The 223,338-nt window shown below is 61.6% G+C and carries 221 protein-coding genes, 1 other RNA gene and 4 pseudogenes (2 of these 226 only partly in view); 115 read left to right on the forward strand and 111 right to left on the reverse strand.

Going from position 1 to position 223,338, the window contains the following annotated elements:
* The 8 genes from M1E16_RS25785 to M1E16_RS25820 form a co-directional block, all read right to left on the reverse strand.
* Positions 1-240, reverse strand: the start of a protein-coding gene (locus tag M1E16_RS25785; RefSeq protein ID WP_458128703.1) for a triphosphoribosyl-dephospho-CoA synthase. Its footprint begins 636 nt before the window's first position; 240 of the gene's 876 nt are visible here — the first part of the coding sequence; it begins with the start codon at positions 238-240; the stop codon falls past the left edge of the window.
* A complete protein-coding gene (gene mdcA / locus M1E16_RS25790; RefSeq protein ID WP_458128704.1) occupies positions 241-1,911 on the reverse strand; it encodes a malonate decarboxylase subunit alpha in 1,671 nt (556 codons plus the stop codon).
* Between the two features lie 218 nt (positions 1,912-2,129).
* The gene (locus tag M1E16_RS25795; protein ID WP_434627390.1) at positions 2,130-2,603 is read right to left on the reverse strand and encodes a chemotaxis protein CheW; all 474 of its coding nucleotides are present in this window, start codon (positions 2,601-2,603) and stop codon (positions 2,130-2,132) included.
* Positions 2,596-8,517 carry an Hpt domain-containing protein gene (locus tag M1E16_RS25800; protein WP_458128705.1) on the reverse strand — a complete coding sequence of 1,974 codons (5,922 nt, stop codon included), beginning with the start codon at positions 8,515-8,517 and terminating at the stop codon, positions 2,596-2,598. The genes M1E16_RS25795 and M1E16_RS25800 overlap by 8 nt, the downstream gene beginning before the upstream one ends.
* Positions 8,518-8,702: 185 nt before the next feature.
* Complete coding sequence (locus M1E16_RS25805; protein WP_305498193.1) at positions 8,703-10,763, reverse strand: methyl-accepting chemotaxis protein; 2,061 nt, start codon at positions 10,761-10,763, stop codon at positions 8,703-8,705.
* 156 nt (positions 10,764-10,919) lie between these two features.
* On the reverse strand, positions 10,920-11,459 hold the full coding sequence (locus M1E16_RS25810; RefSeq protein ID WP_458128706.1) for a chemotaxis protein CheW: 540 nt from the start codon (positions 11,457-11,459) through the stop codon (positions 10,920-10,922).
* 10 nt (positions 11,460-11,469) lie between these two features.
* On the reverse strand, positions 11,470-11,835 hold the full coding sequence (gene pilH, locus M1E16_RS25815) for a twitching motility response regulator PilH (RefSeq protein ID WP_186612056.1): 366 nt from the start codon (positions 11,833-11,835) through the stop codon (positions 11,470-11,472).
* Between the two features lie 48 nt (positions 11,836-11,883).
* The gene (locus M1E16_RS25820) at positions 11,884-12,312 is read right to left on the reverse strand and encodes a response regulator (RefSeq protein WP_434571200.1); all 429 of its coding nucleotides are present in this window, start codon (positions 12,310-12,312) and stop codon (positions 11,884-11,886) included.
* Between the two features lie 224 nt (positions 12,313-12,536).
* Between M1E16_RS25820 and gshB the strand changes: the two genes are divergently transcribed.
* The 7 genes from gshB to M1E16_RS25855 all read left to right on the forward strand — a co-directional run bounded on the left by gshB (position 12,537) and on the right by M1E16_RS25855 (position 18,546).
* Complete coding sequence (gene gshB / locus M1E16_RS25825; RefSeq protein ID WP_434627385.1) at positions 12,537-13,490, forward strand: glutathione synthase; 954 nt, start codon at positions 12,537-12,539, stop codon at positions 13,488-13,490.
* A 76-nt stretch (positions 13,491-13,566) separates the two neighbouring features.
* Positions 13,567-14,463: a TonB family protein gene (locus tag M1E16_RS25830; RefSeq protein ID WP_434571196.1), complete on the forward strand. Its 897-nt coding sequence runs from the start codon at positions 13,567-13,569 to the stop codon at positions 14,461-14,463.
* Between the two features lie 190 nt (positions 14,464-14,653).
* A complete protein-coding gene (locus M1E16_RS25835) occupies positions 14,654-15,223 on the forward strand; it encodes a YqgE/AlgH family protein (protein ID WP_305498183.1) in 570 nt (189 codons plus the stop codon).
* Entirely contained in the window at positions 15,223-15,660 is a 438-nt protein-coding gene (gene ruvX / locus M1E16_RS25840) for a Holliday junction resolvase RuvX (RefSeq protein WP_305498182.1), read from the forward strand. The genes M1E16_RS25835 and ruvX overlap by 1 nt, the downstream gene beginning before the upstream one ends.
* A gap of 82 nt (positions 15,661-15,742) precedes the next feature.
* On the forward strand, positions 15,743-16,249 hold the full coding sequence (gene pyrR, locus M1E16_RS25845) for a bifunctional pyr operon transcriptional regulator/uracil phosphoribosyltransferase PyrR (protein WP_458128707.1): 507 nt from the start codon (positions 15,743-15,745) through the stop codon (positions 16,247-16,249).
* Between the two features lie 24 nt (positions 16,250-16,273).
* Positions 16,274-17,278, forward strand: a complete 1,005-nt coding sequence (locus M1E16_RS25850; protein ID WP_003177495.1) for an aspartate carbamoyltransferase catalytic subunit — start codon at positions 16,274-16,276, stop codon at positions 17,276-17,278.
* Positions 17,275-18,546, forward strand: coding sequence for a dihydroorotase (locus M1E16_RS25855; protein ID WP_434654974.1), 1,272 nt, complete (start codon positions 17,275-17,277; stop codon positions 18,544-18,546). The genes M1E16_RS25850 and M1E16_RS25855 overlap by 4 nt, the downstream gene beginning before the upstream one ends.
* A 132-nt stretch (positions 18,547-18,678) precedes the next feature.
* On the opposite strand, the gene M1E16_RS25860 is transcribed toward M1E16_RS25855, so the two are convergent.
* Positions 18,679-19,107 carry an NINE protein gene (locus M1E16_RS25860; RefSeq protein ID WP_434571190.1) on the reverse strand — a complete coding sequence of 143 codons (429 nt, stop codon included), beginning with the start codon at positions 19,105-19,107 and terminating at the stop codon, positions 18,679-18,681.
* Positions 19,108-19,356: 249 nt separating this feature from the next.
* Here M1E16_RS25860 and M1E16_RS25865 point away from each other — a divergent pair, with 249 nt between their 5' ends.
* Positions 19,357-19,968, forward strand: a complete 612-nt coding sequence (locus M1E16_RS25865) for a C40 family peptidase (RefSeq protein ID WP_458128708.1) — start codon at positions 19,357-19,359, stop codon at positions 19,966-19,968.
* 152 nt (positions 19,969-20,120) lie between these two features.
* Here M1E16_RS25865 and M1E16_RS25870 read toward each other — a convergent pair whose 3' ends face one another.
* Complete coding sequence (locus M1E16_RS25870) at positions 20,121-21,155, reverse strand: type IV pilus twitching motility protein PilT (protein ID WP_434571187.1); 1,035 nt, start codon at positions 21,153-21,155, stop codon at positions 20,121-20,123.
* 55 nt (positions 21,156-21,210) lie between these two features.
* On the opposite strand from M1E16_RS25870, the gene M1E16_RS25875 reads away from it, so the two are divergent.
* The 9 genes from M1E16_RS25875 (at position 21,211) to M1E16_RS25915 (ending at position 27,845) form a co-directional block, all read left to right on the forward strand.
* A complete protein-coding gene (locus tag M1E16_RS25875; RefSeq protein ID WP_458128709.1) occupies positions 21,211-21,903 on the forward strand; it encodes a YggS family pyridoxal phosphate-dependent enzyme in 693 nt (230 codons plus the stop codon).
* 28 nt (positions 21,904-21,931) lie between these two features.
* Positions 21,932-22,750, forward strand: a complete 819-nt coding sequence (gene proC / locus M1E16_RS25880; protein WP_458128710.1) for a pyrroline-5-carboxylate reductase — start codon at positions 21,932-21,934, stop codon at positions 22,748-22,750.
* 10 nt (positions 22,751-22,760) lie between these two features.
* Complete coding sequence (locus M1E16_RS25885; RefSeq protein WP_434696528.1) at positions 22,761-23,351, forward strand: YggT family protein; 591 nt, start codon at positions 22,761-22,763, stop codon at positions 23,349-23,351.
* Positions 23,352-23,486: 135 nt separating this feature from the next.
* Positions 23,487-24,626: a homoserine O-succinyltransferase MetX gene (gene metX, locus M1E16_RS25890; protein WP_434696527.1), complete on the forward strand. Its 1,140-nt coding sequence runs from the start codon at positions 23,487-23,489 to the stop codon at positions 24,624-24,626.
* A 7-nt stretch (positions 24,627-24,633) separates the two neighbouring features.
* Positions 24,634-25,254 carry a methionine biosynthesis protein MetW gene (metW, locus tag M1E16_RS25895; RefSeq protein ID WP_420765036.1) on the forward strand — a complete coding sequence of 207 codons (621 nt, stop codon included), beginning with the start codon at positions 24,634-24,636 and terminating at the stop codon, positions 25,252-25,254.
* Between the two features lie 25 nt (positions 25,255-25,279).
* Positions 25,280-25,714, forward strand: a complete 435-nt coding sequence (locus tag M1E16_RS25900) for a DUF4426 domain-containing protein (RefSeq protein ID WP_458128711.1) — start codon at positions 25,280-25,282, stop codon at positions 25,712-25,714.
* Positions 25,711-26,307: an RdgB/HAM1 family non-canonical purine NTP pyrophosphatase gene (gene rdgB, locus M1E16_RS25905; protein WP_186612071.1), complete on the forward strand. Its 597-nt coding sequence runs from the start codon at positions 25,711-25,713 to the stop codon at positions 26,305-26,307. Before M1E16_RS25900 ends, rdgB begins: the two co-directional genes overlap by 4 nt.
* Entirely contained in the window at positions 26,304-27,503 is a 1,200-nt protein-coding gene (gene hemW / locus M1E16_RS25910; protein ID WP_434696526.1) for a radical SAM family heme chaperone HemW, read from the forward strand. The genes rdgB and hemW overlap by 4 nt, the downstream gene beginning before the upstream one ends.
* A gap of 18 nt (positions 27,504-27,521) precedes the next feature.
* On the forward strand, positions 27,522-27,845 hold the full coding sequence (locus M1E16_RS25915) for a DUF3392 domain-containing protein (protein ID WP_014340681.1): 324 nt from the start codon (positions 27,522-27,524) through the stop codon (positions 27,843-27,845).
* A gap of 145 nt (positions 27,846-27,990) precedes the next feature.
* Here the strand turns inward: M1E16_RS25915 and trmB are convergent, their stop codons facing one another.
* Genes trmB through thiS form a run of 3 tightly spaced genes read right to left on the reverse strand, consistent with a single transcriptional unit; the run spans position 27,991 to position 29,774 of the window.
* Complete coding sequence (trmB, locus tag M1E16_RS25920) at positions 27,991-28,716, reverse strand: tRNA (guanosine(46)-N7)-methyltransferase TrmB (RefSeq protein ID WP_458128712.1); 726 nt, start codon at positions 28,714-28,716, stop codon at positions 27,991-27,993.
* Between the two features lie 9 nt (positions 28,717-28,725).
* Complete coding sequence (locus tag M1E16_RS25925; protein WP_305498159.1) at positions 28,726-29,520, reverse strand: thiazole synthase; 795 nt, start codon at positions 29,518-29,520, stop codon at positions 28,726-28,728.
* 53 nt (positions 29,521-29,573) lie between these two features.
* Positions 29,574-29,774, reverse strand: coding sequence for a sulfur carrier protein ThiS (thiS, locus tag M1E16_RS25930; protein ID WP_434571171.1), 201 nt, complete (start codon positions 29,772-29,774; stop codon positions 29,574-29,576).
* A 259-nt stretch (positions 29,775-30,033) separates the two neighbouring features.
* On the opposite strand from thiS, the gene M1E16_RS25935 reads away from it, so the two are divergent.
* The gene (locus tag M1E16_RS25935; protein ID WP_458128713.1) at positions 30,034-31,998 is read left to right on the forward strand and encodes an acyltransferase family protein; all 1,965 of its coding nucleotides are present in this window, start codon (positions 30,034-30,036) and stop codon (positions 31,996-31,998) included.
* A 3-nt stretch (positions 31,999-32,001) separates the two neighbouring features.
* Here the strand turns inward: M1E16_RS25935 and M1E16_RS25940 are convergent, their stop codons facing one another.
* Positions 32,002-32,373, reverse strand: coding sequence for a DUF423 domain-containing protein (locus M1E16_RS25940; RefSeq protein WP_434654952.1), 372 nt, complete (start codon positions 32,371-32,373; stop codon positions 32,002-32,004).
* Between the two features lie 73 nt (positions 32,374-32,446).
* On the opposite strand from M1E16_RS25940, the gene mtgA reads away from it, so the two are divergent.
* Positions 32,447-33,169, forward strand: a complete 723-nt coding sequence (mtgA, locus tag M1E16_RS25945; RefSeq protein WP_458128714.1) for a monofunctional biosynthetic peptidoglycan transglycosylase — start codon at positions 32,447-32,449, stop codon at positions 33,167-33,169.
* Positions 33,170-33,363: 194 nt separating this feature from the next.
* Here mtgA and rpoH read toward each other — a convergent pair whose 3' ends face one another.
* From rpoH to ftsY, 4 genes are all read right to left on the reverse strand, one after another.
* Positions 33,364-34,218 (reverse strand): RNA polymerase sigma factor RpoH, encoded by an 855-nt coding sequence (gene rpoH / locus M1E16_RS25950; RefSeq protein WP_305498153.1) that lies wholly within the window; start codon positions 34,216-34,218, stop codon positions 33,364-33,366.
* 112 nt (positions 34,219-34,330) lie between these two features.
* Positions 34,331-35,353: a permease-like cell division protein FtsX gene (gene ftsX, locus M1E16_RS25955; protein WP_305498152.1), complete on the reverse strand. Its 1,023-nt coding sequence runs from the start codon at positions 35,351-35,353 to the stop codon at positions 34,331-34,333.
* Positions 35,350-36,021: a cell division ATP-binding protein FtsE gene (ftsE, locus tag M1E16_RS25960; RefSeq protein WP_024778908.1), complete on the reverse strand. Its 672-nt coding sequence runs from the start codon at positions 36,019-36,021 to the stop codon at positions 35,350-35,352. The genes ftsX and ftsE overlap by 4 nt, the downstream gene beginning before the upstream one ends.
* On the reverse strand, positions 36,018-37,451 hold the full coding sequence (gene ftsY, locus M1E16_RS25965) for a signal recognition particle-docking protein FtsY (protein WP_458128715.1): 1,434 nt from the start codon (positions 37,449-37,451) through the stop codon (positions 36,018-36,020). Before ftsY ends, ftsE begins: the two co-directional genes overlap by 4 nt.
* A gap of 343 nt (positions 37,452-37,794) precedes the next feature.
* On the opposite strand from ftsY, the gene M1E16_RS25970 reads away from it, so the two are divergent.
* The 4 genes from M1E16_RS25970 to M1E16_RS25985 are packed head-to-tail and all read left to right on the forward strand — an operon-like array spanning position 37,795 to position 42,270.
* On the forward strand, positions 37,795-39,150 hold the full coding sequence (locus M1E16_RS25970) for a M16 family metallopeptidase (RefSeq protein ID WP_434654946.1): 1,356 nt from the start codon (positions 37,795-37,797) through the stop codon (positions 39,148-39,150).
* Complete coding sequence (locus M1E16_RS25975) at positions 39,143-40,633, forward strand: M16 family metallopeptidase (protein ID WP_434627350.1); 1,491 nt, start codon at positions 39,143-39,145, stop codon at positions 40,631-40,633. Before M1E16_RS25970 ends, M1E16_RS25975 begins: the two co-directional genes overlap by 8 nt.
* Positions 40,633-41,244, forward strand: a complete 612-nt coding sequence (rsmD, locus tag M1E16_RS25980) for a 16S rRNA (guanine(966)-N(2))-methyltransferase RsmD (protein ID WP_305498147.1) — start codon at positions 40,633-40,635, stop codon at positions 41,242-41,244. The genes M1E16_RS25975 and rsmD overlap by 1 nt, the downstream gene beginning before the upstream one ends.
* A 21-nt stretch (positions 41,245-41,265) precedes the next feature.
* Positions 41,266-42,270: a hydrolase gene (locus M1E16_RS25985; RefSeq protein ID WP_458128716.1), complete on the forward strand. Its 1,005-nt coding sequence runs from the start codon at positions 41,266-41,268 to the stop codon at positions 42,268-42,270.
* A 184-nt stretch (positions 42,271-42,454) separates the two neighbouring features.
* Here the strand turns inward: M1E16_RS25985 and M1E16_RS25990 are convergent, their stop codons facing one another.
* Positions 42,455-43,309 (reverse strand): sulfurtransferase, encoded by an 855-nt coding sequence (locus M1E16_RS25990; RefSeq protein WP_458128717.1) that lies wholly within the window; start codon positions 43,307-43,309, stop codon positions 42,455-42,457.
* 34 nt (positions 43,310-43,343) lie between these two features.
* Positions 43,344-44,015 carry a TetR/AcrR family transcriptional regulator gene (locus M1E16_RS25995; protein WP_305498144.1) on the reverse strand — a complete coding sequence of 224 codons (672 nt, stop codon included), beginning with the start codon at positions 44,013-44,015 and terminating at the stop codon, positions 43,344-43,346.
* 149 nt (positions 44,016-44,164) lie between these two features.
* Here M1E16_RS25995 and M1E16_RS26000 point away from each other — a divergent pair, with 149 nt between their 5' ends.
* The 5 genes from M1E16_RS26000 (at position 44,165) to M1E16_RS26020 (ending at position 48,904) form a co-directional block, all read left to right on the forward strand.
* Positions 44,165-45,595 (forward strand): coniferyl aldehyde dehydrogenase, encoded by a 1,431-nt coding sequence (locus M1E16_RS26000; RefSeq protein WP_458128718.1) that lies wholly within the window; start codon positions 44,165-44,167, stop codon positions 45,593-45,595.
* Between the two features lie 26 nt (positions 45,596-45,621).
* Positions 45,622-46,167 (forward strand): twin-arginine translocation pathway signal protein, encoded by a 546-nt coding sequence (locus tag M1E16_RS26005; RefSeq protein ID WP_434602133.1) that lies wholly within the window; start codon positions 45,622-45,624, stop codon positions 46,165-46,167.
* Between the two features lie 162 nt (positions 46,168-46,329).
* Complete coding sequence (locus tag M1E16_RS26010) at positions 46,330-47,925, forward strand: GMC family oxidoreductase N-terminal domain-containing protein (RefSeq protein ID WP_458128719.1); 1,596 nt, start codon at positions 46,330-46,332, stop codon at positions 47,923-47,925.
* Between the two features lie 115 nt (positions 47,926-48,040).
* Positions 48,041-48,520: a pantetheine-phosphate adenylyltransferase gene (gene coaD / locus M1E16_RS26015; protein WP_007897855.1), complete on the forward strand. Its 480-nt coding sequence runs from the start codon at positions 48,041-48,043 to the stop codon at positions 48,518-48,520.
* 132 nt (positions 48,521-48,652) lie between these two features.
* Positions 48,653-48,904 (forward strand): YfhL family 4Fe-4S dicluster ferredoxin, encoded by a 252-nt coding sequence (locus M1E16_RS26020; RefSeq protein ID WP_434571149.1) that lies wholly within the window; start codon positions 48,653-48,655, stop codon positions 48,902-48,904.
* Between the two features lie 156 nt (positions 48,905-49,060).
* Here the strand turns inward: M1E16_RS26020 and M1E16_RS26025 are convergent, their stop codons facing one another.
* The 3 genes from M1E16_RS26025 to M1E16_RS26035 are packed head-to-tail and all read right to left on the reverse strand — an operon-like array spanning position 49,061 to position 51,095.
* Positions 49,061-49,381, reverse strand: coding sequence for a multidrug transporter (locus M1E16_RS26025; RefSeq protein WP_305498139.1), 321 nt, complete (start codon positions 49,379-49,381; stop codon positions 49,061-49,063).
* 55 nt (positions 49,382-49,436) lie between these two features.
* A complete protein-coding gene (gene mutM, locus M1E16_RS26030) occupies positions 49,437-50,249 on the reverse strand; it encodes a bifunctional DNA-formamidopyrimidine glycosylase/DNA-(apurinic or apyrimidinic site) lyase (protein WP_434571146.1) in 813 nt (270 codons plus the stop codon).
* Positions 50,250-50,279: 30 nt separating this feature from the next.
* On the reverse strand, positions 50,280-51,095 hold the full coding sequence (locus tag M1E16_RS26035; protein WP_434574069.1) for an HDOD domain-containing protein: 816 nt from the start codon (positions 51,093-51,095) through the stop codon (positions 50,280-50,282).
* A gap of 231 nt (positions 51,096-51,326) precedes the next feature.
* On the opposite strand from M1E16_RS26035, the gene M1E16_RS26040 reads away from it, so the two are divergent.
* From M1E16_RS26040 to ilvD, 3 genes are all read left to right on the forward strand, one after another.
* Positions 51,327-51,866 carry a type 1 glutamine amidotransferase domain-containing protein gene (locus tag M1E16_RS26040; protein WP_434654925.1) on the forward strand — a complete coding sequence of 180 codons (540 nt, stop codon included), beginning with the start codon at positions 51,327-51,329 and terminating at the stop codon, positions 51,864-51,866.
* A gap of 109 nt (positions 51,867-51,975) precedes the next feature.
* Positions 51,976-53,172: a class I SAM-dependent rRNA methyltransferase gene (locus M1E16_RS26045; RefSeq protein ID WP_458128720.1), complete on the forward strand. Its 1,197-nt coding sequence runs from the start codon at positions 51,976-51,978 to the stop codon at positions 53,170-53,172.
* A gap of 356 nt (positions 53,173-53,528) precedes the next feature.
* On the forward strand, positions 53,529-55,370 hold the full coding sequence (ilvD, locus tag M1E16_RS26050) for a dihydroxy-acid dehydratase (RefSeq protein WP_434627329.1): 1,842 nt from the start codon (positions 53,529-53,531) through the stop codon (positions 55,368-55,370).
* Positions 55,371-55,590: 220 nt separating this feature from the next.
* Here the strand turns inward: ilvD and M1E16_RS26055 are convergent, their stop codons facing one another.
* Positions 55,591-56,646, reverse strand: a complete 1,056-nt coding sequence (locus M1E16_RS26055) for an HAD family hydrolase (protein ID WP_305498132.1) — start codon at positions 56,644-56,646, stop codon at positions 55,591-55,593.
* 241 nt (positions 56,647-56,887) lie between these two features.
* Here M1E16_RS26055 and M1E16_RS26060 point away from each other — a divergent pair, with 241 nt between their 5' ends.
* Entirely contained in the window at positions 56,888-58,279 is a 1,392-nt protein-coding gene (locus tag M1E16_RS26060) for an L-cystine transporter (protein ID WP_458128721.1), read from the forward strand.
* 113 nt (positions 58,280-58,392) lie between these two features.
* Here M1E16_RS26060 and M1E16_RS26065 read toward each other — a convergent pair whose 3' ends face one another.
* Positions 58,393-58,905 (reverse strand): dihydrofolate reductase, encoded by a 513-nt coding sequence (locus M1E16_RS26065; RefSeq protein WP_458128722.1) that lies wholly within the window; start codon positions 58,903-58,905, stop codon positions 58,393-58,395.
* Positions 58,906-58,982: 77 nt separating this feature from the next.
* Here M1E16_RS26065 and M1E16_RS26070 point away from each other — a divergent pair, with 77 nt between their 5' ends.
* Complete coding sequence (locus tag M1E16_RS26070) at positions 58,983-60,350, forward strand: DUF2868 domain-containing protein (protein ID WP_458128723.1); 1,368 nt, start codon at positions 58,983-58,985, stop codon at positions 60,348-60,350.
* On the forward strand, positions 60,343-61,716 hold the full coding sequence (locus M1E16_RS26075; protein ID WP_458128724.1) for a GTPase/DUF3482 domain-containing protein: 1,374 nt from the start codon (positions 60,343-60,345) through the stop codon (positions 61,714-61,716). The genes M1E16_RS26070 and M1E16_RS26075 overlap by 8 nt, the downstream gene beginning before the upstream one ends.
* Positions 61,717-61,887: 171 nt before the next feature.
* Here the strand turns inward: M1E16_RS26075 and M1E16_RS26080 are convergent, their stop codons facing one another.
* Complete coding sequence (locus M1E16_RS26080; protein ID WP_458128725.1) at positions 61,888-62,379, reverse strand: DUF523 domain-containing protein; 492 nt, start codon at positions 62,377-62,379, stop codon at positions 61,888-61,890.
* 2 nt (positions 62,380-62,381) lie between these two features.
* On the reverse strand, positions 62,382-63,014 hold the full coding sequence (locus M1E16_RS26085; protein WP_458128726.1) for a 2OG-Fe(II) oxygenase: 633 nt from the start codon (positions 63,012-63,014) through the stop codon (positions 62,382-62,384).
* Positions 63,015-63,154: 140 nt separating this feature from the next.
* On the opposite strand from M1E16_RS26085, the gene M1E16_RS26090 reads away from it, so the two are divergent.
* Positions 63,155-63,898, forward strand: coding sequence for a DUF2059 domain-containing protein (locus tag M1E16_RS26090; protein ID WP_458128727.1), 744 nt, complete (start codon positions 63,155-63,157; stop codon positions 63,896-63,898).
* 126 nt (positions 63,899-64,024) lie between these two features.
* Here the strand turns inward: M1E16_RS26090 and bipL are convergent, their stop codons facing one another.
* Positions 64,025-64,972, reverse strand: a complete 948-nt coding sequence (gene bipL / locus M1E16_RS26095; protein WP_458128728.1) for a phospholipase BipL — start codon at positions 64,970-64,972, stop codon at positions 64,025-64,027.
* A 108-nt stretch (positions 64,973-65,080) separates the two neighbouring features.
* On the opposite strand from bipL, the gene M1E16_RS26100 reads away from it, so the two are divergent.
* The 14 genes from M1E16_RS26100 (at position 65,081) to M1E16_RS26165 (ending at position 74,819) form a co-directional block, all read left to right on the forward strand.
* On the forward strand, positions 65,081-65,656 hold the full coding sequence (locus M1E16_RS26100; RefSeq protein ID WP_458128729.1) for a DUF6436 domain-containing protein: 576 nt from the start codon (positions 65,081-65,083) through the stop codon (positions 65,654-65,656).
* Between the two features lie 406 nt (positions 65,657-66,062).
* Complete coding sequence (locus M1E16_RS26105; RefSeq protein ID WP_434602147.1) at positions 66,063-66,986, forward strand: sigma 54-interacting transcriptional regulator; 924 nt, start codon at positions 66,063-66,065, stop codon at positions 66,984-66,986.
* 92 nt (positions 66,987-67,078) lie between these two features.
* A complete protein-coding gene (locus M1E16_RS26110) occupies positions 67,079-67,288 on the forward strand; it encodes a hypothetical protein (protein ID WP_003206573.1) in 210 nt (69 codons plus the stop codon).
* 59 nt (positions 67,289-67,347) lie between these two features.
* On the forward strand, positions 67,348-68,277 hold the full coding sequence (locus M1E16_RS26115) for a type III secretion protein (RefSeq protein ID WP_434627307.1): 930 nt from the start codon (positions 67,348-67,350) through the stop codon (positions 68,275-68,277).
* A 28-nt stretch (positions 68,278-68,305) separates the two neighbouring features.
* The gene (sctI, locus tag M1E16_RS26120) at positions 68,306-68,680 is read left to right on the forward strand and encodes a type III secretion system inner rod subunit SctI (RefSeq protein ID WP_458128730.1); all 375 of its coding nucleotides are present in this window, start codon (positions 68,306-68,308) and stop codon (positions 68,678-68,680) included.
* Between the two features lie 13 nt (positions 68,681-68,693).
* On the forward strand, positions 68,694-69,569 hold the full coding sequence (gene sctJ / locus M1E16_RS26125; protein WP_434627303.1) for a type III secretion system inner membrane ring lipoprotein SctJ: 876 nt from the start codon (positions 68,694-68,696) through the stop codon (positions 69,567-69,569).
* Entirely contained in the window at positions 69,566-70,153 is a 588-nt protein-coding gene (locus tag M1E16_RS26130; protein WP_458128731.1) for a hypothetical protein, read from the forward strand. Before sctJ ends, M1E16_RS26130 begins: the two co-directional genes overlap by 4 nt.
* A complete protein-coding gene (sctL, locus tag M1E16_RS26135; RefSeq protein ID WP_458128732.1) occupies positions 70,131-70,712 on the forward strand; it encodes a type III secretion system stator protein SctL in 582 nt (193 codons plus the stop codon). Before M1E16_RS26130 ends, sctL begins: the two co-directional genes overlap by 23 nt.
* A 261-nt stretch (positions 70,713-70,973) precedes the next feature.
* Positions 70,974-71,198: a serine kinase gene (locus M1E16_RS26140; RefSeq protein ID WP_434602154.1), complete on the forward strand. Its 225-nt coding sequence runs from the start codon at positions 70,974-70,976 to the stop codon at positions 71,196-71,198.
* Positions 71,185-71,610, forward strand: a complete 426-nt coding sequence (locus M1E16_RS26145; protein WP_458128733.1) for a type III secretion system chaperone — start codon at positions 71,185-71,187, stop codon at positions 71,608-71,610. The genes M1E16_RS26140 and M1E16_RS26145 overlap by 14 nt, the downstream gene beginning before the upstream one ends.
* Positions 71,603-73,753: a type III secretion system outer membrane ring subunit SctC gene (sctC, locus tag M1E16_RS26150; RefSeq protein ID WP_458128734.1), complete on the forward strand. Its 2,151-nt coding sequence runs from the start codon at positions 71,603-71,605 to the stop codon at positions 73,751-73,753. The genes M1E16_RS26145 and sctC overlap by 8 nt, the downstream gene beginning before the upstream one ends.
* Positions 73,750-73,959: an HrpT family type III secretion system protein gene (gene hrpT, locus M1E16_RS26155; protein ID WP_305498107.1), complete on the forward strand. Its 210-nt coding sequence runs from the start codon at positions 73,750-73,752 to the stop codon at positions 73,957-73,959. The genes sctC and hrpT overlap by 4 nt, the downstream gene beginning before the upstream one ends.
* A 6-nt stretch (positions 73,960-73,965) precedes the next feature.
* A complete protein-coding gene (locus tag M1E16_RS26160; RefSeq protein WP_434571107.1) occupies positions 73,966-74,343 on the forward strand; it encodes a type III secretion protein HrpV in 378 nt (125 codons plus the stop codon).
* A 26-nt stretch (positions 74,344-74,369) separates the two neighbouring features.
* Positions 74,370-74,819 (forward strand): type III secretion system chaperone, encoded by a 450-nt coding sequence (locus tag M1E16_RS26165; RefSeq protein ID WP_434654882.1) that lies wholly within the window; start codon positions 74,370-74,372, stop codon positions 74,817-74,819.
* Between the two features lie 132 nt (positions 74,820-74,951).
* Here M1E16_RS26165 and M1E16_RS26170 read toward each other — a convergent pair whose 3' ends face one another.
* The 12 genes from M1E16_RS26170 to M1E16_RS26225 all read right to left on the reverse strand — a co-directional run bounded on the left by M1E16_RS26170 (position 74,952) and on the right by M1E16_RS26225 (position 85,951).
* Positions 74,952-75,470 (reverse strand): type III effector, encoded by a 519-nt coding sequence (locus M1E16_RS26170; protein WP_434571103.1) that lies wholly within the window; start codon positions 75,468-75,470, stop codon positions 74,952-74,954.
* Positions 75,471-75,586: 116 nt separating this feature from the next.
* Positions 75,587-76,687, reverse strand: coding sequence for a type III secretion system export apparatus subunit SctU (gene sctU, locus M1E16_RS26175; protein WP_458128735.1), 1,101 nt, complete (start codon positions 76,685-76,687; stop codon positions 75,587-75,589).
* A 15-nt stretch (positions 76,688-76,702) separates the two neighbouring features.
* The gene (gene sctT, locus M1E16_RS26180; RefSeq protein WP_434571099.1) at positions 76,703-77,500 is read right to left on the reverse strand and encodes a type III secretion system export apparatus subunit SctT; all 798 of its coding nucleotides are present in this window, start codon (positions 77,498-77,500) and stop codon (positions 76,703-76,705) included.
* Positions 77,500-77,754 (reverse strand): type III secretion system export apparatus subunit SctS, encoded by a 255-nt coding sequence (gene sctS / locus M1E16_RS26185; protein WP_458128736.1) that lies wholly within the window; start codon positions 77,752-77,754, stop codon positions 77,500-77,502. The genes sctT and sctS overlap by 1 nt, the downstream gene beginning before the upstream one ends.
* A gap of 9 nt (positions 77,755-77,763) precedes the next feature.
* The gene (sctR, locus tag M1E16_RS26190; protein ID WP_305498095.1) at positions 77,764-78,417 is read right to left on the reverse strand and encodes a type III secretion system export apparatus subunit SctR; all 654 of its coding nucleotides are present in this window, start codon (positions 78,415-78,417) and stop codon (positions 77,764-77,766) included.
* Positions 78,414-79,514 carry a type III secretion system cytoplasmic ring protein SctQ gene (gene sctQ / locus M1E16_RS26195; protein WP_458128737.1) on the reverse strand — a complete coding sequence of 367 codons (1,101 nt, stop codon included), beginning with the start codon at positions 79,512-79,514 and terminating at the stop codon, positions 78,414-78,416. Before sctQ ends, sctR begins: the two co-directional genes overlap by 4 nt.
* Positions 79,511-80,065, reverse strand: coding sequence for a type III secretion protein (locus M1E16_RS26200; RefSeq protein ID WP_458128738.1), 555 nt, complete (start codon positions 80,063-80,065; stop codon positions 79,511-79,513). The genes sctQ and M1E16_RS26200 overlap by 4 nt, the downstream gene beginning before the upstream one ends.
* On the reverse strand, positions 80,055-80,474 hold the full coding sequence (locus M1E16_RS26205; protein ID WP_458128739.1) for a hypothetical protein: 420 nt from the start codon (positions 80,472-80,474) through the stop codon (positions 80,055-80,057). Before M1E16_RS26205 ends, M1E16_RS26200 begins: the two co-directional genes overlap by 11 nt.
* Positions 80,461-81,819 (reverse strand): FliI/YscN family ATPase, encoded by a 1,359-nt coding sequence (locus tag M1E16_RS26210; protein ID WP_458128740.1) that lies wholly within the window; start codon positions 81,817-81,819, stop codon positions 80,461-80,463. Before M1E16_RS26210 ends, M1E16_RS26205 begins: the two co-directional genes overlap by 14 nt.
* Positions 81,819-82,712, reverse strand: coding sequence for an FHA domain-containing protein (locus M1E16_RS26215; protein WP_458128741.1), 894 nt, complete (start codon positions 82,710-82,712; stop codon positions 81,819-81,821). The genes M1E16_RS26210 and M1E16_RS26215 overlap by 1 nt, the downstream gene beginning before the upstream one ends.
* A 159-nt stretch (positions 82,713-82,871) precedes the next feature.
* Positions 82,872-84,959, reverse strand: coding sequence for a type III secretion system export apparatus subunit SctV (sctV, locus tag M1E16_RS26220; RefSeq protein ID WP_458128742.1), 2,088 nt, complete (start codon positions 84,957-84,959; stop codon positions 82,872-82,874).
* Positions 84,956-85,951 carry a TyeA family type III secretion system gatekeeper subunit gene (locus M1E16_RS26225; protein WP_434602167.1) on the reverse strand — a complete coding sequence of 332 codons (996 nt, stop codon included), beginning with the start codon at positions 85,949-85,951 and terminating at the stop codon, positions 84,956-84,958. Before M1E16_RS26225 ends, sctV begins: the two co-directional genes overlap by 4 nt.
* A 451-nt stretch (positions 85,952-86,402) precedes the next feature.
* Between M1E16_RS26225 and M1E16_RS26230 the strand changes: the two genes are divergently transcribed.
* Positions 86,403-86,954: an RNA polymerase sigma factor gene (locus M1E16_RS26230; RefSeq protein ID WP_305498082.1), complete on the forward strand. Its 552-nt coding sequence runs from the start codon at positions 86,403-86,405 to the stop codon at positions 86,952-86,954.
* Entirely contained in the window at positions 86,951-87,547 is a 597-nt protein-coding gene (locus tag M1E16_RS26235; protein ID WP_434696496.1) for a GNAT family N-acetyltransferase, read from the forward strand. The genes M1E16_RS26230 and M1E16_RS26235 overlap by 4 nt, the downstream gene beginning before the upstream one ends.
* A 109-nt stretch (positions 87,548-87,656) precedes the next feature.
* Here M1E16_RS26235 and M1E16_RS26240 read toward each other — a convergent pair whose 3' ends face one another.
* Complete coding sequence (locus M1E16_RS26240) at positions 87,657-88,871, reverse strand: cytochrome P450 family protein (protein WP_458128743.1); 1,215 nt, start codon at positions 88,869-88,871, stop codon at positions 87,657-87,659.
* 167 nt (positions 88,872-89,038) lie between these two features.
* Here M1E16_RS26240 and M1E16_RS26245 point away from each other — a divergent pair, with 167 nt between their 5' ends.
* Positions 89,039-90,196, forward strand: coding sequence for a serine hydrolase domain-containing protein (locus tag M1E16_RS26245; RefSeq protein WP_458128744.1), 1,158 nt, complete (start codon positions 89,039-89,041; stop codon positions 90,194-90,196).
* Positions 90,197-90,356: 160 nt separating this feature from the next.
* Here M1E16_RS26245 and M1E16_RS26250 read toward each other — a convergent pair whose 3' ends face one another.
* Positions 90,357-91,418 carry a transglycosylase SLT domain-containing protein gene (locus M1E16_RS26250; RefSeq protein ID WP_458128745.1) on the reverse strand — a complete coding sequence of 354 codons (1,062 nt, stop codon included), beginning with the start codon at positions 91,416-91,418 and terminating at the stop codon, positions 90,357-90,359.
* 208 nt (positions 91,419-91,626) lie between these two features.
* Between M1E16_RS26250 and M1E16_RS26255 the strand changes: the two genes are divergently transcribed.
* The 5 genes from M1E16_RS26255 to M1E16_RS26275 all read left to right on the forward strand — a co-directional run bounded on the left by M1E16_RS26255 (position 91,627) and on the right by M1E16_RS26275 (position 97,441).
* Positions 91,627-92,115 carry a CesT family type III secretion system chaperone gene (locus M1E16_RS26255; RefSeq protein ID WP_434627262.1) on the forward strand — a complete coding sequence of 163 codons (489 nt, stop codon included), beginning with the start codon at positions 91,627-91,629 and terminating at the stop codon, positions 92,113-92,115.
* Between the two features lie 15 nt (positions 92,116-92,130).
* Positions 92,131-93,036 carry a hypothetical protein gene (locus tag M1E16_RS26260; RefSeq protein WP_458128746.1) on the forward strand — a complete coding sequence of 302 codons (906 nt, stop codon included), beginning with the start codon at positions 92,131-92,133 and terminating at the stop codon, positions 93,034-93,036.
* Positions 92,972-94,255 (forward strand): hypothetical protein, encoded by a 1,284-nt coding sequence (locus M1E16_RS26265; protein WP_458128747.1) that lies wholly within the window; start codon positions 92,972-92,974, stop codon positions 94,253-94,255. The genes M1E16_RS26260 and M1E16_RS26265 overlap by 65 nt, the downstream gene beginning before the upstream one ends.
* A 346-nt stretch (positions 94,256-94,601) precedes the next feature.
* Positions 94,602-97,010: a penicillin acylase family protein gene (locus tag M1E16_RS26270; RefSeq protein ID WP_458128748.1), complete on the forward strand. Its 2,409-nt coding sequence runs from the start codon at positions 94,602-94,604 to the stop codon at positions 97,008-97,010.
* An 89-nt stretch (positions 97,011-97,099) separates the two neighbouring features.
* On the forward strand, positions 97,100-97,441 hold the full coding sequence (locus M1E16_RS26275) for a carboxymuconolactone decarboxylase family protein (RefSeq protein ID WP_014340738.1): 342 nt from the start codon (positions 97,100-97,102) through the stop codon (positions 97,439-97,441).
* 2 nt (positions 97,442-97,443) lie between these two features.
* Here the strand turns inward: M1E16_RS26275 and M1E16_RS26280 are convergent, their stop codons facing one another.
* Positions 97,444-98,409, reverse strand: a complete 966-nt coding sequence (locus M1E16_RS26280) for a GlxA family transcriptional regulator (protein ID WP_458128749.1) — start codon at positions 98,407-98,409, stop codon at positions 97,444-97,446.
* Positions 98,410-98,594: 185 nt separating this feature from the next.
* Between M1E16_RS26280 and M1E16_RS26285 the strand changes: the two genes are divergently transcribed.
* On the forward strand, positions 98,595-99,233 hold the full coding sequence (locus tag M1E16_RS26285) for an HD domain-containing protein (RefSeq protein ID WP_458130369.1): 639 nt from the start codon (positions 98,595-98,597) through the stop codon (positions 99,231-99,233).
* A gap of 174 nt (positions 99,234-99,407) precedes the next feature.
* Here the strand turns inward: M1E16_RS26285 and M1E16_RS26290 are convergent, their stop codons facing one another.
* From M1E16_RS26290 to M1E16_RS26325, 8 genes are all read right to left on the reverse strand, one after another.
* Positions 99,408-100,295, reverse strand: coding sequence for an ABC transporter permease subunit (locus M1E16_RS26290; RefSeq protein WP_305498066.1), 888 nt, complete (start codon positions 100,293-100,295; stop codon positions 99,408-99,410).
* Positions 100,292-101,212: an ABC transporter permease subunit gene (locus M1E16_RS26295; protein ID WP_434571068.1), complete on the reverse strand. Its 921-nt coding sequence runs from the start codon at positions 101,210-101,212 to the stop codon at positions 100,292-100,294. Before M1E16_RS26295 ends, M1E16_RS26290 begins: the two co-directional genes overlap by 4 nt.
* Positions 101,209-102,351, reverse strand: coding sequence for an ABC transporter ATP-binding protein (locus M1E16_RS26300; RefSeq protein WP_014340741.1), 1,143 nt, complete (start codon positions 102,349-102,351; stop codon positions 101,209-101,211). The genes M1E16_RS26295 and M1E16_RS26300 overlap by 4 nt, the downstream gene beginning before the upstream one ends.
* A gap of 71 nt (positions 102,352-102,422) precedes the next feature.
* Positions 102,423-103,520 carry a polyamine ABC transporter substrate-binding protein gene (locus M1E16_RS26305; protein ID WP_458128750.1) on the reverse strand — a complete coding sequence of 366 codons (1,098 nt, stop codon included), beginning with the start codon at positions 103,518-103,520 and terminating at the stop codon, positions 102,423-102,425.
* Between the two features lie 183 nt (positions 103,521-103,703).
* Entirely contained in the window at positions 103,704-104,801 is a 1,098-nt protein-coding gene (locus tag M1E16_RS26310; protein ID WP_458130370.1) for a polyamine ABC transporter substrate-binding protein, read from the reverse strand.
* Between the two features lie 198 nt (positions 104,802-104,999).
* Complete coding sequence (locus tag M1E16_RS26315) at positions 105,000-106,364, reverse strand: aspartate aminotransferase family protein (protein ID WP_434627249.1); 1,365 nt, start codon at positions 106,362-106,364, stop codon at positions 105,000-105,002.
* Positions 106,365-106,421: 57 nt separating this feature from the next.
* Positions 106,422-107,780, reverse strand: a complete 1,359-nt coding sequence (locus M1E16_RS26320; RefSeq protein WP_434602179.1) for a glutamine synthetase family protein — start codon at positions 107,778-107,780, stop codon at positions 106,422-106,424.
* A gap of 40 nt (positions 107,781-107,820) precedes the next feature.
* Positions 107,821-108,597, reverse strand: coding sequence for a gamma-glutamyl-gamma-aminobutyrate hydrolase family protein (locus M1E16_RS26325; protein WP_434602180.1), 777 nt, complete (start codon positions 108,595-108,597; stop codon positions 107,821-107,823).
* 279 nt (positions 108,598-108,876) lie between these two features.
* Here M1E16_RS26325 and M1E16_RS26330 point away from each other — a divergent pair, with 279 nt between their 5' ends.
* Both M1E16_RS26330 and M1E16_RS26335 read left to right on the forward strand, forming a co-directional pair.
* Positions 108,877-110,253: a glutamine synthetase family protein gene (locus M1E16_RS26330; RefSeq protein WP_305498052.1), complete on the forward strand. Its 1,377-nt coding sequence runs from the start codon at positions 108,877-108,879 to the stop codon at positions 110,251-110,253.
* 278 nt (positions 110,254-110,531) lie between these two features.
* Positions 110,532-111,164, forward strand: coding sequence for a TetR/AcrR family transcriptional regulator (locus tag M1E16_RS26335; RefSeq protein WP_434571059.1), 633 nt, complete (start codon positions 110,532-110,534; stop codon positions 111,162-111,164).
* A 77-nt stretch (positions 111,165-111,241) separates the two neighbouring features.
* Here the strand turns inward: M1E16_RS26335 and M1E16_RS26340 are convergent, their stop codons facing one another.
* The 7 genes from M1E16_RS26340 to M1E16_RS26370 form a co-directional block, all read right to left on the reverse strand.
* On the reverse strand, positions 111,242-111,457 hold the full coding sequence (locus M1E16_RS26340) for a TOBE domain-containing protein (protein ID WP_003177394.1): 216 nt from the start codon (positions 111,455-111,457) through the stop codon (positions 111,242-111,244).
* Between the two features lie 24 nt (positions 111,458-111,481).
* Entirely contained in the window at positions 111,482-112,288 is an 807-nt protein-coding gene (gene ssuB, locus M1E16_RS26345; RefSeq protein WP_458128751.1) for an aliphatic sulfonates ABC transporter ATP-binding protein, read from the reverse strand.
* Positions 112,285-113,067 carry an aliphatic sulfonate ABC transporter permease SsuC gene (ssuC, locus tag M1E16_RS26350; protein WP_458128752.1) on the reverse strand — a complete coding sequence of 261 codons (783 nt, stop codon included), beginning with the start codon at positions 113,065-113,067 and terminating at the stop codon, positions 112,285-112,287. The genes ssuB and ssuC overlap by 4 nt, the downstream gene beginning before the upstream one ends.
* Positions 113,068-113,074: 7 nt before the next feature.
* Positions 113,075-114,223 carry an FMNH2-dependent alkanesulfonate monooxygenase gene (ssuD, locus tag M1E16_RS26355; RefSeq protein ID WP_305498046.1) on the reverse strand — a complete coding sequence of 383 codons (1,149 nt, stop codon included), beginning with the start codon at positions 114,221-114,223 and terminating at the stop codon, positions 113,075-113,077.
* Between the two features lie 24 nt (positions 114,224-114,247).
* Positions 114,248-115,213, reverse strand: a complete 966-nt coding sequence (locus M1E16_RS26360; protein ID WP_458128753.1) for a sulfonate ABC transporter substrate-binding protein — start codon at positions 115,211-115,213, stop codon at positions 114,248-114,250.
* A gap of 91 nt (positions 115,214-115,304) precedes the next feature.
* Positions 115,305-115,898: an NADPH-dependent FMN reductase gene (gene ssuE, locus M1E16_RS26365; protein WP_305498044.1), complete on the reverse strand. Its 594-nt coding sequence runs from the start codon at positions 115,896-115,898 to the stop codon at positions 115,305-115,307.
* A 318-nt stretch (positions 115,899-116,216) separates the two neighbouring features.
* Positions 116,217-116,855 carry a peroxiredoxin gene (locus tag M1E16_RS26370; RefSeq protein WP_003206652.1) on the reverse strand — a complete coding sequence of 213 codons (639 nt, stop codon included), beginning with the start codon at positions 116,853-116,855 and terminating at the stop codon, positions 116,217-116,219.
* A 336-nt stretch (positions 116,856-117,191) separates the two neighbouring features.
* Here M1E16_RS26370 and mntA point away from each other — a divergent pair, with 336 nt between their 5' ends.
* The gene (gene mntA / locus M1E16_RS26375; RefSeq protein WP_458128754.1) at positions 117,192-117,587 is read left to right on the forward strand and encodes a type VII toxin-antitoxin system MntA family adenylyltransferase antitoxin; all 396 of its coding nucleotides are present in this window, start codon (positions 117,192-117,194) and stop codon (positions 117,585-117,587) included.
* Complete coding sequence (hepT, locus tag M1E16_RS26380; protein ID WP_434627234.1) at positions 117,577-118,005, forward strand: type VII toxin-antitoxin system HepT family RNase toxin; 429 nt, start codon at positions 117,577-117,579, stop codon at positions 118,003-118,005. Before mntA ends, hepT begins: the two co-directional genes overlap by 11 nt.
* 84 nt (positions 118,006-118,089) lie before the next feature.
* Here hepT and M1E16_RS26385 read toward each other — a convergent pair whose 3' ends face one another.
* From M1E16_RS26385 to argE, 3 genes are all read right to left on the reverse strand, one after another.
* Positions 118,090-119,418, reverse strand: coding sequence for an OprD family outer membrane porin (locus M1E16_RS26385; protein WP_458128755.1), 1,329 nt, complete (start codon positions 119,416-119,418; stop codon positions 118,090-118,092).
* 418 nt (positions 119,419-119,836) lie between these two features.
* On the reverse strand, positions 119,837-121,135 hold the full coding sequence (gene argA, locus M1E16_RS26390) for an amino-acid N-acetyltransferase (protein WP_458128756.1): 1,299 nt from the start codon (positions 121,133-121,135) through the stop codon (positions 119,837-119,839).
* Between the two features lie 132 nt (positions 121,136-121,267).
* Positions 121,268-122,425: an acetylornithine deacetylase gene (gene argE, locus M1E16_RS26395; RefSeq protein WP_434654833.1), complete on the reverse strand. Its 1,158-nt coding sequence runs from the start codon at positions 122,423-122,425 to the stop codon at positions 121,268-121,270.
* 159 nt (positions 122,426-122,584) lie between these two features.
* On the opposite strand from argE, the gene M1E16_RS26400 reads away from it, so the two are divergent.
* Positions 122,585-123,952: a CYTH domain-containing protein gene (locus tag M1E16_RS26400; protein WP_458128757.1), complete on the forward strand. Its 1,368-nt coding sequence runs from the start codon at positions 122,585-122,587 to the stop codon at positions 123,950-123,952.
* A 105-nt stretch (positions 123,953-124,057) separates the two neighbouring features.
* Here M1E16_RS26400 and M1E16_RS26405 read toward each other — a convergent pair whose 3' ends face one another.
* Positions 124,058-124,528 (reverse strand): Lrp/AsnC family transcriptional regulator, encoded by a 471-nt coding sequence (locus tag M1E16_RS26405; protein WP_434627227.1) that lies wholly within the window; start codon positions 124,526-124,528, stop codon positions 124,058-124,060.
* Between the two features lie 126 nt (positions 124,529-124,654).
* Here M1E16_RS26405 and M1E16_RS26410 point away from each other — a divergent pair, with 126 nt between their 5' ends.
* From M1E16_RS26410 to M1E16_RS26420, 3 genes are all read left to right on the forward strand, one after another.
* Entirely contained in the window at positions 124,655-124,993 is a 339-nt protein-coding gene (locus tag M1E16_RS26410; RefSeq protein WP_434602191.1) for a hypothetical protein, read from the forward strand.
* Between the two features lie 151 nt (positions 124,994-125,144).
* Positions 125,145-126,929, forward strand: coding sequence for a GspE/PulE family protein (locus M1E16_RS26415; RefSeq protein WP_305498037.1), 1,785 nt, complete (start codon positions 125,145-125,147; stop codon positions 126,927-126,929).
* Between the two features lie 86 nt (positions 126,930-127,015).
* Positions 127,016-127,336 (forward strand): DUF2388 domain-containing protein, encoded by a 321-nt coding sequence (locus tag M1E16_RS26420; protein WP_186707601.1) that lies wholly within the window; start codon positions 127,016-127,018, stop codon positions 127,334-127,336.
* Positions 127,337-127,506: 170 nt separating this feature from the next.
* Here the strand turns inward: M1E16_RS26420 and gcvH are convergent, their stop codons facing one another.
* From gcvH to M1E16_RS26460, 8 genes are all read right to left on the reverse strand, one after another.
* Positions 127,507-127,890: a glycine cleavage system protein GcvH gene (gene gcvH / locus M1E16_RS26425; RefSeq protein ID WP_458128758.1), complete on the reverse strand. Its 384-nt coding sequence runs from the start codon at positions 127,888-127,890 to the stop codon at positions 127,507-127,509.
* A 52-nt stretch (positions 127,891-127,942) separates the two neighbouring features.
* Positions 127,943-129,025, reverse strand: a complete 1,083-nt coding sequence (gene gcvT, locus M1E16_RS26430; protein ID WP_458128759.1) for a glycine cleavage system aminomethyltransferase GcvT — start codon at positions 129,023-129,025, stop codon at positions 127,943-127,945.
* Positions 129,026-129,186: 161 nt separating this feature from the next.
* Entirely contained in the window at positions 129,187-130,809 is a 1,623-nt protein-coding gene (locus tag M1E16_RS26435) for an ABC transporter permease (protein ID WP_434696476.1), read from the reverse strand.
* A 187-nt stretch (positions 130,810-130,996) separates the two neighbouring features.
* Positions 130,997-132,001, reverse strand: a complete 1,005-nt coding sequence (locus tag M1E16_RS26440; protein WP_434654821.1) for an extracellular solute-binding protein — start codon at positions 131,999-132,001, stop codon at positions 130,997-130,999.
* 216 nt (positions 132,002-132,217) lie between these two features.
* The gene (locus tag M1E16_RS26445; protein ID WP_458130371.1) at positions 132,218-133,435 is read right to left on the reverse strand and encodes a 2-octaprenyl-3-methyl-6-methoxy-1,4-benzoquinol hydroxylase; all 1,218 of its coding nucleotides are present in this window, start codon (positions 133,433-133,435) and stop codon (positions 132,218-132,220) included.
* A gap of 61 nt (positions 133,436-133,496) precedes the next feature.
* Positions 133,497-134,684, reverse strand: coding sequence for a 2-octaprenyl-6-methoxyphenyl hydroxylase (gene ubiH, locus M1E16_RS26450; protein WP_458128760.1), 1,188 nt, complete (start codon positions 134,682-134,684; stop codon positions 133,497-133,499).
* A complete protein-coding gene (gene pepP, locus M1E16_RS26455) occupies positions 134,681-136,015 on the reverse strand; it encodes a Xaa-Pro aminopeptidase (RefSeq protein WP_458128761.1) in 1,335 nt (444 codons plus the stop codon). Before pepP ends, ubiH begins: the two co-directional genes overlap by 4 nt.
* A 25-nt stretch (positions 136,016-136,040) precedes the next feature.
* Positions 136,041-136,595 carry a YecA/YgfB family protein gene (locus M1E16_RS26460; RefSeq protein WP_305386747.1) on the reverse strand — a complete coding sequence of 185 codons (555 nt, stop codon included), beginning with the start codon at positions 136,593-136,595 and terminating at the stop codon, positions 136,041-136,043.
* 129 nt (positions 136,596-136,724) lie between these two features.
* Here M1E16_RS26460 and M1E16_RS26465 point away from each other — a divergent pair, with 129 nt between their 5' ends.
* The 4 genes from M1E16_RS26465 (at position 136,725) to M1E16_RS26480 (ending at position 138,183) form a co-directional block, all read left to right on the forward strand.
* Positions 136,725-136,934, forward strand: a complete 210-nt coding sequence (locus M1E16_RS26465) for a TIGR02449 family protein (protein ID WP_003177365.1) — start codon at positions 136,725-136,727, stop codon at positions 136,932-136,934.
* The gene (locus tag M1E16_RS26470) at positions 136,931-137,248 is read left to right on the forward strand and encodes a cell division protein ZapA (protein ID WP_458128762.1); all 318 of its coding nucleotides are present in this window, start codon (positions 136,931-136,933) and stop codon (positions 137,246-137,248) included. Before M1E16_RS26465 ends, M1E16_RS26470 begins: the two co-directional genes overlap by 4 nt.
* A gap of 30 nt (positions 137,249-137,278) precedes the next feature.
* Positions 137,279-137,458, forward strand: a non-coding RNA gene (gene ssrS / locus M1E16_RS26475) — 6S RNA.
* Between the two features lie 119 nt (positions 137,459-137,577).
* Positions 137,578-138,183, forward strand: coding sequence for a 5-formyltetrahydrofolate cyclo-ligase (locus M1E16_RS26480; RefSeq protein WP_434571030.1), 606 nt, complete (start codon positions 137,578-137,580; stop codon positions 138,181-138,183).
* A gap of 32 nt (positions 138,184-138,215) precedes the next feature.
* Here the strand turns inward: M1E16_RS26480 and M1E16_RS26485 are convergent, their stop codons facing one another.
* Complete coding sequence (locus tag M1E16_RS26485) at positions 138,216-138,362, reverse strand: hypothetical protein (protein WP_305498028.1); 147 nt, start codon at positions 138,360-138,362, stop codon at positions 138,216-138,218.
* 195 nt (positions 138,363-138,557) lie between these two features.
* Between M1E16_RS26485 and M1E16_RS26490 the strand changes: the two genes are divergently transcribed.
* Entirely contained in the window at positions 138,558-139,010 is a 453-nt protein-coding gene (locus tag M1E16_RS26490; protein ID WP_434699100.1) for an EVE domain-containing protein, read from the forward strand.
* A gap of 119 nt (positions 139,011-139,129) precedes the next feature.
* Here the strand turns inward: M1E16_RS26490 and M1E16_RS26495 are convergent, their stop codons facing one another.
* Complete coding sequence (locus tag M1E16_RS26495) at positions 139,130-139,546, reverse strand: flagellar basal body-associated protein FliL (RefSeq protein ID WP_434571024.1); 417 nt, start codon at positions 139,544-139,546, stop codon at positions 139,130-139,132.
* Positions 139,547-139,696: 150 nt separating this feature from the next.
* Here M1E16_RS26495 and M1E16_RS26500 point away from each other — a divergent pair, with 150 nt between their 5' ends.
* Positions 139,697-140,674, forward strand: a complete 978-nt coding sequence (locus M1E16_RS26500) for an NADPH:quinone oxidoreductase family protein (RefSeq protein ID WP_434571022.1) — start codon at positions 139,697-139,699, stop codon at positions 140,672-140,674.
* A 215-nt stretch (positions 140,675-140,889) separates the two neighbouring features.
* Positions 140,890-142,239 (forward strand): glycerol-3-phosphate transporter, encoded by a 1,350-nt coding sequence (gene glpT, locus M1E16_RS26505; RefSeq protein WP_434627207.1) that lies wholly within the window; start codon positions 140,890-140,892, stop codon positions 142,237-142,239.
* On the opposite strand, the gene M1E16_RS26510 is transcribed toward glpT, so the two are convergent.
* From M1E16_RS26510 to M1E16_RS26535, 6 genes are all read right to left on the reverse strand, one after another.
* Complete coding sequence (locus M1E16_RS26510) at positions 142,215-142,883, reverse strand: gamma-glutamylcyclotransferase (RefSeq protein ID WP_434602199.1); 669 nt, start codon at positions 142,881-142,883, stop codon at positions 142,215-142,217. The two genes, glpT and M1E16_RS26510, sit on opposite strands and share 25 nt — an antisense overlap.
* Before the next feature lie 309 nt (positions 142,884-143,192).
* The gene (locus M1E16_RS26515) at positions 143,193-144,161 is read right to left on the reverse strand and encodes a CDP-6-deoxy-delta-3,4-glucoseen reductase (protein ID WP_434571016.1); all 969 of its coding nucleotides are present in this window, start codon (positions 144,159-144,161) and stop codon (positions 143,193-143,195) included.
* On the reverse strand, positions 144,161-145,627 hold the full coding sequence (gene ubiD / locus M1E16_RS26520) for a 4-hydroxy-3-polyprenylbenzoate decarboxylase (RefSeq protein WP_458128763.1): 1,467 nt from the start codon (positions 145,625-145,627) through the stop codon (positions 144,161-144,163). Before ubiD ends, M1E16_RS26515 begins: the two co-directional genes overlap by 1 nt.
* Before the next feature lie 119 nt (positions 145,628-145,746).
* A complete protein-coding gene (rho, locus tag M1E16_RS26525; protein WP_003206716.1) occupies positions 145,747-147,006 on the reverse strand; it encodes a transcription termination factor Rho in 1,260 nt (419 codons plus the stop codon).
* Between the two features lie 241 nt (positions 147,007-147,247).
* Entirely contained in the window at positions 147,248-147,577 is a 330-nt protein-coding gene (trxA, locus tag M1E16_RS26530) for a thioredoxin TrxA (protein WP_003206727.1), read from the reverse strand.
* 121 nt (positions 147,578-147,698) lie between these two features.
* Entirely contained in the window at positions 147,699-148,406 is a 708-nt protein-coding gene (locus tag M1E16_RS26535) for a FadR/GntR family transcriptional regulator (protein ID WP_458128764.1), read from the reverse strand.
* A 254-nt stretch (positions 148,407-148,660) separates the two neighbouring features.
* On the opposite strand from M1E16_RS26535, the gene M1E16_RS26540 reads away from it, so the two are divergent.
* From M1E16_RS26540 to ppx, 5 genes are all read left to right on the forward strand, one after another.
* A complete protein-coding gene (locus M1E16_RS26540; protein ID WP_305498011.1) occupies positions 148,661-149,446 on the forward strand; it encodes a transporter substrate-binding domain-containing protein in 786 nt (261 codons plus the stop codon).
* 21 nt (positions 149,447-149,467) lie between these two features.
* On the forward strand, positions 149,468-150,136 hold the full coding sequence (locus tag M1E16_RS26545; RefSeq protein ID WP_305498009.1) for an amino acid ABC transporter permease: 669 nt from the start codon (positions 149,468-149,470) through the stop codon (positions 150,134-150,136).
* Positions 150,133-150,783 carry an amino acid ABC transporter permease gene (locus M1E16_RS26550; RefSeq protein WP_434627201.1) on the forward strand — a complete coding sequence of 217 codons (651 nt, stop codon included), beginning with the start codon at positions 150,133-150,135 and terminating at the stop codon, positions 150,781-150,783. The genes M1E16_RS26545 and M1E16_RS26550 overlap by 4 nt, the downstream gene beginning before the upstream one ends.
* The gene (locus M1E16_RS26555) at positions 150,770-151,504 is read left to right on the forward strand and encodes an amino acid ABC transporter ATP-binding protein (protein WP_039590243.1); all 735 of its coding nucleotides are present in this window, start codon (positions 150,770-150,772) and stop codon (positions 151,502-151,504) included. The genes M1E16_RS26550 and M1E16_RS26555 overlap by 14 nt, the downstream gene beginning before the upstream one ends.
* A 258-nt stretch (positions 151,505-151,762) precedes the next feature.
* Positions 151,763-153,265: an exopolyphosphatase gene (gene ppx, locus M1E16_RS26560; RefSeq protein WP_434627199.1), complete on the forward strand. Its 1,503-nt coding sequence runs from the start codon at positions 151,763-151,765 to the stop codon at positions 153,263-153,265.
* 198 nt (positions 153,266-153,463) lie between these two features.
* Here the strand turns inward: ppx and ppk1 are convergent, their stop codons facing one another.
* Both ppk1 and hemB read right to left on the reverse strand, forming a co-directional pair.
* Positions 153,464-155,680 (reverse strand): polyphosphate kinase 1, encoded by a 2,217-nt coding sequence (gene ppk1, locus M1E16_RS26565; protein WP_434602202.1) that lies wholly within the window; start codon positions 155,678-155,680, stop codon positions 153,464-153,466.
* Between the two features lie 17 nt (positions 155,681-155,697).
* A complete protein-coding gene (hemB, locus tag M1E16_RS26570) occupies positions 155,698-156,711 on the reverse strand; it encodes a porphobilinogen synthase (protein WP_458128765.1) in 1,014 nt (337 codons plus the stop codon).
* Positions 156,712-156,915: 204 nt separating this feature from the next.
* Between hemB and M1E16_RS26575 the strand changes: the two genes are divergently transcribed.
* Positions 156,916-157,539, forward strand: coding sequence for a DedA family protein (locus M1E16_RS26575; RefSeq protein WP_305498000.1), 624 nt, complete (start codon positions 156,916-156,918; stop codon positions 157,537-157,539).
* On the opposite strand, the gene M1E16_RS26580 is transcribed toward M1E16_RS26575, so the two are convergent.
* Positions 157,520-158,755 carry a sterol desaturase family protein gene (locus M1E16_RS26580; protein ID WP_458128766.1) on the reverse strand — a complete coding sequence of 412 codons (1,236 nt, stop codon included), beginning with the start codon at positions 158,753-158,755 and terminating at the stop codon, positions 157,520-157,522. The two genes, M1E16_RS26575 and M1E16_RS26580, sit on opposite strands and share 20 nt — an antisense overlap.
* 122 nt (positions 158,756-158,877) lie before the next feature.
* Between M1E16_RS26580 and elbB the strand changes: the two genes are divergently transcribed.
* Complete coding sequence (gene elbB / locus M1E16_RS26585; protein WP_434570998.1) at positions 158,878-159,546, forward strand: isoprenoid biosynthesis glyoxalase ElbB; 669 nt, start codon at positions 158,878-158,880, stop codon at positions 159,544-159,546.
* Between the two features lie 122 nt (positions 159,547-159,668).
* Here elbB and M1E16_RS26590 read toward each other — a convergent pair whose 3' ends face one another.
* Both M1E16_RS26590 and M1E16_RS26595 read right to left on the reverse strand, forming a co-directional pair.
* Positions 159,669-160,124: a YaiI/YqxD family protein gene (locus M1E16_RS26590; RefSeq protein WP_458128767.1), complete on the reverse strand. Its 456-nt coding sequence runs from the start codon at positions 160,122-160,124 to the stop codon at positions 159,669-159,671.
* Positions 160,125-160,218: 94 nt separating this feature from the next.
* Positions 160,219-162,117, reverse strand: coding sequence for an FTR1 family protein (locus M1E16_RS26595; RefSeq protein WP_458128768.1), 1,899 nt, complete (start codon positions 162,115-162,117; stop codon positions 160,219-160,221).
* A gap of 313 nt (positions 162,118-162,430) precedes the next feature.
* Between M1E16_RS26595 and M1E16_RS26600 the strand changes: the two genes are divergently transcribed.
* From M1E16_RS26600 to M1E16_RS26615, 4 genes are all read left to right on the forward strand, one after another.
* Positions 162,431-163,825 carry a COG3014 family protein gene (locus M1E16_RS26600; RefSeq protein WP_434570992.1) on the forward strand — a complete coding sequence of 465 codons (1,395 nt, stop codon included), beginning with the start codon at positions 162,431-162,433 and terminating at the stop codon, positions 163,823-163,825.
* Positions 163,826-163,843: 18 nt separating this feature from the next.
* Positions 163,844-164,215, forward strand: a complete 372-nt coding sequence (locus M1E16_RS26605; protein WP_434627189.1) for a YcfL family protein — start codon at positions 163,844-163,846, stop codon at positions 164,213-164,215.
* 98 nt (positions 164,216-164,313) lie between these two features.
* Positions 164,314-164,901 (forward strand): penicillin-binding protein activator LpoB, encoded by a 588-nt coding sequence (gene lpoB / locus M1E16_RS26610; protein ID WP_305497989.1) that lies wholly within the window; start codon positions 164,314-164,316, stop codon positions 164,899-164,901.
* 3 nt (positions 164,902-164,904) lie between these two features.
* Positions 164,905-165,648, forward strand: a complete 744-nt coding sequence (locus M1E16_RS26615) for a penicillin-binding protein activator LpoB (RefSeq protein ID WP_434696459.1) — start codon at positions 164,905-164,907, stop codon at positions 165,646-165,648.
* A 140-nt stretch (positions 165,649-165,788) separates the two neighbouring features.
* On the opposite strand, the gene rhtB is transcribed toward M1E16_RS26615, so the two are convergent.
* The 3 genes from rhtB to abc-f form a co-directional block, all read right to left on the reverse strand.
* Positions 165,789-166,421 (reverse strand): homoserine/homoserine lactone efflux protein, encoded by a 633-nt coding sequence (rhtB, locus tag M1E16_RS26620; RefSeq protein ID WP_434570989.1) that lies wholly within the window; start codon positions 166,419-166,421, stop codon positions 165,789-165,791.
* Between the two features lie 94 nt (positions 166,422-166,515).
* Positions 166,516-167,097, reverse strand: coding sequence for a mechanosensitive ion channel domain-containing protein (locus M1E16_RS26625; protein WP_434654799.1), 582 nt, complete (start codon positions 167,095-167,097; stop codon positions 166,516-166,518).
* Positions 167,097-169,007, reverse strand: a complete 1,911-nt coding sequence (gene abc-f, locus M1E16_RS26630; protein ID WP_458128769.1) for a ribosomal protection-like ABC-F family protein — start codon at positions 169,005-169,007, stop codon at positions 167,097-167,099. Before abc-f ends, M1E16_RS26625 begins: the two co-directional genes overlap by 1 nt.
* A gap of 50 nt (positions 169,008-169,057) precedes the next feature.
* Between abc-f and M1E16_RS26635 the strand changes: the two genes are divergently transcribed.
* Complete coding sequence (locus tag M1E16_RS26635) at positions 169,058-169,522, forward strand: TIGR02444 family protein (protein WP_458128770.1); 465 nt, start codon at positions 169,058-169,060, stop codon at positions 169,520-169,522.
* On the opposite strand, the gene M1E16_RS26640 is transcribed toward M1E16_RS26635, so the two are convergent.
* A complete protein-coding gene (locus M1E16_RS26640) occupies positions 169,519-170,649 on the reverse strand; it encodes an AlgP family protein (RefSeq protein WP_458128771.1) in 1,131 nt (376 codons plus the stop codon). The genes M1E16_RS26635 and M1E16_RS26640 overlap by 4 nt on opposite strands.
* A 193-nt stretch (positions 170,650-170,842) precedes the next feature.
* Here M1E16_RS26640 and M1E16_RS26645 point away from each other — a divergent pair, with 193 nt between their 5' ends.
* Complete coding sequence (locus M1E16_RS26645; RefSeq protein WP_458128772.1) at positions 170,843-171,508, forward strand: FKBP-type peptidyl-prolyl cis-trans isomerase; 666 nt, start codon at positions 170,843-170,845, stop codon at positions 171,506-171,508.
* Between the two features lie 57 nt (positions 171,509-171,565).
* Here M1E16_RS26645 and rsd read toward each other — a convergent pair whose 3' ends face one another.
* From rsd to M1E16_RS26690, 9 genes and pseudogenes are all read right to left on the reverse strand, one after another.
* A complete protein-coding gene (rsd, locus tag M1E16_RS26650) occupies positions 171,566-172,024 on the reverse strand; it encodes a sigma D regulator (RefSeq protein WP_305497980.1) in 459 nt (152 codons plus the stop codon).
* Between the two features lie 164 nt (positions 172,025-172,188).
* On the reverse strand, positions 172,189-172,743 hold the full coding sequence (locus M1E16_RS26655; protein ID WP_458128773.1) for a disulfide bond formation protein B: 555 nt from the start codon (positions 172,741-172,743) through the stop codon (positions 172,189-172,191).
* Between the two features lie 252 nt (positions 172,744-172,995).
* The gene (locus M1E16_RS26660; protein ID WP_434627172.1) at positions 172,996-174,231 is read right to left on the reverse strand and encodes a heme biosynthesis protein HemY; all 1,236 of its coding nucleotides are present in this window, start codon (positions 174,229-174,231) and stop codon (positions 172,996-172,998) included.
* Complete coding sequence (locus M1E16_RS26665; protein WP_434574331.1) at positions 174,228-175,358, reverse strand: uroporphyrinogen-III C-methyltransferase; 1,131 nt, start codon at positions 175,356-175,358, stop codon at positions 174,228-174,230. Before M1E16_RS26665 ends, M1E16_RS26660 begins: the two co-directional genes overlap by 4 nt.
* A gap of 84 nt (positions 175,359-175,442) precedes the next feature.
* Positions 175,443-176,141, reverse strand: a pseudogene (locus M1E16_RS26670) (uroporphyrinogen-III synthase); the annotation flags it as partial.
* Positions 176,138-177,079: a hydroxymethylbilane synthase gene (gene hemC / locus M1E16_RS26675; protein WP_434570974.1), complete on the reverse strand. Its 942-nt coding sequence runs from the start codon at positions 177,077-177,079 to the stop codon at positions 176,138-176,140. The pseudogene M1E16_RS26670 and the gene hemC, both read right to left, overlap by 4 nt.
* Before the next feature lie 124 nt (positions 177,080-177,203).
* Positions 177,204-177,950, reverse strand: coding sequence for a LytR/AlgR family response regulator transcription factor (locus M1E16_RS26680; RefSeq protein WP_305497976.1), 747 nt, complete (start codon positions 177,948-177,950; stop codon positions 177,204-177,206).
* Positions 177,947-178,096 (reverse strand): annotated as a pseudogene (locus M1E16_RS26685) (sensor histidine kinase); the annotation flags it as partial. The pseudogene M1E16_RS26685 and the gene M1E16_RS26680, both read right to left, overlap by 4 nt.
* 43 nt (positions 178,097-178,139) lie before the next feature.
* Positions 178,140-178,361 carry a hypothetical protein gene (locus tag M1E16_RS26690; RefSeq protein ID WP_434602214.1) on the reverse strand — a complete coding sequence of 74 codons (222 nt, stop codon included), beginning with the start codon at positions 178,359-178,361 and terminating at the stop codon, positions 178,140-178,142.
* Positions 178,362-178,412: 51 nt separating this feature from the next.
* Between M1E16_RS26690 and argH the strand changes: the two genes are divergently transcribed.
* A complete protein-coding gene (argH, locus tag M1E16_RS26695; RefSeq protein ID WP_458128774.1) occupies positions 178,413-179,807 on the forward strand; it encodes an argininosuccinate lyase in 1,395 nt (464 codons plus the stop codon).
* A 131-nt stretch (positions 179,808-179,938) separates the two neighbouring features.
* Here the strand turns inward: argH and M1E16_RS26700 are convergent, their stop codons facing one another.
* Positions 179,939-180,598, reverse strand: coding sequence for a glutathione S-transferase family protein (locus M1E16_RS26700; RefSeq protein WP_434570968.1), 660 nt, complete (start codon positions 180,596-180,598; stop codon positions 179,939-179,941).
* Positions 180,599-180,722: 124 nt separating this feature from the next.
* Here M1E16_RS26700 and M1E16_RS26705 point away from each other — a divergent pair, with 124 nt between their 5' ends.
* The 3 genes from M1E16_RS26705 to M1E16_RS26715 all read left to right on the forward strand — a co-directional run bounded on the left by M1E16_RS26705 (position 180,723) and on the right by M1E16_RS26715 (position 184,512).
* Entirely contained in the window at positions 180,723-181,007 is a 285-nt protein-coding gene (locus M1E16_RS26705; RefSeq protein ID WP_434570967.1) for a hypothetical protein, read from the forward strand.
* A 237-nt stretch (positions 181,008-181,244) separates the two neighbouring features.
* Entirely contained in the window at positions 181,245-181,490 is a 246-nt protein-coding gene (locus M1E16_RS26710; protein ID WP_150724924.1) for a TIGR02647 family protein, read from the forward strand.
* 178 nt (positions 181,491-181,668) lie between these two features.
* A complete protein-coding gene (locus M1E16_RS26715) occupies positions 181,669-184,512 on the forward strand; it encodes a class I adenylate cyclase (protein ID WP_458128775.1) in 2,844 nt (947 codons plus the stop codon).
* Positions 184,513-184,518: 6 nt separating this feature from the next.
* Here M1E16_RS26715 and rnk read toward each other — a convergent pair whose 3' ends face one another.
* The 3 genes from rnk to cyaY form a co-directional block, all read right to left on the reverse strand.
* Positions 184,519-184,929 (reverse strand): nucleoside diphosphate kinase regulator, encoded by a 411-nt coding sequence (rnk, locus tag M1E16_RS26720; RefSeq protein WP_305497965.1) that lies wholly within the window; start codon positions 184,927-184,929, stop codon positions 184,519-184,521.
* 258 nt (positions 184,930-185,187) lie between these two features.
* Positions 185,188-185,406 carry a DUF1289 domain-containing protein gene (locus M1E16_RS26725; RefSeq protein WP_458128776.1) on the reverse strand — a complete coding sequence of 73 codons (219 nt, stop codon included), beginning with the start codon at positions 185,404-185,406 and terminating at the stop codon, positions 185,188-185,190.
* Positions 185,407-185,410: 4 nt separating this feature from the next.
* Entirely contained in the window at positions 185,411-185,743 is a 333-nt protein-coding gene (gene cyaY, locus M1E16_RS26730; protein WP_434570964.1) for an iron donor protein CyaY, read from the reverse strand.
* Between the two features lie 184 nt (positions 185,744-185,927).
* On the opposite strand from cyaY, the gene lptM reads away from it, so the two are divergent.
* Genes lptM through M1E16_RS26760 form a run of 6 tightly spaced genes read left to right on the forward strand, consistent with a single transcriptional unit; the run spans position 185,928 to position 190,540 of the window.
* Positions 185,928-186,107, forward strand: coding sequence for an LPS translocon maturation chaperone LptM (lptM, locus tag M1E16_RS26735; protein ID WP_264428547.1), 180 nt, complete (start codon positions 185,928-185,930; stop codon positions 186,105-186,107).
* Between the two features lie 9 nt (positions 186,108-186,116).
* Positions 186,117-187,364, forward strand: a complete 1,248-nt coding sequence (lysA, locus tag M1E16_RS26740; protein WP_434627154.1) for a diaminopimelate decarboxylase — start codon at positions 186,117-186,119, stop codon at positions 187,362-187,364.
* A gap of 4 nt (positions 187,365-187,368) precedes the next feature.
* Positions 187,369-188,199 carry a diaminopimelate epimerase gene (gene dapF / locus M1E16_RS26745; RefSeq protein ID WP_458128777.1) on the forward strand — a complete coding sequence of 277 codons (831 nt, stop codon included), beginning with the start codon at positions 187,369-187,371 and terminating at the stop codon, positions 188,197-188,199.
* A 12-nt stretch (positions 188,200-188,211) separates the two neighbouring features.
* Complete coding sequence (locus M1E16_RS26750; RefSeq protein ID WP_305497960.1) at positions 188,212-188,937, forward strand: DUF484 family protein; 726 nt, start codon at positions 188,212-188,214, stop codon at positions 188,935-188,937.
* Between the two features lie 2 nt (positions 188,938-188,939).
* The gene (gene xerC, locus M1E16_RS26755; protein WP_434602220.1) at positions 188,940-189,839 is read left to right on the forward strand and encodes a tyrosine recombinase XerC; all 900 of its coding nucleotides are present in this window, start codon (positions 188,940-188,942) and stop codon (positions 189,837-189,839) included.
* The gene (locus M1E16_RS26760; RefSeq protein ID WP_434570957.1) at positions 189,836-190,540 is read left to right on the forward strand and encodes an HAD family hydrolase; all 705 of its coding nucleotides are present in this window, start codon (positions 189,836-189,838) and stop codon (positions 190,538-190,540) included. The genes xerC and M1E16_RS26760 overlap by 4 nt, the downstream gene beginning before the upstream one ends.
* A 189-nt stretch (positions 190,541-190,729) precedes the next feature.
* Here the strand turns inward: M1E16_RS26760 and sutA are convergent, their stop codons facing one another.
* The 4 genes from sutA to glnK all read right to left on the reverse strand — a co-directional run bounded on the left by sutA (position 190,730) and on the right by glnK (position 193,501).
* Complete coding sequence (sutA, locus tag M1E16_RS26765) at positions 190,730-191,053, reverse strand: transcriptional regulator SutA (RefSeq protein WP_007941277.1); 324 nt, start codon at positions 191,051-191,053, stop codon at positions 190,730-190,732.
* Positions 191,054-191,154: 101 nt separating this feature from the next.
* Positions 191,155-191,580 (reverse strand): secondary thiamine-phosphate synthase enzyme YjbQ, encoded by a 426-nt coding sequence (locus tag M1E16_RS26770; RefSeq protein WP_434570954.1) that lies wholly within the window; start codon positions 191,578-191,580, stop codon positions 191,155-191,157.
* A gap of 213 nt (positions 191,581-191,793) precedes the next feature.
* Positions 191,794-193,128, reverse strand: coding sequence for an ammonium transporter (locus M1E16_RS26775; protein WP_305497956.1), 1,335 nt, complete (start codon positions 193,126-193,128; stop codon positions 191,794-191,796).
* A gap of 34 nt (positions 193,129-193,162) precedes the next feature.
* Positions 193,163-193,501 carry a P-II family nitrogen regulator gene (gene glnK, locus M1E16_RS26780; RefSeq protein ID WP_002555808.1) on the reverse strand — a complete coding sequence of 113 codons (339 nt, stop codon included), beginning with the start codon at positions 193,499-193,501 and terminating at the stop codon, positions 193,163-193,165.
* Positions 193,502-193,916: 415 nt separating this feature from the next.
* Here glnK and M1E16_RS26785 point away from each other — a divergent pair, with 415 nt between their 5' ends.
* The 16 genes and pseudogenes from M1E16_RS26785 to M1E16_RS26860 form a co-directional block, all read left to right on the forward strand.
* A complete protein-coding gene (locus M1E16_RS26785) occupies positions 193,917-194,177 on the forward strand; it encodes an accessory factor UbiK family protein (protein WP_458128778.1) in 261 nt (86 codons plus the stop codon).
* Between the two features lie 400 nt (positions 194,178-194,577).
* Positions 194,578-195,009 (forward strand): hypothetical protein, encoded by a 432-nt coding sequence (locus M1E16_RS26790; RefSeq protein WP_458128779.1) that lies wholly within the window; start codon positions 194,578-194,580, stop codon positions 195,007-195,009.
* 99 nt (positions 195,010-195,108) lie between these two features.
* Positions 195,109-195,909 (forward strand): hypothetical protein, encoded by an 801-nt coding sequence (locus M1E16_RS26795; protein WP_458128780.1) that lies wholly within the window; start codon positions 195,109-195,111, stop codon positions 195,907-195,909.
* Positions 195,910-196,308: 399 nt separating this feature from the next.
* Complete coding sequence (locus tag M1E16_RS26800; protein ID WP_434627146.1) at positions 196,309-196,740, forward strand: hypothetical protein; 432 nt, start codon at positions 196,309-196,311, stop codon at positions 196,738-196,740.
* A gap of 103 nt (positions 196,741-196,843) precedes the next feature.
* Complete coding sequence (locus M1E16_RS26805; RefSeq protein WP_458128781.1) at positions 196,844-197,623, forward strand: hypothetical protein; 780 nt, start codon at positions 196,844-196,846, stop codon at positions 197,621-197,623.
* Between the two features lie 100 nt (positions 197,624-197,723).
* Complete coding sequence (locus tag M1E16_RS26810) at positions 197,724-198,383, forward strand: ABC transporter ATP-binding protein (RefSeq protein WP_458130372.1); 660 nt, start codon at positions 197,724-197,726, stop codon at positions 198,381-198,383.
* A complete protein-coding gene (locus tag M1E16_RS26815; RefSeq protein ID WP_458128782.1) occupies positions 198,376-199,578 on the forward strand; it encodes an ABC transporter permease in 1,203 nt (400 codons plus the stop codon). The genes M1E16_RS26810 and M1E16_RS26815 overlap by 8 nt, the downstream gene beginning before the upstream one ends.
* The gene (locus tag M1E16_RS26820) at positions 199,571-201,049 is read left to right on the forward strand and encodes a TolC family protein (RefSeq protein ID WP_458128783.1); all 1,479 of its coding nucleotides are present in this window, start codon (positions 199,571-199,573) and stop codon (positions 201,047-201,049) included. Before M1E16_RS26815 ends, M1E16_RS26820 begins: the two co-directional genes overlap by 8 nt.
* Positions 201,042-202,301 carry an HlyD family secretion protein gene (locus M1E16_RS26825; RefSeq protein WP_458128784.1) on the forward strand — a complete coding sequence of 420 codons (1,260 nt, stop codon included), beginning with the start codon at positions 201,042-201,044 and terminating at the stop codon, positions 202,299-202,301. The genes M1E16_RS26820 and M1E16_RS26825 overlap by 8 nt, the downstream gene beginning before the upstream one ends.
* Positions 202,302-202,456: 155 nt before the next feature.
* A pseudogene (locus tag M1E16_RS26830) lies at positions 202,457-202,600 on the forward strand (magnesium chelatase domain-containing protein); the annotation flags it as partial.
* 30 nt (positions 202,601-202,630) lie between these two features.
* Positions 202,631-204,313, forward strand: a complete 1,683-nt coding sequence (locus M1E16_RS26835; protein ID WP_458128785.1) for a recombinase family protein — start codon at positions 202,631-202,633, stop codon at positions 204,311-204,313.
* A gap of 623 nt (positions 204,314-204,936) precedes the next feature.
* Positions 204,937-205,548 (forward strand): replication/maintenance protein RepL, encoded by a 612-nt coding sequence (locus M1E16_RS26840; protein WP_458128786.1) that lies wholly within the window; start codon positions 204,937-204,939, stop codon positions 205,546-205,548.
* The gene (locus M1E16_RS26845) at positions 205,541-205,930 is read left to right on the forward strand and encodes a hypothetical protein (protein WP_458128787.1); all 390 of its coding nucleotides are present in this window, start codon (positions 205,541-205,543) and stop codon (positions 205,928-205,930) included. Before M1E16_RS26840 ends, M1E16_RS26845 begins: the two co-directional genes overlap by 8 nt.
* 96 nt (positions 205,931-206,026) lie before the next feature.
* The gene (locus M1E16_RS26850; RefSeq protein WP_458128788.1) at positions 206,027-206,389 is read left to right on the forward strand and encodes a hypothetical protein; all 363 of its coding nucleotides are present in this window, start codon (positions 206,027-206,029) and stop codon (positions 206,387-206,389) included.
* 326 nt (positions 206,390-206,715) lie between these two features.
* On the forward strand, positions 206,716-207,753 hold the full coding sequence (locus M1E16_RS26855) for a hypothetical protein (protein WP_458128789.1): 1,038 nt from the start codon (positions 206,716-206,718) through the stop codon (positions 207,751-207,753).
* A gap of 76 nt (positions 207,754-207,829) precedes the next feature.
* Positions 207,830-209,206, forward strand: a pseudogene (locus tag M1E16_RS26860) (YifB family Mg chelatase-like AAA ATPase); the annotation flags it as partial.
* Between the two features lie 5 nt (positions 209,207-209,211).
* Here the strand turns inward: M1E16_RS26860 and M1E16_RS26865 are convergent.
* The 3 genes from M1E16_RS26865 to M1E16_RS26875 form a co-directional block, all read right to left on the reverse strand.
* Entirely contained in the window at positions 209,212-210,426 is a 1,215-nt protein-coding gene (locus M1E16_RS26865) for an aldose 1-epimerase family protein (RefSeq protein WP_458128790.1), read from the reverse strand.
* A 517-nt stretch (positions 210,427-210,943) separates the two neighbouring features.
* Positions 210,944-212,920, reverse strand: coding sequence for a methyl-accepting chemotaxis protein (locus M1E16_RS26870; protein WP_434627130.1), 1,977 nt, complete (start codon positions 212,918-212,920; stop codon positions 210,944-210,946).
* A gap of 180 nt (positions 212,921-213,100) precedes the next feature.
* Complete coding sequence (locus M1E16_RS26875) at positions 213,101-214,021, reverse strand: LysR substrate-binding domain-containing protein (protein ID WP_434654744.1); 921 nt, start codon at positions 214,019-214,021, stop codon at positions 213,101-213,103.
* Between the two features lie 158 nt (positions 214,022-214,179).
* Between M1E16_RS26875 and M1E16_RS26880 the strand changes: the two genes are divergently transcribed.
* Positions 214,180-215,574 (forward strand): NorM family multidrug efflux MATE transporter, encoded by a 1,395-nt coding sequence (locus M1E16_RS26880; RefSeq protein ID WP_458130373.1) that lies wholly within the window; start codon positions 214,180-214,182, stop codon positions 215,572-215,574.
* A 110-nt stretch (positions 215,575-215,684) separates the two neighbouring features.
* Here the strand turns inward: M1E16_RS26880 and M1E16_RS26885 are convergent, their stop codons facing one another.
* Positions 215,685-217,355: a putative bifunctional diguanylate cyclase/phosphodiesterase gene (locus M1E16_RS26885; protein ID WP_434654738.1), complete on the reverse strand. Its 1,671-nt coding sequence runs from the start codon at positions 217,353-217,355 to the stop codon at positions 215,685-215,687.
* Positions 217,356-217,629: 274 nt separating this feature from the next.
* Here M1E16_RS26885 and rep point away from each other — a divergent pair, with 274 nt between their 5' ends.
* Together rep and M1E16_RS26895 are read left to right on the forward strand one after the other, a co-directional pair.
* The gene (gene rep, locus M1E16_RS26890; RefSeq protein ID WP_305497937.1) at positions 217,630-219,639 is read left to right on the forward strand and encodes a DNA helicase Rep; all 2,010 of its coding nucleotides are present in this window, start codon (positions 217,630-217,632) and stop codon (positions 219,637-219,639) included.
* A 54-nt stretch (positions 219,640-219,693) separates the two neighbouring features.
* On the forward strand, positions 219,694-220,266 hold the full coding sequence (locus tag M1E16_RS26895) for a xanthine phosphoribosyltransferase (RefSeq protein WP_003206836.1): 573 nt from the start codon (positions 219,694-219,696) through the stop codon (positions 220,264-220,266).
* Between the two features lie 13 nt (positions 220,267-220,279).
* On the opposite strand, the gene M1E16_RS26900 is transcribed toward M1E16_RS26895, so the two are convergent.
* The 3 genes from M1E16_RS26900 to M1E16_RS26910 all read right to left on the reverse strand — a co-directional run.
* On the reverse strand, positions 220,280-222,214 hold the full coding sequence (locus M1E16_RS26900; protein WP_458128791.1) for an acetyl-CoA hydrolase/transferase C-terminal domain-containing protein: 1,935 nt from the start codon (positions 222,212-222,214) through the stop codon (positions 220,280-220,282).
* Between the two features lie 137 nt (positions 222,215-222,351).
* Complete coding sequence (locus M1E16_RS26905; RefSeq protein ID WP_434574329.1) at positions 222,352-222,765, reverse strand: c-type cytochrome; 414 nt, start codon at positions 222,763-222,765, stop codon at positions 222,352-222,354.
* A 183-nt stretch (positions 222,766-222,948) separates the two neighbouring features.
* Positions 222,949-223,338, reverse strand: the 3' portion of a protein-coding gene (locus tag M1E16_RS26910; RefSeq protein ID WP_030138196.1) for a cupin domain-containing protein. The gene runs 159 nt beyond the window's last position; 390 of the gene's 549 nt are visible here — the last part of the coding sequence; its start codon lies beyond the right edge, outside the window; its stop codon occupies positions 222,949-222,951.

Genomic DNA, 223,338 nt, shown 5'->3' on the forward strand with positions numbered 1-223,338 from the left:
CAAGCCGATCTCGCCGCAGTCGAGCGCGGTCTCGGCCATTTCCTTGAACGCCGGCCACAGCGACAACGCCGAAGCGTGCATCAGGCCCAGGTGCAGATCGGTGTGGGCGCCGCTGCCGCGACGGTCCACCAAGGCCGGTTTGGGCGAGAGGTCGGCTTCGTCGATCAACGCGTCCACCGCGAGGTCGGCCAAACGTTCAGCCAGGGATAAGGTCTTCGGTTGCAGATTCAGGGCGCGCATTTACCAACTCCTGAACTTGGCGGGCGGGTTGTAGAGTCCTCCGGACCATTCCACCAGATCGGCCACGCTCTTGGCCGCGAGCAACTCGCGGGTGGCGTCGGTGCGGCGGATTCCGAGGTCTTCGGGCAAGGCGATCAGCCCTTCGCGACGCATGCGCGCTGTGTCTTTCGGGTCATGGCGCAGGCCGATGGCAGTGACCCCGGCCACGGCGGCGATCATCGCCTGGCGTTCTTCCAGGGAGCGGGCCTTGTACAGGTAGGCGATGCCTTCTTCGGTCAGCAGATGGGTAACGTCGTCGCCGTAGATCATGATCGGCGCCAGGGGCATGCCGGCTTTTTTCGCCACGTCCACCGCGTCGAGGGTGTCGACGAAGGTCGGTTTGCCGCCCTCCTGGAACGTTTCGACCATCTGCACCACCAGTTTCTTGCCGCGTTCGAGCAGCGGCGCCTCGCCGTCGCCGTGGCGCATGTCGAGCCAGGCCGGCGTCCCGTGACGGCGACCGCGCGGGTCGTGGCCCATGTTCGGCGCGCCGCCAAAACCGGCCAGTCGGCCACGGGTCACGGTGGAGGAATGGCCGTCGCCGTCCACCTGCAATGTGGCGCCAATGAACAGGTCCACCGCGTACTGCCCGGCCAGTTGGCAAACCATTCGATTGGAACGCAGCGAACCGTCGTGCCCGGTAAAAAACACATCAGGCCGGGCGGCGATGTAGTTTTCCATGCCCAGTTCGGTGCCGAAGCAATGCACGCTCTCGACCCAGCCGCTTTCGATGGCGGGGATCAGCGTCGGGTGCGGATTGAGCGTCCAGTTGCGGCAGATTTTGCCCTTCAGTCCGAGTGCTTCGCCGTAGGTCGGCAGGATCAATTCGATGGCGGCGGTGTTGAAACCGATGCCGTGGTTGAGCGACTGGACGTTGTGTTTTTCGTAGATCCCGCGAATCGCCATCATTGCCATCAAGACATGCACGGGCTTGATGTGGCGCGGGTCGCGGGTAAACAGCGGCTCGATGTAGAACGGCTTGTCGGCCACCACCACGAAGTCGACCCAGGATGCTGGAATGTCTACGCGGGGCAGGTCGCTGACGTCGTCCACCAACTGATTGACCTGAACAATGACGATACCGTCGCTGAACGCCGCCGGTTCGATCAGCGCCGGGGTGTCTTCGGTGCTGGGGCCGGTATAGATATTACCCGCGCGGTCGGCCATGAAACCGGCCGAAAGCACCACGTTGGGAATCAAGTCGACCACCAGCCGGGCGTAGAGCTCGATGTAGGTGTGGATCGCGCCGATTTCCAGCAGGCCGTCTTCCAGCAACTGGCTGATGCGCAGGCTCTGGGTGCCGGCAAAGGAGAAATCGAGCTTGCGGGCGATGCCGCGTTCGAACAGGTCCAAGTGCTCGGAACGACCGACGCTCGGCATGATCATGTGCAGGTCATGCAGCTTCGAAGGGTCGACTTTCGCCAGAGAGCGGGACAGGAAATCCGCCTGCTTCTGGTTATTGCCCTCCAGCACCACGCGGTCGCCAGGCAGGATCAACGCCTCCAGCGCCGCGACGATCTTGTCGGTGGGCAGCACCACACCGTCGGCAAGCCCCTTCACCAACGCCAGGCGCCGCTGCTTTTCGCTGCGCCGCCGCGTCCATCGCGAGTCGGGGGATATTGTTGTTGTCATGACCACTCCACGGGTTCGCTGTCGTGGAGCTCACCTTAGGAGTGTTTTGGCGTGGGCATCAATCAAGCTCGGCGGCGGATCGTTACGGTGGGAGTAATGGTCAGCCCGGATTGATGCGAGCCTTTGTGGGAGCGGGCTTGCTCGCGATGGCTGCGCAACAGCCAAAATCGATGTCGCCTGACCCACCGCTATCGCGAGCAGGCTCGCTCCTACATTAGTCAGTTGGCTGACTCAACTCTTACCAACCCCGCCGCAACCACCAGCTCTTCCAACGCCAGCAGATCCGGCACTTTCGCCACATGCTCGCCCACTTGCACGGCCGCCTGTTCCAATCCGCATAGCGGCACGTCGACGTAGCTCAACTGGGTGTCGAGCTTGCAGGAGCGCGGGATGCCCTGGACCAGCAGCGCGATGAAACGCAGTTCCGGGCGGCCGCCCAGGGCGTTGAGCACGACGATGCGGGCGCGCTCGCCGATCACGGTCTTCTGGCCGCAGGCTGACTCGAAGCTCAGCAGCGGGATCTGCCGTTCGCGCCAGCTTACCCAGCCCAGGAACCAGGGCGGGGTGTCCAGATCGAACACGCTGCTCTGGTAGTCGATCAACTCGGCCACGGCCACGTTCGGCAGGATCAGGTGCCGGTCGGCCAGCGGCAGCAACAAACCTGTGAGATGGCTGGTGCGGTGCTCATGCATGGGTCTTGCTCCAGTGGGCGATGCTGTCGAGCAGCACCGACTCCTGGTACGGCTTGCCCAGGTAGTCGTTGACGCCGACGGCCATGGCGCGGTCGCGGTGTTTCTGGCCGGTGCGGGAGGTGATCATGATGATCGGCAGATGCGCCAGGCGCGGGTCATTGCGCACTTGCGTCGCCACTTCGAAACCATCCATGCGGGGCATCTCGATGTCCAGCAGCATCAGGTCCGGCGAATGTTCGGCCAGCAATGCCATGGCGTCCACGCCGTCCTTGGCGGTGAGCACATGCATGCCGTGGCGTTCCAGCAGGCGACTGGTGACCTTGCGCACTGTTACCGAATCGTCCACCACCAGCACCAGCAAAGGCCGCTGCTGCTCGCCCTCGCCTTGCACCACGGCCGGACGGCGCGCCGCCTGGTTGGGCAAGGCGCGGATCGGCGCGAGCAGGTCGAGAATCAGCACCACCCGGCCGTCCCCCAGGATCGTTGCCCCGGACAAGCCCCGGACCGCCGAGAATTGCGGGCCGAGGCTCTTGACCACGATTTCCCGGGTGCCGGCGGTGGCGTCTACCTGCACGGCGACGTGTCGTTCGTTGCATTGCACCAGCAGCACCGGTAATGGCTGGCTCTGGCCGAGCAATTTCGGGCGGGCGCCGGTTTTCAGCAACTCGCCCAGGTAGCACAACTCATAACGTTGCCCGGCGTAGGTGTAGGTCGGCGGATCGAGCTGGTAGTAGCCATCCAGTTCGGCGGGCAATACCCGGACGATGCTCTCGATGGTGTTGAGCGGGATGGCGTATTGATCTTCGTGACACTGCACCATCAGCGCCCGGTTGACCGCCACGGTGAATGGCAGCCGGATACGAAAATGCACGCCCTTGCCCGGCGTCGAATCGATGACCATGCTGCCGCCCAGCTGTCGCACTTCTTCGTGGACCACGTCCATGCCGACGCCGCGCCCGGAGATCTGGGTGATTTTTTCCGCCGTGGAAAAACCTGGCTGCAGGATGAACTGCAGCACGTCGCGGTCGCTGATATCGCTGTCGGGCGCCAGCAGCCCACGCTTTATCGCCTTGCGCCGCACCGCGTCCAATGGCACCCCGGCGCCGTCGTCACGGATGTCGAAAATAATGTCGCCGCCTTCGCGGGACAGATCCAGGCTGATGCGTCCCCGCGCCGGTTTGCCGGCTGCGATGCGTACATCGGCGGGCTCCAGGCCATGATCAACGGCATTGCGCAACATATGTTCCAGAGGCGCCGCCATGCGTTCGAGCACGTTGCGGTCCATCTCGCCTTCGGCATTGTCGACCACGAACTCGACGTCCTTGCCCAGCTCCTGCGCCACCTGCCGGACGATGCGCTTGAGGCGCGGCAGCATGCGCTCGAACGGCACCATGCGCGTACGCATCAGGCCCTCCTGGAGCTCGGTGTTGATGCGCCCCTGCTGTTGCAGCAGGTTTTCGGCGTCGTGGTTGCTGCGGTCTAGCGTTTCCTTGAGGTCAAGCAGGTCCGAGGCAGACTCGAACAGCGCCCGTGACAGTTGCTGCAGCTGGGAATGGCGATCCATTTCCAGTGGGTCGAATTCTTCGTAGCCCAGTCGTTCTGCGTCCACCTGCTGGCGGCTGAGAATCCGCCCCTGGGTTTCGGTATCCAGGCGTCGCAGTTGATCGCGCATGCGCTCGATGGTGGTTTCCATCTCGTTCAGGGCGATGCGCGCGTCGTTGACCTGTTGCTCGATGCGCCCACGGAAAATCGAAGTTTCCCCGGCCAGGTTGACCAGATCGTCGAGCAGTTCGGCGGAGACCTTGACCATGTCCGCGCCATCGCCCGGCGCGGCGGGCTCGGCTCGCATCGGCGGCGCGGCCTGGGCCGGTGCCGGCTCGACCGGCGTAACGATCTGGGGCGCCTCGTTGTGCTGCGGATGATTGACCGCCTGGATCTGCGCGATCAGCCGGTCGGCCGGCGGGCACGGCTGCCCGGCACGGACGGCGTCGAGCATGTGGGCCAGCCGGTCATGGCTGCCTTGCAGCAAGGCAAAAAGCGCCGGGCTCGGTTGTAACAGGCCCGCCGACAGCCCTTCGTAAAGGTTCTCCAGTTCATGGGCAAGGTCGCCGATGGGCCCGATCTCCACCATCCGCGCGCCACCCTTGAGGGTGTGCAGATCGCGCAGCAGGGTTTCCACCGCCTGACGGTTCGACGGCTCTTCCTGCCAGCGTTGCAACGCCGCCCCGGAACTGTCGAGGATATCGAAACCTTCCTCGAGAAAGATTTCCAGCAACTCCGGATCATGGCCCGCCGTGTCATTTTGCCGATGCCCCGCCACCTCGATGGCGTTCGGCTTGTCCTGGCGGAAACGATGAATGGCGTCAATCAACGCCACGGGATCGCCTAGCGGTTGGCCTTGCTGCAGTTGCCCGAGCAACAGATCGAGGCGTTCGTGACTGCTGTTGAGCAGTTGCGCCAGTTCCTCGCTGTAACTGTAGCGGCGATCCACCAGCCCTTCGTATAGGGTTTCAAGCTCCCCGGCCAGGTCGCTCACCGGCCGCACATCCGCCATGCGCGCGCCGCCCTTGAGAGTGTGCAAGTCACGCTGCAGCGAGGACAGCGGCGCGCCGTTCTCCGGGTCGGCGAGCCAGCGCCGCAAGGCCTGTGCGGCGCTTTCAAGAATATCCTGGGCCTCTTCGAGAAAGATCGCGGCGATATCGTCGTCCACCGAAACAGCCGCCGGCGAACTGCGCTCCATCTCAGCCGTCGCATGACCCAGCTCGCGGATGCTCAACGTGCGGCTGCCGTCACTGCGGATCAGTCCCGTGGCCGTCGGGTCGAGGCCTTCCTGGAGCAGGCTGCGCAGGGCCTGCACCCGGGCAGGTTGCGCACGCACGTGCTGGCCGGCAGCCAATTCGTCGAGCATGTCGATCAACGCTTCGTGAGCAAGCTGCGCCTCATGGAAAAACCTGTCGCTGACCGCCAGGCTGCTTTCCTCGACGGCGCCATACAGGTCCAGCAAGGCTTCGCAGAGCTCGTCCACCGGGTGCAGGTCGGCCAGATGCGCGCCTTCGCCAAGGGTGGTCAACTCATCGAGCAGCGCGCTCAGCTCCTGGCCCTCGCCGGGGTGTTGCTGCCAGCGCCGCAGCAGGTTCTCCGCGTCCAGCAGGATATCCATGCCCTGGGCGAGAAAATTGTTGATCAATTGCGGGTCGCGCTTGGTTCGCACGCCCTGGTCCGGCGTGTTGAGAGCCGTTTGCAGGCGTTCGACGGACAGTGCCTGGGTTCGCTGGATCAGGTCCGCGGCGCCGGGAATCGCTGCCAGCGGCTCGTTATGCAGCTGGCGCAGACCGCGGCGCAGCAACCCTTCCGCCTCCAGCAGCAACTCGATCTCATCCAGGTCGAAAGCGATCAGGTGCGCCTTGTATTCCCGGGCCATCTCGTCCATCGCCCCGGCCAGTTCGGCGATCGGCAGCACACCGGCCATCGATGCACTGCCCTTGAGCGTGTGCAAGGCCCTTTGCAGCTCGTCGCTGGCCTGCAATGGCAGATGTTCGGCGGCCTGGTCGAGGAATCGATCAAGCGCGGCCAGATGCCCCTGGGCTTCGTTGTCGAAGATTTTCAGCAGCAAGGGGTCGAGAGCGGCCACGTCCTGCTGGTCGTCATCTTCCTCATCGCCCCCCTTGGCCAGGGCATGGGCGCGAGCGGCCAGACGGTCGACGTCGTCGCGCTGGCATTGGCGCTGGGCAGCGAATTCAGCGACCAGTTCCGGCAGCAATCGCACCGCGTCCTCAAGCAATTGCCGAACCGAAGCGCCCGGCTCGACGCTGCGCTCCAGCACGCGGTTGAGCAGGTTTTCCACCGCCCAGGCCAACTCACCCAGCACCAGCGCCCGAACCATCCGGCCGCTACCCTTGAGGGTATGGAAGGCCCGGCGCAGCTCAGTGAGCGCGCCTTGGTCGTCGGGCTGCGCAGCCCAGCGCGGCAGGTATTCGCGCAGGACATCGAGCACCTCGTCGGTTTCCTCGAGGAAGACCTCCCGCAGCTCGTCGTCCACCGGATGCTCATCCACGGGCGGCGGTAGCAGGCTACCGGGCATGCCTTTGGCCGGCGGGTTGACCGCCGAGACCGGGCTGGCCAGAACATCAGCGAGCGATTGCACAGTCTGTGGGTCGTCCAGTTCCTGCAAATCCTGCATGACCTGGGCCTCGTTCGGGCTCAGCCGGTCATCGAGCAAGGGCACGCGGGCTTCGTCGGGAAAGTAGCCGAGGGCGCCAAGGCTCCGCTCGACGCCGTCGAGCAGATTCTCGGCGGGCATCAACGGGTCTTCGCTCAAACGCTCCAGGTAATATTCCAGGCCGGTAATCACATCAGCTAGGTGATCGAGTGCTTCCCACCCCGGCTGGGCTGGGTCGAGCAGCAGGTGCTCACGGATGAAATCGTTGCAAGCCTCCACCAGGCGGGCCGCGCGGCTCAGGGGAATCATCGCCAGCGCCCCGCGAACCTGGGTCAGCAGCGCCGGCAATGGCTCAAGCTGCGCGCTGTTCCAGTGTGCGTCGATGTAGTCGACGATCATGTCCTTGGCCTGTTGCAGGCAGGTATGGGCTTCCTTGATGACGATCTGATGGATCTGGGTCAGGTCGGTCGTCGGCAGGCGATTGTCTTCGCGGCTTTCAGGCTCGACGGTGCCGACCATTCCGGCCAGGGTTGCCTCGACGTACAGCAAGGCTCCGGCAACGTCCATGAGCGTCGCGTCATCAGGCTCGCGCTGGCCCTGGGCGAGGCTCAGTACGACGGCCAGTTGATCGATGATGACCTTGCGCGGCTGGCCGAAACCCAGCACCGCCAGGGTGTCGGCAATCTGCCGCAGGGGCGCCAGCAGGCTGTCCAGCTCCGAGGCATGCTGACGGTCGCTGCGCACGAACAGGTCCAGGCGCTCCTTGACCCGTACCAGCTCCTCGCAGAGCGCTGCCAGCACCGAGCGCATGGCATCGCGGTCGGGCCCGGCCAAGCGCGCGCGTTCTTCATCGACCATAGCGCTGTCGGGCAGCGCGTCGTCCAGTGAGTAGCGTTCTTTCATGATCTGCATCTGCCCGCTGGGATGTTCGGCCTTGGCAATATAGAACAACAGACTCTTGAGCAGGTGTGGTGGGGCCGCTTGGTTGATGCCGGGCATGCCTTGCTCCAGCAAGCGTTTGAGTTCCTTGTCAGCATCCTTGAACAGGCTGCGCAGCGCCGGGCTGTTGGCGATACGCCCCTCGCGCATGCCTTCGACCAACGCCGAAGCGACCTGCCACAACGCGTTGAGCGGCGCTGCGGCGCAAAGCGCTTCAAGGCGTTGAAAGACTTTGGCCAGGTAACCGAGGTGAGTCGCGTCGTCCTGCTCGCGCAACAGGCCCACCAGGGCCACCTGCAGGGTCTGGCGCAATTTGCGCAAGGTGCCCGGCAGGTCCGCCGGCGCGAGCCGCTTCAAGGCGTCCTCGCCCAGCGGCGCAATATCGGGCAGTTCCGGGCTGAACAGGCTGGTCTCCGACAACAGGCTCTCGCCCCGCGCACTGCGCAGATCGTTGAGCAAGGGCAGCACCGCCAGCGGCAGGTCGCGACGAGCACCCTGCACCCGTTCTAGGTAGACCGGCAACTGGCCCAGGGCCTGGCGCAACAGGCTGATCGCTTCCTCGCGGTGGGCGATGCGGTTGTCCTGCAGCGCGCTGCACAGTTGCTCCATTTCCTCAGCCAGCAACGCCGCGCCGTAGAATTCGATCATCTGCAGGCCACCATGGACCTGGTGAATGCAGGCCAGGCATTGGGCAAGCGCATCCGACGCCTGGGGGTCGTCCACCAGGCGATTGAGGGCCAGGTGGGCCTGCTTCAGCGTTTCGGCAATCTCGCCCTTGACCCATTCCAGGGCCACGTAGTCGTGCCGATCACCCATAACCACTCCAAATCAACAGGCGTATGCCTGTGGTACGGCCGAGGACTCCGTGGCGAGGGAGCTTGCTCCCGCTTGAGTGCGCAGCGCTCACAAAATCTTTGGGGCGGCTACGCCACCCAGCGGGAGCAAGCTCCCTCGCCACAAAAGCGCCCTTGCCACAGGGACATATCCTCCCAGCAGCCCAGTCACACCTTATCCTCATCCGCCACAGGTGCCGCGGGCAAGGTGAACCCGGACACCGAGCGGCGCAGCTGGCTGGCCATTTTCGCCAGGTTGCCGATGCTCTCGGCCGTGGCGGTTGAGCCGGACGAGGTCTGGCTGGTGATCTGCTGGATCACGTTCATGGTCAGCGAAATCTGTCCCGCCGAGGTGGTCTGTTGCTGCGCCGCGTTGGAGATGCTCTGGATCAGCGCCGCCAGGGTCTTGGAAACGCCCTCGATTTCTTCCAGGGCGACGCCGGCATCCTGGGCCAGTCGGGCACCGCGCACCACCTCGGTAGTGGTCTGCTCCATGGAGATCACCGCTTCGTTGGTGTCGGCCTGGATCGCCCGCACCAGCGTCTCGATCTGCCGGGTGGCCGCCGAGGAGCGCTCGGCCAAGCGCTGCACTTCGTCGGCCACCACCGCAAAACCCCGACCGGCATCGCCCGCCATGGACGCCTGGATCGCCGCGTTGAGCGCAAGGATGTTGGTCTGGTCGGCGATGTCATCGATCAGGCTGACAATGTCGCCGATTTCCTGTGACGACTCACCGAGGCGCTTGATGCGCTTGGCAGTGTCCTGGATCTGCTCGCGAATGTTGTCCATGCCATGAATGGTGTTGTGCACCACCTCGTTGCCCTTGTTGGCGATTTCCACGGAGCGCTCGGCCACCGCCGACGACTCGGCCGCGTTGGCCGATACCTGGTCGATGGACTGGGCCATTTCATTGATTGAAGTCGAAGCTTCGGAAATTTGCTGGGCCTGGTGTTCCGACGCCTGGGCCAGGTGCATCGCCGTGGCCTGGGTTTCCTGCACGGCGGCGGCCACCTGGCCGGCCGTGAGGTTGATGGTTGCCACCAGATCGCGCAATTGGTCCACCGAATAGTTGATGGAATCGGCGATGGTCCCGGTGAAATCCTCGGTGACCGAGGCGGTAACGGTCAGGTCGCCATCGGCCAGGTCTTCGATTTCATCCAGCAGGCGCATGATCGCGTTCTGGTTGCGCTCGTTCTTTTCCGCGGTTTCGCGCAATTGGCGGTTGGTTTCACGCACCATCACCAGGCCGATGAGGATGATCGACATCAGTGCCAGCAGGCCAAGCACATACCCGCCGATGCTGTTGACGGAACGGCCGCCGGCCAGGTTCTCGAAAGCGGTGGCCAGGTGAGAGGCTTCGTCGAGCAGGGTCTGCGACAGGTTGAAGATGTTGCCCGCCGACTCGCGGACCTTGAACAGCTCCGGTGAGGTCTCGAGGATTTCGTCCACCGAGCCCGAGACGAATTCGAACAACTCGCTGATTTCCGTCAGGCGCGCCCGGGCGTCACGATCCTGGACCTGGGGAATCTTCAAGGTCGGGTCGCCTTGCAGCATGCCATTGAGCACCTGGCCAAAACGCGCGGCGTCACGACCGAAGGTGTCGGCAGCCTGGCTGGCGTTCTCGTCGCCGGCCAATACGGTATTCACCGCGCCGAGAATACGCTCGGCAAGCAGTGACTGGCGCTGGGCCATGGCCACCTGTGAGGCCGGGGCGCCCCGCTGCAAGAGGATTTCGACAACTTTTTCGTATTCGACCTGCAGTTGCGGCACGGTTTCGGCGAGGGTCGCGGCAACCTGGTGCAGTGACAGGACGGTCTGCTCGCTGGAGAGAATGGCATCGGTATTCTTCAGCAGGCGCTCCCAGTCCAGCTGTACCGCGCGCATCTGCGGGCGCAGGGTGGCGGGCGCCGGAGGCAGGCCGGTCACCGGGTCGCCTTGCTTCAGGTATCCCCAGCGCTGGGCAAAATCGTTGCGCGCATCACTCAGCAACTTGAACGCGGCGGCCTTGCCGGCCGCGGCTTCAGTGGCGTTCTTGGCAATACGCTGGGACAGCACCCGCAGCTCACCGGCGTGGCCGATGTACTGTTTGTCATAGGTGGACTGGGTGTTGAGGTACGCGAAGTTGGCGAACAACAGCATGATGAAGACAATCAGCGCGACGAACAGCACGATGATCTGCGACCGACTGCGCGACGCTTCCAGAGGCTTGCCTGTTTTTGCTTTGATCATCGGTACTCGCCTGTCCTGCTCAATCCGGCCTCTCACCACAGCCCTCCTGTGGGAGCGAGCCTGCTCGCGAATAGCGATGGTACAGCCAGCATCGATGCAGCTGATCCATCGCCTTCGCGAGCAGGCTCGCTCCCACAGGGACAGCGCTGCATTCTGTCAAACCGCCACATTCATGAACCCTGGCGAACGCGTCACGGCAAACGGGCTGAACACCTGCCACTGCCGATCGCCAGGAAAACGGCCCTGGACGAAGGCCGATTCCGGGCCATCGAGGTAGCCAGGCAAACCCGGTTCCAGGCTGCCCTGGGCGAAATGCTGCAGCCCGAGAACTTCGTCCACCAGCAAGCCGGCGAAGACTTCTTCGTTATCGACCACCAGCACCCGCCGCTGCTTGCGCACACTGGACAGCTCGTGACCGAAAAAACCGCACAGGTCCATCAGCGGCAATAAACGCCCGCGCAGGTTAGCCACTCCGCGAACCCATGGCTTGACCCCGGGCAACGACGTGTAGCGCGGCTCGTGCAGCACTTCGCTGACCTCGCCCATGGGCGCTACATACCAATGCTCGCCGAGGCGAAAACCGATCCCGCTCCAGCTGTCGCGATGGGTCGGCTGGGACGGCAGGTCCGCGCCCAGCAGCCGACAGCGCCGATCGATCTGAAGCAACAGTTCGAATGCGGTCAGGGAGTGGCTCATGGCCGCGCGTTCAACCCGCCAGTACTTTGTTCAAGGTCGCGATCAGGGTTTCTTCGTCCACCGGTTTGGTCAGGTAGTCCTTCGCCCCTTGCCGGGTCCCCCAGACCTTGTCGGTTTCCTGGTCCTTGGTGGTGATGATGATGACCGGGATATGCCCCGTGTCCGGGTCCTTGGTCAGCTGGCGCGTGGCCTGGAACCCGTTGAGGCCGGGCATGACGATGTCCATCAGCACCGCGTCGGGCTTTTCCTGGCGGGCCAGGGCCACGCCGTCGGCGCCATTCTCGGCTTTCAAGACCTGATGGCCGTGCTTTTCCAGCATGCCGGTCAATTTGTACATTTCAGTCGGCGAATCATCGACGATCAGAACTCGTGCCATGGTGTTCCCCATTTCTTCTGTAGACCCCAGGCCGAAGGCCGAGCGTCATTAATGTGCCTGGTGCGGCTGGACAGCGGCAAACCCCGGGACATGGGCCTGTATCGCGCCCAGCAATTCTTCCTTGCTGAAAGGCTTGGTCAGAAACTGATCGGAGCCGACGATGCGCCCCTTGGCCTTGTCGAACAGACCGTCGCGGGACGACAGCATGATCACCGGCGTCGCCTTGAAGGCGCTGTTGTTCTTGATCAGGGCACAGGTCTGGTAACCGTCCAGGCGCGGCATCATGATGTCGACAAAGATGATGCCCGGATGGTGGTCGACGATCTTGGCCATGGCGTCGAAGCCGTCGACCGCCGTGATGACCTCGCAGCCAACGTTGCGCAGCAAGGTCTCGGCGGTGCGGCGGATGGTCTTCGAGTCGTCGATGACCATGACCTTCAAGGCGCTGGGTTGCTGCTGCGTGAGATGCTCTGCCATTGCCACTGCAAACCGGTTTTTAACGCGTAAGTGTGATCGACAGCGCAAACCCTTGATGTTCAAGGCCCGCACGTCACATGGCAGCCTTTTTAGCACAGTCTCCATCGCCGATCTATCAGCCGCTCGGCACGGCGGTTTTTCCTTGACCGCCAAACTTCGGGGCGCCACTCTGACGCCACTTTTTCAAGCCATTCGTGCCCACCCCATTTTCGAGGAACCAAGCCATGAGCGTACGCGTCGGCATTGTCATGGACCCAATCGCCAGCATTTCCTATAAGAAGGATAGCTCGCTGGCCATGCTGCTGGCCGCTCAGAAGCGCGGCTGGGAGCTGTTCTACATGGAACAGCGCGACCTTTACCAGGCCGAGGGCCAGGCGCGCGCGCGAATGAAGCCGCTGAAGGTCTTCGCCAACCCTGAGAAGTGGTTCGAACTGGGCGCGGAAAGCGACGCGCTGCTGAGCGACCTGGACGTGATCCTGATGCGCAAGGATCCGCCGTTCGACATGGAGTTCGTCTACTCCACCTACCTGCTGGAGCAGGCCGAAAGCGCCGGTGTGCTGGTGGTCAACAAGCCCCAGAGCCTGCGCGACTGCAACGAGAAGCTGTTCGCCACGCTGTTCCCGCAATGCACGCCGCCGACCATCGTCAGCCGTCGCCCGGACGTGCTGCGCGAATTCGCCGATCACCACGGCGATGTGATCCTCAAGCCGCTGGACGGCATGGGCGGTTCGTCGATCTTCCGTCACACCGCCGGCCATCCGAACCTGTCGGTAATCCTCGAAACCCTGACTTTGCATGGCAAGCAGCAGATCATGATCCAGGGTTACCTGCCGGCCATCGTCGACGGCGACAAGCGCATCCTGATGATCGACGGCGAGCCGGTGGACTATTGCCTGGCCCGCATCCCGGCGGCCGGTGAAACCCGTGGCAACCTGGCGGCTGGCGGCCGTGGCGAAGCCCGCCCGCTGACCGACAAGGACCGCTGGATCGCCGCCCAGGTCGGCCCGACGCTACGCGAGAAAGGCCTGCTGTTCGTCGGCCTGGACGTGATCGGCGAGCACCTGACGGAAATCAACGTCACCAGCCCGACCTGCATCCGCGAGATCGACAACGCCTTTGGCACCGACATCGGCGGGATGCTGATGGATGCCATCGATCAGAAGCTCAAGGCGCGTTGATCCAGATCCTGATGAAGGAAACCCACATTGCGTTATCATGCCCGGCCTGAAAAAACGTGATGCTGGTTTCCTTGTCATGACACTCCCGTCCGATCTGCCCCAAGAGCTCGCCCATCGTGGCGTGCGCCCGGCTGATCGCCTCGGTTTTACGCTGTTCCTGGCGGCACTGATCCACCTGGCGGTGCTGCTGGGCGTCGGGTTTGCCACGGTCGAACCCAAGCAGATCAGCCAGACCCTGGAGATCACCCTGGCGACCTTCAAGAGCGAAACCAAGCCTCAGAAGGCCGATTTCCTTGCTCAGGAAAACCAGCAGGGCAGCGGCACCCTGGAAAAGAAAGCGATTCCCAAGACGACCGAAATCGCGCCGTTCCAGGACAACAAGGTCCAGAAGATCACCCCACCGCCGGCCGCCAAGCCGGAAGTTCAGGAAACCGCGCCCAAGGCCGCCGTGACCACTACCGCGCCGAAGCCGAAAAAGGCCCCGGTCAAGGAAGAGGTCAAGCCCGATCCCAAGCCCAAGGCACCGGAACCGACCTTCGACAGCTCCCAGCTGTCCAGCGACATCGCCAGCCTGGAGGCCGAACTGGCCCAGGAACAGCAGTTGTACGCCAAGCGCCCGCGCATCCACCGCCTGAGCGCCGCGTCGACCATGCGCGACAAGGGCGCCTGGTACAAGGACGAATGGCGCAAGAAGGTCGAGCGTATCGGCAACCTGAACTACCCCGAGGAAGCCCGGCGCAAACAGATCTACGGCAATTTGCGGCTGATGGTTTCGATCAATCGTGACGGCTCGCTGTATGAAGTGCTGGTGCTTGAGTCCTCCGGCCAGCCGCTGCTGGACCAGGCCGCCCAGCGGATCGTGCGCCTGGCCGCGCCGTTCGCGCCGTTCACCGGGGACCTGTCGGACATCGACCGCCTGGAAATCATCCGCACCTGGAAATTTGCCCGGGGTGATCGGCTGTCCAGTAACTGATCTTCAGACAGTAACAATATCCTGTGGGAGCGAGCCTGCTCGCGAAAGCCATTGGTCACTCGGCATGGATGACGACCGGTACACCGCATCGCGAGCAGGCTCGCTCCCACAAGGGAATTTGCGTGCGCCGGACCATTTGCAGCACATCCCCGGCTTGTCAGTTCGGCCATGCGCCGCCACACTAGCGCCTATGAAAAACGTCAGCCCCACCTACCTCAAGCATCACTTCCTGATTGCCATGCCGCACATGGCCGATCCGAACTTTGCCCATACCTTGACCTACATCGTCGAGCACACGGCCAATGGGGCCATGGGATTGGTGGTAAACCGCCCGCAGGAGCTGAACCTGGCGGATATCCTTGAGCAGCTGCGTCCCGAGGTCGAGCCGCCACTCCTGTGCCAGCACGTACCGATTTTCATCGGCGGCCCGGTGCAGACCGATCGCGGTTTCGTGCTCCATCCGTCGGGTCCCAAATTCCAGGCCACCGTTGATCTGAACGGCGTGTCGCTGTCCACTTCCCAGGACGTACTGTTTGCCATCGCCGACGGCGTCGGTCCGGAAAAAAGCCTGATCGCCCTGGGCTATGCCGGTTGGGAACCCGGACAGCTGGAAGCCGAGCTGGCCGACAACGCCTGGCTGACGTGCCCGTTCGATGCCGACATCCTGTTCAACACCAGCAGCGAGTTGCGCCTGGAAGCGGCGGCCAGCCGATTGGGCGTGAACCTGGGCCTGCTTACCAGCCAGGCGGGCCACGCCTGATGGCCCTGCGCCTGCTGCTGGGCTTTGATTACGGCACCAAACAGATCGGCGTCGCGGTCGGCCAGGTCATTACCGGCCAGGCCCGCGAGCTGTGCACATTAAAAGCGCAGAACGGCGTTCCGGACTGGAACCAGGTCGAAGCGCTGATCAAGGAATGGAAACCCGACGCCGTGGTGGTCGGCCTGCCATTGAACATGGACGGCACGCCCAGCGACATGTGCCTGCGTGCGGAAAAATTCGCTCGCCGGCTCAATGGCCGCTTCAATCTGCCCTTCTATACCCATGACGAGCGCCTGACCACCTTCGAGGCCAAGGGCGAGCGGCTGATGCGCGGCGGGCAGAAAGGCAGTTACCGCGACAATCCGGTGGACGCCATCGCCGCCGCCCTGCTGCTGCAAGGCTGGCTTGATGCCAACGCCGCCCTGTTCGAAACCTGATTTTTGAAAGCGCCGCCAAGGCGCTTTCTTCTAGCGACAAGCCGAGTCATGAGCACCGACCCGCAAACCTGAAGGAGCCAGCATGAGCCTGCCCAATCCTGCCGAACTGATCAGCCAGATGGCGATCCGTCTCACGGCGCACCTGGAACAACGTGGCATCAGCGAACCGCGCTACATCGGCATTCGCACCGGCGGCGTCTGGGTTGCCCAGGCCTTGCTCGATGAACTGGGCAGCGACTCGCCGCTGGGCACCCTGGACGTGTCCTTCTACCGCGACGACTTCAGCCAGAACGGCCTGCACCCGCAAGTACGCCCTTCGGCGCTGCCGTTCGAGATCGAAGGCCAGCACCTGGTGCTGATCGACGACGTGCTGATGAGCGGGCGGACCATCCGCGCCGCCATGAATGAGTTGTTCGACTACGGTCGCCCGGCCAGCGTTATGCTGGTCTGCCTGCTCGACCTGGACGCCGCCGAACTGCCGATCCGCCCTAACGTGGTCGGCGCGACGCTGGCGCTGGCGGCCCATGAACGGGTCAAGCTTTCCGGCCCGGCGCCGCTGCAACTCGAACTGCAAGACCTCGCCCTTTAACTGCCCTTGCCAGAGTCCATCGCGATGACGCCTCTCGAAACCAAGCGCCCGCTGCAGCTCAACGATCAGGGCCAGCTGCGGCACTTCCTGTCCCTCGACGGCCTGCGCCGCGAGCTGCTGACAGAAATCCTCGACACCGCCGACTCTTTCCTCGAAGTCGGCGCCCGGGCGGTGAAAAAAGTCCCGTTGCTGCGCGGCAAGACCGTGTGCAACGTGTTCTTCGAAAACTCCACCCGCACCCGCACCACCTTCGAACTGGCGGCCCAGCGGCTGTCGGCGGACGTGATCACCCTGAACGTGTCGACATCCTCGGCGAGCAAGGGCGAAACCCTGCTAGACACGCTGCGCAACCTCGAAGCCATGGCCGCCGACATGTTCGTCGTGCGCCACGGCGACTCCGGCGCGGCGCATTTCATTGCCGAGCACGTGTGCCCGCAAGTGGCGATCATCAACGGTGGCGACGGCCGTCACGCTCATCCGACCCAGGGCATGCTGGACATGCTGACCATCCGTCGGCACAAGGGCAGCTTCGAGAACCTGTCGGTGGCCATCGTCGGCGACATCCTGCACTCGCGGGTAGCCCGCTCGAACATGCTCGCGCTCAAGACCCTCGGCTGTCCGGACATCCGCGTGATCGCGCCGAAAACCTTGCTGCCCATCGGCGTCGAGCAATACGGCGTGAAGGTCTACACCGACATGACCGAAGGCCTGAAGGATGTGGACGTGGTGATCATGCTGCGCCTGCAACGCGAACGCATGACCGGCGGCCTTTTGCCCAGCGAAGGCGAGTTCTACCGCCTGTTCGGCCTGACCACCGCGCGCCTGGCCGGGGCCAAGCCGGACGCCATCGTCATGCACCCGGGGCCGATCAATCGCGGCGTGGAGATCGAGTCGGCGGTGGCCGATGGGCCGCACTCGGTGATCCTCAACCAGGTGACCTACGGCATCGCCATCCGCATGGCCGTGCTGTCCATGGCCATGAGCGGGCAAACGGCCCAGCGCCAATTCGACCAGGAGAACGCCCAGTGAAGCTCAGCATTCTCGGCGCACGCGTGATCGATCCGGCCAGCGGCCTGGATCAAGTGACTGACATTCATATCGATGCGTGCAAGATCGTCGCCCTCGGCGCCGCACCGACAGGCTTCGTGGCGGCCGAGGTCCTCGACGCCCAAGGCCTGGTGGCCGCGCCCGGCCTGGTGGACCTGAACGTTGCCCTGCGCGAGCCGGGCTACAGCCGCAAAGGCAGCATCGTCAGCGAAACCCGCGCCGCCGCCGCTGGTGGCGTGACCAGCCTGTGCTGCCCGCCGCAGACCAAGCCGGTGCTGGACACCTCGGCCGTGGCCGAGCTGATCCTCGACCGGGCCCGCGAGGCCGGCAATACCAAGGTCTTCCCGATTGGCGCACTGAGCAAAGGCCTGGAAGGCGAACAACTGGCCGAACTCATCGCCCTGCGTGACGCCGGTTGCGTGGCGTTCGGCAACGGCCTCAACAGTTTCCGCAATACCCGGACCCTGTGCCGCGCTCTCGAATACGCGGCGACTTTCGGCCTGACGGTGATCTTCAACTCCCAGGACCACGACCTGGCCGAAGGTGGCCTGGCCCATGAAGGCCCGACCGCCAGCTTCCTCGGCTTGCCGGGCATCCCGGAGACCGCGGAGACCGTGGCCCTGGCCCGGGACCTGCTGTTGGTTGAGCAGAGCGGCGTCCGCGCGCACTTCAGCCAGCTGACCAGTGCCCGTGGCGCCGCGCTGATCGCCCAGGCCCAGGCCCGAGGCTTGCCGGTGACCGCCGATGTGGCGCTGTATCAGCTGATCCTGACCGACGAAGCGCTGATCGATTTCAACAGCGTCTATCACGTCCAGCCGCCGCTGCGCACCCGCGCCGACCGCGACGGCTTGCGCGAGGCGGTGCAGTCCGGGGTGATTTCGGCCATTTCCAGCCATCACCAACCCCACGAGCGCGATGCCAAGCTGGCACCGTTCGGCGCCACCGAGCCGGGCATCAGCAGCGTTGAACTGCTGCTGCCGCTGGCCTTGACGCTGGTGGAAGACGGTTTGCTGGACCTGCCGACTCTGCTCGCACGCCTGAGCGCCGGCCCGGCCCAGGCGCTGCAGCTGCCAGCCGGGAAACTGGCGGTGGGCGCGCCGGCGGACCTGGTGCTATTCGACCCGGCCGCCTCCACCGTGGCCGGCGAAGCCTGGCGTTCCAAGGGTGACAACTGCCCATTCCTCGGCCACAGCCTGCCGGGCGTGGTGCGCTACACCTTAATGGATGGGCGGATTACCCACCAGGCCTGACAAACCGCGTCGCCCTTTTCGCGAGCAGGCTCGCTCCCACAGGGATCTTCAGTGAACACATGACCTGTGGACACCTCGATCCAATGTGGGAGCGAGCCTGCTCGCGAATGCAGGCACCTCGACCTGACTGTCTTACTGGAAAGCCCCACGCTTCTGCGCATTACGAATCGAGACCTGATCGTTCAGCGTCCAGAAGTCATACAGCACCCCAAGGAAAAACACCCCGCCAGTCAGCAGGTAGATAATCCCGCTGAGCCACTTCCCTTGGTACATGCGATGCACGCCAAGCACCCCGAGAAACGTCAGCAGAATCCACGCGACGCTGTACTCGATGGGTCCCGGGGTAAAGCGCAGGTCGGCTTCGCGGTCCATGGCCGGGATCAGGAACAGGTCGATCAACCAACCGATGCCCAGCAGCCCGAAGGTGAAGAACCAGATCGTGCCGGTGACCGGCTTGCCGTAATAGAAACGGTGAGCGCCGGTAAAACCGAGGATCCACAACAGATACCCGATGACTTTGCTGTGGGTATCGCGGATTGCGCCCTGTTGATAGCTGTTCATGAATGGTCTCTTTTGCCTCGATAGAAAAATTTGTTCGGATCTTTTATGACTTTTACATGTCCCGCCGACAAGCGGTCATGAGCGACTCGCGTCGGGGAAACGCCCGGATTACGGGGACCCTGTCGGACAATCGGGTCAAATTGTCGCAATTATGCGGCGTTCACGCTGGGTTCCGGATCGACAAACGGCCTCGGAAAGGCGAAAAAAGCTGTTATAAAGTTGCGCGCTAACCTTTATGAGCCCTGCCTAATGCGTCCATTTTTCAAGACATGGCTGACCATTTGCCTATTATTGCCATTGGCCGCCCACGCCACCAATCGTGAGCAACGTCTTCCGAACATCAACGGCTATACGCCCAAATCCCACGTTTCTGCTCCATCGAGCAAAAACAGGCAAAACGTCCAGCGTGTGAGTAACGCTCACAGCCGGCTGGTGCCACCCATGGCGACCAAGACCACCAGCAATGTGCTGAGCCGCGCCGTGAATGTACTGGGCACACCTTACCGTTGGGGCGGCAGCAGCCCAAGTAAAGGTTTCGATTGCAGTGGTCTGGTGAAATACGCGTTCAATGACGCCACGTTCGACCTGCCGCGTACCTCCAATGCGATGGCTGCCGGCCATGGCGAGAAAGTCGAGCGCAAGGACCTCAAGCCCGGCGACCTGATTTTCTTCAAGCTCAAGAGCCGCCGGGTCAACCACGTGGCCATCTACCTGGGCAACGACCGCTTCATCCACGCCCCGCGCCGAGGCAAGTCGGTGACCATCGACACCCTGAACAAGCCGTACTGGAACACCCATTACGTGGTTGCCAAGCGCGTGCTGCCGAAAGAGCCGGGGGCGATGCGGGTCGTTCAGCGTTGATCACCGACCTTTGTGGCGAGGGAGCTTGCTCCCGCTGGGTGGCGCAGCCGCCCCAAACAGACCGATGATTTGTGTGGGGTCCAATCATTTTGGGTCCGCTTCGCGGCCCAGCGGGAGCAAGCTCCCTCGCCACAGAAGCGGCACATCCCTGTTTAGAAATTATCCGGCGTACGCGCCCGCTCTCGCGCGTGCTCGCGGCTGATCAGGCCCTTGCTCACCAGATCCTTCAGGCACATATCCAGCGTCTGCATCCCCAGCGAGCCGCCGGTCTGGATCGATGAATACATCTGCGCGATCTTGTCTTCGCGGATCAGGTTGCGGATCGCCGAAGTGCCCAGCATGATTTCGTGCGCCGCGATGCGGCCGCCGCCAATCTTCTTGACCAGCGTCTGGGAAATCACCGCCTGAAGCGACTCCGAGAGCATCGAGCGGACCATCGACTTCTCGTCGCCAGGAAACACGTCCACTACCCGGTCAATGGTCTTGGCCGCCGACGTGGTGTGCAGGGTGCCAAACACCAAGTGCCCGGTTTCGGCGGCGGTCAGCGCCAGCCGGATGGTCTCCAGGTCGCGCATCTCCCCCACCAGGATCACGTCCGGGTCCTCCCGCAGGGCCGAACGCAGCGCCGTGGAGAAACCCTGGGTATCGCGATGCACCTCACGCTGGTTGATCAGACACTTGCGCGGTTCATGCACGAATTCGATGGGGTCTTCGATGGTGAGGATGTGATGGTGCTTGTGGCTGTTCAGATAGTCGATCATGGCCGCCAGGGTGGTGGACTTGCCCGAGCCGGTCGGCCCGGTTACCAACACCAGCCCGCGAGGAACCTCGGTGATCTTGCGAAACACCTCGCCCATCCCCAGATCTTCCATGGTCAGGACTTTTGAGGGAATAGTCCGGAACACTGCTCCCGCGCCCCGATTCTGGTTGAAGGCATTGACCCGAAATCGCGCCACGCCGGGTACATCGAAGGAAAAATCGGTTTCCAGAAACTTCTCGTAATCCACTCGTTGGCGGTCGTTCATGATGTCGTAGATCAGTTCATGAACCTGCTTGTGGTCCAGCGCCGGCAGGTTGATCCGCCGTACATCGCCGTCCACGCGGATCATCGGCGGCAGCCCGGCGGACAGGTGCAGGTCCGACGCCCCCTGTTTGGCGCTGAACGCCAGCAATTCAGTGATATCCATAGCGCTCCTCAATTCCAGTAGAATGCCGCGAACCTCAGACCGCTGGCCTCTCTTTATGACCACCATAGCAGACAACATTGCTCAGGTTAGATCGCGCATCCATGCCGCGGAGCAGGCCGCCCAGCGCCCAGGACACAGCGTCCAGCTGCTGGCGGTGAGCAAGACCAAGCCGGCCCAGGCCCTGCGCGATGCCCATGCCGCAGGCCTGCGGGATTTCGGCGAGAACTACCTGCAGGAAGCGCTGGGCAAGCAGGCCGAACTGACCGACCTGCCCTTGATCTGGCACTTCATCGGCCCCATTCAATCGAACAAGACGCGCGCTATCGCCGAACATTTCGACTGGGTGCACTCCGTGGATCGCCTGAAAATTGCCCAACGCCTGTCCGAGCAGCGCCCGGCCGACCTCCCGCCGCTGAACATCTGCATCCAGGTCAACGTCAGCGGTGAAGCCAGCAAGTCCGGCTGCACGCCAGCGGACCTGCCCGCCCTCGCCAATGCCATCAGCACGCTGCCTCATCTCAAGTTGCGTGGGTTGATGGCGATTCCCGAACCAACCGACGATCGCGCCGAACAGGATGCAGCTTTCGCCAAGATTCAACAGCTGCAAGCCAGCCTGGACCTGCCGCTGGACACGTTGTCCATGGGCATGAGCCATGACCTTGAATCCGCCATTGCCCAAGGCGCCACCTGGGTGCGCATCGGCACAGCGCTGTTTGGGGCGCGTGACTACGGCCAAGCGCCCAGCTGACTCACTTATCTCTTTATAAGGACCTGTCATGAGCAACACGCGTATTGCCTTCATCGGCGCCGGCAACATGGCCGCCAGCCTGATCGGCGGCCTGCTGGCCAAGGGCCTGGACGCATCCATGATCCGCGCCAGCGATCCGGGTGAAGAGACCCGCAAGCGGGTGAGCGCCGAGCACGGCGTCGAAACCTTCGCCGACAACGCCCAGGCCATCGAGGGTGTGGACGTCATCGTGCTGGCCGTCAAGCCGCAAGCAATGAAGTCCGTGTGCGAGGCACTTCGGCCGCACCTCAAGCCTCATCAATTGGTGGTGTCGATCGCCGCCGGCATTACCTGCGCCAGCATGAATAACTGGCTCGGCGCCCAGCCGATCGTGCGCTGCATGCCCAACACCCCGGCACTGCTGCGCCAGGGCGTCAGCGGCCTGTTCGCCACCGCACAGGTGAGCGCCGAACAACGGCAGCAGGCTGAACAGCTGCTGTCAGCCGTGGGCCTGGCGCTGTGGCTGGACACCGAGCTGCAACTGGACGCGGTCACCGCTGTCTCCGGCTCGGGCCCGGCGTATTTTTTCCTGCTGATCGAAGCCATGACCGCCGCCGGAGAAAAACTCGGTCTGAGCCGCGAGATCGCTGCCCAACTGACCTTGCAGACTGCTCTCGGCGCCGCTCACATGGCGGTGTCCAGCGATGTCGATGCAGCGGAATTGCGTCGCCGCGTGACCTCGCCGGCCGGCACCACCGAAGCGGCCATCAAATCATTCCAGGCCGGGGGCTTCGAAGCCCTGGTGGAAAAAGCACTCGGCGCCGCCGCGCACCGCTCGGCCGAAATGGCCGAACAACTGGGCCAATAAGGAGCCATTCATGATTGGATTGAACACTGCAGCGGTCTACGTCCTGCAAACCCTCGGCAGCCTGTACCTGCTGATCGTACTGATGCGCTTCGTGCTGCAACTGGTGCGCGCCAACTTCTACAACCCGCTGTGCCAGTTCATCGTCAAGGCGACCCAACCGCTGCTCAAGCCCCTGCGCCGGATCATCCCGAGCCTGTTCGGCCTGGACATGTCATCGCTGGTGCTGGCGATCCTCGTGCAACTGGCGCTGATGGCCCTGACTCTGCTGCTGACCTACGGCACCACCGGCAACCCGCTGCAACTGCTGATCTGGTCGCTCATTGGCGTCGCCGCGCTGTTTTTGAACATCTTCTTCTTTGCCATGATCATCAGTGTGATCCTGTCCTGGGTCGCGCCGGGCAGCCACAACCCGGGCGCCGAGCTGGTGAACCAGATCTGCGAGCCGGCCCTGGCGCCGTTCCGCCGCATCGTGCCGAACCTCGGCGGCCTGGATATCTCGCCGATTTTGGCGTTCATGGTGATCAAGCTGATCGACATGCTGGTGATCAACAACCTGGCGGCGATGACCATGATGCCGGAGATCTTGCGGGTGCTGATCTGACTGGCACCGCAACCGTGGCGAGGGAGCTTGCTCCCTCGCCACGGGATTAATCGGCGGTAATCTACCCCGCCCTTTGCTTGCCGCTGACCCCAGCGGTCTTTAGACTTACGCCTCATTTCAACGAGAGCAGGGTCGATGCCAGCTGCCTTTCCCCCCGATTCCGTTGGTCTGGTGACGCCGCAAATGGCGCATTTCAGCGAGCCCCTGGCCCTGGCCTGCGGTCGTTCGTTGCCAGCCTATGACCTGATCTACGAAACCTACGGCACCCTCAATGCCACGGCGAGCAATGCCGTGCTGATCTGCCACGCCCTGTCGGGGCATCACCACGCCGCCGGCTACCACAGCGTCGACGACCGCAAGCCCGGCTGGTGGGACAGCTGCATCGGACCGGGCAAGCCCATCGACACCAACCGGTTCTTCGTGGTCAGCCTCAATAACCTTGGCGGCTGCAACGGCTCCACCGGTCCCAGCAGTATCAACCCGGACACCGGCAAGCCGTTCGGCGCCGATTTCCCGGTGCTGACCGTGGAAGACTGGGTCCACAGCCAGGCGCGCCTGGCCGACCGCCTCGGTATCGCGCAATGGGCGGCGGTGATCGGCGGCAGCCTCGGCGGCATGCAGGCGCTGCAATGGACCATCACTTACCCGGACCGCGTGCGCCACTGCCTGGCGATCGCCTCGGCGCCCAAGCTGTCGGCGCAGAACATCGCATTCAACGAAGTGGCGCGCCAGGCGATCCTCACCGACCCCGAATTCCATGGCGGTTCGTTCCAGGAGCACGGCGTGATTCCCAAGCGCGGGCTGATGCTGGCGCGGATGGTCGGACACATCACCTACCTGTCCGATGATTCCATGGGCGAGAAATTCGGCCGCGGGCTCAAGAGCGAGAAGCTCAACTACGACTTCCACAGCGTCGAGTTCCAGGTGGAAAGCTACCTGCGTTACCAGGGCGAGGAATTCTCCGGGCGCTTCGACGCCAACACTTATCTGCTGATGACCAAGGCGCTGGACTACTTCGATCCGGCGGCGAACTTCGACGATAACCTGGCGAAAACCTTTGCCAACGCCACCGCCAGGTTCTGCGTGATGTCGTTCACCACCGACTGGCGTTTCTCCCCGGCCCGCTCCCGGGAACTGGTGGACGCGCTGATGGCCGCGCGCAAGGACGTCTGCTACCTGGAAATCGACGCGCCCCAGGGCCACGACGCCTTTCTGATTCCGATCCCGCGCTATCTGCAGGCGTTCGGCAACTACATGAACCGTATTACGCTGTGAGGACGCCATGAGAGCCGATCTGGACATCATCCAGGAATGGATCCCCGCCGGCAGCCGCGTGCTCGACCTGGGCTGCGGCAACGGCGAACTGCTGACCTGGCTGCGCGACAACAAGCAAGTCACCGGCTACGGCCTGGAAAACGACCCGGACAACATCGCCGAGTGCGTGGCCAAGGGCATCAACGTCATCGAGCAGGACCTGGACAAGGGCCTGGGCAACTTCGCCAGCAACAGCTTCGACATCGTGGTCATGACCCAGGCCCTGCAAGCCGTGCATTACCCGGACAAGATCCTCGACGAAATGCTCCGTGTCGGCCGCCAGTGCATCATCACCTTCCCCAATTTCGGCCACTGGCGCTGCCGCTGGTACCTGGCGAGCAAGGGGCGGATGCCGGTCTCGGAATTCCTGCCCTACACCTGGTACAACACTCCGAACATCCATTTCTGCACCTTCGAGGACTTCGAAGAACTGTGTCGCGAACGCAAGGCCAAGGTCATCGATCGCCTGGCGGTGGACCAGCAGCACCGCCACGGGTGGGCCAGCAAGCTATGGCCTAATCTGTTAGGTGAGATAGGCATCTATCGGGTCAGCAGCCCAGGGCTCGCCGACCATCAGGTCGCGGTGTGAGCCCCGGCCTTTTCAGGAGCACGACATGAAACGTCTAGCGTTGTTCTTAATCACCACCTGCCTGAGCGTGGGCGTCATGGCCGCCGACGTCATCAAGGCCGAGCGCAAGGAAGTGTTCGGTGACGTGACCGTGCACTACAACACGTTCAATTCCACCTTCCTGACACCCGACATCGCCAAGGCCGCCGAACTGATCCGCAGCAAGAACCAGGGCGTGATCAATGTATCGGTACTCAAGGGCGGCAAGCCGTTGATCGCCCAGGTCAGCGGCACGGTGAAGGACCTGACCAGCAAGACAGTCACCCTCACCTTTCGCCAGGTCACTGAACCAGGCGCGATCTATTACATCGCCCAGTACCCGGTGGACCAGCAGGAAACCCGGACCTTCGAGATCAAGGTGCAGACCGGCGACAAGATCAACACCATCAACTTCAACCAGGAACTGTTCCCGGGCCAATGATGAACCTCACCCAACTCGTGCTGGCCAGCCACAACGCCGGCAAACTCAAGGAACTCCAGGCCATGCTCGGCGGATCGGTGCAGCTGCGCTCGATCGGGGAATTCAGCCAGGTCGAGCCGGAAGAAACCGGCCTGTCGTTCGTCGAAAACGCCATCCTCAAGGCGCGCAATGCCGCGCGTATTTCCGGCCTGCCGGCGCTGGCCGATGACTCCGGTCTGGCGGTTGATTTCCTCGGCGGCGCGCCGGGCATCTACTCGGCCCGTTACGCCGATGGCAAAGGTGATGCGGCAAACAACGCCAAGCTGCTTGAAGCCCTCAAGGATGTGCCCGAGGCCGAACGCGGCGCACAGTTCGTCTGTGTGCTGGCCCTGGTGCGCCACGCCGACGACCCGTTGCCGATCCTCTGCGAAGGCTTGTGGCACGGGCGCATCCTTACCGAGGCCAGCGGCGAGCACGGCTTTGGCTATGACCCATTGTTCTGGGTACCCGAACGCAACTGTTCCAGCGCCGAGCTGGGGCCGGTGGAGAAAAATCAACTGAGCCACCGCGCCCGCGCCATGGCCCTGCTGCGTCAACGCCTGGGCCTGCAATGATCGACGACGCTCCCGCACCGCTGATTCATGGCGGTGTACAAACGCCCCGGGCCCCGCTACCGGAGCTGCCGCCCCTGGCGCTGTATATCCACATCCCGTGGTGCGTGCGCAAATGCCCGTATTGCGATTTCAACTCCCACACCGCAAGCCCGCAGTTGCCGGAAGAGGAGTATGTCGACGCTCTGCTGGCCGACCTCGACCAGGATCTGCACGCGGTTCATGGCCGGCCGTTGAGCTCGATCTTTTTTGGTGGCGGTACCCCGAGCTTGTTCAGCGCCCGGGCCCTGGGCCGATTGCTCAAGGGTGTCGAGGCGCGGATAGCGTTCGCCCACGACATTGAAATCACCCTGGAAGCCAACCCCGGCACGTTCGAGCAGGAAAAATTCGTCGCCTACCGGGCGTTGGGCATCAATCGCCTGTCCATCGGTATCCAGAGCTTCCAACAGGCCAAGCTTGAGGCCCTGGGGCGGATCCATAACGGTGACGAGGCGGTGCGCGCCGCCGGTATGGCTCGCCAGGCCGGCTTCGACAACTTCAACCTGGACCTGATGCATGGCCTACCCGACCAGTCTCTCGACGACGCTTTGAGCGACCTGCGCCAGGCCATCGCCTTGAAGCCAACCCACCTGTCCTGGTACCAACTGACGCTGGAGCCGAACACGGTGTTCTGGAACCAGCCGCCGACCTTGCCGGAAGACGATACGCTGTGGGACATCCAGGAAGCCGGGCAAGCGCTGCTCGCCGAGCATGGCTACGCCCAGTACGAAGTCTCGGCCTATGCCCAGCCCGGACGGGCGGCGCGACATAATCTCAACTATTGGAGCTTCGGCGACTTCATCGGTATCGGTGCCGGTGCCCACGGCAAGCTCAGCCATCCGGACGGGCGCATCGTACGCACCTGGAAGACCCGTTTGCCGAAGGATTATCTCAACCCGGCCAAGCGCTTCCTGGCCGGGGAAAAGAGCCTCGCCAACGAAGAGCTGCCTTTCGAGTTCCTGATGAACGCGCTGCGCCTCACTGAAGGCGTGCCGTCGCGGCTGTATCCGCAGCGCACCGGGCTGACCCTGGAAAGCCTGGCCGAAGGCCGGCGCGAAGCCGAACAAAGCGGGTTGTTACAGGTCGAACCGTCACGTCTGGCGGCGACCGAGCGCGGACAGCTGTTTCTCAACGACCTGCTGCAAAAATTTCTGAGCTGATCAAAACAAGGAAATCGAATGGATCTGGTACTCGACCTGCTCGCCACCGTGTCCCGCTGGAGCCGCAGCAACCTGTCGGAAATCTCCCTGGCACTGGTAGGCTGCCTGCTGGTGTTGTTTGGCGCTGACATCAAGGGCTGGGTCGAACAACGCCTGGGCAGCATCGCCGGCGCCTTGCGCGTCCCGCTGATCGCCCTGCTGTGCATGATCGGCAGCGGCGCCGCGCTGATCTACGCCACGCCGTGGATCGTCCGGGGCTTGAGCCAGTTCAACAACTACAGCCTCGCGCCGGTGTTGCTGGTGGTTTTGGTGCTGATCGGCGTCGTGGCGGATCGGCGCTGAGCCGACAGACACCACGAAACACATGTGGGAGCGGGCTTGCTCGCGAATGCGGCAGAACATTCAACATCCATGTCGACTGCTACACCGCTTTCGCGAGCAAGCCCGCTCCCACAGGGGATCCCATTTCAGCAGGGATTTCTGATGTTTAGGCCAACTTCTCGAACTTCAAATCCCAGACCCCATGCCCGAGCCGTTCGCCACGGCGTTCGAACTTGGTAATCGGCCGTTCCGCCTGACGCGGGACGTAGCGGCCATCTTCGGCCAGGTTGCGGTAGCCCGGCGCGACGTTCATCACTTCCAGCATGTATTCGGCGTACGGCTCCCAGTCGGTGGCCATGTGCAGCACACCGCCGACCTTCAACTTGCTGCGCACCAGTTCAGCGAACGATGCCTGGACGATCCGGCGCTTGTGGTGGCGACTCTTGTGCCACGGGTCCGGGAAAAACAGCATCAGCCGGTCGAGACTGTTGTCGGCCACGCAGCGGTTGAGCACTTCGATGGCGTCGCAATCGTAGACCCGCAGGTTGGTCAGGCCTTGAGTCAGTACGCCGTTGAGCAACGCACCGACACCCGGACGGTGCACTTCCACGCCGATGAAATCCTGGTCCGGCGCGGCCGCGGCCATTTCCAGCAGCGAATGGCCCATGCCGAAGCCGATTTCCAGCGAGCGTGGCGCCGAGCGGCCGAACACCTGGTCGAAGTCCACCGGCGCGTCGGCCAGCGGCAGGACATACAACGGCGCACCCTGCTCCAGGCCGCGTTGCTGGCCTTCAGTCATGCGCCCGGCGCGCATCACGAAACTCTTGATGCGGCGGTGCTGGCGCTCTTCGCCTTCTTCCGGGAGGACCGGCGTGTCGTTCGATTCAGTCATCAATGGCTCTTACTTGATCAGACCATCCAGCGGCGAGGATGCGCTGGCATAGAGTTTTTTCGGCATGCGCCCGGCCAGGTAGGCCAGGCGACCGGCAACGATGGCGTGTTTCATGGCTTCGGCCATCAGCACCGGCTGCTGGGCGTGGGCGATGGCGGAGTTCATCAGCACCGCTTCACAACCCAGTTCCATGGCGATGGTGGCATCGGAGGCGGTGCCGACACCGGCATCCACCAGCACCGGGATCTTCGCTTCTTCAAGGATGATCTGCAGGTTGTACGGGTTGCAGATCCCCAGGCCCGTGCCGATCAGCCCGGCCAGCGGCATGACCGCGATGCAGCCGATTTCCGCCAGCTGACGAGCGATGATCGGGTCATCGCTGGTGTAGACCATCACGTCGAAACCTTCCTTGACCAGGGTTTCTGCGGCCTTGAGGGTTTCGATCACGTTGGGGAACAGGGTTTTCTGGTCCGCTAGCACTTCCAGCTTCACCAGGTTGTGACCGTCGAGCAGCTCACGGGCCAGGCGGCAGGTGCGCACAGCCTCGATGGCGTCGAAGCAACCGGCGGTGTTCGGCAGGATGGTGTAGCGATCCGGCGGCAGGATATCCAGCAGGTTCGGTTCGCCCGGATTCTGGCCAATGTTGGTCCGACGCACGGCGACGGTTACAATCTCGGCACCCGAAGCTTCAATGGCCTGGCGGGTCTCTTCCATGTCGCGGTACTTGCCGGTGCCTACCAGCAGACGCGACTGGTAAGTACGACCGGCCAGGACGAAGGGCTTGTCGCTACGAACGATGCTCATGGGAAATCCTCTGTTGGGGTGAGGTTCTTGCGAATGCTGCGAAATCGCGGCGACTAACCGCCGCCGATGGCGTGGACCACTTCGACGTTGTCGCCATCATTCAACGTGGTGTCGGCGTGCTGGCTGCGCGGGACGATATCCAGGTTGAGCTCCACCGCGACGCGGCGTCCGGTGAGTTCCAGACGGGTCAGCAGGGCCGCGACGGTTTCGCCGTCGGGCAGTTCAAGGGGTTCGCCGTTCAACTGAATGCGCATGCCGGATGCCGCCATCATTTTTAGGGGCTGGCATTCTAGCCCGATCAGTCTGGACGACCCAAGCCATTCGTCATGAAATGGACCAGCCGGTCAGCCCGGCCGCCAGGCGGGGTCCGTGCGAAGAGCCGTGGGCGTTTGAAGCCTCGGACTGATTCCGCAACAAATGCGCCGCCCAGGCAGCGCTGTCCGGTCTATATTTTCGGTCCCGCATGGACGCATCTATCAAGCACAAGGAGGACCTGTGCCCAGCGTCCATACAATGCCAAACATCCCCGCTATCGATGGCCTGCGCGCCGTCGCTGTCCTGAGCGTGATCATTTTCCATGCCGATTTCCTGAAACTGCCCGGAGGTTTCACCGGGGTCGACATGTTCTTCGTCATCTCGGGCTACGTCATCAGCCAATCGTTATACACCCGCTCCGACATCAGCTTTTCGGCTTACCTGGCGGACTTCTACCGGCGACGCTTCCTGCGCATCGTCCCGGCCCTGCTGGTGGTTCTGGTGGCGTGCGCCCTGGTCTCGGCGATGTTCGTACCCCAGGCCTGGCTCAGTGCGCAGAATGATCAAACCGGACTGGCGGCCTACTTCGGCCTGAGCAACTTCACGCTGGCGTGGAACACCGACACCTACTTCTCGCCGGCCGCCCAGCTCAATCCCTATACCCACACCTGGACGCTGGCCGTCGAAGAGCAGTTCTACCTGGTTTTTCCCCTGGTCTACTTCGTCTGGCTGCGTTTTCGCCAACGACACAGTCTCGCCTGGGCCTTGCTGCCCTTGCTCGCGCTGGCCTCGCTGGCATTCAGCGTGGTGCAGACAGAGCAAAGCCCTCTCGAAGCGTTTTACCTGTTACCCAGCCGATTCTGGGAACTGGCATCCGGGGCGGTCCTCTTTCAACTGGTGGCCACAGGACGCTTGCAACTGACCTCTGCGGCGACGCCTGCCGTGCTGTTCGCTGGGCTCGCCCTGGTGTCAGGCGGGTTGATTTTCGCCGACGCGAAACACTTTCCGTTTCCTTGGGCCGTGCTGACCGTCGCTGGCACCCTGCTGGCCCTGGCGGCCGTAGTACAGAAAACCAATACCCCCTCGCTGCTGCGTCTTTTGCAATCGAAACCCGCGACCTATGTCGGTCGGTTGTCCTACTCGCTTTACCTTTGGCATTGGCCGGTGCTGGTGTTCCTGCGCTGGACCATTGGCCTGGAGCAACTCGCCATACAGCTGGCCTATCCAGTGATCGTCGCGGCACTCGCCGGCGCCTCCTATCACTGGGTCGAGACACCGCTGCGCACCGGCCGGTCGCTTTTTCAACGCCGCGCCTGGATCACAATTGCCTCATGCCTGGCGGCGCTCGGCCTGTCCTGGTCAGGTGCTCGCTGGATGAGTGAAAATCCTGAGGTACTGTCGCTGAGCCAGACCAGCGACACCTATACCTGGTTCTCCAGGAAATTACCGCAAGGACCGGCCAGCGAGCCGATCAGCGACCCATCGCTGCAAGGCCGCCAACTGTTCGTGTTTGGCGATTCGCACGCGGCGGCATACCGCACCCTGCTGAGCCTCGTCTCGCGACAGCTGGGTATCAGCGTTGTGGAATACGAGCGCGGCGGCTGCGCGGTGGTCAGCCTCATGGCACCCGACCCACAAGGCGCCTGCACCCGAGCCAGGAATGAAGCCCTGCGTGACATCGAAGCGCGGGCAAAACCCGGTGATATCGTTTTCCTCGCCTCCCTGCGGATGCCGGAACTGGCAGGGCGCGACTGGGTACGTGGCGATGAAAGCGTGCTAAGCGAGGCCCTCGCCGAACTGTCCCCAGAGCAGGTCGACGGAGCCCGCCGCAGCGCAGAAGCAACGCTGAAGCGGCTGATGAATGCCGAGGTGCGGGTACTGATCGATGCCCCCATGCCGCTGTTCAAGGCGCCAGCCTACCGCTGCTCGGACTGGTTCAATCGGATGAATCCGATCTGCGCGCCTGGTTTCACCGTCGAGCGGGATCAGATCGAGCAGCTGCGAGCGCCACAAATGGCCTTGCTGAAGCATTTAACCCTTGAGTATCCGCTGCTTCGCGTCTGGGATCCGCTGCCGCTGCTGTGCCCGGGCTCCACTTGCTCGGCTTACGACGACGGTCAACCACTTTTCCGCGACGGCGATCACCTTAGCGGATACGGTAACCGCCTCCTCGCGCCATCGTTCATCCAGGTCCTGCTCAATGGCTGGAGGCGCGCGACGTGACCGTCAGGCCAGACGCCAGGCGGCAAGACCGAGGAAAAGCCAACCCAGCAGAAACGCCACACCACCGAACGGCGTGATGATGCCCAGCTTGCTGATGCCAGTGAGCGTCAACAGATACAGGCTGCCAGAGAACAACAGGATACCGATGACAAAGGAAATACCGGCCCAGGTGACGATACGCCCGGGGATGTGCGTGGCCAGCAATGCGACGCCGAACAGCGCCAGGGTGTGCACCAGTTGGTAGGTGACGCCAGTGTGGAAAATCGCCAGGTAATCGGCGCTCAGACGGCTTTTCAGACCATGGGCGGCGAATGCTCCCAGCGCTACGCCGGTGAAACCGAAAAAAGCCGCCAGCATCAGAAAGCTACGCAACATGGGAACTCCAGTCAGACTCGGGGGACAGGGTCTGTATAATGGCCCGCTCGACGGGTTCGGCCAAGCCATCTCTATGCTGCGTACATTGTTTCGACGATTCGTTAAAGCCCTGCTCTGGTTCGCCGTCGGCAGCGTTGCGCTGGTGCTGCTGTTTCGCGTGGTACCGCCACCGTTCACCGCGCTGATGATCGAGCGCAAGGTCGAATCCTGGTTCGGCGGCGAGCCGATCGACCTGCAGCGCGACTGGCAGCCCTGGGACCAGATCTCCAATAACCTCAAGATCGCGGTGATTGCCGGCGAGGATCAGAAGTTTCCCGAGCACTGGGGCTTTGACATCGGCGCGATCCAGGCGGCGTTTGCCCATAACGGGCGCGGCGGCTCGATTCGAGGCGCCAGTACCCTCAGCCAGCAAGTCTCCAAGAACCTGTTCCTGTGGTCGGGCCGCAGCTGGCTGCGCAAAGGGCTGGAGGCGTGGTTCACCGCGCTGATCGAAGTGTTCTGGCCCAAGCAACGGATTCTCGAGGTGTACCTCAACAGTGTCGAGTGGGACGACGGCGTGTTCGGGGCTGAAGCGGCCGCGCGGCATCATTTTCGTGTAGGCGCCGGGGCCTTGTCCCGGCAACAGGCCAGCCTGCTGGCGGCGGTACTGCCCAACCCGCGAGTGTGGAGTGCCAACCGGCCGAGCCCTTACATACTGCGACGCGCCAGCTGGATCCGGCAGCAGATGAGCCAGTTGGGCGGTGATGGTTATCTGCTGGAGCTTGACCGCGCGCGCCGCGCGCCGTGGGCTAAGTAGTCAAGAACGCTGAAGATCCATTGTGGGAGCGAGCCTGCTCGCGAATGCTGGGTATCAGAACATAAATGTGGGCTGACACACCGCATTCGCGAGCAGGCTCGCTCCCACAATAGGGCGCATCGAGTCCAGCATCACACAAACAAAAACGCCCCGATCATCACTGGTCGGGGCGTTTTTCATGCCGGTAACGCGAGTCAAGCCGCGATCGACACCTTGAGCTTGTTCATCGCACTTTTCTCAAGCTGGCGAATTCGCTCGGCCGACACGTTGTACTTCTGCGCCAGGTCGTGCAGCGTGGCTTTCTCTTCAGCCAGCCAGCGCTGATAAAGAATGTCACGGCTGCGCGCGTCCAGCACTTCCAGCGCTTCGTGCAGGTTGGTGTTGGAGTTGTCGCTCCAGTCGGCGTCTTCCAGTTGACGCGCCGGGTCGTACCGGTGGTCTTCCAGGTAGTTGGCCGGCGATTGGAAAGCGCTGTCGTCGTCGGCCTCGGCGGCCGGGTCGAAGGCCATGTCATGGCCGGTCAGGCGGCTTTCCATCTCGCGCACTTCCCGGGGCTCTACGCCCAGGCTTTCAGCCACGCGATTGACTTCTTCGTTGTTCAGCCAGGCCAGACGTTTCTTCTGGCTGCGCAGGTTGAAGAACAGCTTGCGCTGGGCCTTGGTGGTCGCGACTTTCACAATGCGCCAGTTGCGCAGGATGAACTCGTGGATTTCCGCCTTGATCCAGTGCACGGCGAACGACACCAGCCGCACGCCCATTTCAGGGTTGAACCGCTTGACCGCCTTCATCAGGCCGACGTTGCCTTCCTGGATCAGGTCGGCCTGGGCCAGCCCGTAGCCGGAATAGCTGCGGGCGATATGTACGACAAAACGCAGGTGGGCGAGCACCATCTGCCGAGCCGCCTCAAGATCCTGCTCATAATAGAGACTCTCGGCCAGTTCACGCTCCTGCTCGGGCGTCAGCAATGGAATGCTGTTCACCGTGTGCACATAGGCCTCAAGGTTCGCACCCGGGACTAGAGCATAAGCAGGTTGCAAAGAAGTGGTCATACGAAAAAACCTCCGACTCACATAACTCGTGCAGTTCAGCACTGCGAAAATTGACCGGGAACCGTAGGACAAGTTCCCACAAAAACTGAAAGGTCAATACGCGCAAAAAATACTATTTTGGAGCAAGCTCACGCAGGTGGCGTGCTACCGCAATCCATGCACCGATATAACCCAACAGCACCGCGCCAAGCAAGAGCGACACGCCGTCGGCGACTGGCACACCGGCCAGTGAAAAATCACTGCCGTACAAACCGGCCAATCCCACTACCGCATCGTTCAGCCAATCCAGGCCGAACGCCAATACCCCCCAGGACAGGATCCCGGCACCGAAGCCATACAGTGCCCCCATGTAGAGGAAGGGCCTGCGAACATAACTGTCCGTACCGCCGACGAGTTTAATCACTTCTATCTCTGTGCGGCGGTTTTCAATATGAAGACGAATGGTATTGCCTATCACCAAAAGTAATGCAGAAACCAGAAGCACCGTCAGACCAAAGACAAACCGGTCGCCGAGCTTGAGTATCGCCGCAAGACGCTCGACCCAGACTAGATCAAGTTGGGCCTGTTGTACCTTGGGCAGTTCCGAAAGTCTTTGTCTTAATGCTTCAAGGGTGGGCTTGTCGACCTCGTTCGGGGTCACCAGCACCACGCCCGGCAGCGGGTTTTCCGGGAGTTCCTTGAGGGCCTCGCCCAGGCCGGATTGCTGCTGAAACTCTTCGAGCGCCTGCTCGCGCCCGACGTATTCGGCGTCGGCTACGCCCGGCATGGCCTTGATCTGCTCACGCAACGCCTGCCCTTCGCCTGGTGTCGCGTCCAGTTGCAGATAGAGGGAGATCTGCGCCGCGCGCTGCCAGGAGCCGCCCAGGCGCTCGACATTATTAAGCAGTAATGACAGGCCCATGGGCAGGCTCAGGGCCACGGCCATCACCATGCAGGTAAAGAAGCTGCCGATGGGCTGCTTGCCCAGGCGCCGCAGGCTGTCGACCAGGCTGGCGCGATGGCTTTCGATCCAGGCGTGCAGCAGCGTGGCGAAATCCGGGCCGTCGTCATCGTCGCGTTTCTTTTTCTGCGGCTGCGGGTCGGAGGCCTTGGGAGCCACGCGCTCGGCCACTTTCGGGCTACGGGTTGCGCTCATACACCCGCCTCCCCGTCGCCGATCAGTCGACCGCGCTGCAAGGTGAGCATGCGATGACGCATCCGTGCGATCAGCGCCAGGTCGTGACTGGCGATCAGCACGCTGGTGCCCAAACGGTTGATATCTTCGAATACGCCCATGATTTCCGCCGCCAGTCGCGGGTCGAGGTTACCGGTGGGTTCATCCGCCAGCAGCAAGGCCGGGCGGTGGACGATCGCGCGGGCGATACCGACGCGCTGTTGCTGGCCGGTGGACAGGTCGCCAGGATACAGGTCGGTCTTGTCCGACAGCGCTACACGCTCCAGTGCCGAGTCCACGCGCTTGTTGATCTCGGCCTTGGACAGCCCGAGGATCTGCAACGGCAGCGCCACGTTGTTGAACACTGTGCGATCGAACAGCAATTGGTGGTTCTGGAACACCACACCGATCTGCCGTCGCAGATAGGGAATCTGGGCATTGCTGATGGTGCTCAGGTCCTGGCCGGCCAGCAGCAGCTTGCCGGTGGTGGGCCGTTCCATCGCCAGCAGCAGGCGCAGCAAGGTACTTTTACCGGCGCCGGAATGGCCGGTGACAAACAGAAACTCGCCCCGACGGACCCGAAAGCTCAGCTCATGCAGGCCGACGTGACCGTTCGGATAGCGTTTACCGACCTGTTCGAAACGAATCATGAATGCTCCCGCTCGGCAAACAGTGCCTGGACAAAAGGCTCGGCTTCAAAGGTGCGCAAGTCGTCGATGCCTTCGCCCACGCCGATGTAACGAATCGGCAAGCCGAATTGCTTGGCCAGGGCGAAGATCACCCCGCCCTTGGCGGTGCCGTCCAGCTTGGTCAGGGCCAGCCCGGTCAGTTCGACGGTCTGGTTGAACTGTTTGGCCTGGTTGATGGCGTTCTGGCCGGTGCCAGCATCCAGCACCAGCAGCACCTCGTGAGGCGCCTCGGCGTCGAGCTTGCCGATGACCCGGCGGACCTTCTTCAATTCTTCCATCAGGTTGTCTTTGGTGTGCAGGCGACCGGCCGTGTCGGCGATCAACACGTCGATGCCACGGGCCTTGGCGGCCTGCACGGCGTCGAAAATCACCGAGGCGGAGTCCGCACCCGTGTGCTGGGCAATGACCGGGATCTTGTTGCGCTCACCCCACACCTGCAACTGTTCTACCGCGGCGGCGCGGAAGGTGTCGCCAGCGGCGAGCATGACTTTTTTGCCTTCGAGCTGAAGCTTCTTCGCCAGTTTGCCGATGGTGGTGGTCTTGCCGGCGCCGTTGACGCCGACGACCAGGATCACGAACGGCTTGTTCTGCGAAGCAATCACCAGCGGCTTTTCCACCGGTTTGAGCAGGCTGGTCAGTTCGCCTTGCAGGGATTTGTACAACGCGTCGGCATCGGTGAGCTGCTTGCGGGCGACCTTCTGGGTCAGGCTCTGGATGATGACGGAAGTGGCCTCGACGCCGACATCGGCGGTCAGCAGGCGGGTCTCGATGTCTTCCAGCAACTCGTCATCGATGACCTTCTTGCCGAGGAACAGGCTGGCCATGCCTTCGCCAATGCTGGCGCTGGTCTTGGACAGGCCCTGCTTGAGGCGGGCGAAGAAGCCGACTTTGTTTTCTTCGGCGCTGCGCGGCGGCTCGACCAGAGCCGGAACCTCAGCCGTTACAGCCTCTGGCTCAGGGGCGGGCTCAGGAGTGGCAGGCGCAACGACAACCGGAGTCTCGGCAATGGGCGCCTCGACCGGTTGCGTCGAGGCCGGAATCGGTGGGGTGACATGCGCAGCCTGCTCATCGTCGACCAGCCCGACCGGTTCTTCGGCCACGGGCAAGGTCAGCCAGGGCGTTTGCCCGGCGGGCGGGGTCAGTGGCTGCTCGGCAACCGGCTCGGCGGTAACCTCAGGCTCGACCGGCTGCAGCACCGGTTCGGCAATCGGCAGGACGATCGGCGCAGTCTCTTCCACTGCGGTCTCGGCCACAGTCTCGGCGGCCGGCTCTGGCGGCAGTTGCGGCTGCTCGACGACGGTTTCCTGCGGCTTCTTGCGCAGCCATCCGAACAGGCCTTTTTTCTCGCCAGCCGCAGCTGGGGTCTTCTTGTCGTCGTTGGAACCAAACATGGAGGACGGCTATCTCACGGTAGCGACGCGCCAGGCAGGCGCCTCGGTGATAAATATTCGATGCTGAACAGACTGCGTTTCATCCAGCTTGTTCACGCGCAACATTTTGTAGAGTTGTCTCGCGGACAACTCAAGTCGCTTTTTTCGAAGGACTGGTGGGACATTTTCGGCGAAAACATCGGGAACAGCAGGTAAACCCGAGGCTTCTTCCGCAAATCCAAACAGCCACGAGCCGATAAAAGGCCCGATAGGCGTGGCCGCCAGTAAAACGGATCAGTATCCTAGCACCTCCTCGCCCGCCGAGGCTAAGGCCAAGCGGGCAGTCCAACAGGTTTAAACACGAATGAATGCTCTTGCCCGCCGCGCCGCTGGCCTGCTGCTCAGCACAGTTTGTCTGCCCTTTTCCGCCCTTGCTGCCGACCCGCAACCTACCCATGAATTTACCCTCGACAACGGTTTGAAGGTCGTAGTGCGCGAGGATCACCGGGCTCCGGTGGTCGTGTCCCAGGTCTGGTACAAGGTGGGCTCCAGCTATGAAACGCCGGGCCAGACCGGCCTGTCCCACGCCCTGGAACACATGATGTTCAAGGGCAGCGAAAAAGTCGGTCCCGGCGAAGCGTCGTTGATCCTGCGCGACCTTGGCGCCGAGGAGAACGCGTTCACCAGCGATGACTTCACCGCCTATTACCAGGTACTGGCCCGGGATCGCCTGGGCGTGGCCTTCGAGCTTGAGGCCGATCGCATGGCCAGCCTGCGCTTGCCGCCGGAGGAGTTCAGCCGCGAGATCGAGGTCATCAAGGAAGAGCGCCGCATGCGCACCGATGACAAGCCCATGTCCAAGGCCTACGAGCGATTCAAGGCCATGGCGTACCCGGCCAGCGGCTACCACACGCCGACCATCGGCTGGATGGCCGACCTGGACCGGATGAAGGTCGAGGAGCTGCGCCACTGGTACGAATCCTGGTATGCACCGAACAATGCGACCCTGGTAGTGGTTGGCGACGTGACACCAGACGAGGTCAAGACCCTGGCCCAGCGCTATTTCGGCCCGATTGCCCGGCGCGCCGTGCCGGCGGCGAAAATCCCGCTGGAGCTGGCCGAACCCGGTGAGCGCAAGATTACCCTGCATGTACAGACCCAACTGCCGAGCGTCATGCTGGCATTCAACGTGCCGAGCATCGCCACGGCCACCGATAAAGTCCCGGTCAACGCCTTGCGGCTGATTTCCGCGCTGCTGGACGGCGGTTACAGCGGCCGGATCCCGGCCCAGCTGGAGCGCGGCGAAGAATTGGTGTCCGGCGGCTCGTCGAACTACGACGCCTACACCCGTGGCGATACCCTGTTCACCCTGTCGGCGACACCCAACACGCAGAAAAACAAGACCCTCGCCGAGGCCGAAGCCGGCCTGTGGCGCTTGCTCGAACAACTGAAGACAACCGCCCCCACCGCCGAGGAACTGGAGCGCGTCCGCGCCCAGGTGATCGCCGGCCTGGTGTATGAGCGCGACTCCATTACCAGCCAGGCCACCGCCATCGGCCAGCTGGAAACGGTCGGCCTGTCCTGGAAGCTGATGGACACCGAGCTGGCCGAACTGCAAAGCGTGACCCCGCAGGATATCCAGAAGGCAGCCCAGTTGTATTTCACCCGCTCGCGCCTGAGCGTCGCGCACATCCTGCCCGAGGAGAAAGCTCATGAGTGAGCGCAAATCACCGCGCCTGGTGCTGATCGGCCTGGTATTGATCGCCGTGGTCGGCGCGCTGGCCTTTTACCTGTCGCCATCGACCAGCTCCAACGCCAGCCAGGCACTGGACAAGGCCAAGTCCGGCAACAAGCTGCAATCGCTGGCTGAACTGGACGGCAAGGCGCCCAGCCATCGCCAGCTCGACGTGCAGACCTGGAAAACCGCCGACGGCGCCAAGGTGCTGTTCGTCGAAGCTCGCGAATTGCCGATGTTCGACCTGCGCCTGACCTTCGCCGCCGGCAGCAGCCAGGACGGCGACGCACCGGGTCTGGCGCAGTTGACCAACGCGATGCTCAATGAAGGCGTGGCCGGCAAGGACGTCAGTGCCATTGCCGAAGGCTTTGAAAGCCTCGGCGCCGATTTTGGCAACGGCGCCTTCCGGGACATGGCCGTGGCTTCGCTGCGCAGTCTCAGCGCTGCCGACAAGCGCGAGCCGGCGCTGAAGCTGTTTGCCGAAGTTGTCGGCCAGCCGACCTTCCCCGCCGACTCCTTCGCGCGCATCAAGAACCAGATGCTCGCCGGTTTCGAGTACCAGAAGCAGAACCCCGGCAAACTGGCGGGCCTGGAACTGATGAAGCGCCTGTACGGCGACCATCCGTATGCGCACTCCAGCGACGGCACGGCACAGAGCATCCCGCCGATTACCCTGGCCCAGGCCCGGGCCTTTCATGCCAAGGCCTATGCCGCCGGCAACGCGGTGATCGCCCTGGTGGGGGACCTGTCCCGTGCCGAGGCCGAAGCCATTGCCAACCAGATATCCGCCGCACTGCCCAAGGGCCAGGCCCTGGCGAAAACGCCGCCACCGGTGGAGCCGAAAGCGAGCGTCCACCATATCGAGTTCCCGTCCAAGCAGACCAACCTGATGCTCGCGCAACTGGGCGTCGACCGCGACGATCCGGACTATGCCGCCGTGTCCATGGGCAACCAGATCCTCGGCGGCGGTGGCTTCGGCACGCGGCTGATGACCGAGGTCCGGGAAAAACGCGGCCTGACCTATGGCGTCTATTCCGGCTTCACGGCGATGCAGGCTCGCGGCCCGTTCATGATCAGTCTGCAGACCCGTGCCGAGATGAGCGAAGGCACGTTGAAGCTGGTACAGGATGTGTTCGCCGATTATCTCAAGAACGGCCCGACCCAGAAGGAGCTCGACGACGCCAAGCGCGAGCTGGCCGGCAGCTTCCCGCTGTCGACCGCGAGTAACGCCGACATCGTCGGTCAGCTCGGCGCCATGGGCTTTTATGACTTGCCGCTGAGCTACCTGGAGGATTTCATGCGCCAGTCCCAGGCGCTGACGGTCGAGCAGGTCAGGACCGCGCTGAACAAACACCTGAGCACGGACAAGATGGTCATCGTCACCGCTGGCCCGACCGTGCCGCAAAAGCCGTTGCCGGCCCCCACTGACAAACCTGCCGAGCAGCCGCTCGGGGTTCCGGAGCATTAATGGCCCGTCCATCCAATTCCAGCAAGAAACCCGCGCACAACGGGGTTAACCAGTTGCGCATCATCGGCGGTGAGTGGCGCAGCCGGCGCTTGAGCTTCCCCGATGCCCCGGGCCTGCGGCCGACGCCGGACCGGGTGCGCGAAACCCTGTTCAACTGGCTCGCGCCGTATGTGGCGGGTGCCCGGGTGCTCGACCCGTTCGCCGGCAGTGGCGCGCTGTTTCTCGAGGCCTTGTCCCGTGGCGCCGCCATGGGCCAGGCGCTGGACGCCAGCAGCCTGGCGGTCTCGAGCCTGAAAGAACACCTGGGCACGCTGCGTTGCACCGTCGGCCAGGTGCAGACGGCGGATGCGCTGCGCTATCTCGACAGCCAGCCCGCGACACCTTTCGACCTGGTCTTCCTCGACCCGCCGTTCAACCAGAACCTGTTGCCGGCCGTCTGCGCGTTGCTCGAGGAACGGCAATGGCTGGCCGACGATGCCTGGGTCTACACTGAAAGCGAGACCGCCCCTTCGACCCTGGGCTTGCCGGCCAATTGGCGCCTGCATCGCGAGCAGAAATCCGGGCGGGTGTATTACGCATTGTGGCAACGTACGGCAGAGGCCGTTGGCTGAACCGCTGACCGTGCACCGAGAATGATCGTGTCCTGCGCACCTGAACGCTTCATACCCGCCCCAGGCCTTGGCAATCCGCACCTGCAGACATTGTGGGGCCCATTGTGGCGTAAAACCGTTCACATCGATCGCGAACGTGAGCGCCTCTGGCTGGACGATGGTGATTTCCTCGACCTCGACTGGCATGGCCCGCATAGCGCCGAAGCACCGCTGGTGCTGGTGCTTCATGGGCTGACCGGTTCCTCCAACTCACCCTACGTTGCCGGCCTGCAACGCGCGCTCAATGCTCAAGGCTGGGCCAGCGTCGCCCTGAACTGGCGTGGTTGCTCGGGCGAGCCGAACCTGCTGGCTCGCAGTTATCATTCCGGCGCCAGCGAAGATCTCGCCGCGGCTATCGCCCATCTGCGGGCCCGACGCCCCTTGGCGCCGCTGTTTGCGGTGGGCTATTCGCTGGGCGGAAATGTGCTGCTCAAGCATTTGGGGGAAGCCGGCAATGACAGCCAGTTGCAGGGCGCAGTGGCGGTCTCGGTACCGTTTCGCCTGGACCAGTGCGCCGACCGCATCGGACAGGGCTTTTCCAGGTTCTACCAGGCGCACTTCATGCGGGAAATGGTCGCCTACGTGCGCAACAAGCAACGCCAGTTCCAGCATGACGGACGCGACGAAGGGCTCGCGACCCTGGCAGCTCTGGGCTCGCTGGACAACATGCGCACCTTCTGGGATTTTGACGGCCGGGTGACAGCGCCGCTGCACGGCTTTTCCGACGCAGCGGATTACTACCGGCGCGCGTCCAGCCGCTATTTCATGGCGGGAATCAGTACACCGACGCTGGTCATCCAGGCCGCCGACGACCCTTTTGTATTCCCCCACAGCCTGCCCGAACCCGGCGAGTTGTCGGCCTCGACCCACCTGGAACTGCACCTGCGGGGCGGGCATGTGGGATTTGTCGACGGAACCCTGCGGCGCCCGGGGTATTACCTGGAACGGCGGATTCCCGGTTGGCTGGCTAGCCTGGCACAAGGCTGAGCGTAGCAATGGTGGAAAGAGAGTCTGCAGGACTACACGAATCCCCTTGTGGGAGCGGGCTTGCTCGCGAAGGCGGTGGTTCAGCCAGTACTCATGTTGGATGTGCCGACGCCTTCGCGAGCAAGCCCGCTCCCACAAAGCTCGCTCCCACATTGATTTCGGGTGTCTCGTTATTCGCTATTCGCTATTCGCCCTTCGCCACGCCCCGCTGGGGATCGTTGATCCACTCGCTCCACGAGCCGGCATACAACCGTCCCAGCGGATAGCCCGCCAGGCACAAGGCAAACAGGTTATGGCACGCCGTCACGCCGGAGCCGCAGTAAGCCACCAGCTCGGTGGGCGGGCGCTCGCCCAGTTTTTCAGCGAAACGCAGCTTGAGTTGATCGGCCGGCAAGAAGCGTCCATCGGTCCCCAGGTTGTCGGTGAATGCTGCGCATGACGCGCCCGGGATATGCCCCGCCACCGGGTCGATCGGCTCGACTTCGCCCTTGAAACGCGGCAGCGCCCTGGCATCCAACAGGGTCATGTCCGCATCACCGAGGCGTTGCTGCAACGCCTGCGCACTGAGCAGCAAGTTCGCGTCCGGCGCGCCGCTGAAAGTCCCGCGAGCAGTCTGCGGCGGATCCAGGCTCAGGGGCAGGCCGGCCGCATGCCAGGCCTTGAGCCCGCCGTCGAGAATATGCACGCCATCGCGTTTGCCCAACCAGGCCAGCAGCCACCAGGCCCGGGCGGCATAGGCGCCGGGGCCGTCGTCATACAGCACGACCTCGTTGTCATTGTTGATCCCCCAGGCCCGGAGACGCTCAACCAGCGCCTCGGGCTCCGGCAGCGGATGACGTCCGGTGACGCCCTTGATGACCGGCCCGCTCAGATCCCGCTCAAGGTCGACGAACGACGCGCCGGCGATATGGCCCTCGGCGTAACTGCGCTGGCCATAGTCCGGGTCCTCCAGGGCAAAACGACAATCGAGGATCACCAGCCCGGGCTGTGATCTCCGCTGTTCCAGGGCCTGAGGGCTGATGAGTTGCGCGATGGGCATGGTGAGCTCCTGTGGCTGAATCGAGGGGTCCGATCTACTGCCCTTCCTCCAGGGTCTGGGCCAGCGGGACATAAAATTCTTTGAACAGCGCATCTACCGCTTCGCGGGCCTGCTCGGTCACAAACCCCGCCTCGAGCACCAGCACCTGATACACGCCGCGCTTGATCGCCTGTTCGCTCAGGTGGTTGGAGTTTTCGCGCGTGGTGCAGAGGAACCGGACCCAGGACGTGAGGACAATCCAGGCATTGAGGGTCAGGGACTCGATCTGGACGCGGTCCATCGCCAGGATACCGGCGTCGACGAAGCCTTCGTAGATAGCCGTGCCATGGATCAGGCAGCGTTGGGAAAAGCGTCGGTAGCGAGCCGCCAGTTCCGGGTCGCTGTCGAGCAGGTGCTCCAGGTCCCGGTGCAGGAACCGGTAGCGCCACATCGCCGAAAGCAGTTCCTGCAGGTAGAAACGCTTGTCGTCCACCGTGGCCGCCCGCCCCTGGGGTGGCCGCAGGAAGCTGTCCACCAGGTTTTCGTATTCGCTGAACAGCACGGCGATGATCGCCTGCTTGTTGGGGAAGTGGTAATAAAGATTGCCCGGGGACATGTCCATATGGGCGGCAATGTGATTGGTGCTGACACTGCGCTCACCCTGCCGGTTGAACAACTCCAGGCTGTTCTGCACGATGCGCTCGCTGGTTTTTATTCGTGGGGCCATGGCTTGGGCTTAATTCGAAAAATCATGTGATGGGCATCTTACGACCTATCGGTCACGGGAGAAAACCCACGCCATCGCGGAGGCGGCATTTGACTTTTTAGAGCACAAGCTCTAGAAATCCACCATTCCAACAATAATCCGGTGCCGACATGCCAGCCGACGTTGCTTACCTGCACCAGTCTCAACAGCAGCTGGATGAAATTCGGACGATCTTCGAGGCCCAGCGCCGTGCTTTCGCCGCTCATCCCATGCCAACGGCCGAGCAGCGCCGGCAGTGGCTCAAGGCATTGCGCGAATTGTTGAGCAACGAACGGCAAGCCCTGATCGATGCGATCAGCCAGGACTTCAGTCACCGCAGCGCCGACGAAACCCTGCTGGCCGAGCTGATGCCGAGCCTGCACGGCATCCATTACGCCAGCCGCAACCTCAAGGGCTGGATGAAACCTTCCCGGCGCAAGGTCGGCGTGGCCTTCCAACCGGCATCGGCCAAGGTGATCTACCAGCCATTGGGCGTAGTCGGGGTCATCGTGCCGTGGAATTACCCGCTCTTCCTGGCCGTGGGCCCATTGGTCGGCGCCTTGTCAGCGGGCAACCGGGTCATGCTCAAGCTCAGCGAGGCGACCCCGGCCACCGGGCTGCTGCTCAAGCGACTGTTTGCCCGTATCTTTCCCCAGGACCTGGTGTCGGTGGTGCTGGGCGAGGCTGACGTCGGCATTGCATTCTCCAGGTTGCCGTTCGATCACCTGTTGTTCACCGGCGCCACCAGCATCGGCAAACATGTGATGCGTGCCGCCGCGGAAAACCTCACCCCCATCACCCTCGAGCTGGGTGGCAAATCACCCGCCATCGTGTCCGACGACGTACCGCTCAAGGACGCCGCCGAACGCATAGCCTTCGGCAAGACCCTGAATGCCGGGCAGACCTGCGTCGCGCCGGATTACGTGCTGGTACCGCAGAGCCGCGTCGGAGCGTTCGTCGAGGCGTATCGCGAAGCGGTCCGCGGGTTTTATCCGACGCTGGCGGACAACCCGGACTACACCGCCATCATCAACGTTCGCCAACTGGCGCGGCTCAACGGCTACATCGGCGACGCCACTAGCAAAGGCGCGCTGCTGATCGAGCTGTTCGACCAGGGCCAGGGACGCCGCATGGCCCACAGCCTGTTGCTCAATGTCACGGATGACATGACGGTGATGCAGGATGAGATCTTCGGCCCACTGCTGCCCATCGTGCCGTATGAAGGCCTGGACCAGGCTTTTGCCTACATCAATCGGCGGCCTCGTCCGCTGGCGCTCTACTACTTCGGCTACAACAAGGCCGAACAGCAGCGAGTACTCAATGAAACCCATTCCGGCGGCGTCTGCCTGAACGACACGCTGCTGCATGTGGCCCAGGACGACATGCCGTTCGGCGGCATTGGCGCCTCGGGGATGGGCCACTATCACGGTCACGAGGGATTCCTGACCTTCAGCAAGGCCAAGGGCGTCCTGATCAAGCAGCGCTTCAACGCCGCCAGACTGATTTATCCGCCCTATGGCAAGCCTTTGCAGAAGCTGATCCAGAAGCTGTTCATCCGCTAACAAGCGTCTCTCGGGTAATAACAATAATGAGCCCAAACCTGACCGATACGCCCGCCCTGTCACGGCGTGGTTTGCTGCAACTGAGCCTTGGCGCCAGCGTTTTCCTCGCCACCGTCGGCCTGGGCGCCAGCCTCAGCGGCTGTTCGTCCAGCCAACCGGCGGACGGCCTGAAGGCCCTGCGCGACAGCGACCTGGCATTTCTACGCGCCGTCATTCCGGTGATGCTCGACGGCGCAGTGACGGCAGGAACGATCCAGGCCGCCACCGACGCCACGCTGCAAAGCCTGGATCGCGGCCTGGCGCACTTGTCTGCGGCGATGCTCAAGCTCACGCATCAACTGTTCGACGTGCTCACGTTGGGTGTGACCCGCGGGCCGCTGACCGGAATCTGGGGCGGGTGGGAAAACGCCAGCGCCGATGACATTCAACAATTCCTGACGCGCTGGGAAAACAGCTCGCTGAGCTTGTTGCGCCAAGGCCACAGCTCTCTGCTGCAAATGGTGATGATGGCCTGGTACAGCCGGCCCGAGGCCTGGGCACACTGCGGGTATCCGGGCCCGCCAACCGTCTGAAAGCCAGCCCCAATTCCTGTGGGAGCGGGCTTGTGTGGGAGCGGGCTTGCTCGCGAAGGCGGTGTATCAGCCGACATTAGTGTTGCCTGAATTACCGTTTTCGCGAGCAAGCCCGCTCCCACAAGGGCTCAGTCAGCTCACGACAACAAGGGAGTCTCAAGCATGCCCGTACCCGATCCGTTCCGCGAAGGCCTGGCCCGTGGCTGGACCACCTACAACGGCGCGCAACTGACCCAGGACCTCACGCTGGAAGCCGACGTGGCGATCATCGGCAGCGGCGCCGGCGGTGGCACCACGGCGGAAATTCTCAGTGCCGCCGGCTACAAGGTATTGCTCATCGAAGAAGGCCCGCTCAAGACCAGCCAGGACTTCAAGCTGCTGGAGGATCAGGCTTACACCAGCCTGTATCAGGAAGGTCTCGGGCGAATGAGCAAGGACGGCGCCATCACCATTCTCCAGGGCCGGGCCGTGGGGGGCACCACGTTGATCAACTGGACATCGAGCTTTCGTACGCCTGACCAGACTCTCGGACACTGGGCGACCGAGCATGCCGTCCGGGGCCACGGCCCCGCCGAGATGGCGCCCTGGTTCGAACGAATGGAGCAGCGCCTGGGGGTGGCGCCATGGCTGATTCCGCCCAATGCCAACAACGACGTCATTCGTAAGGGCTGCGAGCAATTGGGCTACAGCTGGCATGTGATCCCGCGCAACGTGCGTGGCTGCTGGAACCTGGGCTATTGCGGGATGGGCTGCCCGACCAATGCCAAGCAATCGATGCTGGTCACCACCATACCCGCCACGCTGGACCAGGGCGGCGCCCTGCTCTATCTGGCGCGGGCCGAACGCCTGATCATTAGCAACGATGCGGTAGTGGAATTGCAATGCCAGGCCATGGACGAACGCTGCGTGGCGCCGACCGGACGGCGCATAAGGGTCAAGGCGCGGCATTACGTGCTGGCCGGTGGCGGCATCAACAGCCCCGCCCTGCTGCTGCGCTCCGACGCGCCGGATCCGCATCGATGCCTGGGCAAGCGCACCTTCCTGCACTTGGTGAACATGTCAGCCGGACTGTTCGATGAAGTCATCAACCCTTTTTATGGAGCTCCACAGTCGATTTATTCAGATCATTTCCAATGGCAGGATGGCGTCACCGGCAAAATGTCCTACAAGCTGGAAGTCCCGCCTTTGCACCCTGCCCTCGCCGCCACGCTGTTGGGCGGCTTTGGTGCGCAGAACGCAGCGCACATGGCAAAGTTGCCCCACACCCACGCCATGCTGGCGTTACTGCGCGACGGCTTTCACCCGGACAGCCCCGGCGGTACCGTGGAATTGCGCAGCGACGGCACGCCCGTGCTCGACTATCAGGTCTCCCCCTACACTTGGGACGGTTTGCGCCGGGCATTCCACAGCATGGCCGAGATCCAGTTCGCCGCAGGGGCCAGGTCGGTCATGCCGATGCACAGCGATGCCCGGCACGTGAAAACCCTGGCCGAGGCCCGGGCGCTGATCGACGGGCTGGACCTGGCCCTTTTCCGTACCCGCCTGGGCAGCGCTCATGTCATGGGGGGTTGCGCCATGGGCGAAGAGCCGAAACACGCGGTGGCCGACAGCCTCGGCCGCCACCACCAACTGCGTAATCTTTCCATCCACGACGGCTCGCTGTTCCCCACCAGCATCGGCGCCAACCCGCAATTGTCGGTGTACGGCCTGACCGCCAAACTGGCGACCCTGCTGGCCGAACGTCTGAAAAACACATGAAAAAACCGACTATTCGCAGCGCCTATAGTGCGTTCTTATCCCATCGCCGACTTGGCCGACCGAGTCGGCTGCGATACCATCCGACTCCCCAACGGACTCCCGCCAGGACGACGCGATGAACCGAGTGTTGTACCCAGGTACCTTCGACCCCATTACCAAGGGCCATGGCGATCTGGTCGAACGCGCCTCGCGCCTGTTCGACCATGTGATCATTGCCGTCGCCGCCAGCCCGAAGAAAAACCCGCTGTTCCCGCTGGAGCAACGTGTGGAGCTGGCCCGTGAGGTCACCAAGCACCTGCCGAACGTGGAAGTGGTGGGCTTCTCGACGCTGCTGGCGCATTTCGCCAAGGAAAAGAACGCCAACGTGTTCCTGCGCGGCCTGCGTGCGGTCTCGGATTTCGAATACGAGTTCCAGCTGGCCAACATGAACCGCCAGTTGGCCCCGGACGTCGAGAGTCTCTTCCTGACGCCATCGGAGCGTTACTCTTTCATCTCGTCGACCCTGGTGCGGGAAATTGCGGCCTTGGGCGGCGATATCACCAAGTTCGTCCACCCGGCCGTGGCCGACGCGCTGACCCTGCGCTTCAAGAAGTAACCCGCCGACGCTGCGACTCGCTCGCAGCACAGCGCAGTCCATCGCCCCCGCGTGCACTGCGCTCGCCAATGCGGCACAATTGCGCCCATACGTTTTCAAATGCCCGGGCTCAACGCCCCGGCCGGAGCTTGCATGTCCCTGATCATCACCGACGACTGCATCAATTGCGACGTCTGCGAACCCGAGTGCCCGAACGCCGCCATTTCCCAGGGCGAAGAGATCTATGTCATTGACCCGAACCTGTGCACCCAGTGCGTCGGGCACTATGACGAGCCTCAATGCCAGCAGGTCTGCCCGGTGGATTGCATCCCGCTGGACGAGGCTCATCCGGAGACTGAGGAACAGTTGATGGCGAAATATCGCAAAATTACCGGCAAGGAGTGAGTCCGACAATTTTTGCAGGGTCTTTGCCGGCCTCTTCGCGAGCAGGCTCGCTCCCACAGGACTGTTGTGTTCAGGTAATTTGGGGGTCTAAGCGAATCCCATGTGGGAGCGAGCCTGCTCGCGAAGAGGCCAACAGCCACATCACAAATCCGACAGTCACTCCTGCCGCTCAAACCCCTCCCCAACACACCCCAGGCACCGCACAAACGTCGCTTTCGCCGGGTCGACCACCAACGCCTTCCCCGCATCGCCAACCCCGCCACCCAGCGCCGTAAAGGGCAACGACACGACAAACGCCCCGGCACCGATCACGGTGGCGGCGAGCAGCAACGGACGAGCAATCAGCAAGTCGCCGAGCATGGCGTACGCGGGTGGATTCTGGATGGTGTAGCGCGGGTCACCGCTTTCGGTGTTCGCCAAGGCAGGCAAGCCGACACTCAGCGAGAGTGCCAGGAGGAAAGTTCGAAGCAGAGTCATGGGGCGATCCTTCGGCTGAAACAGTATGACTACTGACTATAGACCGTAAGACGAATCACCTCTGGCAGCGCGGACACCAGACGCTGGCGCGCTGCCCCAGGCGGATTTCCCGCAGCCCCGTGCCACAGACCTTGCACAACTCCCCACCCCGACCGTACACGAACAGCTCCTGCTGGAAATAACCGGGCTGGCCATCGCCGCCGATGAAGTCTCGCAGGGTGGTTCCACCGCGTTCGATGGCATGGGCAAGGATGCGCTTGATCTCGATCGCCAGTTTCAGATAACGCGCCCGAGAAATGCTTCCGGCGGCGCGCCGTGGGTCGATTCCGGCGGCGAACAGCGCTTCGGTCGCATAGATATTGCCCACGCCCACCACGACCGCGTTGTCCATGATGAACGGCTTGACCGCCATCGAGCGCCCACGGGAAAGCTGGAATAGCCGTTCGCCATCGAACAAGTCAGTCAGCGGTTCAGGCCCGAGGCGAATCAGCAACTCGTGATTGAGCGGGTCGAGGCTCCAGAGCATCGCCCCGAAGCGACGCGGATCGGTGTAGCGCAAGGCCAGGCCGGACTCCAGTTCGATGTCGACATGTTCATGCTTGAGGGCGGGCATGCCGATCTCGACCAGCCGCAGGTTGCCGGACATGCCCAGGTGGCTGATCAGCGTGCCAACCTCGGCATTGATCAACAGGTACTTGGCCCGCCGTTCCACCTGCACGATGCGCTGCCCCGAAAGACGCACATCGAGGTCTTCGGGAATCGGCCAGCGCAAGCGGCGGTCACGTACGACGACGCGGCTGACCCGTTGCCCTTCGAGGTGTGGCGCAATCCCGCGGCGGGTGGTTTCGACTTCCGGCAGTTCTGGCATAGGGCTCTCGAATCAAGCGAAAGCTGGCACTCAACGAGAGGCCAGGTCGCGGATTTCCTGTTTCTGGGTCTCGAAGTCGTACTCCGGCAGACCGATGTAATCGAGCACCAGTGGCCCGACGCAATTCCACTCGTGGTCCTCAGCCTGGTTGCCCAGCACGCGATGGGAAGCACAGATGTTCTCGGACATCTTCAGGATCGCCAACAGGTTTTTCAACTGACTGTTATTGCGCGAAGATTCGTCGCTGAAAATCGCCAGGGCGTTGTGGTGATTGGCGATGGCCTGGCTGACGTGGTCCGGCAGGCGCCAGGACTTGGAGGTGTAGTAACCGACCACCGCATGGTTGGTGTTGAACACGCGGTTTTCGGTGTCCACCACCCGGATCTCGGCGCTGGCATTGGCATAGGCCTCCTCCAGCACGCCCATGTAGGTGGGGAACTGCTTGAGCATCAGCGGCACGCCGCAGTCATGGAACAAACCCAGGGCATAGGCTTCGTCGCCGTTCTGCAGGCCGACGCGCTTGGCCAGGGTCAGGCAGGTCATGGCCACGTCCTGGGCGGTGTCCCAGAAGCGGTTCAAGGTGACGATGGCATCGTCGTGCAATTCTCCCTTGATCGACTGCGCGTTGATCAGGTTGATAATCGACCGGCTGCCCAGCAGGTTCACTGCGCGCTGGATCGAAGTGATCTTGTTGCTCAAGCCGTAGTACGGCGAATTGACGATCTTGAGCAAGGCACCCGAAAGGCCCGGATCCTGGGAAATCAGCTTGGCAATGGTTTCCAGGTCCGGGTCGGGCATGTACTGCTCCATCTGCAAATCCACCATGATTTGCGGCTGGGGCGGCACACTTATGCCTTGCAGGGACTGTTGGATCTGTTCGGCGGAAAGTTCTTTGGACATGGGTACACACTCTGGGTAAGGCCGGGAGTCTAACCCCTAAATCTGGATCCGACACACCACCGGTAAATTGGCGGAACTTTCGTACAAGCCTGAGCTTCGGAATCTGTAGGACCAATGCCCAAGTCTTGTAATAAGGCTTAGGTCGGCAGCCAACCCATTCAGCTTTAGGAGATTTTCATGCCCGCTAATCTGAACAACAAGCGTGTCGCCATTCTGGTCACCGACGGTTTTGAACAGGCCGAACTGACCGGTCCCAAAGAGGCGCTGGAACAGGCCGGGGCCAAGGTCGACATCATTTCCGCCAGCGACGGCCAAGTCAAAGGCTGGAACCATGACAAGCCGGCCGACGACTTCAAGGTGGACCTGACTTTCAAGGCGGCGAATGTCGATCAGTACGAAGCGGTGGTGCTGCCCGGCGGCGTGCAGAATTCCGACACCATCCGCATCGACCCCGACGCGCAGAACCTGGTCAAGGGCTTCGAGGCGGCTGGCAAACCTATCGCGGTAATTTGCCATGGCGGCTGGTTGCTGGTGTCCAGTGGCCTGGTCAAGGGCAAGACCATGACCAGCTACAAGACGCTCAAGGATGACCTGGTCAATGCCGGCGCGAACTGGGTCGACCAGGAAGTCGTCCGGGACGGCACCTGGATCAGCAGCCGCCAGCCGGATGATATTCCCGCGTTCAACCGTGAACTGATCAACTCGCTGTCGGCCTGAAGCCCTTGTGACGAGGCGAGCAGCGCAGGCTCCCTCGCCGCATGTCCACCGCCGGCCCCGCAAGGGTTGCAACACGGTATACTCCCGCTCTTTTTTCCGGAGCGACGTCATGTCCCTGCCCAGCCTGCGCCTCAAAGCCAACGCCGACCGTCGCCTGCGCGCCGGCCACCTGTGGGTCTACAGTAACGAAATCGATGTGGCCGCCACCCCGCTGCACGGCTTCAAGGCCGGCGACCAGGCGGTCCTCGAAGCCGCCGGCGGCAAGCCGCTGGGCATCGTTGCGATGAGCCCGAACAACCTGATCTGCGCACGCCTGCTGTCCCGCGACGCGAAGCTGGCGCTGGACAAATCCCTGTTGGTGCATCGCCTCAACGTGGCGTTGTCCCTGCGCGAGCGGCTGTTCGACAAGCCGTTCTATCGCCTGGTCTACGGTGATTCCGACCTGCTGCCGGGCCTGGTGGTCGACCGTTTCGGCGACATCCTGGTGGTGCAGATCGCCTCCGCCACCATGGAAGCCCACAAGGACGACGTGATCGCCGCCCTCACCCAGGTGCTCAAGCCTAGCGGCATCCTGTTCAAGAATGATTCCGCGGCCCGCGACGCCGAAGGCCTGGAGCGCTACGTCGAGACCGTCTTCGGTCTCGTCCCGGAGTGGGTCGCCTTGGAAGAGAACGGCGTGAAATTCGAAGCGCCGGTCATGCAAGGCCAGAAAACCGGCTGGTTCTACGACCACCGCATCAACCGTGCGCGCCTGGCACCCTACGCCAAGGGCAAGCGCGTTCTGGACCTGTTCAGCTACATCGGCGGCTGGGGCGTGCAAGCCGCGGCGTTCGGTGCCAGTGAAGTATTCTGCGTCGACGCCTCGGCCTTCGCCCTCGACGGCGTCGAGCGCAACGCCGCGCTGAACGGCGTCGCCGAGAAGCTGACCTGCATTGAAGGTGACGTATTCGAAGCCTTGAAGGAACTCAAGGCCAGCGAAGAGCGTTTCGACGTGATCGTTGCCGACCCGCCGGCCTTCATCAAGCGCAAGAAAGACCTGAAGAACGGCGAAGGCGCCTACCGCCGCCTCAACGAACAGGCCATGCGCCTGCTCAGCAAGGACGGCATCCTGGTCAGTGCGTCATGCTCGATGCACCTGCCCGAAGACGATCTGCAGAACATCCTGCTGACCAGCGCCCGTCACCTGGACCGCAACATCCAACTGCTCGAACGCGGCGGCCAGGGCCCCGATCACCCGGTACACCCGGCGATCGCCGAGACGCGCTACATCAAGAGCATCACCTGCCGATTGCTGCCTAATAGCTGAGGCCGGACGGGGCGGGGCTACGGCCCTGTCCCGCTGATCGATAACGAGCATTTCCCCAGCCGATGCCGTTCGGCTTACCTTGCGGCTGAACGCTGCCAGTCGTCATTCCAGGCGCGAGAATGGTCTCGATCGGCGCTTTGCGTCATTTCATCCTGACGCCAGCGGTGTAGAATCGCGACATTCATCGCCATTCATCCCCGGCGGGTTTATGAGCTCATGCTGAGGCGCGCAGCGATCCTGCAAAGTCATCAGCCACGTCCGGACTCACGGCCAAACCCGAGTGTTCCAGACGTCGACAGAAGCTCACTTCCCCATTGATACCTGATAAGTACCTGATTAGCCGCCCGGAGTGCTCCATGCCTGATTACCGTTCGAAAACATCCACCCATGGCCGCAACATGGCCGGCGCCCGTGCCCTGTGGCGCGCCACGGGGATGAAGGATGACGACTTCAAGAAGCCGATCATCGCCATTGCCAACTCCTTCACGCAATTCGTTCCAGGCCATGTTCACCTCAAGGACCTGGGCCAACTGGTTGCACGGGAAATCGAACGCGCCGGCGGGGTTGCCAAGGAATTCAACACCATCGCCGTGGACGACGGCATCGCCATGGGTCACGACGGCATGCTGTATTCGCTGCCCAGCCGCGAGATCATCGCCGACTCGGTCGAATACATGGTCAATGCCCACTGCGCCGACGCCATCGTGTGCATTTCCAACTGCGACAAGATCACCCCCGGCATGCTCATGGCTGCCCTGCGCCTGAATATCCCGGTGATCTTCGTGTCCGGTGGCCCGATGGAGGCCGGCAAGACCAAGCTCGCCAGCCATGGCCTGGACCTGGTGGACGCCATGGTGATCGCCGCCGACTCCAGCGCATCCGACGAGAAAGTCGCCGAGTACGAGCGCAGCGCCTGCCCGACCTGCGGTTCTTGCTCCGGCATGTTCACCGCCAATTCGATGAACTGCCTGACCGAGGCCCTGGGCCTGGCGTTGCCTGGCAACGGTTCGACCCTGGCCACCCACAGCGACCGCGAACAGCTGTTCCTGCAGGCCGGCCGGACCATCGTCGAGCTGTGCAAGCGCTACTACGGCGAAAACGACGAGTCGGTGTTGCCGCGCAACGTCGCCAACTTCAAGGCGTTCGAGAACGCCATGACCCTCGACATCGCCATGGGCGGCTCGACCAACACCATCCTGCACCTGCTGGCCGCGGCCCAGGAAGCCGAGATCGATTTCGACCTGCGCGACATCGACCGCCTCTCCCGCCACGTGCCGCAACTGTGCAAGGTCGCGCCGAACATCCAGAAGTACCACATGGAAGACGTGCACCGCGCCGGGGGGATCTTCAGCATCCTCGGTTCGCTGGCCCGCGGCGGCTTGCTGCACACCGACCTGCCAACCGTACACAGCAAGACCATGGCCGAGGCCATCGCCAAGTGGGACATTACCCAGACCAGCGACGAAGCCGTGCATCACTTCTTCAAGGCCGGCCCGGCGGGCATCCCGACACAAACCGCGTTCAGCCAGTCGACCCGTTGGGAAACCCTGGACGACGACCGTGAGAACGGCTGCATCCGCAGCGTCGAGCACGCCTACTCCAAGGAAGGCGGCCTGGCCGTGCTGTACGGCAACATCGCCCTGGACGGCTGCGTGGTGAAGACCGCCGGCGTCGACGAGTCGATCCATGTGTTCGAAGGCAACGCGAAGATTTTCGAAAGCCAGGACAGCGCCGTGCGCGGGATTCTCGCCGACGAGGTGAAAGCCGGCGACATCGTGATCATTCGTTACGAAGGTCCGAAGGGCGGCCCGGGTATGCAGGAAATGCTCTACCCGACTTCCTACCTGAAATCCAAGGGCCTGGGCAAAGCCTGTGCGCTGCTGACTGACGGCCGTTTCTCCGGCGGCACGTCGGGCCTGTCCATCGGCCACGCTTCGCCGGAAGCAGCGGCTGGCGGTGCCATCGGCCTGGTGCGCGATGGCGACAAGGTGCTGATCGACATTCCGAACCGTTCGATCAATCTGTTGATCAGCGATGAGGAACTGGCTGCACGCCGCGTCGAACAGGACAGCAAAGGCTGGAAGCCGGTGGAAGTGCGTCCGCGCAAAGTCACCACCGCCCTCAAGGCCTACGCCCTGCTTGCCACCAGTGCCGACAAGGGTGCGGTGCGCGACAAGGCGATGCTGGACGGGTTGTAAGCGCCCCGAGCCACATAAAAATGCCCCGCCAAGTGCGGGGCATTTTTATTGGACCAGAGATATCCCCTGTGGCGAGGGAGCTTGCTCCCGCTGGGCCGCGAAGCGGCCCCAAAATCCGCCAAATGCGGAGCATCAGAAACACCGCACCCGCCGCTTCACGACTGCTTCGCAGCCGAGCGGGAGCAAGCTCCCTCGTCACGGAAGCCGTAACTGATCCGGTTTACTGGATATCTTCCGGCTTGACGATCACCCAGTTCTTGTCCGCTGTCACGGGCAGTCCTTCCTTGGCCTGGGCGGCTGCGTGCTTGGCCATCATGCCGTTTATCTGCGTCATGTATTTATCCTTGCGATTGACCCACAAGTGGATGCCGCCCTTGGCCACGTCTACGTCATGGAACAGCATGTAGCCGTCGCTGCTCGGCGTGTCACCAGCCACCAGCACCGGTTTTTTCCATTCGTCGATGTAGGTCAGGATCGCCGCGTGCTTGCCGGCCATCCAGGTCGCCGGCGTCCACAGGTACGGTGTGTACTCCAGGCCAAGATTGGCCTTTTCGTCATATTTACCGTTGGTGATTTGCTTGCGGGCGGTGGTCAGTTCGCCGGTCTTGCGGTCCTTGAGCAGCGTGGTTACGCCAATGACGTTCTGCGGCTTGAGGTTGTAGCCATACTTCGGGTCCGAGGCAACCATGCGCACCAGCTCTTCGGAAGCGGCGGTCATGACATAGACCTCGATGCCGTTCTCCATCAGCTTGTTGTACAGCTCGGCCTGCCCGGTGAATATCTTCGGTGGGTTGACGTTGTACTGGACCACTTTGTCGCCATCGTAATACGTGGTCGGTACCGGTTTGCCGGAAGCCATCAGCTCATCGACGTAGCCCTTCAGCTCCTTGAGGGTGTAGCCGGAAAACACCTGGGCCACCCACGGGTAGCAGACCATGTCGTCTACTTCGCAGAGTCGATAGTAATAACTGAACAGGCTTTCCTTGTGGTCGGCGGTGTCCTTGAATGGCATCAGCTTCAAGGACGGGTCCAGGCTTTCCCGGGTGATAAGCCCCTTGTTCTCCATGAACGGCAGCAGCGACTCTTCGAGGTCGTAGCGGTAGCTGGTGTTGTCCATGTCGAACACCGCGTAGTTACCTTTGTTGGCGTTGGCCGCGATCATCGCTTCCAGCGCCTTGGCCTGTTCCGCGGGCCAATGCTTGAGGTCAGTGGCGAGCGCCTGGCCGGCGAGGCCCAGGCCTATAGCGACAGCGAGCAAGCGAGGTACGAGCTTCATCGACATTTACTCCCAGGTTGTAGGAGCTCGACGCTAACAAATGCCTGTGACAGATCCCGCCTGTGCGCGACCGCTTGCGTCTCGATAACGCCAGCGGCATACCCCTGGGCGCCAACGCCTTATTCCAAAAGCGACAGTAAACATTCTTTTTAAGTATTAATTCTTTAGATATCAGACTGTTAGGCTTTCCGGCTCACAGTCGCGTCGCTTGGCGGCTGGCAAAGTCTTTCCGGAGTTTTTCATGAATCTTCCTCTGATCCTCAATCTGTTGGTGTTCGTCGCCTTGCTGTACGGCTTGGCGCAAACCCGTCACAGCACTTGGAGCCTGGCCAAAAAGGTGCTGCTGGCGCTGGTCCTGGGCGTGGTGTTCGGTATCGCCCTGCACACGATCTACGGCGCAGGCGACCCGGTGCTCAAAGCCTCGATCGGCTGGTTCGACCTGGTGGGCAACGGCTACGTGCAGTTGCTGCAGATGATCGTGATCCCGCTGGTCTTTGCTTCGATCCTCAGCGCCGTGGCCCGCCTGCACAACGCCTCGTCCCTGGGCAAGATCAGCTTCCTGACCATCGGCACGCTGCTGTTCACTACCGCCATCGCCGCCCTGATCGGTATCGGCCTGACCAACCTGTTCGGCCTCACTGCCGAAGGCCTGGTAGCCGGAACCCAGGAGCAGGCACGGCTGCAAGTGATCCAGAGCGATTACGCCGGCAAGGTCGCCAACCTGAATATCCCGCAACTGCTGCTTTCGTTCATCCCGCAGAACCCCTTCGCCGACCTGGCCAGGGCCAAGCCGACGTCGATCATCAGCGTGGTGATCTTCGCGGCGTTCCTCGGTGTCGCGGCGTTGCAATTGCTCAAGGATGACGCAGAGAAAGGCCAGAAAGTGATTAACGCCATCGACACCCTGCAAAGCTGGGTGACGCGCCTGGTGCGCCTGGTGATGAAGCTGACCCCGTATGGCGTACTGGCGCTGATGACAAAAGTGGTGGCTGGCTCCAACCTGCAGGACATCATCAAGCTCGGCAGCTTCGTGGTGGTGTCGTACCTGGGGCTGGGGCTGATGTTCGTGGTCCACGGCCTGCTGGTGTCCGCTGCCGGGATCAATCCGTTGCGCTTCTTCCGCAAGATCTGGCCGGTGCTGACCTTCGCTTTCACCAGCCGCTCCAGCGCGGCGACCATTCCCCTGAGTATCGAAGCCCAGACCAGCCGCCTCGGCATTCCCCGGGCGATTGCCAGCTTCAGCGCATCGTTTGGCGCCACCATCGGCCAGAACGGTTGCGCCGGGCTCTATCCGGCGATGCTGGCGGTCATGGTCGCGCCTACGGTGGGGATCAATCCGCTGGACCCGGTGTGGATCGCGACGCTGGTAGCCATTGTGACGTTGAGTTCAGCGGGCGTGGCCGGTGTCGGCGGTGGCGCAACGTTCGCCGCGTTGATCGTGCTGCCGGCCATGGGCTTGCCGGTCTCGCTGGTGGCGCTGCTGATTTCGGTCGAGCCGTTGATCGACATGGGCCGTACCGCGTTGAACGTCAGTGGCTCGATCACCGCCGGGGCGATTACCAGCCAGGTGATGCAGCAGACGGACAAGGCCTTGCTCGATGCCGAGGAGCATGGGGAGTTGGTGCACGCTTGATTGATGGCGCCAAGTAGGTCGCCTTCGCGAGCAGGCTCGCTCTCACAGTTGACCGATTTCCTGACCCAACTCGGTTACCTGTGGGAGCGAGCCTGCTCGCGAAGCCTTGGCTTCTAAAGCTTCTCCCACACCTCAAAACTGTACGCCGGCTTGTCCCCTTCAGCCGGGTTCAGCTGGTTCGACACCAGTTTCCACTGGCTCGAAGCAAACTCCGGAAACCACGCATCCCCTTCCGGGCTCAGCGCCACGCGGGTCAGGTACAACCGATCCGCCTGCTCCAGTGCCTGCGCGTAGAGCTGGGCGCCACCGATCAGCATCAGCTCGTCAACGCCCTGTTCCAACGCCCAGGATTCGGCCCGTTCCACTGCGGCCTCCAGCGAAGAAAAGACTTCCGCGCCTTCCAGCACCAGGCCCGGCTGGCGGCTGACGACAATGTTCAAGCGTCCCGGCAGCGGCCGACCGAGGGAGTCCCAGGTCTTGCGCCCCATGATGATCGGCTTGCCCAGGGTGGTGGCCTTGAAGTATTTGAAGTCCCCCGGCAAGTGCCAGGGCATGCTGTTGTCGATGCCGATCACACGGTTTTCACCGAGGGCTGCGATCAGGCTTAAGGGAAGAGTTTTTTTCATGACGGCGAGGATACCAGAGGCCCGGACCGGTGCCACAGCGGTTATGCTGATTGCTCATTCGAGCAACGGAAGCCCTCGTGACTGAACTGCAAAACCTCTGGTTGACCGAGACGATACGCCTGCGTGAAGAACATGCCGGCCCGCTCGAAGACCAGGAAGCCAATCGCCTGGCCCGCGCGGCCGGCGGCGACCTGTCCACGCGCATCCGTCATCGCGCCCACTGGCTGGCCGAGCGCGATGGCCTCGTCCAGGCCCTGCGCCACTGGCTGCAAGGCGCACGGCTGGCACTGGTCGCATTGGCCGTGCTCGCCGTGGCCAGCGGCGCCGGCCTGGGCTTTGCCGCCCTCGGCGATGGACGCGCGCCGGTCAACGTATTCTGGGCCCTCGGCAGCCTGTTGGGGCTGAACCTGATCCTGCTGGTCGGCTGGGCCCTGGGCCTGCTGTTCGCCGGTGAGCAAGGCGCCACGCTCGGCCGCCTGTGGCTGTGGCTCAGCGAAAAACTCGCCCGCGACGCCAAGGCCGCGCAACTCGCGCCGGCGCTGCTGCTGTTGCTGCAACGGCACAAGCTCAACCGCTGGGCCCTCGGCGTGCTGGTCAATGGCTTGTGGTTGCTGGCGATGCTCAGCGCGCTGGTCATCGTTTTGTTGCTGATGGCGACCCGGCGCTATGGCTTCGTATGGGAAACCACCATTCTCGGTGGCGAGACCTTCGTCGCCATGACTCAGGCCCTCGGTGCGTTGCCCGCCCTGCTGGGCTTCAGCGTGCCGAGCGTCGAGATGATCCGCGCCAGCGGCGACGCCGCGCTGGACATCGAAAGTGCCCGCCAGGCCTGGGCCGCCTGGTTGGTGGGCGTGCTGCTGATCTACGGCGTGCTGCCGCGCCTGGGCCTGGCGCTGTTGTGCCTGTGGCGTTGGCGCCGTGGCCGCGCCAGCCTGCGCCTGGACTTGAACCTGCCCGGCTACGCTCAGTTGCGTGAGCGATTGATGCCAAGCAGCGAACGCCTGGGCGTCAATGACGCCGCGCCCGCACAATTGCATCAAGTCGAAAGCGCCGTGGGCGCCATGGAAAGCGACGGCGCGCTGCTGGTGGCGATCGAGCTGGATGAACGTCCCTGGCCGCCGAAGCTGCCGGGCACCGTGAAAAGTGCGGGCGTCCTCGACAGCCGCGAATCGCGCCACAAATTGCTTGAACAACTTTCGCGCTTCCCGCCCGCGCGCCTGGCGATTGCCTGCGATCCCCGGCGCTCGCCAGACCGTGGCAGCCTGGCATTGATCGCCGAACTGGCTCGCAGCGCCAGCGCCACCCGCGTCTGGCTGTTGCAGGCACCGCCCGGCGAAGCACTGGATGCCGAGCGCCTGGGTGACTGGCACAGCGCGTTGCAGCAGCTGCAATTGCCGTTCGCCGACTGCGCGCCGTTGAACTGGCTGGAGACGGGCCATGACTGAATCCATCAAGCCATTGAAGCTCGCCGTGGTCGGGCACACCAACGTCGGCAAGACCTCCCTGCTGCGTACCCTGACCCGGGATGTCGGCTTCGGCGAAGTCTCCCACCGCCCGAGCACCACCCGTCACGTCGAAGGCGCGCGCCTGTCGGTGGACGGCGAGGCGCTGCTGGAGTTGTACGACACGCCTGGGCTGGAAGATGCCATCGCCCTGCTCGATTATTTCGAACGCCTCGAGCGTCCCGGTGAACGCCTGGATGGCCCGGCACGCCTGGCCCGTTTCCTCGAAGGCAGCGAGGCGCGACAACGCTTCGAGCAGGAAGCCAAGGTGCTGCGGCAGTTGCTCGCCAGCGACGCCGGGCTTTATGTGATCGATGCCCGCGAACCGGTGTTGGCCAAGTACCGCGATGAACTGGAAGTCCTCGCCAGTTGCGGAAAACCGCTGCTGCCGGTGCTCAATTTCGTCAGCAGCGCCCAGCACCGTGAAGCCGACTGGCGCGAAGCCCTGGCGCGGCTGGGCCTGCATGCACTGGTCCGTTTCGACAGCGTCGCCCCGCCCGAGGACGGCGAGCGACGTCTGTATGAAAGCCTGGCGTTGCTGCTGGAAAGCGCTCGCGGGCAATTGGAGCGGCTGATCGCGGACCAACAGGCCCAGCGTCTGGCACGCCAGCAGAGCGCCAGACGGCTGATTGCCGAATTGCTGATCGATTGCACCGCTTGCCGGCGCAGCGTCGTCAGCGATGCCGAACTGGAACGCCAGGCCATCAGCGAACTGCGCAACGCGGTGCGTCAGCGCGAACAGCGTTGTGTCGAGGCCCTGCTCAAGCTCTACGCTTTCCGCCCTCAGGATGCAGCGGCCAGCGATCTTCCCTTGCTGGATGGCCGTTGGGGTGATGACCTGTTCAACCCCGACACACTCAAGCAATTGGGCGTACGGGTCGGTGGCGGCATTGCGGCCGGGGCGGCGGCCGGAGCCGGAGTCGACCTGCTGGTGGGTGGCCTGACCCTGGGCGCCGCCGCCCTCGCCGGGGCGATTGCCGGCGGCGCGCTGCAAACGGCCCGCAACTATGGCGACCGGTTGATCGGCAAGCTCAAGGGCCAACGTGAACTGAGCGTCGATGACAACGTGCTGCGCCTGTTGGCCCTGCGCCAACGGCAACTGCTGCAAGCCATCGACCAGCGCGGCCATGCGGCGATGGAGAGCATCCATATCGCCACGCCCCAGGACAAGACCTGGCGCGAAGGCAAGCTGCCTGAAGCACTGGGCAAGGCCAGGGCGTACCCGCAGTGGTCGTCGTTGAATCCCCAGCCACGACTGAGCCAGGCCGAACGACAGGAACAGATCGAGCTGTTGGCTGAACAGCTCTAGACACCACAACTCCCGTGGCAAGCATCCCCTCGTGGCGAGGGAGCTTGCTCCCGCTGGGCTGCGCAGCAGCCCCAAAACCAGACACTGCGGTAGGTCAGGCTAAATCAATGGGGCCACTGCGTGGCCCAGCGGGAGCAAGCTCCCTCGCCACAAGAGCGACCGCGCACGCGTCTACAGTTCGCTCAGCGCTTCAAGGGCCAACGCCGCTTCAGCCAGCTCCAGCTCGCTGAACACCCGAACCCCATTGCGCTTGAGCAATGCCGCCGTCACGCCTTCGCCACTTACCTTCACCCCGCTGAACGTGCCGTCATACGTCAGCAGGTTGCCACACGAGGGGCTGTTGGCCTTGAGCACGGCGATGCGGATGCCGTGCTCGCGCGCCAACGCCAGCGCTTGATACGCACCAGATAGAAACTGCGCGCTCACATCCTCGCCCTCGGTGGTGATCACCGCCGCGTTGCCATCGAGCACTCGCGCGCCCTGGCCGCCTGGAATCTCCGCCGCCGGCCGGGGCGTGGGCAGGCCGCCGGCGACTTCCGGGCACAGCGGTACGAGCCGACCTTCGTCGAGCCAATGCTGGAGCAGGTCGAACGGCCCGCTGGCGCCACCGTCGTAGCGCACGCGATGGCCGAGCAGGCAGCGGCTGACAAGGATCTTTTGCATGTTCAGAACAACTCGTTGCCACGGCGCCGGAACCAACCGGTCAAGGACAGCCGATCACGCGTGGCCGGCAGGACCTCATGCGGTATATCCCCCGACAGAAACACCACCAGGCAGCCGCCCGTGGGCACCACGTCATGCTCCACGCCTTCATCCAGGTACATGCGCAACTGGCCGCCGTGCTCCGGCAGCCAGGCGTCATTGAGGTAGAGCACCGCCGAGACCATGCGCCGGTCATCATCGCGGAAACGGTCGACGTGCTTGAGGTAGAACGCACCCGGCGGGTACAAGGCGAAATGACTTTCAAAATCCTCCAGGCCCAGGAACAACCCCAGGTTCAAGGCCTCGCGCAGGCTGTCCATCAGCCCCAGGTAACGATCACAGGCCTCGACCTGGCCGGGCTCGATCCACTGGATGCGATCGCCACGAACCCCTTCGCGAATTTCCGAAAACGGCCCACGCCCCACCGCGGCTGGAGCCAGTTCGCCTTCGGCGGCGCGCTGGCGACATTCGGCCGCCAGCGCGCGGGTGAGCGCATCCGGCAAGAAGATGTTCTGCTGCGACCACCCGCGCTCGGCCAGGTCGTCGACGATACGTAACAGCAACGGATGATCAGAAGGTATTCGCATGGCGCGCATAGTATTCCTGTGCCTGCAAAACCGACAGCGCCGCGCAGCGGGTTGGCTGCGCCTGTCAGCACCGTCGTACGAACTTGATACGAATTCTCGACAAGACCCCGCCCCCCACGGAGAATAGTCGGCTGCTGACAGGAGTCCCTATGCGCCGTTTGCTTTTCTCACTGTTGATGTTCTGCGTATTGCCCGCCTGGGCAGACAGCTATGACCAGTTGTACAAGGTCGCCGGCTGGCCGGAACAGCGGGCGCATTTCAATGACGCCTTGAGCGCCGCGCAGCAGCGCTACCAGAACAGCTTGCCGCCGGCGGTCTTCCAGGCGCTGGTGAACAACAGCAACCAGCGTTTCGCGCCCCAGGCCATGGACCAGCGGGCCGAGGCGCAACTGCGCAGCAATCTTGCCGACCCGAACCCGGCTCTGGTTTTTTTCCAGTCGCCACTGGGCCGCAAAGTCGTCGCCGCCGAACTGCTCGCCACCCGCCGCGACCAACTGGCGAAGAACGCCAAGGGCCTGCCGAAGATGCAAGCCAGCGACAATCGCCTGCTGATCATCGGCCACCTGGCCCAGGCCCTGCCTGCCCGCGAAGCCGGCGCCGAAGTCAGCCTGGCGATTGCCGGCGTGGCAGCCGACAGCTTGAGCTCGATGATTCCCGGCCTGCTCGGCGGCGGCCAGGCCCAGGGCATGCTGAACGGCCAGCGCCAGCGCCTGATGGATCAGATCGGCGCGGACCTGAACAACACGTTGCTGTACGTCTACCGCGACCTGACGGATACCGAACTGGAAGAATTCGCCACGTTTGCCGAGTCGGCCGAGGGCCAGGCTTATTATCAGGCGGCATTGGCGGCGATCCGGGCGGGGTTGGCGGTGGGGCAGAATCTGGGGCAGTAATCTTCAGCGCCTGTTGCATCGTCTTCGCGAGCAGGCTCGCTCCCACAGGGGCTGGTTAGGCCGGCGCTTGTAAACACCCCCCGATCCAATGTGGGAGCGAGCCTGCTCGCGAAGGCCATAGCCCGATTACCGCCGAATCCGACCCATCCGCTTGCTCAAAAACCCAAACATCTCCTGCCGTATCGCCAAGGTCTCGTTCGCCAGGTGATGCCGCCCCTCGGGCAACATCAAGACCTGCGGCCGATCGAACTTGCCGCGCAACACTTGCAGGTTATGCCGCCAGTCCACGGTCATGTCCGCCTGCCCCTGCACGATCAGAGGTTGGCGCGGGCTGCTCGGCGCCGCCTCGATACGCCGGATCCACTGCGCCAGCGCCCCGACCCACGCAGTGGGCAGGCGCAGCGGTTGCAGCGGATCGGCCTGCAGGAACGGCAGGAAATCTGGATCGCTGGAGTTCTCGCTGAAGCGCCGGGCGATGCCGCTCACAAAAGGTTTGAGCAAGTAATAACTGAGGCGCGACCAGCCCCAGGCCCGTGGCCGAACCAAGGGCGACAACAGGATGACCTGGCCCTGGGCCGGGCTGTCCGCGCCGTGGTGCAGCACATGGTCCACCACGATCGCGCCGCCGGTACTCTGGCCGCACAGGTGCCAGGGTTGCGGCAGATCCAGCGTCTCGGCTTCGGCCAGCAAGCCGCGCAAGGTCGCCTGGTATTCGGCGAAATCGCCGATGCTGGCGCGTTCACCACTGGACAGGCCGTGGCCCGGCAAGTCGCAGCTGATCACCACCCATTGCTGATCCAGCGCCCACTCGACCAAATGCCGGTACAGCCCCATATGGTCGTAATAGCCGTGAAAGAGGAACAGCGTCCCCACGGCTTTTTCCGGCCACCAGACCTGGCCGACCAGTTCATACCCGGCAATGTCGAAACGTCCCAGGCCCCTGCGCAAGGTGCGCGCCGGAAAGTCCAGCCCATAGAATTGCTGGTAGGCCTGCGTTTGCGCAGACAGCGGTTGCCACTGCGCCAGGGGTTGCAGGCTGGCGCGCAGGTGATCGGGGTCGAAGGAGGCGGGCATCAATATTCCAGGCAAATGCGCATCGCGCGAAAACAGGCGTTATACGCCTGCGATATTCATCTGTCGCGCCAGCCATGGCAAGCTACGCGGCTTCAGAGGATCGACTCCATGCGCCCGTCCCACCGCACGACCTTGCTTGCCAGCCTCCTCGCCCTGACGTGCGCCGTCATCCTGTGGTTCGCCTACGACTGGTTCCAGGGGCGTTTCCTCCGGGCGTTCAGTCAACACACGGCGGTGTTTTCCGGCGACCCGCTGCGCCTGCCCGCCGACCTCGCCGGTCCGGGCGCAATCCGCCTGGTGCACTTCTGGGATCCGGCCTGCCCATGCAACGTCGGCAATCAGCAGCACCTCTCCGAGCTGATCGACAAATATGCGCCGCAAGGCGTCGAGTTCTACGCCGTACAAAAGACCGGCAGCCAGGGCCACTTGCCCAGCACTTTGAACAATCTCAAACCCCTGACGGCGTTACCAGGCTCGGCACAGATTCCCGCCAGCCCCGCCGTGGCGATCTGGGACCGCAGCGGCAAGCTGGCGTACTTCGGGCCTTACAGCGAAGGCTTGACTTGCAACTCGAGCAACAGCTTTATCGAGCCAATACTTGAAGCACTCAATATTGACCGGGAAGTTAATGCGACTCACACGTTGGCGGTCGGCTGTTATTGTCCGTGGTCGAACTCAAACTAATCCAACCCAACTACGATACGTATTGTTTAAACGTCTGTAGGCGCCTTACAAAATCAGAGCTATTGCTCTTTTCTAGAGTACTTGCTCAAACAGCGAGCTGGCGCTGAACCGTTTGTCGGATCCAATTTTTCGAAAAGCCTCCGAGATCCCCCGATTTTCGCTCCAGACGCCAACCAGGCCGGTCGCGCAGGGGTTTTCGGGGCGTTCTGGCTGCCGAGCTGAATCGTTTAACAACCGTCGGCGCTACGTGAACTTTTCTTTAATCGCTTCTCTAACCCTCGTACAGAAGATGTTGATTTTCCCTGCGATTGCGCGGCGGCGCTATATATCGAGGAAGTTGGATACGCCTTTTCATCGTTTTACTTGTCGACCCTCCTAAACCAAACAAAAAATGGAATCGTCAGTGATGCAAAAGTTGTTATGCGCTGCACTTTCCACTCCCACGAAAGAGGATGCTCTCAATCTTGAGGCGTTTGCCCAGTGCGTCGCCCCGCTAGGGGTCGATGTGCTGTTGCGCGGCGAGACCGGCACTGGCAAGGACACGCTGGCGGAAAAAATCCACCGCATGTCCGGCCGCTCCGGCAAGTTCGTCGCCATCAATTGCGCCGCCATTCCCGAGTCCCTTGCGGAGAGCCAACTCTTCGGAGCCAATACCGGCGCGTTTACCGGTGCCAGCCAGAATCGCGCGGGCTTCGTCGAAGCCGCGCACAACGGCACGCTGTATCTGGATGAGATCGACAGCATGCCGTTAGGGCTGCAAGCCAAGCTGCTGCGTGTCCTGGAGTCCAGGACTGTACAGCGGCTGGGCTCGACCCAGAACATCCAGGTGGACATGCGGGTGATCGCCTCGGCCCAAAGCCCGTTGGCGGAAATGGTCGAGCGTGGCGAGTTTCGTCGGGATCTCTATTTCCGCTTGAACATCATCAGCCTCAAGCTGCCACCGTTGCGCAGCCGCAAGGAACGCATCGTGCCGCTGTTCCAGTCCCTGGTACGCCGGGAAGCCCAGGCACTCGACCAACCCTACGTCGCGCCTTCGCCAGCGCTGTTGCGCCAGTTGCTCGGCTACGCCTGGCCTGGGAACATCCGCGAGTTGCAATCGGCTGCCAAGCGCTACGTGCTCGGCTTGCCGGCACTGCCCCGCGCCGAGCAGCTGGAGCACAACAGCTCGACCCTCAAGCTCAAAGAGCACCTGCAGCAGTTCGAAAAGATCCTCATCGAGGACTGCATGCGTCGCCACCATCACTGCATCGATAAAGTCATCGCCGAGTTGGGCATCGCCCGCCGCACGCTCTATTACCGGATGAAATGCCTGCAAATATCGACGAGCTGAGTGGATCGGTGGAACCGTTTTCGCAGCGGTCGCCACTTATTCGTCGAGACGTTCACGATCGTCTCGCCATTCCACAATCCGGAGATACGACTATGAGTTTTGGTGGAGCTTCTCTCGCCGCCTCCACGGCAGCCATGCAACAGATGGACGCCACGTCGGCGGCGATGACGACCATGAAATCCCAATTCGACCAGAAAAAACTGGTTGCCGACACCATGAACGCAATCGCGGCAGGGTCGATGGACACCGCGACCAAGGCCATCACCGCCATGGGGGAGGCATCCAAGAACATACGCTTCTGACCCTCTCGCTCCAGCCCCGCTCCGGCGGGGAATCCCATGCGCGTCGAGGGAGAAACCCGATGCAGATCCATTCGCCAGACAACCTTCGTAGCACCAGAGATTTGCTCGGTGACGACCCGACACTGCGCCAGGCCTCGCCTGCGAACGGCCTGGCGGATCGGGTCGTCGAGCACCTGGCGCTGCACGGTGCGAGCGATCGGCTGCGCGAGTCGCTCGTCCAATGGAGCAGCGAACACGGCTCGACTGGCGGGCAGCCCCGGTCAGGTTTATCCACCCCGCAGGACAGACTGGCCGCCGAGACCCAGGCCCCTCTGCATCTGGTGCTCGAAGATATTCTCGAGGAGATCAACGGAGGTACCGGATCCACCCTCGATGTCGACAGCGACGATGCCTATTCCAACGAAGATCTGTTCAACGACCTGGCGCAGATGCTCGCCCACCGCCGGCAGCCTATCGGCGATAACGACGTCGACAGCCAGAGCGATTTCGGCAACGCCAACAACCCGTTCTGCGGTGCGCTGTTCGGCGCCTGGGAGCTGGAAGGCGACCGCGCCACGCGGCGCGACCGCTACGACACCAGCCTGTCGTTGTTGCTCAAGATCATCGCGGTGCTGGGCCGAAGGAAACTGCTGACCCTGCTGGACATCGACGAAGAACAAGGCCAGGCGCGTTATGAACAGGACGACCTGGACCTGCTGTTCGAGGTCGCGGCATTCATGGACCAGCACCCGTCGCGATACCCGCCACCGGCGAGCTTCGACGGGCAAAACTGGACATGGACCGAACGGATTGCCTGTGGCGCATGGCTGGAGGCTCAAGAAACACGGCTGTTCCAGCTCGCCCTGGAGGAACTGGACCTCGCTCTCGCCCGCCTGGCCGGCCAGCAGCCGTCCATGCAACGGCGCGGTCGACGCAGCCGGGAAGAAATCGAGTTTCATCTGAGCGTGACGGGTAGCGCTCGCAACGTCTTGAGGCTGATGTACGCCTGAAGGCCCACCTTGTAATCGGAGATATGCCATGACCGTACAAGCCATCGACACCACCAGCGTGGTTTCCACCGCAACCAAACCTGGCGCCAGTGCGCGGGCGGGTGCCGAGACCAGCGATGTCAGCTGGTTCAACGCGCAAATGCGCGAAAAAGCCCCCGCCCCCGACAGTGAAAACAACGTCGCGGCGAGGATCATCGGTTCGTTGTCCAGCCGCTCCGGCGAATTGCAACGGCTGGACGATCGCGCCAACCGGGACATGCTCAAGGCCATCCGCACCGCCGATCCCCAGGACATGTTGCAGTCCAACCGGTCGCTGTCTTCCTTTCACCTGGAAAGCCTGATGACCGCAAAGATTGTCAGCAAGGGCTCCCAGGCGATAGAGAAGCTCACCAATCTCCAGTAAGGGAAAGCCGGTCATGTTCATGCGCGCATTCTCACCCCTAGTGCTGTGCCTGCTGCTCGCCGGATGCGACGAGAGGACGGCGCTGCACAGCCATCTTTCCGAGCAGGATGCCAATGAAGTGATCGCGGAACTGGCGGACAAGAACGTCGAGGCCAGCAAGCAGGTCGATAAGGACGGGCTGACCGTGCTGGTCGAGCCAGCAGACATGAACAGCGCGGTACAGGTTCTCGAAGCCGCTGGGCTGCCGCGTCGATCGCGCTCCAGCCTGGGGGAAATCTTCCGCAAGGAAGGCGTGATTTCCACACCGATGGAAGAGCGTGCCCGCTACCTCTACGCGCTGTCTCAGGAGCTCGAATCGACACTGTCGCAAATCGATGGCGTGGTGCTCGCCCGGGTCCATGTGGTGCTGCCGGAACGGGTCGCTCCCGGCGAGCCGGTCCAGCCCGCGTCGGCCTCGGTGTTTATCAAGCACACCAGTGCGCTGGATCCTGACAGCATCACGCCGAGAGTGCGCAACCTGGTCGCCAGCGGGATTCCCGGCATGGCTGACGCGGCCCAGAACCCGGCCAAGCTGTCAGTGGTCTTCGTCCCTGCGGCGGCTTATCAGGAACGGCGCAAGATGGCGTATTTCGGGCCGTTCCTCATGCAGGCCGACGACATCGGCTATTGGCGGGGAGTAACCCTGGCGGCCGGCCTCACCTTGCTCGCCCTCCTGCTGGGCGCCTCGTACGGCCTCTACCGGTTGTGGCGCAACGGCGTACTGGTGCTGCCGCGATTTTTCGAGCGCAAGAGCGCAACGCCGGCGGGCGCGCAAAACGGCACGGCGCCACCACTGTTCGCGGTGAAGAACCCGGGCGCCAAGCCTGACAGCAAGGGGACCGCTGCATGAACGCGGCGCTTGAATGGGCTCGCTGGTGGTGCCTGGCGTGGCGCCAAGCAGACCGTGATTGGTATCCACCCGCGCTCGGCCTGCTGACCGGGCCACAAATTGACGCCTTGGCCCGCGGGCATCACGCCGCATTGGCCCGCGGTTTCGGCATGACGCCGTGCACACCGCCACAGCCCGACCCGACGGTGTTGTCACTCTGTTGCGGCACGCCCCGAACCTTGGCCCTGGCCTGCCAATTAGTGGCGAACACATGCTCGCCGTTGACGACGATGGACATGCTTTCGCCGCAGGACCGGGCGTGGTGCGAGCGCACCGCCAAGGCGTTGCGCCCCGGACATTGGCTCGAACCAGGCCACGACCCGCTTGCACTGCTGCGCGCCTGGCTGGGGGAGCGGACCTGGGAGCGTACGCGCCTGGCCTTCCCGCGCAGCAGGATCATTGCCCTCGAATCACAGCCCACCCCACGCCCGCCTGCCGCCAAGCTCAACACGCTCTGGCAGTCCGCGTGCTGGAAAGCCGAGCAAAGCCTGGCGCCAGCGCCCCCCCAAACGGAGATGCACGATGCTCGCTCGGCGCTCGCTTGACCTACGTCCCGGTGGCCAGGGCCTGTTGCAGCCCTGTATCCCTCGCGAAACCCTCGTGGATTGTGGCCGAGCACAGGCCGTTCTCGAACAGGCCCAGGCCCACGCCACGCAGCTGATCCAGGGTGCCGCCGAAGAGGCGGGCGCCGCAGTGCTCCAGGCACAGGCGCAGTTCTGGAAAACAGCCGAAACCGTGCTCGCCACCTGGGAAGCCGAGCGCCAGGCCATGTGGGAACGGATCGAGACCAGCGCCGCGCAGTTGGTCAACGAGGCCTTGGGAACGCTGTTGAGCGAAGTCCCGGATCAGGCCCGCATCGATGCACTCGTTCGTCAGCTTGCCTCACGCCAGCATGATTCGGTCAGTGCGACTCTTCGCTGTCATCCCGACGACTTGGCGAAGCTGAGCCAAAGTCTGGGCTCATCTGGCGAACGTCCCTGGACGCCGGTGGCGGATCCCGGTATGGAGGCGCATCAGCTGAAGCTGGAAACACCAGGCGGCACGTTCCTGCTCGATTGGGCCACGGCTGTTGAAGCGTTGCGCCTGCCAGAACCGCAGCGGTAGCCCAAACGACCCGAAACCCGTGGCGAGGGAGCTTGCTCCCGCTGGCCTGCGCAGCAGGGCTCAACTTTATTCAGGCAGACCGCATCAGCCGGTTTTGCGACTGCTGCGCAGCCGAGCGGGAGCAAGCTCCCTCGCCACGGGGATTCGGATGTTTGACAAATCCAGCCTCGCCCCTCCTGATCTTTTGCTCACTTTTCGCGGAACCGTCAGCGGCGTAATCACCACTCATCCGGTGAATACGCTTACCTCGGAGTAACCGCCATGTCTTCTACCGATGCCATCCAGCGCCGTCTCGATACTTATTTCCAACGCGCCAGCGACAACGTCAACAACGCTGCAATGAACGCCGCCGAGAGTCAGTCACTCGACGACATGCACTCGTTCGTGACCAGCATGAACGGCATGTCGGTCGCGGTGAACGCGGCCACTCAACAGACCACCGCCCACCACAACCTCGCCAAGGCGATCATCGATGCAATGCCATGAGCTGCGCACACAGCTCGCCCGCTGGAACGCCGACGTCGACGGCGCGGAACATTTCGCCATTGTCATCGATGATGGCGAAGCGATCTTCAAGAAGCTGGATGACGGCCTGCTGGTATCGGTCGAGTTGAATTTCCCGCCGGGCAACGAAGGGTCCCTGGAAGACCTTCTGCGGCTGGCGCAGCCAAGCCTCTCGCGCTTCCCCGGTGCGTTGGCCCTTTCGCCCCAGGACGAGCGTCTATGGCTACTGGCGCAACTGGCGACAGACGCGCACATCGACGACCTGATCGAAGTGCTCGAAGCGCTGCTCAACCAGCGGGACACCTGGCAATCGATTCTCCATAAAGAACAACGTGCCGTGGCGCGACGCCCCTCGCACTTTCACTCGCTCGGAACAGGAATCCGCCATGCCTAACAGGTGGCTTGCACCGTACCGCTCGATGGCCGCCGGCCAGGTACACTTTCGCCGGTCCATCGTCCGTCGCTGGACCAAGGCATCGCTGCTTGCACTGGCATTGGCCGGCGCGCTGGGCGCGGGCATGCCGGTCGAAGCGGCGGTACCGACCGACTGGAAAAACACGCCCTACGCCTACGATGCCCAGAACACGCCCCTGCCCAAGGTACTTGGCGACTTTGCCAATACTTTCGGGGTGCAACTGGTGCTCGATGGCACCGTGAAAGGCAGCGTCGATGGCCGGATGCGCGCCGAAAGCCCCCAGGCATTCCTCGACCGGCTCGGTCTGGAAAATCGTTTCCAGTGGTTCATGTACGGCAACACCCTGTACGTCAGCCCTTTGCAAAACCAGGATTCCACGCGCCTGGAAGTGTCCGCCGATGCCGCGCCGGACATCAAGCAAGCCTTGACCGACATCGGCCTGCTGGACCCGCGTTTCGGTTGGGGTGAGTTACCCGACGAAGGCGTGGTGCTGGTCTCCGGCCCGGAACGCTACGTGCGCCTGGTGGCGCAGTTTGCCGAGGCGCGCAAGACACCCGAAGAGAAGCAGGAGGTGATCAGCTTCCCGCTGCGCTATGCCACCGCCGCCGACCGGAGCATCAAGTACCGCGGCGATACGCTGGTGATTCCCGGGGTTGCCAGCATCCTCAAAGGCCTGCTGGAAAGCCGCAGTGCAGTGTCCGGCGCAATGCAGGCGACCTCGCCCCAGGCCTCGTTCCAGAACATGCAGGCCCAGCAGTCCATGACGATGGGCAATATCGAGCAGCTGGCATTGAGCGGCATGGGCCGCCCGAACACCAACCGCGTGCAAGGCCCGGAAAGCGCTGGCAAGGGCGGCCGCGGTCGGATCCGCGTCGAAGCCGACGTGCGCAACAACGCAGTGCTCATCTACGACTCGCCCAAGCGTCGGGAGATCTACACGCCGCTGATCCGTGACGTGGACGTGCCACGCAAACTGGTAGAAATCGATGCGATCATTCTCGACATCGACCGCACCCAACTGGCCGAGCTGGCGTCGAACTGGAACGTCGAGAGCGGCGATCTGATCGGCGGCGCCTCGATGATTCGCCCAGGCGCCAGCTCGACGGTATTCATCCAGGACTACGGCGACTTTTCCGCGCAACTGCGAGCACTGGAAGGTCGCGGCCTGGCCTCGGTCGTGGCGAATCCATCCGTACTGACCCTGGAAAACCAGCCAGCGGTCATCGACTTCAGCCGGACCGAGTACATCTCCGCCATTGGCGAACGGGTGGCCACCGTCGAGCCCATCACGGCCGGCACCAGCCTGCAGGTCGTGCCCCACACCATCGAGACCGGCGGCCGCAACCAGATCCAGATGTTCCTGGACATCGAAGACGGCAAGATCGAGCCCTCGGAGGTCGGCCAGCAGACGCCCAGCGTTCGGCGAGGAGTGGTCAGTACGCAGGCGGTGATGGGGGAAAGCCGGTCACTGGTGGTGGGTGGTTTTCATACCGAGGAAACCGGCGACAACCTCGAACGTGTGCCGTGGCTCGGACGCATCCCGCTGATCGGACCGCTGCTGTTTTCCTCGACCACCCGCGAGACCAGCCGCCGTGAACGCGTATTCATCCTGACGCCCCGTCTGATTGGCGACCAGGTCGACCCGGCCCGCTACATCTCCGAGCTCGATCGTGAACAGGTGGACAGCGCAATGGCACGCCTGGAAGAGCGGCGCAACGGCACTCGCCCCATCGGTCGCATCGAGATCAGCGACGTGCTCGCCCAATTGGCCGATGGCAACATTCCGCCGACGTTCAAGCAAGCCGCCTCGATTCCTTACTCGGCCGACACGCTGTGCGCGTTGCAACCGGGGCTATCGCTGGACGCCGCGCGCGCCCAGTGGTTTGCCGGGCCGGACTACGGCATCGCCGTGGGCGTGGTGCGCAACGATGGCGACCGACGGTTGCGCTTCGACGAGGCCAGCTGCAGCACCCGCTGGACCATGGCCACCTCCGCCTGGCCGAAGGTGTGGCTCGAGCCCGGTGAGGAAACCGAAGTGTTCGTCGTCATGAGACAACCCAAGCGCACACCAGGTGGCGGGCGCTCTTCCCTCTTGCAAACCAGTGCGAGGATCACGCCATGAGTCGCACCCCGAAGCTGCTCGTCTTGTTGCTGTGCCTGCCGGTTTTCGCCGGCTGCGCAAACCGTTGGGGCTGCCAGGGCGATGCCTGTAGCCGCGCCGAACCCGACAACGGCCGTCTGGTGATCTGGTGGTCGCCGGGTATGCGCGGCGGCCTGGGCTCCCCCGAACATCCGCTCGACCACTCGGTCGTTCCACTGGAGAACTGAAACGGTATGTCTTTTTCGGTACACAGCGTAAGCACCCGCCAGGCCTTTCAGAAAAACATCATCGCCGGCATCGCGACGTATTGGGAAATAGCCCCAGGCATCGAGTTCTGCCTGCGACGCGAGCCCCACAGCTTGGGGCTCGCGTTACAGATACAAAGCCAGGCGCTAGGCGTGAGCCAGGTGCGACGGGCGCTCGAACGACGCTTTGCCCACCCGAGTGACTACGCGCAACTGTTCCTGTTTCTCGATCCGCAGCGCGCGCTGGTGGTCTGGCAGGCGCTGCCCGAATCACCGATCTCGTCGCAGATGCTCGACGAGATCCAGTCCCGGCAATTGTCGTTGCTGGGCCTGGAAGACCTTGACGATTATTCGGTTACTTACTGAAGGCCCGTGGCCGAGGGAGGCTTTGCATGACCACCACACCGCTCGCCCAGCGCTTGATCTCGGCCCTCGCGGAACACCTGCATGCGCAGCTGCAACTGGAGGGCGGCGTCTGCGCGCTGTATGACGCAAGCAACCGGGAAGCGGTGATCATCGAGCTGCCCGATCACGGCGATGTGGCCATCCTCCATTGCGCGATCGATGTGCCAGCCCATGCACCTGGCCTGCACAAGCGCCTGTTGGAGCTCAACTTTCGACTGGATCTGCTCGGCGGCAGTTGGCTGGCCCTGGACGAAAAGGGCAGCGTTCGCCTGTGTGCCCATTGCCCGTTGTCGATGCTCGACGAGGCGCGGTTCTGCCATTGGATCGTCGGTTTCATCGGCCAGGTCGGCGAAGTGCGCGCACGCTTGATGCCGTCCGCTACGTCAGCGGCCTCACGTCCAACCTCGCTCAATGCGAGCCGTACCCGACTGGTCTAGACAGCAAAAAACCGTGGCGAGGGAGCTTGCTCCCGCTTGAGGGCGAAGCCCTCACAAAAGGTCTGCTGCGCAGCCCATCGGGAGCAAGCTCCCTCGCCACGGGTACAGCGTTTTTCCAAGTCATTGCGAGCCTTACCGAAGCTTCATCGCCTCACCTCCCTCCTGCATGACTCTCCTCGCAGTGTCCATGAAGCCCTTGGTGACTTCCGTCACCGTGTCGCTCATTAACTTGGCCATGTCGGCCGAGCTCTTGACGATCATCATTTCGCTCTGACGCTCCTCCATTCGCATCTGCATATCGAACTGCTTTTCCATCAACTGTTTTTGACGGGTTTCCATCTCGCTCATGAACGAGTCGGGCGTGCGAGGCGGCGCGGTGGAACCGGGGCTTTGCGTGTCATCCAGCGGTCGATCGTCAGACGGCGTAGCCGTGCGCTCGGCACCCCGTGTCCGGGTCCGGCCGCGCTGGTGAACCGCAGGGGGCGACGAAGACGAGCGCCCCCGCCCATGCAGGCTTTGAGTGCCGGTACGCTGCTGGGCGTCGCGAGGCTGCTGGCTCAACGAGGGCGAGCGCGACGAGTGCAAGCCGTCGACGCCATGCAGGGCACCCGTGCCCCTTATGGAATTGGCCAGTGAATTGGGTTCAGGCATAGGGGAATCTCCACGAGTCGGTGTGTGCGGTGGGACTGCCGGCAAGTCGGCATCGCCCGGGCGATCCCGGGCTCACTACCTGAGTGGCATCCCGGTGCGCACCGGTTCCATCGACCTCAGCGCAGGTTCAGTTCCGGGATTTCGATCACCTCGCCCTTGGCCTCGTCATCCAACTCGCGCAAGACCCGATAAATGTGCGCAACCGCCTGAAGCGTTTCCCGCGGGATATATCCGCCTACGTCTTCCTTGTAGATCGTTCGCGCCAGCCAGATGCATTGAATGACCGGGATATGCGCCGCCTTGGCTCGCTCGATCAGGGCACGCGCATCCGCATCGACGCCCTTGGTAATGAGCTGCGGCAACGGCGTTTCCTCCGGTCGATAGAGCAGCGCGACGGCGAAGTGCGTCGGGTTGACCACCAACACATCAGCCTCTTCCACCGGCTTGGTTTCCTTGCTGGCAGGTTGGTCGACCAACTGCCGGGCCAGGCTGCGTCGATGCATCTTGACGTGGGGATCGCCCTCCATTTCCTTGAATTCCTTACGCACCTCTTCTTCGCTCATACGCAGGCGCTTGGCGAAGAAATATTTTTGCAGGCCAAAATCGAGAATCGCCAGCACCAGCAACACGCCCAGACAGATGTGCATGATGTGCCGGAACAGGCTGGCGAGCCCGCGCCAATAGCCATGCAGGTCACCGTTGACCAGGCTGATCAACGACCCGAGGGCAGGCATCGTCACCAGGTAAAGCACGCTGGCGATGAACACTGCCTTGACCAGCCCCATGAACAGCTGGATCAGCGCCTGGGCGGAAAACATCTGCTGGGCCTGGTTCAACGGGTTCAAACGGTTCGGATCGGGGTGAAGGGCTTCGGGCGCGAACAGGAAGCCGAACTGTACCCAACCGGCGATCAGGCGCGTGGCGATTGCCAACCCGACGGTCATCAAGGTGAAACTGAGCAACACGCCACCGGCATGGGCCAGGGTTTCCTCGAAGGCGCGCACGAAGTCGCCGTCCAGCCGGTGCAACGGGAACAAAACCATTTCACCCAACGCCTGCATGCTGTTGTCAGCCTGGGTCAATGCCACTTCGGTGACTGCCGTGAGTACCAACAGGCTGCTCAGGTCCTGGCTCTGGCCGACCTGGCCTTTTTTGCGGGCGTCACGGATTTTTTTCGGTGTCGCGCGCTTGGTCTTTTCCCCGCTGTCTTCACTCATGAACGAGCCCTTCCTTCAAGGCCCCTGCAACAGCAGGTGGAGCAGGTTGCGGATTTCCCCGTAACGGCCGAGACGGCCGGTCATCGCGTCCCATAACGTGGGCAAATAGAACAGCAGGAAGCCCAGCCCGACCAGGCTTTTCGCCGGCATGGCGAGAACAAAGACCTGCAATTGCGGGCTATACAGGCTGAGCAAGGCCAAGGCGAACTCCACCAGCAACAGCAAGCCGATGAAGGGCGCCGCATAAAGCATCATGTGCATGAACATTTCGGCAAGCAGCCCGAGGAACACCCCGAAACCATCCGCGCCAGGTAACGGAAACCAGACCGTGGGCGACCAGACCAGGTAACTGTCCCAGATCACCTGGGTCAGCGTGCCGATGCCCAGGGTGGCGACCAGTAACAGGATCGTCATCTCCTTGAACAGGTGGCCCAACGGCGTCGTATCCGTGCCGAGTGCCGGGTTCAACTGGCCGCCGATGAGCGCACCGCGCTGGTTATCGAGCAAGGCCCCCACCGATTCGTACAGCCAGAATGGCATGGCCAGCAGCACCCCGAGCAGCAGGCCCAGCACCACCTCCTTGAACATCAACCCAGCCAGAGTCAGCCAACTGACCTGGGCATCAATCAGGGCCTGGCGGATGCCCGGCGCCGGCAACATGCCCAGGGCGAACACCACGGCATGGCGCGGCAGGCCTCGCAAATGCTGGAAGCAGAACACCGGGACCAGGTAAGCCACCGGATAGATACGCGCCATGCCAAGGGCGATCGACAGCAGCAGGTCGAAATAGGGAAGGAAGGCCTGGGTCGTCATCAGGTGTTGGCCATCAGTTCAAAAGCCCGACGCAACAGGCCCAGCAGCTCGGCGCCAATCCAGCGACCGGTGACCAGCAAGGTCAGCCCGACGGCCACCAGCTTGATGCCGAAGGGCAAGGTCTGGTCCTGAATCTGCATCAAGGCCTGCACCAGAGAAGTCAGCACGCCGACGATCACCGCGACGATCAGGGGCGGCGCGGACAGCAGGACCACCAGCAACATGCCTTCCTTGAACAACGTCATCGCGTCCATCGCATGCCCTCAGAGATAGGAGTAGAACAGGCTGTCGAGCAATTGCGTCCAGCCTTGCACGAGGACGAACACCAGCAGCTTGAGCGGCAACGAAATGGTCATCGGCGCGACCATCTGCATACCGAGCGCCAGCAGCAGGTTGGACACGATCAGGTCGATGACAATGAACGGGATGTAAATCAGGAAGCCCATCTGGAAGCCCGCCTCGAGCTCCGACAACATGAAGGCCGGGATCAGCAGCATCAGGTCGTCGCGACTGGCTTGCTCGGCGCGCTCCTTGGGCCACATGCGCTGGGTGTTTTCCAGCAGGTGGGTGAGGATGTCCGGGTTGGTATTGCGCGACATGAAGGCTTGCAGCGGTTTTACCGCGTTCAAGGCAGAACCCTGCAACGCCTCGGTATTGCTGAAATCCAGTGGCCGCTCCTTCAGCTCCTCGGCGATGTCGTGGCCGACCGGCGCCATGATGAACAACGTCGCCGCCAGCGCAATGGCATACAGCGCCATGTTCGGCGGCACCTGCTGCACGCCGATCGCGTTGCGGGTAATCGTCAACACGATGGCGATCTTCAGGAAGGCGCTGCAAATGATCAGCAACAAGGGAACCAATGAGATCCCGCCGATGAACAGCGCCAGCAGAAAGGGGTCGACCCCCTGAAAGCTCATCCAGCCACATCCACGCGAGTGATCTGCAGACCGAGCCGGCCATCCACTTCTACCAGTTCGCCGTGGGCCAAGGCCCGTTCGCCATGGAACAACGCCGCCGCGCCCGGCGCCACGCCCTGGACCTGGAGCACCGAGCCGGGTGCGAGGTCGCGCAACTCGCCCAGGGTCAGGCTCAAGTGGCCGCAACGTATCGTCAGCGCCAATGGCAGGTCGTCGAAACGCTCGCGGATGGCGGCAGGATCTGCAACCGGCGCCTGCGTGGCATCGGAGTCGACGGGGTAAGGCGCTGGTTGCTCGTCGACTCCAGGTGCCTGAACGTCGGGTTCGTAGCGAGTGGTGTCGTCCCAGTCGGGCGTCAGGATGTCGGTGTCGGCGGTGGTGCTCATAGCGGTTTCCTCCAGAGCGAGCAAGGTCAGGCGCAACGGCGCGGCGCGGTCGTACACCCGCACCCGCGCACATTGCCGGCCCAGGCGAATGATTCCCTGGCCGGATGGATCGAACAGGGCGGACTCCGGAACCAGCACGTCACCGGGGCGCAGCGCGGCCACGTGCCTGGCGGCCAACGTCAGGTGCCCCAATGGCAGCGGAACATCCAGCGCAAGGTCGTCGCCCCAGGGCACACTCCGACGCTGCCAGGGCGCTGCGCCAAGCACCCCCAGCAGCGTCGTCCCGGCGATTTGCAGATGGCTCGTGGCACGGGCCGCGCCTGTTTTCACCTCGATCCGGCAGGCGATGCCCTCGACGACGTGACCGGCCAGCGGTCTCAGAAACCCGAATGCCTGCCGCAAGGACTCGCTCAGGGTTTGCTGGAACAGCGCCCAGAACCAGGCGTCATCCGCGCAAGGCTCGGCGGGCAGGACCACTGGGCACTCGCCGAACAGGCTGAGTACCGGGCCGGGCTCGTCGAGGGCCAAGGCACCTTGCGCACACTCCAGCACAAACGGCGTCGCTCTCGCCGCGCCGCTGGCCGGGGTCAGTTCCACCACGCCCGCTTCGCCCGCCACCTCGAACGGCAGACTGACGCCAGCCCCCAAGCGCTGCCGGGCGGCGGCGTCATCGCTGCACATCGATCGCAGCGCCAAGGCACGTACGCTCATGTCGCACTCGCCTCCTCTGCGGATGCCACGCGCACCGTCACCGGCTGGCCCAGGCTCTGACCCAACGCCTCTTCCAGGCGCCCGGACCGACTCGATAACCGCGCACGTACTTCTTCGGTTTCGCCACTCAGGCCAATGTCCCAGCCAGAGGTCCCGGCCAGACGCTGCGCAGAGACCCTGATCCGTCCCAGGTGGGGAAGGTGCAGCAGCAGGTCCAACTGCTGGTCGAGCGTGGCCCGCAGACGTGGCGAAAGCTGATCGACAAAGGCGTCCACTTCGCCGCTCTCCAGGCCCACCCACCCTGACAGGGAGCCGGCGCTGGCGGTGTCATCCTCGCCATTGCCCCGAGGTGCGTCGACCCACTGGCGAAACCAGTAGCCGTCACTGCGCCCGGCAATCACTTCGGGGTCGCGTTCGGAAGCGGGCGCAGGCTCGCGGGCCGCCGGACGGGTGGCCCGACTCACCTGGGCAGGCGCGTACTCATGCGCACGCGGCGCGTGCCGGGCGGATGCAGACGGCGGTCCACCGCGTACCGTGCGTTCATTCATCATCGGGGACCTCCATCAGGTATTCCATCATGGCGCCGAGCTTTTCCAGGTCACGCCTGCGCCCTTGCAATCGCTGCTGCGCGGCTTCGGTATGGCGTGCCTGCTGCGCCTGTTCCTCGTCCAGCGCCTGCAAGGCCCGCGCTTGCTCCGCCAACTCGCCGATCAAGCGCCGCTCCTCGGTGCTCCAGGCATTGAGTTCGAAAATGCTCAGCGCACGGCCACGGTGCTCGCCGTAGAGAGCCTCGCGCTGAGCCGCCTGCTGCTCACAGGCTGCCTGCCAGCGCGCCCGCGCGGCGGCGAACGCGGCCTGGCGCTCGCGCAAAAGCTCGCGCTGCTGGCGCCAGGCCCGTTCGGCTTGCGCCTCGCGATGCCGGCGCACCGGCGCCAGGGCGTCCAGATCAGCCCGGGACATAGGCGGTCAATTGCTGGAGGTGGGCCAATGTCGACGTGAACGTCTCCGGCTCACGCAAGTCCTGGCGCAGGAATGCGTCCAGGGCGCTGCGGGACTCCACCGCCAGGTCGGTCAAGGGGTCGGCGCCGGCCTGATATTCCCCCAGGCGCAGCATCAGTTCGATCTGCTCGTAGGCCGACAGCAACCGCCGCAGATTGATGCCCGCACGAAGGTGCTCGGCCTCGGCGACATTCGCCAGGGTGCGCGAAAGGCTGGCCAACACGTCGATCGCCGGGTAATGACCGCGCTCAGCGAGTTTGCGCGACAGCACGATGTGACCATCAAGCAGCGAACGCACTTCATCCGCCACCGGATCGTTCATCGAATCCTGTTCGATGAGCACCGTATAAAGCGCGGTGATCGCCCCCTCATTGCTCAACCCGGCCCGCTCGACCAGACGCGGCAGCAGGCTGTAGACCGAAGGAGGCAAGCCGCCGCGCCCCAGCGGTTCGCCGGCGGCGAGGCCGATTTCCCGTTGGGCCCGGGCGAACCGGGTCAGCGAGTCGATGAGCAGCAGGACGCGCTGGCCGCGGGCGCGAAAACCCTCGGCCAAGGCCGTGGCGGTGAATGCCGCACGGGCCCGTTCCATGCTGGACCGGTCGGAGGTGGCACACACCAGGACTGCACGAGCGCGCAATTCATCGTCCAGTTCGTGGTCGAGAAATTCGCGCAACTCGCGCCCGCGCTCACCGATCAAGCCGAAGACAATGACATCGCAGTCAACGTTGCGGGCGATCTCCGCCAACAATGTGGTCTTGCCGCAGCCGGCGCCCGCGAACAACCCGACACGCTGGCCCTCGCCAAGTGTCAGCGGGCCATCGATGGCGCGTACACCGGTCATCAAGGGCTGTTGAATGCGCGGTCGCGCGGTCGGCGCAGGCGCTTCGCCAATCACTTGCGAGGCCTGCAGCACCTGCGCCCCGGCGAATGCGCCCACGCCACCGTCCAGCAGGGACCGACCGAAGCCGTCCAACACTTGCCCAAGCAATTGCGGGCCGACAGTCACCCGGTGGGGCATGCCCAGTGGTTCCACGACAGCGCCGACCCGCACGCCCTCCAGGCCACCCAAGGCGCTGAGCAAGGCATCGTGGCGGTCGAAGCCGACGATTTCGGCGAGCAACGGCTCGCGCGCGTCACGTTCGACCTGGCAGAGGTCACCGATCTGCGCTCCCGGCAGCCGGCATTGCAACAAGATGCCGCTGACCCGCTGTACCTGTCCGCGCACCATGACCGGCGAGAACCGGCGCAGATGCGCCCGTTGGCCGGCCTCCCAGCTCTCCAGCCGTGCAATGGCCGCCTGCGTCATCACCAGGTGACCTCGTAGCGTTGCTCACCTTCAAAGGTGACCTTGCCGGCATCGATCGCGGTCAGGCGCAGCCCATCGATCTGGTCGCCCAGAAACAGCCGGCGGCCGTCGGACGTGACGACGTGGCCATGTTTGCCGCCGACGATCTGGGCAATCTGAAACGGCAGTTGACTCAGCCGCTCCCTGACGTTGGTCGTGATCGCGACCGACGTATCGTAGCGGGCATGGAAACGCTCGATCAGCCGTTCGACCATCGCCAGGCGTTGACGCGGCAATTCACCCACCAGGGCCAGTCGGCCGTCCTGGACCTCGGTCTGCACATGGGCATCCAGGTCACGCTCCTGAAGCATGCGATCGAGCTCCAGGCGGACCGCCTCGACGGTGTCCAGGGCCACCTTGGCCGGCTTGGGCTGTTGCACCGCGCCGGGCGCCACGGTCGGTGCCGGCTGGCTGGTGAAGGCCAAGGCGCTGGAGGCAACGGTGATCACCGCGGCAGCGATGCCCAGGCGCTTGGGCCAGGAAGGCCGCGCCGCAGCCCTTTGCGGTTCGCGCTCTGCCGCCAGGTGCGCGGCGTCATCCAGGGCTGCTCCTTCAGGCCAGGGCTGATCCGCCGGGGCCAGGCACAACCAGACGCCAGCGATAGAGAACGGCGCATTGCTTTGCAACGCCCCGGCGGGAATCCAGGGCTGGCCTTGTGCATCACAGACCTTCCCCTCCAGTGAGTCCAGCAACCATTGGCCCTGAACCTGCCTGAGGGCCACGTGATGTGCGCAGATACCTGGATCGTATAACGCCAGGTCGGCGTCTTCCGCCGCTCCCACTACCCATTGCTCGCCCACCAGCGGCAACGCCGCACCTCGGTGCAGACCACTCAATACACGCAGCTCGAACATGGCCAACTCCTCAAGGCGCGACGGGTGTGCGCCCACAATCAGGTTGAACGACGGGGCACAGGTAGCCCTCGTCCACTGTCACAGCCAGGCCATCGAACGCGCCTGGATTTACATCGTTACCCGTGGCAGCACTGCCCGCGCGCCGAGGGGAAAAAACCGTCATGCGGCGTCCTCGATCCGCAGTTGTTCCTGCTCGAGATCGAAGCGCCCCAGCACGGTGACCTGGGCATTGCTGTGCAACTCGCTGAAGGCAAGCACGGGCACGTGATTGAACTCGTCACGCAGCAAGTCACGCAGCGGCGCGCGCAAGTCCTGGGCGACCAACAGCACCGCCACGCGTTTGGCCCGCAACGGGAAGCCTTCGCGCAGCTGCAAGACCAAAGCGCGGGTATGTACGCTTTCCAAGGCAAAAAAGGTTTCCGTCTGGGTCTGGCGCAACGCGTCGCGCAGCAGCCCTTCGGTTTCCGGCGTGAGTAGCCAGACGTGCAAGCCGTCTTCATCGCGGTACTGGTGATAGATCTGCGATTTCAGGGCGATGCGGGCATAGTCGGTGAGCGCACCGACATCGCGCTCGTGCTGCCCATGCTCGATCAACGACTCGGCGATCAATCGCACCGCCCGCAGCGGCACGCCTTCGCCTGCCAAGCGTTGCAGCACGGCGGCGAAACGGGCCAAGGGCATGGTCCGCTGCAGCTCTTGCACCAGCTCTGGCTGTCCGGCTTCGAGCCAGCTGAGGATCGACTTGCTTTCCTGCAGCCCGAGGAACTGCGGGCCGGTGGCAAACATGGCCCGGCTCATGCGTTCCACCAGCAGCTCCCCCGCCGGCACCGCTTCCACGCGCTCGTCCGCCAGCAGCGGGTCGTCGGGGGCCAGCCAAAGCCATTGATGCTCGTCACGCACTTCGCTGCCGGCCCGGGCATCCTGCGGCTCGAATGGAAGCGGCCCGCGCGCCACTGCTACGCGGTCACCGAAGGTCGCCCGCAACATCGGCACTTCGTGCACGCAGAACCGGAACTCGTCGTCTTCCAGCTGCGTGCTGTATTCGATCTCGAAGGGCGGCAAGGTCAGGCCAAAACCTGCAACCAGCGCGTTGCGCTTTTTGCGGATCGACTGGATGACCTCCTCGGCGGCCGGGTTGCCTTCCATCGTCTTGGAAAATTGCAAGAGATAGGCCCGGGTCGGATCGAAGCTGCGCAGGTCCTCGGCGCCATTGTGTTCCGGCGTGACGACCGTTTCAGACTGCTCCGCCTGGCGGGCCTGTTTTGCCCGGCCATGCAATTGGATGATCCCCGCCGTGCCGGTGATCAAGGCAATCACGATGAACACCAGCGTCGGCATGCCGGGCAACGCGGCGAAGCCGAGCATCCCCACCGAAGCGATGACCCAGGCCTTGGGCTCGGCGGTCAACTGCTTGGCGATTTCCTTGCCTACGCTGCTTCCGGCTGGCTGTCCTTCCGGCGAGACGCGGGTAATGATCATGCCGGCGGTCAGGGAAATCAGCAGGGCCGGAATTTGCGCGATCAGGCCGTCGCCAATGGTCAACACGGCATACAAGTGCATCGAGTCGGACGCGCTCATGTCATGCTGGACCATGCCGACCGAGAAGCCACCGATGAGGTTGATCACCACGATCACCAGGCCAGCGATGGCGTCGCCCTTGACGAATTTCATCGCCCCGTCCATTGCCCCGAACAGTTGGCTTTCCTTGTTCAGTTCCTCGCGGCGGCGGCGGGCCTCGCTGACATCGATGAGGTTCGCCCGCAAGTCGCTGTCGATGGACATCTGTTTGCCAGGCAGCGCGTCCAGCGTGAACCGCGCCGCCACTTCGGCGACCCGCTCGGAGCCCTTGGTGATCACCAGGAAGTTGACCACCGTCAGGATGAGAAAGATGACCAGCCCGACCGCAAGGTTGCCCCCCACCACGAAATTACCGAACGCCTGGACGATATGACCCGCGTCGCCCTGGAGGAGAATCAAGCGCGTGGTCGCCACCGACAGCGCCAGCCGGAACAAAGTGGTCAGCAACAGCACCGCCGGGAACGAGGAAAACGCCAACGGACGCGGCAAGTACAGCGAGAGCACGATCAGCAGGCAAGAGATGCAGATGTTGATGGCGATCAGCGCATCGACCACCGCAGTCGGCAACGGCAGGATCAGCATGAACACGATGCCGAGCACCACGAACGCGCCGGCCACCTCGATACGTTGCACCGCCGCCTGGGCGACTTTGTTCAGCATGGCGATCATGGGCGCGCTCCAATAACCGGTTCGGCGGTCTGTCCACGGGTCTCGCCACGGGAACGCTCATCGAGCAGCACCAGCAGATTCTTCAGCGCGCTCTGGCGACTTTTCGCATCGCGCCAGAGCGCCAGCGGCAAACGCTTGAGCAAGGGGTACAAGCCGTTCAAGGAGACCAGTTGGTCGCGCTCCTGATCGCCGCCCAATTCCCGGCCGATGCGACGTACTTCCGCCGAAGACAGGCCGCTGCTGACAAACCCCAGCATGCGCTGGAGCAACAGCACAGCCGTGAGCTGGCTGGCCGGGCAACTGTAGGCCAGTTGCTCCAGCAAACGGCGACAGCTTTGCAGCACGCTGCTCAGTTGCGTCGAGGCAGCGAGGCCGATCAGCAACGTACGCAACAGAGCGGTAGGCCGCGAAGGCGCATGGGCGGCGATGTCGTCAGCCAGCGCGCGGCGCATCATGTCGAGCCCCGAGACGAATGCCGCTTCGCCGAACAGACCAAGCAACGCCTGCATCATGGTCGGCAAGGATTGCTTGAGCACCACGGTGTCGTAATAGAGGCGCCGTACCGCCTGGCGCAGTTCCGGATCGCCACCGGAGGCCCGCAGGGCCTCGGCGATGTTCATGCCGGCCTGGATCTGCGCGCCATAACGCTCGCGCAACAGTTGCAGATAGTCGCGGGCACGCTTGGCTTCGACGAGACGACCCTGCGTCTCGGCGTCCAGCAGTGCCTGCTTAAGGATCAGGTCGGTGCGGGCCGGATCTCCGCCAGTCGATTGCACCAGTTCTTCAAGTACCGGCTGGCCACCGAGCAACACGCCGGCCTGGGCAGCCATGGCCCCCAGGCTCTGCTTGCCGGGGTGGCCGAGTTGGTCGTACCACTCCTCCAGTTGTTCACGGGTCTCGACCCGCACCTGGCCCACCTCGCTGCGGGCATTACGGATGCGGCGCTGGTTCAGCGCCTTGGTATTGCGTTCCACATGATGGCTGAAGGTCATGCCGACCTCCTCCATCGAACTGGACTGCGTGGCCTGCGACGACTCGACAGGCCTGCCAACGCCCGCGACAGCCGAAACGGCCTGGGCGAGATTGGCGGCAATGTGCGCATTTGTCGGGGCTTCTACTTTCATGATGACCGGGAGCGTGGTTTCGGACGCTCAGTGGGTGGCGGTGATCCACCATTCGGTTCCATCGCCGTCACGGGCTTTTCTAAAGCGAACGACCGAGTCGTCCGCGGGCCGTTTCCCCGAAGAGCCGGTCGGTGCAATTTCATGCAGTGGACGTCTGGAAAGTCGTGCACGGCCTTGCACAAATAGAGCACTTGCACTAATAACAAAACCTTAAATTTCAGATAGATAAGCGCTAAATCCGGCTTGGCACAGGTCCTGCTGAAGGGGAAAAGTCGACACACCCGTCGACACCAGGGAACCCATTCAGAGGGATTTATTGATGAACAGCCTGAACCTCATGCTTCCCCCGCAAACCTCACCGACACGTCCGAGTGCGCCCGGTGTCAGCTTCGGCGAGGAGCGTAAGCTGCGTCTGTTTGTGCAAAAGCGTGTACTCAATCAAGACGACGCCGACGACATCATCCAACTCACGTATCTGGAAGCCTGGCGCAACCAGGAAAAATTCAAGGGGTTGGCCAAGCCGGACACCTGGCTATGCGGCATCGCCTTGAACCTGATACGCAATCACTTCCGCCGTTTCTATGCGCAACCACCACTGAGCACGTTCGACGAAAGCGATTTTCACGAATCCAGCGACGACATCGACCTGAGTGAGCTGTGCGACAACCGGCGGCTGCTGGACCGCACGCTGCTGGCGATGGACGCCCTGCCCAAGGACATGCGCGACACCTTGTGGACCGCCGTGGACACCGAGAGCAGCTACCGCGATGCCGCCGAACGGCTGGGCGTGCCCATCGGCACCGTGCGCTCACGATTGTTTCGGGCCCGTGAACAACTCAAGAAAAGCGTCTATGGAGAAACCCGGCCATGACCAGTAATCGTTTGAACAGCCGAGCCGACCTGCCACGTGGCGTACGTCGCTACACGCCCGATGACCTGCCAGTGATGACGGATATCTTCAACGAAAGCGCTCTGGGGGGAACCAGTTCCCCCGTACTCAGAGCGTTTTCCCTGAAGGAAATGACGTTCTTCGTCGATTGTTTCGTCAAGGAAGGTGACCCGATCTACGTGCTCGAGCGCGGCGGCGAGGTGGTCGCCTGGTTGATCGTCAACCGCTTCTGTTGGGGTGCCCAGGCCTGCCGGTTGACCGGCGAAGTATCGATCTACGTGCGCAACGACCACATTGGCAGCGGCGTCGGCATTCGCCTCGGCCAAGCCGCCGTGGTGTTGGCCAGACGTTATGGTTTCGAGACGCTGGTGGCCTGGATCATCGAGCACAACGAGGCGAGCAAGCGGGGCGTGCAAGGATTGGGAGCAACGCTATGGGGACGTTTCCCGGGTATCGCCCGATTCGCTGACAAACGTGCGGATGTGGTGCTCTATGGATTGGACCTGATACCTATCGACACCACACCCGTCAGCGCTTCAGTGCCTGCGCAGACAAGGGAGGCCAGCCTGGCTTGAAACAACGGCTCGTCCGGCAAGAGGCCGGGCGAGCCGTTGCCATTTTTTGCACTGGCAACCGCTGATTTCTTGGCGATGATTCACCCGCAAACCCATTTGGCCACCCGGATCAATCCACCGACCAACGCACCGGCAACGCATCCGGCCCCCTGAAATTGGGTACATAGCGCCAGCGTACGGCGCTGGGCTCCACCGCCAGTTGCAGCCCGGGACAACGCCGCAGCAAGGTCGCCAAGGCTATCTCCAGTTCCTGCCTCGCCAGCGAAGCCCCTAGGCAGTAATGAGTACCTTTGCCAAAAGACATGTGCGGGCAGGCCGGGCGAGTGATATCCAGTGTGTCCGGATCGGCGCACATCGCCTCGTCACGATTGGCCGCCCCCACCACCGCCACCAGCAGTTGCCCCCGCTGCAAACGCTGTCCGGCCAGTTCCGTGTCCTGGGTGACGAAACGAACCATGGCCCGTTCCACCGCCGAGTCATAACGCAAGAACTCTTCCACCGCGTCGGGCATCAATGTCGGCTCATCCCGCAATTGGATCAATGCCTCGGGATGCTGCACGAGCGTGTGCACGGCGTTGCCAATCATCGATGCCGAAGTTTCGTGCCCGGCGATGATCAGCAACGCGATCATGCTGCACAGCTCACTCCGGCTGAGCATACTGCCCTCTTCCTCGACCTGGGCCAGGGCCGACACCAGATCATCGGCCGGTTGGGCCCGGCGCTGCTCGATCAAGGCGAGCATGTAGCTGGCAAACTCTTCGTAGCAGCGCTGCAGTTCGCTCAGGTCATGGCCCACCTGCCGGACAATCATGTGGGACCAGCGCCGGAAATCGTCGCGATCCTGAGCCGGGACGCCCAACAGTTCGGCGATGACGGTAATCGACAGAGGAAAGGCATATTGGCTCACGACGTCCATCTGTCCGCTCGACTGCACTGCGTCCAGCAACGTCTCGGCGATTTGTTCAATGCGCGGTCGCATGGCGTTCACTGCCTTCAAGGTGAAGGCCTTGTTGACCAGGCGACGCAGGCGGCGATGGCTCTCCCCGTCGCGGTTGAGCATGTGCTCATTGAGAAATGCGATGGACTGCTCGCCGCCGAGCATCGCCGCGAACCGCGGATCGATGCGCGACGGATCACGGGCGAAGCGATCATTGTCCAGCAGGACCTCTTCGACTTCCCGGGCACCGGTGACGTACCACATCGGCAACTGCCCGTCGGGCTGGCTGAGGAACACCGGAGACGACTGGCGCAGCGCCGCATAGTGCCGATAAGCCTCGCCGCGAAACGCGTCGCTATTCAAATCAAGGGTCCGCTCGTACGCCATGAACACTCTCCAGAGGAAGGAATCGTTGCCCATGAGTGGCTGGACTGGCGTAAAAAGATCCCTGCCAGAGCAAGCTCGCCCACCAGCCCCCTATCGCCTGTCACCGGATGAACCGTTTGCCCGGCCAGCGTCACTCAAGGGGAAACCCAACCCCGCGTGGAGCTGACATGACGCATGCACTTGCCATCCATGGCCACTGTGACCCTCGCTTCGAGCCGGTCAGAGAGGCTTTTATCCAACTGATGAAAAGCCCTTTCGAACGCGGCGCCGCCCTGTCCATCCAGATCGACGGCGAAACGGTGATCGATCTGTGGGCCGGAATTGCCGGGCCGGAACCGGACGTCCAATGGCAGCGCGACACCCTGCTCAACCTGTTCTCTTGCACCAAGCCGTTCACCGCAGTGGCGATAATGCAACTGGTGGGCGAAGGACGCCTGGACCTCGACACGCCGGTCTGCCGCTACTGGCCCGAATTCGCCAACGCCGGCAAAGCGTCCATCACCGTGCGCCAGGTACTGTGCCATCGCGCCGGGCTACCGGCGTTGCGCACTCCCCTGGCGCCGGAAACGCTTTACGACTGGGACACCATGATCGACCTGATCGCCGAGGAACGGCCCTGGGCCGACGCCGGCAAACAGCAGACCTATTCGCCGCTGCTGTTCGGCTGGATTCTCGGTGAATTGCTGCGCCGGGTGGATGGCATGGCCCCGGCGCAAAGCATCCACCAGCGGGTGGCGCTGCCACTCGGGCTGGATTTCCACATGGGCCTGGACGACGCGGACATCGCTCGATGCGCCTACATGGCGCGCACCAAGGACGACGTCGATGACGAGGCCTTTGGTCGAGTGCTGCAGTTCGTGCTCAACGAGCCGACGGCCATGAGTTCATTGGCCTTCGCCAATCCGCCGATGGTGCTGGGGCGCAGTAACGAAACCGGCTGGAAGCGCATGACCCAGCCGGCGGCCAACGGCCACGGCAACGCCCGCAGCCTGGCGGCGTTCTACGCCGGCCTGCTGGACGGACGCCTGCTGGAATCACCGCTGCTCAACGAAATGCTGTGCGAGCACAGCGCCGAATACGACCCGACGATCCAGACAGCCACCCGTTTCGGCCTGGGCATCATGCTCGACCAGCCGGACGTGGCGAACGGCAGCTACGGCATGGGAACGAGCGCGTTCGGCCACATGGGCGCCGGTGGCACCATCGGCTTTGCCGACCCGGAGCACGGCGTGGCGTTCGGCTTCGCCTGCAACACCATCGGCTCCTACGTCCTGATGGACCCTCGCGCACGCGGCCTGGCGAATGTCGTGATGGATTGTTTGTAAAATCCGGAATCGGCGATGGTCAATCCGTGGCGAGGGAGCTTGCTCCCGCTGGATTGCGCAGCGATCCCGTTTGTTTGATGGGCGCTACGCACCCAAGCGGGAGCAAGCTCCCTCGCCACGGGTTAGATATCAACAAGCGAATCGTATTGCTCCAGCGCTCTCACACCCCAGGTGGCACTGCCGCCTCGGCCACCTGCGGCTCGACCGTATCTGGCGAAGCGACCACTTGCTCTTCGCCATCGCCGACCCGGGGCAACGCAGCCTTGGCGATCATGTCCGGTTGCGCCAGCAACTTGCGCGATGCTTCCACCGGCATCAGCAAACGCCCCCTTACGCGGCCACGGCCGGCCGGGTTGAGCATGCGCAACTCCCGCTCATGCACCCCCGATAACTGCGCCAGCTGCGCCAGGTCCACCGGCTGCTCCAAGGCGACCATCTGGAAGTACGGCTGGTCGGCAATGGGGGCCAGGCTCACGCCGTAGTCCGCGGGAGTGTTGATCAGTTGCGATAAAGCCAGCAGCCGCGGCACGTAATTCTGGGTCTCGCCGGGCAACGACAGGTTCCAGTAACTGGTCGCCAGGCCACGGGCGCGGTTACGCGTGATGGCGTCGCGAACCCGCCCTTCCCCGGCGTTGTAGGCAGCCAGCGCCAGCAGCCAGTCGCCGTCGAAGTAATCGTGCAAGTAAGACAGGTAATCCAGGGCAGCCCGGGTGGAGGATGGAATATCCCGGCGCTCATCGTAGTCACCGTGCTGCTGCAATTGGTAACGGCGTCCGGTGGCTGGAATGAACTGCCAGAGCCCCAACGCCTGCGCAGGCGAACGTGCATTGGGATTGAACCCGCTTTCGATTGCCGGCAGCAAAGCCAGCTCCAGGGGCATGTTGCGCTTGTTCAGCTCGCCCACGATGAAGTGCAGGTAACGGCTACCGGCACGGCCGGTCTGGGTAAGAAAAGCCGGGCGCTCCATCAACCAGCGACGCTGCTCGTCGATGCGGGCCACGCCCTGGGTCCGGGTCTGCAAGGAAAATCCCTGGCGCATGCGCGCCCACAGGCTGCCGCCGCTTTGCGGGGATGACTCGCCAATCTCGATGATCGTGTCCGTGGGCGCCGGCTCAAGCCAGCGTAGCTGCGCGCGGTAAGGCTCGTTGGCGAAACGGTCGCCAATGGTCAACTGCGGTTCGAGATGCTGGCATCCGTACAGCAAGGTCCCCATGGCCAGCATGGACAAACCTTTGGGGATGGATCGCAGAGCTGGCGAAGATGCAAGTGATCGGGACATGGGCGGTCAACCTTGAATGAGGTGGCGCCATTGGGTGGCAGATCACCGGCCAGCGGTTCCACACCAGTCAGTGGAACCGAAATGCCCCGGCTGTCACTCATCAGGGGCAGCAGGCGCTCGTCGGTGCCTGGATGACAATGCGAGGTCCATCATGGCGTCACCCACCTATTGCAAGCTGATCGATCAGTTGTGCGAACTCACGATGATTCCCAGCCCGTCAGCGTTCTACGAAGAGGCAAACCTGTCGGTCAAGGATGTGGACTTTTCCTTGAAGCACACGCCTGGCGTGGGCGAGGGAGACGTTTTTATCTACTGCGGCTTCGGCCCCCTGCCCGTGGCGAATCGTGAAGCGGTCCTGCAACGGCTACTGGAAACCAACCTGTATCTGCTCAGCGGCGCGTTCTGCCCATCGCTGTCGTACAACCGCGACAGCAAACAGGTGGTCCTGATCGGCCACGTCCCGCTGGAGGGCCTTACAGCCGAGCGCCTGCTCGGGCTGATGGGCGGTGCCGCCGACATGGCGCTGATCTGGCGCGATGGCTATTTCTTCGACGGTGCCAGCCCAGACGACGCCGCCAAGACCGCCCAGCCCAAACCCACCCCGCGTAGCGCAGGGCTCAACAACGCCCTGTCGATCTAGGAAGGAGAACACGACATGCCAGCAGTATCAGTAGGCGGAACCTCAAGTTCGGCGCCATTGCACCCGCAGCAGGACGATCGGATCCTGCCGGTGAGAACCAGCCTTTCCGAGCAGGTTCGCCCGTCCACGACCCCCCTTGTGCCGTATCACTTCGAAGGAAAGGCGTCCGACAAGACTCAGGAAACGCTCAGGGTCAAACAGGAGCGCTTGCAAGGAATGATCGGCAGGCTCGGTAAAAAAGATCCTGAGGGGGACCCCATCGGCTTTGCCCGTGAGCATATGAAACTGGAAGCAAAGGTATTGAGCTATGCGCCAGGGACAAGCTATCAAGACGTGCAAAAGCACCTCGCCGAACTCGGCGGCACACCCCACCCGATGCTGTCAGGCCAGGACGAAACCGAAGCATTCGCCAAGGATTTCAACGAGTACCTGGCCAAGAACGAGGACGACAGGGAGGAGAGCGGAGGTTTCAAAGCGGTCTGGGACAAGCACTGCGAACGCGTTGGTAATACCCTCGGCGCCTATCATTCGCTGTGTCAGGAAGTGATCGATCAAACCCCGGGAGAAGGCGATCTCAAGCTGCTGCGCAGCAGTCATGAAGCTTTTCGCGGTTATGCCAAAGGCGTCACGCAAGCCATGACGCAGGACATGCCCCAGCGGCTGAACACGTTCATGGAAAGCCGGATCGAGCACGCGCAACTAGCGGCGGACAACGAGAGCCTTCCCCAGGCTGACCGAGACAAGGCGAGGGATGAGTTAGGCCAGTTGCGTGAGGTCAACAAAGAGCTTGGCGGGTTGTTGAAGAAGGAGGACGACAAACCTAGCAAGCTGGCAGCGGCGACGAAAAAAAAACGAGGTGCTGGACACCGCGCTGAAGAACGTCGCACGCCAGGACTACGTGGCCGAACTCAAGACCCATAGCGGCTTCGTGACAGGCCTGGCTGTATTTGCCGACGCAGGAATCCCCCAAGGCCTCGCGTCTGCCGGACATTTCGGCGCTGCCACCGCGGCGATCGACGAGGCGATGGCGGACCAGTCCTTCGGGAAACATGTGGCGGCGACGTCAACCGTCCTGGGTACCGCCCACAAGGTAATCAGCGATGGCCTGCGCCCGTTTGTCCAGGTCGTCGTCGACAAGACGATCGGCCGGGGGCTGGAAAAGGTCGACCCGCTGGCGGTATACCCCAAGGCCCTGCAAGACATCACCGTGAACGGACGCCGGGTTGCCAACGCCCAACGTGAGACCATCGACGCGACACAGAGCGAAAAGCGCGCCGATTTCAAACTCAAACAGAACGCCAACAATTTTGGCACCATGAGCGGCGACTTCACCGGTTACCTCGCCTTCGGCGCGGCTCATGCGGTGAGGGACACGATAGATCAGTTCACGTCCGTCAACGCCTCCGGTATCGCAGCTCGCAGTGTCGCCTCTGCGGTAGGCGGCACCTTCATGGCGGGCGGGCAGGCGGTTGCCAAATATGCCCAGACCCATGGCGATGAGCAAATCCCCACCTACCGCGTCACGAAGGAAAACCGCGAGTGGAAAGAACTCCTGCCCAAGGCGTTTGCCGAGGCGACTGGCAAGCTCAACCCGATCAGCATGGCCAATGTCAGTGACTTGGCCAACCGGATCGTGGGGGTGGGCCCAGGGATCGCCATGCGCACCGGAGTTGGGGATGCCGCCGCGGTGGGTGAAGACCCTGAAGTCAAAGAAAAAATGGAGCAGATCGTCACTACCTTCTTCTCGTCCGGCCTGACGCTGCTCCCATTCTTTGCCAACAGCGTGGCGGCACCGCTCGAGAACAAGGCACTGAGCGACGGCACTGACGACCTTGCCAAGCGGGCGCAGGTACCGTGGCAGAACGTAACCAACCCTAACCGGGACAGCCTGCCACACACCCAGACCGAAGGCTTGACCCGCAATCTGGAGAACGTCTATCACGTCACCCGCGGGCTGACCCAGATTGTTCCGCAGGGCAGCCTCTCCGCGCTCAACATCACCTCCGACTTTGCCAAGGGGTTGGTAACGAATCGGAAAAAAGCGCCCGCTGGCGACAACATGGAGCTGGCAGAACGCGGCGAAGCCCCGCCACAGAGCGGACCGTCCAACGAACCAACACCCACCCCTCGACCTAACTGAGAAAGCCGCCGGACCATCGCTCGGTGGCCCGGCATCCCTCCTTCCACGCTGGCCGCAGGAACTTCCCTGCGCCAGCCCTCGCGACACACTCCGACCGCCCCCCCGTGGCGAGGGAGCTTGCTCCCGCTCGGCTGCGAAGCAGTCGTAAACCGGCCAATGCGGTATGACTGAATTACCATGATGCCTGGCTTCTGGGGCTGCTGCGCAGCCCAGCGGGAGCAAGCTCCCTCGCCACGGGGATTCGCTCGGGTTGGGAAAAATCCTTCCGAGGAACGATGCGTCGGGAAGCGCTCGCGTGTTAAACAGGGGATCAACGGGACCGCTGCCACTCGCATAAGGAATGACCATGAAACGCCTGCTCGTCGCTTTCCTGTCACTGGTTGTCACCGCCATCATCGTCGCGGGCGGCTACCTCTACAGCAAGCAGCCCACGCGCCAGGGCACCGTGCAGCTGCAGGGGCTGCAAGGCTCGGTGACGGTGCGCTACGACGAACGTGGCGTGCCGCATATCCGCGCCGAGAACGAAACCGACCTGTACCGCGCCCTGGGTTATGTCCACGCCCAGGATCGACTGTTCCAGATGGAATTGATGCGCCGCCTCGCCCGTGGCGAGCTGGCCGAGATCCTCGGGCCGAAGCTGCTCGACACCGACAAGCTGATGCGCAGCCTGCGTATCCGCGAGCGCGCCGCCAGCCATGTCGCCGAGCAGGATCGCCAATCGCCGGCGTGGATCGCGACGCAGGCTTACCTGGACGGTATCAATACCTACCAGCAAACCCATACGCGGCCGCTGGAGTTCGATGTGCTGGGCATTCCCAAGCGGCCATTCACCGCGGAAGACACCGCCAGCATCATCGGCTACATGGCGTACAGCTTCGCCGCCGCCTTTCGCACCGAACCGCTGTTGACTTACGTGCGTGACAAACTCGGTGCCGAGTACCTGAATATCTTCGACCTCGATTGGCAGCCTCAGGGCGTCCTTCAAAAAGATCCCGCAAGCGGTCCGTCCCTGACCAGCAATGACTGGAAAGACCTCAACGCCCTGGCGCGCCTGAGCGAACAGGCCCTGGCCGAAAATGGCCTGCCGCAGTTCGAAGGCAGCAACGCCTGGGCGGTTTCCGGCAGCCGCACGCACAGCGGCAAGCCCTTGCTGGCGGGTGACCCGCATATCCGTTTTTCCGCGCCGTCGGTGTGGTACGAGGCGCATTTGTCGGCGCCGGGTTTCGAGCTCTACGGCCAATACCAGGCGCTGGTGCCCTTTGCGACGCTGGGCATGAACAAGGATTTCGGCTGGAGCATCACCATGTTCCAGAACGACGACCTGGACCTGATCGCCGAAAAGACCAACCCGGACAACCCCGAACAGGTCTGGTACCGCGACCAATGGGTGGACATGACCCGCAGCGAACAGCAGATCGCCGTCAAAGGCCAGGCACCCGTGACCCTGGTGCTGCGCCAGTCGCCCCATGGCCCGATCGTCAACGATGCCCTCGGTGCCAATGCCGGCAAGACGCCGATCGCCATGTGGTGGGGGTTCCTGGAAACCCGCAACCCGATCCTCGAAGCCTTCTACCAGCTCAACCGCGCCGACACCCTCGCCAAGGCTCGCAGCGCGTCGGCCAGGATTCACGCGCCGGGCCTGAATGTGGTCTGGGCCAACGCCAAGGGCGATATCGGCTGGTGGGCCGCGGCGCAACTGCCCAAGCGTGCAGAGGGTGTGAAGCCCGGTTTCATTCTCGATGGCGGTAGCGCTGAAGCGGAAAAACCGGGCTTCCAGCCTTTCACCAGCAATCCCCAGGAAGAGAACCCGGCCAGGGGTTACGTTCTCTCGGCAAATTTCCAGCCGGTGCCGGCCAGCGGAATCGAGATTCCCGGTTACTACAACCTTGCCGACCGGGGCCAGGAGCTGGATCGGCAGTTGAGCGAGAAACAGGCCAAATGGGATATCCAGACCACCCAGAAGCTGCAACTGGGCACCACCACCGCCTATGGCCCGCGCCTGCTTGCGCCGCTGTTGCCGATACTGCGCGAAGCGGTCAGCGACCCGCAGGAGCGCAAGTGGCTTGAACAACTGGCTGAATGGAAGGGCGACTACCCGCTGGACTCCATCAGCGCCACGCTGTTCAACCAGTTCCTGTTCGAGCTGGCCGACGCCGCCCTGGGCGATGAACTGGGCGACGGCTTTTTCGAAACGGCATTGTCGACCCGGGTGATCGATGCCGCGCTGCCACGCCTGGCCGCCGCAAAAGACTCGCCATGGTGGGACGACCGCTCGACATTAGGCACCGAAACCCGTACCGATACGGTGATCAAGGCCTGGAACAAAAGCCTGGTGCACCTGAAAGCCACCTTGGGCGAGGACGCCAGCCAATGGCAATGGGGCAAGGCCCACACCCTGACCCACGGGCATCCCTTGGGCCAGCAGAAACCGCTGGACCGGGTCTTCAACGTCGGCCCGTTCGCCGCCCCCGGTACCCATGAAGTACCCAACAACCTCTCGGCCAGGATCGGCCCGGCGCCCTGGCCAGTCACCTACGGCCCCTCCACTCGACGCATCATCGACTTCGCCGACCCGACCCACAGCGTCACCATCAATCCGGTCGGCCAGAGCGGCGTGCCGTTCGACAAGCATTATGAAGACCAGGCCGAAGCCTACATCGAAGGGCTGTATCACCAGGCGCACCTGGCGGAGGAGGAAGTCACGGCCAACACCCGCGGCACCTTGAAACTGTTGCCCGCCAGGGCGCAGCCCTGAATCCTTTCTTGACCGTCGGCAGGCTCGATCGCCATTGATGGTCAAGACTACAGGGGCCCAAACCCCGTTTACCTCAATGGAGTCATGCAATGTTCAATAACTGGTCCGAGCTGCTGCCCACCATCAAGAGCGCCTTTGGCGCCCTGGGAAAAAGCAATCCGAAAATGGTCAAGGCCTACATGGCCTTGGATGAAGCGGCGGCCGAGAACAACGTGCTCGATGCCAAGACCCGCGAACTGATTTCCATCGCCGTGGCGATCACCACTCGCTGTGACGGTTGCATCGGCGTGCACACCGATGCCGCCATCAAGGCCGGCGCCACTCGCGAGGAAATCGCCGCGACCCTGGCGACGGCGGTCTCGCTGAACGCCGGCGCGGCTTACATTTATTCGCTGCGGGCGCTGGAGGCCCATGACGCGCTGAAGAAGTGAACTCAAACCAGCGCGGCAAAATTCAGCCTGAACTGCTGCGGCGTTACGCCCAGCCTGCGATTGAATACGCTGCGCATGTGCTGGGCATCGCGAAAGCCGCATTGATACGCCACGGTCTTGAGCGGTGCCCGGGTGCTTTCCAACATCACTCGCGCCGCGTCCACCCGGGCCTGCTCGACGAATTCCGCTGGCGTGACCTTCGCTTCCCGGGTGAACACCCGGGAGAAGTTGCGTTGGCTCATGTTCGCGGCGTTGGCGAGGTCGGCGATGCCCAGGTCACCGTTGAGGTTGGCCATCACGTATGACTGAACCTGAGCCACCGCGGAGGCAGGCTCGGCGTGCGGTACGAGGAACGGACTGAACTGCGACTGCCCGCCCGAACGCTGGGTGAACACCACCAGCCGCTTGGCGACATTCAGCGCCACGTCCGGCCCATGGTCCTGCGCTAGCAGGAACAGCGACAGATCAATCCCCGCCGTGACACCCGCCGAGGTGTAGAGCGCGCCGTCCTGCACGTACAGCCGATCGGCTTCGACCCGGGTCGAGGGACACATCCGCGTCAATGCCGATGCATCGCCCCAATGGGTCGTGACAGTCCGCCCTTCGAGCAAGCCGGCCCGAGCCAGCATGAACGCGCCGTTGCAAATCGAACCGAAGCGTCGCGCACGGGCGCAGGCGTCGCGCAACCAGGCATTGAACGCCGGGCCAAAGTCCATGAATGGCAACTGCGGGCCGCCCGCGACCAGCAACAGGTCACACGCACCTGACGCTTCGCTGAAATGTCGGTGCGGGTTGAGGGACATTCCGTTGGAGCAGGACATTGCGCCGGGCTCGATACCGATCACTTCCAAGCGATAGTGATCATGCGGGGCGAGAAAGCGATTGGCTTCGCAGAAGACATCCATGGGGCCGCTGATGTCCAGAGACTGGGCGCCTGTGAATACCACGATGGCGACGGTTTTTTCCATGGTCTGCGCTTACCTGTCCGGGTTGTCCAGCGAACCCTAGCCAATCCGGCGTGCAGAAGCCAGATGGCATGAAACCCAAGTTCATTGGCCGTAATCGCAGCCATGGCGCGATTGCCGCGTCTTACCCCGGCGAACAGACTGAAACTCTCAGCGCCGCCACGGCGCATCGTCAAGAGGAGAGCAGCATGAACAGCATCGCCGGCATCCGGATTCCCGACAGCGCCCTCGCCCGGGCCACCACCGAATATATCCGCGACATCGAATCAGACCTGCTTTATCACCATTCCCGCCGGGTGTTCCTGTTCGGCGCCTTGAGTGGCGAGCGCCGCCAATTGGCCTACGATCCGCAGTTGCTGTACGTCGGCGCGATGTTCCACGACCTCGGCCTGGTGGAAGGCTATCGCAGTGATGACGAGCGTTTCGAGGTGGACGGGGCAAACGCTGCCGCAGCATTTCTCAAACCCTACGGGCTGAGCGATGACGACATCGAACAGGTGTGGCTGTCGATTGCCCTGCACACCACCCCAGGCGTGCCGAAACACCTGCGCCCGACCGTCGCCCTGGTGACCGCCGGGGTGGAAATGGACGTGCTCGGCATGGACTATGCCGCGTTCCCCGCCGCGCAGCGCGAGGCCGTGGTGCATGCGCACCCGCGTGGAGAAGGTTTCAAGGAGTGCATCATCTGCGCCTTCGCCGACGGCTTGCGGCATCGTCCGCAGACCACTTTTGGCAACGTGAAGACCGATGTGCTGGTGGATCAGGAACCGGGGTTCAAGCCGATGAGTTTCGTCGAGGTGATTCGTACTTCGCCCTGGAATTCGTAGCCGGCAGGTGCTATCGCCTTCGCGAGCAGGCTCGCTCCCACAGGTTTTTGTGGTGCTATCAACTCGCGACCCGGCTCGGATCCCCTGTGGGAGCGAGCCTGCTCGCGAACGCGGCCTGACAGTCACCCTTAAATCGACTGTCAAAGCGCTTTCGCGAGCAAGCCCGCTCCTGCATCAGGCCGAAGTGGTCTCGGGCCGGCGCACCTGCGGTTGTTTCCAGGAATCGGCGGCGCTTTCCTCGATGGCTTGCTGGATCGCTCGCTTGCGGTTTTCTTCGGCGCGGCGGCTGAAGTACCAGACCAGGAAGGTCACCAGCGACACCGCCAGCAGGATCAGGCTCGCCACCGCGTTGATTTCCGGCTTGACCCCCAGGCGTACCGCCGAGAAGACTTCCATCGGCAACGTCGTCGAGCCAGGACCGGAGACGAAGCTTGCCAGCACCAGGTCGTCGAGGGACAACGCGAACGACATCATCGCGCCCGCCGCCAGCGATGGCGCGATCATCGGGATGGTGATCAAAAAGAACACCTTCCACGGCCGCGCACCGAGGTCCATGGCTGCCTCTTCGATGGACAGGTCCAGCTCACGCAAGCGCGCCGAGACCACCACCGCCACATAGGCCGCGCAGAACGTCGTATGGGCGATCCAGATCGTGACGATGCCACGCTCCTGTGGCCAGCCGATCATCTGCGCCATCGCCACGAACAGCAGCAACAGCGACAGGCCGGTGATCACTTCCGGCATCACCAACGGCGCGGTGACCAGGCCGCCGAACAACGTGCGGCCCTTGAAGTGGGTGATGCGGGTCAACACGAAGGCCGCCAGCGTACCCAGCGCCACCGCGGCGATCGCGGTGTAGCAGGCGATCTCCAGCGAACGCACCACCGAGCCCATCAGTTGGGAGTTGTCCAGCAGGCCGACGTACCACTTGACCGACCAACCGCCCCACACCGTTACCAGTTTCGAGGCGTTGAACGAAAAGATCACCAGGATCAGCATCGGCGCATAGATGAACAACAGACCCAGCACCAGCATCAGGCTTGAAAAACTGAAGCGCTTCATTCCTTGCCCTCCATTTCCTTGGCCTGACTGCGGTTGAACAGGATGATGGGCACGATCAGGATCGCCAGCATCACTACCGCCAGGGCGGATGCCACCGGCCAGTCACGGTTATTGAAGAACTCCTGCCACAGCACCTTGCCGATCATCAAGGTTTCCGGACCGCCCAGCAGTTCCGGGATCACGAACTCACCCACTACCGGGATGAACACCAGCATGCAGCCTGCGACGATGCCGTTCTTGGACAGCGGCACGGTGATTTTCCAGAAGCTGTTGAACGTGCTCGAACCCAGGTCGGACGCGGCTTCCAACAGGCTCGGGTCGTGTTTGACCAGGTTGGCGTACAGCGGCAGGATCATGAACGGCAGGTAGGAATAAACCACGCCGATATAGACCGCCAGGTTGGTGTTGAGGATCTGCAAGGGCTCGCTGATCCAGCCCATGCTCATCAGGAAGCCATTGAGCAGGCCGTTGTTGCTGAGGATGCCCATCCACGCGTAGACGCGGATCAGGATCGCGGTCCAGGTCGGCATCATGATCAGCAATACCAGCACCGTCTGCATCTCTTTGCGGGCGTTGGCGATGCCGTAGGCCATCGGGTAGCCGATCAGCAGGCACAGCACCGTGCTGATCAGGGCCATCTTCAGCGAGCCGAGATAGGCGGCGATGTACAGTTCGTCCTCGCTGAGCATCGCGTAGTTGGCGAGGTTGAGCAGCACTTGCAGCTTCTGGTCAACGTAGCTGTAGATCTCGGTGTACGGCGGGATGGCCACGTCGGCTTCGGCGAAGCTGATCTTCAGGACGATGAAGAACGGCAGCATGAAGAACAGGAACAGCCAGATGAAGGGCACCCCGATGACCAGCTGACGGCCACCGGGCGTTATTCGAGCGAGTCGGCGTTTGAGCTTGCGCATGTTCATGAGCGAAGCACCACGCCGCTGTCGTCTTCCCACCAGACGAACACTTGGTCGCCCCAGGTCGGGCGCTGGCCGCGGCGCTCGGCGTTGGCGACGAACGACTGCACCAGCTTGCCGCTTGGCAATTCGACGTAGAACACCGAGTGGCCGCCCAGGTAGGCAATGTCATGGACCTTGCCGCTGGACCAGTTGTGCTCGCAGGTTGGCTGCTCGGAGGTAACCAGCAACTTCTCCGGGCGAATGGCGTAGGTCACGGACTTGTCCTGCACCGAGGTGCTGATGCCGTGGCCGACGTAGATATTGCGATCAAGGTCCTTGCAGGTCAGCACCGCGTGGCCCTCGGCGTCGTCCACCACTTCGGTCTCGAAGATGTTGACGTTGCCGATGAATTCGCAGACCAGGCGGCTGGTCGGGGTTTCGTAGATATCGATCGGGCTGCCGATCTGGGCAATCCAGCCCAGGTGCATGATCGCGATGCGCTCGGCCATGGTCATGGCCTCTTCCTGGTCATGGGTCACCATTACACAGGTCACGCCGACCCGTTCGATGATCTCCACCAGCTCAAGCTGCATCTGCGAGCGCAGCTTCTTGTCCAGGGCGCCCATCGGCTCGTCGAGCAGCAGCAGCTTCGGCCGCTTGGCCAGGGAACGGGCCAGGGCGACGCGCTGGCGCTGGCCGCCGGAGAGCTGGTGCGGCTTGCGCTTGGCGTACTGGCTCATCTGCACGAGCTTGAGCATCTCGGCCACGCGGGCATCGACCTCGGCTTTCGGGATCTTGTCCTGTTGCAGGCCGAAGGCGATGTTCTGCGCCACCGTCATGTGGGGGAACAAGGCGTAGGACTGGAACATCATGTTGATCGGCCGCTCGTAGGGCGGCATGTCGGTGATGTCCACGCCATCGAGGAAGATCCGCCCCTCCGTGGGCCGCTCGAAACCTGCCAGCATGCGCAGCAAGGTGGATTTGCCTGATCCCGAACCGCCGAGCAAGGCGAAGATCTCGCCTTTCTTGATTTCCAGGGACACATCGTCCACGGCAATCGTCTCGTCGAACTTCTTCGTGACCCGGTCGATCTTGACCAGCACCTGCTTGGGTGTCTGGTCGCCCTCGAGGGCTTTCTTATAGGCGCCGGAGGCAACTGCCATTTACGAAACTCCCACAAAATTTGCAGCTCGCCCCAGGTGGGCGAACCTTGGAAAAGTTAGAGCGCTTGACGCTATTTACCCGACTTGACCTTGGTCCAGCTGCGGGTCATGAGTCGTTGGATCTTGGGCGGCAACTCGGAGTTGACATAGAGCTTGTCGACGACCGCTTGCGGTGGGTAGACCGCTTCGTCGGTGCGTACGTCCTGGCTCATCAGTTCGCCAGCCTTCGGGTTCGGGTTGGCATAACCGACGACGTCGCTCACCTGGGCGATGACCTCAGGCTTGAGCAGGTAGTTGATGAACGCATGGGCCTGCTTGGCGTTGCTGGCGTCGCGCGGGATCGCCAGCATGTCGAACCAGAGATTGCCGCCTTCCTTGGGAATCACGTAGGCGATGTCGACGCCCTTGCCGGCCTCGCTGGCACGTTCGCGGGCCTGGAAAATGTCCCCGGAGAAACCGGCGGCCACGCAGATCTCGCCGTTGGCCAGATCGGAGATGTACTTGGAGGAATTGAAGTAGGTGACGTAAGGCCGGATCTTGAGGAGCTGGGCCTCGGCCTTCTTGTAGTCTTCAGGGTTCTGGCTGTTGGGGTCCAGGCCCAGGTAGTTGAGCATGGCCGGAATCATTTCGTCGCCCGAGTCGAGGAACGAAACGCCGCAGCTGGAGAGCTTCTTGATATTTTCCGGTTCGAACAGCATGGCCCACGAGTCGATTTTCTCGACGCCCAATACCGCCTTGACCTTCTCGACGTTGTAGCCGATGCCGTTGGTGCCCCACAGGTAAGGCACGGCATATTGGTTGCCCGGGTCGTTTTTCTCCAGGCGCTTGAGCAGCACGGGGTCGAGGTTGGAGTAGTTGGGCAATTGCGCCTTGTCGAGTTTCTGGAACGCACCAGCCTTGATCTGCTTGCCCAGGAAGTGGTTGGACGGCACAACCACGTCGTAACCGGTACGACCGGCCAGCAACTTGCCTTCCAGGGTTTCGTTGGAATCGAACACGTCGTAGACCGGCTTGATCCCGGTGGCTTTCTCGAAGTCCGCCAGGGTGGTCTCGCCGATGTAGTCCGACCAGTTATAAATATGCACGGTGGAGGCGGCCTGGACACCGACGGCGAGCGTCAGGCCGGCACCGACCAGCAAAGCGTTGCGTAACAAAGAAAAGACAGGCACGTGGAGGTCCTCTTAAATAGTTGGGCCCAAGTTGCCCCCGTTACCGGGCAACGAAATGCCCTGCAACAAAACCGGCGCGCAACTTACCCTCGATAAACCGATCCAGCAAAACTTTTAGTTATTTAATTGCTCCTGTTGTCGCCGCCGGACGACGTCGACAACAGGAAATTGCTTCAAGCCGGCTTATTTACCGGATTTGATCTTGGTCCAGCTGCGGGTCAGGATCCGCTGGGTCGCGGCCGGCTGGTCGGCAATCGCGTAGAGCTTGGCCTTAACTTCGTCCGATGGATAAATGCTCGGGTCACCGGAAATTTCCTTGTCCACCAGTGGGGTGGCGGCCTTGTTGCCGTTAGGGAAGCGCACGTTGTCGGTGATCTCCGCCATGATTTCCGGCTGCATGATGAAGTTCATCCACTTGTAGGCGCCTTCGACGTTTTTGGCATCCTTGGGAATGGCGACCATGTCGTAGAACGAACCGGCACCTTCCTTCGGAATGGTGTAGGCCACTTTCACCTTGCCGCCAGCCTCGGCAGCACGGCTCTTGGATTGCTCGATATCACCCGAGTAACCCACGGCCACGCAGATGTTGCCGTTGGCCAGGTCCGAGATGTACTTGGAGGAGTGGAAGTAGCCGATCGATGGACGCAGCTTGAGGAACAACGCTTCGGCCTCGGCCAGTTGCTTCTTGTCCTGGCTGTCGGTCGGGTAGCCGAGGTAATGCAGGGCCACCGGAATCATTTCGGTCGGCGAATCGAGGAAGCTCACGCCGCAGCTCTTGAGCTTGGCGATGTTCTCCGGCTTGAGCATGGTATCCCAGGAATCGATCTTGTCGACGCCCAATGCGGCCTTGACCTTCTCCGGGTTGTAACCGATGCCGATGGTGCCCCACATGTACGGGAAGGCGTGTTTGTTGCCCTGGTCGCTGGCATCACCAACGGCCTTGAGCAGGTCGGTATCGAGGTTTTTCCAGTTCGGCAGCTTGGACTTGTCCAGCTCCTGATAGACATCGGCCTTGATCTGCTTGGCGAGGAAATTGTTCGACGGCACCACGATGTCATAGCCGGATTTGCCCGCCAGCAGCTTGGCCTCCAGGGTCTCGTTGCTGTCGAAGACGTCGTAGACGACCTTGATCCCTGTCTCCTTCTCGAACTTGGCGACCGTGTCCGGCGCAATGTAGTCCGACCAGTTGTAGACGTGCAGCACTTTGTCGTCCGCCTGGACGGCGCCCGCCATCACACCCGCCAGGGACATGGCGAGGAGGGTCTTGCCAGCTATCTTCATACCTAATGTCTTCATGCCTATTGCCTTCATGAAAAAGTGCTCCAGTTATTCTTCTTGGCCACGGTTCAGTAGCCGGCTCTCTGGCAACTTGAACAGCAGGGGTAGTCTGGCAAGTTACAGGGCAGGCTTTCAACACAAGCCCAGCCTTTATTCACACCGGGCGAGGCCCATGTCGGCACCTCGCACAGAGCCTAGCACTCAGCCTTGCAGCGCACCGAGCGTCAGGTCCAGGCATTGCCGCGCCTTGGCCACCAATTCGTCGATCTCAGCCTTGCTGATCACCAGCGGCGGCGCAATGATCATGGTGTCGCCCACTGCGCGCATGATCAGCCCGTTATCGAAGCAGAACTGCCGGCAGATCATGCCCACGCCCTTGCCTTCGTAGCGTTTGCGCGTGGCCTTGTCCTGGACCAGTTCGATCGCCCCCAGCAAACCGACGCCGCGCACTTCACCCACCAGCGGATGGTCGTTCAGTTCCCGCAGGCGCTGCTGCAAATACGGTGCCGTTTCGCTGTGGACGCGCTCGATGATCTTTTCTTCGCGCAGGATACGGATATTTTCCAGGGCCACCGCAGCGGCCACCGGGTGACCGGAGTAGGTGAAGCCGTGGTTGAAATCACCGCCTTCGTTGAGCACCGCGACCACATCGTCGCGCACGATCAGGCCGCCCATGGGGATGTAACCCGAGGTAAGGCCCTTGGCGATAGTCATCATGTGCGGTTTCAACCCGTAATGATCGGTACCGAACCACTCACCCGTGCGGCCAAAACCGCAGATGACCTCGTCGGCCACGAACAGGATGTCGTATTTGGCGAGGATTTCCTTCATGCGCGGCCAGTAGCTGTCCGGCGGCACGATCACGCCGCCGGCGCCCTGGATCGGCTCGGCAATGAACGCACCGACGTTGTCGACGCCGATCTCGAGGATCTTTTCTTCCAGCTGATTGGCGGCCCAGATGCCGAACTCTTCGGGGCTCATGTCGCCGCCTTCGCCAAACCAGTAGGGTTGGGCGATGTGGACAATACCCGGGATCGGCAGGTCGCCCTGCTCATGCATGTAGGTCATGCCACCCAGGCTCGCGCCGGCCACGGTCGAACCGTGATAACCGTTCTTGCGACTGATGATGACTTTCTTGTTCGGCTGCCCTTTGATCGCCCAGTAGTGGCGGACCATACGCAGCATGGTGTCGTTGCCTTCGGAACCGGAGCCGGTGAAGAACACGTGGTTCATGCCTTCCGGGGCGATGTCGGCGATGGCTTTTGACAGTTCCAGCACCGGCGGGTGGGCGGTCTGGAAGAACAGGTTGTAGTACGGCAGCTCGCGCATCTGTTGGCTGGCGGCGTCCGCCAGCTCATCGCGGCCGTAGCCGACCGCCACGCACCAGAGGCCGGCCATGCCGTCGAGGATCTTGTTGCCTTCACTGTCCCAGAGGTACACGCCCTTGGCGTGGGTGATGATGCGCGGGCCTTTCTCTTTGAGTTGTTTGAAGTCGCTGAACGGTGCCAGATGATGATCGCTGCTCAGGGCCTGCCATTCACGGGTTTGCGGGTTGTTGCGGGTCATGCGGATTCTCCTTTTATTCCATTGGGGGCGGGGCTTTCGGCGGCCCCGCCCGGCGCATCAGACGGCAAAGAGCAGGAATTCCCGCTCCCACGAACTGATGACGCGCTTGAAGTTTTCATGCTCGGCCCGCTTGACCGCGACGTAGCCCGTGATGAATTTCTTGCCCAGGTACTTCTCGATGGTGGAGCTGTTTTCCATGCGCTCCAGGGCATCTTCGATAGTCAGCGGCAAACGCAGGTTCCGGCGCTCATAACCACGACCGACTACCGGCGCGCTCGGATCGATGCCCTCGACCATGCCGATGTAGCCGCACAGCAGGCTGGCGGCAATCGCCAGGTACGGGTTGGCATCGGCGCCCGGCAAGCGATTTTCCACACGACGGTTCTGCGGCCCCGCGTCCGGAACCCGCAAGCCCACGGTGCGGTTTTCTTCGCCCCATTCGACGTTCACCGGCGCCGAGGTGTCGGGCAGGAAGCGGCGGAACGAATTGACGTTGGGGGCGAACAGCGGCAGCAGCTCGGGGATGAATCTCTGCAGGCCACCGATGTGGTGCAGGAACAGCTCACTCATGGTCCCGTCTTCGTTGGAGAAGACGTTCTTGCCGGTTTCCTTGTCGATGATGCTCTGGTGCAAGTGCATCGCACTGCCCGGCTCACCGGTCATCGGTTTGGCCATGAAGGTGGCGGCCACATCGTGCTTGAGCGCCGCCTCGCGCATGGTGCGCTTGAACACCAGGATCTGGTCGGCCAGCGACAGCGCATCGCCATGACGGAAGTTGATTTCCATCTGCGCGGTGCCGTCTTCGTGAATCAGGGTATCGAGGTCCAGTTCCTGCAATTCGCACCAGTCATAGACGTCCTCGAACAACGGGTCGAATTCGTTCGCCGCTTCGATCGAGAAAGACTGGCGACCGGTTTCCGGGCGACCGGAACGGCCGATAGGCGGTTGCAGTGGAAAGTCCGGGTCGTCGCTGCGCTTGGTCAGGTAGAACTCCATCTCCGGCGCGACAATCGGCTGCCAGCCCTTGTCGGCGTACAGCTTGAGCACCTTCTTGAGTACGTTGCGCGGTGACAGCTCGATGGGGTTGCCTTGCTTGTCGTAGGAATCGTGGATCACCTGGGCGGTGGGCTCGATGGCCCAGGGCACCAGGAAGACTGCGTTTTCGTCCGGGCGGCAGATCATGTCGATGTCGGCGGGGTCGAGCAGTTCGTAATAGATGTCGTCTTCGACATAGTCGCCCGTTACGGTCTGGAGCAGAACGCTCTCGGGCAGGCGCATGCCTTTTTCGGCGATGAACTTGTTGGTCGGCGAGATCTTGCCCCGGGTAATGCCGGTCAGGTCGCCAATCATGCATTCGACTTCTGTGATCTTGTGGTCTTTCAACCAATCGGTGAGCTGGTCGAGGTTGTTACTCATAAATGCCTCTAGGCGTGAGTTTCCTGACTGCTATTAGTCGTCAGGCGTTGTTTGACGCATCGGCGTCGCGTTGTGTTGCCCTTGCTCGGCAGGCATCGCCAAATGCCTGGAAAATCGCAAGGTAGTGCGGGTTGGAGCCTACCGCCCATTCAGGGTGCCATTGCACTCCTAAAGCAAAAGCCTTGCCTTGTACCACCGAGACGGCTTCGATCAAGCCATCCGGCGCCAGCGCTTCGGCCCGCAGCCCCGAGGCCAGGCGCTCGATGCCCTGGCTGTGGATCGAGTTGACCTCGACCTGCGGCGGCAGCCCCAAAGACGCGAGGATACCGCCAGGCTGGACATGCACGGCATGGGCAGGACCATATTGGACCTCTACCGGCTGGGTGTCGTCTTCACGATGATCGATGAAGGTTCCGACTTCATGAACTTTCTGATGCAGGCTACCGCCAAAGGCAACGTTCATTTCCTGGAAACCGCGACAGATGCCCAACACCGGAACGCCCGCGTCGACCGCTGCGCGGATCAGCGGCAGGGTAATGGCGTCCCGTGCAGGATCATGAGCGGTGCCTGGCGCGCTGGCCGGGCCCTGGTAGTGAAAAGGTTCTACATTGGAAGGGGAGCCGGTAAAAAGAATACCGTCCAGGGCGTCCAGAATATCGGACGGGGAGAACAGATCCGCCAGGGACGGGATCAGCACCGGCAAGCCCTTGGCGGCCGTTGCGACAGCGCGCGCATATTTGTCGCCAGTGGTGTGATATGCATGCAGACCGATCTGCCTGGAGCAGGTGGTGATGCCGATTAACGGCAGGCGAGACATGAAGCACCCCGGTATTATTGCTGTTATGGGTTTGAATCGAGCTTAGCCTTGTTCATTTTTTTACACAACACCCCCGTAAAAAATACAACACGGCCCGCTCAAGCCTGCGGGAGACAAGCCCTTCAAAGGGAAAAAAAACGCCCCAAATTGCCTCAAAAAAGCCCTGCAGGTGCTTTTTTAGGGCAAAAAAGGCCCTGCTTGACTTCGGCATGCCGTTCGGGTTGACTGGCTTTCGAAGAGATCAATGATTGATATTTTTAACAACAAAGGTGTTGCATCATGTCGGTACCCCCGCGTGCCGTTCAGCTTAACGAAGCGAACGCGTTCCTTAAGGAACATCCTGAGGTTCTGTACGTTGACCTTCTGATTGCGGATATGAATGGTGTGGTGCGCGGCAAGCGCATCGAACGCACCAGCCTCCACAAGGTTTACGAGAAAGGCATCAACCTGCCGGCCTCTCTATTTGCCCTGGATATCAATGGCTCGACGGTGGAAAGCACCGGCCTGGGCCTGGACATCGGCGATGCCGACCGCATCTGCTATCCAATCCCCGGCACTCTGAGCAACGAACCCTGGCAGAAGCGCCCCACCGCGCAACTGCTGATGACCATGCACGAGCTTGAAGGCGATCCGTTCTTCGCCGACCCTCGCGAAGTCCTGCGCCAGGTCGTGACCAAGTTCGATGAACTGGGCCTGACCATCTGCGCGGCATTCGAGCTGGAGTTCTACCTGATCGACCAGGAGAACGTGAATGGCCGTCCACAACCGCCCCGCTCGCCAATCTCCGGCAAACGCCCGCACTCGACACAGGTCTACCTGATCGATGACCTCGACGAATACGTCGACTGTCTCCAGGACATCCTGGAAGGGGCCAAGGAGCAAGGCATTCCCGCCGACGCCATCGTCAAGGAAAGTGCCCCGGCGCAGTTCGAAGTGAACCTGCACCACGTGGCCGACCCGATCAAGGCTTGCGACTACGCGGTACTGCTCAAGCGGCTGATCAAGAACATCGCCTACGACCATGAAATGGACACCACCTTCATGGCCAAGCCGTATCCAGGCCAGGCGGGCAACGGTCTGCACGTCCATATCTCGATCCTGGACAAAGAAGGCAAGAATATCTTTGCCAGCGAGGATCCCGAGCAGAACGCCGCGCTGCGTCACGCGATCGGCGGTGTGCTCGAGACCCTGCCCGCGCAGATGGCGTTCCTCTGCCCGAACGTCAACTCCTACCGTCGTTTCGGCGCACAGTTCTACGTGCCGAACTCGCCGACCTGGGGCCTGGACAACCGCACCGTGGCCTTGCGCGTACCGACCGGCTCCGCCGATGCCGTACGCCTGGAACACCGTGTCGCCGGCGCCGATGCCAACCCGTACCTGTTGATGGCGGCGGTCCTGGCGGGCGTGCACCATGGCCTGACCAACAAGATCGAGCCCGGCGCGCCGGTCGAAGGCAACAGCTACGAGCAGAACGAGCAAAGCCTGCCGAACAACTTGCGCGATGCCCTGCGCGAACTGGACGACAGCGAAGTCATGGCCAAGTACATCGATCCCAAGTACATCGATATCTTCGTGGCCTGCAAGGAAAGCGAGCTGGAAGAGTTTGAACACTCCATCTCCGACCTTGAGTACAACTGGTACCTGCATACCGTTTAAGCGGTTGTAGTAGAAAGGAACGCCGCAGGCCTTCAGGGCTGCGGCGTTTTTGTTTTCGTCGTTCCCGTGGCGAGGGAGCTTGCTCCCGCTGGGCTGCGTAGCGGCCCCAAGATACTTAAGCGGTAAACCTACATCATTGCAGTGGCTGATTTGAGGGCTGCTCCGCACCCCAGCGGGAGCAAGCTCCCTCGCCACAAAAGCTCGTCACCTCACGAGTGCAGGTATGGACCAGCCTCCCGGTCTGCGTACAATGCCCGGCAGCCCCGCAGGAGAGCTTCATGACACGCACCGCCACCCCTCGCAAACCCCGCGCCCGCAGCCAGGCCCGGATCGACTCGATCCTCGATGCCGCCCGCACGCTGCTCGCCGCCGAAGGCGTGGCCAGCCTGTCGATCTACAGCGTCGCCGAGCGCGCCGGGATCCCGCCCTCCTCCGTCTATCACTTCTTCGCCAGCGTCCCGGCCCTGCTCGAAGCCCTGACCGCCGACGTCCATGCAGCCTTTCGTGCCTGCCTTCAAACACCGATCGATCATGCAGCGCTGAACCATTGGCACGATCTGTCGCGGCTGGTGGAGCAACGGATGCTGGTGATCTACAGCGAGGACGCCGCCGCTCGCCAACTGATCCTGGCCCAGCATGGCCTGACTGAAGTCACCCAGGCCGACCGTCAGCATGACCTGGAACTGAGCGAGCTGATGCACACCGTCTTCGCCCGGCATTTCCAACTGCCGCCCCTGCCTGCCGATGTCGACGTGTTCGCCCTGGCCATGGAACTCGGCGACCGCGTCTACGCCCGCTCGGTACACCAGCACGGCCAGATTACCCCGCGCATGGCCGAGGAAGGCATGCGCGTGTTCGATGCGTACCTGGGGCTCTATCTCCCTCCGTTTCTGCCCAAGCGCTCTGATTGAATCGTTGCCACGCAGAGCGTGGGAACGAAAACGCCCCGAAGGGCTCAAGCCATCCGGGGCTGCAGGTCAAGCATCGTTCACAACTTGGCGATAGACACCTCGGTGGATTTGACGAAGGCAATCACTTCACTGCCAATCGCCAGTTCCAGCTCCTTGACCGAGCGGGTGGTGATGACCGAGGTGACGATGCCCGAGGCGGTCTGCACGTCGATTTCCGACAGCACGTCGCCTTCGACGATTTCCTTGATGGTGCCTTTGAACTGGTTGCGTACGTTGATGGCTTTGATAGTCATGATGTCGTTCCTGTCTGGATGAAGTTATTGCGCCCAACGCAGTTGCGTGGGCAAGGGTGAAACGGGTTCGGGTTCCGGCGGTTGGCCGGGCAAGGACAGCACGCGGTTGAGGACTTCGGTTTCCAGGCTCGCCAGGCGATGCGAGCCGCGGGCACGCGGGCGCGGCAAGTCGATGGCCAGGTCGAGGCCGATCTGGCCGTCTTCGATCAGGATCACCCGGTCGGCGATCGCCACCGCTTCGCTGACGTCGTGGGTCACCAACAGCACGGTGAAGCCGTGTTGCTGCCAGAGACGCTCGATCAGTTGCTGCATTTCGATCCGGGTCAGCGCATCGAGCGCGCCCAAAGGTTCGTCCAGCAACAGCAGGCGCGGTTGATGAATCAGCGCCCGGGCCAGGGCCACCCGCTGCTTCTGTCCGCCGGACAACGCTGCCGGCCACTCTTGTGCACGATCGGCCAAGCCCACGGCATCCAGCGCCTGCAACGCTTGTGGTCGCCAGTCGCCCTTGAGTCCGAGGCCGACGTTGTCGATGACCTTTTTCCAGGGCAGCAAACGCGCCTCCTGAAACATCAGGCGCGTGTCTTCCCGCGCAGCGCTCAACGATGCCGAACCGGCCAGCAACTCACCGCCCGAAGGCTGATCGAGGCCGGCCAGCAAGCGCAGCAAGGTACTTTTGCCGCAGCCGCTGCGACCGACCACCGCGACGAACTGCCCGGCCGGGATATGCAAGTCGATGTCACGCAACACCTGGCGCGAACCAAAGGTCTTCTGCAGATTGCGCACCGCCAGCGGGATACCTCGCAGCAGGCGCGGCGGTTGTTGGGCGGTCATGCGACACCTCCCTTGTTCACCTGATAGGCCGGATGCCAGCGCAGCCAGACGCGTTCAAGCCCGCGAGCAGCAAGGTCGGCCAGTTTGCCGAGCACGGCGTACAGCAGAATCGCCAGCACCACCACGTCGGTCTGCAGGAATTCCCGGGCATTCATCGCCAGATAACCGATACCGGAGCTGGCCGAGATGGTTTCCGCGACGATCAGCGTCAACCACATGAAACCCAGGGCAAAACGCACGCCCACCAGGATCGAAGGCAAGGCGCCCGGCAGGATCACCTGGCGAAACAGGCTGAAGCCGGATAAACCGTAGCTGCGGGACATCTCCACCAGCGCCGGGTCGACATTGCGAATTCCGTGGTAGGTGTTGAGGTAGATCGGAAACAGCGTGCCCAGCGCCACCAGGAAAATCTTCGCCGACTCGTCGATACCGAACCAGAGGATCACCAGTGGAATCAGCGCCAGGTGAGGCACGTTACGCACCATCTGCACGGAGCTGTCCAACAGCCGTTCGCCCCACTTCGACAGGCCGGTGATAAAGCCCAGGGCCAGGCCGATGCCGCCGCCAATCAGGAAGCCGACCGCCGCGCGCCAACCGCTGATAGCCAGGTGCGTCCAGATCTCACCGCTGAGCACCAGGTTCACCCCGGCCTCGATCACCGCCACCGGCGCCGGCAGGATCCGCGTGGATAACCAGCCGGCCGATACCGACAATTGCCACACCGCCAGCAACAGCAGCGGCACCGCCCACGGCGCGAGGTTGTGGATAAGTTTTTTCATGGCCGCCTCAGCTCTGCGAAGCAGCTTTGGGCAGGATATCGTTGGCGACCATTTCACCGAACGGGCTCACATAACCCTGGCTTTTCGGCAGTTCCGGGCGCTCCACATCGAGGTGCGGGAACAACAGTTCCGCCACCCGATAGGATTCTTCCAGGTGTGGATAACCCGAGAAAATGAACGTGTCGATACCCAGGTCGGCGTATTCCTTGACCCGCTCAGCCACGGTCGGGCCATCGCCCACCAGCGCCGTTCCGGCACCGCCGCGCACCAGGCCGACACCGGCCCAGAGGTTGGGGCTGACTTCCAGCTTGTCGCGCCGACCGCCGTGCAACGCGGCCATGCGTTGTTGGCCCACCGAGTCGAAACGCGCAAGGGACGCTTGGGCGCGAGCGATGGTTTCGTCGTCCAGGTGGGAGATCAAGCGGTCGGCCGCTTGCCAGGCTTCGGCGTTGGTTTCCCGCACGATCACATGCAGGCGAATGCCGAAACGCACGGTGCGCCCAAGCTTCTCGGCCTTGGCTCGCACCTGGGCGATTTTTTCCGCGACGGCGGCGGGCGGTTCGCCCCAGGTCAGGACCATTTCCACCTGCTCGGCGGCGAGATCCTGGGCGGCTTCCGACGAGCCGCCGAAATACAGCGGCGGACGCGGTTGCTGGATCGGCGGATAGAGCAGCTTGGCGCCCTTCACACTGATGTGTTCACCGTCGTAATCGACCGTCTCGCCCTCCAGCACCCGACGCCAGATCCGGGTGAATTCCACCGATGCCTGGTAGCGTTGCTCGTGGTCCAGGAACAGCCCGTCACCGGCCAGCTCGTCCGGATCGCCACCCGTCACCAGGTTGAACAGCGCCCGCCCGCCGGACAGCCGATCCAGCGTCGCGGCCTGACGCGCCGCCACCGTCGGGGAAATGATCCCGGGGCGCAGGGCAACCAGGAACTTCAGGCGCTGGGTCACCGGAATCAACGAAGCGGCTACCAGCCAGGAGTCTTCGCAGGAACGCCCGGTAGGAATCAACACCCCGCCGAAACCCAGCCGATCGGCAGCCTGGGCAATCTGTTGCAGGTAACCATGATCGACGGCGCGGGCGCCTTCAGCGGTGCCAAGGTAATGGCCATCGCCGTGGGTGGGCAGGAACCAGAAAATATTGAGGCTCATGGAGTGGTCTCCTAAGGGATCGAATTACTGCGCGTTCGCAACGGCCGCCGGCGGCGTCCAGATCACGTCCTTGATGCTCAAGGGCTTGGGAATCAATTTGAGCTGATAGAAGCTGTCGGCGATTTTCTGCTGCGCCGCGACCACCTCCGGCGTCAGGAACAGAGCCCCATAGCCTTGGCGTTTCACCGACGTCAGGGTGATGTCCGCCGGCAGGCCGAGCAGCGGCGAGACCTGCCGGGTCACGTCTTCAGGGTTGGCCTTGGACCACTCCCCTACCGCACGCACCTCTTCCACCAGCGTCGTGATGACCTGGGGATTTTTTTGCGCGTAAGGTTTGGTCGCCAGATAGAACTGGTGGTTGTCGACGATGCCCTTGCCGTCACGCAGGGTGCGTGCCTGCAACTGTTGTTCGGCGGCTGCCTGGTACGGGTCCCAGATTACCCAGGCGTCCACGCTGCCGCGTTCGAACGCGGCACGGGCATCCGCCGGCGGCAGGAAAACCGTCAGGATGTCGGAATATTCGAGGCCGGCATCTTCCAGCGCGCGTACCAGCAGGTAGTGGACGTTCGAGCCTTTGTTCAGCGCGACTTTCTTGCCCTTGAGCTCCTGCACCGACTGGATCGGCGAGCCCTTGGGCACCAGGATTGCCTCGCTGTTCGGCGCCGGTGGCTCGTAGGCGACATAAAGCAAATCCGCGCCTGCCGCCTGGGCAAACACCGGCGGGGTTTCGCCAGTCACGCCAAAATCGATCGAGCCGACGTTCAGGCCTTCCAGCAGCTGCGGGCCGCCGGGAAATTCGGTCCATTGCACGTCGACGCCTTGGGCGGCGAGGCGTTTTTCCAAGGTGCCCTTGGCCTTGAGCAGCACCAGCGTGCCGTACTTCTGATAGCCGATCCGCAAGGTTTCGGCCTGAGCCTGGGTGATGGCGCCGAAGGACACAGCCGCAGCAAACAGAGCGACCAGCCCGCGACGCAAAATGACAGTGCGCATGGCGCCTCTCCTTTTTGCTGTGGGGTTTTGGCTGCACCTGCTTGGCCGGTGGCGGCTGAGTAAGGTGGAGTTGAATCAGGGATGTAGCGAGTCAGATGCTCCAGCGAGCACTCAACAGACGTTCGTTCAATACGCTGGGATCCAGCGGCTTGGGCCGCCGGGCCATGGCGCTGTAGAACTGTTCAAGCGCCTCGTCCAGACGCTGCTGCAGGGCCGGCGCCAATTGCGCCTGGGCGCTGCCTTCGCCGTAAGCGATCTGGTTGTCCTCGGCGAAAATCCCATGCAGCATTTCCTGGGCCTTGAGTGCCGACAACACCGGCTTCAGGGCGTAGTCCACCGCCAGCATGTGGGCGATGCTGCCGCCTGTCGCCATGGGCAACACTACCTTATGGGCCAGCGCGCGTTCGGGCAGCAGGTCCAGTACCGTTTTCAACGCGCCGGAGAAAGACGCCTTGTAGACAGGCGTAGCGATCACCAGGCCGTCGGCGTTTTCGATCTGGGCCAGCAGGTCCAGTACCTTGGGGCTATCGAAGCGGGCATGGAGCAGATCCTCGGCGGGAAAATCACGCACCTGATAGCTCACCACTTCCACACCTTGCTGCTGCAACCAACGTTGCGAGCGCTCCAGCAGCACTCCTGATCGGGAGCGCTGGCTGGGACTGCCGCCGAGCGAGACAACCAACATGCCAACCATTCCTTGAATTCACGTGCGATTCGCGGTGGGCGATCTCGCTGTATGGAGCAAACCATAACAGGGCATTCATATATCTTTAAATCATATTTATTCATTTGGTTATGCATTTAAGAGATATATGGTCAGCTTTCCTTGAGGCAATAAAAAAGGCCGTCGAAACGGCCAAAACCCTTGGTGCACAGAAGATCAGCTGCGGGAGCGAGCCTGCTCGCGATAGCGGTGTGTCAGTCGAACCTCAATACTGGCTGATCGGTCGCCTTCGCGAGCAGGCTCGCTCCCACAGGTTCTGGTTCTGGTTCTGGTTTTGCCTCAGCGATTAGGCTGCGGCGTCAGGCGCAGGTATGGTTTGACGGCGCGATAGCCTTTGGGAAAGCGCTGCTTGAGTTCCTCCTCATCCTTGAGCGACGGCACGATCACCACTTCATCGCCATCCTGCCAGTTCGCCGGCGTGGCGACCTTGTAGTTGTCGGTCAGCTGCAAGGAATCGATTACCCGCAGGATCTCATTGAAGTTGCGCCCGGTGCTCGCCGGGTAGGTGATGGTCAGGCGGATCTTCTTGTTCGGGTCAATCACGAACAAGGAACGCACGGTCAACGTGTCGCTGGCGTTGGGGTGGATCAGGTCGTAGAGGTCGGACACCTTGCGGTCGGCGTCGGCCAGGATCGGAAAATTGACCACGGCATTCTGGGTTTCGTTGATGTCCTCGATCCACTTGTGATGTGAGTCCACCGGGTCTACCGAAAGGGCAATGGCCTTGACGCCGCGCTTGGCGAATTCATCCTTGAGCTTGGCGGTAAGGCCCAGTTCGGTGGTGCACACCGGGGTGAAATCCGCTGGATGGGAGAACAACACACCCCAGCTATCACCGAGCCATTCATGGAAGCGAATCTTGCCGGCGCTGGAATCCTGTTCGAAATCGGGGGCGATGTCGCCAAGTCTGAGGCTCATGGTGCAGCTCCTGGTTGAGTAGTTGTGGCCCAACTGTGCACCGCTTTTCATTGCTTGAAAAAGAATGAATACCCATTTGTTTAGATCTTGATTGAATATAAAAAACTGTTCACTGGCGCTCTCGTGCATAGCGGACCAAGATCATCGCCGAGGTTTCGAGAAGGCCTCGAGTTGCTGAAAAGAGGAGAAGGTTCGGGGAAGGCTACAGGGGTGGGCCGGACCCGAAACGCAAAAGCCCCGCCCGGCGTGCTGCCGGGCGGGGCTTTTTTTTTGTTCTGCATTTGCACTCCGCAAATTATTGCGTCGATTTCAGAATGAGCGGCTAGGATAGGCAGCATGAACACTCAAGCCTTGTTGTCTTATCTGCATCACCATCTCCCTGGGCTGCTGGCGGTTTACCTGTTCGGTAGCCATGCACAGGGCACCGCGGGACCTGATAGCGACGTCGATCTGGCGGTGCTCTTGTCCGGCGAGGTCGACCCTGTTTCGCTGTGGCAGCTCTCAGGAGATTTGGCCGATATCGCTGGCAGTCCCGTCGATCTGATCGATCTACGCGCGGCAACGACCGTCATGCAATACCAGATCGTGACCCGAGGCCAGCGGCTCTGGGCCAGAGACGTACAGGCGGGTTTGTATGAATGTTTCATTCTCAGCGAAAAAACCGCTCTGGATGAGGCTCGGGCAGGCTTGCTCAAGGATATTCAGGAAGAAGGCAGCGTGTATGGCCGATGATGTTTTGATCAACAAGGCAGCAAGTATCGAGCGTTGCGTCGCCAGGGTGCGGGAAGAATACGAGAAAGATCCCGCTACGTTTGCCACCGATTTCACTCGCCAGGACTCGGCAGTCCTGAACATCCAACGGGCGTGTGAAGCAGCACTGGACATGGGACAGCACTTGATTCGACGTGAGCGGCTGGGTGTTCCGCAAAGTGCTCGCGATACATTCGAGCTGCTTTTGCAAGGTGGCTGGCTGGAGGAAGGCCTGGTGAAAAACCTGAAGAACATGGTGGGCTTCAGGAACATCGCCGTGCATGACTATCAAGCCCTGCAACTGCCGATCATGATCGCGATCATTACCGGGCACTTGGACGATTTCCTCGGGTTCAGCGCGTACATCTTGCGCAAGGACGCGGCGCAGTCCAAGGGATAAAGACTCTATCCGGCTCGCTGAGCCAAAAACGCAAAAGCCCCGCCCGGCGTGCTGCCGGGCGGGGCTTTTTTACTTCGCTACGACTTACATGAAGTTGTAAGTGTAGTTGAAGATCAGACGGGTCTGATCCTGGTCGGCGATACCGGTGCTGCTGCCACGGTAGGAGCCATGACGCAGGGTAGTGCCGAAGCCCTTGAGCGGGCCTTGCTGGACAACGTAGTCCAGGCGCATGTCGCGTTCCCACTCGGAAGTTTCGCTTCCGCCGGTAGCAGACTTGATGTCGTCACCGTGCAGGTAGGCAATCGCTGCCTTCAGGCCAGGAACGCCCAGGCCGGTGAAGTCGTACGAGTATTGACCGAAGGTGGTGTTCTCACCCGCACGAACGAACTGATGGATCATGCTATCGGTGAACAGGTAGAAGCTCGAGCCACCGGCGCCTTCGTTGCGGCCGCTGTCATTGAGCAGGCTGCCCTGGTTCAGGTAGACGAAGCCACCGTCATCGCCGACTTGCTGGTGACCCAACAGGAACGCGCTGCCACCCAGGGTGTAGGTGAACATGGCGCTCCAGGTCTTGTTATCGACCTCGCCCGGAGTCTTGGCGTAACCACCGTTGTTGTTGAAGCGATAGCCTGGGTCGCCGTTACGGCCATCCGAGCTGCTGTCGAAGTAACGCAGGTCAGTCTTGAACGACTGGCCTTCGGTGATCGGGAAAACATGCACAGCGCCCAGGAAGTGCTGCTTGTAGTAATCCTGCAGGTTGGCGTAGTAGTACTGCAGGGTCAGGTCCTTGGTGACCTTCCAGTCAGCACCGGCGTAACGGAACTGGTTGCTGTCCTCGGTACCGCCGTTCACTGCCAGGCCGGTGCTGTTGGTACCGGCACGGCCTACGGCGCGCTCCAGTTGGCCGGCGTTGAACGTCACGTTGTCCAGGTCCTTGGAGGTGATAGTGCCACCTTCGAAGGTTTGCGGCAGCAGACGGCCATCGTTGGCGACCAGGATCGGCAGGTTAGGCTGCAGTGCACCACCCAGGTGGGCCTCGGTCTTGGAGAAAAGCGCCTTCACGTTGGCCGACCCACGGCTCCAGCTGTGCTCCGCGGACCCGTCGGAGTCACTTGGCGAGAAGGAGTTATTGGCGTCTGGACGCTGACCTTTACCACCATCAAGGTGAAGACCAACCATCGCCTGGGCGTCGATACCAAAACCAACGACACCTTGAGTGAAGCCGGACTTGTAGTCGAACTTCAGGCCGGTCGCCGCCTCGCGCTGGTCCTCATCGCCTTCACGGTTGTCGTTGTCAAAGTACATGGTGCGAGAACTGACCGACGCCTTGCTGTCCTCGATAAAACCGGCGGCGCCTGCCTGCTGCGCCATTACCCCAACGGCCACAGCCAGGGCCAAGGTGGACTTCTTCATGTATCGCTCCTCTCGTTTTCTAATTCTTGTGTGTCTTTGGTTCCGGTTCGAACGCCCGGAATCCGCGGATGCGCGATTAGCGCCAGACCGTGACTGGCAAGTCAACCGTAACCCTTTCGGACTACGACCATGGTCTAACCCCGCGACACCGGCCGGAAGAATAATGGATTCTTTATAAATCCAAAAAGAATTGTTTCATCAGTTTTCAGCTCGTTTCGACATATGCTTGCCATCAAAGCGTCATCAAGCCCTGAATCGGCTTATCGGCGCCGCCGAGGATTCCTGAATGGTGTTTCGTCGGTGCTCTCGCGCGACATGCCAATGCGTGCGCATGCCGCGATCTTGAGGCTTTCCAGACTAGTCGCTGATGGTCTGAAATCAAGAAAGTCGCGGCAGCGTGATTGGACAGGCGGGTTGTTTACAGTGACTTTTCGAAGATCTTCGAATTACGCTGATAGTTGTACAACGAAGCCCGCGCCGCCGGCAGGCGGTCGACACTGCTGGGCTCGAAGCCGCGCTCGCGGAACCAGTGGGCGGTCCGGGTCGTCAGCACGAACAGGGTCTTGAGGCCCTGGGCGCGGGCCCGGGTTTCGATCCGCTCCAGCAGCTCATCGCCCCGGCCACCGTGGCGGTATTCCGGATTCACGGCCAGGCAGGCGAGTTCCCCGGCATCCGAATCGGCGATCTGGTACAGCGCCGCGCACGCGATGATCATGCCTTCGCGCTCGACCACGCTGAATTGCTCGATCTCGCGCTCCAGCACCTCGCGGGAACGCCGTACCAGAATGCCCTGTTCCTCCAAAGGACTGATCAGGTCCAGCAAGCCGCCGACATCCTCGATGGCGGCTTCGCGCACCACCTCGAATTGTTCCTGGGCCACGAGCGTGCCGCTGCCATCGCGGGTGAACAGTTCGGCCAGCAGCGCACCGTCCTCGGCATAGCTGACGATGTGGCTACGCGCGACGCCGCCCCGGCAGGCCTGCGCCGCCGCATCCAGCAGCTCGGCCTGATAATCGCTGCCCAGACGTTGCATGTGGGCCGGGACCTGTTGCGGTCGCAGTTCGCGAACCAGCCGCCCATCCTCGCCGATCAGGCCCTGCTCGGCGCCGAACAGCAGGAGTTTGTCGGCGGCCAGATCGATGGCCGCCCGGGTCGCGACGTCTTCACACGCCAGGTTGAAAATCTCCCCGGTCGGTGAATAGCCCAACGGCGACAGCAGAACGATCGAGCGCTCATCCAACAGTCGGTTGATGCCCTTGCGGTCAACCCGACGCACTTCCCCTGTGTGGTGATAGTCCACGCCTTCGAGCACGCCGATCGGCCGCGCGGTAACCAGGTTGCCGCTGGCCACGCGCAACCGCGAGCCTTGCATCGGCGAAGAAGCCATGTCCATCGACAGGCGCGCCTCGATGGCAATGCGCAACTGGCCGACCGCGTCGATCACGCACTCCAGGGTCGCGGCATCGGTGATGCGCATGCCATGGTGGTAATGCGGCGTCAGGCCGCGGGCAGCGAGGCGGTTCTCGATTTGCGGACGCGAACCGTGCACCAGCACCAGCCTCACGCCGAGGCTGTGCAGCAACACCAGGTCATGGACGATGTTGCCGAAGTTGGGGTGCTCCACCCCGTCGCCAGGCAGCATGACGATGAAGGTGCAATCGCGGTGGGCGTTGATATAGGGCGAAGCGTGACGAAGCCAATTGACGTATTCGGGCATGAACCTGGGCCTGTAATAAATAACAGCCTAAAAAAGACGAAGCGGAACGCACAGCGGGCTGGTGGTTATCGTCGGAACAGGCTTGGCGACACGCGCGCTCTCCTCATGAATACGGGTCCGCAAGCGGACAATTTAACCGGCGCTGGCCGGTGTCAGGCAGTAATGGCCGATCAACTGTCGCAACAGCTGCACGGTAGGCTGCAAACGTGACATTTCAAGGTACTCGCCAGGCTGGTGGGCGCAGGCGATATCGCCAGGCCCCAATACCAGGGTTTCGCAACCGAGGCGCTGAAGATAAGGCGCTTCGGTGCCGAACGCCACTGCTTCGGCACGATGCCCGGTGAGCCGTTCGGCCACCCGCACCAGCTCGGCGTCCTCGGCCTGCTCGAACGGGGGCGCTTCGGGGAATAGCGGTGCGTAGTCGATCTTCACCTGATGGCGTTCGGCGATGGGGTCGAGCTTCTGCCGGATCGCCGCCCGCAGCACCTCTGGATCCATGCCCGGCAGTGGGCGCAGGTCGAACTCCATGGAGCATTGGCCGCAGATCCGGTTGGGATTGTCGCCGCCATGAATGCAGCCGAAATTCAGGGTCGGCTGCGGCACGGTGAACTGTGGATTGCGGAACTCACGCTGCCATTGCAGGCGCAGGCCACGCAGCTCGCCCATGGCGTCGTGCATCGCTTCGAGCGCGCTGCGGCCCAGGCTCGGGTCGGATGAATGGCCGCTGCGCCCAAGGATGTCGATACGCTCCATCATCACGCCCTTGTGCATGCGGATCGGCTTCAGCCCCGTCGGTTCGCCTATCACCGCCGCGCGTCCGAGCGGCCGCCCTGCCTCGGCCAGGGCACGGGCGCCCGCCATGGAGCTTTCTTCATCGCAGGTGGCGAGGATCAGCAACGGCTGCCTGAACGGCTGGTCCAGCAACGGCCGCACCGCTTCGATGGCCAGGGCGAAAAAACCTTTCATGTCACAACTGCCCAGGCCCACCCAGCGCCCGTCGACTTCGGTGAGTTTGAGCGGGTCGGTCTGCCACAACGCGCCATCGAACGGCACCGTGTCGCTGTGCCCGGCCAGCACCAGCCCGCCGGGCCCCGTGCCGAAGCTGGCGAGAAGGTTGAACTTGCCGGGGCTGACCTGCTGGATATCACAGGAGAATCCCAGTTCCGACAGCCAGCCTGCCAGCAGCTCGATCACGGCGCTGTTGGACTGGTCCAGCTTGGGCTGGGTACAACTGACCGAAGGCGCGGCGATCAGGGCAGCGAACTGATCTTTCATGGACGGCAAAGGCATCGCTGGCTCCCGGGCTTACAAATTGGGGGTCCATCATAGAACCATCGAGAGCAAGGATGGAACCGTTCGGCGCGGAGGACCGACGAGTCCTGTACACTGCACGACCCTGGCAGCCACATCTCCCCCCGGCTGCGCACCCGATTCCTGGATTTTCCGGCCATGCAGAAAGAAACCGAAATCAAACTCCGCGTCAGCCGCGAGACCCTGGCAGCCTTGCGCGAGCATCCGCTGTTGAAAAAACGCAACAAGAGTGGCTGGGAACGCCACGAATTGATGAACCAGTACTTCGACACGCCGGAACGTGACCTCGCCCGGGCCAAGGTTGCCCTGCGCCTGCGCCGCGATGGCGAAGAAGTCATCCAGACCATCAAGACCCGTGGCCAGAGCGTTGCAGGCCTGTCCGAGCGCAACGAATACGACTGGCACCTGCCCAAGGCCAAGCTCGACCTGAAGAAGCTCGACGGCGAATGCTGGCCCGAGGCACTGGCGGAACTGGACAAAAAAACCCTCAAGGCAATCTTCACCACCGATTTCGTCCGCGAGCGCGCCGAAATTGCCTGGGGCCGTGGCAAAAGCAAGGTGGTCATCGAGGCCGCCCTGGACTTGGGCCACGTGGTGGTCGGCAAGCAGAAGGAAGAAATCTGCGAGCTGGAACTGGAACTGCGCGAAGGCGAACCCGCCGCCCTTCTGGAACTGGCCGCCGAACTGGCCGCGACCCTGCCCTTGATGCCTTGCGACATCAGCAAGGCTGAACGTGGCTATCGCCTGCATGATGCGAGCAGTTACGCCCTGAGCCTGCCGGCTCCGCAACTGACGGCCGAAACGCCGCTGGACGATGCTTTTGGCGCTTTGAGCTGGCATCTGCTGGGCAGCAGCCAGCGCCTGGCCGAGCAATATCGTTTCAACGGCCACTGGCGCCTGTTGCAGGACTGGGTGGAAAACCTCGCCGAACTGCGCGCATTGCTCAGCAGCCTCGGCCAGGCCGCGCCGCGCCAATCGACCCATGATCTGCGCGTCGCCCTGGATGCGCTGCTGGAAGACTGGCGTCCGCTGGTCCAGGCCGGCCTCGACGACGAAGACGTGCGCAAGGCGGCGCCGGAGCAATTCCTCGAAGAGCTGCAGGACCCGCGCTGGGGCCTCTTCTCCCTTGAAGCTTCGCGTTGGTTGCTCGCCCGCAGCTGGACCGCCGACCGCAACACCCGCGGCAATCGCCAGGGCGCGGCGCAACTGGGCAGCTGGCTGCCGCGCCTGCTCAGCGAAGAAGCTTCGTCGCTGCAACTGCAACGCTACCAGCAACAGCCGGAAGACCTGGCCGAGCAACTGCCGCGCATCGAACGTATCCAGGCCTGGCTGCATCATGCCCGCCAGGTGCTGGAAATTCCTGAGATGGACCGGCTCTACGGCGAATTGAACAAGCTGGCGCAATTGGCCAACGAATCGATCACCGACGAACTCCTGGATGCGCGCAAGCAGCAGGCGATTGCGGTTTACCAGAATCGGGCCTGGAAGACTTTGCTGCGCCTGTGATACCGCCTTCGCGAGCAGGCTCGCTCCCACACTGGATCATGTCGAGATCCCGATGTGGGAGCGAGCCTGCTCGCGAAGGGGCCGGCACATACACCTCGGATCCAACTAGCGCACCACCGGCAAACTCGTCGTCGACTTGATCTCCGACAGCGCCACGATCGAGTTCACCTCCTGAATCCCCGGCACCATCGACAGCTTTTCGAAAAAGAATCGCTCATACGCCTCGATGTCCGCCGTGACGATGCGCAGCAGAAAATCCACCGACCCCATCAGCACGTAGCACTCCAGCACCTCGGGAAACCCGCGGATCGCCTCGGTGAACTCGGTGAAATTCGAGCGACCGTGGGCGTTGAGCTTGATTTCGGCGAAGATCTGCGTGTTCAGGCCGATTTTCTTGCGGTCCAGCAGCGTCACCTGTCCCCGAATGATCCCCTCTTCCTTCATCCGCTGAATCCGGCGCCAACAGGGCGACTGGGACAAGCCAACCTGCTCGGCGATCTGCGCGCTGGACAGCGAAGCATCCTCTTGCAGCAACGCCAGTATTCTGCGGTCGTAGCTATCCAGCTCACTTTGCATAAATAAACCCTTAATATTCCGATAAGCGAATCAGCTTATTCACCATAGGCCCTAAATAGCTCATCTTAGGTAAGAAATACCCTTCTATGCATGTAAATATTTCTTCCGACCTCCAGGAGACCGAACATGCATTCACTCGCAACCGTATCCACCGCCCCGACCCGCGCCGACGCCTGGCACGCCGCCAACGCCCATTGCCGCGTGCATTATCAGATGCAGGCCGAAGCCGAACCGGACGTGCTGTGTCGAGCGTTGAATCTGTTCGCCTTGCAGGGCCTGACGCCACAGCAGGTCCACGTCGAGCGTCAAGACGATCTGCTGACGCTGGACATTGTCCTGGATGGGCTGAGCTGGCACCGTGCCCAGGTCATTGCTGAAAAATTACGTAACCTGATCAGCATGTGCTCGGTGGACCTGCAGGACGCCGATATCACGCGGGCCGGACGGGTCCTGGCGGCCGGTTGAGGGGTGCGCAGGCAAGAATTGGAAACGCATTGGTCGGGTAGTGGCCCAACGGTCCATAAGGTCGGGACTATTCTTTTGCACAACAAGCCGGGACGCCGAAGCGTCTGCATCGCGGCTTTGCTGCAACTGTCCAATAGGAACCCGAACGCCCATGTCCACCAAACACGCCACTCAGGACCGCTGGCTGGACCTTAACGATCTGCTCCGCCAACTGGTCGCCCAGGGCCTCATCAGCCAGGATTCAGCCGAAACCGCGCTCAACGCCCGGCGCCGGCATAACGCCAACAGCCAGTTGCACCCGCTGGAGTTCATCGCCAACCAACACCTGGACGACCTCAGCCGACCCGGCAAGCGCCTGGACCTTGAGAACCTGACGCTGTGGCTGGCCCAGCAGGCCGACCAGCCCTACATGCGCATCGACCCGTTGAAGATCAACGTGGCGGCCGTTACGCCGCTGATGTCCTATGCCTTTGCGCAACGTCACAAGATTCTCGCAGTGGCGGTTGACCGTGACGCCGTCACCGTCGCCAGTGCCCAGCCTTACGTCAGCAGTTGGGAAGCCGACCTGACCCACGTGCTCAAGCTGCCGGTCAGGCGGGTGGTCGCCAACCCGGTGGATATCCAGCGCCTGAGCGTGGAATTCTATCGCCTGGCCAAATCCGTCAGCGGCGCTACCACCGTCGATCAGCAACCGAGCAACCTGACCAACTTCGAACAACTGCTCAACCTCGGCGCCAGCGACCAGGAGCCGGACGCCAACGACGCCCATATCGTCAACATCGTCGATTGGCTGTTCCAGTACGCCTTCCAGCAGCGGGCCAGCGATATCCACATCGAACCGCGCCGGGAGCAGGGCACCGTACGCTTTCGCATCGACGGGGTGCTGCACACCGTCTATCAGTTCCCGCCGCAGGTGACGATGGCGATCATCAGTCGCCTGAAAAGCCTGGGGCGCATGAACGTCGCGGAAAAGCGCAAGCCCCAGGATGGTCGCGTCAAAACCAAGACTCCCGACGGCAACGAAGTGGAGTTGCGCTTGTCGACCTTGCCGACCGCGTTCGGCGAAAAAATGGTGATGCGGATCTTCGATCCGGAAGTATTGCTCAAGGATTTCGACCAGCTGGGCTTCTCCGCCGACGACCTGCGTCGCTGGCAGGACATGACCCGCCAGCCCAACGGCATCATTCTGGTCACGGGCCCCACCGGGTCCGGCAAGACCACGACGCTCTACACGACGTTGAAAAAACTGGCGACGCCGGAAGTGAACCTCTGCACCATCGAGGATCCGATCGAGATGGTCGAGGCCTCGTTCAACCAGATGCAGGTCCAGCACAACATCGAGCTGTCTTTCGCGGCGGGCGTACGTGCGTTGATGCGGCAGGACCCGGACATCATCATGATCGGCGAGATCCGTGACCTGGAAACCGCCGAAATGGCAATCCAGGCAGCACTCACCGGACACCTCGTCCTCTCGACCCTGCACACCAACGACGCGCCGAGCGCCATCAGCCGCCTGCTGGAGCTCGGCGTGCCGCATTACCTGATCAAGGCTACAGTGCTCGGAGTCATGGCCCAGCGCCTGGTGCGTACGTTGTGTCCACATTGCAAGGCGCCCATCACCCTGGATGAAGACGACTGGCAAACCCTGACGAGGCCCTGGCAGGCCCCGCTGCCGACCAACGCCCAGCAGGCTGTCGGCTGCTCGGAATGCCGCGATACCGGCTATCGGGGGCGGGCCGGGGTGTACGAGATCATGCAGTTGAGCGACAGCGTCAAAGGCCTGATCCACCCAGACACCGACCTGCTCGCCGTGCGCCGCCAGGCCTTCAAGGAAGGCATGCGCAGCCTGCGGCTCTCGGGCGCACAAAAGGTAGCGGCGGGCCTGACCACGGTCGAAGAAGTGCTGCGGGTGACGCCACAGAGTGAACAGAAGTAGCGTGTGGCGAGGGCTGACTGACGGGTCATGGAACTGAATCAAGGCTGCGGCAATCCAAAGTCATAGTTAACCCTGTGGAGTCACCTATCATGCGTCTCAAACTTGCTGTCGCGACCCTGGCCTTGCTTTCTCTTCCTGTTGGCTCGGCAATGGCCGACACGTTTTGGCGTAACGTCATCTCATCCGGTGCGACCACCGGTTCTACCTACCTGACCTTCAAGGACAACAAGCTGATCGTCGCCGCCCAGGACGACGCCGGCAGCTTCGTCGCCAGTGACGGCGGCATCCGTGGCCCCTACCTGGAAGCCGCGATGCAGAAAGTCCGTGCCGACAACCCAGGCCTGCAAGCCACCGACATGGAACTGGCCAACGCGATCCTGGCGAAAAACGCCGTCGCCCAGGAATGATGTCCGGCCGATAAAAAATGCCGCTCGATTGAGCGGCATTTTTTTGCCCGACGGATATCTCACAAACCAACGTGGGAGCGAGCCTGCTCGCGAAAGCGGTGTGTCAGCCAACCTCGATGTTGCTGATTGATCGCCTTCACGAGCAGGCTCGCTCCCACAGGTATCAAGTGTTACTCGCCGATAGCAGCCTTGTAGCCGGCAGCATCGAGCAACCTGTCCAACTCGGCCTTGTCGCTTGGCTTGAGCTTGAAGATCCAGGCGCCGTACGGATCGGAGTTCAGCAACTCCGGCGAGCCGTCCAACTCTTCATTGATCGCAATCACTTCGCCGGCAATGGGGGCGTAGATGTCGGAAGCGGCCTTGACCGACTCCACCACTCCAGCCTGATCACCAGCAGCAAAAACCTTACCGACCTCGGTCAGCTCGACAAACACCACATCGCCCAAAGCTTCCTGCGCATGGTCGCTGATGCCCACGGTGACGGTACCGTCGGCTTCCAGGCGCACCCACTCGTGGCTTTCGGCAAAACGCAGTTCGGCGGGGATATCACTCATATTCTGTGTCCTCAAGAGAAAGTGTCAGCGGCCGGCGGCCCGCCGCAAAAGGTTAGATCAGGGTTTTGCCATGGCGGACGAAGGTCGGCTTGACCACCCGTACCGGGTACCACTTGCCACGAATTTCCACCTCGGCACGGTCGGCGGTGGCCATCGGAACACGTGCCAGGGCGATTGACTTGCTAAGCGTAGGAGAAAAACTACCACTGGTGATCTCTCCTTCGCCAACATTGGCGATGCGGACCACCTGATGAGCGCGCAGAACACCGCGCTCCTCAAGTACCAGCCCGACCAGTTTGTGCTGCACGCCAGCCGCCAGTTCGGCTTCCAGCGCCGAGCGGCCGATGAACTGGCGACTCGCAGGTTCCCAGGCGATGCTCCAGGCCATGTTGGAGGCCAGCGGCGAAACATCCTGGTGAATGTCCTGGCCATAGAGGTTCATGCCCGCTTCCAGGCGCAAGGTATCGCGAGCCCCAAGGCCGATGGGAGGAATGCCAGCGCCCACCAGATCGTTGAAAAAGCTCGGGGCTTCATGGGCCGGCAGGACGATTTCCAAGCCATCTTCACCGGTGTAGCCGGTACGGGCAATGAACCAGTTACCGTCGGCACGACCTTCGAAGGGCTTGAGCTGCTGGATCAATTGGCCGCGTGATTGCGTGACCAGTTCGGCAATCTTGTGCCGGGCCTGCGGCCCCTGGATGGCCAGCATCGCCAGTTCGGGACGCTCGTGCAGTTGCACCGCGTATTCACCGAGTTGAGCCTGCATCCAGGCCAGGTCCTGATCGCGGGTCGAGGCATTGAACACAAGCCGGTAGCCGTCCTCGACCCGGTAGATGATCATGTCATCGACAATGCCGCCGCGCTCATTGAGCATCGTGCTGTACAGCGCCCGGCCGGTGTCCTGCAAGCGATCGACGTCATTGGCCAGCAAGCGCTGCAGCCAGGCCTTGGCCTGGGGGCCGGCAACGTCGATCACGGTCATGTGGGACACATCGAACACACCACAATCGCGGCGCACCTGATGGTGTTCCTCGACCTGCGAGCCGTAGTGCAAAGGCATATCCCAACCGCCAAAATCGACCATCTTCGCGCCAAGGGCGAGATGCAGGTCATACAGAGGCGTACGCTGTCCCATGGGTTTCTCCTTCCGGGCGTGGCGAAGGTGCGGACGGGTACTGCACAGCACGAACGCCTGAAAAAAAGCGCCCTCAGCTACCCGGTCCGACGGACGGACCGCACCGAATGCCGCGCATTGTATCCGCATGCCATGGCACTGGCACCTGGAGCCGCTCTCAATTAATTCAGAACGCGTCGATGAGCCGAGCGCCGTATCAATCCGATGACCGGCAACAGCCCGACCAGCACCAGGGTCAGCGCCGGCAATGCAGCCCGTGCCCACTCCCCCTCGCTGGTCATCTCAAAGACCCGCACTGCCAGCGTGTCCCAGCCGAACGGGCGCATCAGCAGGGTGGCGGGCATTTCCTTGAGCACATCCACAAACACCAGCAACGCCGCGCTCAACGTGCCAGGGAGTAGCAACGGCAGATACACTTTGAAAAACAGTCGTGGCCCACTGACGCCAAGGCTTCGTGCGGCCTCGGGCAATGACGGACGAATCCGCGCCAGGCTGCTTTCCAGCGGACCGTAGGCCACGGCCAGGAAACGTATCAGGTAGGCCAGCAGCAACGCCGACAAACTGCCCAACAGTAACGGCTTGCCCGCCCCGCCGAGCAGGGTCGATAGCGGAATGACCAACTCACGGTCCAGATAGCTGAACGCAAGCATGATCGACACCGCCAGCACTGAACCCGGCAAGGCATAACCCAGGTTCGCCAGGCCGACACCGGCGCGGATCGGGCGGGTCGGCGCCAAGCGACGGGCGAACGCCAGCAGCAAGGCCACGCAGACGGTGACCAGGGCCGCCAGGCCGCCCAGATAGAGGGTATGGATGATCAACCCGGCATAACGCTCGTCCAGGTCGAACCGACCGCGCTGCCAGAACCACACCACCAGTTGCAGCACCGGAATGACGAACGCGCACGCGAAAACCAACAGGCACCAGCTGCTGGCCGCCGCCGCCTTGAAACCGCGCAAATGGTAAAGCGCCTTGACCCGGGGCCGTTCGTTGCTGGCCCGCTGTGCTCCCCGGGCACGGCGTTCACCGTAGAGCACCACCATCACCGCCAGCAGCAACAGACTGGCCAGTTGGGCGGCGCTGGAAAGACTGAAGAAGCCGTACCAGGTTTTATAGATGGCGGTGGTAAAGGTGTCGAAGTTGAACACCGACACCGCGCCGAAATCCGCCAGGGTTTCCATCAGCGCCAGCGCCACGCCCGCGCCAATGGCCGGTCGGGCCATCGGCAGTGCCACCCGCCAGAACGCCTGCCAGGGCGATTGGCCGAGGACCCGGGCCGCTTCCATCAGACCCTTGCCTTGAGCCAGGAAGGCGCTACGCGCGAGCAGATAGACATACGGATAGAACACCAGCACCAACACCAGGATAACCCCACCGGTCGACCGCACCCGGGGCAGGCGCAAGCCGCTGCCGAACCATTCGCGCATCAGGGTCTGCACCGGGCCGGCAAAATCCAGCAGGCCGACGAAAACAAACGCCAGCACATAGGCGGGAATCGCGAACGGCAACATCAACGCCCAATCGAGCCAGCGCCGACCGGGGAATTCGCAAAGGCTGGTAAGCCACGCCAGACTGACCCCCAACAACGTCACGCCGACACCCACACCCAGGATCAGCGTCAGGGTATTACCCAGCAGGCGCGGCATCTGGGTCTCCCACAAGTGGGACCAGATCTGCGCGTCGATGCTCTGCCAGGACAGCAACAGCACGCTCAACGGCAACAGGACCAGCGCAGCGACGGCGAAGACCAGGGGATACCAGCGGCGTTGGGCGGGGTGGGTCAAGGAAAACTCTCGTAAGACAAACGGTCATGTGGCGAGGGAGCTTGCTCCCGCTGGAGGGCGAAGCCCTCCCGGGATATCTGCCAGGACCTATATGCCGGGGCATGATCTGGGGCTTTGGGGCTACTGCGTAGCCCAGCGGGAGCAAGCTCCCTCGCCACGGGTCGTCAATGAGCTGAAAGGGATCGTCTCAGTTCCAGCCGGCACGATCCATCAGGCGAATGGCTTCGGCCTGGCGTTTGCCCGCGACTTCCACCGGCAGAGTATCGGCCTTGAACTGGCCCCAGGCGGCGACTTCCTTGGACGGCTGGACTTTCGGGTTGGCCGGGAATTCCTGGTTCACGTCGGCGAAGATGCTTTGCGCTTCAGGCGTGGTCATCCATTCCACCAGTTTTTTCGCGGCGTCCGGGTGCGGCGCGTGCTTGGTCAGGCCGATACCCGAGAGGTTGATGTGCACGCCACGGTCCGCCTGGTTCGGCCAGAACAGCTTGACCTTCAAGTCTGGCTTCTGCTGGTGCAGGCGACCGTAGTAATAGGTGTTGACGATGCCAACGTCGCACTGGCCGGCATTGATCGCCTCAAGCAGCGCGGTGTCGTCGGAGAATACGTCGGTGGACAGGTTCCTGACCCAGCCTTTGAGGATCTCCTCGGTTTTTTCAGCACCATGGGTTTCGATCAGGGTCGCGGTCAGCGACTGGTTGTAGACCTTTTTCGAGGTCCGCAGGCACAAGCGGCCTTCCCATTCCTTGCCGGCCAGCGCTTCGTAAGTAGTCAGCTCACCCGGCTTGACCCGGTCAGTCGAGTAGGCAATGGTCCGCGCACGCAGGCTCAGGCCGGTCCAGGCGTGGGACGACGCCCGATACTGAGGGGGAATGTTGGCATCGATTACCGGCGAGGTGAACGGCTGCAGAATGCCCATCTGCTCGGCTTGCCAGAGGTTGCCGGCGTCGACGGTCAGCAGCAGGTCGGCGGTGGCATTTTTGTCTTCGGCCTTGATCCGCTGCATCAGGGGCGCTTCCTTGTCGGTGATGAACTTCACCGCGACGCCGGTCTTCTTGGTGTAGGCATCGAAAACCGGTTTGATCAGCTCATCGATGCGCGACGAATAGACCACCACCTCATCGGCAGCCTGGGCGACGGAAGTGCCGATCAGGGTCAGTGCGAGGGCGGACAGCAGGCGTTTGGTGGCCGACATGGTAGCGGTCTCTCGATTGTGAACAGAGCGCAAATGATAAGGACTCACATTTAGCACCACAATCGAACAGTGGGTAGACACGTTTCCAAATGTTGCACAGGTGGAAGAGGTGGCTGTTCCGGCCCCATCGCGAGCAAGCTCGCTCCCACAGGACAGCACTGGACAAATGTGGGAGCGAGCTTGCTCGCGATGAGGCCATAAGCTCCAAAACAACTTTCAGATCTTGGCCAGATCCGGCAGATCCCCGGTCAGCCCCAACGCCTCGCGTACGAACAGCGCCTTGGCTTCCGGCATGCGGTCTACCAGCTTCAGACCGGTATTACGCAACCAGCGCACCGGCAATGGATCGGCCTGGAACAGCCGCTCGAAGCCTTCCATCGCCGCCATCAGCGCCAGGTTATGGGGCATGCGCCGCCGCTCATAGCGGCTCAACACCTTGAGGTCGGCCAACCGCTCGCCACGCCCTGAGGACTGCAACAGCACCTCGGCCAACACCGCGGCATCCAGGAAACCCAGGTTGACGCCCTGCCCGGCCAGGGGATGGATGGTGTGCGCCGCATCGCCGATCAGCGCCAGCCCTTCGGCCACGTAACGCTTGGCGTGGCGTTGGCGCAGCGGTACGCAGACGCGAGGATCGGCGCCGAGCACCGCGCCTAGCCGGCCCTCGAAAGCCCGCTCCAGTTCTGCGCAGAAAGCGCCGTCATCCAGTGTCATCAAGCGCTGCGCTTCGCCAGGCGTGGTCGACCAGACGATCGAGCACCAGTCCTGCTGGCCGTCGCGCGCCAGAGGCAGGAAGGCCAGCGGACCATTGTCGGTGAAGCGTTGCCATGCGGTCTGGCGATGAGGTCCGGCGCAGCGCACGCTGGTGACGATCGCGTGATGCAGGTAGTCCCACTCGCGAGTGGCGACCCCCGTCAGGCGGCGCACGGCGGAGTTCGCCCCGTCGGCGGCAATCACCAGTGGCGCGCGCAAGGTGCGCCCGTCAGCCAGGGTCAGCAGCCAGTCGTCGCCGGAGCGGCGCATCTGCTCCAGGCGCGCATTGGCCAGCAGGCCCAGGTCGCAGTCATGCAACCGGTCCAGAAGGGCATCCTGAACGACGCGGTTCTCGACGATGTGGCCAAGCACTTCGGCATGCAGGCTGGCGGCGGAAAAATGAATCTGCCCCGTGCCGCTACCGTCCCAGACGTGCATGTCGGTGTAGGGACTGGTGCGTCGGGCGACGATACCGTCCCAGACGCCCAGACGATCGAGAATCCGCTGGCTGGCCGCCGACAGGGCGCTGACCCGGGGTTCGAACGCTGCCAGGGAATCAAAGGGCTTGACGCTCAGCGGGCTGCCGTCGAGCAACAACACCTGCAAGCCGCTGCCCTGCAACGCAAGCGCCAGGGCGCTGCCGACCATACCGGCACCGACAATCAGCAGATCTGCGCGCAATTCCATGCTTTAAGCCTGTGCTGCTGGCGACATGAGCCGCCCGTGAAAGGAATGAGCCGTATCAAGCATCGGGGCGAGTCCCCAAGCCCATGGCCTGGCGAGCGAACCAGCGCTTGGCCGGGGGCAGCAGGTCAAGGCCCAGCAGGCCGAGATTGCGGCCCACGGATACCAGCGGCAGATCGCTGCTGAACAGCCGCGTGACCTGGTCGGAGAAGCCGACGGTCAGGGCCTGGTCCATCCGCTGGCGCTCGCGATAGGCTTGCAATACAGAGAAGTCGCCGGGCGTGCTGTCGCTCCCGAGCAATGCATCGGCCAGTGCCTGCGCGTCACGCAAGGACAGGTTGAAGCCCTGGCCCGCTATCGGATGCAGGCTATGGGCAGCATTGCCGAGGATCGCCAGGTGCGGACGTACCTGCTCTTCGGCTTCCACCAGCGCCAGCGGATAAAGGTGTCGCGCACCCACCTGTTTCAACGTGCCCAGGCGATAGCCGAACACACTCTGCAGCTCACTGAGAAAACTACGCTCGTCGAGGGCTGCCAGCCGTTGCGCATCCATGCCCTGGCGAGTCCAGACCAACGCACAACGATTTTCCGGCAGCGGCAACAAGGCCATCGGGCCGTCGTCGGTAAAGCGTTCGAAAGCCACGCCGTTGTGGGCTTCGCTGGGTGTGAGGTTGGCAATCAACGCGCTCTGGTCGTAAGGGCGATTGCGCACACCGACGCCCAACTGCTCACGCAGTCCGGAGCGTCCACCGTCGGCCAGTACGGCGAGGTCGCATTCCAGCGTGGTTTCGTCATCCAGCGTCAAACGATAACCACCGACTAGCGGCTCCATCCGGGTGACTTGCGCCGGGCAGCGCCAGCTGACCACATCCTTGTCCAGCCCTTGCCACAGGCATTGGCCGAGCCAGGCATTTTCCACCACGTAGCCGAGGGCCGGCACGCCCTCCTCCATGGCGGACAACCGTGCGGTGGAAAACCGTCCGCGGTCGGAAACATGAATCTGTTTGATCGGTTCTGCGCGGCGGGAAATTTCCTGCCAGAGGCCCAGGCGCTGATAAATCTGTCGAGCACCGAAGGAGAGCGCCGATGAGCGCGCGTCATAGCTCGGCTGCCAGGTGTCGCCGGGGGCGAACGGCTCGATCAGCATGATCTTCCACCCCCTGGCCTTGGCGCCTGCCTGCAAGGCGAGCGCCAGGCTCGCGCCGACCAGGCCACCACCAATGATCGCCACGTTGACCCGGCTCATGCCGCTTGAGTCCGTGCGGCGGCCATCAGGGCCTCGATCTCGGCGACCGTTTTCGGCACGCCGCGGGTCAGGATTTCACAACCGGTCTTGGTCACCACCACGTCATCCTCGATGCGCACGCCAATGCCGCGCCATCTCTTCGCTACGCTGCGATTGTCCGGAGCAATATAGATGCCCGGCTCCACGGTCAAGGCCATGCCAACCTCCAGCACGCGCCATTCGCCACCGACCCGATACTCACCGACGTCGTGCACGTCCATGCCCAGCCAGTGACCGGCACGGTGCATGTAGAACGCCCGGTAGGCTTCGCTGGCGATCAACTGGTCCACCGCGCCGTCCAGCAGCCCGAGACGCACCAGCCCCTCGGTAATGACCCGGACCGTAGCTTCATGGGCCTGGTTCCAATGCTTGTCCGGGCCAATTTCAGCGAACGCCGCTTCCTGGGCCGCCAGCACGACCTCATAGATCGCCTTCTGCTCGGGCGAAAACTTGCCGCTGACCGGCCAGGTACGGGTGATATCGCTGGCGTAGCAGTCGATTTCGCAACCGGCGTCGATAAGCACCAGGTCGCCATCCTTGAGCGGCGCGTCGTTCTGCTGGTAATGCAGGATGCAACTGTTACGCCCCGCCGCGACGATGGAGCCGTAGGCCGGCATCTTTGCGCCGCCCTTGCGAAATTCGTAGTCGAGCTCGGCTTCCAGGCTGTATTCGTAAAGCCCGGGACGTGCCGCTTGCATGGCGCGGATGTGCGCCTGGGCGGAAATCCGCGCCGCTTCGCGCATCACTTTCACTTCCGCCGCCGATTTATACAGGCGCATATCGTGCAGCAGATGATCCAGGGCAACAAATTCGTTCGGCGGCTGGGCACCAAGGTGGGCCTTGGAGCGAATCACGTTGATCCACTCCATCAGGTGCCGGTCGAATTCGGGGTTGCTGCCCATGGCCGAATAGACCCGGTCGCGACCTTCGATCAGGCCCGGCAGGATGTCGTCGATGTCGGTGATGGGAAACGCGTCGTCGGCGCCGTAGTCCCGGATCGCCCCTTCCTGGCCGGCGCGCAAGCCATCCCACAGTTCACGTTCGGCATTGCGCTCGCGGCAAAAGAGGACGTATTCGCCGTGGGCGCGACCGGGCATCAGCACGATCACCGCTTGCGGCTCGGGGAAGCCGCTGAGGTACTGGAAGTCGCTGTCCTGGCGATAGACGTGCTCGACGTCGCGATTGCGGATCGCAACGGCGGCGGCGGGCAGGATTGCGATGCTGTTGGGTTCCATCTGCGCCATCAAGGCCTTGCGGCGACGGCTGTATTCCGACTTCGGGATATGAATCATGGGCAGACGGTGTTCCCTCTAAAAATTAATGCAAGGACGGTTTTGCGGCCGCTGCATCGGTTTTTTTGGTCTCGGTGAACAGCAGCAATGGCGCGACCCGCAGATACTCCATCACTTCCATGTAGTCGCTCTCGCCGTCGTCGGATTCCTCCAGGGCGTCCTGCACCTGGGAGATGGCCGCCAAGTCTTGCAACACTTCCTTGGCTTCATCGCTCAAGGCGTATTCGCGGCGGGTCAGGCCGAAGCCTGCGAGGAAACCCTGGCACCACTGACCCAGCGCAGCGGCGCGCTCAGCCAGCGGCGCGTCATCGGTGGGCAGCAGCAGGACGACGGTCATGTCGTCGCTGGTCAACTCGCCCTTGACCATTTCCTGCAGGCCGATGAGCGCGTTGCGCACGTTGTCCGCCGGCTCGCCTTCAAGCAGTTCGGCGGCGTCGGCCAACCAGCCGTCGGCATCGAAACCGGCGCCGGCACAGCTGCGGCCGAGCAGCAGGCCATGCAGTTCGGCGGGCGAGACAGGGTGGCCGCTGGTGCTCAGCAGGGTGGCAAAGGCTTGGTACGGAGAATTCTGAATGGGCATGGGCAGCTAGGCGCCAGACGGCGCTATGTCTAGAATGGAGGCCTTGTATCCTACATCGACAGACTCGCCAAGACCATTAAAGGCTGTGCGACCCAATCCCTCCATCAGACACATTCTTCAGTGGACACAATGGAAGACACCGACCTGCAAGCGCTGATGGCCAGACTCGAGCTGCTAATTGACCGGGTCGAGCAACTTAAGAGCCAAAACGGACTCCTATTAGCTCAGGAAAAAACCTGGCGCGAGGAACGCGCGCACCTCATTGAAAAAAACGAAATCGCCCGGCGTAAGGTCGAATCGATGATTTCGCGCCTCAAGGCCCTGGAGCAAGACTCATGAGTTCAAGCAATAGCGTTACCGTGCAGATCCTCGATAAAGAGTATTCGATCATCTGTCCCCAGGAAGAGCGCAGCAACCTGGTGAGCGCCGCCCGTTACCTGGACGGCAAGATGCGCGAGATCCGCAGCAGCGGCAAAGTCATCGGCGCCGATCGCATCGCCGTGATGGCCGCCTTGAACATCACCCACGACCTGCTGCACCGCCAGGATATGCCGGACGTACAGGCCAGCGGCTCGACCCGCGAACAGGTCCGCGACCTGCTCGATCGGGTGGACCTGGTACTCGCCACAGATCCGGACGTCAGCAAGGGCTGATTCGCGAGGCTGCCTGGGGTATACTTGCGTCACTCCCTGGGGTGCTTGCCAGTTGGTGATGTCCCTGAGCCGATACGCACAACCACGGGAGTTGCACGTTGGGGCCGGTGTGCATGTCCGCTTGACGGAAAGCCTTAACGCCTCCTGCAACTTCCACCTTGAACTTTCGGGTTCAAGGGCTAAGCCGACAGCGGTTCATCCGGGGAGCCTGATTCTTGAAACAATGCCAGTCATCATGACTGGCATTGTCGTTTCTGGCGTTTGGCGTTTTCCGGTCCCGCCGTTTGCGGTTACGCTGTGCCGATGTCACCGTCTCGCGAAGCATCGATATGACCGAACCTGCGTTGCCGACCCGCCCACAACTTCGCCGCCTGCTACGCCAGGCCCGTCGTGCCCTGACCCCGGCCCAGCAACGGCAAGCCGCCCACGGGCTTTATCGGCAACTGGCACAGCATCCGCTGTTTCGCCGCGCAAGACACATCGCCCTATACCTGCCCAACGACGGTGAGATCGACCCACGCCTGCTGCTGCGCGCCGCTCAACGTCGGGGCAAGGCGACTTATCTGCCAGTACTCAGTCCCTGGCCGCAGACCAGGATGGTGTTCCAGCGGATCCATCCCGGCGAAAAAATGCGCCCTAATCGTTTCCGCATCCCGGAACCACGCAAGAATATCGCCCGGCAGCGCAAAGTCTGGACATTGGACCTGGTATTGCTGCCGTTGGTGGGGTTTGACGATGCCGGCGGACGCCTGGGCATGGGCGGCGGCTTCTATGACCGCAGCCTGGCGTATCTGTCGCGACGCAAACAATGGCGCAAGCCGACGTTGCTGGGCCTGGCCCATGAGTGTCAGAAGGTCGAACGATTGGCGCAGGCAAGCTGGGATGTACCGTTACAGGGAACGGTCAGTGACAGGCGTTGGTATCTGGCGAGCTAGACGCCGCGAAACAGCGGCGTCCAGAAGACGGCTCAGCGCTTGAGTGCGGGCGCGGGCTGGGTGATTTCCATCGGTGCATCATTTTTGTTGGCCCATAAGCTCTGGGCATAACCCGTGGTAACGACACCCAGGCCGAACAGAATGACCAGGACCCACAACAAATCCGGTTTGCGTTTCATCGATTGCCCCCCTCAAGGCATATCACACACGATGACAGCAGCGGTTTTCTTATCTGGCCGTGCAGCAGCGTCAAGCTTGGAAGGCCGGCATTTTGCGGCAACGTGAACCGACACGCAAATGCTGGCGTCAACCGACTGTCGGTTTGTCATAAAATCGCTGAACCTTTTTATCGCCACCACCCAGGAGTAGAAATCATGGCCTACTGGCTGATGAAATCCGAGCCCGACGAATTGTCCATCCAGGGCCTGGAAAAGCTCGGCCAAGCGCGCTGGGACGGGGTTCGCAACTACCAGGCGCGCAATTTCCTGCGAGCCATGGCGGTAGGCGACTCATTTTTCTTCTATCACTCCAGTTGCCCGGAGCCAGGCATTGCCGGAATTGGCAAAATCATCAAGGCCGCCTATCCCGACCCAACGGCCCTGGAACCTGACAGTCATTACTTCGACGCCAAGGCCAGCCCGGAGAAAAACCCCTGGACCGCCCTCGACGTCGCCCATGTCGAGACATTCCCACGGGTGCTGAAGCTCGACTACCTCAAACAGCAGGCCGCCCTGGCCGAAATGCCGCTGGTGCAAAAAGGCTCGCGACTGTCGGTGATGCCGGTGACAGCTGAGCAGTGGGCGGCGGTCATTGCGTTGAAATCCTGACCAATGCAGTGCCCTGTCGGCCGCTTTCGCGAGCAGGCTCGCTCCCACAGGGGACTGGTGTTACCCACAAAACTCCTGTGGGAGCGAGCCTGCTCGCGAAGGGGCCCGCCCGGACAAACCTACTGAATGATCAGGTTGTTGAACAACAGATCATCCACCATCGGCTTGCCCGTCTCGTCGTTCATCACCTGCTGGGTCTGCTTCAACGCTTCCTGCCGCAGCTTTTCCTTGGCTTCAAGGTTGTTCATGGTTTCGGTCGTCTGCTGGGCGAACAGCGCCACCAACTGATTGCGAATCAACGGCTCGTTAGCCTTCACCGCCGCAGCGGCGGCGTCACCGGTCACGCGCAGGGCAACGTCGGCCTTGTAGACCTTCAGCTTGGTCGTTCCGTCCAGGCCATAGTTGCCCACGAATGGCGGGCTGAGCGTGATGTAACTGACCTTCGGCGCCTCGCCTTCTTTGGCTTCCTTGGCTTCTTCGGCCATCGCCGCCACAGGCAACGACAGGGCCAGCATCAACATGATCCACGCTTTCACATTCGACTCCTCATCCGATTTGCGGCCCAGCATACCGCCCCCTCGTCCCAGCACAAGCTTATGGCCGGCTATCAGGGCGGGGCATGCTCGTTGACCCCTTCACTCTCACACCTACACTTATCGGCCATCACTCCCAAAGGAATAGCCCTGATGAAAGCCGTGCTGTGCAAAGAATTCGGCCCCGCCGAATCGCTGGTGCTGGAAGACGTCGCCAGCCCCGTCGTGAAGAAGAACGAAGTGCTGCTGGACGTGCACGCCGCCGGGGTGAATTTTCCTGATACGTTGATCATCGAAGGCAAATATCAATTCAAACCGCCCTTCCCGTTTTCCCCCGGCGGCGAAGCAGCGGGCGTCGTCCGTGAGGTGGGAGAAAAGGTCAGTCACCTGAAAGTCGGTGACCGGGTCATGGCGCTGACCGGCTGGGGCAGTTTCGCCGAACAGGTGGCAGTCCCGGGCTACAACGTGCTGCCCATTCCCGCCGCCATGGAATTCAACACCGCCGCCGCTTTCAGCATGACCTACGGCACCTCGATGCATGCCCTCAAGCAACGTGCCAACCTGCAACCGGGTGAAACCCTGCTGGTGCTCGGCGCCTCCGGCGGCGTCGGCCTGGCGGCGGTGGAAATCGGCAAGGCCATGGGCGCCCGGGTGATCGCCGCCGCCAGCAGCGCGGAAAAACTCGCGGTAGCCAAGGCCGCCGGCGCCGACGAACTGATCAACTACACCGAGACCAGCCTCAAGGATGAAATCAAGCGCCTCACCGACGGCCAGGGCGCCGACGTGATCTACGACCCGGTGGGCGGCGACCTGTTCGACCAGGCGGTCCGGGCCATCGCCTGGAACGGCCGGCTGCTGGTGGTCGGCTTCGCCAGCGGGCGCATCCCCGAGCTGCCGGTGAACCTGGCCTTGCTCAAGGGCGCTGCCGTGGTAGGCGTGTTCTGGGGCTCCTTCGCCCAACGCCAGCCGCAGGACAACGCCGCCAACTTCCAACAACTGTTTGGCTGGTTCGCCGAAGGCAAGTTAAAACCGTTGGTATCGCAGGTCTATCCGTTGAGCAACGCCGCCCAGGCGATCAATGACCTGGGACAGCGCAAGGCGGTGGGCAAGGTGGTTGTGCAGGTTCGCTGATTGCCCAAGCTGTTTACCTGAACCGGGTCGCAGCGCTACGGCCCGGTTCCGCCATCCCCATACCGCCCTCCATTTATACCTGAGCGACATGTTCGTAAAAGAACATGAGATCTCCCACATTTCCGCTGTTTGGCCGATGCGAACCGGTGCTATTTTCGGTAATGAAACTGTAACATTCGCATCCGCAGTCAAAACAAGAAATCTGGAGCCCTTGAATGTTTGCTTTCTTTCGTCCCGCCGCACATCAGGCTCCATTGCCTGAAGAAAAAATAGACAGCACCTATCGGCGCCTTCGCTGGCAGATCTTCGCCGGCATTTTTATTGGTTATGCCGGTTACTACCTGCTGCGCAAAAATTTTACCCTGGCGTTTCCGGATCTGATCGCCCAAGGCTATACAAAGGGCCAGCTGGGGGTGGCGATATCGGCAATCGCGATCGCCTACGGTCTTTCCAAGTTCCTGATGGGCATCGTGTCCGACCGCTCCAACCCGCGTTATTTCCTGCCTTTTGGCCTGATAGTGTCAGCCGGAGTGATGTTCATTTTCGGTTTCGCACCGTGGGCAACCTCAAGCGTGACCATGATGTTCATCCTGTTGTTCATCAACGGCTGGGCGCAAGGCATGGGCTGGCCACCAAGCGGACGCACCATGGTGCACTGGTGGTCGCAGAAAGAACGCGGCGGTGTGGTTTCGGTATGGAACACCGCCCATAACGTCGGCGGCGGCTTGATCGGCCCGCTGGCAATACTTGGCATGGGCTGGTTCAACGACTGGCACAGCAAGTTCTACGTACCGGCAGCGGTGGCTTTGCTGGTCGCTGTATTTGCCTTCATCGTCATGCGCGATACGCCGCAATCGACAGGCTTGCCGCCCATCGAGAAATACAAAAACGATTACCCGGAAGGCTACGATGCCAGCCACGAAGAAGAATTCAGCGCCAGGGACATCTTCGTCAAATACGTGCTGCGCAACAAGATGCTCTGGTTCATCGCGCTGGCCAACGTTTTCGTCTACCTGTTGCGCTATGGCATTCTGGACTGGGCACCGACCTATCTCAAAGAGGTCAAGCACTTCGATTTCGACAAGACGTCCTGGGCTTACTTCCTGTACGAGTGGGCCGGCATTCCCGGCACGCTGCTATGCGGGTGGATGTCGGACAAGGTCTTCCGGGGCAACCGCGGCCTGACGGGCATGGTATTCATGGCATTGGTGACCGTCGCAACAATCATCTACTGGCTGAATCCGCCGGGTAACCCGATGGTCGACATGATCTCGCTGTTCGCGATTGGCTTCCTGATCTATGGCCCGGTCATGCTGGTAGGTCTGCAGGCCTTGGAACTGGTGCCCAAGAAAGCAGCAGGTACGGCTGCCGGCTTCACCGGTCTGTTTGGTTATCTGGGTGGCTCAGTCGCGGCCAGCGCCATGATGGGCTACACGGTGGACTATTTCGGCTGGGATGGCGGCTTCATCCTGCTGGTCGGTGCCTGCCTGCTGGCCATGGCATTCCTCGCGCCAACCCTGCGGCACAAGCAGATCGCCAGTCAGAGCCGCGACGCGATCGCCTGATCCAGCGCTGATTTGCAGCGCTTGAGCCGCGCCTCCAGATTACGGTCTGGCATGGCGTGGCTGCGCAGGGCGTGGATGGTCTGCTCGACATAATCGCGAGTCGTGCCATAACGCCCGCAGGCGCTTTCGAACACCTGGCTCAGCACATGATCCGGCAGATTGCCGGCATAGCTGGGCAGGTGTCGCTCCAAGACAAAACCCAAGGCCTGAACCCGATTGCCATCTTCCAGCCGACAGCTGAGCCAGTGCGGCCGATAGGACGGCACGGGCATCTCGCGCTGCCACAGGGCCAACAGCGAATCCTGCAGGTTTTCTTCCGGCAACCGGTAGGCGAAACCGCTGCACGAGCCGCCGCGATCCAGCCCGAACACCAGCCCTGGCAATTCCGGGGTGCCACGGTGTTCATGGGACCACAGATACAACCCGCGATGATAACCGTGCACTCGCCCGCGCATACGCTCCACCGCCGTGCATTCGGGCCGCCAGATCAACGAGCCGTAGGCGAACAGCCAGACTGGGCCGCCCTGGTGCAGGCTCATCGTCGAGTGCATCGATGCAAGCAGTTGTTCCCGGGTCAGCTGTGGCCCCAACTCGAGTCTTGGCGGATACAGCGCGCAGGTGATGGCGGATTCGATAGCGGTCATGGCCGGTAGCGGATGGCTCCTCGCTGATTGTGAATGGCTTGGCAACGCCAAGGTACTGGCGTTTGAAGGAACGAAGGCAAGTTGGATGCCATCGGGCTTCCATATACGTTATCGGTATCTAGCTCTCAGAACTAAATACCGAAACGAAATATGGGCCGTTATATCGATCGGCGTTCGTTCTTGTGGCGAGGCAGCTTGCTCCCGCTGGACTGCGCAGCAGTCCCAGATGAGGCGGTCGCTGCGCAACCGAGCGGGAGCAAGCTCCCTCGCCACGAAGAACTCACCGAGCCTAGGTTGGACGAACGCGGTTCAAGCCCGCGGCGCGTACGCAAACACATCGGCACGCATCTGATGAGCATCCATCCCGGCCTCCACCAGCGCATCAAGCGTGGCGTAGATCATCGCTGGTGAGCCGCTGGCGTAGACGTGGACGCTGGAAAGATCGCTGATGTCCTCGCACACGGCTTCATGGAGCATCCCGCAGCGCCCTTCCCAGCCGCACAAGTCGCTGACGACTTTGTGCAGGAACAGGTTCGGCAGTTTTTTCCACTCCTCCCAATGCTCGATTTCATAGAAATCCTCCGGCCGCCGCACGCCCCAATACAAATGCACCGGGTATTTGAAACCGGCGGCCCGGCAGTGCTCGATCAGGCTGTGCATCTGCGCCATGCCGGTTCCAGCGGCGATCAGCACCAGCGGGCCATCCGGCAACTCGGACAAGTGGGTATCACCGAACGGCATTTCGATGCGCACGGTAGGATTGCGCCGCAGTTGCTCCAGCAGCGCCAGCGCACTGCTTTCGCGCGCCAGTACATGTAGCTGCAGGTCCCGCCCCGAATGCGGCGCCGAGGCCAGGGAGAACGCCGATTTTTCGCCGTTCTCGCGCTCGATCATCAAGTATTGCCCAGCGTGATAGCGCGGCGGCTTGCCCGCCGGCGCCCGCAGGCGCACCCGCCAGACATCGCCGCCGACGTCACTGCATTCGGTGACCTGGCACGCCAGGTTGCGCACCGGCAGTTCACCCGGCGCCAGCACGCCATCCCAGAGCACCACGCAATCCTCCAGCGGCTCGGCAATGCAGGTGAAGATCTCGCCGTGATCACGCACCTCACCGGCCTGCGTCACGCGACCTTCCACCAGCAGCGCGCCACAGACATGGCAATTGCCATTGCGGCAGCTCTGCGGACATTCGTAGCCCAGGCGCCGGGCGCCATCGAGAATCCGCTCCGCCGGCTGTATCTCCAGCACCGCGCCGGAAGGCTGCAAGGTTACACGCATCAATCTATTCCTAACTGATTCCAGATGGCATCGATCCGTTGGGTAACGGCTTCATCCTTGACGATAACCCGGCCCCATTCACGGGTGGTTTCACCGGGCCATTTATGCGTGGCATCGAGCCCCATCTTCGACCCCAGGCCAGACACCGGCGAGGCGAAGTCGAGGTAGTCGATCGGCGTATTCTCGATCATCACCGTGTCGCGCTTGGGGTCCATGCGCGTAGTGATGGCCCAGATCACGTCGTTCCAGTCCCGTGCGTTGATATCGTCATCAGTGACAATAACGAACTTGGTGTACATGAATTGTCGTAAAAACGACCAGACGCCCAACATCACCCGCTTGGCATGCCCCGGATACGACTTCTTCATGGTCACCACGGCCATGCGGTACGAGCAGCCTTCAGGTGGCAGGTAGAAGTCAGTGATCTCGGGGAACTGCTTCTGCAGGATCGGCACGAACACTTCGTTCAGCGCCACGCCGAGGATAGCCGGCTCATCGGGCGGACGTCCGGTGTAGGTGCTGTGGTAGATCGGCTTGATCCGATGGGTGATGCGCTCGACGGTGAACACCGGGAAGCTGTCCACCTCGTTGTAATAACCGGTGTGGTCGCCGTAAGGACCTTCATCGGCCATTTCGCCGGGGTGGATCACGCCTTCGAGAATGATCTCGGCGGTGGCCGGCACTTGCAGGTCGTTGCCACGGCATTTCACCAGCTCGGTGCGGTTGCCCCGCAGCAGGCCGGCGAAGGCATATTCGGAAAGGCTGTCCGGCACGGGCGTGACGGCGCCAAGGATAGTCGCCGGATCCGCGCCCAGGGCCACCGAAACCGGGAACGGCTGGCCAGGGTGTTTTTCGCACCACTCACGATAATCCAGCGCGCCACCCCGATGGCTCAGCCAGCGCATGATGACCTTGTTGCGGCCAATCACCTGCTGGCGGTAGATACCGAGGTTCTGGCGATCCTTGTTCGGCCCTTTGGTGACGGTCAGGCCCCAGGTGATCAGCGGCCCCACGTCGCCCGGCCAGCAGGTCTGCACCGGCAGCATGGCGAGGTCGACAGCGTCGCCCTCGATCACCACTTCCTGGCAGATCGCGTCCTTGACGACTTTCGGCGCCATGGAAATGATCTTGCGGAAAATCGGCAGCTTCGACCAGGCGTCCTTCAGGCCCTTCGGCGGCTCCGGCTCCTTGAGGAACGCCAGCAGCTTGCCGATCTCGCGCAGTTCGCTGACAGCTTCGGCCCCCATGCCCAGGGCTACACGCTCCGGTGTGCCGAACAGATTGCCCAGCACCGGGATGTCATAGCCGGTCGGATTTTCGAACAGCAGTGCCGGGCCCTTTGCCCGCAGGGTGCGGTCGCAGACCTCGGTTATCTCCAGCACTGGGGACACCGGCACCTGGATGCGCTTGAGTTCGCCGCGCTGTTCCAGACCGCTGATAAAGTCGCGCAAGTCGCGATACTGCATGCAAAGCCTCATGGTGACCGTGGCGTTCGGGGGCCCGAGTTTAACGCCGCCCGTTCGCAATAGTGAATGCACAGACAGCAAAAAGCCGGGTTTCCCCGGCTCTTGCTGGCCTGCTCGACTTACTTGCGCTTCATCGACAGGAAGAACTCATCGTTGGTCTTGGTCGTTTTCAGCTTGTCGACCAGGAACTCGATGGCCGCCACTTCATCCATCGGATGCAGCAGCTTGCGCAGGATCCACATGCGCTGCAACTCGTCATCGGCCGTCAGCAATTCTTCGCGACGGGTACCGGAACGGTTGATGTTGATGGCCGGGAACACGCGTTTTTCAGCAATGCGACGGTCCAGGGGCAGTTCCATGTTGCCGGTACCCTTGAACTCCTCGTAGATCACTTCGTCCATCTTCGAGCCGGTTTCAACCAGCGCGGTGGCGATGATGGTCAGCGAGCCGCCTTCTTCGATGTTCCGTGCGGCACCGAAGAAACGCTTCGGTTTCTCCAGGGCGTGGGCATCGACACCACCGGTCAATACCTTGCCGGAGCTCGGGATCACGGTGTTGTAGGCACGGGCCAGACGGGTGATGGAATCGAGCAGGATCACCACGTCCTTCTTGTGTTCGACCAGGCGCTTGGCCTTCTCGATCACCATTTCGGCAACCTGCACGTGACGGGTCGGCGGCTCGTCGAACGTCGAGGCGACCACCTCGCCGCGCACGGTGCGCTGCATCTCGGTCACTTCTTCCGGACGCTCGTCGATCAGCAGCACGATCAGATGAACTTCAGGATTGTTACGGGCGATGTTGGCCGCGATGTTCTGCAGCATGATCGTCTTGCCCGCTTTCGGCGGCGCCACGATCAGACCGCGCTGGCCTTTGCCGATAGGTGCGCACAGGTCGATGACACGACCGGTGAGGTCTTCGGTGGAACCGTTGCCGGCTTCCATCTTCATGCGCACGGTCGGGAACAGCGGGGTCAGGTTCTCGAAGAGAATCTTGTTCTTCGCGTTTTCCGGACGGTCAAAGTTGATCGTATCGACCTTGAGCAGCGCGAAGTAACGCTCGCCTTCCTTTGGAGGGCGGATCTTGCCAACGATGGTGTCACCGGTGCGCAAGTTGAAGCGACGGATCTGGCTCGGCGAGACGTAGATATCGTCCGGGCCGGCGAGGTAGGAAGCGTCCGCGGAGCGGAGGAAGCCGAAGCCGTCCTGGAGAATCTCCAGCACGCCATCACCGGAGATTTCCTCGCCGCTTTTTGCGTGCTTCTTGAGCAGGGAGAAAATCACGTCCTGCTTGCGCGAACGGGCCATATTTTCTATGCCCATCTGTTCGGCCAATTCGAGCAGTTCGGTAATCGGCTTTTGCTTGAGTTCAGTCAGATTCATATAGGAATGACGTAATCATTTATGGAGGGGGGAAATTAAGCTTTTGGCTTAATGAGGCCGCGCCGCGGAGAAGGCGACAGGATCGCGTACTTGTTCGAAAGGAGAGCGTCGGCGACGGCTTGCAGGGGGCAATGGAGAAACCATTGCGGGGCCGAATGTAACACCTCGATTTACGAGCGTCTAGCCCTGGATAACGAAAAAGCCCCGCGATTTGCGGGGCTTTTGGCAGAACATCCGACGCTTAGATATTGGCGTCGAGGAAAGCCGCCAGTTGCGACTTCGACAGCGCGCCGACCTTGGTGGCCTCGACGTTGCCGTTCTTGAACAGCATCAGGGTCGGGATACCACGCACGCCGTGCTTGGCCGGGGTTTCCTGGTTTTCGTCGATGTTCAGCTTGGCGACGGTCAGTTTGCCCTTGTAGGTCTCGGCAATTTCGTCCAGGACCGGAGCGATCATTTTGCAAGGACCGCACCACTCAGCCCAATAGTCGACCAGCACTGCGCCTTCGGCCTTGAGTACGTCAGCTTCGAAGCTAGCGTCGCTAACGTGTTTGATCAGATCGCTGCTCATGGAAATCTCCGGGGTAATCAGCAAAAAAACGTGGCCCATCATAGCTGCCCTTCCCGGGTTCAGGAAGCCGCAGTTGATTGAGTCTCGCTATGGAGATTGATGGCTTTGGGTATGGCCCGCTTCACGAAGCGGCCGGTGCGATGAATGATATACCCGTACGCAACGCAGCATTACGTACATGTTCCTGCATGTTTTTTTGCGCCGAAACCGATGCCCGGCGGGCCAGGGCGCGAAGGATCTTGCGATGTTCCTGCCATGTCTCCATTGCCCGCTCCGCCCTGATGAACGGTAGCTTCTGGCTTTCCAGGAAGATATCGGCGCTGGCGGTGAGAATGCCCAGCATCGCCTGGTTGCCGCTGGCCAGCAGGATCCTCCGGTGGAACTCGAAATCCAGCCGCGCCGCCGCGTCGAAATCCCCAGCCTTCAACTCCCGGCGCATGGCCTCGACGTTGTCATCCAGCGCATCGAGCTCATCGGCGCTCAACGTGACGGCCGCCAACCCGGCCGCGAAACCCTCAAGGGCATAACGCAACTGAAAGATATCCACTGGCGAGGCCTGTGCGGCGAAGGGCCAACCCGGCGCCGATTCGCTGCGCGGGGCCTCCACCGGCGACTGCACGAACACACCTCTGCCCGGCTGCACGCTGATCATGCCCAAGGCGCTGAGCGATGAAAGTGCCTCGCGCAGCGATGCCCGGCTCACACCCAGCTGCAAGGCCAGGTCCCGTTGCGACGGCAGCGCATCCCCCGGGCCGAAGCCCTCGTCGGCGATCAGCTTGCGGATGCCTTGCAGCGCTACTTCCGGAACGGCGCGAGAAATGGAATTCATGGTTTTTCAGTTAAACCGAGTCAATGAGCGGCTAGTTGTAAAGCTATTCGAAGCCCTCGGCAAGTCGTGCCCCAGCAGGGTTCGGCGGCTTGCATCAACGCTCGATAAAGGTGCGAAACGCGACGCAACTGTTCAGACCAGTCAGACCGATGCCCACCAGCAAAATCGCGGCTTTGGTGGATCAGCAAGGCCTTTGGCATGGCCTGTGCTCTGTCCGATCAGAGAAATCACATCATCGACTGCGGAGATTCACCATGATCCAGCGTTGCAGCGTCCTGCTCACTGCCCTGTTTGCCAGCCTGATGCTTTGCCAATTGCCCGCCCACGCTGATGGCCTGGAAGACGTGGTCAAGCGCGGTACGCTCAAGGTTGCGGTGCCTCAGGATTTTCCACCGTTCGGCTCCGTGGGTCCGGACATGAAGCCACGCGGCCTGGACATCGATACGGCGAAACTGCTGGCCGACCAGCTCAAGGTCAAGCTTGAACTGACGCCCGTCAACAGCACCAACCGCATTCCATTCCTGACCACTGGCAAGGTCGACCTGGTGATTTCCAGCCTGGGCAAGAACCCCGAGCGTGAAAAAGTCATCGACTTCTCCAGCGCCTACGCGCCGTTCTACCTGGCCGTATTCGGCCCGCCTGACGCCGCCATCAACGGCCTGGACGACCTCAAGGGCAAGACCATCAGCGTCACCCGTGGCGCCATCGAAGACATCGAGCTGAGCAAGGTCGCCCCCGAAGGCACCACCATCAAGCGCTTCGAAGACAACAACTCGACCATCGCCGCCTACCTGGCCGGCCAGGTGGACCTGATCGCCAGCGGCAACGTGGTGATGGTCGCCATCAGCGAGCGCAACCCCAAGCGCGTTCCGGCGTTGAAAGTGAAACTCAAGGACTCGCCGGTATACGTGGGCGTGAACAAGAACGAGCCGGCGCTGCTGGACAAGGTCAACCAGATCCTCGCTACGGCCAAGACCGACGGCAGCCTGGAGAAAAACGCCCAGACCTGGCTCAAGCAGCCACTGCCGGCCGACCTCTGACCGTCGCTTGAGAGGCTGAGCATGGCTTATCAGTTCGATTTCCTGCCGGTGGTGCAAAACACCGAGCTGCTGTTGCGCGGCGCGCTGTTCACCCTTGAACTGACGGCCATCGGCGCGTTGCTCGGGGTCGGCCTGGGCATCGTCGGGGCGGTGGTTCGGGCGTGGAATATCCGTCCGTTCGCGGCGATATTCGGCGTGTACGTGGAACTGATCCGCAACACGCCGTTCCTGGTCCAGCTGTTTTTCATCTTCTTCGGCTTGCCGTCCCTGGGCCTGCAGATTTCCGAGTGGCAGGCGGCGGTGCTGGCGATGGTGATCAACCTCGGCGCGTATTCCACCGAGATCATCCGGGCCGGCATCCAGGCTATCCCGCGGGGGCAACTGGAAGCCGCCGCGGCACTCGCGATGAGCCGCTTCGAAGCGTTCCGCCACGTGGTCTTGCTGCCGGCACTGGGCAAGGTCTGGCCGGCGCTGAGCAGCCAGATCATCATCGTGATGCTCGGCTCCGCCGTCTGTTCGCAGATCGCCACCGAAGAGCTGAGCTTCGCCGCCAATTTCATCCAGTCGCGCAACTTCCGCGCGTTCGAAACCTACGCGCTGACGACGCTGATCTACCTGTGCATGGCGCTGTTGATCCGCCAGTTTCTCAACTGGATCGGGCGTCGCTACATTGCCAGGAGCAGCCAATGAGCGATTTCACTTTCTGGGACGTGGTGCGCAACCTGCTCACCGGCCTGCAATGGACCCTGGCGCTGTCGCTGGTGGCGTTTATCGGCGGCGGTGTGATCGGCTTGCTGGTGATGGTGCTGCGCATCTCCAAACGCGCCCTGCCGCGTAATGTCGCCCGGACCTATATCGAGCTGTTCCAGGGCACGCCACTGTTGATGCAATTGTTCCTGGTGTTCTTTGGCGTGGCCCTGGCCGGGGTGGAGATTTCCCCCTGGATGGCGGCGGCGATCGCCCTGACGCTGTTTACCAGCGCCTACCTGGCGGAGATCTGGCGCGGTTGCGTCGAGTCGATTTCCAACGGCCAATGGGAAGCGTCCGCGAGCCTGGCGCTCAACCCGCTGGAACAGTTGCGCTACGTGATCCTGCCCCAGGCGCTGCGGATTGCCGTGGCGCCGACCGTGGGCTTCTCCGTGCAGGTGGTCAAGGGCACGGCCGTGACGTCGATCATCGGCTTTACCGAACTGACCAAGACCGGCGGCATGCTCGCCAATGCCACGTTCGAGCCGTTCATGGTCTACGGGCTGGTGGCCCTCGGTTATTTCCTCCTTTGTTACCCCTTGTCCCTCAGCGCGCGCTATCTGGAAAGGAGACTGCATGCCTCTGCTTAGAATTTCCGCCCTGCATAAGTACTACGGCGATCACCACGTGCTCAAAGGCATCGACCTGAGCGTCGAGGAAGGCCAGGTGGTGGCGATCATCGGCCGCAGCGGTTCGGGGAAATCCACCTTGCTGCGCACCCTGAACGGTCTCGAATCGATTAACGACGGCGTGATCGAAGTCGACGGCGAGTACCTCGACGCGGCACGCGCCGACTTGCGCAGCCTGCGCCAGAAAGTCGGGATGGTTTTCCAGCAATTCAACCTGTTCCCGCACCTGACGGTCGGCGAGAACGTGATGCTCGCGCCGCAAGTCGTGCAAAAAGTGCCCAAGGCCAAGGCGGCCGAGCTGGCGCGGCAGATGCTGGAGCGGGTCGGGCTCGGCGAGAAATTCGATGCCTTCCCGGACCGTTTGTCCGGCGGCCAACAGCAACGGGTAGCGATTGCCCGAGCCCTGGCGATGTCGCCGAAGGTGCTGCTGTGCGATGAAATCACCTCGGCCCTGGACCCGGAGCTGGTCAATGAAGTGCTCAGTGTGGTGCGGCAATTGGCGAAAGAAGGCATGACGCTGATCATGGTCACCCATGAAATGCGCTTTGCCCGGGAGGTAGGGGACAAGCTAGTGTTCATGCACCAGGGCAAAGTGCATGAAGTGGGGGACCCGAAGGTGCTGTTCGCCGATCCGCAGACGGCCGAGCTGGCGAACTTCATCGGGACGGTGGAGCCTGCCTGAACTTTGCTGGCAAGACCTTCTGTGGCGAGGGAGCTTGCTCCCGCTCGACTGCGCAGCAGTCGCAGGCCCTGCCAGCCGGTTTATTCCTGATGTATCGGGTTGATTCATTTGGGGCAGCTGCGCAGCCCAGCGGGAGCAAGCTCCCTCGCCACAGAAGCCAAGCCAAGCTGCTCCGGGTCAAGGGTTTGGATCAGGCGCGTTGGCGTAAGCGGTCGATCGTGGCAGGATGGCAAGGTTATCGACCGAGACTTTTTGACCATGCCGCTATCCCAAGCCAAGAATCTGTCCCTGATCGCTGCCATAGACCTGGGCTCCAACAGCTTTCACATGGTCGTCGCCAAGGCCCAGAACGGGGAAATCCGCATTCTTGAGCGACTCGGCGAGAAGGTCCAGCTGGCCGCCGGTATCGACGAAGAACGTCAACTGAGCGAAGAATCCATCCAGCGCGGCCTCGACTGCCTCAAACGGTTTGCCCAACTGATCAACGGCATGCCCCTGGGCGCGGTGCGCATCGTCGGCACCAATGCCCTGCGCGAGGCGCGCAACCGCGGCGAATTCATCCGGCGCGCCGAAGAGATCCTCGGCCATCCGGTGGAAGTCATCTCCGGCCGTGAAGAGGCCCGCCTGATCTACCTGGGTGTTTCCCACACCCTGGCGGACACCCCGGGCAAGCGCCTGGTGGCGGACATCGGCGGCGGTAGTACCGAATTCATCATCGGCCAGCGCTTCGAACCACTGTTGCGCGAAAGCCTGCAGATGGGTTGCGTCAGCTTCACTCAGCGCTACTTCCGCGACGGCAAGATCACCCCGGCCCGCTACGCCCAGGCCTACACGGCGGCGCGCCTGGAAATCATGAGCATCGAGCACGCGCTGCACCGCCTGACCTGGGATGAAGCCATCGGTTCCTCGGGCACCATTCGCGCCATCGGCCTGGCGCTCAAGGCTGGCGGCCATGGCAGCGGCGAGGTCAACGCCGAAGGCCTGGCCTGGCTCAAGCGCAAAGTGTTCAAGCTGGGCGAATCGGACAAGATCGACTTCGAAGGTATCAAGCCTGATCGCCGGGCGATTTTCCCGGCGGGCCTGGCGATTCTCGAGGCGATTTTTGACGCCCTCGAACTGCAACGCATGGACCACTGCGAAGGTGCCCTGCGTGAGGGCGTGCTCTACGACCTGCTGGGGCGCCATCATCACGAAGACGTCCGCGAGCGCACCCTCGGCTCGCTCATGGAGCGTTACCACGTCGATCAGGAACAGGCGGCGCGGGTCGAGCGCAAGGCCCTCCACGCGTTCGACCAGGTGGCCGACGACTGGGACCTGAACGACGGTGTATGGCGCGAACTGCTGGGCTGGGCCGCCAAAGTGCACGAAGTCGGCCTGGACATCGCCCACTACCATTACCACAAGCACGGCGCCTACCTGATCGAGCATTCGGACCTGGCGGGTTTCTCTCGCGAGGACCAGCAGATGCTTGCGCTACTGGTGCGTGGTCACCGGCGCAATATTCCCAAGGATAAATTCGCCGAGTTCGGCGATGACGGCATCAAGCTGATCCGCTTGTGCGTGCTGTTGCGCTTCGCGATCCTCTTCCACCACATCCGCGGCACCCAGGAAATGCCCCAGGTAACCCTGCATGCCAATGGTGATCAACTGGATGTGATATTCCCGGACGGCTGGCTGGAAGAAAACCAACTGACCCAGGCCGACTTCGCCCAGGAAGCGGAATGGCTGACCCGGGTCGGGATTGTGCTGAATATCCACTGATCGGCACCACGGCACGCTCCCCCGTGGCGAGGGAGCTTGCTCCCGCTCGACTGCGCAACAGTCGCAGGATCTGCCTGAAATGGAAGTTTTCCTGATACACCGAGCTGAATGGCTTCAGGGCTGCTGCGCCCGAAGCGTCGGACCGACCCAGCGGGAGCAAGCTCCCTCGCCACGAAAAGCCGATCCCGCCTCCAGGCTTTAACGAACCGCCAACACCGGGCTGCTAAGCCGATCCAGCAAGGTCGCCTGGGCACTGCGCGGGTTCTGGTTGCCGGTCGGCGTGTTGCGGATGTAACGGCCGTCCGACTGCAGGCTCCAACTGTGGGTGTTGTCGGTGAGGTAGCTTTCCAGCTCTTTCTTGACCCGCAGGATCAGCTTCTTGCCCTCCACCGGGAAGCAGGTCTCGACACGCTTGTCGAGGTTGCGCTCCATCCAGTCGGCACTGGAGAGGAACATTTGCTCCTCGCCGCCATTGAGGAAATAGAACACCCGCGTGTGCTCCAGGAAGCGCCCGATGATCGAGCGCACATGGATGTTGTGGGACACCCCCGGAATGCCAGGCCGCAGGCAGCACATGCCGCGTACCACCAGGTCGATGCGCACGCCCGACTGGCTGGCCTTGTAGAGCGCGCGAATGATCTTCGGATCAGTCAGCGAGTTGAATTTGGCGATGATGTGCGCGGGCTTGCCGTCCAGGGCGAACTGGGTTTCCCGGGCGATCATGTCGAGCATGCCCTTTTTCAGGGTGAACGGCGCATGCAGCAATTTTTTCATGCGCAGCGTTTTGCCCATGCCGATCAGTTGGCTGAACAGCTTGCCGACGTCCTCGCACAGCGCATCATCCGAGGTCAGCAGGCTGTAGTCGGTATACAGCCGAGCGTTGGCGGCGTGATAGTTGCCGGTGCCCAAGTGCGCGTAGCGCACAATCTCGCCGGCCTCGCGCCGCAGGATGAGCATCATCTTGGCGTGGGTCTTGTAGCCAACCACGCCGTAGATCACCACCGCGCCGGCCGCTTGCAGGCGGCTGGCCAGTTGCAGGTTGGATTCTTCATCGAAACGCGCGCGCAATTCGATCACCGCGGTGACTTCCTTGCCGTTTCGCGCCGCGTCCACCAGGGCGTCGACGATCTCCGAGTTGGCGCCGCTGCGGTACAACGTCTGGCGCACCGCCAATACGTGGGGGTCCTTGGCGGCCTGGCGCAGCAAATCGACCACCGGCGTGAACGACTCGAAGGGGTGCAGCAGGAGGATGTCCTGTTTGCTGACCACACTGAAAATGTTCTCGCTGTTTTGCAGCAGTTTCGGAATCTGCGGCGTAAACGGCGAGTATTGCAGCTCCGGATGGCTGTCCAGGCCGGTGATACTGAACAGCCGCGTCAGGTTCACCGGACCATTGACCTGATACAGCTCGGTCTCGTGCAGGTTGAACTGCTTGAGCAGGTAGTCGGACAGATGTTTCGGGCAGGTGTCGGCCACTTCCAGGCGCACCGCATCGCCGTAACGGCGGGAGAACAGCTCGCCGCGCAGGGCGCGGGCCAGGTCTTCGACATCCTCGGTGTCCACCGACAGGTCGGCGTTACGGGTCAGGCGGAACTGGTAGCAGCCCTTGACCTTCATGCCCTGGAACAGGTCATCGGCATGGGCGTGGATCATTGACGACAGGAACACATAGTTGTCGCCAGGCCCACCGACATCTTCCGGCACGCGAATGATGCGCGGCAGCAGGCGCGGCGCCGGAATGATCGCCAGGCCGGAATCGCGGCCAAAGGCGTCGATGCCTTCCAGCTCGACGATGAAGTTCAGGCTCTTGTTTACCAGCAATGGAAACGGGTGCGTCGGGTCGAGGCCGATCGGGGTAATGATCGGGGCGATCTCGTCGCGGAAGTAACGGCGCACCCAGGTCTTGAGCTTGGTCGTCCAGTAGCGGCGACGGATGAAGCGGACCTGATGTTTTTCCAGCTCCGGCAGCAGGATGTCGTTGAGGATCGCGTACTGGCGGTCAACGTGACCGTGTACCAGCTCGCTGATGCGCGCCAGGGCCTGGTGCGGTTGCAAACCATCGGCACCGGCCTGCTCGCGGGCGAAGGTGATCTGTTTTTTCAGGCCGGCGACGCGAATCTCGAAGAACTCGTCCAGGTTGCTGGAAAAGATCAGCAAAAACTTCAGCCGCTCCAGCAGTGGATAGGACTCATCCAGTGCCTGCTCCAGCACGCGGATGTTGAATTGCAGTTGCGACAGCTCGCGATGGATGTACAGGCTGCTGTCATCCAGGTTGGTGATCGCGATCGCCGGAGCAGGGGCCGGCTCGGGCACGGCCGCTGGAGCCGACTCCAGCTCCGGCGGCGTTTCGGCGGCTTGCTCGACCACGGGCTGAGCGTCTTTTACGGCAACTTCTGTGAGTCCTTCGGTATTCATCGCAAGTTCCTGGGAGGCTATTTCTGCTCTCGTAACAATTGGGCGGCGCGCACGGCAAAGTAGGTCAGGATGCCATCAGCACCCGCACGTTTGAAAGCGGTCAGGGACTCGAGAATCACCCCTTCGCTCAACCAGCCGTTCTGGATCGCGGCCATGTGCATCGCATACTCGCCGCTGACCTGATAAACAAAGGTCGGTACTTTGAATTCTTCCTTTACCCGGCAAAGAATGTCGAGATAAGGCATCCCCGGCTTGACCATGACCATGTCTGCGCCTTCTGACAAGTCGGCAGCCACTTCGTGCAAGGCTTCGTGGGTGTTGGCCGGGTCCATCTGATAGGAGGCCTTGTTGGCCTTGCCCAGGTTCAGGGCCGAGCCGACCGCGTCGCGGAACGGACCGTAGTAGGCGCTGGCGTACTTGGCCGAGTAGGCCATGATGCGCACGTTGACATGGCCGGCCACTTCCAGGGCTTCGCGGATCGCCTGGATGCGACCGTCCATCATGTCGGATGGCGCCACGACCTGGGCCCCCGCTTCGGCGTGGGACAACGCTTGCCTGACCAGCGCATCGACGGTGACGTCGTTCTGCACGTAGCCTTCTTCGTCGAGAATGCCGTCCTGACCGTGCGTGGTAAACGGGTCCAGCGCTACGTCGGTGATCACGCCGAGCTCCGGGAAGCGCGCGCGCAGGGCACGGGTCGCGCGCTGGGCAATACCCTCGGGGTTCCAGGCTTCGGCGGCGTCCAGCGATTTGAGCGCTGGCGGGGTGACCGGGAACAGCGCCAGCGCCGGGATACCCAGTTCCACCCACTCGGCCGCCGCTTCGAGCAGCAAGTCGATGGTCAGGCGCTCCACGCCAGGCATCGACGCCACCGCTTCACGACGGTTCTCCCCGTCCAGTACGAACACCGGCAGGATCAGGTCATTGGTGGTCAGCACATTTTCACGCACCAGCCGACGGGAGAACTCATCACGGCGGTTGCGGCGCAGACGGGTGGCGGGGAACAGACGATTGGCGGGGGTAAAGCTCACGGCAGACTCCTGAGCCCGCAGACGGGCGAGCGTGACAGTTATAAGCGGTCATTATGACGAACACATGACAGTTGTGCTGAAGCGCGACCACTAGTCGCAGTGATTGTCTTCTGTAGGAAATGTTCACGTCGAGACACATTTCGATACTTTCCTGAATGTGCCTGAAGGGTTAGGCTGCGCGTTCATTTCGCCAGCACCCAGACAATGCTCCAACAATTTCTGCATGACTTCGGCTACTTGGCCCTGTTTATCGGCACGTTCTTCGAAGGCGAAACCATCCTCGTGCTCGCAGGCTTCCTGGCGTTCCGTGGCTACATGGACATCAACCTGGTGGTGGTCGTGGCATTTTGCGGCAGCTACGCGGGCGATCAGCTGTGGTACTTCCTGGGCCGCAAACATGGCCGCAAGCTCCTGGCGCGCAAACCGCGCTGGCAGTTGATGGGGGATCGCGCGCTGGAACACATCCGCCGCCATCCGGATATCTGGGTACTGAGCTTTCGCTTCGTCTACGGTTTGCGCACGGTGATGCCGGTGGCGATCGGCCTCTCTGGCTATCCACCGGGTCGCTACCTGCTGCTCAACGGTATCGGCGCGGCGATCTGGGCAACGGCCCTGGCGGCTGCCGCGTACCACTTTGGCGCGGTGCTCGAAGGCATGCTGGGCAGCATCAAGAAATACGAACTGTGGGTACTTGGCGCCCTGCTGGTGCTGGGCTTGGGCCTATGGCTGCGTCGACGCATCAAGAACGCTCGGCTGGCCAGGCAAGTCCTTGCGGCAGAACGTCTCGAACAAGCCAAGTCCGCCGAGACTACGACGCCAGGCGAGTAAGACGGTTGCGGCAATAGTACAAGCCGATGCCACTGATCAGGCTGTAGCTGAGCAAGCCAACCCAGGCCACCGGGCTGGCCGGCCATAACCCGGCCAGCGGCGCCAGCCACACCAGCGGCAGGTTCGCAGCCAGGCGCAAAAGCTCAAGCCTCAGCGCCCACGGGCGATTCTCCAGAGCCGCGCCCAACACGAACAGACCCAACGCTACCGCTCCCCACCCCAACACCAGGGCAGTGGCCGGCAGGCTGTTTTCCAGGTTCATCAAATAACTGCCCAGGGCGATGTAGAGACAAAACTGCAGCGCCACGTACCACTGTTGTCGCGCGTCCAGGGATACTTCGAATTTGCGGAACCGGCTCAGGTCCGGCTTGTTCAGCGGGTACCTGGCGGCCACATCGGCTGGCCGCCAACCGGTGGGCATGAACCAGATCCGCAGCTTGTCCCACCAGCGCTCGGCGCGCCGGGCATCGGCCCACAGTTGCGCATAGAACTGCAGATTGGCCCACAACGGATTCCAGCTCGCCAGTGGCGTGGTCACGCCGAAAATGACCGGCTCGTTGTCGTCCTCTTCCTGGAAGGTGCCAAACAGACGGTCCCAAATAATGAACACGCCGCCGTAGTTGCGATCCATGTAGAGAGGGTTCTGTGCATGGTGGGCACGATGATTGGATGGCGTGACGAAGCACCACTCCAGCCAGCCGAGCTTGGGGATGTGCTGGGTATGCACCCAGAACTGATACAGCAGGTTCAACGCCGCGACACTGACGAACACCAGCAGCGGCACGCCCAGCACCGCCAGCGGCAGGTAGAAAATCCAGCTCAGCAGGAAACCGCTGCTGGTCTGGCGCAACGCCGTGGAGAGGTTGTAGTCCTCGCTCTGGTGGTGCACCGAATGGGCGGCCCAGAGGATGTTGCGCTCGTGGCCCAAGCGGTGCAGCCAGTAGTAGCAGAAGTCATAGAACACGAATGCGAATACCCAGGTCCAGGCCTGGTCGGTCGGCCATTGAAAGACCGCCAGATGCTCCAGGGCAAAGGCATAGGTCACCAGGCCCACGCCCTTGGTCAACAACCCCGTCGTGGTCGACAGCACACCGGTGCTCAGGCTGTTGATCGCGTCCGCCAGGCGATAGTGGCTCACGCCACGCCAGCGATCGGCCAGCAACTCGACGGCAATCAACACGAAGAAAAACGGCACGGCATACAGGATGAAATTCATGACGCGACCCGGGCATGCAAGGCAGGAAGGAGCTGGCAGATTAGGTTTAGCTGCCGGATCCCCCTATGGCAACGAGTGACAAATTAGTAGACATTTAACGCCATGAATCTGGAGAAAAGCCCATGAGCAAAAAAGTTGCAGTGATCCTTTCCGGCTGTGGCGTGTACGACGGCGCAGAGATCCACGAAAGCGTGATCACTTTGCTGCGTCTCGACCAGCGCGGCGCGCAGGTCCAGTGTTTCGCCCCCAACATCGCCCAATTGCATGTCATCAATCACCTGACCGGTGAGGAAATGCCCGAGAGCCGCAACGTGTTGGTGGAGTCGGCGCGCATCGCCCGGGGAAATGTGAAAGACCTGCGCGAAGCCAGGGCCGAGGACTTTGATGCGCTGATCGTGCCCGGCGGCTTCGGCTCGGCGAAAAACCTCTCCAACTTTGCCGTCGAAGGCGCCGGTTGCAGCGTCCAGCCGCAAGTCCTGGCGTTGACCGAAGCCTTCGCCGAGGCCGGCAAGCCGGTTGGGCTGATCTGCATCTCACCGGCCCTGGCGGCGAAAATCTACGGCCCTGGGGTGACCTGCACCATCGGCACGGACGCCGACACCGCTGCTGCCGTGACCAAGATGGGCGGGACTCATGAAGAGTGCCTGGTCACCGATATCGTCGAAGACACCGCGCGCAAGCTGGTCAGCACCCCCGCCTACATGCTGGCGCAGAACATCAGCGAAGCGGCTTCGGGGATCAACAAGCTGGTGGACCGGGTGCTGGAACTGACGCACGAGAATGATGAGTGACCTCCTGTCTCTTTTCTGTGGGAGCGAGCCTGCTCGCGAAAACGCCGGTACAAGCAACCTGTCCATAGGCTGATAGGCCGCCTTCGCGAGCAGGCTCGCTCCCACAGGGATCCAGGCAAGGTTCAAGACAAGCGAGACAACCGCGTCAATATCCGATCCAGCGCATTGGCAAACCCCTGCTTGTCCCGCTCGCTGTACGCCGCCGGGCCACCGCCCATGTGGCCCTGTTCCCGCAAGTCGGTGAACAGGTTGCGCACCGCCAGTCGATTGCCCATGTTCTGCGCGTCGAACTCCTTGCCCCTCGGGTCAAGGGCTGCGACGCCTTTCTTTACCAGGCGGTCGGCCAGCGGCACGTCGCTGCAGATCACCAGTTCACCCGGGACGGCATGCTCCACCAGATAATCGTCCGCCGCATCAGGCCCGCTGGGCACCACGATCAGCTTCACCAGAGCCAGGCCCGGCTTGATCTGCGGCTGCCCGGCCACCAGTACTACTTCAAACTGGCGCTTCAAGGCGAACTTGACCACCAGTTCCTTAGCGGCCTTGGGGCAGGCGTCGGCGTCGATCCATACACGCATCGGGTTATTCCTCATCAAAAAGCTTCGCGAGCGGGCTCGCTCCCACAATGGATAGCCTACCTCCTGTGGGAGCGAGCCGGCTCGCGAAATGACTTCAGGAAACCTGCACCCGACGTTTCTCCGCCACCCAACTGCGCCCGTACAGCACAACGATCGCGATGATCGCTACCGCCTGGGCCGCCAGGGAATAAGCATCGGCATGGATGCCCAGCCAGTCGAACTCGAAGAACGCCACCGGCCGCGTGCCGAAGATCCCGGCTTCCTGCAAGGCCTTCACGCCATGACCGGCAAATACCACCGACAACGCACACAGCAAACCGGCGTTGATGCTGAAGAACAGCGCCAGCGGCAATTTCGCCGAGCCGCGCAAGATCACCCAGGCCAGTCCCACCAGCAGCACCAGCGCCGTCGCGCCGCCGGCCAACACCGCGTCATGCCCGGCCGGGCCGGCCTGCAGCCACAGGGTTTCGTAGAACAGGATCACCTCGAACAGCTCTCGATAGACCGAGAAAAATGCCAGGATCGCGAAACCGAAACGGCCTCCGCCGCCGACCAGGCTGCTCTTGATGTAATCCTGCCAGGCCGCCGCGTGGCGCCGGTCGTGCATCCACACACCCAACCACAGCACCATCACGCTGGCGAACAACGCCGTCGCGCCTTCGAGCAATTCGCGCTGCGCGCCACTGACATCGATTACGTATGCGGCGAGCGCCCAGGTCGCCAGGCCGGCCAGCAGCGCCAGGCCCCAGCCAACGTTGACGCTGCGCACCGCCGACTGCTGGCCAGTGTTGCGCAAGAACGCCAGGATCGCCGCCAGGACCAGGATCGCCTCCAGGCCTTCGCGCAGCAGGATCAGCAAGCCCGAAATGTAGCTCAGCGACCAGCTCAAGCCATCGCCACCGAGCAGGCCGGCGGACTCTTTCAACTTGGCCTTGGCCGCGTCCAGGCGTTGCTCGGCCTGCTCGACCGGCAAACCGTCCTGCAAGGACTGACGGTAGGCCATCAAGGCCTTCTCGGTATCTTTACGGACGTTGGCGTCGACATTGTCCAGTGAGCTCTCCACCAGCTCGAAGCCTTCCAGGTACGCCGCCACCGACAAGTCGTAGGCCTGGTCGTGGTCACCTGTGCGATACGCCGCGATGCTCTTGTCCAGGGTAGCGGCGGTGTAGTCAAGCAACTGCGCCGGGCCGCGCTGCACCTGCGGTGGCTGGGCGCGCTGGGCGCGGAACGTCGCCGCTGCCGCGGGCCCCTGGGCGGCGATGACTTCGGCCGGGGTCTGGCGGGCCAGGTCGGCGAGGTTGAAGGTCTGCTCGCCCTTGGCCGCAGCCGGGTCGGCGCTGAAGCTGGCGATGTAGGTCGCCAGGTCCCAGCGCTGACGGTCGTCGAGCTGATCGGCGAAGGCCGGCATATCGGTGCCTTCGACGCCCATGCCCAGGGTGTTGTAGATCGCGTAGAGGCTCAGGCGATCCAGGCGCTGCCCGTCGCGCAGGTTCGAGGGCGGCGGCTCCAGGCCGACACCCGCCGGACCGTCGCCGGCACCGCTGTCACCATGGCACACCGAGCAGTTCTGGGCATACAACGGCGCCCCGCGCGTCGGGTCCGGGGTGATCACCGGCGCCTGGCTGATCTCATAGGCTACGGCCAGCCTGGCCCCCAGCTGCCGCGCCAGACGGGCCACGTCAGCGCCGTCCCGGCGCTGGCTGATCGCACTGCGCAACGTACCGATGCCTTGCGTCAGCTCAGCTTTCTCCGGCTTGCCTGGCAGCGCGGCGACCAGCCCTTCCAGCACTTGAGTGAATTCCAGTTGCTCGCGATATTCGGCATCGTCGATGACCTTCCCCGCGTCGACGGTCGCCGGGTAATCCGCCCCGATGTAATCCAGCAAGTGCAGCGCCTGTGGCGCGCCTTCAACAGTGTCAGCCAGCAGATCGGCACTGCAAAGCGCAAGCATCGGCAGCGCAATCCAGGCCAGAAAACGAAACGGGGCAGTCATGAATGACTCTCGATTGGAAATAAGAAGTAACACATTGTTCACTTCCAATGCGCTTGGCTCAAGCACCGATGTGTTCCGGCCAAGCATTTTCATCGGATCTTCATGCTTTGAAGATGACATCACAAAAACATCATTTAGAAACTAAAAAGCCACTACACAAGCAAATCCACTGCTTATAATGCGCCGCCTACTTATTAGAAGAAGGCATAAAAGCTCCTCTGGACTTGAGGAACCGACGGCGCAAAAGCGCCTGTCCGTGGATCGCCCCAGCCCGACCCGCACCCCCCGGCTGATACTCAGGGAAGAAGTGTTCATGGCATCCCGTGCTCTTTTCTCGGTCGCCCTCGGCGCGATCACCTTGCTGTCCGGCTGCTCGGCGTTTCGCAACTACGACAGCGAACTGGCCCAGACCAATCAGCAACTGGCCTCGGGCAACGTCGACGCGGCATTGACCCTGCTGGAAAAAAACAACACCAGCAAAGACAAAGACCTGCTCTATTTCTTCGAAAAGGGTGAGCTGCTGCGTGCCAAGGGCGACCTCTCCGGCAGCCAGACCGCCTGGACCAGCGCCGACCAGCAAGTCGGGCAGTGGGAAGACGCCGTAAAGCTCGATACCGCCAAGTACGTCGCGCAGTTCGGCAGTTTCCTGGTCAATGACAAAGTCCGGCGCTATGAGGGTTATGACTATGAAAAGGTCATGCTCACCACTCAGATGGCGTTGAACCTGCTGGCGGTGAATGACTTCGACGGCGCACGGATGCAGATCAAGAAGACCCACGAGCGCGAAGCCGTGATCGCCGACCTGCGCGACAAGGAATACCTCAAGCGCGAGGAAGACGCCGAGAAACAGGGGGTCAAGACCGAATACAAGGACCTCAAGGGTTATCCGGTCGCCAGCCTTGACGCCCCTGAAGTGGTCAGCCTGAAAAACAGTTACCAGAGCGCGTTCAGCCATTACCTGGCAGGTTTCGTCTACGAAGCCCTGGGCGAGAAAGATCTGGCCGCGCCGGGTTATCGCAAGGCCGCCGAACTGCGTCCCAACACCCCGCTGCTGGAACAGGCGCTGCTCAACCTCGACAAGCCTGCCGCGAAGGACGACGACAGTGACGTCCTGATTGTGGTGCAGAGCGGCCTGGCGCCATCCCGTGACTCGATGCGAATCCCGCTGCCCTTGCCGATCAGCGGCAATGTAGTCATCACGCCACTGTCCTTCCCGCTGATCAAGCCGGACACCTCCACCGCGACCTTCGCCCAGATCGGCGTCGACGGCCGCCAGTTGGACCTGACCCAGCTCAACAGCACCACCGCCATGTCGCGCCGGGCCCTGCGCGACGACATGCCGGGGATCATCCTGCGCACGACCGTGCGGGCCATCACCCGTGGCGTCGCACAGAAACAGATCAACGAAACCAACCCGCTGGCCGGCCTGGCCGTGGGCATCACCTCGGCCGTGCTCGAAGGCGCCGACACCCGGACCTGGCGCACCTTGCCGGACTACACCCAAGTGGTGCGCCTGCGCCTGAAGAAGGGCGAACACCAGGTCACCCTGCCAAGCGCGGTAGGCGGCTCGGTGGTCAAGGTCAAGGTTGATCAGCGCTACCAGGTCATCAGCCTGCGGGCGGTGGGCAGCCAGGTCTTCGCCGGCGGCCTCGCGGCCCAGGTGATCCCGAGCGCCAACCCGACCGCCATCGCCCTCAAGCAACCTTAAGAACGGAGTCTTGTTCACATGCGTTTAAAACTGATCGCCGTCGGCGCCCTGGCCTTGCTGGCCGGTTGCGCCACCCCACCACCACCGGAGCAGGGCACTGCCGCCAGCAAGGTCGTGGCGATGGGCAAGACAAAAAACATCGTGGTCGGCGCCATGCGCGTCGCCCGCGAAAACGGCTACATGACCGTCAACGTGCAGTTGAGCAACACCAGTTTTAATAACAAGACGATGTATTACCGCTTCGCCTGGCTGGGACCGGAAGGCTTCCCGATCGCCGAAGAGGAAAGCTGGAAAACCCTGACGCTGTATGGCGAACAGACCCGCTTCCTGCCGGCCATCGCACCGACGCCCAAGGCCGTGGACTTTCGTTTGGAAATCAATACCCCTTGAGCCCTGTTCCGGTCGATCAGGTCAGCACCAGCCCCGTGGCACGGCCTGCCCTGGTTGGCACTGCGACTAATTCATTTATTCCTTTAGAGAGCACCTAAATGTTCCTACGCATCTCCTCCCTCGCCCTCGCCGCCCTGCTGGTCAGCGGCTGCGCCAACAACTCGCCGGTCCTGGGCAACAAGAACATCAGCTATGGCGACACCAAGGCCGTGGAAACCGTCACCAACGAGTTCGGCTCCACCGACCTGCAGATGATCGCCGAGTCCATGACCCGCTCCCTCGCTCAGTCCGGCATCCTGCAGGGTCGTCCGGTGGTGCAGGTCTACGACGTGAAGAACAAGACCAGCGAGTACATCGATACTCGCGAGATCACTACCAGCATCAAGACCCAACTGATGAAAACCGGCGCGGCACGCTTTGCCAGTGACAACAATGCCATGGACAGCCAGGTCGACCAGCTCAAGCTGCAGAACCAGAGCGGCCTGTACAAAAAAAGCACAGTGGCCAAGACCGGCAACATGATCGCCGCCAAGTACCGCATCGAGGGTTCCATCAGCTCGATCGTCAAGCGCAGCGAAGACTACAAGGACGTCTTCTACAAATTCAGCCTGCAACTGATCGATGTCGAAAGCGGTCTGGCCGAATGGATGGACGAGAAAGAAATCCGCAAGACCACGGAGCGTTAAGCCATGCGTACATGGATCGGAATCATGGCCCTGGCCTGCGCATTCAGTGCGCAGGCGGCCCCAAGAGTCGCAGTGACTGACCTGGCGTACCAGCAACGCGTGGAAGAATACATCCACACCGTTTCGGCCCAGAGCAACTTCCAGGCGAACCCGTACAGCGCCAGCGCGTCGTCGAGCTACGAAGAGATGGAAGCGACCAGCAGCTACATCGAGCAAGGCGAACTGCGCAAGTTCACTGGCGACATCAAGGGCGAGATCCTGCGCAGCGGTATGTTCCAGCTGGTGCAGGGCACGCCGCACACCGCATCGTCCACGGGCGATGTCTATGACGTGATCAAGCGAATCAAGGCCGGGCATTTCAAGGGCGCCGACTATGTGCTGTTCGGCACCGTGTCGGACATCGATTTCACTCGGGACATCAACGAGCTGGGCACTGCCGACAGCTACTCGGCGGTGCTCGCACTGTCGCTGGTGGCGGATTTCAGCCTGATCAACACCAAGACCTATGAAATCACCTCGGCCTTCACCGCCATGGGCGAGGGCCAGGACACCAAGCTGTTGAACCACCGGGACGTGCGTATCAGCCTCAATCGCCCACGGGTCGTGCGCGAAGTGTCCAAGGCGTTGGGTGAAGACGTGGCGCGGCAGTTGAGCGAGCAGCTCGGTGGCCCGAGCCATGAACAGCCTGGCGAGCCGGCGCAGCGCAATAACCTGCCGAGGGATACCGCGCCGGTAATCCTGCGCTGAAGCGCATTGCCAGGTAAGTGCTTTCGTGGCGAGGGAGCTTGCTCCCGCTCGGTTGCGTAGCGACCGCCTCTTTTGGGGCTGCTACGCAGCCCAGCGGGAGCAAGCTCCCTCGCCACAAGAGCTCGCCTTCGCCACGGTAACTACACCGCAGCCCTGCGAATCGTCGCCAGCAGACCTGCCGCGCCGATGAACAGCCCGGCGAAGGTCCGGTTCATCCGCCGTTGCTGTTTCGGGGTACGCAACAGGCGCAAGACCTTGGATGCCAGCCCGGTGTACCCGGCCATGACAATGAGGTCGACGCAGATCATGGTCACGCCCAGGATCAGGTATTGCTTGACCAACGGGGCATGAGGATCGATGAACTGCGGCAGCACCGCGAGCATGAATACCAGCGCCTTGGGGTTGCTGACATTCACCAGGAAACCGCGAAACACCAAGGCCAGGGGTTTGCCGATGGGGCGCACCGCCGCGTCGTCGCTAAGGTCTGCGGGAATGGCCCGCCATTGCTTGACGCCCAGATAGACCAGGTACGCCACGCCGAACCACTTGATTGCGTAGAAGGCGGTAGCTGACGCGGTGAGAATCGCGCCAACACCGGCGGCGACAATCACGATCTGCAACGCCAGGCCCAATTGCAGGCCCAGGGCGTTCCAGTAGCCACGCCAGAAACCGTATTGCAGACCGCTGGACATCGATGCAATGGCACCGGCGCCCGGCGAAAGGCTGATGACCCAGCAGGCGGCGAAGAACGCCAGCCACGTTTCCAGCAACATCGCACACCTCGGCTCAGTTCCGTCGAAACGAATAAACTAATGCGCCGCCGTGCGGATAACCACCGTTTTTTTCAGAACCCGCCCAGGGATCGGACTATTCGACGAAACCGCCGACCGGAAACGCTTCGCTGCCGCGCCAGCGCCGGACCGAACGCTGGAAGAACAGGCTGTTGGGCACCTGCACCATGGAGCTGCCGGTACCGAGTTCCTCGGGTTCGATCAAGGTGGTGTAGAGCAGGTTGATCGCCACCACCCGCCCCTTGATGCCAGGCTTGTCGGTGGCCTCGACCAGCTCGACCACGTCACCCAGGCGGAACGGGCCGACGGTGTAGATCAGAATGGCGCAGAGCAGGTTCGAGAGCACGCTCCAGATGGCGAAGAACGCCACCGCCGCAACGGCAACGAACCCCGACAGCGCGGTCCACAGCACCGTGGCCGAGACGCCGAGGCGTTCGAGCGCCACCAGTACCGCGCTGCCCATGATCAGCCAGCGCAGCACACCGCGCAGGATGATCACCAACTGGGACGGCAGTGGATAGCGCTCGCCGAGCCCGGTGAGGAAGCGCGCGACGACACGCTGGGCAACATAACCGACCAACAGAATCAGCAGGATTTGCACACCGAGCCAGATCGGCTCGATCCACATGACGGGTATAGGCAGGGACAACGCTTCCATCAGGACAACGCCTCCAGCTCCGCTTGCAGGTTTTCCAGCAACTCCAGGGCTTGCATCCACGCCTCCTCAAGTTCCGCTTCTCGAACTTTCAGCCTGGCCTGTTCAGCCAGCAGATCACGCAGCTCGTCCTTGCGCGCTGCCTCGTAGAGACCGCTGTCGCCAAGGCTGGTTTCGATTTTCTGCAGCTTTTCATGCAGTTTGCCCAACTCGGCTTCGAGCTTGTCGGCCTCGCGCTTGTGCGGCGCCAACTGCTGACGCAACGCTGCCGCGGCCTGGCGCTGGGCCTTCTTGTCGGTTTTGTCCGGGTTCACCGGGGTGCCGCTGACCGGTGCGTTGCGCTGGCGATATTCCACCAGCCAGCGCGCATAGTCTTCGAGATCGCCATCGAACTCCTCGACCTTGCCGTCGGCCACCAGGAAGAAGTTGTCCGTGGTGCTCTTGAGCAAATGCCGGTCGTGGGAGACCACCAGCACCGCGCCGCTGAACTCTTGCAAGGCCATGGTCAGGGCCAGGCGCATCTCCAGGTCCAGGTGGTTGGTCGGCTCGTCGAGCAGCAGCAGGTTCGGCCGGTCCCAGGCGATCAACGCCAGCGCCAGGCGCGCCTTCTCGCCACCGGAGAAATTCAGCACCGGCTCGTCGATACGCGCGCCGCGAAAGTCGAAACCACCGAGGAAATCGCGCAGAGTCTGTTCACGTTCGGTCGGCGCCAGGCGTTGCAGATGCAACAGCGGGCTGGCCTTGGCATCGAGCGAATCCAACTGATGCTGGGCGAAGTAGCCGACCACCGTGTTTTCGCCGCGCGTCAGGCGTCCGGCCAAAGGCTGGAGCTCGCCAGAGAGGTTCTTGATCAGGGTCGACTTACCGGCACCGTTGGGCCCCAGCAGACCGATCCGCGCGCCGGGGGTCAGTTGCAGCTTGACCTTCTCCAGCACGGTTTTGTCGCCGTAGCCCAGGCGCGCGTCGGACAGGTCGATCAGCGGACTGGAGATCTTGCTCGATTCGCGGAAGACAAAATCGAATGGTGAGTCGACGTGGGCCGCCGACAGTTCTTCCATCCGCTCCAGCGCCTTGATCCGGCTCTGGGCCTGGCGGGCCTTGGTAGCCTGGGCCTTGAAGCGGGCAATGTAGCTTTCCATGTGCGCACGTTGCGCCTGTTGCTTCTCGTAGGCCTGCTGTTGCTGGGCCAGACGTTCGGCACGGGCACGCTCGAAGGCACTGTAGCCGCCGCGGTACAAGGTGAGCTTGCGCTGGTCGACATGGGCTACGTGATCCACCACGGCGTCGAGGAAGTCGCGGTCGTGGGAAATCAGCAGCAGTGTACCGGGGTAACTCTTGAGCCACTCTTCGAGCCAGATGATCGCGTCCAGATCCAGGTGGTTGGTCGGCTCGTCGAGCAGCAACAGGTCCGACGGACACATCAGGGCCTGCGCCAGGTTCAGGCGCATCCGCCAGCCACCGGAGAAGTCGCCGACCTGGCGATCCATCTGTTCGTTGGTAAAGCCCAGGCCGGCCAACAATTTACGTGCCCGGGCGTCCGCGGTGTAGCCGTCGGCACTGTCGAGCTCCGAGTGCAGGCGCGCCTGGGCGGCACCGTCATGGGCGGCTTCGGCCGCGGCGAGATCGCGTTGCACCTCACGCAGACGCAGATCGCCATCGAGCACATAATCCACGGCCAGGCGTTCGAGCGTATCGACCTCCTGACGCATGTGGGCGATGCGCCAATCCGCCGGCAGGAAGCAATCGCCGGAGTCCGGGTGCAACTCGCCGCGCAGCAAAGCGAACAGGCTCGATTTGCCGGCGCCGTTGGCACCGATGAGGCCAGCTTTGTGGCCGGCGTGCAGGGTCAGCTCGGCGTCTTCTAGCAGACGTTGCGGGCCACGCTGTAAAGTCAGGTTCTGAAGTCGAATCATAATGGCGGCGGAGTCTACCAGCTTCGCTCGCAACTGGCGCGAGTAGCACGATGTCCTCTGATCTGTGGAGCTTTTCGATCAACCTTTATGCCAGGCCTGGCGTGGAAGCGGCGTGCCTGGCGTTGCAGGCAGAAGGCGCGAACGTCTGCCTGGTGCTTTGCGGGCTGTGGCTGGAACAACGCGGGGTAACCTATGATGAGCAGAGGTTGCAGCAGCTTAGGCACGTAGCCGGCCCCTGGGACGCAGCCGTCGTCCAGCCATTGCGGACGTTGCGCACACAATGGAAAGACCTCGCCCGCCAGGACGCCGGGCTGGGTAGCCTGCGCGAACAGATCAAGAAACTGGAGCTGGAAGCCGAACGACAATTGCTGGAGCGGCTGGAAACCACGGCAGGGGACTGGCCCAAGGGCCAGGATGAAGCGACAGCGCAGTGGCTGCAGAGGCTGGTGGCGAATGCCGGCCAAACCAACCGCGACGCGCTGCATCGGCTGCGCGTCGCGGCAGTCACCCCTTAGGAAGCGCGGGGCGGAGTAGTACTCGGCGCGGTGGTTACGCTTGGGTTCACCGCTGGCGCCGGCGTGCTGGTCGTTGGCGCAGGCGTCACTGTGGCCGCTGGTGCTGGCGCGGCAGGCTTGGCAACCGGAGCCGTCACCGGTTTTGCAGCAGCAGGCTTTTTCACGGCAGGCTTCGCAGCGGGTTTGGCTGCAGGTTTTGCAGCGGCCGGCTTGGCCGTTGCCGGCTTGGCGGCTGGTTTGGCTGCTGCGGGTTTTGCCACGGCCTTTACAGGGGCTTTGACGGGAGCCTTGGCAGCAGCAACCGGCTTGGCCGCCGATTTGACAGCAGGCTTGGCGGCAGCGGGTTTGGCAGCGGCAGCCTTGGCGGCCGGCTTCGCGGCAGCAGGTTTGGCCGCCGCTTTCGCAGCAGGCTTGGCAGCGGCGGTCTTCGTCGCAGCGGGTTTGGCAGCAGCGGTTTTAGCGGCAGGCTTGGCGGCAATTTTTGCGGCTGGTTTGGCGGCAACAGGCTTGGCAGCAGGAGCTTTGACGGCAGGCTTGGCAGCTGCTTTCACGGCTGGTTTTTTCGCCGCAGGTTTTGCAGCGCTGGCAGCGACTGGTTTCACGGCAGGTTTGGCAGCAGGCTTGCTGGCAACTTTGGCGACTGGCTTGACGGGCGCCTTGGCCGCAGTTTTTGCCGCGACAGGTTTAGCCGCTGGCTTCTTGGCCGATACAGCGGCAGGCTTGGCCGCGCGAAGGCTCAGCGCCTTGCTGGCGGCTTCTTGAACGCGACCGACACCTTGGGCCAGCTTCAGGCTTTCCTGGGCATCACGCTTGAGTTGCAGGATGTAGGCGCGGGTTTCGGATTGACGATCCTTCAAGGCATCGAGCAGGTCTTCGAGTTCCTTCACGGCATCCTTGGCCTTGGTTTGTGCCTTGGCCTTGCCGGCGGTTGCCGCGTCTTGCAGCTTGGTTCGCGATTTGTGCAGTTTTTCCTGCGCCTTGCCGCGTTGTTTTTCCAGCTTGGCGAGCAGTTTTTCAGCATCAGCCAGAGCTTGGGAGCAGGCATTTTCCAGATGCTCGAGCAAGCTGCCCGACAATTGTTGGAGCAAGTGCAACGGAGTGTTTACAGGCTTCTTGGTGGCCGACATGGTTTACCTCCTGACTGACGTGAGTGCGGCTCATACTAGACCTCTGCTGCAACCGCCGCTAGGGCATGTTGACACTACACAAGGCGTTGCGTTGCACGAGGCAAAAAATAGTCTGCAGCACTGCCAGGACAAATCGCTTGGAGCGTTATCGACACTGGCATAATCCCTCGAATCGAGGGCGGAGAACGTACACATGTCGCGTCACCTTTTTTTATTTCTTTGCATGGTTTGCTCCCTGGCTCAGGCCGCTGAAAAATCCGACGCCAACGACGGTCGCGACCTGGCCTACAGCCTCGGCGCCAGCCTGGGCGAGCGCCTGCGTCAGGACGTGCCGGACCTGCAGATCCAGGCGCTGGTCGAAGGCTTGCAGCAGGCCTATCTGGGTAAACCGTTGGCCCTGGCAGATGAACGCATCGAACGGATCCTGGCCGAACATCAGGCGCAACTCCTGGCGCAGTCGTCCACGCCGCAAACGCAAATGGCGCTGAAGAGCGAGCGGAAATTTCTCGATGAGGAAAAAGGCCGGCCGGGCGTCCAGCAATTGTCGGACGGCATCCTGCTGACCGAACTCAAGCCGGGCAGCGGCGCGAAGGCCGGCCCCCACGGCAAGGTCCAGGTGCGGTATGTCGGTCAATTGCCGGACGGCACCGTTTTCGATTCAAACCATCAGGCGCAGTGGTTCAATCTTGACAGCGTGATTGATGGGTGGCGCAGCGCACTGCCGCAGATGCCGGTGGGCGCGAAGTGGCGATTGGTGATTCCTTCGGCCTTGGCCTATGGCGCCGAAGGTGCCGGGGACGTGATTCCACCCTTCACGCCGCTGGTGTTCGAAATTGAATTGCTGGGCGCAACGACCTAAAGCCGTTAAACGAAAAACGGCGCGCAAAGCGCACCGTTTCCTGTCACCGCCAAGCCCTCAAGCCTGGGCGGTAGCCTCTTCCTTGTGGGCGTTGTGCAGCACCTCGATCAGGCAATCCTCCAGCTCGAAACGCTCATGCAACAAACCGCCCAGTTCCTTGAATTTTTCCGCTACGCATTTACCTTCATCACAGAGGTCATTGAAGGCCAACAGCTTCTCGGTGATGACATCGATGCGCGGATAAATCGTATCGGCCAGTTCCAGGCCGCGTTTGTCATTGAAGGCCTTGGCCTCGCCCGTCAGTTGCTCGTAGATCTCGAAATGACCGGCCGACACATAGTCCACCAGCACACCGCAAAATTCCTGCAAAGGCTTGCGACTTTCACTCAGTGCTTCAGGCTTGTCGCCAAGAGCATCATAGGCTCGAACCAGTTCATGACGCTCCTGCAACCAGCGGTCGATCAGCAGATGCACCCCACCCCAGCGTTCCTGAGCATTCTGACAACTTTCGAGCATGGTGATTTCTTCCCTTCTGAGTCACACCCCTCGCAGTCTGGAGCACACCTGGATGACCAGGAACGAGCCAGACACAACCAGATCGAGTGGCATGATTCCAATGATACGTGCCGGCCAGATTATGCCCGCACGACAACTGCTTCAAGGTACGCAGGCTATAAAGTTCATACAAGTGTTTGATCCAGCCTTCGGACCAACTGCGACGTCTCGTCGCCGAGCGGTGGCACCAGGGCATTCCAGGCCAGGCGCAGCAGCAGATAAGTCATCGAGATGAAGAGCGCGATAAAAAACAGCAGGCTCCATTCAGGGATGCTCAGACGAAACAGCGTCCAGGAGACGCTCGTGCAATCGATCGCTCCGTCAAGCGCGCGATGCATGGCGTGCCACCACAGATCGGCGCCCCTGAGCTTGGCGAGGCAGTCGGGCAACAGCTCGATCGAATCGCTCTGCGCAAGGACGTGATACCACGCCAGCGCCAGCCCTCCCGAGACGAAGGCCACTCCCACCGCCGCATACACAACGCTACCTCTCAGAGCCGGGCCATGCACGCAAGCGGCAAGACAGGTCATCAGGAACAGCGTCAGGCATAACCGCTGCAAAATGCACAGGCTGCACGGGGTCAGACCGACCGCATATTCCAGGTAAAACGTGATCCCCAAAACCAGAGCCGCGGCGATGGAAGCCAGGAGAAACAGAGAGCGAGAGCTGGCCAAAGACATGGCGGTTCCGTAACAGAAAAGACAAGCGGTTACGGTAGAGGAAAGCCCTCGGACCTTTCAAGACGAGGCGTTGCGGAGACTTCGTCAAAGATGTAAGGAATACCCGACAAGCACCACGAGACTTGGCGCAGCAGGCTGTAGGATTTTACTGAAGAGAGCTTCAGCGGCCGCATAACGGACCCAATTCACCCTCGACGGGATGGAAATGCGGCAAGGAAGCAAGCTTCCTCGCCACGATGATTCATTAGCAATTCAAGTGCTCGGAACCGGCAAGGGGGCCGCCAGCAAGCGCTCGTCCAGCAGCCCCAGCCCCTCTTGGAATAACTGGTTGCTGCGCTCCGCATCGCCCAGTTGCGCCAGCAAGCGGGCCAGTTCGGCACAAGCCTCAGGGTTGCGCTGGATGCGCAGGCTGCTTTCGAGATAATCCCGCGCCTTGCCCCACAAGCTGTTTTGCAAGCACAGACGCCCCAGCGTCAGGAGCAGGCTCGGATCATTCGGATGCTCCTTGAGCCAGCCCTCGGCCGCTTGCAACTGGCGGCTCGGGTCAGCGCCGCGAACCAGTCCGTACAAACGCGCCAGGTGGCTGTCGTAGTGACGCTTGAGCGCAACCCGCAATACCTCCTCAGCCTGCGCCTGGGCGCCCAGCTGACGAAGTTGCTCGGCATAGGCGAGCACCATTGCCGGTTCCTGGCGCTGGGCTGAGGTGAGCTGTTGCCAGGCCCGATCGAGCGATTGCAAGCCGACGCTTCCGTCAGCTTCGCGATGGGCAGCCAAGGTGAGGTTTTCACCCCAGGCCCGCCGTTCCAGCTCAGCCAGTTCGGCGGGCGGCAGTACCTTGTCCTTGCGCAGCTCCGGCAACAGCCGGATCACCGCCGACCAGTCACCGCGCTGCTGGTGCAAGCGCTGCAACTGACGCAGGGTCTGGGCATTGTGAGGATGGCGTTCATGCATGGCTTGCAGCGTGCTCAACGCACCGTCGGTGTCACCCCGGTCCGTCTGCAATTGGGCGTGAGTCAGCGCGATGGCCAGCTCGGCCTGGGGCTGCCGCTCCAGGGCGCGCTCAAGCAGACTGTCGCTTTGCTCATACAGGCCTTGTTCATTGGCCGCGCGGGCGGCGCCGAGGTAATACAACAAGGGCTGGCGCTCGGCTTCGGCGGCGCGGTGAAGATGCCGCTGGGCGCTGGCCCAACGGCCTTCGGCCAGGTCTAGCTGGCCATGTTCGATTGCAACTTGTACGCGACGACTGCGGTTGCGTCGCGACCACGGGTTGACCACGCCAGTGGACGTGGTTACCAGCCCGACCAGAGCAAACACTGCGCGCCACAACAACCAGATCACCGCGATCAGTGCGAGGGTGACCCACAGGCCGGCTTCGTAGCGGAAGCTCTTGTACGCCACCAGCACGTAACCCGAATGCTCGGAAATCGCCACGCCCAGCAAGGCTGCGGCCGCGATGACCACGAACAGAATCACGTAGAGACGTTTCATGGCGCGGTCTCCTGCCCGCCCGCCTTGGGCAGCGGCTTGACCGAGTCTTCAGCATTCAGGTTGCGGCGCTCGAGGTAGGCCTGGACGGCGCTCAGAGTGCCGGTCAGGTCCGGCGTGACCACTGTCACCGGCAACTTGCTCAACTCGCCAACCCGCTCGAGCATGATCTTGCTTTGCGGGTTGTCCTGGTTGAAGTTGTTCCTGAGCACGTCACGCGCCTCGGCCAGCGCCTGGGTGTACACCGCCGCCTGCCCATTGAGCGCGGCCCATTGCGCCTGCTCCAGCGCCAGGCTCAAGGCCAGGCGCACCTGGACCAGGCTCTGTCCGGCCAGGAGTGGACGGACGTTTTCATCGGCATTGAAATCGATGCGGATATAACGCGAGATCCGGTCCCACCACTGCGCCCAGCGACTAGCACCATCGCCGTCGCTCGTCAGCCCCAGCAGCGACTCGCCACGATCCTTGTATTCGGGCGCAAGCTCGGTCAGCTGCAGCACCTGGTCACGCAAGGCACCCAGTTGCAGGAACAGCCCGGTGCGATCCGGCTGCTCGGTGCTGCGCAGCGCAGCGAGGGTCTTGGCCAATTGTTCGCGGGCAGCGAATGAGCCCGGGTCGTTCTGCTCGCGCAGGATTTCATCGGCGCCCTGTACCAGCGCCTGGGCACTGCTGATGTCCTGCAGGGCGGAAAGACGCAGGCTGGCCAGGCGCAACAAATGCTCGGCTTCGGCCAGGCGCCAGTCCTTGCGGCTGGCACCCAGCACGGTTTCCAGGCGCTGGTTGAGACGCTGCTGGTCGCCTTGCAACTGGGCAACCTGGCGGCGGCGCTCCTCCAGTTCTTCGGCCGGAGGCAATTGCTCCAGGCGCGCGCTCAGGCGTTGCTCATTGAGCTTGAGGCCCTGGGCCTGGTCATTGAGCGACTGGACCTGCGCGGATTGCTGCTGGGTGTTGGCTTGCAGATGACGCACTTGCCATACACCCCAGCCACCCACGGCGACGCCGGCAGCCCCCAACAACAACGCGACAATCGCCAGCCCGTTGCCGCGACGCGGTGCTATCGGCGGGGCCGTTTCAAGCGGCGCATCGAGCGCTGGCTGGTCCTGATCTTTTGGCAAGGCTGTTTCGCTCACGTATCCATCCTTTGCATTGGAAAACGGCACGGATTGTTCCCGTAATGCCGCCAGCAAAGCCGCGGCGCTGGCGCCACGGCAATCAATAACTGTCCGGGCCCCGGCGGCACGCGCCATGTCGGCGACCCTGGGGCTTGGAACGAACAACGGCAGCCGCGCCAGGGCGGGCCACGCTTCACCGGCGAGCCGGCGCAGATGCTCGAAGCTCTGCCCACTGCTGACCACCAGCGCGTTCAAGCGTTCCGCTTCGACCCTGGCCGGCAGTTCGCCCTCGGCGTATTGCGGCAGGCCGCGCCGGTACAGCTCAAGATAGTCGACACTAGCACCTTGCTCGCGCAAACGCTCTGCCAGCAATCCGCGCCCACCCTCACCACGGACGATCAAGACACGGGGATCGGGCCGGTCGAGTACCTGGCGCAACACCCCCAGCTCAAGCAAGGCTTCGCTGTCGTCGCCGTTATCGGGATAAAACACGCTGAGGCCGGCATCGGCAAGAATCTGTCCGGTAGCGGCGCCCACGCTGAACCATGGCAAATCCGGAGGTTGCGGCCAATACTGACGCAACAGCTCCACGCACAAGCGCGCGGCGGGCTTGCTGACCACGATCACGGCGCAATAGTGATTCAATTCACGGAGGATCGCCTGCCCGGATTCGGTCACCGGGACCGGCTCGATATTCAGCAGCGGCAGGCTGCTGCTGTAGATCCCCGCATCCGCCAGCACAGCCGCCAGGGCCGCCGATTCGTCCGTCGGCCGGGTCAGCAGCAGCCGCCAGCCCGTCACGCGTGGCCAGCCTCGCCGTAGACTTTCTTGAGGATGTCATCGGCGCCCTGGCTCAGCAGGTCTTCGGCCACCCGCACGCCCAGCGCCTCGGCATCGCCGCGCGGTGCTCGGGCCTGGGCGCTGAGCAGTTGGCCGCCGCTGGGATCGCCCACCAGGCCACGCAGCCAGACCTGCTCGCCTTCGAGCACGGCGTAGCAGGCAATCGGCACTTGGCATCCGCCGTTCAGATGCTTGTTCAGGGCGCGCTCGGCGAAGACCCGCGTGGCGGTGTCGTCGTGGTGTAGCGGCGCCAGCAGCGCATGGATTTCGCTGTCGGCGCTACGGCATTCGATGCCCACCGCGCCCTGCCCACCGGCCGGCAGGCTGTCATCGACGCTGATGGCCGAGGTGATGCGATCTTCAAACCCGAGCCGGATCAGGCCGGCGGCGGCGAGGATGATCGCGTCGTATTCGCCAGCATCGAGCTTGGCCAGGCGCGTGTTGACGTTGCCGCGCAGGAAGCGGATCTGCAGGTCCGGACGCCGCGCCAGCAACTGCGCCTGGCGACGCAGGCTGGAAGTGCCGACCACACTTCCCGGGGGCAATGCTTCGAGACTGGAAAAGCTGTTGGAGACAAACGCATCACGCGGGTCTTCCCGCTCGCAGATGCAAAAAAGGCCCAGGCCTTCGGGGAAGTCCATGGGCACATCTTTCATCGAATGCACGGCGATGTCGGCTTCGTTGTCCAGCAGGGCGGTTTCCAGCTCCTTGACGAACAGGCCCTTGCCACCAATCTTCGACAGTGGCGAATCGAGCAGTTTGTCACCGCGACTGACCATCGGCACCAGCGATACGATCAGGCCAGGGTGGGCCGCTTCCAGGCGGGTTTTGACGTACTCGGCCTGCCAGAGAGCCAAGGCGCTTTTACGGGTGGCGATGCGGATCTCGCGAGGGGACATGGATCAATCCGTACTTAAAAGATACGGCAGATAATAACAGCTCAGCCAAATCCGCTTTGACTTGAATCACGACGCAAAGGCCTCCCTGGCCGCCAATCCTGGAGATGGAACGCTGCGGAACACGCTAAAGCTGTTGCATCATCTTGCGCACGCCCGCCACATGCCGCCGGCTGACGATCAACGCGTCGCCATTGAGCCCCTTGAGGTAAAGCTGGAAGTGCCCGAGGGGGGTGCGTTGCAAACGCTCGATACGCTCGCGAGCCACCAAGGCGTTGCGGTGGATGCGTACGAACCGTTCGCCGAACTCGTCCTCCAGCGCCTTGAGCGGCTCGTCCAGCAGCACTTCTCCGCTTTCGTGGCGCAAGGTCACGTATTTGTGGTCGGCAATGAAGTAGACCACCTGGTTCAACGGAATCAGCTCGATACCTTTTCGGGTCCGTGCGCTGATGTGGCTGCGCGGGCCGCTGCCGCTCTCGGCGGCCGGGCGGGTAAGCGCCGCCAGTTGCACGCGGTTCGGTCGCTCAGCCTTGCGCAACGCTTCTTCCAGCGCCTCGACGGAAACCGGCTTGATCAGATAGCCCACGGCACCGGCCTGCAACACCTCCGGAGGAAAATCGTCCCGGGTGGTACAGAACACCACCGCGGGAGGCGACTCGCGCTCGCACAGCTTGGCCGCGACCTGCAGCCCGTCCAGGCCAGGCATGCGGATGTCGAGCAGCACGATATCCGGCTTGTGGCTGTCGATAAGGGCCAACGCCTCTTCGCCATTGGTGGCGCTCGGCTCCAGGACACTGTAACCCTCGAGTTCGCCAAGCATTCGGCTCAGGCGCTCGCGGACCAGTGGTTCGTCGTCAACGATCAGGACATTCATATTGCGCTGGATTCCTGCGTGAGTCTCGCACAAGGATAGCGTAGACAGGGGAAGTGACATCCGTCACCGCGATCCACGCTAAGACTCGTCCGAGGGCCAAAAAGTGCCGCGAGGTGGTTGCCTATCTTTACCAGCGCTTGCCTACCGGAGCTCGAGGCCTGTTGTCGCACAACGTCGCCACAGGGACTGTTAACACTCGATCTGATCAATATGAGCACCCCCCATTTTTTTGGTGCGTCCGATGCGTCCAAGATGAAAAAGCAAAGCCCTACGTCCACTGTAGACGGTTGCCACGACGATATTGCTCAATCGAAAAATATCGTTGTGCAAAAACCCGGCAAATGCGTGGCTTTTCCGGGTAAAAAACCTGCCGACCATTGCCAGCGCCAGCCCCGGCAACCCTGCTATCATCCGCCGCAGCCTTAACCGCTACTTTTTCTTCAGCCGATCACGAGCGAATTCATGAGCACTGACAAGACCAATCAGTCCTGGGGCGGCCGCTTCAGTGAACCCGTCGACGCCTTCGTCGCCCGCTTCACCGCCTCCGTCAACTTTGACCAGCGCCTGTATCGCCACGACATCATGGGCTCGATCGCCCACGCCACCATGCTGGCCAAGGTCGGCGTGCTGACCGATGCCGAGCGCGACAGCATCATCGATGGCCTGAAGACCATCCAGGGCGAGATCGAGGCCGGCCAGTTCGACTGGCGCGTGGACCTTGAAGACGTGCACATGAACATCGAAGCGCGCCTGACCGACCGCATCGGCGTGACCGGCAAGAAGCTGCACACCGGTCGCAGCCGCAACGACCAGGTCGCCACTGACATCCGCTTATGGCTGCGCGATGAAATCGACCTGATCCTGGCAGAAATCACCCGCCTGCAAAAAGGCCTGCTGGAACAGGCCGAGCGCGAGGCGGAGAGCATCATGCCGGGCTTCACGCACTTGCAAACCGCGCAACCTGTAACGTTTGGGCATCACATGCTCGCCTGGTTCGAGATGCTCAGCCGCGACTACGAGCGCCTGGTCGACTGCCGCAAACGCACCAATCGCATGCCCCTGGGCAGCGCCGCGCTGGCCGGCACGACCTATCCGATCGACCGTGAATACACCGCGCAACTGCTGGGCTTCGATGCGGTGGGCGGCAACTCGCTGGATAACGTTTCGGACCGCGACTTCGCCATCGAATTCTGCTCCGCCGCGAGCATCGCGATGATGCACCTGTCGCGCTTCTCCGAAGAGCTGGTGCTGTGGACCAGCGCGCAATTCCAGTTCATCGATCTGCCCGACCGCTTCTGCACCGGCAGCTCGATCATGCCGCAAAAGAAAAACCCCGACGTGCCGGAGCTGGTACGGGGCAAGAGCGGCCGGGTATTCGGCGCGCTGATGGGCCTGCTGACCCTGATGAAAGGCCAGCCACTGGCCTACAACAAGGACAACCAGGAAGACAAGGAGCCGCTGTTCGACGCCGCCGATACCTTGCGCGACTCGCTGCGCGCGTTCGCCGACATGATCCCGGCCATCAAGCCCAAGCATGCGGTCATGCGCGAAGCGGCCCTGCGCGGCTTCTCCACCGCTACCGACCTGGCCGATTACCTGGTCCGCCGTGGCCTGCCGTTCCGTGATTGCCATGAGATTGTCGGCCATGCCGTGAAGTACGGCGTCGACAACGGCAAGGACCTGGCGGAAATGAGCCTGGACGAACTGCGCCAGTTCAGCGACCAGATCGAGCAGGACGTGTTCGCGGTGTTGACACTGGAAGGCTCGGTCAATGCCCGTGATCATGTTGGCGGTACGGCGCCAGCGCAGGTAAAAGCAGCGGTCGTTCGTGGCCAGGCGCTACTCGCAAGCCGATAAGCCAAAAGCCAAAACTTCGCGAGCAGGCTCGCTCCCACACTGGTTCTCCATGTTCACAAGACTTTGTGTTCACTGAAGATCCGCTGTGGGAGCGAGCCTGCTCGCGAAGGCGTCCTCAAAGCGCCAGAACCTTATTTCCTGGCAGCAATCTTCGCCAGGAACGCCGGCATTTCCGCCTCTCGATCCGCCGCAATCCGCTGCACGTGCGGATTCTGCCCGAGCAACTCCATCAAGGCCCTGGCCTTCGGCATCTCTGCCAGCAAGTCGATATCGAAAACCTTCTTGCCCACCGGCAAGGCCAGCGAAAGGCTGTAGTAGAAATACAGGTCGGCAATGCTCAGGCTGTCGCCCGCCACATAAGGCGAGAATTTTCCGTGCCGGCCAAGCGAGGCAAACCCGAGCAATAACTCGCCCTTGGCCTTGTCCTTGATCGCCTCGGGTACCGCCATGCCAAAAAACGCTTCGGGATAGCAGGCACGTCCCGGCAGCTCGATGTACAACTCGATTTCCCGGCACAAGGCCAGCACCTGGGCGCGCTCGAACGGGTCGTTGGGCAGCAGGGCCTTGCCCGGCTGGGTTTGCTCGATATATTCCAGAATGACGCTGGTCTCGTTGATAAAACCCTGCTCGGTCTTCAATACCGGCACCTTGCCGCGCGGGCTGATAGCCAGGGCTTCCGGGGTCTGGGCGCCAAAGAACTGGACCTCTTCGAAGGGCAGCCCCTTCTCCAGCAGCGCCAGCTTGACCATGTTGTAATAATTGCTGACAGAAAAACCATAAAGCTTGAGCATTCCATAGCCTCCAGGCCGTGCGGGGTTGGCAGCCTTCGGTTATAGACCGGCGGGACATTTCGCGCCAGGCGCATCACGCTGCTGAATGCAGGTAAACTGGCGGCCTTTTCTACAGGAGGCTGCCATGAGCGAGCCAAGCGATATCGAACATGACGAAGAAGAGTTCGTCGAATCCACGCTGATCCAGGCCATCGAGAACCAGATCGAAAGCGACAACCCGCCAGCGGCCAAGGCCACCTTCAACAAGTTGACCCTGGTCGGTTATGAGCGTGACGAAATCCTCAATCTGATGGCCCACGTGCTGGCGGTTGAAATCGACGCGATCCTGGAAGAAGACCGCCCGTTCAATACCGAGTGGTACGAAGCCGCCTTACGCGCCTTGCCCGAGCTGCCACCGGAGAAGAAATGACCCGACGGGCAACGCCGCTCTTGTGGTGAGGGAGCTGCTCCCGCTCGGCCGTCCGACGCTTCGGGCGCAGCAGTCGCAAATTTTCGGGGTCGCTTCGCAACCCAGCGGGAGCAAGCTCCCTCGCCACAAAAAAATCGCTTTAAACAAAAAAGCACCACACTGACACTAGACAGCTCGGCCGAGTGCGCTCACCTTAGTGACGCTGTCGACCAAATTCCTAGAAAGTCTGGAGTCCTTATGTCGCTTACCCCTGAGCTGGTTGCCGAACTGGAAATCCTTGCACTCTTCAACCTGGACAGTTCCCAGGAAGGCCTGAAAATTCATCAGACCGCAGCCCCGAAAGCCATCGCCGCTGCCAAGCGCCTGTTTGAAAAAGACCTGATAGACCAACCCGATGGCGGTTATCTGACCAGCCTGGGGCGTGATGCCGCGCAAAATGTGCAAACTGTCCTGACGATACTCCGCGCCGAAGAAACCGCCTGATCCTCCTCCTCGCCCACGGAAATCCCTTTGCCTCGGGGTTTCCGCAGGCGCGCAGGCTTCTTTCGTAAGAATCCTGACGTCAAAATCATTTTCAGCTCAAGAATTCCACGATTCGGGCGCTAACCTGCCATCACTTGTGCTTCCCCACGTGCGACGCCGCGAGCCGGTTTGAGCTGACATGACCCGCAATCACGAAATACGCCCCGATCTGGACCAGGGAATCGACCGCAAGGTCCTGAGCCAGTTGCGCGCGCGTTTCCTCAAGCTCAATTCCGGCCGCATGGAGCGCGCCCTCGAAGGGTTGTCGACCCGCCAGCAGGGCGTATTGACGCTGCTTCCGCTGTTCTTTCACGTCAACCATCCACTGCTGCCCGGCTACGTCTCCGGCAGCACGCCCGCCGGGTTGTCGAATTACGAGCCCGACGCCAATGTCCTCGCCGAGGCCCAGCGGCTGACCCGCTCGTTTTCGTATAAGCCGCGCCATGGCAGCAACCCTCCGCGGCCAATCCTCGGCCTGTTCCTGATGGGCAGCCTCGGCACGCTCGCCCAGGCCGACCAGAGCGACATGGACGTATGGGTGTGCCACGGCCCGGACTTGAGCGAGGATGAACTCGCCGAGCTACGCAAGAAATGCCAGCTGCTGGAAATCTGGGCCGCCACCCAAGGCGCCGAGGCTCACTTTTTCCTCATCGACCCGGCGCGATTCGTCCGGGGCGAACGGGACAACCAGCTCAGCTCCGATGACTGCGGCACCACCCAGCATTATCTGTTGCTGGACGAGTTCTACCGCACCGCCATCTGGCTGGCCGGGCGCACGCCGATCTGGTGGCTGGTGCCGGTCTATGAAGAAGAGAATTATCAGCAATACACCCACACGCTGATTTCCAAGCGCTTCATCCGCGCTGACGAAACCCTCGACCTGGGGCATCTGGCCTACATCCCGCCGGGGGAATTCATCGGCGCCGGGCTCTGGCAGCTGTTCAAGGGCATCGAGTCGCCCTACAAATCCGTGCTCAAACTGTTGCTGACCGAGGTCTACGCCAGCGAACACCCGGACGTGCGCTGCCTGAGCCTGCGCTTCAAGCAGGCGGTGTTCGCCAATCGCCTGGACCTGGACGAGCTGGACCCGTACATGGTGGTTTACCGCCGTCTCGAGGAATACCTCAACGCCCGTGGCGAACCGGAACGCCTGGAGCTGATCCGCCGCGCGCTGTACCTGAAGGTCAATCGCAAGCTCACCGGCCACGCCCGCAGCAGCGGCTGGCAACGCAACCTGCTTGAACGCCTGGCGCGGGACTGGGGCTGGGATCAACGCCAACTCGCGTTGCTCGACAGCCGCAGCCAATGGAAGGTCCGTCAGGTCAGCAATGAGCGGCGCGCATTGGTCAACGAGCTGACCTACAGCTATCGTTTCCTGACCCAGTTCGCCCGCACCGAAAAGACCGTCAGCCTGATCAACAAGCGCGACCTCAACGTCCTTGGCCGACGGCTGTATGCGGCCTTCGAGCGCAAGGCCGACAAGGTCGAGTTCATCAATCCCGGGATCGCCCCGGACCTGGCCGAAGACACCCTGACCCTGGTCCAGTCGCCGAACAAGAAAGAGCCTGGGCAGAACCAGTGGGGTTTGTACAACGGCAGCCTGAATGCCTTGGAATGGGAGAATTTCGCGCCGATCAAGCGCAGCCGCGAATTGCTCGAATTGCTCACCTGGTGCCACCGCAACGGCGTGATCGACAGTAGCACGCGCCTGGCGCTACACCCCGGCGACAGCGACCTGAGCGAGTTCGAGCTGTTCAACTTGCTAGGCAGCCTGCAACAGTCCATCGCCCTGCCCCTGGCCACGGTTGACGAAGAACAGCTGCTGCATGCCAGCGTACCCGGCGAAGTGCTGATCCTGGTGAACGTCGGCGTCGACCCGCTCAAGCATCACCGCGACTTGAACATCCTGATGACCACCGAGCGCACCGACTCTTTGAGCTACGCCGGTGTCCGCGAAAACCTGGTCTTGACCCTTGACCAGGTCACCCTCAACAGCTGGAATGAAGTGCTGGTCAACCGGTTCGACGGCGAGCACGCCTTGCTCGATTGCCTGCGCGACTACCTCAACGACTTGCCCCTCAGGCAGCGCCAGCCACGCTTACAGGTGCGCTGTTTCTGCCACAATCGTGCGCAGTTCATCGCGCGACGGGTTGAGGAAGTCATCGAGACCGCCCAGACCTTGCTCCTGAGCAAACTCAACTACCGCTACCTGCTTCAGGTCCAGCAGCATTATCACGTGCTGGAGCTGGTGCCCGGCCAGGTCAACCATGTGGCGTTGAGCAGCCTGCCGGCGTTGATGGACTACCTGGGCGAAGAGTTGACGGCGTACAGCCCACTGCATCTGGACGCGATGGCCATGGAAGAACACGACGCGGCCCTGATCCTGCCCATGGGCCAGCCCGAGTGCATCCAGGTGTTCTACCGGGTCTACGAGGACGAAGCAGAGCTGTATGTGCTCGATGAATTCAACGCGTTGTGGCAGCAGCGCCTGCCCTATCACGATGACCAAAGCCTGTTGGTGCCGCTGCAGCGCTTCCTGCAGTCGGTGCTGTATCGCCGCGACGCCTTGCTGCCGATGGACGCCACCCAGCCGTTGACCCTGGAAGTCCTTTATTACCAGCTCCTGCCTTCGGGTAACGGGCGGGCCCGGCGGGTCGAATCACGGCAGGCGCCGCAGACGCCGGTCAACAAGCCCTTCTACGACGTACAGGCGATCATCGGCAAAGCGGCGCACGGGCAAGTGCACGTCACCCTCTATTGCGACCAACGGGAGTTTTCGGAGCTGGAGCATGGCGACCAGCTGTTTCACGTGGTCGCCAGGGAAATCGTCGGGCAGCGCCGCGACGCCGAACGCTATCGCTGCTATATCACCGACCTGGACCTCTCCGGCCTGGTCGGTGACGGTGCCTGCCCAAGCATTTTGTTCCTGCGCTACAAGGCCGACCTGGAGCGCGCACTGAACGAAGCATTGAATCAGGTCTGACGGGGTTCAGGACGGGAAATCACCGCCATTGGCCGGCTGGGACTCGACTTCCAGCAACGTCAGCTTCAAGGTCTTGCCACCCGGCGCCGGCCAGTCGATGTGCTGCCCCACCTTCAAGCCCAGCAAGGCACTGCCCACCGGCGCCAGGATCGAAATCCGGCCCTCGTCGGCGTTGGCGTCCTTCGGGTAGACCAGCGTCAGATGGTAATCCTTGCCGCTGCTTTCCTCGCGGCAGTGCACGCGCGAATTCATGGTCACGACATCGGCGGGCACTTCATCGTGGCCGACCAGTGTCTCGGCGCGATCCAGTTCGGTTTGCAACGCGATCACACCGGGAAGCGTGTCATCCAGGCTGTCGATCAAGCGCTCCAGACGTTGTACGTCCAAGCGAGTCAGGGTGATGGAAGGTGCGGTCATGATCCAGGCAGACTCCTTTCTTCTGCACGAAAAAAGCAAAACCCCGCCACATAAGACGGGGTTTTCACGCGCCTCGATGAGTTGAGGCGTTGCTGGACACTACCACAGCTCAATAAATATACAACCCGGATGGTTCTTGCCCATCAGGTGGAAGGCTTTTGTGGCGAGGGAGCTTGCTCCCGCTGGGTTGCGAAGCGACCCCAAGAATCTTGCGACTGCTTCGCAGCCGAGCGGGAGCAAGCTCCCTCGCCACGGGCATCATGACAAAGACTTGCGTTTGGCGGCCTCGGCGCAGATCACCCGCCGGCGCTCATCATCCGCCGAGCGCCATTCGCGGATATCTTCCACGTGCCGGAAACAGCCGAGGCAGACCCTCTGCTCATCCAGCTTGCACACGCTGGTGCATGGCGACGGAACGGCGGGGCTGACGTTGCTGTAGAGCGGCTTGGGTGGCCGCGCCGGGGCTGGCTGGCTCACGCGGTCACAGTCCTTCGAATTCGAGCTCAGCGCCCGCCTGCTGCTTGACGATGCGTTCGAGCATCTCGCCCAACTGCTCTTCGCTCTTGTCGCACATCCAGCGCTCGCTTTCCTCGTCATAGTCGAAGTGAAAACCACCGGACACCGCCGCCAGCCACAACTGCCGCAACGGTTCCTGGCGGCTGAAGATCAGCTGGGTACCGTTTTCGAACTTGACGGTGAGTACACCAGCGGAAATTTCCAGATCGATATCCAGGCCACTGTCATCGAACACATCCTCCAGCGTTTGCTGGGTCGCATCGACCAGGTCGTGGAAACGGGCTTCAGTCAAACTCATTGCGGCAACCTCGAAAATGTCTGCTCATGCTCAAGCGCCGCAAGATACGGACGCTTCCCGGCGATTGCAAAGGATATACCGGTTGAGACCACCAGCGCCGCCGGACGGGCGCCCCGTTGCATAGGCAAGCTGACGGGTGGCCGGTATACTCCGGCGCAATTAACGCATTTTCAAGGATTTCGCCATGAAGCGCCTGATCTCTTCCCTTGCTGCGCTCGTCGCGGTTGCCTGCCTTGTGACAGCCTGTGGTCAAAAAGGTCCGCTGTACCTGCCTGATGACAGCAAGTCTCCCGAAGAACAAGCAGAGCAGGCCAAGTCGTCGCAATCCAAGTCACACGCGCACGACACCCACACCACTTACTAAGGGACCGCCATGGACGCTTTTAACTACCGTGGCGGGGAGCTGTTCGCGGAAGGGGTTGCCCTGTCCGCGATAGCCGAACGTTTCGGCACGCCGACCTACGTCTATTCCCGTGCCCATATCGAAGCCCAGTACCGCACCTTCGCCGATGCCCTCGAAGGCATGCCGCACCTGGTGTGCTTCGCGGTAAAAGCCAACTCGAACCTGGGCGTGCTCAACGTCCTGGCGCGCCTTGGCGCCGGCTTCGACATCGTCTCCGGAGGCGAGCTGGAGCGTGTGCTGGCCGCGGGTGGCAGCGCCGACAAGATCGTTTTCTCTGGTGTCGGCAAGACCCGCGAAGACATGCGCCGCGCGCTGCAAGTCGGAGTGCATTGCTTCAACATCGAATCCACCGACGAGCTGGAGCGGTTGCAGGTCGTCGCCGCCGAGCTGGGCGTGCGCGCACCGGTTTCCTTGCGCGTGAACCCGGACGTCGATGCTGGTACCCACCCGTACATTTCCACTGGCCTCAAGGAAAACAAGTTCGGCATCGCCATTGCCGACGCCGAGGACGTGTATGTACGTGCAGCCCAGCTGCCAAACCTGGAAGTGCTCGGCGTCGATTGCCATATCGGCTCGCAACTGACCACCCTCGAACCGTTCATCGATGCCCTCGACCGCCTGCTGGCGCTGGTCGATCGCCTCGGCGACTGCGGCATCTACCTGCGTCACATCGACCTGGGCGGCGGTGTCGGCGTGCGTTATCGCGACGAAGAACCGCCATTGGTGGCCGACTACATCAAGACCGTGCGCGAGCGCCTCGAAGGCCGCGACCTGGCATTGATGTTCGAGCCCGGTCGCTACATCGTCGCCAATGCCGGCGTGCTGCTGACCCAGGTCGAGTACCTCAAGCACACCGAGCACAAGGATTTCGCCATCGTCGACGCGGCCATGAATGACCTGATCCGTCCGGCGCTGTACCAGGCCTGGATGGATGTCACCGCGGTGCGCCCACGCGATACCGCGGCCCGCGCCTACGACATCGTCGGGCCGATCTGCGAAACCGGCGACTTCCTGGCCAAGGGTCGGGAGCTGGCGCTGGAAGAAGGCGATCTGCTGGCCGTGCATTCGGCGGGTGCCTACGGGTTTGTCATGAGTTCCAACTACAACACCCGCGGCCGTTGCGCCGAGGTGCTGGTGGACGGTGATCAGGCATTCGAAGTGCGCCGCCGCGAGACGGTAGCCGAGCTGTTTGCCGGCGAAAGCCTGTTGCCGGAGTAATACCATGCTGCTGCGTTTTACCAAGATGCACGGCCTGGGCAATGACTTCATGGTCCTCGACCTGGTCAGCCAGCACGCGCACATCCTGCCCAAGCATGCCAAGCAATGGGGCGACCGCCACACCGGCATCGGCTTCGACCAGTTGCTGATCGTCGAGGCGCCGAACAACCCGGACGTGGATTTCCGCTACCGGATCTTCAATGCCGACGGTTCCGAAGTGGAGCAGTGCGGCAACGGTGCGCGCTGCTTCGCCCGCTTCGTGCTGGACAAGCGCCTGACTGCCAAACGGCAGATTCGCGTCGAGACCAAAAGCGGCATCATCGAACTGGATGTCCGCAGCGACGGCCAGATCGGCGTCAACATGGGCGCCCCACGCCTGGTTCCGGCGGACATTCCGTTCCAGGCACCGGCCCAGGCCCTGAGCTATACCGTCGACGTCGACGGTACGCCGGTGGAACTGGCGGCGGTGTCCATGGGCAACCCCCATGCCGTGCTGCGGGTGGATGATATAAACAGTGCGCCCGTGCACGAACTGGGGCCGAAGATCGAGCATCATCCGCGCTTCCCGGCGCGGGTGAACGTCGGCTTCCTGCAGATCATCGATCGGCATCGCGCGCAACTGCGTGTCTGGGAACGCGGCGCCGGGGAAACCCAGGCGTGCGGCACCGGCGCCTGCGCTGCCGCCGTCGCCGCGATCAGCCAGGGGTGGATGGATTCGCCATTGCTGATCGACCTGCCCGGCGGGCGCCTGTCCATCGAATGGGCAGGCCCTGGCCAACCGGTGATGATGACCGGCCCGGCCGTACGCGTATACGAAGGACAAGTTCGTCTTTGAGTGAGCCAAACCATGACCGATAAGCCTCAGGTTCCAGCCCCGCAGCCCGACGAATCCCCGAGCCAGAACCCGGAAGCCGCAGCCGTGGCCGCTTACCTGGAGGCCCATCCGGACTTTTTCGTCGAGCATGAAGACCTGCTTTCGACGATGCGCATTCCCCACCGGCGCGGCGATACCGTGTCGCTGGTGGAGCACCAGATGAAGATCCTGCGCGAACGCAACATCGAAATGCGCCACCGTCTTTCGCACCTCATGGACGTGGCGCGTGACAACGACCGGCTCTTCGACAAGACCCGTCGCCTGATCCTCGCGTTGATGGACGCCAGCACACTGGAAGACCTGGTGATGAGCGTCGAAGACAGCCTGCGCCAGGATTTCCAGGTGCCTTTTGTCAGCCTCATACTGTTTGGCGACAACGCCATGCCGGTTGGGCGCTGGGTGACTCACGCCGAAGCGCAGACCGCCATCGGCGGCCTGCTCACGGAAAACAAAAGCGTCAGCGGCAGCCTGCGCGAACATGAGCTGGATTTCCTGTTCGGCGAAGAACAACGCAAGCAGATCGGCTCTACGGCCGTCGTCGCCATTGCCCACCAGGGCGTGCACGGCGTGCTGGCCATCGCCAGCCGCGATCCGCAGCACTACAAGAGCTCGGTCGGCACATTGTTCCTGAGTTATATCGCCGAAGTCACCGGCCGCGTGCTGCCACGGGTTGCCGGTTCGCTGCGCTCGGTACGCTGACGATGGAACGGCAACTGGACGCCTACTGCGAGCACCTGCGCAGTGAGCGCCAGGTGTCGCCCCACACCTTGTCGGCGTATCGCCGCGACCTCGAAAAGGTGCTGGGCTGGTGCCAGAAACAGAATATCGGCAGCTGGTCGGCGCTGGATATCCAGCGCCTGCGCAGCCTGATTGCCCGCCTGCATCAACAAGGGCAATCCTCCCGCAGCCTGGCGCGACTGTTGTCGGCGGTGCGCGGCTTGTACCAGTACCTCAATCGTGAAGGCCTTTGCGACCACGACCCGGCCACCGGCCTGGCACCGCCCAAGGGCGAGCGTCGGCTGCCCAAGACCCTCGACACCGACCGCGCCTTGCAATTGCTGGAGGGCGCCGTCGAGGATGACTTTCTCGCGCGACGAGACCAGGCAATCCTGGAGCTGTTCTATTCCTCGGGCCTACGGCTTTCGGAACTGACCGGGCTGAACCTGGAACAACTGGACCTGGCCGACGGCATGGTTCAGGTGCACGGCAAGGGCAGCAAGACCCGGCTGCTGCCTATCGGTCGCAAGGCCCGCGAAGCCTTGGACCTGTGGCTGCCGCTCCGGGCAATGGCCAACCCGGCCGATGATGCGGTCTTCGTCAGCCAGCAAGGCCGGCGCCTCGGGCCGCGAGCGATACAATTGCGGGTCAAGGCTGCCGGTGAGCGCGAACTTGGGCAGAACCTGCATCCACACATGCTGCGACATTCGTTCGCCAGTCACCTGCTCGAATCGTCCCAGGACCTGCGCGCCGTCCAGGAGCTGCTCGGCCATTCGGACATCAAGACCACCCAGATCTATACCCATCTGGACTTCCAGCACCTGGCGACGGTCTATGACAGTGCCCACCCCAGGGCCAAACGCATCAAGGGCGACGAATCATGACCATCGAACTCATCACTTTCGACCTGGACGACACCCTGTGGGACACCGCCCCGGTGATCGCCAGCGCCGAAGCCGTATTACGTCAGTGGCTGACCGATAACGCACCGGACCTGGGCGACTTTCCGGTGGAGCGCTTGTGGGCAATCCGCACGCAAGTGCTCAGCGAAGAGCCGGACCTCAAGCACCGCATCAGTGCCTTGCGCCGACGCGTGCTGTTCCGGGCGCTGCAAGACGCCGGCTATGACCAATGGCGGGCTTCGGAGCTGGCAGACCAAGGATTCGAGGCCTTCCTGCACGCCCGCCATCAACTGGAGGTCTTTCCCGAGGTGCAGCCGACCCTGGAATTGCTCGCCAATGATTACGCCCTGGGCGTCGTCACCAATGGCAACGCCGATGTCCGGCGCCTGGGGCTGGCGGATTACTTCAAGTTCGCCCTGTGCGCCGAGGACATCGGCATCGCCAAGCCCGACGCCCGGTTGTTCCACGAAGCCCTGCAACGCGGTGGCGCGACCGCGCAGACTGCCGTGCACATCGGCGATCACCCGGGCGACGACATCGCCGGCGCCCAACAGGCCGGCCTGCGCGCAGTGTGGTTCAACCCGACAGGCAAGGCGTGGGACGCCGACCATGCGCCGGATGCGGAGATCCGCAGCCTGACCGAACTGCCGGAGTTATTGGCAGGATGGCATAACCCGCGCTGAGCCCCCAACGCCGCCTGTGTGGGAGCGAGCCCGCTCGCGAAGACGGCGGTACATTCAGCACTGATGTATCAGGTAAACAGCTATCGCGAGCAGGCTGACTCCCACAAGGGCCCGCCTTGGACACCTGATCCGCACCCATGAAAAAGCCCGCAGCGACGGCGGGCTTTTTCAGCAAGCAAGGGCAGATACTCAGATCGGGCGGCTGCCGTACTTGTTGTCAGGCTTCTTGGGCGGATCGGCGACCACATTGGCCTCCACTTCCTGCACCTTGCCACCCCGGGCCAGGAATTCCTCCATGGCCTTGGCGAGCGCATCACGCTCCTTGTTCTTGGCCTCTACGCTCGGCAACTCGTCGACCGATACCGCCGCCTTGGCCTTGCCTTTGGCGGTCGGGACCGGAACATCGGCACCGTCATCGTCAGCGACGTCTTCAGCCGCCGCTTCCAGGCCTTCTTCGGCCTCGTCTTCATCACCTACTTCGAGGTCGTCGTTTTCCAGATCATCGTCGCTCATGTTCTACCTCATGACTTGCGAAAAGCAGATTAGTTATAGCCCAGCTTCGCCATCTGTCGAAGGCTGCCAGAAAAAATTCAACATCCGCCAACCATCAGCGGTCATGCCCCTTCACCGTACAAGGTGGCGAGGACTTTACGAGTACCGCCATGATCACGGTGCTCGCCCAGATAAACACCTTGCCAGGTGCCCAACGCCAACCGTCCCGCCGTTACCGGAAGACTGAGCTGACATCCCAGCACGCTGGCCTTGAAGTGCGCCGGGAGGTCGTCCAGGCCTTCGTCGTTATGCTCATAGTCGGCGGTTCCTTGTGGGATCAGCCGATTGAAAAATCGTTCGAAGTCTCGACGTACCGCCGGATCGGCGTTCTCGTTGATGGTCAGCGAGGCCGAGGTGTGCTGCAGCCACAGATGCAACAGACCGACACGACATGCCTTGAGTTCAGGCAGGCCGGCGAGCAACTCGTCCGTTACCAGATGAAAGCCCCGGGGCCTTGCCCGCAGGGTTATCAGCGTCTGTTGCCACATACAGTTCTCCGCACGTTCGGCGCGCATTCTAGCGCGCTCTGGGAAAAAACAAAGGGCCTAATATTCCTGCTTTCCTGTAAGTCTTTGGCGGTAGCAAAACCCGTGTCGCATACACAACAAAAGGCGTCGGAAAAACCAGCACGCCCTGTGAGCAATGACAAATTCCAGACAAAAAAATGCCCGGCGAACCGGGCATTTTTTATTGGAGCGCGATTACAGGTTGTAACCACGTTCGTTGTGCTGCGCCAGGTCCAGGCCCACGGCCTCTTCTTCCTCGGAAACCCGCAGACCCATGACGGCGTCGAGGACCTTGAGGATGATGAAGGTGACAACCGCCGTGTAGATCACGGTGAAGCCTACGCCCTTGAACTGAATCCACACTTGCGCACCGATATCGGTCACGGTGCCGAAGCCGCCCAGCGCTGGCGCTGCGAACACACCGGTCAGGATGGCGCCGAGGATACCGCCGATGCCATGCACGCCAAAGGCGTCCAGGGAGTCGTCATAGCCGAGCTTGCGCTTGAGGGTGGTGGCGCAGAAGAAGCACACCACGCCCGCCGCCAGGCCAATAACGAGGGCGCCCATCGGGCCCACGGTGCCGGCCGCCGGGGTGATTGCAACCAGGCCGGCCACGACGCCCGAGGCGATGCCCAGTGCGCTTGGCTTACCGTGGGTGATCCACTCGGCGAACATCCAGCCCAGCGCGGCGGCTGCGGTGGCGATCTGGGTGACCAGCATCGCCATGCCGGCGGTGCCGTTGGCCGCGACGGCGGAACCGGCGTTGAAACCGAACCAGCCCACCCACAACATGGCCGCGCCCATCAGGGTGTAACCCAGGTTGTGCGGCGCCATCGGCGTGGTCGGGAAGCCTTTGCGCTTGCCCAGCACCAGGCACGCCACCAGGCCTGCGATACCGGCGTTGATGTGCACCACGGTGCCACCGGCGAAGTCCAGTACACCCCAGTCCCACATCAGGCCGCCGTTGCCGGACCAGACCATGTGCGCAATCGGCGCATACACCAGGGTGAACCACACGCCCATGAAGATCAGCATGGCGGAGAACTTCATCCGCTCGGCGAACGCGCCGACGATCAGGGCCGGGGTGATGATCGCGAAGGTCATCTGGAAGGTAATGAAGACTGCTTCAGGGAACAACGCCGCCGGGCCGGTGATGCTGGCCGGGGTGACGCCCGCCAGGAACGCTTTGCCCAGGCCACCGACGAAGGAGTTGAAGTTGACGACGCCCTGCTCCATGCCGGTAGTGTCGAACGCGATGCTGTAGCCATAGATGACCCACAACACGCTGATCAGACCAGTAATGGCGAAGCACTGCATCATCACGGAAAGAATGTTTTTCGACCGAACCATGCCGCCGTAGAACAGCGCAAGGCCGGGAATGGTCATGAACAGAACAAGAATCGTGGCCGTCAGCATCCAGGCGGTGTCGCCGGAATTGAGGACTGGGGCTGCCGCTTCTTCTGCCATGGCCAGGCCAGGCATTACGAAGGACAACAGGGCTCCTAGCCCTGCGAATTTACGCAGAGTCATATTGTTTTCTCCTGGGGCGTTGGGGTTTGGCGGCTTAGATAGCGTCGGTATCGGTTTCGCCGGTACGGATGCGGATAGCCTGTTCCAGATTGACCACAAAGATCTTTCCGTCACCAATCTTGCCGGTGTTGGCGGCCTTGGTAATCGCCTCGATGACCCGATCAAGATCCTTGTCGTCGATGGCAACGTCGATCTTCACCTTGGGCAGGAAATCGACCACGTATTCCGCGCCGCGGTACAGCTCGGTGTGGCCTTTCTGCCGACCGAAGCCTTTGACTTCAGTGACGGTAATGCCCTGCACGCCGATTTCGGACAGCGACTCGCGCACGTCGTCCAACTTGAACGGCTTGATGATGGCAGTGACTAGCTTCATGAAACTCTCTCCCGAATTGGTGGACTTGCCCCAGGAAAACAAACCCGACTCAAGTCTAAGCGCAGTGCCTGGCTTTGTAACGCGTCGTCGGCCGAAGTTGCCCGACTGGCGCCAGCTGACTACTCCTGACGAAACTCCCCGCTCCGCCTGCTGCACTGCATTCGTCACAGCGACTGCATCAGTGCATGGGTCATCAGCCACTAAGCAGAAAGCTTGCCATCTGTGCCCAACCCCCCGGATTTCAACCCCCTTGACCACCGCGCCCGCCCGGCACGCGCCACGAACCGGAGCGATACGCACAACAACGGTGCGGTGACGCCCGGCACAGTGCGCGAAAAGCGTGCATCCGCGCCTGGCAAATTGACTATAGACCCTGCGTGATACACTGCCCGCCATCGTTTCCAGGACACCTGCCATGCTTGCCCCCAAAGATCTCCTCGACGCCCTGAGCGGCCACGCCTCCCGCCTGTTGAGCGGCGACACCCCCCTGCCCAAAGGCGAAATCGAAAGCCAGTTCAAGGCTTTATTGCAAAGCGGGTTCAGCAAGCTGGACCTGGTCAGCCGGGAAGAATTCGACAGCCAGATGGTGGTGCTGGCCCGAACTCGGGCGCGGCTGGAAAGCCTGGAGGCGAAGGTGACGGAGTTGGAGGCGCGGCTGAATCCACCTGCGGAATAACGCGCACTTCTGAAGGCATTACCCAAGGCCGCGATTTTTGGTTTTTTACTTGCGGCCATCCCGATAGCGGGAAACTTTCTCTCGCCCTTTCTCTTCCGGATGAGTTCGGCGCATCAGCCGCGACGGCCATCTTCGCGAAAAATCCTACAAAAGCCTCCTAAATTCGTCGAATACGCTAACTTTATCCAAAATCCCGTTAAAGCTTCCCTGGCATTCGCCGCTAAATCTTCGTAATGGAATGCGCCAACGAGCTGGACTTTGCGCAAGTCGGACTTTCAACGAATGGGGTCGACGCGAAGTAACCGGAATGGACGTGCAGCCAGCATCAAGGCTGCAAACCGGGCAAGGCGGACGGCTGTCCGTCGTGCGACATACGTACATGTCAAACAGGTAAAACGGCATGCAATTGAAAAAACGCAGCGTCGCGGCTTTGGCCGTCTGCTCCCTGCTCGTCGCTGGTGCGGCGCAAGCAGGTCCATTGATCCGGGTAACCGTCAAGAACCTCGGCAATGTAGAGGCCAAGTACTCGGTCATCGGCAATAACGAAGCCCTCACCAACGCCAATGCACAACCCAAGCCCGAGGATACGATCAAACCGCAGCAGTCCAGCTCCTTTGAGGTGCGAGATCAACGCAACCCTGCCATTGCCACCGCGGTCATCCGCTATAGCGTCGACGGCAAAACTTGCGTGTTCAGTACCTTTTACAGCAACCCCAAGATACCTAAATGGACGAAAGATGCGCAGAGCAGCAACGGAGCTCGCTGCACGGCGGCAATTACTTCGGTAAGCGCGTCCGACCATTCGTGGACCACCGAATTCACGATCAGGTAAACCCCGCCAGGTGTGTCCAGGGCGGCCATACGAGGCGGCCCTGGCCTTATCAAACGCAGCGCACAAACCGCACTGCAGTTGAGCTACGGAGATAAAACAATGGATGGTATCAACCGCGCACGTACGCCCTACGCAACAACCTTGAAAACCACCTCAAGCCTCATGAAACCTACCGACCACAAAGCCGGCCCCGGTCCGACGACCGAGGTGCAACCCAGCGCCCTGAAAGACAATACCGATACCGCCCAACTCTCGCCGCTGGCGCAGATGCTCAGCGACGCGGCAGCACGTGCAGCAGAACGGGACGCCAGCAATGACCGTACTGGCTTGGCGTACATTGCCAAGCGAGTCACGCAAGACATTTACAGCCCTGTCTTCCAAAGAAACAAGCAAGTTAACGACGCCGAGGTGCCGGCGTCGGACGATCCGCAGCGGCTGGAACAGGCTCAACAGGCGACGAACCACCTCAACAACAAGGGCGCCAACCCTTTTCAGGATCTGTCCCTCGAGCAACTGACGTTGATCGTCTACGACGACAGTGGTGACTTTACCGTCAATGAACGCAGGGCCGCTTGGAGCGCGGCCCATGATTTGGAATCCGCATGGGCCAAGTCAGTGTTTTATAAGAGCATCGGGGAGCAAGAGCGCAATGGGTATGTGTCCCCGCAGCACTTCCAGGACACTCTCAATCATTACAAGAACCTGCCGCCCATCATGGAGGCACAAGTCTTCGGCGACTACGAAGCCGATTACAACCAAATGATCAAGAGCGCCGAACTTGCCAAGGCGCGGAAGATAAGCGGCAGCGACGACGGAATGCCCCCATGGCAATCGTTGCTTGAGCTGATGCTGGCGCAGCAGCAGAAAGACAAACCCGAAACGCCCGCGACAGAAGCTTGAGCAGGCATCAACCGTCCCCCTTCCACGAAAGGGGGCTCGCTCAGGATGGAAAAGGAATGCCTGAACACCTCCCTCCGGAGCGTTTGTGTCAGTGCCATGGATATGGCTCATGCTGGATTTCCTATACAGGCAGGAAAAATCCTACAAAAACCGCCTAAATGTATCGATCAGGCGCAAATTATCCAGAAACCGATTAAAGCTTCCTTGCCGCTCGCCGCTAAATCTTCGTAATGGAATGCGCTAACGAGCTGGACTTTGCGCAAGTCGGGCCCTTTCAACCAAAGGGGTCGATGCGAAGTAACCGGAATGGACATGCAGCCAGCATCAAGGCTGTAAACCGGGCAAGGCGGACGGCTGTCCGTCGTGCGACATACGAACATGTCAAACAGGTAAAACGGCATGCAATTGAAAAAACGCAGCGTCGCGGCTTTGGCCGTCTGCTCCCTGCTCGTCGCTGGTGCGGCGCAAGCAGGTCCAACGATACGGGTTACCGTCAAGAATCTTGGCAGCGCGACGGTCAAGTATTCGTTCCAGGGCAACAACGAAGCCCTCACCCACGCGAATGCGACACCCAAGCCTGCGGATACGATCAATCCGCAGCAAGCCATCACTTTCGAAGTGCGAGACCAGCGCAACCCTGCGATTGCCACTGCGGTCGTCCGCTATGGCGCCGACGGCAAAACTTGCGTGTTCAGCACCTTCTACATCAACCCCAAGCTGCCTAAATGGACCAAGGACGCGCAGGCTACCGGCCGAGTCCGCTGCAATGCGACGATTACCGCAATAAACGCGTCCGATCACTCGTGGAACATTGAGTTCACGATCCAGTAAAAGCCGGCCAGGTTTGCCTTGGAGGGTAAATCCGAGGCAGTCCTGGCCTGATCGAATGCGGTGCACTTACAGCGCACCGCAGCTTAGAGATGGAGGCAAAACAATGGATGGTATCAACGGCGCACGCCTGCACTACGCAACGAACCTGAAAGCCACCGCAAGCCCGCTAGAGCCGACCGACAAGGTCGGCGCCAGCCCGAGGAGCGAGGTGCAACCCGGCGCCTTGAGCGGCAATACCACCACCCGACTCTCGCCGATGGCACAGCTGCTCAGCGACGCAGCAGCACGCGCTGCGGAGCGGGACGCCAGCAATGATCGTGCAGGCTTGGCGGACATTGCCCGGCGAGCCACGCAAGATTTCTTCATCCCCTATGTCGCGAAAAACAAGGAAATCCGCGACGCCGAAGTGCCGCCCTCGGACGATCCGCAGCGCCTGGATCAGGCACAGCAGGCAACGAACTTCCTCAACAAGAAAGGCGGCAACCCGTTCGCGAACCTTTCCATCGAGCAACTGACGCTGATCATCTATGACGACAGCGGTGACTTTACTCACAATGAACGCAGAGTGGCATGGGAAACCTATAGCGACGCGCACGGCGCCTGGACCTTCACAGTCACCAATAAGCTGATGGATGAGGATAAAACCCCGGAAACCATCAGGGATGTTCTCAATTACTACAAAAGCCTGCCCCCCATTCAGGAAGCTCAGATGCTCGGCGATTACGAAGCCGACTTTACTCAACAGATCAAGAGTGCCGAATTGGCCAAAGCGCGGAGGTTAAGCGGCAGCGACGACGGAATGCCCCCATGGCAATCGTTGCTTGAGCTGATGCTGGCGCAGCAGCAGAAAGACAAACCCGAAACGCCCGCGACAGACGCCTGAGCAGGCTTCGACCCTAAACCCCTTTCCATGAAAGGGGCTCGCTCAGGACGGAAAACGAATGCCTGAAAATCTCCCTCCCGAACTGATCCGCGTACAAAGCATGAGCCATATCCATGGCATCGACGCGACCGCACGCGCCACCCTGCGCGATGTGTCGCTGACCATCAATGCAGGACAGAGCTGCGCCATTATCGGCGCCTCGGGATCCGGCAAAAGTACCCTGCTCGGCTTGATCGGCCTGCTTGACCAACCTTCGACCGGGCAGGTCTACCTGGCTGGCCGCGACATGACCCAGGCAAGCGCTGACGCTCGCGCGATGATGCGCAACCGACACATCGGCTTCGTCTTTCAGAGCTTCAACCTGCTGCCACGCCTGGACGCCCTGGACAATGTCGCGCTGGCGCTGCTCTACCGCGGCATATCTCGCCAGGCTGCCCAGGCAGCCGCGCGGCGCCAGCTATTGCAGCTCGGTCTGGGCGAACGCCTGCATCATCGCCCGGCACAGTTGTCCGGAGGCCAACGCCAGCGCGTGGCCATCGCGCGAGCGCTGGTGGGAGAACCGGCCTTGCTGCTGGCCGACGAACCCACCGGCAATCTCGACAGCCAGACCGCCAGCGAGGTCATCGAACTGCTGCTGGCGCTCAATCGGGAGCGGGGCGTCACCCTGATAGTCGTCACCCACGACCCGGACATCGCCAAGCGCATGCAGCGCTGCCTGCGGATCAGCGAGGGCCGCCTGTGGGAAATGCCTCATGACTGAGTCGACTCGCTACGGACCGTTGCCCTGGCAACTGCTGACCGAGGCCCTCGACAGCCTGCGCCGCCTGGGACGACGAGCCTTGCTGGCATTGCTGGGTATCGCGGTTGGCTGCGCGGCGGTAGTTGCGCTGCTGAACATTGGCCACAACGCCCAAGCCCGGAGCATGGAGGTATTCCAGGCGATGGGCAGCGACCTGCTGGTCGCCGACGTGAAGCCGGCCTCGAACAAGGGAGTGTCGGGGCATGCCCCGACCAATCTCGATAACCAGGCCCTTCGCGAGGCGTTACCTGAGGTGCTGGCGGTCAGCGCTCTGAACCTGGCCTCAGTGCACGCAAGCATGCATGGGCGACCGCTCAATACCCTGCTGGCCGGGGTCGACCCGGAAATAGCCTCGGTGCTTGGCCTGCAGCCGGAGCAAGGACGATTCCTCAGCCGCTACGATGCCCAGAGCACCCATGCAGTGCTCGGCGCAACCTTGGCCGCCCAGCACGCCCCCGTCGCGCCGGGTGATACGTTGCAACTGGCCGGCTATCTGTTCCAGGTGATCGGCATACTCCACAGCCATGGTCAAAATCCCCTGCTGCCGTTGCCCATCGATGACAGCATCCTGGTGCCGATCGAGGGCATGCGCCGCCTCGTTTCCGCACCGCAAATCGGCACTGTGCTGGTGCGCAGCAACGAAGGCGCGGACTCACAAACCCTAGCCCAGAAACTGCATGACTACCTGCTGACATCCTTGCCCGGTCGGGAGATCGACGTGCAGGTCCCGCAGCGGTTACTCGACGGTCTCGCCCAACAATCGCAGTTGTTCTCCTGGTTGTTGGCAGGGTTGGGGGGAATTTCGCTCTTGGTCGGTGGCGTCGGCGTGATGAACATCATGTTGATGAACGTCGCCGAACGCCGCGGCGAAATCGGTGTCCGCATGGCACTGGGTGCTCGCCCGCGGGACATCGCCTGGCTGTTTCTGCTGGAGGCCATGGTGCTGACAGTCGCCGGAGCGTCCACCGGTGCTCTGCTCGGAGTGGCAACCGGCTGGTTGTTCGTCTTGCTGTCAGGCTGGATGGATTTCACGCTCTCGCCCCTTTCACTGCCGCTGGGCATGGGCGGTGCGCTGCTCACGGGGTTGCTCTTTGGCCTGAGCCCGGCGCTGTCCGCCGCGCGCCTGCAGCCGGTGCAGGCGCTGCGTGATGATTAAAGCCTGGGCGGTTGCCTTGCTGCTGACGCCGCCCAGTGGGGCGGTGCTGGCAGATACAGCGCTGTCACCGTCACAGGCGACTCGGCCGGGCACTCCCTCCGCGGCTGTCGCCAGCGCCTCGCTCAATGCCTACGGCATCGAGCTGACCCTCAGCGATGCGATCTACCTGGGACTGCGCGACAACCGCGCCATTCGCAGCGCTTACCTGGAACGGATCGGCCAGAAATTCGCTTTGCGCGTGGCCGAGGACCGCTTCAGCCCCAAGCTGTTCGTGCGCGGCAGTTACCTGTCCAGCCATAACCAGCTCGATCGCTATCGGCAAGGTGAAATCGCACCGGTTTCAACGCTGCTCACCCCTTACGGCACGCGCGTCGGCCTGGGCTGGACCTGGCGCCAGACCGATGCCGACAGGGCGGGACTGACACGCAATGACGGCGCCAATATCACGATCATCCAGCCGCTGCTGCGCGGCGCCGGCCGCGATGTCGCCACCGCCCCAGTACAACTGGCGCGCCTGAGCGAGCAGGTCAACCGCCTGGCGCTGAAAGACCGGGTGGCGCAGACGATCACCCAAATCATTACCGCCTACCGCACGCTCCTGCAGGCTCAGGAGCAGCTGAACATCTCCAGCAACGCTTTGGCGCGGGCGCGCCAACTGCTCGGCGTCAACCAGGCAATGATCGACGCCGGGCGCATGGCCGCGTTTGAGATCGTCCAGACCGAGGCCGAAGTCGCCAACCAGGAGCTGAGCCACGAAGACGCCCGCAACCAACTGGAAAACGCTCGCCTGGCATTGTTGCAACTGCTTGCGCTGGACCTCGACACTCCAATCATTGCCAGCGAGGCCATGCAAGCCGCGCCCCTCGACATCGACACTGCACAGGCCGTGCGCCAGGCCGAAGCATTGCAACCGACCTACCTCATCCAACTGATCGCCGGCCAGCAGGCCCGGATAAACAGGGTCGTGGCACGCAACGAGCGCCTATGGGACGTATCGCTGGTCGGCGGCGGCGGTCAGGTCCGTGATCGCAACAATCTCCACGGCAGCACCCGAAGCTGGGAGAACTACGTGGGCGTGCAGGTGGAGATTCCGATCGGCGACCTGAGCGCCCGCCAGGCTGAAGTCCAGGCCCGGGTCGACGTGGAGAACCAGCAGGTCCGCACGCAAGAGGCTCATCAGGAACTGCAGCGTGGCGTGACCAACGCAGTACGCGACATCGGCGCGCGCTGGCGACAGTATCAAATCGCCCGGCGCGCCGAGGAGCTGTCCCAGCGAAAGCTGGACATCGAGCAAGAAAAACTCACCGTGGGGCGTTCGAGCAACTTTCAGGTTCTCAGCTTCGAAAATGACCTGCGCATGGCGCAGAGTGCCCGATTGGCCGCACTCATCAGTTACCTCAACGCCCAGGCGGAACTGGATCAGACCTTGGGCACCACCCTGCAAAGCTGGGACATCGCTTTGAATGACTAACCCCATCACACTCAAGCCTGCATTGCTCTTTTTCGGATTGAGCGCGTTGATCATTATCGCGTTACGCTGGCCGCCGGCGCCCTCCGATACCCGCGCAACGGCAAGCACGGCGCCTGATTGGGTGCATATCGAACCGCGATTGCTGGAAAGCCGGCTGGGGCTGATCGGACGTATCCAGGCCGTCAACCAGGTTACCTTGACCGCCCCGTTTGATGGCTTGCTTGCCGAGGTGCGGGTACACGAAGGACAACGGGTCGAGAAAGGCCAGGTGCTGCTGACGCTGGACCCCGCGCAATTGCAGATCCAGCTGCGCCAGGCCCAGGCGCAACTGCTCAAGGCACAGCGCGAGGCCCGCCGCTTGCAGCATTGGAGCAAAGGCTCCGAGGTCAGCAATGCCCGACGGGCTCTGAACAATGCCAGGCAGAGCCTGGCCGCCAGCGAAAGTAACCGGCGTGACACGCAAGCGTTGTTCGAACGTGGCATCGTCGCGAGGATGGAACTCGAAACGCTGGAGCAGCAGGTGCGCAGCGACCAGCAACAGCTCAGCGCGGCAACCGAGGAACTGGCCACGACATTGGCGTACGGCCAGGGCGAGGAACGCCATATCGCCGAGATGGAGCTGGCTAATGCGCAGGCGCATCACCAGGCCGTCGAAACGCTGCATGCCCGCCGAGAAGTGACGGCGCCGGTGAGCGGTTATGTCGTGCGACCTGTCATGCCGGGTGACGGCCAACCGGTAGCGGTGCAACCTGGCGTGGCCGTGAGCCGGGGCACGCCGTTGCTTGGCGTCATTGGCCTGGACCGTTTCCAAGCCCTTGCTCGCGTGGATGAAACCGACCTGTACCTGTTACGTGAGGGCATGCCAGTGCAAATCACTGGTGATGGATTCGCCGGTGAACTGAGCGGCCGCATACTGGCCATCGGAATCCAGAACGAGGCGGCCGACCAGCAGGACACAGGCGCGCGCTATAAGGTCCAGGTGTCAATTGATACGGCCGTCGCCGATTTCGACCCCCCGCTGCGGACCGGTATGAGCGCGCGTCTGGCAGTGATTCTGTACCGCGACGAACAGGGTATCGCCGTACCACCGCACGCCCTTCGCCGCGATGAGTCCGGTGCCACCTACGTGCTGTACCGGGCGACAGCACAAGCCCGCCCCGAGCGCGTAATGGTCAGCGCACGTACAACAGTCGCGGAAGGCGTGGTCGTGCAGGGGCTTACGCCCGGGTTTGTCGAGGTGCCGGGTTCATAAAACCGCGGTGGAACCGGGCACGAGCGGCGCTGATTCAACTCTGGCGCAACATTTTGCCAACCTTTTGTCATCGATCGCCATAACCAAACGCTCCCTCACAACTAACCTTCAAGAACCGCAGGATGCGGTTCTCTCTACCACTCAAGGAACGATTCATGTCACTCGCCATCGTTCACAGCCGCGCCCAGGTCGGCGTCGAAGCGCCCGCTGTCACCGTCGAAGTCCATCTGGCCAATGGCTTGCCGTCGCTGACCATGGTCGGCCTGCCGGAGGCGGCGCTTTATGAGCGCTATAATAGACACATATGGTTCTGTTTAGAGTAGCGAAAAATGACTGTACATATATACAGCTATAAGCGCATATCTTCACGTACACAGCGTGAAGGCACAGGCATTGATAGACAAGAAGCGCTGATTCAAGAGCACTTGGCACGTCATAAGCTTGAACTGACAAGAGAGTTTGTAGATTTAGGCATATCGGGGTTTCGTGGCAAGAACGCACGTATAGGAGCTTTGAAAGAGTTTTTAGATTTAATTTCGCAAGGCGTGATTAAAGCAAATGACATTCTATTGGTTGAGAATTTCGACCGTCTAACAAGAATGAACGGCATTGACGCAACAAAACTTGTCGTTGATATTCTTTCTTCAAAAATCATAATCATTACTCTGGGAGATAATCAAGTATATGATTATCGACAAGAAGACCATTCGAGTATTTTATTTAAAATAAACTTTGTATTAAGTCGAGCGAATGAAGAGAGTAGAATTAAAAAAAATAGGTCGCTGGGAGCGTGGAAAAAGAAGCACAACGAAGCAAAATCTTCAAATAAAGTAATGACAAAAAAACTTCCATACTGGGTGTCTTATGACGAAGAAAGTGAAAAACTTAATCTAATTAAGAATAGAGCAAATGAAGTTAAGCGAATTTTCGAACTGTTAGAGCTATTCGGGTGTGCAAGAACAGCCATAGAAATTAATAAAACTGAAACTGATAAAAAATGGACATTAATAGCAATTCGCCATTTGTCTCGCGCAAAATCCGTTTATGGGTGTCTAGAAATTTACAAAACAAAGACAGAAAATGGTGAAAGTGCGGATTATGAAGAGCTGGAAAATTACTATCCTGCGGTGATTTCAAAAGAAAAATTTTTTAATATCCAAACGAAACTAAACATCAGAGCAGAGACTCACGAAAAGAAAGGTCGAGAAGCGAAAGGGTTTAGGAATGTTTTTAAAGGTGTGATTTTTTGCGAGCATTGCGACACTGCTCTTCATCAGCACTTTACAAAGCGAAAAAACAAAGAGTATATGTATCTACTTTGCGCGAAAAGTTTGGTAAATGCATGCCCTGCGGCTCGTAAAATATTCATACCATATAACTATATTTATGAACCGTTTATGCTTTATTACAAGAATTTTGGTTTGGAGAAAATCATTAGAAAATCTGGCGACGCTCAAAGCCTTATCGAAAGTCGCAACGCATGTAATGCTGAACTTGAAGACAAGCAAAAAACTATTGAGAAAATATTAGAAAGTATTGAGTTGAGTGGCGGTGATATTCCAAAGGTTCTTTTGAGTAGAATTAGGAAAATTGAGACTGATATTAACGGACTGACGAGCAGGGTAGATAACATTGATTTAGAAATTTCAAGGATGAATTTATACGTTGAAGCTGAACAAGCGATTAGCCGTTCTGATATTGATTCGCTACTAGATAATGAAGAGGGAAGAATCAGATTTAATCTGCTTTTGAAAGAGAGTCAAGTACAAATCAGAGTGTTGAAGCGCTTTGAGGACAGTGAGCCCTTTGATGGTCAGGACTTTAAAGACGAACATAAAATGAGCGAGGTTGTAATTAACAATAAATCAAAAGGTTTCGGCGTGAGTTATTACTTTGATAGAAAACACGCTATGCTCGCAGGTGGTACTTACTACTTCTATACCAAAAAGTTGGTTGGAGGATGGAAGACGGATTTTGTACTTCCATTAGGTTCAAGAGCAGATTTTAATTAAGAAGACTCGCCCGAAACGCCGCATAGGCGCGGGCGCTATCTGGACGTGGGTAATTCACCTTGACCCAAAGGGTCAATGTTATGAATGAATCATTAAGAGAGAATAGCCAAATCGCTTTTAATGCTTTTCTGCTTTATTGCTTTCACAAAAAACAAAGTAAATAACGGCAGTTTATGCCGTGTATTTTTTAATTCTTTCTTACGGGTCTTATTAAACCTTAAAAGCCTTACCTCATTACCATCTTAAGCAACCCTCAAAGCCACGTTATACGTGGCTTACAGCCCTTCGATATTGACTAAAAAATCAATGTCCATGTACTTTTTCATCAATGCTCATATACTTTATCATCAATAGTCATTGATTTTTTAATCAATGCTTATGACTTTTTTATCAATACACTTTTACTTTTTAGTCAAGCTCGTTGACTTTTTCGTCAATGACTATTTCGACAATACAATTAACTTCATAATCAATAAATAAACCTCTTGTACTCATTCCAATAAAATAAAATTGCTCATATAGAAATTTTAATTTCAAAAAAGCTAATTATTTTGTCGTTTAAGTCTTTATTTCTAAAATCTAAATGCTACGCTATGGTTATAACTAGCAAAATGAGGAAATAAATGAATGAGTTTATAGATGTTAATAGTGCAAATACTGAACAAGATGATAATTTTAGACCGGCAAATTCTGACAATGCAAAATCTATTGCTGAGCAAGTTAATAGCGCTGTTGAATTAGCAATGTCTGTATTACATAGCAGATATGTAAATGACAAGAAAAACGCAAATGACGATGATAAACAAATCAATGCAAAAGTAACGACTAAAATAGAATTAGATAAAGAAAATTCGTTAAAGAAGGATGTTAAATATTTTTATGGCTTTTCAGAAAATTTATTAAAGCTAGAATTAACACCAACCGAATTTAAGATAATCGTGCACATTTTAGATACGTTAAAATGGGGCAATGTTGTGTCAATGACACAAGCGTCAATTGCAGCAAAAACAAAAATCAGTGCTTCTGTTATAAACAGAAATTGGAAAACACTCATAACTAAAAAAGTATTAATTATTGACGAAAACAATAGCATTTATCTCAATACGAATTTCTTTTTTATCGGACTTTATCAGAAAATGGATAAAGAGCGTCGAGCAGATTTTGAAAAAGCATCGGTTTTTGATGATGTTCAAATTAAGCATATGCATAATTCGAAAGGCATTAAACATGAATGATTTTTTTAAATTCTCGTTTGTGCTGCTTGCATTGTGTATCGCTGTAAATGCGGGATATTTTGAAACGACAAGCAATGTTCCTGCTGGGACTGTAATTGAAAACAAAGTTCCATCAAAGGACAGAATGACAGATAAAGAACGACAAGAGTCTGTAAGAGCTTATCAAGCGGCTGCTCGTGATTGTAAAAACAAAGACACTATTAATGAGCGAGGAAGTACGGCGCTGGAAATAAGCCACAGTTTTAACTTTAAAACAGGAAGTTGTGAAGAGTCAAAAACACTCTGGACAATGCAGGATGGAGATTTTTGGAGAAATCCCGAATATTTAAGTAAAGCCGTTGTTATTAAGACTTATACTTTGCCGACAAATCCATATTACTAAAGTTTTCTATGCCGCAGGTACTGCGGTATTTACTCCCTCCCCCCTTCCCCCCGCTGGGGGGTTAATAATTGTATAATGATAGAAAATACAATTATTATGAATGAGATGGAAATTAGAAAAAAAGCAGAAAATCTTGTTAGTTTGATAAGAGACTTGAAAGTCATCAGTGCATTTCAGATATTATTGAGTAATGCGAATAACATTCAGCAATTACTTTTGTTGATTGAACTTGTCGAGTTGTATCAATCAAGTTCAAAAAATAAAGAGCGAGAAATAATTAATAAAGTGATTTTTCTGGGGCAAGAACGTAGCAATATGACAGAACGTCTTGCGTTGATTTTTATTGTGAACGACCTTGTGCGTCTATTTTTTAAATCTCGTAAAGTGTGTCCAAAATCGACTGTTGATAAACAGCAGATTTTGAACACACGCAGAAATAAATCTTTTAGACGATTTTGATTCTTTGCCTTTGCCTTTGCTTTTGCTTTTGATGTTGGGTTCGAAGGGGTATCCCCTCGCAAATAGGAAGGCGAAGCCGTCAACTCGCAGAGTTGTCCTATCTTGAACACAACCTTTTCGGATGAACAACTATGAAATTTCGTTGTTACGATATGCTACTATAAAAGCATAACAACTTTAAATGCAATGAATAATTTATATTTACTATGCACGAACTGCAAGAAGAAAACACAACATGGTTTGCTTTGGCATACAAACACAGAGTTTGATTTACCAAGATTTTCAATAGTTTGTAAGACCTGTCGAACAAAGTTCGAGGGTTCGATATGAGCATAAAAAATTGGACTGTAACAACAGAGCGTGTCAAAAATAAAGATGTTGGGTTGTCTGAATATGTAAGTTATTTAGTAAGTGAAAAGCACAAAAATCATAAAAACACGACTATCTATACTCTGTTTAACTCTGATGCAAATACGTTTCTTAATAGTACTATTCAAGAAACGATTTCATTTGACGCAAAAAATAAAAAAGGGGGAAGAAAAGTTGAGTCTTTTGCTCAATCTTTTAACTTCATACTACCCCCGCCACATAAACCAACACCTGACGAGTGGAAAAAAATAGCAAGGGATTTGGTCAATACAGTTCACAAAGAGCTAGAGATAGAATCGGACATTAATCAATTTGGCCGGGCGTGTTTTCTGAACATACACGACCAAGCAAATCCGCATTTAAACCTTCTTGTTCCTAGGATTTTTTCAGGGCAGAGATTGGCTGATTTGGATAGAAAGAACGTTCTATCGAAATTGAAATTACAGTTCAATCAATCAGTGTTAAAGCACTGCAATATCGATCATACACATCACAAGCCGTTAAGAACAAACGTGGGCAGGCGCAAGACTGCACAGCGTTACGAGTATGACAAAGCAAAAGAAGAAGCTCAAAACGCTTCAGAACTCATTTTAGAAGCGCAGAACGTAACGACTGTGGCGGTTCTTGCACAGAAAGAAGCAGAGACAAAGCTGAAAGAATTAGAGGTTAAAGAAATTGAGTTAGACAATAAAAAGTCTGAAATAATGCTTGAAAGAGAGAAACTAAGCTTCATCGTAAAAGCATTTAATGATTTTAAGTCGAGTTTGATTCGCTGGGTGAACAGCATAAGAAACGATTCGACGCTTGATGCTTTGATTAACAGGCAAGACGTTGAAGCGAAAGCGAATGAAATTATTGAGAATGATAAGTTCGATGATGATGATGCAAGTCTTGTTGAAAATATGATTAAAGAACAATCAGACAAGTTAGAAAAAGATGAGTATGAGTTTTCTCGACCAACAATTTCATCGAGAAAACCCGAACTGAAAATGTAAGTCCTTTTGCTTGCTTGATTTTCAATCAAGCGAGAAAAAGGGCTCCATAAAGCTTTGTTTGTTAAACCGCTAGTAAAGCGCAGTGAAGGAAAGCAAGGATCGGGTGCGCAGTGCGATCATCAACTCGGGGCTCAGCTTTCCGGCGCGGCGCATCACCCTGAACCTGGCGCCGGCGGACCTGCCCAAGGACGGCGGGCGGTTCGACCTGGCGATTGCCCTTGGCATCCTGTCGGCCAGCGTGCAGGTGCCGACGCTGATGCTGGACGACGTCGAATGCCTCGGCGAGCTGGCGTTGTCCGGGGCGGTACGACCGGTACGCGGGGTGTTGCCCGCGGCGCTGGCGGCACGCAAGGCTGGACGCATGCTCGTGGTGCCTTGGGCGAATGCCGAGGAGGCCTGCCTGGCGTCGGGACTGAAAGTGATCGCGGTGAATCACCTGCTCGAAGCGGTGGCGCATTTCAATGGCCATACCCCGGTCGAACCCTTTGTTTCCAACGGGCTGCTTTCGGCCAGCAAGCCCTACCCCGATCTCAGTGAGGTCCAGGGCCAGGCCGGGGCCAAGCGTGCTTTGCTGATCGCGGCAGCAGGAGCCCATAACCTGTTGTTCAGCGGCCCGCCCGGTACCGGCAAGACGCTGCTGGCGAGCCGTTTGCCAGGGTTATTGCCACCCTTGGCCGAAAGCGAGGCCCTGGAAGTCGCGGCGATCCAGTCGGTCGCCAGTTGCGTGCCGTTGAGCCATTGGCCGCAGCGTCCGTTCCGTCAGCCGCATCATTCGGCGTCCGGCCCAGCGCTGGTGGGCGGTGGGTCCAAGCCGCAACCGGGAGAAATCACCCTTGCTCATCACGGCGTGCTGTTTCTGGATGAGTTGCCGGAGTTCGACCGCAAGGTGCTGGAAGTGCTGAGAGAACCGTTGGAGTCGGGGCACATCGTGATATCCCGCGCCCGGGACCGGGTGCGCTTTCCGGCGCGCTTCCAACTGGTGGCGGCGATGAATCCCTGCCCGTGTGGCTATCTCGGCGAGCCCAGCGGTCGTTGCTCCTGCACGCCGGACATGGTGCAGCGTTACCGCAACAAACTGTCCGGCCCGCTGCTCGACCGGATCGACCTGCACCTGACCGTGGCCCGGGAAGCCACCGCACTGAACCCCAAGAGCGAACCGGGGGACGACACCGCCACCGCCGCCGAACGGGTGGCTGATGCCCGTGAACGCCAGCAAGTACGCCAAGGCTGTGCCAATGCGTTCCTGGATCTGCCGGGCCTGCGCCGGCACTGCAAACTGTCCACGACCGACGAAGCCTGGCTGGAAACCGCTTGCGAACGGCTGACCCTGTCGCTGCGAGCCGCCCATCGCTTGCTCAAGGTCGCCCGGACATTGGCCGACCTTGAGCAAGCGGAGCGAATCAGCCGCGAACATCTGGCCGAAGCCCTGCAGTATCGCCCCGCCACGGTTTGAACCGCTTACGGCTTGCTCAGGTCCACCAGCGGGGCATCGCGCACCTCGGTTTTCCGATCGCCCTGGATGTCATCAATGCGCTTGAGCGCCTTGTCAACGGCAGCCTTGTCCGCCAACAGGCTGTAATGGATCTGGAACTGCTTGCGCTCTTTCGGCGCAATGGTTGGCACCAGGCCCAGTGGTCGCTGATAGCGACGGTTGTAGGAGAAACTGGTGCCCGGCTCCAGGCCGGTCACGTAGCCCTGGCCTTGGGTATCGGTGTTTTTCCACAGGGAAAATACCGGAAGCGTCCCGGTGTTGAAGCCCACCGATACGCCGAGGCTACCGGCCTTGTTGTGCAATACGGTCAGCGTATCGCCCTTGGCGTCGGCATAAGGCACGACGTTGTAGACGGTTTCGTCGTAGTCCTTGGTTGGAGCACGGTAGGTTTGCCAGTCTTTCAGGTCGCCCTTGGCCTTGTCGTTGAACGGCGACACCTGTTTGACCGGTGCTGCGAAGCGCGCATCCTGCTCCAGGAATGGCGTACTGAAGTTGCTGTGATAGAGCGCCTGGTATTCCTTCGGATAGTCGCCGTTGTTGGTCAGCGTGTCGCTGAGCGCGAAGGTCACGCTGCCGGGTTCGGTGACCAGTTCGGTCTGCACCGAAAAGTCGACTTTCTTGAACGCCTGCTCCTTCAACTCGCCTCGCAGGGTAATCGCGTAGGGCGGTTTTTCATCGATGTGCAGGGTGACTTTGTTCGCCGGGATATTGGCCGCGCGGCCATGCAAGGTCAGCAGCTCGCCATTGTCCATGCCCGGATGACCGACCCATTCGTAGCCGCAGCGGGTGACCAGCTCGTTGAATCCTTCCAGCCAACCCAAGCCGCCCCGGCCATTGAGCTCGATGAATGCCGGATTGACCACTTCCTTGACCGGCGAATCCCACCCCATACGGACATCGCCGACCGAGGCCTGCAGCACATTCATGCCGCGGGTCGGGACGACCGAGAGTTTCATCTTGCCGTTGTCGATATCGACGATGCTGACGCCTTCCTGGCGACCGCCGTGCAGGGTGCGCACCGTCACGGAAAACGGTTTGTCGGTCTTCACACCGAGCTGCTGACTGGTGATTTGCCAAGGCTGTGCGGCCTTGTCGGTATCGAGCAGGACATAATCCCAGGCCATGGCGTGGGAGGCAGCACCGAGGGCGCTGAGGGCAACGAGGAGTTTGAGCGGAGTCATGGAAACGACCTTTTATTGGAGTTGTGCGGTTTTTATAGACTTGAAGAAACGTTTCAGCAAGCCGAAAAACAGCAATCAACCGCAAAAATGAAGGCGACTACAGGATTAGGGAGATTTTTGTGGGAGCGAGCTTGCTCGCGAAAGCGGTGGGTCAGTAGATAGAGATGTGGCAGGAAGGCCGCCTTCGCGAGCAGGCTCGCTCCCACATTGGTTTCGGGTAAGGCGTGAGAAATGGGGCCGCCACAGTTCTCCTGTGGGAGCGAGCCTGCTCGCGAAAGCGGTGGGTCAGTTGATAGAGATGTGGCTGGTCAGCCGTCATCGCGAGCAAGCTCGCTCCCACATTGGTTTTGGATAGGGCGTGAGAAATGGGGCCGCCACAGTTCTCCTGTGGGAGCGAGCCTGCTCGCGAAAGCGGTGGGTCAGTTGATAGAGATGTGGCTGGTCAGCGTCATCGCGAGCAAGCTCGCTCCCACAGTAGTGCTGGGTGAGCTTGCTCGCGATGGTGACGCAGGAAGCCTCAGCGGAACCGATCAACCTCTTTGCGCAGGTCCTGCGCCAGTTTTTCCAGTTCCTTGGCGGTGATTGCCAGGTTCGAGACTACTTCGCGTTGTTCGCTGTTGGCCATCGCGATGCTTTGCAGGTTACTGCTGAGCAAGGTCGCGGTGCTGCTCTGCTCCTGGGTGGCCGTGGTGATCGCTGCAAACTGCTGGCCGGCCGAGCGGCTTTGCTCGTCGATGCGCGCCAGGGCCGAGGCGACATTGGCGTTGCGCGACAAGCCTTCCTGCATGAGCAGGTTGCCCTTCTCCATCGTACTGATGGCATTGCCGGTTTCCTGCTGGATGCTGTTGATCATGCCAGAGATTTCGTCAGTGGCCTGGCGGGTACGCGACGCCAGGCTACGGACCTCGTCGGCCACCACGGCAAAACCACGGCCCTGTTCACCCGCGCGCGCGGCTTCGATGGCAGCGTTCAAGGCCAGCAGGTTGGTTTGCTCGGCAATCGAGGTGATCACACCGACGATGCCGCCAATTTCCTGGGAGCGCTGACCCAAGGTGTTGATGACCGTGGCCGTGCTGTTCAACGCGCCAGCGATCTGTTCCAGCGATGACGAAGCTTCGTCCATCGAGGTACGGCCGATGCGGGTCTGCTGGGCGTTGTCCTGGGCCAGACGCTCGGTATTGCCCATGTTATCGGCGATGTTCAACGAGGTGGCGCTGAACTCTTCCACTGCGCCCGCCATGCTGGTGATTTCGCCGGACTGCTGCTCCATCCCTTCATACGCACCGCTGGACAATCCGGACAACGCCTGGGCACGACTGTTGACCTCCTGCGAGGCCTTGCGGATATGCTCGACCATGGTCGACAAGGCTTGGCTCATCTGGTTGAAGGCACGGGCCAGTTGGCCAATTTCATCGTGGCTGGATACGTTCAGACGCACGCTCAGGTCGCCGGCGCCCAGCGCTTCGGCCTGACGCACGAGGTCGCCCAGGGGCGCCAGTTTGCTACGCAACAGCCACACTGCAGCACCGACCGCCAGCAACATTGCCAGCAGGCTGCCAATGGCCAGTTGCGTACCGACGTTCCAGGTTACTGCGTTGATTTCGGTTTTCGGCATGCTCGCCACCACCGCCCACGGCCCGCCCTCGAACGGCACGGCGACGCTGTAGAACTCTTCTGCGGTGTCTTCCCAGAACGCACCCTTGCCTGGCTTCTTGATCAGACCGGTGATAGCCGCGGTGGCGTTGTCCAGCGCCTGCACACCCGCTGGCGGTACCAACCATTTGTTCTGTTCGTCCAACAGCGCCAGGGAACCGGTCTGGCCGATGCGGAAGCGCTTGAGGTTGTCGAATTGCGCATTCTGCGCATCGGTGTAATCGAATCCTACGTACAACACGGCAATGATCTTGCCGCTGCCGTCGCGAACGGGCGTGTATTGCGACATGTAGAAACGACCGAAGAGCAAGGCCCGGCCGATGTAGCTCTGCCCGCTGATCACCGGGCCGTACGCCGGGCCGGCGCGGTCGAGTACGGTGCCGATGGCCCGCGTACCGTCCTGCTTGCTCACCGAAGTACTGACGCGGATGAAGTCGTCGCCGCTACGCACGAATATAGTCGCTACGCCGGCGGTCATCGCTTTGAACTCGTCCACTTCCTTGAAGTTGTTGTTCAACACTTCGCTGCCCAGGCTCAAGCCTGGCGTCTGCACGCCCGCCACCGTCACCGGCTGGTCCGGATGCACGCTCAGCCCCGCGCTGAAGCGCTTTTCGAACAGTCCCGCCAACCGCTGGGTGCTCTCGCGCAAGGTGCTATGGAAGGTATTGAGCTGGTCGGCCATCAGGCGCGCTTCGCTGGCCAGGTGCTCTTCACGAGTAGAAAGGTTGGCGGCGTCCAGTGAACGCAAGGCGAAGACGGTACTGCCGGAAATCACGACGGCTAGTATCACGGCAAGGGCAAGGCCTAGCTGTGAGGCGATCCGGGCGCGGGGTTGAGACATGACGGCTCCTGGCCGAGAGACTGGATCATCCTGATCACGTCGCACGCTCGGCATTCAATTTTTGAGATGTGGGCCCTTTCTGTACGAAGGTTCTATGTTCACGGATTCGGCACCAAAACCGAATACTTGAGCGCCCTGGAAGGAATAATACCAAGTAGCCACTACCGCACCTTCAAGCTTTCAGGCCAGTCGCTTCACCTCGGGTAGCTGCATGGCGCTGACCTCGCCTTGGAGAAAATCGCTGAGCCTGCGCAAACGTTCACCTCCAGGGCGGGTCTTCGGCCAGACGAGGTAATAGTGCTCGCCGCTGGCAACAGCCGTAGGCCACGGCAGACTCAACCGTCCCTGGGCAACGTCCTCGGCGACCATCAACAAATCGCCCATGGACACACCATAGCCCCGCGCCGCAGCGATCATGCCCAGTTCCAGCGTATCGAATACCTGGCCGCCCTTGAGCGAGACCTTGTCCGCCAGCCCCATGCGCTGCAACCAGTTGCGCCAGTCCCGGCGATCCGGCGTGGGGTGCAGCAGCTCCGCGCTGGCCAGCCGCGCCACGTCCCAGGGTTGGTCGTTGAGCAGAGTCGGTGCGCCGACCGGAATCAGCTCCTCGGGGAACAGCAGACTGGCCTCCCAGTCCGCCGGAAAGTGCCCGTTGCCCAGCAGAACCGCGCAGTCGAACGGCTCGGTGTTGAAGTCCACCGAGTCGACGTCCATCCAGGCGCTGGTCAATTGCACTTCGTTGCCGGGTTGCAGATGCCGAAAGCGGCTCAGGCGCGCCAGCAACCAACGCATGGTCAGGGTCGACGGAGCCTTCATGCGCAAAATTCCGTCCTCGCCGTGCAAGGTATGGCAAGCACGCTCCAGCGCCATGAAACCCTCCCGCACGCCCGGCAGCAGCAGGCGTGCCGCCTCGGTCAGTTGCAGGTTGCGGCCGCTGCGCTGAAACAGCCGACAGGCGAAGTGTTCCTCAAGCGTGCGAATGTGCCGGCTGACCGCGCTCTGGGTAATCGACAGTTCTTCAGCGGCCCGGGTAAACGAGCTGTATCGCGCCGCCGCTTCGAATGCGCGCAACGCATAAAGAGGAGGAAGGCGACGAGACATCGGAAAGACTCCTGTAGCTTTTTTCGAACCCTATCAGAAGATTCGCCCAGCATGAGTTTTAATCATGCCAGCAATCGGATTTATCCTTTTGTGCAAACCACCGCAAGCGCCGAGAATCGACGTCTTACTGCCTTGTTTGAACATGGAGCGTGATGATCATGCGGCATCCGGTGCGTATCGAACTCTGGGCCATCCTGCGGCTGGCGGGGCCGTTGATTGCTTCGCAGTTGGCGCACATGCTGATGGTGCTGACCGACACCCTGATGATGGCGCGCCTGAGCCCTGAAGCCTTGGCCGGTGGCGGTCTGGGGGCGGCGAGTTACTCGTTTGTGTCGATTTTCTGCATCGGCGTGATCGCTGCCGTCGGTACGCTGGTTGCGATCCGCCAGGGCGCTGGCGATATTGAAGGCGCCACCCGGCTGACCCAGGCCGGGTTATGGCTGGCCTGGTTGATGGCGCTGGTGGCCGGGTTGCTGTTGTGGAACCTCAAGCCGGTGCTGCTGTTGTTCGGCCAGACTGAAACCAACGTCCTCGCCGCCGGCCAGTTCCTGCTGGTGCTGCCGTTCGCCCTGCCCGGCTACCTGAGTTTCATGGCCCTGCGTGGATTTACCAGCGCGATCGGCCGGGCCACTCCGGTCATGGTGATCAGCCTCGGCGGCACGGTGGCCAACTTCCTGCTCAACTACGCGCTCATCACCGGTATGTTCGGCTTGCCGAAGCTCGGCCTGATGGGGATCGGCCTGGTGACGGCGATTGTTGCCAACTGCATGGCCCTGGTGCTTGCCTGGCACATCCACCGGCACCCGGCCTACCGCGCCTATCCATTGCTTGAAGGCCTGTCGCGGCCCAATCGCCAATACCTCAAGGAACTATGGCGCCTGGGCCTGCCGATTGGTGGTACCTACGCCGTGGAAGTCGGGCTGTTCGCGTTCGCCGCGCTGTGCATGGGCACCATGGGCAGCACGCCGTTGGCTGCGCACCAGATCGCTCTGCAAATCGTCTCGGTGGCATTCATGGTTCCGGCGGGTATGTCGTACGCGATCACCATGCGCATCGGCCAGCATTACGGCGCCGGGCAATTACTCATGGCGCGCCTGGCCGGACGGGTCGGGATCAGCTTTGGCGCAGCGGCGATGCTGGCCTTCGCCATGGTGTTCTGGCTGCTGCCCAATCAACTGATCGGTTTGTTCCTGGATCACAATGACCCGGCGTTCCGCCCGGTGATCGACCTGGCTGTGAGCCTGCTGGCCGTGGCGGCATGGTTCGAGCTGTTCGACGGTACGCAAACCATTGCCATGGGCTGTATCCGTGGCCTGAAGGACGCCAAGACCACCTTCCTGGTAGGCCTGGGTTGCTACTGGCTGATTGGCGCGCCCGCTGCGTGGTGGATGGCCTTTCATTTGAACTGGGGGCCGACTGGTGTCTGGTGGGGCCTGGCCCTGGGGCTGGCGTGCGCAGCGGTGAGCCTGACGTGGGCATTCGAGTGGAAGATGAAGCGGATGATTCGCAGCGAGCCGGAGCAGCGGAATTTCGAAGCGATCCAGGCGAAGTGAAAATACATCCCCTGTGGGAGCGAGCCTGCTCGCGAAGGCGGTGTGTCAGTTGGTGGATGTCCGGCTGACACCCCGCTTTCGCGAGCAGGCTCGCTCCCACAGGGTTTGTGTCAACTCACGATCTCCTGCGTCGCCTGGCCACCCTCAAACGTCAGGTATTCAACCAACTCCACCAACGGCAGCGGCTTGCTGATCAGGAAGCCCTGCACCTGATCGCAACCGAAACCCCGCAGCAGATCCATCTGTTCACGGGTCTCGACGCCTTCGGCCACGACTTCAAGATTGAGGTTATGGGCCAGGTTGATCATCGCGTGCACCAGCTTGCGGTTCTCTTCACGCTGCTCCATGCCGCCAACGAAACTCTTGTCGATCTTGAGCAGGGCGATGGGCAGGCTGTTGAGGTGCACGAAGGAGGAAAAACCGGTACCGAAATCGTCCAGGGAGAACCGCACGCCCAGGCGGCCCAAGGCATCCATGGTCTGCTTGACCATTTCGCTGCGACGCATGACCGCGGTTTCGGTGAGTTCGAACTCCAGCCACTGGGCCTCGACACCCCGTTCGCTGATCAACCGACTCAAGGTCGGCAGCAGCTGACTGTCCTGGAATTGCCGGAACGACAGGTTGATCGCCATATGCAGCGGCGCGAGCCCGCGCTCGCGCAAGGCCTGCATGTCCCGTAGCGCCCGGGAAATTACCCAGTAGCCCAACGGTACGATCAGGCCGCTCTGCTCGGCCAGTGGCACGAATTCGCTCGGCGGCAACAGCCCGCGCTCGCCGTGACGCCAGCGCACCAGGGCTTCGAGGCCGACGATGGTGCCATCGGCAAGGTTCAGCCGCGGCTGGTAATGCAATTCCAGTTCGTCGCGACGCAGCGCCCGGCGCAGTTCGCTTTCCAGGTCGGCGAGACTGCGGGCGTTGCGATTGATGCGCTCATTGAAGATATGAAAAGTGCAGCCTTGCGTGCTCTTGGCCTGCTGCATGGCGATATGCGCGTGCCACATCAGCGGGTCGGCACCGGCCTGGGCGCGAGCATGGGCGATCCCCAGGCTGCAGCCGATCAGCAGGCTTTCGCCATCGACCCAGTAGGGTTCGGCCATGGCTTCGGTGATGCGCTCAGCCATCCACTCGGCCCGCTGGGGCGCGCGGCGGGTATCGATCAGCAGGGCAAATTCGTCGCTGCCCAGCCGCGCCAGTTGATCACCGACTTCCAACGCGCCCTTGAGGCGCGAGACCACCTGCAGGATCAGACGGTCGCCGGCCTGATGACCGAGCGCGTCGTTGGCGTGACGAAAGTTATCCAGATCCAGATGGCCGAGCGCCAGGCCACGGCCTTCGTTTTCAGCCAGGCGTGCCGCCAGCAGGGTCTGGAAGCCTTGGCGGTTGGCGATGCCGGTCAACGGGTCCTGCTCGGCGAGCCGTTGCAGAGTGTTTTCCAACACCCCGCGCTCGCGCACATGACGAAGGCAACGACGCAGCGTCGCCTCATCGAGTACGTCACGCACCAGCCAGTCGCTGACGCCGTCCGGGGGAGTCGCCGGCTCGTGCTCAAGCAACAGCACCGTTGGCAGGCGGCAACGACCGGGCGCTGGTTGCAAAGCAGCGACAGTCAACAGGACCGCATTGCGGTTGTCTTCGAACAGGCTGCTGACCGACTCCCAGCTCGGGGCGCTGATCAACACGACCGAGGGGCCCATGGGCGCCAGGCACTCGCGCAATATCGCTGACCACTCAGGCGTTTCGGCCAATAAGAGCAAACGCAAGGGTTCGACAGGCGTAGACAAGCTGACTCCCTAGACTCTGCAAGGTGGTAGGCGCGGGGCATTATGACTCGCCGACGGGCAATCACCAATGCCAATGGTTCTCAAACACTCGGTTTTGACGGTTTTTCACCTTAAAAACGAACGTTAGACCCAAATCCCGTCCGCATCCTGAGGGAAAGTAACAAAAGCGGCAATTGAAGATGATGTGCAGCGTCACAAGTCGGACAGAGCAGCACAAATCTCAGAGCCTGTTAAAATGCCGGCCCATTTCGCAAACGACTCCCTGAAACCTGTCATGTCCCGACTCAATCCCCGGCAGCAAGAAGCCGTGAACTATGTCGGCGGCCCTCTTTTGGTGCTCGCCGGTGCAGGCTCCGGCAAGACCAGCGTGATCACCCGCAAGATCGCGCACCTGATCCAGAATTGCGGCATCCGCGCCCAGTACATCGTCGCGATGACTTTCACCAACAAGGCCGCGCGGGAAATGAAGGAACGGGTCGGCGGTCTGTTGCGCGCCGGCGAAGGCCGTGGCCTGACGGTCTGTACGTTCCACAACCTGGGCCTGAACATCATTCGCAAGGAACACGCGCGACTGGGCTACAAGCCGGGCTTCTCGATTTTCGACGAGACCGACGTCAAGGCCTTGATGACCGACATCATGCAGAAGGAATACTCGGGCGACGACGGCGTCGACGAGATCAAGAACATGATCGGCGCCTGGAAAAACGACCTGATCCTGCCGCCCGAAGCCCTGGAGAACGCCCGCAACCCCAAGGAACAGACCGCCGCCATCGTCTACGCCCACTACCAGCGCACCCTCAAGGCCTTCAACGCGGTGGACTTCGACGACCTGATCCTGCTGCCGGTCAAGCTGTTCCAGGACCACGCCGACATCCTTGAAAAATGGCAGAACAAAGTCCGTTACCTGTTGGTGGACGAATACCAGGACACCAACGCCAGCCAGTATCTGCTGGTGAAACTGCTGATCGGCAAACGCAACCAGTTCACCGTGGTCGGCGACGATGACCAGTCGATCTACGCCTGGCGCGGCGCGCGGCCGGAAAACCTGATGTTGCTCAAGGAAGACTACCCATCGCTCAAGGTGGTGATGCTGGAGCAGAACTATCGCTCCACCAGCCGCATCCTGCGCTGCGCCAACGTGCTGATCTCCAACAACCCCCACGAATTCGAAAAGCAGCTGTGGAGCGAAATGGGTCACGGCGACGAGATCCGTGTGATCCGTTGCCGCAACGAAGACGCCGAAGCCGAGCGCGTGGCCATGGAAATTCTCAGCCTGCACCTGCGCACCGACCGGCCCTACAGCGATTTTGCGATCCTCTATCGCGGCAACTACCAGGCCAAGCTGATCGAGCTGAAGTTGCAGCATCACCAGATCCCCTATCGTCTGTCGGGGGGCAACAGCTTCTTCGGACGCCAGGAAGTGAAGGACCTGATGGCCTACTTCCGCCTGATCGTGAACCCGGACGACGATAACGCCTTCTTGCGGGTGATCAACGTGCCACGCCGGGAAATCGGTTCGACCACCCTGGAAAAACTCGGCAACTACGCCACCGAGCGCAAGATCTCGATGTACGCCGCCACCGATGAAATCGGCTTGGGCGAGCACCTGGACAGCCGCTTCACCGATCGCCTGGCGCGCTTCAAACGCTTCATGGACAAGGTCCGCGAGCAGTGTGCCGGCGAAGACCCGATCGCGGCGCTACGCAGCATGGTCATGGACATCGACTATGAAAACTGGCTGCGCACCAACAGTTCCAGCGACAAGGCCGCCGACTACCGCATGGGCAATGTCTGGTTCCTGATCGAAGCGCTGAAAAACACCTTGGAAAAGGACGAAGACGGCGACATGACCGTCGAGGACGCCATCGGCAAGCTCGTTTTGCGGGATATGCTCGAGCGGCAGCAGGAAGAGGAAGAAGGCGCCGAAGGCGTGCAGATGATGACGCTGCACGCCTCCAAGGGCCTGGAATTTCCCTACGTGTTCATCATGGGCATGGAAGAGGAAATCCTCCCGCACCGCTCCAGCATCGAAGCCGACACCATTGAAGAAGAACGGCGCCTGGCCTACGTCGGGATTACCCGGGCGCGCCAGACGCTGGCCTTCACCTTCGCCGCCAAGCGCAAGCAGTACGGCGAAGTGATCGACTGCGCCCCGAGCCGTTTTCTCGATGAACTGCCGCCGGACGACTTGGCCTGGGAGGGCAATGACGACACGCCGACGGAAGTCAAAGCCGTTCGCGGCAACAGCGCCCTGGCGGATATACGCGCGATGTTGAAGCGCTAGAATCGATTATTTTTCACTGACTTCAGGCGCCGACGCGTCATCAGAGGAGGCTTCATGGAAGCCCTGCACCAGAAAATTCGTGAACAAGGCATCGTGCTTTCCGATCAGGTCCTGAAGGTTGATGCGTTCCTCAACCACCAGATCGACCCGCAGTTAATGAAGCTGATCGGCGACGAATTCGCCGCGCTGTTCAAGGATTCGGGCATCACCAAGATCGTCACCATCGAGGCCTCGGGCATCGCCCCGGCGATCATGACCGGGCTGAACCTTGGCGTGCCGGTGATCTTCGCGCGCAAACAGCAGTCGCTGACCCTGACGGAGAACCTGTTGTCCGCCACCGTGTATTCGTTCACCAAGAAGACCGAAAGCACCGTCGCCATCAGCCCGCGCCACCTGACCAGCAGCGACCGAGTGCTGATCATCGATGACTTCCTGGCCAACGGCAAAGCCTCCCAGGCGCTGATTTCCATCATCAAGCAGGCCGGCGCTACCGTGGCCGGGCTGGGCATCGTGATCGAGAAATCCTTCCAGGGTGGCCGCGCTGAGCTGGATGCCCAGGGCTACCGCGTCGAGTCGTTGGCGCGGGTGAAATCGCTGGCGGGCGGGGTTGTGACCTTCATCGACTGATCTCCCACAGGGGTCAGGTTGCTGTTTGTTGCACGGTCGCCTTCAGCCCGGCCAGCAACAACCGCTGGGCCAACTCTTCCTTCAGCCCCTCCGGGCTCGTCAGCTGCATCCGTTCCAGATGCCCGGCAAACTCCCAGGGCTCCGGTGCATCCAGCGCGGCCTTGCCCAACTCCAGGATCTCGGTGAGCTTGAACTTGCTCTTGAGCCAGTTCAGCGCTCGCAGCAGATCCCGCTCCAGCCCATCGAAATCGCAGCCCAACGGATACTCCGGGAACAGATTGGGATGCCGCGCCTGGATCGCCTGCAAACGCTCCGACGTGTTGTCGGCGAAACGTGGGTCGAGACGGAAATCCTTCGGCAATTTGCCGGCGCTCTGGGCCTGCTCGATCAGCCCCGGCTGGAAGCGTGAATCGCTGATGTTGAGCAATGCCTCGATCACCGCCGCGTCGGTCTTGCCGCGCAGGTCGGCAATGCCGTACTCGGTCACGACGATGTCCCGCAGGTGCCGGGGAATCGTGCAATGACCGTATTCCCAGACGATATTGGAGCTGACCACGCCGCCTGACTCGCGCCAACTGCGCAGCAGCAGGATCGAGCGCGCCCCTTCCAGCGCATGCCCCTGGGCAACAAAGTTGTATTGCCCACCCACACCGCTGAGCACCCGCCCGTCTTCCAACTGGTCAGCCACCCCGGCGCCGAGCAACGTCATGGTGAACACCGTGTTGATGAACCGCGCATCAAGCCGCTGCAGGCGCTTGAGTTGTTCCTGGCCGTACAGCTCGTTGATGTAGCTGATGCGCGTCATGTTGAATTCGAAGCGCCGGATCTGCGGCAATTCGCGCAGGCGCTCGTAGAAGCTGCCCGGGCCGAGGAAGAACCCGCCATGAATGCAAATGCCGTCGGGTTGCGCCGCCTCGTCGAGTGTCCCGGCGTTCGCCTGCTCCTGGGTCGGCTCATCGGGATAGACCTTGCGCCGGATAATCCCGGCCTCCGCAAGCACCAGCAAACCGTTGACGAACATTTCGCTGCAACCGTACAGCCCTTTGGCAAACGGCTCGGTCCCGCCTTCACGCTCGACCAACTGCGCCCACTGGCTGAGATTCAGGTCCGCCAGCAACGCTTGGTAACCGGCGTTATCGGCCTGGCGCGCCAACAGCGCCGCCGTCAACGCATCGCCCATGGAGCCGATGCCGATCTGCAATGTACCGCCGTCACGCACCAGGGTACTGGCATGCAGGCCGATCAAGTGGTCCTGGAACCCCACCGGCATGTTCGGCGTGGAGAACAGCGTGTGGCTGTCCTTCTCGTCGATCAGCAGGTCGAAAGCGTCAATGCCGATTTCCGCATCACCGGGCATGTAGGGCAATTCGCTGTGGACCTGCCCGACCATGAGGATGGTCTCCCCCGCCTCGCGTCGCCTGGCAATCATCGGCAACAGGTCCAGGGTGATGTCCGGGTTGCAACTCAGGCTCAGGCGATCCGGATATTCCGGGTCGCTCGCCACCAATTGCGCGATCAGGTTCAGGCCGGCCGCGTTGATGTCCCGCGCCGCGTGGCTGTAGTTGCTGCTGACGTAGTCCTGCTGCGCCGCTGCACTGTGCAGCAGGCTGCCGGGCTGCATGAAGAACTGCTGCACGCGGATGTTTGCCGGCAGGCTGTCGCGCTGCAGATCGGCAAGGTAATCGAGTTCGGGATAGTCGCCGAAGACCCGTTCGACGAAGGGCTCGAGGAAACGCTTCTGCAAACCGTCGCCCAGGCTCGGTCGACCCAGGCTCAACGCCGTGTAGATAGTCAGCTGCCGCTCGGGCAGTTGGGCGATGCGCCGGTACAGCGCGTTGGCGAACAGGTTGGGCTTGCCCAGCCCCAATGGCATGCCCAAGTGGATATGCGCGGGCAAGCGCTCGAGCACGTCATCCACTGCCTGTTCGATTGAACACAACTGCACCATCCGACCCTCCGGGACATTCCTTGAATGTGGGTTGGACCGAGCTTGCCGGGTCTTGGTTGCGATGAACAGCCCTGGAAAAAACTCCAGGCGCAAAAAAGCCGCTCGAAAGCGGCTTTTTCGTGAAAGATGCTGGCGAATTACAGGCCGGACATCTCTTTGATAGCGCCCTTGAGCTCATCATCGGAGCAGTCGGCGCAAGTGCCTTTGGGCGGCATGGCGTTTACGCCAGTAATAGCCTTGGCCAGGATGCCGTCGAGGCCGCCCTGGTGATCGGCACGCTCTTTCCAGGCCGCCTTGTCACCGATTTTCGGAGCGCCCAGCAAGCCGGTGCCGTGGCAGGCGTTGCAATGCTTGGCAATGACGTCTTTGGGTGCCTTGGCACCGCCTGCGCCGCCGGCTGCAGTGGCCACTTCCATGCCTTTGCATTCCTTGCCCTGAACACAAACCTGGCCAACGGGTTCAAGGCGCTTGGCGATTTCGTCGTTCGGCGCCGCTTGGGCGCTCGCAGCCCATAGGGCCAATACGGTTGCTGGTGCAGCCAGCATTTTCATAATTAGGTTCACGCGTACACCCTCAATGGTGGCTAGTCACGCCTGCGGCCACGGTTTGCAGGCGGGCGCAAGTATAGCGGTAAGCCTGTCACTCTGAAACAACCCCAAAGTCACAAGGGTCTTGTTTGTCATGACAGCCCAACATGCGGGCGCCTGTGGCGTGCGGGCCTGGCGCCTCTTGGTCTAGAAATTCGCCGGAGTGGCTGCGCTGATCAGTCGCGCCGGCACGTCGAACGGATTGCGGAAACGATGTGGCTTGGTACTTTCAAAATAGTAGCTGTCGCCGGCCTCGAGCACGAAGGTTTCTGCGCCCACCACCAGTTCCAGTCGCCCTTCCACCAGGATCCCGGTTTCCTCGCCCTCGTGGGTGAGCATTTCGTCACCGGTGTCGGCGCCAGGCGGATAGATTTCGTTCAGGAAGGCGATCGCCCGACTCGGATGCGCCCGGCCCACCAGTTTCATGGTCACGGCGCCGTCGGAGATGTCGATCAGTTCGTTGGCTTTATAGACGATCTGGGTCGGCTTCTCCTGGAGGATCTCTTCGGAGAAAAACTCGACCATGGACATGGGAAT

Source organism: Pseudomonas sp. Z2-11, assembly GCF_054161305.1.

Coding starts and splice junctions, on each gene's coding strand:
- M1E16_RS26595 (WP_458128768.1), bottom strand. CDS start 162,117: ATGACTGCCCCGTTTCGTTTTCTGGCCTGGATTGCGCTGCCGATGCTT.
- M1E16_RS26615 (WP_434696459.1), top strand. CDS start 164,905: ATGCGTACATGGATCGGAATCATGGCCCTGGCCTGCGCATTCAGTGCG.
- M1E16_RS26055 (WP_305498132.1), bottom strand. CDS start 56,646: ATGAAGCTCGTACCTCGCTTGCTCGCTGTCGCTATAGGCCTGGGCCTC.
- M1E16_RS25810 (WP_458128706.1), bottom strand. CDS start 11,459: ATGAGCCACTCCCTGACCGCATTCGAACTGTTGCTTCAGATCGATCGG.
- M1E16_RS26490 (WP_434699100.1), top strand. CDS start 138,558: ATGGCCTACTGGCTGATGAAATCCGAGCCCGACGAATTGTCCATCCAG.
- ssuD (WP_305498046.1), bottom strand. CDS start 114,223: ATGAGCCTCAATATTTTCTGGTTCCTGCCCACCCACGGCGATGGCCAT.
- M1E16_RS26770 (WP_434570954.1), bottom strand. CDS start 191,580: ATGTGGCAACAGACGCTGATAACCCTGCGGGCAAGGCCCCGGGGCTTT.
- sctI (WP_458128730.1), top strand. CDS start 68,306: ATGACCGTACAAGCCATCGACACCACCAGCGTGGTTTCCACCGCAACC.
- M1E16_RS26105 (WP_434602147.1), top strand. CDS start 66,063: ATGCAAAAGTTGTTATGCGCTGCACTTTCCACTCCCACGAAAGAGGAT.
- M1E16_RS26065 (WP_458128722.1), bottom strand. CDS start 58,905: ATGAAAAAAACTCTTCCCTTAAGCCTGATCGCAGCCCTCGGTGAAAAC.
- M1E16_RS26400 (WP_458128757.1), top strand. CDS start 122,585: ATGCAGAAAGAAACCGAAATCAAACTCCGCGTCAGCCGCGAGACCCTG.
- glpT (WP_434627207.1), top strand. CDS start 140,890: ATGTTTGCTTTCTTTCGTCCCGCCGCACATCAGGCTCCATTGCCTGAA.
- argH (WP_458128774.1), top strand. CDS start 178,413: ATGAGCACTGACAAGACCAATCAGTCCTGGGGCGGCCGCTTCAGTGAA.
- M1E16_RS26110 (WP_003206573.1), top strand. CDS start 67,079: ATGAGTTTTGGTGGAGCTTCTCTCGCCGCCTCCACGGCAGCCATGCAA.
- rsmD (WP_305498147.1), top strand. CDS start 40,633: ATGGCCCGTCCATCCAATTCCAGCAAGAAACCCGCGCACAACGGGGTT.
- M1E16_RS26310 (WP_458130370.1), bottom strand. CDS start 104,801: ATGAAGATAGCTGGCAAGACCCTCCTCGCCATGTCCCTGGCGGGTGTG.
- bipL (WP_458128728.1), bottom strand. CDS start 64,972: ATGCCCGCCTCCTTCGACCCCGATCACCTGCGCGCCAGCCTGCAACCC.
- M1E16_RS26415 (WP_305498037.1), top strand. CDS start 125,145: ATGTCCACCAAACACGCCACTCAGGACCGCTGGCTGGACCTTAACGAT.
- M1E16_RS26275 (WP_014340738.1), top strand. CDS start 97,100: ATGTTCAATAACTGGTCCGAGCTGCTGCCCACCATCAAGAGCGCCTTT.
- M1E16_RS25970 (WP_434654946.1), top strand. CDS start 37,795: ATGAATGCTCTTGCCCGCCGCGCCGCTGGCCTGCTGCTCAGCACAGTT.
- mdcA (WP_458128704.1), bottom strand. CDS start 1,911: ATGACAACAACAATATCCCCCGACTCGCGATGGACGCGGCGGCGCAGC.
- M1E16_RS26200 (WP_458128738.1), bottom strand. CDS start 80,065: ATGATGAATGAACGCACGGTACGCGGTGGACCGCCGTCTGCATCCGCC.
- M1E16_RS26325 (WP_434602180.1), bottom strand. CDS start 108,597: ATGTCTCGCCTGCCGTTAATCGGCATCACCACCTGCTCCAGGCAGATC.
- M1E16_RS25870 (WP_434571187.1), bottom strand. CDS start 21,155: ATGGATATCACTGAATTGCTGGCGTTCAGCGCCAAACAGGGGGCGTCG.
- M1E16_RS26085 (WP_458128726.1), bottom strand. CDS start 63,014: ATGCGCGCCATGCGAATACCTTCTGATCATCCGTTGCTGTTACGTATC.
- M1E16_RS26835 (WP_458128785.1), top strand. CDS start 202,631: ATGACTGTACATATATACAGCTATAAGCGCATATCTTCACGTACACAG.
- sctS (WP_458128736.1), bottom strand. CDS start 77,754: ATGGACGCGATGACGTTGTTCAAGGAAGGCATGTTGCTGGTGGTCCTG.
- M1E16_RS26270 (WP_458128748.1), top strand. CDS start 94,602: ATGAAACGCCTGCTCGTCGCTTTCCTGTCACTGGTTGTCACCGCCATC.
- ppk1 (WP_434602202.1), bottom strand. CDS start 155,680: ATGAATACCGAAGGACTCACAGAAGTTGCCGTAAAAGACGCTCAGCCC.
- M1E16_RS26580 (WP_458128766.1), bottom strand. CDS start 158,755: ATGAATTTCATCCTGTATGCCGTGCCGTTTTTCTTCGTGTTGATTGCC.
- M1E16_RS25925 (WP_305498159.1), bottom strand. CDS start 29,520: ATGAGCATCGTTCGTAGCGACAAGCCCTTCGTCCTGGCCGGTCGTACT.
- M1E16_RS26900 (WP_458128791.1), bottom strand. CDS start 222,214: ATGGTGCAGTTGTGTTCAATCGAACAGGCAGTGGATGACGTGCTCGAG.
- M1E16_RS25915 (WP_014340681.1), top strand. CDS start 27,522: ATGGATCTGGTACTCGACCTGCTCGCCACCGTGTCCCGCTGGAGCCGC.
- M1E16_RS25820 (WP_434571200.1), bottom strand. CDS start 12,312: ATGGCAGAGCATCTCACGCAGCAGCAACCCAGCGCCTTGAAGGTCATG.
- sctV (WP_458128742.1), bottom strand. CDS start 84,959: ATGATCGCCATGCTGAACAAAGTCGCCCAGGCGGCGGTGCAACGTATC.
- M1E16_RS25885 (WP_434696528.1), top strand. CDS start 22,761: ATGATTGGATTGAACACTGCAGCGGTCTACGTCCTGCAAACCCTCGGC.
- M1E16_RS26840 (WP_458128786.1), top strand. CDS start 204,937: ATGAATGAGTTTATAGATGTTAATAGTGCAAATACTGAACAAGATGAT.
- M1E16_RS26760 (WP_434570957.1), top strand. CDS start 189,836: ATGACCATCGAACTCATCACTTTCGACCTGGACGACACCCTGTGGGAC.
- M1E16_RS26285 (WP_458130369.1), top strand. CDS start 98,595: ATGAACAGCATCGCCGGCATCCGGATTCCCGACAGCGCCCTCGCCCGG.
- M1E16_RS26700 (WP_434570968.1), bottom strand. CDS start 180,598: ATGCTCAAGCTTTATGGTTTTTCTGTCAGCAATTATTACAACATGGTC.
- M1E16_RS26790 (WP_458128779.1), top strand. CDS start 194,578: ATGCAATTGAAAAAACGCAGCGTCGCGGCTTTGGCCGTCTGCTCCCTG.
- M1E16_RS26230 (WP_305498082.1), top strand. CDS start 86,403: ATGAACAGCCTGAACCTCATGCTTCCCCCGCAAACCTCACCGACACGT.
- gcvT (WP_458128759.1), bottom strand. CDS start 129,025: ATGGGACAGCGTACGCCTCTGTATGACCTGCATCTCGCCCTTGGCGCG.
- M1E16_RS26020 (WP_434571149.1), top strand. CDS start 48,653: ATGTCCCTGATCATCACCGACGACTGCATCAATTGCGACGTCTGCGAA.
- M1E16_RS25875 (WP_458128709.1), top strand. CDS start 21,211: ATGACCACCATAGCAGACAACATTGCTCAGGTTAGATCGCGCATCCAT.
- lpoB (WP_305497989.1), top strand. CDS start 164,314: ATGTTCCTACGCATCTCCTCCCTCGCCCTCGCCGCCCTGCTGGTCAGC.
- rho (WP_003206716.1), bottom strand. CDS start 147,006: ATGAATCTGACTGAACTCAAGCAAAAGCCGATTACCGAACTGCTCGAA.
- M1E16_RS26405 (WP_434627227.1), bottom strand. CDS start 124,528: ATGCAAAGTGAGCTGGATAGCTACGACCGCAGAATACTGGCGTTGCTG.
- M1E16_RS26245 (WP_458128744.1), top strand. CDS start 89,039: ATGACGCATGCACTTGCCATCCATGGCCACTGTGACCCTCGCTTCGAG.
- elbB (WP_434570998.1), top strand. CDS start 158,878: ATGAGCAAAAAAGTTGCAGTGATCCTTTCCGGCTGTGGCGTGTACGAC.
- sctU (WP_458128735.1), bottom strand. CDS start 76,687: ATGAGTGAAGACAGCGGGGAAAAGACCAAGCGCGCGACACCGAAAAAA.
- ppx (WP_434627199.1), top strand. CDS start 151,763: ATGCCGCTATCCCAAGCCAAGAATCTGTCCCTGATCGCTGCCATAGAC.
- M1E16_RS26625 (WP_434654799.1), bottom strand. CDS start 167,097: ATGGAAGCGTTGTCCCTGCCTATACCCGTCATGTGGATCGAGCCGATC.
- M1E16_RS26715 (WP_458128775.1), top strand. CDS start 181,669: ATGACCCGCAATCACGAAATACGCCCCGATCTGGACCAGGGAATCGAC.
- M1E16_RS26605 (WP_434627189.1), top strand. CDS start 163,844: ATGCGTTTAAAACTGATCGCCGTCGGCGCCCTGGCCTTGCTGGCCGGT.
- M1E16_RS26895 (WP_003206836.1), top strand. CDS start 219,694: ATGGAAGCCCTGCACCAGAAAATTCGTGAACAAGGCATCGTGCTTTCC.
- M1E16_RS25935 (WP_458128713.1), top strand. CDS start 30,034: ATGCCAAACATCCCCGCTATCGATGGCCTGCGCGCCGTCGCTGTCCTG.
- M1E16_RS26815 (WP_458128782.1), top strand. CDS start 198,376: ATGACTGAGTCGACTCGCTACGGACCGTTGCCCTGGCAACTGCTGACC.
- M1E16_RS26210 (WP_458128740.1), bottom strand. CDS start 81,819: ATGACGCAGGCGGCCATTGCACGGCTGGAGAGCTGGGAGGCCGGCCAA.
- M1E16_RS26845 (WP_458128787.1), top strand. CDS start 205,541: ATGAATGATTTTTTTAAATTCTCGTTTGTGCTGCTTGCATTGTGTATC.
- glnK (WP_002555808.1), bottom strand. CDS start 193,501: ATGAAGCTAGTCACTGCCATCATCAAGCCGTTCAAGTTGGACGACGTG.
- sctQ (WP_458128737.1), bottom strand. CDS start 79,514: ATGAGCGTACGTGCCTTGGCGCTGCGATCGATGTGCAGCGATGACGCC.
- M1E16_RS25985 (WP_458128716.1), top strand. CDS start 41,266: ATGATCGTGTCCTGCGCACCTGAACGCTTCATACCCGCCCCAGGCCTT.
- M1E16_RS26555 (WP_039590243.1), top strand. CDS start 150,770: ATGCCTCTGCTTAGAATTTCCGCCCTGCATAAGTACTACGGCGATCAC.
- M1E16_RS26590 (WP_458128767.1), bottom strand. CDS start 160,124: ATGCGTGTATGGATCGACGCCGACGCCTGCCCCAAGGCCGCTAAGGAA.
- M1E16_RS26170 (WP_434571103.1), bottom strand. CDS start 75,470: ATGCCTGAACCCAATTCACTGGCCAATTCCATAAGGGGCACGGGTGCC.
- coaD (WP_007897855.1), top strand. CDS start 48,041: ATGAACCGAGTGTTGTACCCAGGTACCTTCGACCCCATTACCAAGGGC.
- trxA (WP_003206727.1), bottom strand. CDS start 147,577: ATGAGCAGCGATCTGATCAAACACGTTAGCGACGCTAGCTTCGAAGCT.
- M1E16_RS26235 (WP_434696496.1), top strand. CDS start 86,951: ATGACCAGTAATCGTTTGAACAGCCGAGCCGACCTGCCACGTGGCGTA.
- sctC (WP_458128734.1), top strand. CDS start 71,603: ATGCCTAACAGGTGGCTTGCACCGTACCGCTCGATGGCCGCCGGCCAG.
- M1E16_RS26340 (WP_003177394.1), bottom strand. CDS start 111,457: ATGACTATCAAAGCCATCAACGTACGCAACCAGTTCAAAGGCACCATC.
- M1E16_RS26290 (WP_305498066.1), bottom strand. CDS start 100,295: ATGAAGCGCTTCAGTTTTTCAAGCCTGATGCTGGTGCTGGGTCTGTTG.
- M1E16_RS26280 (WP_458128749.1), bottom strand. CDS start 98,409: ATGGAAAAAACCGTCGCCATCGTGGTATTCACAGGCGCCCAGTCTCTG.
- M1E16_RS26785 (WP_458128778.1), top strand. CDS start 193,917: ATGCTTGCCCCCAAAGATCTCCTCGACGCCCTGAGCGGCCACGCCTCC.
- rep (WP_305497937.1), top strand. CDS start 217,630: ATGTCCCGACTCAATCCCCGGCAGCAAGAAGCCGTGAACTATGTCGGC.
- pyrR (WP_458128707.1), top strand. CDS start 15,743: ATGAGCCTGCCCAATCCTGCCGAACTGATCAGCCAGATGGCGATCCGT.
- M1E16_RS26660 (WP_434627172.1), bottom strand. CDS start 174,231: ATGAAACGTCTCTACGTGATTCTGTTCGTGGTCATCGCGGCCGCAGCC.
- M1E16_RS26025 (WP_305498139.1), bottom strand. CDS start 49,381: ATGACTCTGCTTCGAACTTTCCTCCTGGCACTCTCGCTGAGTGTCGGC.
- M1E16_RS26090 (WP_458128727.1), top strand. CDS start 63,155: ATGCGCCGTTTGCTTTTCTCACTGTTGATGTTCTGCGTATTGCCCGCC.
- M1E16_RS26215 (WP_458128741.1), bottom strand. CDS start 82,712: ATGTTCGAGCTGCGTGTATTGAGTGGTCTGCACCGAGGTGCGGCGTTG.
- lptM (WP_264428547.1), top strand. CDS start 185,928: ATGAAGCGCCTGATCTCTTCCCTTGCTGCGCTCGTCGCGGTTGCCTGC.
- pepP (WP_458128761.1), bottom strand. CDS start 136,015: ATGATTCATATCCCGAAGTCGGAATACAGCCGTCGCCGCAAGGCCTTG.
- M1E16_RS26635 (WP_458128770.1), top strand. CDS start 169,058: ATGTCCTCTGATCTGTGGAGCTTTTCGATCAACCTTTATGCCAGGCCT.
- lysA (WP_434627154.1), top strand. CDS start 186,117: ATGGACGCTTTTAACTACCGTGGCGGGGAGCTGTTCGCGGAAGGGGTT.
- ruvX (WP_305498182.1), top strand. CDS start 15,223: ATGGCCCTGCGCCTGCTGCTGGGCTTTGATTACGGCACCAAACAGATC.
- M1E16_RS26775 (WP_305497956.1), bottom strand. CDS start 193,128: ATGACTCTGCGTAAATTCGCAGGGCTAGGAGCCCTGTTGTCCTTCGTA.
- M1E16_RS26250 (WP_458128745.1), bottom strand. CDS start 91,418: ATGCTGGCCATGGGGACCTTGCTGTACGGATGCCAGCATCTCGAACCG.
- M1E16_RS26795 (WP_458128780.1), top strand. CDS start 195,109: ATGGATGGTATCAACCGCGCACGTACGCCCTACGCAACAACCTTGAAA.
- M1E16_RS26805 (WP_458128781.1), top strand. CDS start 196,844: ATGGATGGTATCAACGGCGCACGCCTGCACTACGCAACGAACCTGAAA.
- metW (WP_420765036.1), top strand. CDS start 24,634: ATGAGAGCCGATCTGGACATCATCCAGGAATGGATCCCCGCCGGCAGC.
- xerC (WP_434602220.1), top strand. CDS start 188,940: ATGGAACGGCAACTGGACGCCTACTGCGAGCACCTGCGCAGTGAGCGC.
- M1E16_RS25940 (WP_434654952.1), bottom strand. CDS start 32,373: ATGTTGCGTAGCTTTCTGATGCTGGCGGCTTTTTTCGGTTTCACCGGC.
- M1E16_RS26575 (WP_305498000.1), top strand. CDS start 156,916: ATGCTCCAACAATTTCTGCATGACTTCGGCTACTTGGCCCTGTTTATC.
- M1E16_RS26140 (WP_434602154.1), top strand. CDS start 70,974: ATGTCTTCTACCGATGCCATCCAGCGCCGTCTCGATACTTATTTCCAA.
- M1E16_RS26550 (WP_434627201.1), top strand. CDS start 150,133: ATGAGCGATTTCACTTTCTGGGACGTGGTGCGCAACCTGCTCACCGGC.
- M1E16_RS26485 (WP_305498028.1), bottom strand. CDS start 138,362: ATGAAACGCAAACCGGATTTGTTGTGGGTCCTGGTCATTCTGTTCGGC.
- M1E16_RS26705 (WP_434570967.1), top strand. CDS start 180,723: ATGAGCGAGCCAAGCGATATCGAACATGACGAAGAAGAGTTCGTCGAA.
- M1E16_RS26045 (WP_458128720.1), top strand. CDS start 51,976: ATGTCCCTGCCCAGCCTGCGCCTCAAAGCCAACGCCGACCGTCGCCTG.
- M1E16_RS26145 (WP_458128733.1), top strand. CDS start 71,185: ATGCAATGCCATGAGCTGCGCACACAGCTCGCCCGCTGGAACGCCGAC.
- rhtB (WP_434570989.1), bottom strand. CDS start 166,421: ATGTTGCTGGAAACGTGGCTGGCGTTCTTCGCCGCCTGCTGGGTCATC.
- M1E16_RS26850 (WP_458128788.1), top strand. CDS start 206,027: ATGAATGAGATGGAAATTAGAAAAAAAGCAGAAAATCTTGTTAGTTTG.
- M1E16_RS26875 (WP_434654744.1), bottom strand. CDS start 214,021: ATGTCTCGTCGCCTTCCTCCTCTTTATGCGTTGCGCGCATTCGAAGCG.
- ssuC (WP_458128752.1), bottom strand. CDS start 113,067: ATGAAAAAACTTATCCACAACCTCGCGCCGTGGGCGGTGCCGCTGCTG.
- M1E16_RS26260 (WP_458128746.1), top strand. CDS start 92,131: ATGCCAGCAGTATCAGTAGGCGGAACCTCAAGTTCGGCGCCATTGCAC.
- ftsE (WP_024778908.1), bottom strand. CDS start 36,021: ATGATTCGTTTCGAACAGGTCGGTAAACGCTATCCGAACGGTCACGTC.
- M1E16_RS26470 (WP_458128762.1), top strand. CDS start 136,931: ATGAGTTCAAGCAATAGCGTTACCGTGCAGATCCTCGATAAAGAGTAT.
- cyaY (WP_434570964.1), bottom strand. CDS start 185,743: ATGAGTTTGACTGAAGCCCGTTTCCACGACCTGGTCGATGCGACCCAG.
- sutA (WP_007941277.1), bottom strand. CDS start 191,053: ATGAGCGACGATGATCTGGAAAACGACGACCTCGAAGTAGGTGATGAA.
- M1E16_RS25975 (WP_434627350.1), top strand. CDS start 39,143: ATGAGTGAGCGCAAATCACCGCGCCTGGTGCTGATCGGCCTGGTATTG.
- M1E16_RS26545 (WP_305498009.1), top strand. CDS start 149,468: ATGGCTTATCAGTTCGATTTCCTGCCGGTGGTGCAAAACACCGAGCTG.
- M1E16_RS26515 (WP_434571016.1), bottom strand. CDS start 144,161: ATGCGTGTAACCTTGCAGCCTTCCGGCGCGGTGCTGGAGATACAGCCG.
- M1E16_RS25830 (WP_434571196.1), top strand. CDS start 13,567: ATGACACTCCCGTCCGATCTGCCCCAAGAGCTCGCCCATCGTGGCGTG.
- gcvH (WP_458128758.1), bottom strand. CDS start 127,890: ATGAGTGATATCCCCGCCGAACTGCGTTTTGCCGAAAGCCACGAGTGG.
- M1E16_RS26370 (WP_003206652.1), bottom strand. CDS start 116,855: ATGAGCCTCAGACTTGGCGACATCGCCCCCGATTTCGAACAGGATTCC.
- M1E16_RS25800 (WP_458128705.1), bottom strand. CDS start 8,517: ATGGGTGATCGGCACGACTACGTGGCCCTGGAATGGGTCAAGGGCGAG.
- sctJ (WP_434627303.1), top strand. CDS start 68,694: ATGTTCATGCGCGCATTCTCACCCCTAGTGCTGTGCCTGCTGCTCGCC.
- ubiH (WP_458128760.1), bottom strand. CDS start 134,684: ATGAGCCGGGTCAACGTGGCGATCATTGGTGGTGGCCTGGTCGGCGCG.
- M1E16_RS26540 (WP_305498011.1), top strand. CDS start 148,661: ATGATCCAGCGTTGCAGCGTCCTGCTCACTGCCCTGTTTGCCAGCCTG.
- M1E16_RS26075 (WP_458128724.1), top strand. CDS start 60,343: ATGACTGAATCCATCAAGCCATTGAAGCTCGCCGTGGTCGGGCACACC.
- M1E16_RS25995 (WP_305498144.1), bottom strand. CDS start 44,015: ATGGCCCCACGAATAAAAACCAGCGAGCGCATCGTGCAGAACAGCCTG.
- M1E16_RS26295 (WP_434571068.1), bottom strand. CDS start 101,212: ATGAACATGCGCAAGCTCAAACGCCGACTCGCTCGAATAACGCCCGGT.
- sctT (WP_434571099.1), bottom strand. CDS start 77,500: ATGACGACCCAGGCCTTCCTTCCCTATTTCGACCTGCTGCTGTCGATC.
- M1E16_RS25795 (WP_434627390.1), bottom strand. CDS start 2,603: ATGCATGAGCACCGCACCAGCCATCTCACAGGTTTGTTGCTGCCGCTG.
- M1E16_RS26465 (WP_003177365.1), top strand. CDS start 136,725: ATGGAAGACACCGACCTGCAAGCGCTGATGGCCAGACTCGAGCTGCTA.
- M1E16_RS26810 (WP_458130372.1), top strand. CDS start 197,724: ATGAGCCATATCCATGGCATCGACGCGACCGCACGCGCCACCCTGCGC.
- M1E16_RS26205 (WP_458128739.1), bottom strand. CDS start 80,474: ATGTCCCGGGCTGATCTGGACGCCCTGGCGCCGGTGCGCCGGCATCGC.
- M1E16_RS26865 (WP_458128790.1), bottom strand. CDS start 210,426: ATGACTCCGCTCAAACTCCTCGTTGCCCTCAGCGCCCTCGGTGCTGCC.
- M1E16_RS26315 (WP_434627249.1), bottom strand. CDS start 106,364: ATGACCCGCAACAACCCGCAAACCCGTGAATGGCAGGCCCTGAGCAGC.
- M1E16_RS26410 (WP_434602191.1), top strand. CDS start 124,655: ATGCATTCACTCGCAACCGTATCCACCGCCCCGACCCGCGCCGACGCC.
- M1E16_RS26600 (WP_434570992.1), top strand. CDS start 162,431: ATGGCATCCCGTGCTCTTTTCTCGGTCGCCCTCGGCGCGATCACCTTG.
- M1E16_RS26905 (WP_434574329.1), bottom strand. CDS start 222,765: ATGAAAATGCTGGCTGCACCAGCAACCGTATTGGCCCTATGGGCTGCG.
- M1E16_RS26500 (WP_434571022.1), top strand. CDS start 139,697: ATGAAAGCCGTGCTGTGCAAAGAATTCGGCCCCGCCGAATCGCTGGTG.
- M1E16_RS26160 (WP_434571107.1), top strand. CDS start 73,966: ATGTCTTTTTCGGTACACAGCGTAAGCACCCGCCAGGCCTTTCAGAAA.
- ftsX (WP_305498152.1), bottom strand. CDS start 35,353: ATGAGCGCAACCCGTAGCCCGAAAGTGGCCGAGCGCGTGGCTCCCAAG.
- mntA (WP_458128754.1), top strand. CDS start 117,192: ATGAACACTCAAGCCTTGTTGTCTTATCTGCATCACCATCTCCCTGGG.
- thiS (WP_434571171.1), bottom strand. CDS start 29,774: ATGCGCATTCAGTTGAACGGCGAACCCCTTGAACTGCCCGACGGCGAA.
- M1E16_RS26225 (WP_434602167.1), bottom strand. CDS start 85,951: ATGACCTTCAGCCATCATGTGGAACGCAATACCAAGGCGCTGAACCAG.
- M1E16_RS26710 (WP_150724924.1), top strand. CDS start 181,245: ATGTCGCTTACCCCTGAGCTGGTTGCCGAACTGGAAATCCTTGCACTC.
- argE (WP_434654833.1), bottom strand. CDS start 122,425: ATGCCTTTGCCGTCCATGAAAGATCAGTTCGCTGCCCTGATCGCCGCG.
- M1E16_RS25850 (WP_003177495.1), top strand. CDS start 16,274: ATGACGCCTCTCGAAACCAAGCGCCCGCTGCAGCTCAACGATCAGGGC.
- M1E16_RS26460 (WP_305386747.1), bottom strand. CDS start 136,595: ATGCCCATTCAGAATTCTCCGTACCAAGCCTTTGCCACCCTGCTGAGC.
- M1E16_RS26480 (WP_434571030.1), top strand. CDS start 137,578: ATGACCGAACCTGCGTTGCCGACCCGCCCACAACTTCGCCGCCTGCTA.
- M1E16_RS26750 (WP_305497960.1), top strand. CDS start 188,212: ATGACCGATAAGCCTCAGGTTCCAGCCCCGCAGCCCGACGAATCCCCG.
- M1E16_RS26640 (WP_458128771.1), bottom strand. CDS start 170,649: ATGTCGGCCACCAAGAAGCCTGTAAACACTCCGTTGCACTTGCTCCAA.
- M1E16_RS26360 (WP_458128753.1), bottom strand. CDS start 115,213: ATGCGCACTGTCATTTTGCGTCGCGGGCTGGTCGCTCTGTTTGCTGCG.
- M1E16_RS25990 (WP_458128717.1), bottom strand. CDS start 43,309: ATGCCCATCGCGCAACTCATCAGCCCTCAGGCCCTGGAACAGCGGAGA.
- ftsY (WP_458128715.1), bottom strand. CDS start 37,451: ATGTTTGGTTCCAACGACGACAAGAAGACCCCAGCTGCGGCTGGCGAG.
- pilH (WP_186612056.1), bottom strand. CDS start 11,835: ATGGCACGAGTTCTGATCGTCGATGATTCGCCGACTGAAATGTACAAA.
- sctR (WP_305498095.1), bottom strand. CDS start 78,417: ATGAGCTTTCAGGGGGTCGACCCCTTTCTGCTGGCGCTGTTCATCGGC.
- M1E16_RS26855 (WP_458128789.1), top strand. CDS start 206,716: ATGAGCATAAAAAATTGGACTGTAACAACAGAGCGTGTCAAAAATAAA.
- M1E16_RS26645 (WP_458128772.1), top strand. CDS start 170,843: ATGTCGCGTCACCTTTTTTTATTTCTTTGCATGGTTTGCTCCCTGGCT.
- M1E16_RS26320 (WP_434602179.1), bottom strand. CDS start 107,780: ATGAGTAACAACCTCGACCAGCTCACCGATTGGTTGAAAGACCACAAG.
- M1E16_RS26060 (WP_458128721.1), top strand. CDS start 56,888: ATGAATCTTCCTCTGATCCTCAATCTGTTGGTGTTCGTCGCCTTGCTG.
- gshB (WP_434627385.1), top strand. CDS start 12,537: ATGAGCGTACGCGTCGGCATTGTCATGGACCCAATCGCCAGCATTTCC.
- argA (WP_458128756.1), bottom strand. CDS start 121,135: ATGCCCGAATACGTCAATTGGCTTCGTCACGCTTCGCCCTATATCAAC.
- hrpT (WP_305498107.1), top strand. CDS start 73,750: ATGAGTCGCACCCCGAAGCTGCTCGTCTTGTTGCTGTGCCTGCCGGTT.
- M1E16_RS26300 (WP_014340741.1), bottom strand. CDS start 102,351: ATGGCAGTTGCCTCCGGCGCCTATAAGAAAGCCCTCGAGGGCGACCAG.
- ilvD (WP_434627329.1), top strand. CDS start 53,529: ATGCCTGATTACCGTTCGAAAACATCCACCCATGGCCGCAACATGGCC.
- sctL (WP_458128732.1), top strand. CDS start 70,131: ATGCTCGCTCGGCGCTCGCTTGACCTACGTCCCGGTGGCCAGGGCCTG.
- M1E16_RS26080 (WP_458128725.1), bottom strand. CDS start 62,379: ATGCAAAAGATCCTTGTCAGCCGCTGCCTGCTCGGCCATCGCGTGCGC.
- hemC (WP_434570974.1), bottom strand. CDS start 177,079: ATGTCCCCTCGCGAGATCCGCATCGCCACCCGTAAAAGCGCCTTGGCT.
- ssuE (WP_305498044.1), bottom strand. CDS start 115,898: ATGTTGGTTGTCTCGCTCGGCGGCAGTCCCAGCCAGCGCTCCCGATCA.
- M1E16_RS26010 (WP_458128719.1), top strand. CDS start 46,330: ATGCCCGTACCCGATCCGTTCCGCGAAGGCCTGGCCCGTGGCTGGACC.
- metX (WP_434696527.1), top strand. CDS start 23,487: ATGCCAGCTGCCTTTCCCCCCGATTCCGTTGGTCTGGTGACGCCGCAA.
- M1E16_RS26440 (WP_434654821.1), bottom strand. CDS start 132,001: ATGTCGGCCACCAAACGCCTGCTGTCCGCCCTCGCACTGACCCTGATC.
- M1E16_RS25900 (WP_458128711.1), top strand. CDS start 25,280: ATGAAACGTCTAGCGTTGTTCTTAATCACCACCTGCCTGAGCGTGGGC.
- M1E16_RS26115 (WP_434627307.1), top strand. CDS start 67,348: ATGCAGATCCATTCGCCAGACAACCTTCGTAGCACCAGAGATTTGCTC.
- ubiD (WP_458128763.1), bottom strand. CDS start 145,627: ATGCAGTATCGCGACTTGCGCGACTTTATCAGCGGTCTGGAACAGCGC.
- M1E16_RS26880 (WP_458130373.1), top strand. CDS start 214,180: ATGCGGCATCCGGTGCGTATCGAACTCTGGGCCATCCTGCGGCTGGCG.
- M1E16_RS26690 (WP_434602214.1), bottom strand. CDS start 178,361: ATGATAGCAGGGTTGCCGGGGCTGGCGCTGGCAATGGTCGGCAGGTTT.
- ssuB (WP_458128751.1), bottom strand. CDS start 112,288: ATGACCGCCCAACAACCGCCGCGCCTGCTGCGAGGTATCCCGCTGGCG.
- M1E16_RS26255 (WP_434627262.1), top strand. CDS start 91,627: ATGGCGTCACCCACCTATTGCAAGCTGATCGATCAGTTGTGCGAACTC.
- M1E16_RS26330 (WP_305498052.1), top strand. CDS start 108,877: ATGTCGGTACCCCCGCGTGCCGTTCAGCTTAACGAAGCGAACGCGTTC.
- rdgB (WP_186612071.1), top strand. CDS start 25,711: ATGATGAACCTCACCCAACTCGTGCTGGCCAGCCACAACGCCGGCAAA.
- M1E16_RS26800 (WP_434627146.1), top strand. CDS start 196,309: ATGCAATTGAAAAAACGCAGCGTCGCGGCTTTGGCCGTCTGCTCCCTG.
- M1E16_RS26005 (WP_434602133.1), top strand. CDS start 45,622: ATGAGCCCAAACCTGACCGATACGCCCGCCCTGTCACGGCGTGGTTTG.
- M1E16_RS26040 (WP_434654925.1), top strand. CDS start 51,327: ATGCCCGCTAATCTGAACAACAAGCGTGTCGCCATTCTGGTCACCGAC.
- M1E16_RS26000 (WP_458128718.1), top strand. CDS start 44,165: ATGCCAGCCGACGTTGCTTACCTGCACCAGTCTCAACAGCAGCTGGAT.
- M1E16_RS26680 (WP_305497976.1), bottom strand. CDS start 177,950: ATGAATGTCCTGATCGTTGACGACGAACCACTGGTCCGCGAGCGCCTG.
- M1E16_RS25835 (WP_305498183.1), top strand. CDS start 14,654: ATGAAAAACGTCAGCCCCACCTACCTCAAGCATCACTTCCTGATTGCC.
- M1E16_RS26535 (WP_458128764.1), bottom strand. CDS start 148,406: ATGAATTCCATTTCTCGCGCCGTTCCGGAAGTAGCGCTGCAAGGCATC.
- rsd (WP_305497980.1), bottom strand. CDS start 172,024: ATGCTCGAAAGTTGTCAGAATGCTCAGGAACGCTGGGGTGGGGTGCAT.
- M1E16_RS26240 (WP_458128743.1), bottom strand. CDS start 88,871: ATGGCGTACGAGCGGACCCTTGATTTGAATAGCGACGCGTTTCGCGGC.
- mutM (WP_434571146.1), bottom strand. CDS start 50,249: ATGCCAGAACTGCCGGAAGTCGAAACCACCCGCCGCGGGATTGCGCCA.
- M1E16_RS26510 (WP_434602199.1), bottom strand. CDS start 142,883: ATGACCGCTATCGAATCCGCCATCACCTGCGCGCTGTATCCGCCAAGA.
- rnk (WP_305497965.1), bottom strand. CDS start 184,929: ATGACCGCACCTTCCATCACCCTGACTCGCTTGGACGTACAACGTCTG.
- hemW (WP_434696526.1), top strand. CDS start 26,304: ATGATCGACGACGCTCCCGCACCGCTGATTCATGGCGGTGTACAAACG.
- hepT (WP_434627234.1), top strand. CDS start 117,577: ATGGCCGATGATGTTTTGATCAACAAGGCAGCAAGTATCGAGCGTTGC.
- M1E16_RS26335 (WP_434571059.1), top strand. CDS start 110,532: ATGACACGCACCGCCACCCCTCGCAAACCCCGCGCCCGCAGCCAGGCC.
- M1E16_RS26100 (WP_458128729.1), top strand. CDS start 65,081: ATGCGCCCGTCCCACCGCACGACCTTGCTTGCCAGCCTCCTCGCCCTG.
- dapF (WP_458128777.1), top strand. CDS start 187,369: ATGCTGCTGCGTTTTACCAAGATGCACGGCCTGGGCAATGACTTCATG.
- M1E16_RS25865 (WP_458128708.1), top strand. CDS start 19,357: ATGCGTCCATTTTTCAAGACATGGCTGACCATTTGCCTATTATTGCCA.
- M1E16_RS26165 (WP_434654882.1), top strand. CDS start 74,370: ATGACCACCACACCGCTCGCCCAGCGCTTGATCTCGGCCCTCGCGGAA.
- M1E16_RS26130 (WP_458128731.1), top strand. CDS start 69,566: ATGAACGCGGCGCTTGAATGGGCTCGCTGGTGGTGCCTGGCGTGGCGC.
- M1E16_RS26820 (WP_458128783.1), top strand. CDS start 199,571: ATGATTAAAGCCTGGGCGGTTGCCTTGCTGCTGACGCCGCCCAGTGGG.
- M1E16_RS26825 (WP_458128784.1), top strand. CDS start 201,042: ATGACTAACCCCATCACACTCAAGCCTGCATTGCTCTTTTTCGGATTG.
- proC (WP_458128710.1), top strand. CDS start 21,932: ATGAGCAACACGCGTATTGCCTTCATCGGCGCCGGCAACATGGCCGCC.
- trmB (WP_458128712.1), bottom strand. CDS start 28,716: ATGACTGAATCGAACGACACGCCGGTCCTCCCGGAAGAAGGCGAAGAG.
- M1E16_RS25805 (WP_305498193.1), bottom strand. CDS start 10,763: ATGATCAAAGCAAAAACAGGCAAGCCTCTGGAAGCGTCGCGCAGTCGG.
- mtgA (WP_458128714.1), top strand. CDS start 32,447: ATGCTGCGTACATTGTTTCGACGATTCGTTAAAGCCCTGCTCTGGTTC.
- M1E16_RS26385 (WP_458128755.1), bottom strand. CDS start 119,418: ATGAAGAAGTCCACCTTGGCCCTGGCTGTGGCCGTTGGGGTAATGGCG.
- M1E16_RS25860 (WP_434571190.1), bottom strand. CDS start 19,107: ATGAACAGCTATCAACAGGGCGCAATCCGCGATACCCACAGCAAAGTC.
- M1E16_RS26655 (WP_458128773.1), bottom strand. CDS start 172,743: ATGTCTTTGGCCAGCTCTCGCTCTCTGTTTCTCCTGGCTTCCATCGCC.
- abc-f (WP_458128769.1), bottom strand. CDS start 169,007: ATGATTCGACTTCAGAACCTGACTTTACAGCGTGGCCCGCAACGTCTG.
- M1E16_RS26870 (WP_434627130.1), bottom strand. CDS start 212,920: ATGTCTCAACCCCGCGCCCGGATCGCCTCACAGCTAGGCCTTGCCCTT.
- rpoH (WP_305498153.1), bottom strand. CDS start 34,218: ATGACCACTTCTTTGCAACCTGCTTATGCTCTAGTCCCGGGTGCGAAC.